We start from the raw sequence: 230,686 nt of genomic DNA, 5'->3' as shown, positions 1-230,686 counted from the left end.
GTAGGACAGCCGGTTGGCGAGGAAGGTCCGGGCCGTGCCGGTCATGGAGTAGGCGTCCACCACCGCGGACATCCGGCTCATCAGCGCGTAGTCGTCCGAGCAGGACCCGACGAAGACGCCGGTCGCCCCGCCCGCCGTGGGTGGGATGCGGGCGTCCTCCAGGGCGTGCCAGCACAGTTCGAGCAGCAGGCGCTGCTGCGGGTCCATCAGGGCGGCCTCGTGCGGGGAGATCCCGAACAGCTCCGCGTCGAAGAGTTCGACGTCGCGCAGGTATCCGCCGGGGCGGCGGCCCTCGCGCAGCCCCGTGCCCGGGCCGATGGCGTCGCCGCCCCGGCGGAGCAGCCGCCAGAAGCCCTGGAGGTCGTCGGCGCCGGGGAAGCGGCAGGCCATGCCCACCACGGCCACGGGTTCCCCGGGCGCACCGGTCGTGTCGGTCAGCTCAGTCATGTCGGTCCCGTCGGCTCTGTCAGTGGCCAAGTCGGTCATGGCGGTCTCCGGCGGCGACGAGGGTGAGCCGGCGCCGTACCTCGTCCACGGCCTCGCGGTCGTCGCGGCCGCCGCCCGGCACCAGCGCCTGGACGAAGCTGTGCCGGGCGATCACCCGGGGCTGGCGGCGGGCCAGCCGGCTGAGGCCGTCGCCCGGGCCGGCTTCCAGCAGCAGGCAGTCGTGTGCGGCGAGCAGGGCGGTGAGCGCCGGTGCGAAGTACACGGTCCGGGCCGCCTGCCAGGCCCAGAAGTCGGGGTCCAGCGCCTGCTGGTCGGCGAGCCGGCCCGGCGTGTAGGCGGAGTAGAAGGGGAAGGCCGGCCGGCGCAGCGGCACCGCGCGGAACCCGGGCAGGGTCGCGCGGACGGCGGCGTCGACCGCGGGGCTGTGGAAGGCCTGTCGGGCCTGCACCGGACGGCAGACGACTCCCCGTTCGTCCAGCTCGCGGGCGGCCCGGGCCAGCGGCTCGCGCTCCCCGGCGAGGAGGAGCTGGCGGGCGGCGTTCACGGCGGCCAGGTGCACGTCCTCGCCGAGCAGGTCGGCGACGTCGTCGGGGGAGGCCGCGACGGCGAGCATGCCGCCGGGCGGGGTGTCGGCGAAGTGCACGACCCGGTCGCGCATCAGGCGTATGCCGTCCTCGAAGCCGAGGATCCCGGCCAGGGTGGCCGCGGCGACCTCGCCCACGCTGTGCCCGATGATCGCCGCCGGGCGCACGCCCCAGTCGAGCACCATCCGCCCGAGGGCGTGGTTCACCGCGTAGAGCAGCGGCTGGGCGACCGTCACGTCGTCGTACTCCGCCGACGGCGTCTCGGCGAGCCATTCGCGGCGCAGCCGCGGGCCGTCCGGTGCCAGGAGCCGGAACGCCTCGTCCATCCAGTAGGTGAACGTCGAGTCGTGCCCGTACAGGCCCGCGGCCATCCGCGGGTACTGCGCACCCTGGCCGGGGAACACGAGGGCGACCGGTGGATTGGGCTGTCGCGCTGTGAGGGGCATCCGGTACCTTCCTTTCCTGCCTTTCCCGCTGCCGCAATATGGGCCGGTGGATTCGACGTTCGCCTGAGCCTCGATCGAGAGCCGCGGACGGAATCCGGCTCCGTCCGGCATTGAGCCGCCCCCGAGCTGTGCCGTGCAGACTCGACGGCCGAATGCCGAATGCCGTCGGGCGGAGGGAATGGTCGTGCCAGCTGAAGAGGTATTCGTTTCCGGGGTGGGACTTCATCTGCCGCCGGCCATGCCGGCCGAGGAGGCGGTCCGGCAGGGGCTGACCGACGAATGGACCGTGCGGCGCACGCGGATGCGGTCGGTGTGCGTCGGCACGGAGGCCGGGCCGCAGATGGCGGTCCGGGCCGCGCGGGAGGCGCTGCGCCACGCGGACGCGGGGCCCCAGGACATCGACCTGGTCCTGCACGCCAGCAGCTACTTCCAGGGCTACGACCTGTGGGCGCCCGCCTCGTACGTGCAGCGCGAGGCCGTCGGCAACACGTGCCTGTCGCTGGCAGTCGAGCAGCTGTCCAACGGCGGGATGGCCGCCTTCGAGCTGGCGGTGGCCTATCTGCGCGCGGACTCCCGCCGGCACAGCGCCCTCGTGACCACCGGCGACCGGTTCTGCCTGCCGGGGATCGACCGCTGGACCACCGACCCGGGGACCGTGCTCGGGGACGGCGGCACCGCGATCGTGCTGTCCACCGAGGACGGGTTCGCGCTGCTGCGCAGTCTGGTGACGGTGTCCGACCCGACCCTGGAGAAGATGGGGCGGGGCGACGATCCCTTCGCCGCGACGCCGCTGGAGACCCGGACCCCGGTCAGCGTGGAGGAGCCCCGCGCCCGCCTGGTGAAGGAGATGGGCATGTCGGAGCTGATCGACCGGCTGCACACCGGCCAGCGGGCGGCCTTCGAACAGGCCCTGCGGGAGGCGGACGTCAAGCAGGAGGAACTCGACTGGACGGTGCTGCCGCACCTCGGCCGCGCCAAGATGGACTTCCAGTTCTTCTCGGCGCTGGACCTCGACCCGGAGCGGACCACCTGGCCCTGGGGTTCGGGGGTCGGCCACCTCGGCGCGGGCGACATGTTCGCCGGTCTCGCCCACCTCACCCGGACCGGCGCCCTGCGTCCGGGCCAGACGGGCGCCCTGGTCAGCGCGGGCGGCGGCTTCGCGTGGACGGTGGCCGTCCTGGAGATCCTGTCCGCGGCCTGAACGGCGTCCGGCGGATCCCGTCGCGCGAGCACCCCGGTGCCGCGACGTGATCCGCCGGAACCCTCTGTCGTGCCTCGCCCTGCGTCCTCGCCCGGCCTCGCCTTGCCCTGCCTCGCCCTGTGTCGCCCTCAGCCGCGGGACCCGGACCGGAACGCAGTGCGCGCGGAGTGCGACGGGTTCCGCAGAACCGTCGCACTCCGCGCTCGCGATGGGCCCGCCCCCGGGCGGACGCGCCGGCGTCAGGCCCCTCGTGGTGCGCCGACGAGCCGGCGGCGGTACCCCACACCGGCGGCCTCGGCCGCGACCTCCGTCACATACCTGCCGTACGGCGACTTCATCCCCTCGCCCAGCCTCCGGCAGGTGTCGGCGTCGATGAAGCCCATCTGCAGGGCGACCTCCTCCAGGCAGGCGATGCGCACCCCCATGCGCTCCTCCATGGCCTGCACGTAGATGCCGGCCTTCAGCAGCGACTCGGCGGTGCCCGTGTCGAGCCAGGCGAAACCCCGGCCGAGTTCGATGAGCTTGGCCTTGCCGCGTTCCAGGTACCACCGGTTGACGTCGGTGATCTCCAGTTCGCCGCGCGGCGACGGGGTGAGGTTCTTGGCCACGTCCACGACGTCGTTGTCGTAGAAGTACAGGCCGGTGATCGCCCGGTCGGACTTGGGTTCGGCCGGCTTCTCCTCGAGCGAGACGAGCCGCCCCTCGGCGTCCGTCACACCGACCCCGTACCGCTCGGGGTCCGGCACCGGATAGCCGAAGAGGACGCAGCCGTCCACGTCACGGGCGTTGCGGCGGAGCAGCTCGCGGAATCCCGAGCCGTGGAAGATGTTGTCGCCCAGCACCAGGGCCACCGGGTCGGCGCCGATGAAGTCGGCCCCGATGGTGAACGCCTGCGCCAGGCCGCCGGGGCTCTCCTGCGCGGCGTAGCTGAGCGAGATGCCCAGCCGCGAGCCGTCGCCGAGGAGCCGCTGGAAGTACGGCATGTCGGTGGGTGTGGTGATGACGAGGATCTCCCGGATGTCGGCCAGCATGAGCACCGACAGCGGGTAGTAGATCATCGGCTTGTCACTGACGGGGAGGAGCTGTTTCGACACGGCCAGTGTGATCGGATGCAGCCGGGTCCCCGTGCCTCCGGCGAGGACTATCCCCTTCATCGTGGGCCCCGGCCTCAGGAGGCCGGACGGTCCTGGTCGATGACGCGCTCCCGGGTCCGGATCTCGCCGGCCTCGGTGCGCACCAGTTCGTCCACCACGGTGAAGGTCGGCTCGAAGTCCACCTTCCCGGCGGCGTCGGTCCGGGTGACCAGGCAGACGTAGTCCACCCGCCAGCCGTCCGCGGTCTTCTCCACGAGGTAGTGGTCGAACCAGTGCCGGGGCACGACCGACCGGTACCGCGGGAGGGCGGCCCGCATCGCCGCGACCATCGCCTCCCGGCCGGCGAGGCGTTCGCCGCGGTGCGCGTGGTCGATGACGCCGTCCTCGGTGAAGGTGTCGGCGAACTCCTCGATCTTCAGGGCGTCCATCAGGCGGCACTGTCGGGCGTAGAACCCGAGGATCTCCACGTGCTCCTCGGCCGTCACCTTCTGCCGCTCAGCGGTCTGCGTAGCCACGGTGTGCTCCTCCTCGGGCATGGGTTTCCTTCTCCCGAAAGCGTTCTCCGGGAGGCTCGAAACCGGCTGGACTACCGCTGCACCGGAATTCCCCCACCGGGTGTTCCAGTGAGGCTCATGCCGTTCGGGCCATCCTTTCCGGCAAATTGCCGCGGCACTTTCTTCGCACCCGCACGCGCGCCCGCACCCGAAATGGAGTCGGTATGACGTTGCAACAGGTCCGGTCGGAAATGCGCGAGGTCGCCTCGTCGGTCTACGCCTGGATCCAGCCCGACGGAGGGTGGTGCCTGAACAACGCGGGGCTGATCCTCGACGGGGAGTGCGCGGTGCTGGTCGACACGGCCGCCACCGAGCGCCGTACCCGCGTGCTGGCCGAGGCGGTGGGCGCGCTGGCGCCGGCCGGGCCGGACTTCCTCGTCAACACGCACTTCCACGGCGACCACACGTTCGGCAACTCCTACTTCAAGCCGCGGGCGACGATCACCGCCCACGAGAACTGCGCCCGCGACCAGATAGCCGCGGGCCCGGGGCTGCGCGGGCTGTGGCCGGACGTGGAGTGGGGGGAGACGCCGGTCCTCGGGCCCGACGTGACCTATCGCGGCGACGAGGCCGCCGTCCACTCCGGCGGCCGGCGCATCGCGCTGCTGCACCCCGGGACGGCCCACACCACCGGCGACACGGTGGTGTGGCTGCCCGACGAGGGCGTCCTGTTCACCGGGGACGTCGTGTGGTCCGGGAGCACCCCGTTCTGCCTGATGGGCTCGGTCACGGGGTCGCTGGAGGCGATCGGGCGGCTGCGCGCGCTCGGCGCGGAGACGGTGGTGCCCGGTCACGGGCCGGTCGGCGGCGCCGAGTTGCTGGACGAGACCGCCGCCTACCTGAGCTGGCTGCTGGAGGTCGCGGAGTCGGGGCTGCGGGCCGGACGGTCGGCGCTGGAGACGGCCCGGAGCACCGAACTGGGCGCGTGGGCGGCCTTCCTCGACGCCGAGCGCATCGTCGGCAACCTGCACCGCGCCTACGCCGAGCTCGCCGGAGCGGTGCCGGGCGCGCCGATCGACGTGGCGACGGCGTTCGGGGAGATGACGCAGTTCCACGGCGGTCTCCCGGTGTGCCGCGCCTGAGGGAGGCCGGCAGCCGGGGAGGGCCGGCAGACGCGAAGGGGGTGTGACGCGAGCGCGTCACACCCCCTTCGCACGGAACGAGGCCGGGCCCCGCCCATCGGGGCGGGACCCGGCCTTCAGCGAGAATCCGGCCTTCAGAGCAGGTCCGGAGGCCAGGGCGGGTCCGGACGTCAGGGCAGGTCCGGCCAGCCGGCCGTGCCGGGGGGCTCCGTACCGGGCGGCTCCGTACCGGGCCGGCTTCCCCAGCCGGTCTCGGGCGGCGCGTCCGCACCGGACGGGTCCCCCCAGCCGCTCACGGCCGGCCGGGCCCCCGCACCGGACCGGCGCCCCCACACGGTCGTCGCGGGCCGGTCCGGACCGGGCCAGTCCGCGAGGCCCGCCACGGCCGGCACGTCGGGGGTGAGGCGCTGTGCCCAGTCGGCCACCGCGGACGGATCCGCGGCGGACCGGTGCAGGCGGGTCAGCAGCGCGACGGTGAGGGCGGCGATCTCCTGCTCGGTCGGCCGTCCGGAACGGATCGTGAACAACGGGTCCCGGGTCATGGCTACATCGGGGGGTTGCCGTGTTTGCGCGGCGCCAGGGAGGCACGCTTGCCCTCCAGCATCTCCAGCGCCCGGACGAGGGTCTCCCGGGTGTGCGCGGGGTCGATGACGTCGTCGACCAGCCCGTGCTCGGCCGCGTAGTAGGGATGCATCAACTCCTCCTGGTAGGACCGGATGCACTGCTCCCGGGTTTCCTGCGGATCGCCCGACGCCGCGATCTCCCGGCGGAAGATGACGTTCGCCGCGCCCTCGGCGCCCATCACCGCGATCTCGTTGGTGGGCCAGGCCAGGGACAGGTCCGTCCCGATGGACCGCGAGTCCATGACGATCCAGGCGCCGCCGTACGCCTTGCGCAGGATCAGCTGGATGCGGGGGACGGTGGCGACGCAGTAGGCGTAGAGCAGCTTCGCCCCGTGCCGGATGATCCCCTGGTGTTCCTGCTCACGGCCCGGCAGGAAGCCGGGAACGTCGACCAGGGTCACCAGCGGGATGTTGAACGAGTCGCACATCTGGACGAAACGTGCGCCCTTGTCGGACGCGTCGATGTCGAGGGTGCCGGCCGAGACCATGGGCTGGTTGGCGACCACGCCGACCAGCCGGCCGCCCATCCGGGCCAGCGCGCAGACGATGTTGCCCGCCCAGTTCGGCTGCACCTCGAAGTACTCGCCGTCGTCGACGATCTCCTCGATCACCTGGAGGATGTCGTAGGCCTGGTTGGCCGACGACGGGACGAGGTCGAGCAGGGCGTCGTTCCTGCGGTCCACCGGGTCCGTGCAGGGGACGACCGGGGGCAGGGCGCGGTTGTTGGCGGGCAGCAGCGACAGCAGGTACCGGACGTCGGCGATGCAGGCGTACTCGTCGTCGTAGACGAACGAGGAGACGCCGGAGACGCCGGCGTGGACGTCCGCCCCGCCGAGGCCGTTCATGCTGATGTGCTCGCCGGTGACGGCCTGGACCACGTCCGGGCCGGTGATGAACATCTGCGCCACGTCCCGGACCATGAACACGAAGTCGGTCAGCGCGGGCGAGTAGGCGGCCCCGCCCGCGCACGGTCCGAGGATCACGCTGATCTGCGGGATGACGCCGGACGCCTGGGCGTTGCGGCGGAAGATCCCGCCGTAGCCGGCGAGCGCCGTGACGCCCTCCTGGATCCGGGCCCCCGCCCCGTCGCACAGGCTGACCAGCGGGGCGCCGGCGGCGAGGGCCATGTCCATCAGCTTGTGGATCTTCGCGGCGTGCGCCTCGCCCAGGGCGCCTCCGAACATCCGGAAGTCGTGCGCGTAGGCGAAGACCTTCTGCCCGTGGACCAGTCCCCAGCCGACGACGACCCCGTCGGTGTGGGGGCGTTTGTTCGCCAGCCCGAACGCGGTCGCCCGGTGCTTGCGGAACGCCTCGATCTCGAGGAACGTCCCCTCGTCGAAGAGCAGCTCGATGCGCTCCCTGACGGTGAGTTTGCCCTTGGCGCGCTGGGCTGCGGTCGCCTCGACGCTCGGTCCCTCGCGGATGACCGCCTTGAGCCGGGCGAGCTCCTCGGTGCGGGTCCGCAGGTCGTTGCGTTGGACGGCCTCCTCGAGGTCGTCCGGGAGTATCGCGCTCCCGGACGACTCGGCGACTGACGTCAGCATGAATGCCCTTTCGTTGCGACATGTCGATGACGATGACGGACTGCTGCGGCGCTCAGCGGAGCTGGCGCACCACCATCGCCGAGTTGAAGCCGCCGTGCCCGCGGGCGACGATCAGCGCCGACCGGACCGGGCCCTGCCGCGGCTCGCCGACCACGAGGTCCATCTCGTACTCGGGCACGGCCTCCCGGACGCCGACGGCGGGCGGGATGGCGCTCCAGAACATCGACAGCAGCGCCGTGGCGACGTCGAGGGAGGCGCCGCCGGCGAACAGCCGTCCGGTCATGGTCTTGGGCGCGGCGACCGGGACGCCGTGCGGGCCGAAGACCTCCTTGAGAGCCTCCGCCTCCACCTGGTCCAGTTCGGCCTCGCCCACCGCGTCGGCGAAGACGACGTCGATGTCGGAGGCGTCCATGCCGGCGTCGCCCAGCGCCATCTCGATGGCCCGCTGAAGACCCGGCGGCCGGCCGGGGGTGCCCGGGTCGAAGGTGGAGGCGTACCCGGCGATCTCGCCGAAGACGGTGGTGCCGAGCCGTTTCTTCGCGCTCTCCGGCGTCTCCAGCACCATGATCGCGCCGCCCTCGCCGGGGACGTAACCGCCTGCGCGCTCGTCGAAGGGCAGATAGGCCCGCGTCGGGTCCGAGCTGCGGCTGATCCGGCCGGTGGCCTGGTGGGCGACCCAGGCCCACGGGCACAGCGTGCTGTCGATGCCGCCGGTGAGCATGAGGTTGGCGCCGTCCCGCAGCTGCCGCCGGGCGTGGCCGATCGCGTCGATCCCGCCGGCCTGCTCGCTGATCACCACGGCGCCGGGCCCGTGCATCTTGTGCCTGATGGATATCTGGCCCGTGTTGACCGCGTAGAACCACGCGAACGACTGATAGGCGCTGACGTACTCCGGGCCCTGGTGGTGCAGCTTGGCCAGTTCCCGCTGGCCGAACTCGTAGCCGCCGCCGGAGGCCGCGGTGACCACGCCCATCTCGTCGGTGGGGACGTCGCCGCCTCGGACCCCGGCCTGGCGCAGCGCCCAGTCGGTGGCCACCAGCGACAGCCGGGTGATGTGGTCGGACTGGGGCAGGATGCGGTCCTGCAGATGCCGGTCGGGCACGAAGTCGGGTATCTCGCCGCCGAGTTTGCAGCGGTACTTCGAGATGTCGAACTTGGTCACCCGGCGGATGCCGGACTGGCCGGCCATCAGCGCCCGCCAGTACGACGTCGGACCCAGCCCGTTGGGCGCCGCGATGCCGATTCCGGTCACCACTGCTCGCCTGGTCATCGCTTCGCTCCTCGTACGTTTCGCAGGATCATCGCGCTCTGGAAGCCGCCGAAGCCGCTGCCGACGGTCAGCACGGTGTTGAGCCGCTTCTCGCGGGCCACGTTGGGCACGTAGTCCAGGTCGCACAGCGGGTCGGGTTCGTTGAGGTTGGCCGTGGGCGGGATCAGCCCCTCGCGCATGGCGAGGAGGCAGCCGGCGATCTCCAGCGAGCCGATCGCGCCCAGCGAGTGACCGATCATCGACTTGAAGCCGCTGATCGGCGTGGTGAAGGCGTCCTCGCCGAGGCTGCGCTTGAAGGCGCCCGTCTCGTGCAGGTCGTTCTGCTTGGTGCCCGAGCCGTGCGCGTTGATGTAGTCGATGTACGGGGGCAGGATCCGCGCCTCGTCCATCGCCACCTCGATCGCCGAGGCCATGTCCTTGCCCTCGGACTCGAGACCGGTCATGTGGTACGCGTTGCAGCGCGAGGCGTACCCGGCGATCTCGCCGTAGATCTGCGCGCCGCGGGCCCGTGCGTGCTCGAGCTCCTCGACGACGACGATCGCGCAGCCCTCGGCCAGCACCAGACCGTCGCGGGTCTTGTCGAAGGGGCGGCAGGCGTGCTCGGGGTCGTCGTTGCGGGTGGAGCTCGCGCGGAGCACGTCGAAGCAGACCACCGTGATCGGCGACAGCGGGGCCTCCGTGCCTCCGCTGACGACGACGTCGGCGCTGCCCTCCTCGATCAGCCGGGCCGCGTAGCCCACCGAGTCGATGCCGGAGGTGCAGCCGGTGGAGACCAGCGTGACCGGTCCCTCCGCGCCGGTCTGCGTGGCGAGCTCGGCCGCCATCGAGCTGGGGTTCACGTAGTCGTACAGATGGGGGACGGTGTAGCCCTGGTCGACCTCCCAGAGCCGGCCGCCGTCACTGCCGATGGTGAACTCACGCTCCAGACTGGTGGTGCAGCCGACGGCGGAGCCGAGGGCGACGCCGACCCGGGTGGGGTCCATGACGTCGAACTGCAGGCCCGCGTCCGCGACGGCTTCCCGGCCGGCGACCACGGCGAACTGCGCGGCCCGGTCGAGGCGGCGCACGTCCTGCGGGGTGAGCCCCGACTTCAGCGGGTGGAAGTCGACCTCGCCCGCGATGCGGGAGCGGAAGGCCGAGGGATCGAAGTGGGAGATCGCCCTGGTCGCCGTCCTGCCCTCGGCAAGTAGGCTCCAATATTCCTTGACACCTATGGCACCTGGCGAAATGACGCCGAGCCCGGTGATCACAGCGCGACGGGACACCGATGGCCTCCTGGATCAATGCACGTTGGTTTGTACGAGAATGCGGCGTCTGGCTCGTGACTGACTCGACAATCACCGCACCAGCACGGCGGACACCTCGCGGGCCCGCTTCTCGGCCGCCTGGTGCGCCTGCGCCAGCGACTGCTCGGCGAGCGGCACGAGCGCGGCCATCGCGGGCACCCGGGGGGCCAGCGACAGCTGGGCGGCGATGATCTCGACGTCCAGGCCGAGACCGGTGCCGAACACGGTCTGCAGGTACGGGCCGCAGTGGTTGGCCTTCTCCATGGGAGCGCCCGGGCTGTAGCCGCCGCCGTAGCTGGCGACCACGGTCGCGGGACGCCCGGCCAGCGGTCCGGGGCTGCCGTCGAAGGTGATCGTGCGGTCGTTGACCAGCACCTGGTCGAGCCACGCCTTGAGCGTGGAGGGGATCGACCAGTTGTACATCGGGGTGCTCACCAGCAGCGTGTCGGCGGCCAGCAGCTCCTCGACGAGTTCGTCGCGCAGCAGCATGGCGGCGCGCTGGTGACCGTCGTGCGCGGCCGGCGGGACGAACCCCGCGGTGACGCCCGCCTCGGTCAGCGGCGGCACGGGCACGGCGCCCAGGTCCCGGTAGGTGACGACGCCGTCCGGGTTCTCCTTCTGCCACGCCCGGCGGAAGGTCTTGGCCAGTTCCCGGGAGACCGAGCCCCGGGACACGGCGGAGGAGTCGATGTGCAGCAGGTGCGGCATGGCTGTCTCCCGAAAGTCTGCGAATGGTGGCAGGGGTCCGTTCACGCCACGTTCGGGCAGCCCGCTCGTGTCACGGCGGACCCCGCCTCAAGCGCCACCCGCGCCCCGGCATGCGTCAGGGGCGGGACGCCCACGGCGTTCCCACCCCTGTTGCTCCGCTGCGATCCGGCCGCCCCGGGGATCCAGGACGGCCCACGGGACCCCGGAGGTGCCCGACGCCCCGACGCCCCGGCGCTCCTACGGGACGAGCGCGGTCAGCAGGACCGACTGGTCGCCCTCGATGCTCCGCGCGCCCTGGTAGTCGAGGCCGGCCTGCTCGAACAGCGCCGCGAACTGGTCGACGCTGCGCCGCTTCCCGCCGCCCATGAGCACCATCAGCAGGTCGACGGCGGTGCAGATCTCCTCGAACGGGCTGTCGCCGCCCAGCAGCATGTCGACGACGACAACCCGGGCGCCGGAGGCCGCGGCCCGCGCGGTGTTGCGCAGGATCGCGACGACCGTGTCGTCGTCCCACATGTACATCATGTGCTTGTACAGATAGGTGTCCGCTCCGCCCGGCACGGACTCGCGGCAGTCCCCGGCGAGCAGTTCGGCGCGGGCGGCCAGCGCACCGCCCGCCCGCAGCCGTTCGTCGACGCCCGGCAGCACCTGCTCCAGCTCGAGCAGCACCCCGTGGATGTCGGGGTACGCCTCCATGAGCTGCAGCAGCAGCTGACCCTGGCCGCCGCCCACGTCCATGACCGTCTCGCCGGGACGCGGGGCGAGCGCCGCCACCAGCGCGGGGGCGTTGTTGAGCAGGATGGTGTTGGCGGTCATCGCCCGGTTGAAGATCGCGCCGGCCTCGGGGTCGTCGTTGACGAAGTAGCTCTGCGCCTGGGTGCCGAAGACCTTGGGGAAGGCCGCCTCGCCGGTGCGCACCGCGTCCGCGGTGTGGTGCAGCACCGAGACCGGCACGTGCAGCCACCCGAAGCGGATGACGTCGGGGGCGCCCCAGGTGGAGTCCTGACGGATCATCCGCGACAGCTCGGTGTGGCGGAACCGGCCGTCCTCGACGGCCTCGAAGAACCCGTGGCAGGACAGCGCGCGCAGCAGCCGGCCGAGCGCGTCCGGGTCCGCGCCGACGGCCTTCGCGAGCTCCTCGGCGCCGAGCGGCTCGTCGTCCAGCGCGTCGGCCACCTTCAGGTCGACGGCGGCCTGGACGAACTGCAGGGCCGCGAAGCCCATGCCGATCCGGTACAGCTTCACCCGGGCTTCGAGGGAGGGAAGTGCGGGAGTGGTCATGGCTCTCTCTGCTCCAATCGTGCCGGTCGGTGCCGGTCGAGCGGGTCGTACCGGACGGCGCCGGTCGGGCCGGACGGTGCCGGTCGGTGCCGGACGGTGCCGGTCGTGGGGGCTCGGGTCAGCTGTGCTGGGCCGCGAGCCGGGCGTAGTAGCGGCCGGGGTCGGGCACGTCGTGGCGGATGACCCGGGACCTGGCGCGCAGCCCCTCCCCGGTGCGCACCAGTTCGTCGGTGACGACACAGCTCGGCTCGAAGGTCACGTCGCCGTTCTCGTCGGTGACGCTGACCAGACAGGTGGCGGTGACCCGGGTGGCGCCGTCCGGCTGCGGCTCGGCCCGGCGGTTCTCGAACCAGTGCCGGATGGTGCTGGTCCCGTAGCGGGAGATGTTCGCGCGCACGCCCTCCAGCAGTGCGGGGCGGCTGCCCAGCTGCCAGGCGCCCTCGTAGCCGAAGGAGCAGTCCTCGGTGAAGGTCTGCACGAAGGCCTCGAAGTCACGCGCCTCCAGCAGCGGCATCTGGTGGGCGTAGAAGGCGGCGATCTCCGACGAGAGATCCGAGTGCTGGCCGGTGTGCTGCTCCGAGTGCTGCAGTGTCGGTGACACGGTGCACCCCTTTCGACGGTCCGGTGGTTCGCGGGAACCGCACCGTGCACCCCGCCGATCCAGAGCGGCTGGAGCGTGGGTGAAACGCCGCCGTCGGGGCCCCGTCCCGTCGATCATGGCCGCGGTGCGGTCCGCGGCCCCGGACGCTCCAGCCGGGCGCGACCTCCCTTCGAGACCGCTCCCGCACCCTCGGCACAGCACGACCTTTCGATCCCTCGCACAAGGAGCTGACGACATGTCCGACGGGACGCCGACGAAGAGCCAGGAGGTGCGGCTCGTCTCCTACCCGGACGGCGAGCTCTCCCTCGACCACTTCGAGGTCGCCGTGACGGAGCTGGCCGAGCCGGAGCCGGGTCAGGTGGTGGTCCGCAACGACTGGATGTCCCTCGGCACGGTCTACCGCGACCAGATGCAGTCCTCGCTGGACATCCCGATCCCCGTGTTCCAGCTGGGCCAGCCCATGTGGGGCCGCACGGTCGGCACCGTGGTGAAGTCCGCCAGCCCCGACCTGGCCGTGGGCGACCTGGTCGAGCACTTCAGCGGCTGGCGCGACCATGTCGTGGGCTACGCCGGGCAGTTCTTCAAGCGGGACCCCGAACTGCTGCCCGGCAGCGAGTACTTCCTCTCCAACGGGCCCACGGCCTGGCGCGGACTCGCCGAGATCGCCAAGGTCCGCGAGGGCGACGTGGTGTTCGTCTCCGGCGCCTCCTCCGGCGTCGGCTGCCTCGCCGCCCACATCGCCAAGGCGCTCGGCGCGGCGAAGGTCATCGGCAGCACCGGCTCCCCGCAGAAGATCGACTTCCTGGTCCGGGAGGCCGGCTACGACGCGGCGTTCGACTACCACGACGGCCCGGTCGCCGACCGGCTGCGCGAGCTGGCCCCCGACGGGATCACCGTCTTCTTCGACAACGTCGGCGGCGAGCAGTTCGAGGCCGCGGTGCAGGCGGCCGCCCCCGGGGCCCGCTTCGCGCTCTGCGGCTCACTGGCCGCGCAGCACGGCGAGGACGCCCGCCCCCGGCTGGACCTCACGAGCCTCATCCCGCGCGAGCTGTCCTTCCAGGGCTTCGCGACCCTGCACACCCCGCAGCAGATCGAGGACTGGAACGCGCAGTTCGGCGCGTGGCTCGCCGAGGGCCGGATCTCCTTCCCGCACACCGTGGTGGAGGGCGGCGTCGCCGCGCTGCCGCAGGCCATGATCGATCTGATGAAGGGCCGGCTCTCCGGCACCGCGCTGGTGAGGTTGTCCTGACCGTGAGTACCTCCGCAGGCCCGGTCCTCGGTGTACGGGCGCTCAACCGTGCGCTGATCCACCGCCAGTTGCTCGCCGAGCGGTCCACGATGCCGCCCGTGCGGGCCGTCGCCCACCTGGCCGGGTTGCAGGCCCAGGCCCCCAACCCGCCGTACATCGGGCTGTGGACCCGGCTCGCGGACTTCGCGGTCGAGGACCTGGCGGCCCTGGTCCGGGAGCGGAAGGTGGTGCGCATCGCCCTGATGCGCTCCACCATCCACCTCGTCACCGACGACGACTGCCTCGCCCTGCGTCCGCTGCTGGCCGAGATGCTGGCCCGCACGGTCAAGGGGCAGTTCGGCCGGCAGGTCGCGGGCCTGGACACCGACGAGATCGCCGAGCTGGGCGCGGAGCTGGCCGAGGAGCGCACGCTCACCTTCGCCGAGCTGGGCGCGCTGATGGCGCAGCGCCTGCCGGGCCACGACGCGGGCGCGCTGGCGCAGACCGTGCGCAACCTGGTGCCGCTGGTCCAGGTCCCGCCGCGCGGGCTCTGGGGCCACAGCGGCCAGGCCGCCCACACCACCGTCGAGCGCTGGCTGGGCCGCGGGCTCGACCCGGACGCCTCCCTCGACACCTATGTACGGCGCTACCTGGCCGCGTTCGGCCCGGCGAGCGTCAAGGACATGCAGAAGTGGTCCGGCCTGACCCGGCTGAAGGAGGCGTTCACCCGGCTCGGACCGGCCCTGCGCACCTACCGGGACGAGAGCGGGACCGTCCTCTACGACCTGGCCGGGACTCGGCTGCCGGACCCGTCCGAGGAACTGCCCGCCCGGTACCTGCCCGAGTTCGACAACATCCTGCTCTCGCACGCCGACCGGGAACGGATCATGGCGGCGGAGCACCGTCCGAGGGTCTTCACCAGCAACGGCATCATCCGCGCCACCTTCCTGATCGACGGCTTCGTGCGGGGCCTGTGGCGGATCGACCGCGCCAAGGACGCCGCCACCCTGGTCGTCGAGCCCTTCGTCCCCCTGGCACGCCGGGACGTCGCCGAACTGACCGCGGAGGGGGAGCGGCTGCTGAGCTTCGCCGCCTCCGGGACCGGGCGCCACGACATCCGGTTCGAGACGGTCGGCTGACACCCGCGCGCCCGCGCCCGCACCCACGCGTCCACACCCACGCGTGCGCACCCGCGCGCCCACACCCGAGGAGTCGTCCACCATGAGCGTCGCCACCCTCTCCACCCTCTCCACCCGCGACCTGTCGGCGGCGGCCGGCGAGCTGGCCGCCCTGTCGGCCGAGCACGCCGCGGCCGCCGACGCCACGGGGCGTCTGTCCCCGGACGTCGTCACCGCCCTGCGCGCGAGCGGCTTCGCACGGCACTTCGTCTCCGCGCGCTTCGGCGGCGCCGAGGGGACCGTCGCCGACTTCGTGCGGGGCGTGCTGCGGGTGTCGGCCTCGTGCGCCGCCACCGGCTGGTGCGTCGCGCTGCTGGCCGCGTCCTCCCGCTACGCCGCGCACCTGCCCGAGCAGGGGCACGAGAAGCTGTGGGGGTCGGGCGCCGACGCCCTCATCGCCACCGGTCTGGTGCCGGCGGGCACGGCGGAGCCGGCCGAGAACGGCTACCGGCTCTCCGGCCGCTGGCAGTACATCAGCGGCGTCGACTTCGCGGACTGGGTGCTGCTGTGCGCGAACGTGTCCGAGGAGGACGCGGGGCCGCGCTTCTTCGCGCTGCCCCGCGGGACCTTCGGCGTGGTGCAGTCCTGGGACTGCGTCGGCATGCGGGCCACCGGCAGCCACACCGTGGTGGTCGACGACGTGTTCGTGCCGGCCCATCTGTCCTTCGCCCGCGCGGAGATGGAGACCGGCGTCAACAGCTGGTCCCCGCTGCCCGCGCACAACATCCCCTTCCAGGCGATCGGGGCCACCACCTTCGCCGCCCCCGCCGTGGGCGCCGCCCAGGGCGCGCTGGCGGCCTCCCTCCGCGTGCTGAAGGGCAAGCGGCTCACCGAGGCGGTGCAGATCGAGCTGGTCCGGGCGACGGCGCGGATCGACTCGGCGCGTCATCTGGTCGAGCAGAACGCCGCCGTGATCGACGACCGCACTTTCACGCCAACCTTTTTGGCACGCAATCAGCGGAATGCCTCATTCGCCGGCGAACAGGCGGCCGAAGCGGTCACGGCGCTGGTGCGCGTGGCGGGCACGGCGGGGCTGAGCGGCTCGGGTGAGCTGCAACGCGTCTGGCGTGACGTCACGACGGCGACCAGTCATGTGGCGCTGCGCTACGACATCACCCGGGCAGCGGCGAACTACAGCACGGCACTTATCGAACAAGCCATCTGAGGAAACTTGCGTACACGGCCAGATTCCGATGCTTGAATGACCACGTGATCAGAGTCTTGCTGGCTGAGGATCTCCACATGCTGCGCAGGGCACTTGTCTCCCTGCTGAGCCTCGAAGGGGACATAGAGGTCGTCGCGGAGCTGGCGAACGGTTCGGAGGTCGTGGCGCGCGCACTGGAGTGCCGGCCCGACGTCGCCGTGCTGGACATCGACCTGCCCGGCACCGACGGGATCAGTGTGGCGTCCGCGCTGTACACCACGCTCCCGGAGTGCCGCACCCTGATCCTCACCGGTCTGGGGCAGCCGGGCCATCTGCGCCGGGCGGTGGCCGCCCATGCCCAGGGCTTCCTGCCCAAGGACGCCGAGCCGGAGCGGCTGACCGCCGCCATCCGGGCCATCGCCAGGGGCGAGCGCGCGTTCGACGCGACGCTCGCCCTCGCCGCGCTGGAGACCGAGCCGGGCGCGCTCACCTCCCGCGAGGTCGAGGTGCTGCGGCTGGCGGCCCAGGGCGAGGAGGCGGCCCAGATAGCGAGGAAGCTCCACCTCGCCACCGGCACCGTGCGCAACTACCTGACCACCGCGGTCACCAAGCTGGGTGCCCGCAACCGGGTGGACGCCATCAGGATCGCCCGCGAATCGGGCTGGCTGTGAGCCGCCCCGCACGTCCCGCCCGGTAGCTCCCGCGCGCGTCCTGCCCCGCAGCGCTCCGCCCCCCGGCGTCCCGCGCGCCCCTCCCGCAGCGCCCTGCCCCCAGCGTCCCGCGCGTCGCACTGCCACCGCGTCCCGCCGTCAGGACGGTACGGGTGTCCGGGGCGCCGGGACCTCGCCCAGGGGCATCTCCAGGCGGAGTTCGAACCAGCCGTTGTGGTCCACGCCGGCCGTGAGGCGTCCGCCGAGGCGTTCCACGCGGAACGTCAGGTTCTTGATGCCGCTGCCGCCCCCCTGCCGCGCGCCCTGGACCGAACCGGTGCGGACCACACCGTCGTTGGCCAGCCGGAACCAGACCGCGCCGGCCCGGCGGCCGGTCTCGATCTCGCACCGCCTGACCTCGCTGTGCCGCAGGATGTTGGTCAGTCCCTCGCGGAACACCGTGGCCAGCACGGTGTCCACCTCGGTCGACAGCGAGTCGGACGCCACGTCGACCTTCGCCTGCACGCCGAGCGTCGAGAGCATGGCCTGGGCGGCGCGCACCTCGGCGCACAGGGACATCTCCCGGTACCCGTGGGCGACCGCCCGGACGTCGGCGAGCGCCTGCCGGGAGATGTCGAGGACCTCGGAGATCTCCTGCCGGGTCTGGTCGGCGGTCACCGGCGTCAGCCGGTAGGCGAGCTCGCATTTGAGGGTGATCGTGGACAGGCTGTAGCCGAGCAGGTCGTGCAGGTCCCGGGCGAAGCGCAACCGCTCCTGGGTGACCGCGAACTGCGCCAGCTCGGCACGGGAGCGGTGCACCTCGGAGACCAGGTCGGTGAGCCGGGACAGGCCGAACACCACGAGCCCGGTCAGGATCGTGGACACGGTGGTGTAAGAAACGTTCCGCCAGCCGAGCCCGATGCCGAACTGCAGCAGGTCCGTGCTCAGGACGACCAGGCCGAACGCCGTCCACCCCTGACGCGCGTCGCGCAGCACCAGCAGCGCCGACCCCGCCAGCAGCCCGGGCAACGGCAGCCAGGCCAGCCCGAACTGCAGGAAGGGCACATAGGTCAGCAGCGCCTGCAGAAGCAGCAGGAACCACCGGTGCCGGCCCAGCCGTGAAGCCAGGCCGGGCGCCACCCTCGGCAGCAGCCGCGGGAAGGAGATGAAGAACTGCAGCGCCAGCACCAGACCGAGCAGCCCCAGTGCCACGGCCAGCCGGGCCGCCGAGTGCGGGGCGGCCGTCAGATAGGTGACCGCCACGAAGCCGAAGGCCAGCAGGACGACCGTGGTGATGCCCGCCGCGATCCTGGGTGCGAGGTGCGCTGCCGTCGCCTCGGCCTCATCGGCCGGCAGATCGTTGGGTTCCATAGGTTCCATGCCGTCTCGACCGCTCCCCCGCCCCGAGTCCCAGCTGGTGAAAGCGCACCATACCGGTCTTCCGACAGGCCCTCAAGTCCCTCAACTCGGCGGTATACGACTCGAGATGGCCATGTCTCCGACGCTGGACTCCACCCGCCAGTCCATACCGACGGCCCGCTGAAAGGCGTCCGCGTCTCCGACCGGCAGGACGCGGGACTGCAGTCCCATGGCACGTGCCACCAACGTCAGTGTCTGCTGGAGCGCTCCCACGTCCTTGAGGACGTTGGTGTAGGCGGTGCCGCTGAACTTGTAGGCGGCGCGGGCGAACCGGGCGGATATGGCGATGAGCACGGTCGGCTCCCCGTCCGGTCCCGCCTCCCCGCTGCGCGCCGCGCCCGCCAGGTCGGCCGCGGCGCCCGGATCGCCGCCCATCCGCTCCAGGCAGTGGTCGAGCGGCCGGTAGTGGTAGGCGCCCGGCGGCAGACAGGACGCCCCCTCGTCGGCCAGAACGTAGACCTCCAGCGCGTAACTGTCGTCGACGCTGAGGTACGGGCGCTCGCTCGTCGGGTAGCCGGCCGGATCGAAGTCGGCCGGCGGCAGCATGGCGCGGACCCGGGCCGCCCGGTACAGCAGCGCGCCGAGCCGGTCCAGCGACAGCTCGCCGTCCTCGACGGCCGGACGGGCGCCGGGCTCCAGCACCGCGGTGAGGGACGCGTCGGCGGCCGCCGGTCCGTCCAGATCGGGCCGGGCGAGGGTGATCCGGTGCGCGGGGCGGCCCGGGTCGGCCGCGGCCGGCGGCTTGACCACCGGCGGCGGGGGCATCCGGCCGACCTGGGCGAAGGCGGCTCCGCGCGGGCGGCCGAAGCGCTCCCGGCGGCTGCCGGAGTGCACCATCAGCTCGTCCGGGGACCAGCCGGTGAGCGCGGGATCGCGGTCCTCCGCGAAGACGGGCCCGTCGCCGCCCGGACCGTGCCCGGCGGGCTCGTCGGCGACCACCAGCACACCGGCGGCGACCAGATACGACCGGACCGCCTCCACCACGGGAAGGTGCGGCGCGTCGAAGTCGTCCGCCGAGCCGTCGATCCGGCCCAGCATCCCCATGACGCCCGGGTGGTGCAGCTCCACCTTGTGGTCGACGAGCGAGGACTCCACGGACAGGCCGCCCGGAGCACAGCGGATCACGGCGAACCGGGAGAGCCTGCAGACCCGGCCCAGCAGCGGCTTCAGCCGGGTGAACCGGGCCTGCCCGGAGATCGGCACCACGGAGAGCAGCGGCACCGCGCCGACGGCCAGCGTGCGCACCACCAGGTGCTGCAACGGCCGGAGTTCGTCCAGCAGTTTCTCCGCGCCGCCGGGCGAGTCCGACGCCGAGGCCAGGATGTTGGGGATGGCCGACGGGCCGAGCTGCATCCGGCGCACGGCTTCGCGCAGGGCGGCGCTGGGCTCCTTGATCCGGAGATCCTCCCAGGGCGTCTCCAGCAGGAGGGCCTCCTCGGGATCGGTGTCCGGATCGACAACGATGTCCTGCCTCAAGGACCACAGATTGACCAATTGGGGGGCGAGACTGCCAAGGTGCACGGCTGATCCAAGGTGGGGGGAAGGTCGCGATCTCGAGGGAATCACGGGGACGGTCACAGGAACAGGGGGACCGGGTTGAGGTCCTCGTAGCGGGTCGGTTCGGTCAGGTCCTTGCTGCGCACCGGCACGTCGTAGAGACGGCCGGGTGCGAACCGGGCCCAGTGGGGGCGGAGCCCGGGGACGATGACGCGGGCCACCGGCAGCCCCACGTCGGGACGGGTCTGGTCGAGCACGAGCATGTCCAGTCCGGCCTCGCGGACGATCCGCTCCGCCTCGGCGACATCCTCCCGCAGATCCCCCCGGGGCCGGTACGCGTGGGTGTCCGCGTTCATCGCGGGACGCTCCGGATCGGGCCGCAGATACGGGAGTTCGGCGGCCCGGGCGGTGCGCATCCAGCGCAGCACCTCGGCGTCGTCGGTTCCGTAGCCGCCGCCGTCGGCGCCCGCGTCCACGACGTAGGGGAGCATCTGGTTCAGTTCGGTGAGGGCGCGGTGCAGCGCGATCCGCGGGTCGAAGTGCGCGCCGAAGCCGAGCGTGATGTCCTCACCGGCCTTGTCGGTACGGCGCGACAGCGCGACGACGGTGGGAATGCCGAGGTCGGCGGTGAGGTCGAGGGCCCACACCTCACGGTGCAAGGAGGCGTGGACCGTGCGCAGTTCGGCGATCCAGGGGTCCTCGAAGGAACCGAGGTCCACCCCGGGCCGGCGCAGCCGGTTGTACCACCACAGGGCTACCGCGTCCCGTTCGACGAGCTCCAGGAACCCCTGGAGGACCGCGTCCTCGAGAGAGGCGCCCGCGGCCACCCCGTTGGAGGTGGCGAGGCAGTACGGGCGGCCCGCGAGGCGGGACGCGCCGAAGTAGAGCAGGGCCGTGGGCAGCAGCCGGCGCCGCTCCTCGGTGAGCGACCACACCGGGGTCCACTCGATCTCCCGGCCCTCGTCGAAGGGCTCGCAGACCTGCTGGAACGCGCCGTGTTCGGCGTTCCAGCGGGCGCGGCCGGTGAACTGGCAGGCGGCGAAGAGCTGGACGGAGTCGGGGTGGACCGCCTCCTCGCCGAGCGCGTCGTAGCTCGCGTGCAGCATCGGCTCGTCGCCCTGGAGGTGGCCGCTGTGCCGCTCCAGCACCTCGGCCAGCGCGCTCACCTTCGCCCGCAGCGGGGTGCTGCCCTTGCCCGCGCTGGTGGCGCGCAGTCCGGTGCGCCAGCCGCGCGGGTCGTGGTGGGTCAGGGCCAGGTTGTGCCCGGCGTGGAACACGTTGAGGAAGGCCGGCCCGCGCGGGTCACGGCGGATCTCCCGGACGAGGCCGGTGAGCGGGTCCACGTGATGGCCGTAGCGCCGGAGCATCTCCTCCGGGCCGAGGGCCCGATGCCCGCCGCCGCCGCTGTCCGCCTTGGGGCGGGACGTCAGCACCACGGGCGCCTCGACCCGGGCGGCGACCAGGGTGGGGTCGCCGCAGTCCGGGCACTGCGGGCGCCGGCTCACCGGATGGTGGCCGCCCGTCAGCATCAGCCCGTTCAGGGTCCACAGCGCGTCCTGACCGGGGTGGCGCAGGCCGGCCAGCCACTTGACCGCCTCCAGCACGGCCAGGTGAAGCCCGGCGAGCAGGCTCGCCGGGACCGCGCAGGGGCGGCGGGGCAGCGGGCCGGAGCGGCCCAGCCCCTGCTGGAGCCGGGCCTCGACCGGGCGGCTGCGCCACAGCCGCTCGGCCAGGCACGACCAGCACGGGCCGTCCGGGACACCGAGGAACGGGCCGATCCAGGTCTCGGTGCCGTGCAGCTGGATCGGCAGCCAGCAGCGTCCGGCCTCCCGGTACTCCCGGTCGAGTTCGCGCAGCCGGGGGTCGAGGTAGTCGTCGCAGGCCACCAGGACCAGGTCCGCCTCGGCGGCCGGCCCGGTGCGCAGGCCGGCCGCCACGGCGGCGGTGTGCAGTGTCTCGGGGCCGACGCCCCCCACCGCCAGGGTGTGCACGGTGGCCGCGGGGCGGACGGCGCCGCCGCTGAGACCGGCGGCTTCCCAGTAGGCGCGCTCCGCGGCATCGTCGGCCCGCGACGCGGGCAGTTCGGCCAGCAGGCCGGCTTCGGTGAGACGGTCGAGCAGCCGCAGCGTCCGCTCGGCCGGCAGTCGCCCGGACGCCTCCGCGAGGACGGCGTCGCGCGTCCTGGCGCCGTCCAGCAGCTCCGCGAGGTGGCAGATCTCCGCGCCGTGCAACGTGGTGACACGTCGCCCGGACATCAGGTAGACCGCTTCGCCGGGGACGATCTGGACCGTCAGGTGTTCCTTGAAGCCCAGGCGGGGCTTCTCCGAAGCCGGCCGGATCACCGTCAGACCCCGCTGTGGTCCGCGGTGGCGGGCACCGCCGACTCGGCCCAGCAGACGAAGGAGTCGGTCGGCGCGGCCCACGGGCCGGCCGGGTTGTACTCCTCGATGAACAGGTCCTCGGAAAGGTGCTGTGCGGACATGGTCTCCCCCTCGATCGTCGGTGACCCTCGTCGGGCGACGCGGGTCGGTGTGACCGTGCGGTGTGCCGTCGCCTCCCGGGTCGGTGTTCTCCGCGGCTTCGGCGTCTGACCAGGAGTCTCGCCGAGAGGAGGCGGACCGCAGTAGTGCCGTGCTCACCGGCCGGTGGTGAAGAATTCATGATCGCCGGATGACGGCTTCAGCAGGCCTCACGCGGGCGCGCGACCGGCGGGCCCCGGGGCGCACCACGGGGCGCACCACGGGGCGCACCGCGGCCGGGCCGTGGGGCCGGCGGGCCGCGGAAGTACGTGCAGGCCACGGCCCACGTACCGGGCAGGCCGAGGCCGCGGCCCCGCGCGACGTGCGGCCACGGCCCACGCGCACGTGCGGCCGCGGCCCGCGGGGTGTGTCGCCCCGCGGGCCGCGGCCCGGTTGTCGTCGTCGCGGTCCGTGACCGTCAGGCGTTCTCCGCCACGGCCTTGGGCTCCGCGCCGGCCTCGCCCTGCTCGCCGTGCGCCGCGTTCTTGCGGGGCAGCAGGAACGTCAGCAGCAGGGTGAGGACCATGCCGCCGATGAACCAGCGCAGCGCGTGGGAGAAGGTGTCGGCGAAGGTGAGCGCGTTGGTGTGCTTGCCCGTGTCGGCGAACACCGCGGCGACCTTCGGGTTGCCGGTGAGCTCGGACGGGGCCTTGGCGCAGCTCGGCGCCTGGACGGTCCAGTCCTTCTCCTTCGCCTGGTCGCTCGTGCACTGCACGAAGTAGTCCACGACCCGGTCCGCGTCCGCCCCGGTGACCGACACGGCGGCCAGGTCCTTGCGCAGCTGCGGGGCCGCCTCCCGGGAGTTGTCGGCCGCGTTGCCGCCGAGGGCGCCGAAGAAGATGACGCTGACCAGGGCCGTGCCGACGGCGAACCCGAGCTGCTGGTTGGTGTTGACCAGGCCGGAGGCCGAGCCGGCGTCCTGCCGCGGGGCCTCGCTGGTGGCCATGTCCGGGATCGGGGACATGACCATGCCGAAGCCGAGCCCGAAGAGGGCCAGCGGGAGCGCCATCTTCCAGCTGGTGGCCTCACTGCCGTAGTGCTCGACCACCCAGATGTAGGAGCCGAGGCCCAGCAGCACCAGCACCGCGCCGAGTTGCAGGAGCTTGCGCCCCATCTTCGCGGCGAGGAAGGCGTACGACAGCGCCGAGGTGACGAAGGTGGTGATGCAGAACGGCAGGCTGGTCAGACCGGCGCGGATCGGGCTCCAGCCCAGGCCGACCTGCATGTACAGGCTCCAGGACAGGAAGAACACGCCCACGCCGACGTTGAACGCCAGCTGCACGCTCAGCGCGGAGGAGAAGCTGCGCAGCCGGAACAGGTTGAGCGCGACCAGCGGCGAGCCGTCCTTGCGGGTACGGGCCTGCTGCTGGCGGATGAACACGAACAGCGACACCGGCGTCAGCGCCAGCAGGACGAAGCCCCAGGCCGGCCAGCCCAGCTCGCGCCCCTGGATGAGCGGGAAGACGAGCAGGAACAGGGTGACGGCGGCGAGGACCGCGCCGAGGATGTCCAGCCGCAGCGCCACCGGCGCCTTGGACTCGACGATGCTCTTCTGCCCGACGATCAGACCGAAGAGGCCGACGGGGATGTTGATGAGGAACACCAGCCGCCATTCCAGGCCGAACAGGTTCCACTCGACGAGCAGGCCGCCGAGGCTCAGTCCGGTGAGCGCGGCGAGACCGGCCACCGTGCCGAACATGCCGAACGCCTTGGCGCGCTCCTGCGGCGGGAAGCTGACGTGGATGATGGCCAGGACCTGCGGCACCATGATCGAGGCGAAGCCGCCCTGGGCCAGCCGGGACACGATCAGCATGCCCGGGTCGACCGACACGGCCGCGGCCAGCGAGGCGAGGGTGAAGCCCGCCACGCCGATCTGGAAGATCCGCTTGCGGCCGTAGATGTCGCCGAGCCGGCCGCCGAGGATCAGCAGCAGGGCGAAGGCGAGCTGGTAGCCGGCGGTGACCCACTGGATGTCCGCGTAGCCGGCGTCGAGATCGGTTCGGATGGAGGGGATCGCCACGTTCAGGATCGTGCTGTCGAGCATGTCCATGAACGCGGCCACGAGGATCACGGTCAACGCGATCCAGCGCTTGGGATTGAGCTCTCCCTCCCGCTCCCCGGACGACGTTGCTTCCAGAGCGGTCACGATCTTCTCCTTCTATGGGGGGTGTGTGTGCGGCGGGTTGGTCGGTCAGAGCAACACGTAGGGATGCGTGTCGCTCGGCGAGTAGGCGTGCGAGGCCACCTCCACCACCTGGGTGGGGCTGAGCGCCATGTAGCTGTGCACGAGGCGCGGGTGGACGGTGACCAGGTCCCCGGCGACCAGCACGGTGTCGAAGCGCTGGCCGGTGTCGAGGTCGTAGTAGGCGGCTCTCAGTTCGCCGGAGATCACGAACATCACCTCGGTCTTGTCGAGGTGGTAGTGGTTGCCGCGGCACGGTCCGCCCGGCAGGCAGTCCCAGTACGCGGCGAACCGGTAGGTGTCGCCGTTGGCGAACCTCACGAGATCCCCCGCGGGAGAGGAGAGCCTGCCCGGACCGTCGCCGGGTATGACGTCGCGGAATTTCGTGATGCGCTCACAGCGCAGCTTGTCGGTGACAGCGGAGTTCATAAGGCCCCTCTCGGGTCGTCCCAGCTCGGAACAGGGTGCTGTGCGGCGCTGGAAGCGGCCTTGTCCGCCGCTCGAACCTCGGCGACCAGCCGGGCGACCGTGAGGGCCCGCTCCTGGTGCCGTTCGCGAAGAGTGCGCTCGGCCCCCCGGCCGTCGCGGGTCTGCCGGGTCTGGCCGGCCTGCCGGGTCGGCCGGGTCTGCCGGACGGCCTGCGAGAACGCCCGAACCGCCTCGAGGTACTGGTCCGCGGGGTGCAGGACGAGTTCCTCGACGCCCTGCGGCCGCTCCACGCGGATCACCGGACAGTGGTCGGCGGGCGGCGCGTAGGCGCGCTCCACCCGGATCCGCCCCGCGCTCCCCCACAGCTCGTACCCGGCCCGGTAGGCGTGCTCCATGCCGAACACCACCTGCGCGGTGACGCCGTCCGGTGCGGCCAGCAGGACCGCTCCGCCGGTGTCCACGCCGTGCACGGGGTGCCGGCGCAGCCGCGCCCCGCACACCGTGAGCGCGGGACCGAGGAAGAAGCGGGCGGCGAGCAGCGGGTTGACGGCGATGTCCAGCAGCGCGCCGCCGCCGAGGGCCGCGTCGTAGCGGACGTCACCCGGCGGCGGCGCCGGGATGGCGAACTCCCCCGTGAAGCTGCGCAGTTCGCCGATGGCGCCGTCGGCGAGCAGCTCCCGCACCCGCCGGTGCAGCGGGTGACGGGGGAACATGAAGTTCTCGGCGAGCACCAGACCGCGCGCGGCTGCCAGCTCGAACAGCCGGCGGGTGGAGTCGACGTCACCGGTGAGCGGCTTCTCGCCGAGCACGTGCTTGCCCGCCCGTAACGCCCGTTCGATCCAGTCGGCGTGCAGGGCGACGGGCAGCGGCACATAGACGGCCTCCACCGCCGGGTCGGCGAGCAGACGGTCGTACCCCGTCACGGCGGCGCAGTCGTACCGGTCGGCCACCTCGCGGGCCCGGCCGCCGTCCCGGCTGGCCACGGCCACCACCCGGCTGCCGGGGTCCGCCGCGAAGGCGGGCAGTACCCGGCGGCGGGCGATGTCCGCGCACCCCAGCACACCGATCCGGACCGGCTCCGGGCCCGCGGCGGGCGACCCGTTCATCACGGCCGCCCGCTCGTCCCCAGCACGTCGCGCAGGAAGCGCCCGGTGTGGCCGTCCGACTGCCCGGCCACCTGCTCGGGGGTCCCCGCGGCGACCAGCGCCCCTCCTCCGTCGCCGCCCTCCGGACCGATGTCCACCACCCAGTCCGCCGTCTTGATCAGGTCGAGGTTGTGCGAGACGGCGAGCACGGTGTGTCCCTTGTCCACCAGGCTGTGCAGCACCGACAGCAGCCGCTCGATGTCGCTGGAGTGCAGGCCGGTGGTCGGCTCGTCGAGCAGGTAGAGGGTGTGCGCGCCCGCCCTGCGCTGCAGCTCGTTGGCGAGCTTGACGCGCTGCGCCTCGCCGCCGGAGAGCGTCGTCGCCGACTGCCCCAGCCGCAGATAGCCGAGCCCGACCTCGTCGAGCACGCGCAGCGGGGCCTCGATGGCGGGCTCCCCCGCGAAGAACTCCAGCGCCTCCTCGACGGGCATCGCCAGCACCTCGGCGATGTTCTTGCCGCGGTAGCGGATCTCCAGCGTCTCCGCGTTGTAGCGGGTGCCGTCACAGGTCTCGCAGTGCAGGAAGACATCGGGCAGCAGCTGCATCTCGATCTTGATGGAGCCGTCGCCGGTGCAGGTCTCGCAGCGCCCGCCCGCCGAGTTGAAGGAGAACCGGCCTGGCTTGTAGCGGCGCTTCTTCGCCTCCGCGGTCTGGCAGAACACCTTGCGGACGCTGTCGAAGACCCCGGTGTACGTCGCCGGCGTCGACCGGCCCGAACGCCCGATCGGCGCCTGGTCCACCCTGATCACCCGGTCGACGTGGTGCAGCCCCTCGATCCTGGTGTGGGCGCCCGGCGCCGGCGCGTCGCCGCCCAGCGCGCTCTCCACCGCCGGGTAGAGGATGTCGTCCACCAGCGTGGACTTGCCGGCCCCCGACACCCCGGTCACCGCGATGAACGTGCCGAGCGGGAAGGCGACGTCGAACCCGGCGAGGTTGTTCTCCTTCGCTCCGTACACGGCGATCCTGCGGTCCGGCGCCCCGGGCCGCCGGCTCGCGGGCACCGCGATGCCGCGCGTGCCGCTGGTGTAGCCGCCGGTCGGCGAGTTCACGTCGCCGAGCAGCTGCTCGGCCGGGCCGCTGAACAGCAGCTCGCCGCCGTGCTCGCCGGCCGCCGGACCGAGTTCCACCACCCAGTCCGCGGCTTTGATCATCTGGTGGTCGTGCTCCACGATGAGCACCGTGTTGCCCTGGTCGCGCAGGTCCTTCAGGGTCGCCACCAGCTTCTCGATGTCCCGGGGATGCAGACCCGTGGTCGGCTCGTCCAGGACGTAGAGCAGGCCGAACATGTCGGTGCCGAGCAGCCCGGCCAGCCGGATGCGCTGCGACTCACCGCCGGACAGGGTGCGCGCCGGACGGTCCAGACTGAGGTATTCCAGCCCCATCCGCGCCAGATGGCCGAGCCGCTGCACGATCTCCTCCAGGGCCTGGCCCACGGCGGCGCGCTCGCGCTCCGCCACGTCCAGCTCCTGGAAGAAGCGCAGCGACACGGAGACCGGCAGCGCCGTCACCTCCGCGATGCCGCGCCCGGCGACCCGGACCGCGAGCTGCGCCGGGTTGAGCCGGCCGCCCCCGCACTCGGCGCAGGGCGCCGGCCGCATGTAGTTCTCCAGCTGCCCGAAGTTCTCCCCGCCGGACTTGCGGTACCGCTCGTAGAGCCAGGGCACCACCCCGGTGAACACCACGTCCTTGACCGGGTCGCCGGGCTTGTCGAACTTGCGGGCCCGGACCTTGATGTCGGTGCCGTGCAGCAGCGTGTGCCGCAGCCCCTCGGAGAGCTCCTCCCAGGGCGTGTTCTCGTCCTCGCCCAGCAGCTGTGCCACCGCGCGGGCCTTCATCCGCTCCGGCTCGGTGAACGTGGGCCGCCAGGGCGTGATCGCGCCCTCCAGCAGGGAGCGGCCCGGATCGGCGACCAGGGTCGTGGGGTCCACCTCGAGCCGGGTGCCGACGCCCTGGCAGGCGGTGCACTGGCCGAAGGGCAGGTTGAAGGAGAACGCCCCGTTGGTCATCTCGGGCAGCGCGCTGTCGTGGCCCCGCGGGCAGGCGTCGTCGGCCAGTTCGGTCCCGCACTCGGTGCAGTGCGGGTGTCCGATCCGCGCGAACACCACCCGCAGCAGGTCGTACACCTCGGTGACCGTGCCCACCGTGGAGCGCGGGCTGCGGGAGGCCGAGGAACGCTGGTCGACCGCGACGGCCGAGCACAGGCCGCCGATGTGGTCGACGTCCGGCTTGTCCATCTGGTGCATGAACTGGCGGGCGAAGGTCGACATGCTCTGCAGCTGCCGCCGCTGGCCCTCGGCGTAGATCGTGGCGAAGGCCAGGGACGACTTGCCCGAGCCGGAGACGCCGGTGAACACCGTGAGGTTGCGGTGCGGCAGGTCCACGTCGACGCCGCGCAGGTTGTGCTCGCGTGCGCCGCGCACCTCGAGCGTCTCCGGCAGCAGGTGCGCGCGGCTGTTGGTGTCGCTCAACGGGGTTTCCTTCCCTACCGTCCCGGCCTGGCGCCGGCGAGTTCTTCGATGACGGGCACGACGGACGCGGGGGACGGCATCGCGGCCACCTCCGCGCGCAGTGCCCGGGCCTTGACGCCGTACGACTCGTCCTCGAGCAGGGCGCGGCAGTTCTCCACGACGGCTTCCGGGTCGATGGGCTGTCCCACCAGCTGGCGGGCGGAGCCGTACGCGGTGACGCGGCGCGCGCTGTCGTACTGCTCGGCGACGATCGGCTGCGGGACCAGCAGCTGCGGCAGTCCCGCGAGGATCGCCGCCATGGTGGAGCCGCCGCCGCAGTGGTGGACCACCAGGTCGCAGGAGGGCAGCACCGAGGCGAGCGGCAGGAAGCCGGCCGCCAGCACCGCGTCGGGCAGCGGCCCCAGCTCGGGGACGATGTCGTCGGCGACCGCGACGAGCAGCTCCACGCCCAGCGCGGGCAGCGAGTTGACCAGGTCCTTGAGCACCCGGGCACCGCCGGCCGCCGGTGCCACCGTGCCCAGGGTGAGCAGCAGGCGGGGGCGCTCGCGCGCCTCGAACACCCAGGACGGCACGGTGGCCGGCGGGTCGTACTGGACGTAGCGCATCGGGACGCCGTGGGCGCCGCCGGCGGGCAGCAGCGAGGCCGGGCAGGGTTCCAGCGCCAGGTCCGGCTCGGGCAGGGCGCCCAGGCCCAGCTCGGTCAGCTCCGGCGTCAGCTCGTCGGCCCCCGACTTGTCCATCTCGCGGAAGTAGCCGAGGCCGACGCCGTGTTCGACCCAGGGGATGCCCTTCAGCCGCGCCACGACGCCGGCCGCGTAGGTGTGCGGCTCGGCGACGATGACGTCGGGCTTCCACCTCTCGGCGACGTCGAGGAGGCCGGGCAGGGTGCGGGCGGCGAGCCGGCCGAAGCCGCGGCCGGCCTGCTCCAGCATCTGGGGCTCCTCCCGCGCGAACGCGATGGGGTTGCCCTGCCGGTCGTGGGCCATGACCTCGCGCATGTGCATCGGCCCGTAGGTCGGGATGAAGGGCATCCCCGAGCCGTTGGCCACGGGGGCAAGGCTCTCCGGTGCGGCGACCAGCACGTCGTGACCCGCCGCGCGCAGCGCCCAGGCCAGCGGGACGACCGGACAGTAGAGCCCGTAGCTCGGGCCGGTGCTCACGAGAATCCTCATGCTGGCCACTCAACTCCCCGCCACTCGAGCCGCACTTGAGCCGCCGCACCAGCGCCACCAGCGGTGCTCGAGCCGCGTCCCCTAGCTTCGCGGGCCATGGAGATCGAGGAGATGGCCGTGCGGGACGCCTACCGCATCAGGCCGCGAATCCACAGCGACGAGCGGGGTGCGTTCTTCGAGTCCTTCCGGGACGAGGAGTTCACCCGCGTCACCGGCCAGGTGTTCCGGCCGGTGCAGACCAACTTCTCCGTCAACCACCGCAACGTGCTGCGCGGCATGCACGGGGTGAGTCTGCCGCCGGGCCAGGCCAAGTACGTCACCTGCGTGCGGGGCGCCGTGCTGGACGTCGTGCTGGACGTGCGCGTCGGCTCGCCGACGTTCGGCGGCCACGACGTCAGTCTGCTGGAGCCCGGGAAGGGCACGGCGGTGTTCCTGCCCGACGGAATGGCGCACGGTTTCGTCTCACTGACCGACGACTCCTGCGTGAGCTACGTGTTCGACACCCCGTACATCCCGGGCACCCCGTTCGAGATCGACCCGTTCGACCCGGATCTGGCCCTGCCCTGGCCCCGGACGGAGGAACCGGTGGTGGTGGCGCCGAAGGACCTTCAGGCGCCGAGCCTGTCCCGGGCCGCCGAACTCGGCATTCTGCCCCGCTACGAGGACTGCCTGGCGCACTACACCCGGCAGCGCTCTTCTTTCCTTTCGCATTCGCCTCGGAACGCGATTCCGGGCCGACCTTCCGCATTCGCCGGAGACAAGGAGTAGTAATGTCGCTGAACGCCGCCGAATCCACGACCGAATCGACCGAACAGTCGACGTTTCCCTACAAACGCAAGTGCCCCTTCTCCCTGCCCGAGGAGTACGGGCCCATGATGGAGAAGGGGTCGGTGACGAAAGTCAGCCTCATCACCGGCCTCGAGGTCTGGACGGTCACCGACTACCACCTGATACGCCAGCTGTTGACCGATCCGCGCATCAGCTCCTCGCGCAAGCACGACAACTTCCCCTTCTACTTCGAGGCCCCGCCGGAGTTCCGCACCGAGACCTCCTTCATCGGCTACGACGCCCCCGAGCACACCACCACCCGCCGCAAGGCCGCCGTCACCTTCACCAACCGCCGGGTCCAGCAGCTGCGTGCGAAGATCGAGGAGAACGTGGACCTGCGCCTCGACGCCCTGGAGGCGGCGGGCTCGCCGGCCGACCTGCACGAGATCGTCTCGCTGCCGGTCCCGATGTCGATGATCTGCGAACTGCTCGGGGTGCCGTACGAGGACCACGCGTTCTTCGCCGAGCACGGCACCAACCTGCTCGGCGGCCACAGCACCCCCGACCAGCGGCAGGCCGCGATGGTGGAGGTGGGCAGGTACCTGGAGAAGCTGGTCGGCCTCAAGGAGCGCGAGCCCGGCGACGACCTGCTCAGCCGGGCGATCATCGCCTACCGCGACTCCGGCGAGGAGTACACCACGCGCGACCTGGTCAACCTGTGCCGGCTGCTGATGAACGGCGGGCACGAGACGACCGCCAACATGATCTCCCTGTGCACCATGGCCCTGCTGCGCAACCCGGAGCAGCTGGAGCAGCTCAAGGCCGACCCGACGCTGATCGGCCCGGCCGTCGAGGAACTCGTCCGCTACATCACCATCGGCGACCTGGCCGTGCCCCGGGTCGCGCTGGACGACATCGAGCTCGACGGCGTGACCATCAAGAAGGGCGACGGCATCCTGTGCCTGGCCCTGCCGGCCAACCGGGACGCCACCGTCTTCGAGCGGCCCGACGAGCTGATCCTGTCCCGCGGCACCCGGCGCCACCTCGGTTTCGGGCACGGCGCGCACTACTGCATCGGCGCGGACCTGGCCCGGCTCGAGCTGGAGATCGCCCTCACGAAGATCTTCGAGCGGTTCCCGGACCTCCAGCTCGCGGTGCCCTACGAGGACATCCGCACCAAGGAGGGCTCCGTCGTCTACGGTGTGTGGTCGCTGCCGGTCACGTGGTGAACACGACTTGAGGGAGGGGGTGCCTGGCACTCCCTCCCTCTGCCGTGTCGTTCAGTTGTCGTACGTGGTGCGGTGGTACGTGGTGCGGTGGCAGGCCGTGCCGGTGGTCGTACGTCGTTCGGTCGTCGTACGCGGTTCGGGCGCCGGGCGCGCGACGGCCGGAGCCGTCGCGCGCTCAGTAGTTGCCCAGCCCGCCGCAGACGTTGATCGCCTGCGCCGTGATGGACGCCGCGGTGTCGGTCACCAGGTAGGAGACCAGGCCCGCGACCTCCTCCGGGGTGGAGTAACGGCCCAGCGGAATCTTGGCGTTGAACTTCTCCAGGACGTCCTGCTCCGAGACGCCCCAGAAGTCCGCGTACCCGGACCTGACCCGCTCGGCCATCGGCGTCTCGACGTACCCGGGACACACCGCGTTGACGGTGATGCCCGACTTCGCCAGTTCGAGACCGACGGCCTTGGTGAAGCCGACCACCCCGTGCTTGGAGGCCGAGTAGGGCGACGCGTACACGACCCCCTGCTTGCCCCCGGTGGAGGCGATGCTGACGATCCGCCCGTAGCCGTTCTCGCCCATCCGGCCGGACGCCAGCACCTCCTTGGTCACCCGGAAGACACCGTTGAGGTTGGTGTCGATCACGTCGAGCCAGGTCGGCTCGTCGAGATGCGCGATCTCCCCGCCGCCGCCCCGGCCGGCGTTGTTGACCAGGATGTCGATACGCCCGAAGCGCTCCACGGCCGCCGCCACGGCGGCACGCACACCCTCGGTGGACGTCACGTCGCAGGGCCCGCCGGCGACCTCCAGTCCCTCCGCGGTGAGCTTCTCCAGCGTCTCGGCCAGCTTGTCGGCGTCCCGGGCGCACCCGTACACCGCCATGCCCTGCTCCGCGAGGGTCCGGGTCACCGCGAGGCCGATGCCGCTGCTGGCCCCGGTGACGAACGCTACCCGCCTGTCGCTCATCCGGTTCCTTCCCGTCCCGTGTCGTCGAAGCCCCTCACGCGAGGGACTTGCCGTTCACGAAGTCCGTGATCGCCTGAGGCGTGTTCAGGTGCTCCATGTCGTCGGTGATGTCGACGCCGAACTCGCGCTTGATCAGGGCCGCCGTCTCCAGCAGGGCCAGCGAGTCGTAGCCGAGCTCGCCGAACGTGGTCCCGCCGATGTCGCCGGCGAGCTGCTCCGACTCGTCCTCGCCCGCGCTGATCCGCAGAATGTCCTTGAGCCGGTCGATCGTCAGTTCCGCCATTTCCATCTCCCGTGTCGGAGGGTTGTGCGTGCTCTGAGAATTTGTGCCGGACGACTCGGATCGCGCTCGCGGACGCCTGGAAAACCCACCTTCCGAGCAATGCTCCAGCAGCGCTGCCGCGGAAATCGAGCGGTCCCCTCCAGCGTGGGCCGCCCAACGATTCCCAGCCAGCGAGGGTGTGTCGGGTGTGGAAAATCTGAAGCCACGGGAGGACCTCGTTCTTCCCAGCCGACTCGCCGCCTCCGCCCAGCGGACGGCGGGCGTTCAGATGCGCATGGACGAATTCGACGCGTGGCTGGCCGAACGGGCGAGCGCGCATGACTTCACGGTCGATCGCATTCCGTTCTCCGGACTGCGCGGCTGGAAATTCGAGAACGACATCGGGAACCTGGTGCACGAAAGCGGCAGGTTCTTCTCCGTGGAGGGCCTCTGTCTGCGCGCCCCCGGATTCCCCGAACGCTTCCAGCCGATCATCAACCAGCCCGAGGTCGGCGTCCTCGGGATTCTCGTCAAGGAGTTCGACGGGGTCCTGCATTTCCTGATGCAGGCCAAGATGGAACCGGGCAACCCGGTGCCGCTGATGCTCTCGCCGACCGTCCAGGCCACCCGGAGCAACTACACGCAGGTGCACCGGGGCGCGAAGGTCAAGTACCTGGAGTACTTCACCGGGCGGCGGCCGACGCGGGTGATCGCCGACGTGCTGCAGTCCGAGCACGGCGACTGGTTCTACCGCAAACGGAACCGGAACATGCTCGTCGAGGCAGCCGCCGACGAGGTCGTCCCGCTCGACGACGACTTCTGCTGGCTGACCCTCGGCCAGATCAACACCCTGCTGGCCAGGGACAACGTCATCAACATGGACTCGCGCACGGTGCTGGCGTGCCTGCCCCCGGTGGGGCCGGAGGCCGGGGCCGCCGACCGGTTCAGCCGCTCGCTGGCCGCCTCCCGCGACCCCGTCGCCGGCGCGGTGTCGACCACGGCCGAGCTGCTGAGCTGGTTCACCGGACTGCGCACCGACTGCTCGCTCGAGGCCGGCCGGCTGCCGCTGGGCGCCCTGCCGGGCTGGCACCGCGACGACAAGGAGATCAGCCGCGACGACGGCCGCCTCTTCCGGGTGGTCGCCGCCGACATACGGGCCGGCAGCCGGGAGGTCTCGTCCTGGTCCCAGCCGCTCGTCGAGCCCGTCGGCAGGGGCCTGTCCGCCTTCCTGGTCAGGGAGTTCGACGGCGTGCTCCATGTCCTGGTGCGCGCCGCGGCCGAGGGCGGCTTCCGCGACGGCGTCGAACTGGCCCCGACGGTCCAGTGCATGTCGGCCGGCGAACTCGAGGAGGAGACCTCGCCGTTCCTCGCCCACATCCCCGACGCGGGCTCCCCGCGGATCCGCTACGACGCCCTGCACGCCGAGGAGGGCGGCCGCTTCCTGAACGCGGTGAGCCGCTATGTCGTCGCCGAGACCGACGCGGCGGCGACCGACGCCCTGCCCCCCGGCCACGCCTGGGCGACGGTGAGCCAGCTCACCGCCCTGCTCCGGCACAGCCAGTACGTCAACGTGCAGGCACGCACCCTCGTCGCCTGCCTGAACTCCCTCGGCTAGACGGGAAGAGCCGGGGAAAGGAGCGGAAGATGGCACCCTGGCGCCCTCGTCCCGTCGTCGCGGTCATGTGGACGGTGGACAGCGGCCTCATGCGCTGCGCCGTCGCCCTGGCCGAGGAACACGGAGGCGACCTGGTCCTCGTCCTGGTCCTGCGACGGCCGTGGACCCTGCTGCTCGACTGCTCCCTGGCCGCCGCGTTCGACTCCACCGACCTCGAACTGGAGTCCCTGCTGAAGGTCGGAGCCTTCCTGGAGGGCAGGGCCGTGAAGTGGACCCTGCACACGACCTACAGCGACACCGGCAGAACCGTCGCCGGCCTGGTCCGCAGGAGGGAGCCCGGCTGGGTCGTGCTGGGCCGCCGGCGCTGGAGGCGCACCGCCAGGATGGTGGGCTCCCCCGCCCTCCCCGAGAACACCAAGCTACTGATCGTCTGATCTGTTGATCGTCCGACCCGTTGATGGTCCGACCCGTTGACCGTCCGACATGTTCGCGTCACCTCGTATGAAAAACCCATACCTGGGTCCTGTGAACCTCATGCGTATTGGTGACGGCGGCAGTTCCGAGCCTCAATTCCGGTCGTGCATTCTTCGAAGGTAACCGCAGAGGCTGAAAAGAAGCGCCACGTAGAGGGGGAAAAGTTGCTGGAAATAAACGTGCTCGGGCCGATGGAGGCCACCGGGGCCGGCCGGTGCATCGCGCCCACGGCGGCGAAACCGCGCCAGGTCCTCGCACTGCTGGCACTGCGGGCCGGTGAGGTCGTGTCGGTGTCCACCCTGGTCGAGGAGATCTGGGGTGAGAAACCACCGCGGAGCGCGCTGACGACCCTGCAGACCTACATCCTGCAACTGCGCAGACTGATCGGCCGGGTCGTGCTGTCGGGCTCGGCGAAGGACGTCCTGCTGACCCGGTACAACGGCTACCTGTTCGCCCCCGAGGCGGTGATGGTGGACGCCCAGCTCTACGACGGGCTCGTCGACGAGGCCAACCAGGCCTCGGAGAACGGCGACCACGTGGAGGCGTACCGGGTGGCCAGGCAGGCCCTCGACCTCTGGTCGGGGGACGCCCTGATCGACGTCCTGCGCGGGGTCCATCTCAGCATCGAGGCCACGCGTCTGGAGCAGAGCCGGCTGGGCCTGCTCGAGACCCGTATCGCCGCCGAACTGCACCTGGGCAGGCACCACATGCTGCTCGGCGAACTCGCGGTGCTGGTCGCCCGCAATCCGATGCACGAGAACTTCTGCGCCAAGCTCATGATCGCCCTCTACCGCTCGGGGCAGCGCTGGCGGGCCCTGGAGGTCTACCAGCGGGTGCGCAGCGAGCTGGCCGACGAGCTCGGGCTGGAACCGTCGGCGCGGCTGCAGCAGTTGCAGCACGCGATCCTGTCGGCGGATCCCGCGCTCGACTTCGTCGCCCCGAACGCCCTGTTCACCCAGCCGACATGACCCGGTGCGGGAACGGCGGCCCACCGCCGTTCCCGCACCCGGCCGTTCACCCGGCGTCGGCGGCCGTCACCCGCAGACGGGCCTCGAACAGCTCCGGGCTCGACACGGCGAGCGCCCGCAGCGCAGCGCTGTGCGGCTGGAACTCCGGCTGCGCCACCGCCGCCCGCAGACTGGCGTTGTCCGCCCAGCGCGCGATGTTCACGTACGACGCCGGATCGCCGAGCCGGCGGTGCAGCGTGTGCTCGATGAAACCCGGCTGGGCCGCGAAGAACGCCGAGGTCGCGGCGAAGACCTGCTCGAACTCCTCGGCCGTCCCCGTCAGCTGGAACCTGTTGACGAGCGTCACGGGGACCGCCTTCGCCGCCGCGGAGACCCGGGCGACGACCTGCTCGTAACGGGCCAGCGTGTCCCCGGGGCTCGGGCCGTCGAGCGCCGCGTGGATCTGCGGCGCGATCTCGCCGTGCCGGTGCAGTCCGCTGTGCGTGAGCGCCACCGTCGTCCGCCCGGGGCCGGCCGGCTCGAAGTCGACCTCGATGAAGCTCGCCTTCTCGTCGTCGAAGATCGGCTGCCAGTGCGGGCCGACCCGCCAGGTCAGCACGATCCGCTTGGACGGGTTCCACTCCACCACCGTGCCCCAGGCGATCTCGGTGCCGTCGGCGCCGACCTCGTAGTAGCGGCCGCCCTCGAAGGGTTCGATGGTGAGCGACACCCGGTCCTCGACGAAGACGTGCCTCTCGGGGAACCATTCGAGGGGACGCTCGGCGAAAATGGCGAAGGCCCGGTCCGCGGGCACGTCCACCGTCACCGTCTTGCGCACGTCGGGGACCTTCTGCGCCTCGGTCATGAGTGCTCCTTGGGCGTTGGGATCATGCCTCCACCCTCGTCGACACGTCTTGAACCTGGACGGAACACCGATGGAACGCGAGCGCCCGCCCGAGCCGGCACGATCGGGACCCAGGCTGAACAGGGCGGGACGGGCGGGCAGGCGGGCAACGCAGGCCGGGACGGGCGTCGATCGCGCGTGTAGGGGTTCTCTAGTGCCCGGGGCCAGCGTGAGCCGCATGCGTATCCTGGTCACCGGCGCGGCCGGCTTCATCGGCTCCCACTACGTGCGAGCGATGCTGAGCGGTGAGTACGCCGGATACGAACAAGCCGAGATCACCGTCCTCGACAAACTCACCTACGCCGGCAACCGGGCGAACCTCCCCGCCGAGCACCCCCGGCTGACCTTCGTCCACGGCGACATCTGCGACCGCGAGCTGCTGCGCGGCCTCGTCCCCGGGCACGACGCCGTCGTCCACTTCGCCGCCGAGTCCCACGTCGACCGCTCCCTGGTGCGCGCGGCCGACTTCGTGGGCACCAACTGCGTCGGCACGCACAACGTCATGGAGGCGAGCCTCGCCGCCGGCGTGTCCCGCGTGGTGCACGTGTCCACCGACGAGGTGTACGGCTCCATCACCCACGGCAGCTGGACGGAGGACTGGCCGCTCGCCCCCAACTCGCCCTACGCGGCGTCCAAGGCGGCCAGTGACCTCATCACCCTCGCCTACGCCCGCACCCACGGCCTGGACGTGTCCGTCACCCGCTGCTCCAACAACTACGGCCCCTACCAGCACGTCGAGAAGCTCATCCCGCTGTTCACCACCAACCTGCTCGACGGCGTCCCCGTCCCCCTCTACGGCGACGGCACCAACATCCGCGAGTGGCTGCACGTCTCCGACCACTGCCGTGCCGTGCAGCTGGTGCTCACGGACGGCCGCCCCGGCGAGGTCTACAACGTCGGCGGCGGCACCGAACGCACCAACCGGGAGATCACCGACCTGCTCCTCGACCTGTGCGGGGCCGACCCGTCCCTCGTCGACCGCGCCCCCGACCGCAAGGGCCACGACCTGCGCTACGCCCTGGACGACTCCAGGATCCGCACCGAACTCGGCTACGCCCCCCAGATCCCCTTCGCCGAGGGCCTCGCCGCCACGGTCGCCTGGTACCGCGACAACCCGGCCTGGTGGCGCCCCCTCACCTTGACCCGGTCCTGAAGGACTCCGTCGGGAACGCCGTTCTCAGCGGAGGTGATCGACGAAGGCGCCCCAGGCGCACGGGGAGAAGGCGAGTGCGGGACCGCTGGGGCGCCTGCTGTCACGGACAAGGACGAGTCCGAAGAGGTTGTCGGCGACCTCGACGCACTCGCCTTGCCCTCCGCTGTAGCTGCTGACGCGCCATCACTTCTGCGTACCACTTCGAGACCGACGACGACCCGTTGTCCCGGGAGGAGATCGAAGCGGCCCGCGCCGCTCTGCGCCATGGCCGGCGCGACTCGGGCGGTGCCCGCGGTCTGATGCCCGCAACCCCGCCCGCATCCCGTGGTGCTCTCCCGGATCGACGTGCACGACGTCACCGAGGACGTCACCGAGCGAGCGGCGGCGCTCCTGCGCGACCATCGTCTGCGCCACGAGTACGCCGGCGACGCCGTCCTCGCCGCCGTGAACGCTCCACACCCGGCCGTCAAGGTGTGACCGCCGGTAAGGCCCCGCTCCGGCGCCCCGGGCCGGTGGGCCCCCGCGAACCTTCACATGAACCGACCCGTACGTGCCGTGCGTCCTGATCTACGGTGCCATGAGGCACCTGGACCGGGGAGGAACCGTGCAGCAGTCGAGGGCGGCGCTCGCCGAGCGGATCGCGGAACGCAGAGACGGGGGCGACGACCCCCGTGCGCTGGTCGGTGAGATGCGGCGCTCGGTGCTGCTGGTGCCGGTGGCCGACGGGGGTCTGTGGTCGGTGCGTTCGGGCGGGGTGCGATGGATCTGCGGGTTCACCGACGAGGCGGCGCTCGCCCGGTTCGCCCTGCACCACGGGCCCGGCGACCGGCCCGTGGAGTACGCGGCGCTGCTCGGCGCGCGCATCGTCGACGAGATCGTGCCCGCGCTGGGCGAACCCGCCGGACTCGCCGTCGACATCGCCACCGCGGACGGGTCGATGTTCTTCCCGCCGGTCGTCGGCATCGTCCCGGAGGCGGTCGCCGTCGATGGCGGTGGAGCGGGAGCGGGGAGGCGGCTGTGAGCGGTGAGGGAACGGATCTCCAGCTCGGCGCGGAGGCCGTCGCGAAGTTCACGCAGGGCGTGGGCGCGACGATCGACCAGCTCGGCGAACTCGGCGGCGCCACCGGCTCGGTGATGGGCAAGGGCTTCTCGGAGCTGGCGATGACCCAGATGGAGGCCGGGCACCACGGCCTGTCGGCGGACTTCGAGGACTTCTGCGAGCGCTGGGAGTGGGGCGTGCGCGCCCTGGTGCGCGATGCCAGCGCCCTCGCGAACCGCCTCGGTCTCGCGGCGGGCACCCAGTGGGAGCACGACCAGTACATCGCGGGCTCGTTGAAGGTGGGCGTCAACTCCGTGATGGGCGGCAACCCGCACGCCACCGAGGAGGAGATCACCCAGCAGGACTGGGGCGACGTCTTCACGCCGGACTCCCTGGACCCGGACTGGAGCGGCGAGTCGTTCGACAAGGCCGGCCAGGACATCGAGCAGACCTGGAAGGACACCGGTCGCACCGTCCTCACCGAGGGCGACGGCGGCCGGCGGTCGGAACTGCTCAACGACGCGCTCGGCATCTCCGACGACCAGTGGAACCAGGCGCTGGACGACACCTTCGGCCCGTCGCCGGAGGAACGCGCCCAGCAGGCGCAGCAGCAACAGCAACAGGGCGATTCCGGGGGCAACTGAGCGTGGGCATCGGCGACTTCATCAGTGACATCACGCCCGACTCGGTCGAGGACGCGGTCGAGGACGGCGTCGCGTGGGTCGGCGACCGGGTCGAGGACGCGGGCAACTGGACGGCCGACAAACTGGAGGACGCCGGCTGGCAGACCGGCGCGGACTGGGTGCGCGAGCAGTCCCGTTCGGTGGCGAACCGGCTGGGCGCCGAGGTCGACGAGATGGACCTCGGGCAGACCGAGGACAAGACCAAGCTGATCTACGGCAGCGCCGACAAGATCCGCTCCACCGCCGAGAAGCTCCGCGGCTTCCAGTCGTCGTTCGACAGCGCGGGCGAGGGCCTCAAAGGCCTCGACTCGTCCCGGCTCAAGGGCGAAACGGCCGAGGCGCTGCGCACCGCGGTCGGCACCCAGCCGCCCAAGTGGTTCACCGGCGCCGACGCCTGCACCAAAGCGGCCGCCGCGCTCGAGGCGTTCGCCGGCACCGTCACCTGGGCGCAGGGGCAGGCGCAGACGGCGATCGACAAGTGGAAGGAGGGCGTCAAGGCCTCGGAGGACGCCGCCGACGCCCACCGCAAGAAGGTCGACGACTACAACAGCGCCGTCGACCGCTACAACGCCCAACCCGCCGACAAGCGCGACCCCTCCACCCTCCCCACCAAGCCGGCGGCGACCTTCGACGACCCCGGCAAGAAGCTGATGCAGGATGCCCAGGACCTGCTCGCCGAGGCCCGCAAGCAGCGCAACTCGGCTGCGGAGACGGCACGTTCGGCGGTGCGCGCGGCCCGTGACACGGCGCCCCAGAAGCCGTCCTACGCCGAGCAGCTGAACGACGGCATGCAGGAACTGCAGATCATGGGCGACCACGTCGGCGGCGGCCTCATCAAGGGCACCGCCGGCATCCTCAACTTCGTCCGCGGCATCAACCCGATGGACCCGTACAACCTCACGCACCCGGCCGAGTACGTCACCTCCCTCAACAGCCTGGCCGCCGGGCTGGTCGTCGCCGCAAACGACCCCGTCGGCACCGGCAAGCAGATGGTCACCGACTTCATGAAGGACCCCAGCGAGGGGCTGGGACGGCTGCTGCCCGACGTCGCGCTGACCCTGGCCACCGGGGGCGGCGGCGCCGCCGTGAAGGGCGTGCGGATCGCGGAGGACGCCGCCGAGGCCGCACGGCTGCGCAACCTGCTCGACGACGCCCCGGACGGCACCCACAACACCCCGGACGGCGACCGCAACCCCGGTGGCGACCCGGTGGACCTCGCCACCGGCCGGATGTACCTGCCCCAGACCGACCTCGACCTCCCCGGCGTCCTGCCGCTGGTCTTCACCCGCCGCACCGAGTCCGGCTGCGCGGCCGGCCGCTTCCTCGGCCCGGCCTGGACGTCCACCGTCGACGACCGCCTCCAGATCGACGCCGTCGGCGTCCTCCACGTCACCGCCGACGGGCTCCTGATCGCGTACCCGCACCCGGTCCCCGGCGCGCCCACCACACCGGAGTCCGGCCGGTCCCGCACCGAGCTGGCCCGCGACGCCCACGGCGACTACACGGTCACCGAGCCCGACAGCGGCCTGGTCTTCCGCTTCGCCGCCCCGTCCGGGGCCGAACCGGGCGGCGACGGCGTCGCCTGGCTGACGGGCGTCACCGACCGCAACGGTCACATGATCACCGTCGAGCGCGCCGAGGACGGGCTGCCGCTGGCCCTCGTCCACTCGGCGGGCCGGCGGGTGAACGTGTCGTCCGCCGACGGCCTCGTCACCGCCCTGTCCCTGGCCGGCGGGGGCGAGAACGGCGCCGACCTGCCGCTGATGGGCTACGGCTATCAGGACGGCGACCTGACCACCGTCACCAAGCCCTCCGGCGCGACGACCACGTTCGTCTACGACGACCGTCGCCGCGTCATCGCCTGGATCGACTCGGGCGGACACCGCTACGACTACGTCTACGACGACCGCGACCGCGTCGTGGCGGAGGGCGGCGAGGCCGGGCATGTCCAGATCAGCCTGGCCTACACCGAACCCGACCCCGGGACCGGCCACCACACCACCACGCTGACCACCGCCGACGGGCACGCGACCCGCCACCTGTTCGGCCCCGGCTGCCGGCTGCTGGCCGTCACCGACCCGCTCGGCCACACCACCCGGTTCACCTACGACGCCCGCGGCAACCTGCTGACCCGCACCGACCCGCTGGGCCTCACCACCGCCTTCTCCTACGACGAGGCCGGCCGGGTCGTCTCCGCCGCCCGCCCCGACGGCAGCGAACTGCGCACCGTGCGCGGCCCGTTCGGCCTGCCCGTCGAGGTCGTCGGACCGGACGGCGCCCGCGTGGTCCACGAGTTCGACGAACGCGGCAACCGCACGGCGGTCACCGACCAGGCCGGCGCCACCACCCGCCACACCTACGACGACGCCGGCCGGCTCACCTCGGTCACCGACGCCCTCGGCGCGACGACCCGCGTGGTGTGCGACGCGGCCGGGCTGCCCCTGGAGGTGACCGCTCCCGACGGCGCCGTGACCCGCACGGAGCGGGACGCCCTCGGCAGGCCGGTCCGCGTCACCGACCCGACGGGCGCCGTCACCCGGCTCCAGTGGCACCCAGACGGGCAGCTCGCCCGGCGCACCGGACCCGACGGCGCGGCGGAGTCGTGGACGTACGACGGCGAGGGCAACCTGCTCGCCCACACCGACGCCGCCGGCGGCGTCTCACGCTACGAGTACACCCACTTCGACCTCCCGGTCGCCCGGATCCTGCCCGACGGCGCCCGCTACGAGTTCGAGCACGACGCCGAGCTGCGCCTCACCCGCGTCACCAACCCACAGGGGCTGAGCTGGACCTACACGTACGACGCGGCCGGCGACGTCCGCTCCGAGACCGACTTCGACGGCCGCACCCTCACCTACCGGGTGGACGCCGCGGGCCGGCTCGCCGCCCGTGTCGACGCGCTCGGCGGGACCGTCTCCTTCGAGCGCGACCAGCTGGGCCGTGTGGTCCGCAAGGACGTCGACGGACGCGTGACCACCTACGTCCACGACCGGGCAGGGCGCCTGCTGGAGGCGGCCGGCCCGGACGGTGAGCTGCGCTACCAGTACGACCGGCGGGGCAAGGTCAAGACCGAGCTGGTGGACGGCCGTCCCGTCTCCTACGCCTACGACGCCCTCGGCCGCCGCACGCGGCGCACCACACCCACCGGCCACGTCACCTCGTACGCCTACGGCCGCGACGGACGACTCGAGCACCTGGCCGCCGGCGCTCACCGGATCGGCTTCACCCACGACGCCGTCGGCCGGGAACTCGCCCGCGTCTTCGGCGACGCGATCACCGTGTCGTCCACCTGGGACGAGGCCGGACGGCTCGCCGCGCAGCACGTCACCGCCGGCGCCCGGGCCGTCAACAGCCGCGTCTACGCCTACCGCGCCGACGGCCACCTGCTCTCCGTCGCGGACCGCCGGTCCGGCACGCGCACCTTCGACCTGGACCCGACGGGCCGGGTCACCGCCGTCCACGCCCAGGACTGGACGGAGCGGTACGCCTACGACGACGCCGGCAACCAGACCTCGGCGTCCTGGCCGTCCCGCCATCCCGGCAGCGAGGCCACCGGGGCGCGTTCCTACACCGGCACCCGTGTCACCCGCGCCGGAGACGTCCGCTTCGAACACGACGCCCTCGGCCGGGTCGTCCTGCGGCAGAAGAAGCGACTCTCCCGCAAGCCCGACACCTGGCGCTACGAGTGGGACACGGAGAACCGCCTCACCTCCGTCACCACCCCCGACGGGACCCGGTGGCGGTACCGCTACGACCCGCTGGGCCGCCGCACCGCGAAACAGCGCATGGCGTCCGCCGCCGAGAGCGGCGAGAGCGCCTGCGCCCCGGGCGGCGAGAGCGGCGAACGCGCTGAACGCGGCGAGCGCGTGGTCGAGGAGACCCGCTTCACCTGGGACGGCCTTACCCTGTGCGAACAGACCGGCCACCAGCCGGACGTCCCGCACACGGTCGCCCTCACCTGGGACCACCGCGCCGGCACGCCCCTCGCCCAGACCGAGCGCATCCTCACCGCCGACGCCCGCCAGGAGGAGATCGACCGCCGGTTCTTCGCCATCGCCACCGACGTCGTCGGCACCCCCACCGAACTCATCGACGAGTCCGGCGACATCGCCTGGCACAGCCGCAGCACACTCTGGGGCGCCACCGCCTGGGCCCGGGACAGCAGCGCCTACACCCCGCTGCGCTTCCCCGGCCAGTACTACGACCCCGAGACCGGCCTGCACTACAACTACTTCCGCCACTACGACCCCGAGACCGGCCGCTACACCTCCCCCGACCCCCTCGGCCTCGCTCCCGCCCCCAACCCCATGGCATACGTGGACAACCCGCTCAGCGGATCCGACCCGCTGGGCCTCATGCCCAAGTACACGAAGGAGGAGAAGGCCCAGAAGGCCAGGGACGACGCCCTCAAGGCGATGGACGACGTCATCGCCAGGGCGCAGGACGGCAAGATGAAGAAGGCCGGCAACTACCACGCGGACGACCACGGCTTCACCGAGGAAATGGTCACGGACATCCTCAAGAATCCGGACGCCGTGTACCACTCGACCGCGGGCAGCGGAAACCTGATCTTCCGCCAGGGCGACGACATCGTGGTGGTCCGGGCCGACCGCACCGGCGCCGGCAACGTCATCACGGCGTACGGGTCGTCCGGCATCAAGGGTCCCTCCGGGGCCGAGGCGCTGGGCGGCCTGCCCAGCGATCCCGGCGGGCCGATCACGCACGCGGACGTGGTGGAGGGCAGGATCCCGGCCAAGAACGGCTTCATGCCTCCCGCAGAGCAGGTCAAATAAGGTGGCGCGCACCATGAGGATCACCATCGACGACGACTGGACCGCGACGGTGACGGACGATCCGCTCGCCGTCAGCCCGCGTTTCGACTTCCGGGACTTCCGGGTGCGGGTCGCGGCGTACGCGGACGTCGAGGAGCGCGGGCGGTTCCTCCTGGCCGCCTTCGGCAGCCGGCCGTGGCTGTGGGACACGCCCGACGAGCTCCACTTCGACAAGGCGGGCTTGGAACTGGTCGGCGCCGAGTTCCAGATCGCCGGCGAGGCCGCCGCCCCCGAGGACTGCGCCCGCCTTCCCGCCGCACCCCCCGTCCGCCTGGGCGGCCTTCGCGCGGACGAGGCCCGGGACTTCCACCTGGCGGTGACCTCGGAGCTCTGCCGCGCCCCCGGCGACACCGCGCTCACCTGTCTGCGCGACCTCGACGTCCTGGACGAGCCGCTGGACGCCCGGATCGGCATCGCCCCCGACGTGGCGCTCCTCGTCCAGCACGGCGCCGTCGTCGGCTGGAGCCTGACCGACCCCGCCCGCTACCTGACCACCGGCTTCGCCGCCCCCGACCCGGCTCCCCCCGCACCGGCCACCCGGCTCCTGCTCACCGAGTGCCTGGACCTCATCACCACGGAACTCCTCGACGAGGTGCGGGACCGGGTCCCGGCCGCCCTGGACCGGCTCCGGGCCCTGGAACGGTCCCTGCGCGAGCGGCGCGAGGACCGGCACCGCGTCGACGCCCTGCTGGCCTTCGTCTCCGACCTGGTCGAGGACTACGCGACCGGATGACCCCCGCCGATCCGCACCCGCCGTCCGACCCGACCCCCGCGGCCAGGAGGCTCGGCCGGACCTTCGACGGCGCCGACGGCCGCCAGGTCGGCGAGGCGACGCGGGACTTCGTCGAGAAGCTCACCTTCGCGACGGCCGACGAGACCAAGCCATGCTCCGGGACGTCCTCGCCGAGGACTGGACGGCCCTCCCGCCCTGGGCCCGCAACCTCGCCTACCGGCCGGCCTGCCTGGCAAGGCCCCGACGACCCACGACTGCTCCGCGAGGCGGCCGCGGACCTGCTCTCCTTCGGCCCCGAGTGGGACACGTACGTCGACGCCCCCCACGGTCGGTGGGCGACTGTGCGGACCTCGACCAGTGCGACCACGCTGCGGCTTTCGTCCAGGGGTCACGCAACATCAGCAACGTTCAGCCGGACACGGACATCACCCCACAGACCGCCCACTCGCAAACCGGCTATGCCGACCCACGCCATACCGCCGATACCTCTGCCCAGTCACGAGTGGTAGAGCACCCGCACGACCATGGCGTCGGCGGGCAGGCCGTCCAGGTAGGCGTTGAACGCCTGCTCGTACTCAAGGCCGCCGCCCTCGATCCACCGCCCGTCGAGGGTGAGCAGCGCGGGGGTGGGCAACACGGCGACCACGTGGCGGGTCACGTACGTCTCGAGGTCCTCGTCGAAGTGGTAGGCGGGGTCGGAGCCGAACCGCTCCTCCAGCGCGAGGTCGGACTCGATGGCCCGGATGAGGGGCTGTTCCCGGAAGGCTGTCACGGCCGCCTCCCTGGCCTGTTCGGGGTCCAGTGTCCTGGCCCGCTCGGCGAAGTGGCGGAAGGGAAGCGCCGGCGGGTAGCGGTCGGAGAAGGCCTGGTACGCGGTCCAGGTGTCGCCGGCCCGGCGGGCCTCGGCGGCGCGGGGCGTGTCGAGGTCGAGGATGCCGCGCGGGCCGCCGTGGCAGCAGGAGGGCGGCAGATCCTCCGGGGGTTTGATCCAGTCGTCGTAGCGCACGAGCCGGGGGTCATCCTCGTGGCCGGGCAGCACGTCGAAGAGACAGCCCGCCCCTGAGACGAACCAGTAGCTCCACTCCCCCACCCAGTCCGGATGGGGACGGTCCTCACGGTCGTACCAGAAGGGGTCCATGGCCTGCCCGACCGCCTGCCTGAGCCCGTCGGGGCCGACGGGCGGCAGACAGACGGTGATGCACTGTTTGCCCATGAAGTTCCTCCTGCGGTGCAGTCCGTGCTCGGTGCGGGTGGCGCGGTGCGCGGCCCACCTTGGCAGGCCGCGCCGGTCAGGCGGTGGGGCGGGAGTCCGCTGCTTTCGAAGTCAGGGCCTCCGAATCCGAGGACGGCTTGGCCTGCGCCCCGAGCCTGAGGCCGCACGGCCGACGTCGATACCGCGGCTCTCGTCACGGCCCAGCAGTCGCCCAAGATCCCCAAAAAGGCGCATTTTACGCGCTTCATGGCAGGGCTGTAATCGGTCTCGGGGGCAGCGTCCCCCGAACGGAGAAGGACGCCTGTTCCGCCTCGCCAGGGCGACTACCACTGAAAGCAGAACGCCCTCGGCCGGTGGCTACGTCAAGGGCTCGAGGTCTGGACCCAACTTCTGCATCGAAGGAGCAAGACCATGGCGAAAACAGCAACAAGTGTTACTCCCGCGGCGTCACCAAGCACCTGGCTTCTCTGCTTCCCCAGCCCGAAGCCCTCGATCCCGACGCAGAATGCAGGCCCGTGTCGAGCAGGACGTCGCCCGCACTCATGGCTGCCATCAACGACCCCACCAACGCGTTCAAGGCGCTTACGATCGAGGAGAAGCCTCACGTGAAGGGTCCTCCCAGGACGGGTCCACGGGGACGTTCCAGCCTCTCAGCATGGCCAGGATCTCCGCCCGGGTCTTGGGCCAGGCGAACCGGAAGGCACGGTCGAGCACTTCATCACTTTCCAAGAGGAATTCAATGAAGGTGAAGTAGGCTGTATCCACCAGTCGACCTGTGGGGTCGTCCTCAAGCGCCTCGATGAATTCAAAACAACGCTTCAGAAAATCCTCCACGTTCGCGTCGATTTTCGGAGATCTCATCATAGGCTTAAAAAGAGGGTATGCAAGCACTTCAGACAAAAGCGTCCCCGGAGAAGTGTTCACCTGCTCCCAGTGGGTGACCTGCGACGCACTGAGATCGTGACGCTTGGCCGCCACTTCGAAATACGGATTAACTTCCGGGAGTAGTCGCAGAAGCTGCGTAACCAGATCGTCGGAGGATATTCCTTGCACGTCCACACTCCTTCGTATGACGTTGAATAATATGACGCCACCGGCCGGGAAGTCATCCCGGCCGGTGGCGTCTGCGGCAGGCGGTCTGGTGGAGTCAGGCCATTGGGCTCACCACATAGCAGTCACCGAAGAAGACGCACCCCGCTCCCTGACCGTCGGGGACCACGTCCAGCGGGTCCGTCAGGGATTCGCTGAGCTGTTTCGTCGCTTCCTCGTACCCGTAGTTGTACGTGTCCACCGGGAACTGCGCGATGCTGGCGCCACCACCCACCACCCCGAAAGCCTTGGCGAAACCTCGGCCCTTGATCCTCTCGCCCGTAGGCACAGCCCGCTGGACGGCCTTCGGGTGCAGGTTCTCGGGGACGGCGAACTTCTGCCCCGTGACCTCGCTCATCGATTCCGCCGCGATGACGGTCTTGACGAGTTTGGACGGCGGCCCGATCGTGGCGTGTGAGAACGGTCTGCTCCGCATCCGTGACCGCGCGCTGCTGCCGCACAGCCCCGGATTCTTCAACCTCGTATCCGTCCCCTTCACCTACGACCCCACCGCCGCCACACCGACATGGGAACGCTTCCTGGCCCAGCTCTGGCCCGACGACCCCGACGCCATCCACGCAGTCCAGGAATGGTTCGGCTACATCCTGTCCGGCCGCACGGACCAACAGAAGATCCTGCTCATGGTCGGCCCGACGCGATCCGGCAAAGGCACCATCGCCCGCGTCCTCAAAGAGCTGGTCGGCAAGGAGAACCTTGCCGGTCCCACCCTCGCCGGACTCGGCACGAACTTCGGACTGTCCACCTTGCTGGGCAAGCCGCTCGCGGTCATCTCCGACGCCCGCCTTTCCGGCAACGACAACAGCCAGGTGGTCGAGCGGCTGCTGACGATCTCCGGTGAAGACACGATCGACATCGACCGCAAGTACCGCGAGCCGTGGACCGGCAAGCTGCCCACCCGGCTCATGATTCTCTCCAACGAACTGCCGCACTTCGACGACGCATCCGGGGTCATCGCCCGCCGGTTCGTCCTGCTCAACATGACCGTGTCGTGGCTGGGCAAGGAAGACACCACCCTCACCGACAAGCTCGCCGCAGAGATGCCCGGCATCCTCAACTGGGCCCTCGACGGACTCGCCCGACTGGAACGCACCGGACGGATCACCGAGCCGAAATCCAGCCGCGAAGCAGTCACCACGATGCGCGACACCACTTCCCCCCACCAGCGCGTTCATCCGCGAACGCTGCAACACCGGCGCGACATGCACCATCCCCGTAGACACGCTGTGGAGCGTCTGACGGGACTGGGCGGAGGACAACGACGTCAAGCCCGGCACAAAGCAGGTGTTCGGCCGCAACCTCCTCTCCATCGTCCCCCAGCTCAACCGCACCCGCCCCCGGGACGCCTACGGCCGACAGGTGGCCATCTACGCCGGCATCACCCTCAAGCCCTCCGAACCACATCAGCCAGAGTCGTGACTCACCGCGACTCAGCCCGTCCCCAGCACCACGCTCTGAGTCGCGGTGAGTCACGACTCAGAGCAGTGTCACCCCAACCCTGTCCCGGCCCGGAGCCGTCCCGCCACGGAGGTACGCGCCAATGATTACCGCCATCGAGTCGCCCACCGATCAGTTGCTCTACACCCCGGAAGAAGCCGCGAAGGTTCTCCGCTTCGGCCGCTCAACCGTCTACGAATTCATGGCCGAAGGCGCCTTGATCTACGTCAAGCGCGGTCGTTCGCGCCGCATCCGCCGCAGCGACCTGGAGGCGTACGTCAACGCCCTCGAGCCGGTCGCAGCCTGATCACACCCCGCTCGGCTCCGGGCACCCTGCCCGGAGCCGCTCTGTTGCACAGAGGAGCGCATGAGCCCCCCAAGAAGTCGAACATGGAATCCACCGTCTACGAAGGCAATGACGGCTGGTGGCACGGCCGCGTCACCATGGGCGTCAAGGACGATGGCAGTTACGACCGGCGCCACCGCCGCGCCCGGACAGAAACCGAAGTAAAGCGCAAGGTCCGTGAGTTGGAGGATCTGCGGGACAAGGCCCGCGCCCCCAAGGCAGGTCGGAAGCCGACCGTAGAGCAGTGGATGACCATCTACCTGACCGACATCGCATCCCTGAAGCTGAAGCCGCGCTCTTTGGATGACTACTGGTCAAAGACCAGGAACGACATCGTTCCCGGCGTCGGAAAGCACAGGCTCGACAAGCTTCACCGGAACACCTGGAACGGATGTACCGCGTCATGCTGGACGCGGGGCACGCGCCCTCTCACGTGGTGAAAGTGCACCGCATCCTGTCCCGCGCCCTGAAAATCGCTCACCGCCGGCGGCTCATTGTGGAGAACGTGGCCACCCTGGTCGACCCGCCCACGGTCGACGAGACGGAGGCGAACCCGTTCACGACGGAAGAGGCAAGGGCGTTCCTGAAGGCCGCCGCAAAACGCCCCACGTTCATGCGGTGGTGCGTCGGTGTCGGCATGGGTTTCCGGCAGGGCGAGACCCTCGGTCTGAGGTGGCCGTACGTCGACTTCGTCAACGAGCAGTTCCGCCCGGAGTGGCAGCTTCAGCGCCTGACATGGCGGCACGGCTGCGAGGACCCGCAGGCCTGCGGTACCAAGTTCCACGGGTTCGAGCCATGCCCCGATGACTGCCGGACCCACAGGAGCTACAAGCGCGGTTGTCCGAAGCCGTGCCTGACGGGCTGCACAAGTCATGCCCGCGCATGCCCGGACCGCAAGGGCGGCGGCCTGGTCTTCACCCGGCCCAAGACCAAGAAGAGCCGGAACGCCGTGCCCATCCCACCGCCGTTCATCCCCTACCTGCGCGAGCACCAGGCACAGCAGCAGGAGGCGCGCGAAACAGCCGGCGACGCGTGGGAGGAAAACAAGCTGGTTTTCACCCGCCCGGACGGCCGTCCCCTCGATCCCCGTCAGGACTGGGAAGAGTTCAAGGAGCTGTTGGCGGAAGCCGGGATCGACGACCGCCGCCTGTACGACGGAAGCCGCCACACCGCTGGCACGATCCTCAACGAACTCGGGGTGGACATGCCCACGATCATGGAGATCCTGCGCCACACCCAGATCAGCCAGACCCGCCGGTACGTGAAGGGGCGGTCGCACCTGTCGAAGGACGCCATGCGCCGCATGGGCGACACGTTCATGCCGCGCCCGGAACCCGCCCCGGAGCGTCAGCCGGAACCCCGTCCTGAAGCGTCCATTGAGACCAGAATTGAGACCAGGGACAGCCGCACGGCTCGCACTCAGCGCCGTCGCCGTATCCGGTAAAAGCAAAAGCCCCAGGTCACGGCGAGTGAGTCCTGAGGCTTCGGCAGAGCCGCCTTCGGGATTCGAACCCGAGACCTACGCATTACGAGTGCGTTGCTCTGGCCATCTGAGCTAAGGCGGCGCGCTGTCCACACCATGGTGCGATCAGCAACGTCGGTAAGTCTACACAGTTTCCGGGGGTGCTCCGCACCGGCTCCGGGGGTCACGGGCGCGGGGCCCGTGGAGGGGCTATGAGCAGCGCTTTCCCTTCGCCGGAGGCGTCCCGTGGAGCAGGTAGGCGTTGATCGCGGAGTCGACGCAGGCACTGCCGCGGCCGTAGGCGGTGTGGCCGTCGCCCTGGTACGTGAGGAGGCGGGCGGAGGTGAGCTGGCGGGAGAGGGACACCGCCCAGGGGTACGGGGTCGCCGGGTCGCGGGTGGTGCCGACGACCACGATCGGCGCGGCGCCCCTCGCCTCGATGCGCTGCGGCTCGCCGGTGGGCGCCACCGGCCAGTACGTGCAGGTCAGGGAGGCCCAGGCGAGCCCCTCACCGAAGACGGGGGACGCCTTCTCGAAGGACGGCAGCGCCTTCTCCACCTGCTCCGGGGTGGAGAAGGCGGCGGGGAGGTCCAGGCAGTTCACCGCGGCGTTGGCGGCCATCAGGTTGGCGTAGCGGCCCTCGGCGTCGCGCTCGTAATAGGCGTCGGAGAGGATGAGCAGCCCCGCGCCGTCGCCCTCCTTCATGGCCGAGGCCAGCGCCTCACGCAACTGCTCCCAGGTGCTCTCGTCGTACATCGCGGCGATCACGCCGGTGGTGGCGAGGGCCTCTCCGAGCCTGCGGCCGTCCGGGTCGCCGGCGGGGAGGGGGTGTGCGTCGAGCCTGCGGAAGAAGGCCTTCAGGTTCTCGCCGACCTTGGCGGGAGCGGCGCCCTTCGCGGCGAGCGGGCAGTCGGGCTGTCGCACGCAGTCCTTCGCGAACGACCGGAACGCCGTCTCGAACCCCGCCGTCTGGTCCAGGTTCAGCCGGCGGGCGGGCAGCGCCGGATCCATCGCGCCGTCGAGGACGAGCCTGCCCACCCGGTTCGGGAACAGACCCGCGTACGTCGCCCCGAGGAACGTTCCGTAGGACGCCCCCACGTACGTCAGCTTCCCGTCGCCCAGGATGGCGCGCAGGATGTCCATGTCCCTGGCCGCGCCGACGGTGGAGACGTGCCGCAGCAGCCGTGCCGAGCGCGCGCCGCAGGCCTCCGCGAACTTCTTGTACGCGCCGACGAGTTCGACCCTCTCCCGCTGGTTGTCCGGGGTGGTGTCCGTCTGCGTGTACGCGTCCATCTCGGGGCCGTCGAGGCACTCCACGGGCTCGCTGCGGGCCACACCTCTGGGGTCGACGGCGACCATGTCGTAGCGGGCGCGGACGGCGGCGGGATATCCGATGCCGGCGTACTGCTGGAGGTAGCCGACCGCCGAGCCGCCCGGTCCGCCCGGGTTCACCAGCAGCGAGCCGAGACGCTTGCCCGGGCCCGTCGCCTGCTTGCGGGCGACCGCGAGCCGGACGTCGCCCGCGCCCGGCTCGGCGTAGTCGAGCGGCGCCTTCATCGTGGCGCACTCGAATCCGGGGACGCCGCAGCCGCGCCAGCTCGGCTTCTGCGCGTAGTACGGCGCGAGTGCCGACGGCGTGGCACGCGGGAGCGCGGCGAGCGCCGCCCTCGCCGTCGAACCGGCGGTGCCCGTCGGCTTCCCGGCGGAGCACCCGCAGACGAGCAGCGCGGCGAGCGACAGAAGGGTGACGCCGGTACGGGACCTGCGGAGGGAGCGCCTGATGTCCATCCGACGAGCGTAACTGTGAGCGACGACCCGCATGCCCTGCGTACACCAAGTGCTCACGGACGAGTGACGTCGTCAACCCGCGGCCGACGGCTCCCCGGGGCTCGGCGGTCCCAAGGTTCAGCCGTCCCCTGCGCTCGGCGGTCCCCGGGGTTCGGCACGTCCCCGGGGTTGAGCGGTCCGGGGTTCGGCGTCCTCGTCAGCCCGCTCTCAGCGCGAGCGTCATCGCCTCCACCGCCAGCAGCGGGGCCACGTTGCGGTCGAGGGCGTCTCGGCAGGCCGCGATGGCGTCGATGCGGCGGAGCGTCGACTCGGGTCTGCTGCCCCGGGCGAGCCGCTCCAACGCGTCCTCGGCGTCCGCGTTGGCGATCGCGACGCGGGAGCCGAGCTGGAGCGCCAGGACATCCCGGTAGAAGGCGGTGAGGTCGGTGAGCGCGAGGTCGAGGCTGTCGCGCTGGGTGCGCGTCCTGCGCCGCTTCTGCTTGTCCTCCAGGTCCTTCATGACGCCCGCCGTGCCGCGCGGCATCCGGCCGCCCTGGACCGCGCCCAGTGCCGCCTTCAGCTCCTCGGTCTCCTTGCCGTCCCGCTCCTCCGCCAACTGCTTGGCGTCCTCGGCGGCCGCGTCGACCAGTTCCTGGGCCGCTCTGAGGCAGCCGCCGACGTCGTCGACGCGCAAGGGCACCTTCAGCACGGTCGCCCGGCGCTCGCGCGCGGCGGGGTCGGTGGCGAGCCTGCGGGCCCGGTCGACATGCCCCTGGGTGGCCCGGGCGACCGCCGCGGCGACGGCCGGCTCGATGCCCTCGCGCCGTACGAGCATGTCGGCGACGGCGTCGACGGAGGGCGTGCGCAGATTCAGGTGGCGGCAGCGGGAGCGGATGGTGGGCAGCACGTCCTCCAGGGAGGGCGCGCAGAGCATCCAGACCGTGCGGGGGGCGGGCTCCTCGACCGCCTTCAGCACGGCGTTGGCCGACTTCTCGTTCAGCCGCTCGGCGTCCTCGACGAGGATGACCTGCCAGCGGCCCGTGGCGGGCGAGGTGTAGGACTTGCGGACCGTGTCGCGCATGTCCTCGGCGAGGATCTGCGACCCGACCGCGGCGACGGTCGTGACGTCGGCGTGCGTGCCGATGAGCGCCGTATGGCAGCCGTCGCAGAACCCGCAGCCCGGCATGCCGCCCAGCGCCCGGTCCGGGCTCACGCACTGCAGGGCGGCGGCGAAGGCCCGCGCCGTCCGGCTGCGGCCGGCGCCCGGCGGGCCGGTGAACAACCAGGCATGCGTCATCTTCGACGCCTCCGGCGGCGCGGTGCCGGAGGCGGCCGCGGTGACGAACGCGTCGGCGTCCCGAGCGGCGGCGATCAGCTGCTCGCTCACCTTCTCCTGCCCGACGAGGTCGTCCCACACGGTCATGCGTCACGCCGCCCTTTCGTCACGTCTCGCGCTGCGGGTTCCATTGTGCGGGCCGCCGCTGACAACCGGGCCACACGGCGCGGCGGACGGTCCGTCCGCGGGCGCCGACGTGGGCACGGGCCCCGCAGTGGGGGCCCGCCGCACCACGAGTGGCGCCACCACGAGCGGATCGCTCAGCGGCGACGGCGCCGGCCGCGGCCCTCGTCGCGGTCGTCCTCGTCGCGGTGCGGTCCCAGCAGTTCGTCCGCCAGCGTCGGCAGATCGTCGAGCGGGGTCTCCTCGGCCCAGTCCGGCCGCGGGCGCTGCCTGGGCGCGCCCTCCTCGTCGAGCTGCGGCAGTTCGCGCGTCCGGTCGTCGGCGCCGTCCGGACGCGCGCCGCCCCGCTCGGCCCGTCCGCCCCGCTCGTCGCGGAAGAAGCCCGGCGGCACACGGTCCGAGGGACTCTCGTCCCTGACCGGAGGCAGGACGGCCGTCTCGTCGGCAGGGCCGTGATCGCGCACCGGCGGCAGGACGGCAGTCTCGTCCGCGGCGCCCTCATCACGCACCGGAGGCAGGACCGCCGTCTCGTCCGCGGCGCCTGCCGGGATCGACGGCTGTGGCAGCTCGGCCGTCACCTCGGCGTCGGCCGTCGGCCCGGCGGGCCCGGCCGGCGGCCGGGAGGGCTGCTCGGGCTCCTTGTCCATCCGGACCGGCGGCAGCACCGCCGTCTCGTCCACCGGGCCGCCCGAGGCGTTGGTCGGAGTCACCACCGGGGTCGGCACGGTCACCGCCTCCGGCGGGACCGCCGAAGCGGCGGCGGCCGGGCGGGGCGCCTTCGGGCCGACCGAGGCCGCGGCGGCGGCCTGCTCGGCGGCACGCCGGGCCTGCTCGGCCCGCAACAACGCCTCCTCGGCCTTGCGCTGCTTCTCCAGCCGCCGGGTCTCGGCCTCGGCGCGCAGCCTGGCCTCTTCCTCGGCCTGCTTGCGGCGCCGCTCCTCGTCCGCCTTGCGGCGGGCTTCCTCCTCGGCGCGGGCCTTCTCCTCCGCCAGGAGCCGGACCCGCTCCTCCTCGGCACGCTTACGCGCCTCCTCGGCACGCAGCCTGGCCTCCTCGGCCTGCCGTTCGGCCTCGCGGCGCTGCGCCTCCTCCAGCTCGCGCCGCTTGCGCTCCTCCTCCTCGGCGCGCAGCTTGGCGAGCTGCTCCTGGCGCTCGCGCTCCAGGCGCTCCTCCTCGGCCTTGCGGGCGGCCTCCTCCTCGGCCTTGCGGCGGGCCTCCTCCTCGGCCTTCCTGCGCGCCTCCTCCTGGGCCTTGATCTCGGCCTCGGACAGGGGCAGCAGCTGGTCGAGCCGGTGCCGGACGACCGTCGTGACCGCCTCGGGCTCCTGGGCCGCGTCGACCACCAGGTAGCGGCCCGGGTCGGCGGCGGCCAGGGTGAGGAAACCGGAGCGCACCCGCGCGTGGAACTCCGCCGGTTCCGACTCCAGCCGGTCCGGCGCCTCCGTGAAACGTTCGCGGGCTGCCTCCGGCGACACGTCCAGCAGGACCGTCAGATGCGGGACCAGGCCGTTCGTCGCCCAGCGCGAGATCCGCGCGATCTCGGTCGGGGACAGGTCACGGCCGGCTCCCTGGTAGGCCACGGACGAGTCGACGTACCGGTCGGTGATGACCACCGCGCCACGCTCCAGGGCGGGCCGTACGACGGTGTCGACGTGCTCCGCGCGGTCCGCCGCGTACAGCAGTGCCTCCGCGCGATGGGACAGCCCGGCGCTCGAGACGTCGAGGAGGATCGAGCGGAGCCGCTTGCCCACGGGCGTGGCCCCGGGCTCCCGGGTGAGGACGACCTCGTGGCCCTTGGCCCTGATCCACTCGGCGAGCGCTTCGGCCTGGGTGGACTTGCCGGCGCCGTCGCCGCCCTCCAGGGCGATGAAGAAGCCGTTCGCGGCCGGAACGGTCTCCGGGTCGTCGCCGCCGAGAAGCGCGTCCCGCAGGTCCTTGCGGAGGGGGACGCCGGAGCGGTCGTCGACCTTGGCGAGCACCAGTGCGGCCACCGGCAGCAGCAGCGCGCCGACCAGCATGAGCACGAACGCCGCTCCGCCGTGCGCGAAGACGAACCTGCCGTTCTCCAGCCGGTGCGGGCCGATGAGCGCGGCGGCCGGCGGGGCGAGCAGCGCGCCCAGCGCCACCATGACCCGGACCACGGCGTGCAGGTGTTCGGTCGTCCGCGCGCGGCGGTGGTCCTCGGTCTCCTGGTCGAGCAGCGCGTGCCCGGTGTTGGCGGCGACGCCCGCGCCGACGCCGGCCAGGGTCACGACCAGCAGCACGCTGGTGACGTCCGGGACCAGGCCCGCGGCCAGCAGTGCCACGCCGGTGAAGGCGATGGCCAGGGCGAGCAGCCTGCGTCGCGACAGCGTCACCAGCACCTTCGGGGCGGTGCGGATGCCGATGACGACGCCGCCGGTCAGCCCGAGCACGAGCAGCCCGTACAGGACCGGACCGCCGCCCAGGTCCTTGGCGTGCAGCACGGAGACGGCGACGGCGGCGGCGATCGCCCCGGCGACCGCGGCGCAGGCGAGGACCAGCAGCGGGATCGCGCCCGTGCGGCCGCCGTCGACGCCGGTGGCGGTGCGGGGGCGGCGCAGGCCCTCGAGCGGCGACCGCGCGCGCGGGGTGCGCACTCCGGGCAGTTCGAGGAACGTCACGATGGACAGCGACCCGGCGAAGAGCCCGCCCGCGACGTACGAGGCGAGGGCCGCCTGGTGCTGGTCGAACCAGGCGACGCCGACGCCCAGAAGATTGTTGAACAACGCCGCGACGACCAGGGTGACCGCACCCAGCGGGATCGTCACGAAGCCGGTGCGCAGGGACAGGCGGCGCAGGGCGTCCATGTGGTCCGGCAACGGCCGTACCGTCGCGCCCTCCAGGGGCGGCGCGGGCAGCAGGGCCGGGGCGGCGCTCTCCCGGGCGACCGTCCAGAACCGTTCGGCGACGCCCGTCACGAACACGGTGACGAGCAGCAGGGCCGGCGCGTCTTCCGGGGTCCAGTCGATCCACAGGGGCGCGACGATCAGCAGCGCGGCGCGCAGACCGTCGGCGGCGACCATGGTCCAGCGGCGGTCGAGCGGGCCGTCGGGCGAGGTGAGCGACGTCAACGGGCCCAGGAGGACCGCCCCGAAGAGCAGGGTGGCCAGAATGCGCACCCCGAAGACGGTCGCCACCGCGAACGCGACGCCACGGTAGCCGCCGCCGAAGGAGGCCTCGGCGATGGCCGCCTGGAGGACGAGGAGGACGAGGACCAGCAGGGCGAGGGCGTCTCCCACACCCCCCACCAGCTGCGCGCTCCAGAGCCTCTTGAGCTGAGGCTCGCGCAACAGTGCGCGCACGGCGCGCTCGCGGGAGTCCGCCACCAGGGCGTCGTCCGGGACCGGGTGGTGGGCCGTTGGCTGCTCGGCTCGCGTCATGCTTTCAGCCTATCGGCCGCGACTGACAGCCCGTGGCCCCCGTCCGGACGTGCGACCGCCCCGACACCAAAGTGATGCCGGGGCAGTCGTTTCGTGAACGCGTTGTGCGGAAATCGTGTCGAATCCACCGCCCGTCACGCCCGACAGGCGCCGTATGTCCGAAAGGGGCGATCCGTCCGGCTGGGCAGCGGTCCGGGCCGGTCAGTCCTCGGACGTCGACCGTGCGGTCGTCGCCTTCGTCGCGGTGCTCTTCTTCGCCGTCGTCTTCTTGGCCGTCGTCTTCTTGGCAGCCGTCGTGGTCTTCTTGGCCGCGGCCTTCTTCGCCGGCGCCGCCTTCTTCGCGGTCGCCGTCTTCTTCGCCGGGGCCTTCTTCGCCGTCTTCTTGGCGGGCGCCTTGGCGCGCTTCTCGGCGAGCAGCTCGTAGCCGCGCTCCGGGGTGATCTCCTCGACGCTGTCGCCGGAGCGCAGGGTCGCGTTGGTCTCCCCGTCGGTGACGTACGGGCCGAAGCGGCCGTCCTTGACGACGACGGGCTTTCCGCTGACCGGGTCGGCGCCCAGCTCCTTCAGCGGCGGCTTGGCGGCGGCCCGGCCGCGCTGCTTGGGCTGGGAGTAGATCTCCAGCGCCTCTTCGAGGGTGATCGTGAAGAGCTGGTCCTCGGTCTGCAGCGACCGCGAGTCCGTGCCCTTCTTCAGGTACGGCCCGTAGCGGCCGTTCTGCGCGGTGATCTCCTGGCCCTCCGCGTCCGCGCCGACGACCCGCGGCAGGGACATCAGCTTGAGGGCCTCCTCCAGCGTCACGGTGTCCGGCGACATCGTCTTGAACAGCGAGGCCGTACGCGGCTTCACGGCGTTCTTGCCGGTCTTCGGGGTGCCCTCGGGGAGCACCTCGGTGACGTACGGGCCGTAGCGGCCCTTCCTGGCGACGATCTGGTGACCCGTCGCCGGGTCGGCGCCCAGTTCGAAGTCACCGCTCGGCGCGGCGAGGAGTTCCTCGGCCATCTCGAGGGTCAGCTCGTCGGGCGCCAGCTCTTCGGCGATGTCCGCCCGCTGGTGACCCTCCGCGCCCTTCTCCCCGCGCTCGATGTAAGGGCCGAAGCGGCCGACCCGCAGCATGATGCCGTCGCCGACGGGGAACGACGACACCTCGCGCGCGTCGATCGCGCCCAGGTCGGTGACCAGTTCCTTCAGGCCGCCGAGGTGGTCCCCGTCGCCGTTGCCGGCGTCGGCGGCACGGCCCTCGGCCGCGCCCTCGCCGAAGTAGAACCTCTTGAGCCACGGCACGGACTGCGCCTCGCCGTTGGCGATGCGGTCGAGGTCGTCCTCCATCTTGGCGGTGAAGTCGTAGTCGACGAGCCGCCCGAAGTGCTTCTCCAGGAGGTTGACCACCGCGAAGGACAGGAAGGACGGGACGAGCGCCGTGCCCTTCTTGAAGACGTAGCCGCGGTCGAGGATCGTGCCGATGATCGACGCGTACGTGGACGGCCGGCCGATCTCGCGCTCTTCGAGCTCCTTGACCAGGCTGGCCTCGGTGTAGCGGGCCGGGGGCTTGGTGGCGTGCCCGTCGACGGTGATCTGCTCGGCGGACAGCGGGTCGCCCTCGGCGACCTGGGGCAGCCGGCGCTCACGGTCGTCCAGCTCGGCGTTCGGGTCGTCGGCGCCTTCGACGTACGCCTTGAGGAAGCCGTGGAAGGTGATCGTCTTGCCGGAGGCACTGAACTCGACGTCCCGGCCGTCGGCCGCGGCGCCGCCGATCTTGACGGTCACGCTGTTGCCGGTCGCGTCCTTCATCTGGGAGGCGACGGTCCGCTTCCAGATCAGCTCGTACAGCCGGAACTGGTCGCCGGCCAGGCCCGTCTCGGCGGGGGTGCGGAAACGATCACCCGATGGGCGGATCGCCTCGTGCGCCTCCTGCGCGTTCTTGACCTTCGCCGCGTACGTCCGCGGCTGGGCCGGCAGATAGTCGGCGCCGTACAGCTGTGTGACCTGGGCGCGGGCCGCGGAGACAGCCGTGTCGCTCAGCGTCGTGGAGTCCGTACGCATGTACGTGATGTAGCCGTTCTCGTACAGCTTCTGCGCGACCTGCATGGTGGCCTTCGCGCCGAAGCCCAGCTTGCGGCTGGCCTCCTGCTGCAGGGTCGTCGTACGGAACGGGGCGTACGGCGAGCGGCGGTACGGCTTCGACTCGACGGAGCGCACGGAGAACCGCGTGTTCTCCAGGGCGGCGGCCAGGGCGCGGGCGTTCGCCTCGTCGAGCGGGAGGGTGTTCGCGCTCTTGAGTTGTCCCCGGGAGTCGAAGTCGCGGCCCTGCGCGACGCGCCTGCCGTCGACGGACTGGAGGCGGGCGACCAGCGACGACGGGTCCGACGGGTCGCCGGCGCGGCCGGTCGCGAAGGTGCCCGTCAGGTCCCAGTACTCAGCAGAACGAAACGCGATGCGCTCGCGTTCCCGCTCGACGACGAGACGCGTGGCGACGGACTGGACACGCCCGGCCGACAGGCGCGGCATGACCTTCTTCCACAGGACCGGCGAGACCTCGTAGCCGTAGAGACGGTCGAGGATGCGGCGGGTCTCCTGGGCGTCGACGAGCTTCTGGTTGAGCTGGCGCGGGTTGGCCACGGCGGCCCGGATCGCGTCCTTGGTGATCTCGTGGAAGACCATCCGCTTGACCGGGATCTTCGGCTTGAGGACCTCCTGGAGGTGCCAGGCGATCGCCTCGCCCTCACGGTCCTCATCGGTGGCGAGGAAGAGCTCGTCGGACTCCTTCAGCAGGTCCTTGAGCTTCTTGACCTGCGCCCGCTTGTCGGCGTTGACCACATAGATCGGCTGGAAGTCGTGTTCGACGTCCACACCGAGGCGGCGGACCTCGCCCGTGTACTGCTCCGGCACCTCCGCGGCGCCGTTGGGAAGGTCGCGGATGTGCCCGACGCTGGCCTCGACGATATAGCCGGGGCCGAGATAACCCTTGATCGTCTTCGCCTTGGCAGGCGACTCGACGATCACGAGTCGGCGGCCGCCCTGTGCGGTCTCGCTGGTCGGGGACAACTTCGCTCTTCTCTCCGGTCGGGGCTGGGGCCTCCCCAGGCCTTGTTCCCGGGGTCGGGTCATGGTGACGCTGCGGAGTGTGACGGTACATCCCGCCCCCGTGTCAAACGGGAAAAGCCCGCAACGGCCACTCGAACGGTAACCCGACTACCGCCATTCCTGCCGCCCGGAGTACCGACCGGCCCTTTTCCGTACGACCGGGAGGCGCCCTCCCCCTGATCGGCGTGAGCACCCTCACGCCCGCCGAACGAGCGTGCGACGGGATCGATTCACAGGCGGGCCAGGCACCACACGCCGACCGCCACTGCCGCACACGAGGCCAGCAGGGCCAGAGCCGCCGATGCGACGGGGCTCACACCCTGGGCCACGGGTTCCCGGTGCCCCACCCGGACCGCGGTCCACACCAGCAGAGCGCCCCCGAAGAGAGCCAACACCATTCCCGCGAAGATCATCGGCCCACTTTCCATGGTCGCCTCCGCCCCCTCGTCCGCCCGTGCCTGCCCCGGCCACCAGCCGGCCCCGGCCCGGACGCTGTCACGCGCGGGCGGCGATCCGGCGAACCCGAGGTGAACGGCCGGACTACGCACGGGGCGAACACCGCGTCACCGGGAGGCGGGGGGCCCGGGCGGTTCAGGCAGGGGTGACGGCGGAGGTGGGCGTGGGGGCTCTCGGCCAGGGGCAGGGGTAGGCATGTCCGGCGGAACCTTGCATCGCGCGGATCCGGGACCGACCCCTGCGCCCGGAGGAGTCGAGATCCGGCCGCTTGGCCGCGTCACTGCGCCGGTTCGAGGAACCCCTGCTCCACCAACAGGCGGATCTGGGCCGGAGTGCGGTCCCGCAGCAGCACCGGGTCCTCGCCCATCAGCTGGGCGATGGCGTCGAGAATGCGGCCTGCGCTCAGCGAGCCGTCGCACACGCCCGCGAAGCCCGCGCCGACCGTGTCGACCTTGGTCGCCCGGCGCATGCCGCGGTGCTGGCGCAGCACCACGTGCTCCGGGTCCTCCGCGCCGGGGAGCCCCACCTGTTCCTGGACGACCTCCGCGACCAGCCGGAAGTGACCGGCGAGCAGAGCCGCGTCGTCGTGGGCACGCAGGTAGTCGAGCCGCTCGAAGTGCGCCAGGACCGCGTCGCCGAGCGGCTGTTCCACCGGGTGCGGCCACTCCTCCACGGTGATCACGGGTTCCGCGGCCGCCGTCCTGCGCAGGGTGATCCAGCCGAAGCCGACGGCCTTCACCTTGCGCGCCTCGAACTCGTCCAGCCATGCGTCGTAGTGCGCCTGGTACTCGGCGGGGTCACTGCGGTGGTCCCCGGCGTCCCTCAGCCAGAGTTCGGCGTACTGCGTGACGTCCTGCACCTCGCGCTGCACGATCCACGCGTCGCACCCACGGGGCACCCACGATCTGAGCCTGTCCTGCCAGTCCTCCCCTTCCACGTGCTGCCAGTTGGCGAGGAACTGCGCGAACCCGCCCTCGTTCAGCCGTTCCCCCGCCCCCTGAACGAGCGAGCGGCACAGATCGTCCCCGCCCATCCCACCGTCCCGGTAGGTGAGCCGGGCGCCCGGCGAGATCACGAACGGCGGGTTCGACACGATCAGGTCGTAGGTCTCGTCGTCCCGGACCGGCTCGAAGAGTGAGCCCTCGCGCAGCTCGGCCGCCGGGGCGGCGGACAGCGCGAGGGTGAGGGCGGTGATGTGCAGCGCGCGCGGATTGAGGTCGGTCGCCGTCACGCGCGTGGCGTGCCGGGCGGCGTGCAGTGCCTGGATGCCCGATCCGGCGCCCAGGTCGAGAGCGGCGGAGACGGACCTGCGCACGGTGATGCCGGCGAGGGTCGTCGACGCGCCTCCGACGCCCAGGACGACGCCCTCGTCGTTGCTGCCGATGCCGCCGGCGCCGCCGACGGCGCAGCCGAGGTCGGACACGATGAACCAGTCCTCGCCGTCCGGACCGCCGTACGGCCGCACGTCGACGGTCGCGGCCATCTCGTCGCCGCCCGTGGGGACCAGCCAGCCGCTCTCCACGCACGCGTCTACGGGCAGGAACTCCGCCACACGCGCGTGCGGGACGGGTTGCTGGAGCAGGAAGAGGCGCACGAGCGTCTCCAGCGGCGTGTCCCCGCGGGTCGCGCGCAGCGCCGGCACGGTCTCGCTGCGCGCCAGAGCCGCGTAGGCGGGGGCGCCGAGCAGGTCGAGGAGGCCGTCCGCGGTGAAGGCGGCCGCGAGCAGGGCCTCCCGCAGCCGGGCGGCGACGTCGGGACGGTCGGCGGAGGGCAGGGGAGACAGGGTGGCGTTACTCACGCCCCCATTGTCCCCCGTCACCCCTGGGGCCGCTCCCGGCCCCGGCCGGTCCGGTCGCGCCGGCTCAGCTCTTCTTCGCGCGGGCGGAGGCGGAGGCGGCCACCTTCTTGCAGCTGTCCTGCTTGGCCATGGCGTCCTTGACGTCGCCCTGCTCGAGGTTCTTCAGCGCGGTGTTGCCGCTCTTGCTGAGCCGGCCGAGATCGGTGGCGATGTCCTGCAGACCGTCGGCGAACTTCCCCTGGTCCTTGGTGTCCAGGGCGTCGACCTGCTTCTTCAGGCCGGCGTAGGAGGTCGAGAGGGTCGTGAGCGCCGCGACGGCGTCCTTCTGCTTCTTCTCGCCGTTGTCGACGCCGGGCGGAGTGCCCGCCTTCTGGACGGCCTGCGCGAGCGCGCTGTAGGCGTCGGACATGTCCTGGAAGGCCTTGGAGTCGGTCTTCTGGACGTTCACGGGGGCGTTGTTGTCCGTGGCGGCCTGCTTGATCGCGGCGTTCGCCGCGTCGACCTTGGCGTCCTGCGCGGGCAGCGCGTCGCAGACCTGCTTGGCCCAGGCGTCGAGCTCCTTGTTGCCTTCGTCGCTGCTGCATCCGGACAGTGCCAGTACCAGTACCGCACCGCCGGACAGTGCGGCCGTGAGCTTCTTGTTCACCGGTTTGGTTCCTTCCATGGCTCTCGGCCCCGGAACATACACGGCAACCGGGCGACAACCCCAGAACGAATGACCGTTATGTGAGCTGCTGAACCATTTGCACCAAGAGAGAGAAGGCTCACGGCGGGCTCACACCGACGACACAGCGGGCGGGTGACGCGTCAACCCGCGCCGCCCGCCCGCTCTTTGAACTGGCCTCCGGTGAGCCGCGCTAGGAAACCACCGCCGGATCGACCGACTTGGCCGCGCTGCCGGTGTTGTTCTCTTCGTCACCCATGGCGATGCCGCGCCGTTTGGAGACGTACACCGCGACCACGATGACGAGGAGCGAGAGCAGCGCGATCACGATGCGCACACCGATGCTCTTGTCCTCGCCATAGCTGAACTTGATCACTGCGGGCGCGATGAGGAGCGCCACGAGGTTCATGACCTTCAGCAACGGGTTGATCGCGGGGCCGGCGGTGTCCTTGAACGGGTCGCCGACCGTGTCACCGATCACCGTCGCCGCGTGCGCCTCGCTGCCCTTGCCGCCGTGATGGCCGTCCTCGACCAGCTTCTTGGCGTTGTCCCACGCGCCACCGGAGTTGGCGAGGAAGACGGCCATCAGCGTGCCGGAGCCGATCGCGCCCGCCAGGAACGCGCCCAGCGCCCCGACCCCGAGGGTGAACCCGATGAAGATGGGCGCCAGCACGGCGAGCAGTCCGGGTGTGGCCAGCTCGCGCAACGCGTCCCGGGTGCAGATGTCGACGACCTTGCCGTACTCCGGCTCCTCGCTGTAGTCCATGATCCCGGGGTGCTCGCGGAACTGCCGCCGCACCTCGAACACCACGGCGCCGGCCGACCGTGACACCGCGTTGATCGCCAGCCCCGAGAAGAGGAAGACGACCGCCGCGCCGGCGATGAGACCGACGAGGTTGTTGGGCTGCGAGATGTCCATCATCAGGGTCATCGGCGCGCCCGCCCCGGACAGTTTCTCGCCCACGTCCTGCGCGCCGGTCGTGATCGCGTCCCGGTACGACCCGAAGAGCGCCGACGCCGCGAGAACTGCGGTGGCGATGGCGATGCCCTTGGTGATCGCCTTGGTGGTGTTGCCGACGGCGTCCAGGTTGGTGAGAACCTGCGCGCCCGCGCCCTCGACGTCACCGGACATCTCGGCGATGCCCTGCGCGTTGTCGGAGACCGGTCCGAAGGTGTCCATGGCGACGATCACGCCCACCGTGGTGAGCAGACCGGTGCCGGCCAGCGCCACCGCGAACAGCGCCAGCATGATCGACGTACCGCCCAGCAGGAACGCCCCGTACACGCCGAGTCCGATCAACAGGGCGGTGTAGACGGCCGATTCGAGTCCGACGGAGATTCCGGCGAGGACCACGGTGGCGGGGCCCGTCAGCGACGACTTGCCGATGTCGCGCACCGGCCGGCGGTTGGTCTCCGTGAAATAGCCCGTCAACTGCTGGATGACGGCTGCCAGAAGAATGCCGATCGCCACCGCGACGAGTGCGAGGACCCGCGGGTCGCCGCTCTTGCCCTGGATCGCCGCGTCGGTGACGCCGTCGAGGTCGGCGTACTTGCCGGGGAGATAGAGGAAGACGGCCACGGCGACCAGCACGAGCGAGATCGTCGCCGAGATGAAGAAGCCCCGGTTGATCGCCGACATGCCGCTTCGGTCGGACCGGCGTGGGGCGACCGCGAAGATCCCGGCCATGGCCGTGAGCACGCCGATCGCGGGCACGAGCAGCGGGAAGGCGAGTCCGGCGTCGCCGAAGGCCGCCTTGCCCAGGATCAGCGCGGCCACCAGGGTCACGGCGTACGACTCGAAGAGGTCGGCCGCCATGCCCGCGCAGTCGCCGACGTTGTCGCCGACGTTGTCGGCGATGGTCGCGGCATTGCGCGGATCGTCCTCCGGAATGCCCTGCTCGACCTTTCCGACCAGGTCGGCGCCGACGTCGGCGGCCTTGGTGAAGATGCCGCCGCCGACCCTCATGAACATGGCGATGAGGGCGGCGCCGAGTCCGAATCCCTCCAGCACCTTCGGCGCGTCGGCCGCGTACACCAGCACCACGCAGGCCGCGCCGAGCAGGCCGAGCCCCACCGTGAACATGCCGACGACGCCGCCCGTACGAAATGCGATCTTCATTGCTTTGTGCGAGACGGCGGTGAGATCCTTTTCCGGTTCGCCTTCCGCCGGCGTCGCTTCCCGTGCCGCCGCGGCGACACGCACGTTGCTGCGCACGGCGAGCCACATACCGATATAACCGGTGGCCGCCGAGAACGCCGCTCCGATCAAGAAGAACACCGATCGGCCGGCCCGCTGATTCCAGTCGTCCGCGGGCAGCAGCATGAGCAGGAAGAATACGACGACGGCGAATACGCCGAGCGTGCGCAACTGCCGGGCCAGATAGGCGTTGGCGCCCTCCTGGACCGCCGCCGCGATCTTCTTCATGCTGTCGGTGCCCTCGCCGGCCGCGAGCACCTGGCGCAGCAGCACGCCCGCGACCACGAGCGCGGCCAACGCCACGAGCGCGATGACCACCACCAGGAGGCGGTTGCCGTCGGTCAGCTCCGCGGCTGCGAGGGTTGTCGGGTGATCCAACGGATGAGAGGTGGGAAGCCCCGCCATTCGTCCTCCTTGACGCTTGGGCTGAGCTCAAGATGTGGACGGATTGTAGGTACCGGAACCTGATCAAAACAGTGCCCGGCAAACGAAATTCGCCTTTTCGTCAAGTAATGCCTTCAAGGCATTGATCGTGAATTGCTTCACGAATTGCAGTCGATTTCGTTCGCCGCATGATTCACTTCTCGCGACTGACTTCTCATGATTCACTCGCGAGATCACTGCAAGCATGCACGACTACCCAGGTCCGCGCATGCCAAGAGGCCCCACCGGAGTGGGGCCCCTCAGAAACCGAAACGCTGTGGACGGCTCGGGACGACTCAGGTCAGCGTGGCCGTCACCGCGGCCGACGGCCAGGTCATACGGATCTGCCCGCCGTGCTCTCCGGCGGTGACCTCGACGTCGTCCACGAGGCCGCTGATGACCGCGAGGCCCATCTCGTCCTCCTCGGCCTCCACGTCCCCGCCGGAACCGGGTGCCCGGTCGCCGGGCGCCGTACGGGGCGCCTCGTCGCCGACCTCGATGGAGAACTGTTTCTCCTCCTCGATCAGCAGCACCTTCACGGGCGCGGTGATACCGCCCGTCTGGTGCAGTCCGACGGCGCGGGAGCAGGCCTCACCGACGGCGAGCCGGACCTCGTCGAGAACCGCCTCGTCCACCCCGGCCCTGCGCGCCACCGCCGCCGCCACCAGTCGGGCGGTCCTGACGTGCTCGGGCAGCGCGCTGAAGCGGAGTTCAACGGTGGCCATGCGTCCCCCTCGGAACTACGGGCGTGCTGTCAGGGGGCCGGGCCGCCGAGGCCCGGACCCCCTACGTTGTTCGACCATCCGTGCCGGGCCGCACGGGCCCGGCACGGGTGGTCAGTCGGTGGCAGCGACCGCTTCGTCGACCGAGGTGTGAATGGGGAACACCTTGGTCAGACCAGTGATGCGGAAGATCTTCAAAATACGCTCCTGGTTGCAGACCAGACGGAGCGAGCCCTCATGGGCACGCACCCGCTTCAGTCCGCCCACCAGTACGCCGAGCCCGGTGGAGTCGAGGAAGTCCACGCCCTCCATGTCGACGACGAGGTGGAAATTCCCGTCGTTCACCAGCTCGACCAGTTGCTCGCGCAACTTGGGCGCGGTATATACGTCGATTTCGCCACCGACCTCGACGACCGTACGATCGCCGACGGTACGGGTCGACAGGGACAGGTCCACGGATCCTCCAGCACCTTGCTATCGAGCGGTCGTCCCTCGGAACACCTGAACAGGAGCCCCCGGGACGGTACGCCAGCCGCGATGGCATTCAATCACTTACCGGCAGGCGTGCACGACGCCTTGGCTCCATTGTCCGTCACGCCAGTGACACACTCGGTGCCGATGGCCAAGAATCTCCGATCCGATCGATCCTCGCCCGAGACCGCGCCCCGCCTGTCTCCGGGCGCGGTCCTCGACCGGCTCGCCCCCGGACCGAACCGGGCGTCGCGCATCACTCATACGGAGCACTTGCCCCCGCGCGCGGGTCGCCATGCCGTCTGGCCCGACCGGATTCGTTCCGAGGTCGTCGCGGCCGTGCAGGCCTGCGGCATCGAGCACCCCTGGGCGCATCAGGCCCTGGCCGCAGAGCACGCCCTGGACGGCGACTGCGTGGTCGTCGCCACGGGCACCGCGTCCGGCAAGTCGCTGGCGTACCTGGTACCGGTCCTCTCGGCCCTCCTGGACGGCTCCGAGGCCCCCAACGGCCGCGGCGCCACCACCCTCTACCTGGCTCCCACCAAGGCCCTGGCGGCTGATCAGTGCCGCTCGGTGAAGGAACTCTCACAACCTCTCGGCAACGCCGTACGGCCGGCCGTGTACGACGGCGACACGCCGTTCGAGGAACGGGAGTGGATCCGCCAGTACGCCAACTACGTCCTCACCAACCCGGACATGCTGCACCGGGGCATACTCCCGTCCCACCCCCGCTGGTCCTCCTTCCTGAAGTCCCTGAAGTACGTCGTCATCGACGAGTGCCACACCTATCGCGGCGTGTTCGGCTCCCACGTCGCCCACGTGCTGCGGCGTCTGCGCCGTCTGTGCGCCCGCTACGGCGCCTCCCCGGTCTTCCTGCTGGCCTCCGCGACGGCGGCCGACCCGGCGGTCGCCGCCGGCCGCCTCACAGGCCTCCCGGTGGTCGAGGTCGCCGACGACGCCTCACCCCGGGGTGAACTGGTGTTCGCCCTCTGGGAGCCGCCGCTCACCGAGATGGTGGGCGAGAAAGGTGCACCCGTCCGGCGTACGGCCACCGCCGAGACGGCCGACCTGCTGACCGACCTCGCCGTCCAGGGCGTGCGCACCGTCGCCTTCGTCCGCTCCCGGCGCGGCGCCGAGCTGATCTCCGTGATCGCCCAGGAACGTCTCGCCGAGGTCGACCGCTCGCTCGCCCGGCGTGTCGCCGCCTACCGCGGCGGCTACCTCCCCGAGGAGCGCCGCGCCCTGGAACAGGCCCTCCACTCGGGCGAGCTCCTCGGTCTCGCCGCGACCACCGCCCTGGAACTCGGCATCGACGTCTCCGGGCTCGACGCCGTCCTGATCGCCGGCTACCCGGGCACGCGCGCGTCACTGTGGCAGCAGGCCGGGCGGGCGGGCCGCGCCGGTCAGGGCGCGCTGGCCGTGCTCATCGCCCGCGACGACCCCCTGGACACCTTCCTCGTCCACCACCCGGAGGCGCTGTTCGACCGTCCGGTGGAGTCGACGGTCCTCGACCCCGACAACCCCTACGTTCTCGCGCCGCATCTGTGCGCGGCGGCCGCCGAGCTCCCGCTGACCGACGAGGACCTGCCCCTGTTCGGCCCCGAGACGGAAGGTCTGCTGCCGCAACTGGAGGCCGCGAAGCTGCTGCGCCGCCGGACGAAGGCCTGGCACTGGACCCGCCGTGAACGGGCCGCCGACCTCACGGACATCCGCGGCCAGGGCGGTCGCCCGGTCCAGGTCGTCGAGGCCGGCACGGGCCGACTGCTCGGCACGGTCGACGCCGGGGCCTCCCACACCACCGTCCACGAGGGCGCTGTCCACCTCCACCAGGGCCGCACGTATCTCGTGCGCTCCCTGGACCTGGACGACTCCGTCGCCCTCGTCGAGGAGGCCAGCCCGCCGTACTCGACGGTCGCCCGCGACACGACGTCGATCTCCGTCCTGGAGACGGACGTCGAGGTCCCGTGGGGCCAGGGCCGGTTGTGCTACGGGTCGGTCGAAGTCACCAACCAGGTCGTCTCCTTCCTTCGTCGGCGCGTCCTCACCGGTGAGGTCCTGGGCGAGTCCAAGCTCGACCTCCCGCCCCGTACGCTGCGCACGCGTGCCGTGTGGTGGACCGTCACCGACGACCAGCTGGACGCGGCCCGGATCAACCCCGAGATCCTCGGCGGGGCCCTGCACGCCGCCGAACACGCGTCGATCGGCATGCTCCCGCTCTTCGCGACCTGCGACCGCTGGGACATCGGCGGCGTGTCGGTGCCCCTTCATCCCGACACGCTGCTGCCGACGGTCTTCGTCTACGACGGCCATCCCGGCGGCGCGGGCTTCGCGGAGCGGGCCTTCCACACGGCCCGCGCCTGGCTGACCGCCACCCGCCAGGCCATCGCCTCCTGCGAGTGCGACGCCGGATGCCCGTCCTGCATCCAGTCCCCCAAGTGCGGCAACGGCAACGATCCGCTGCACAAGAGGGGCGCGGTCCGCCTCCTCACGGAACTCCTGCGGGAGGCTCCGCAGGAGAAACCGGAACCGGCCGTGGAAGAGACGGCGGGACCGACCGCGCAGGAGGAGACGGCAAAGCGTCCGCAGACTGCGCCGGAAGTGCGTCCGCAGGCTGAACCGGGAATGCGGCCGCAGGAGGAGCCGGAAGTGCGTCCGCGGGAGGAGCCGGGAGTGTCCGCGGCGGTTGAGGCGCCGGAAGCACCACCGCCTCCGGCGGTCCCGCCCGCGCCCTGACCTCGGCCGCGAACGGTCCGCGTCCCGAGGCCGCCGTCACGTCCGAGATCTGGCCGACCACGGAGCACCGCACCAGCCGCGCGCGTTGCGCCCGGGCCACCCGGTCCGCTCGAGCACAGGCCCGGTCGGCGCCGTCCGACCAGTGGTCCGCCGCCGCGAGCGCCGCGAGGTCGGCACCGCCCGCGGCCCGGTGCCGGGACGTCACGGCCTGCCCGAGGGCGAGTACCGCGCCGAACACTACGCACAGCACGGCGATCGCACCCACGCTCCAGACGGTGGCGGAGCCGCGATCCCCTCCCCCGCGCCGGTGGGCCGCGAGGCCACGGAGACGGCCTCTGTGCGCTCCGAGGCGGCGGAGGCTCCTCGCGTGCTCTCCGAAGCGGCCGAGGCGGCTCATGAGCCCTCCTCCGCGCCCTGGGCGGCAGCGCCCGAAGCATCGTCCGCGCTTCCGGTGCTCCCCAGCGCCCCTGAGCCCTCCGGGGCCCCCGGGGCCTCTACGCTCCCTGGGTCCCCCACGGCCTCCTCCGCGGCTGCCACTGCCTCCTCCCGTACCTCGAAGGGCAGCCCGCGCAACCCCGGCGGCTTCGCCACGACCACCACGCGCACCTGGTCGCCCTCCCTGCCGACGGTCACCCGCGCCCCGCGCGGTGCGGTGACGCGGGCCACCTCGAGCACCGCATCGGACGGATCCTGCCGGGCCGCGGCCCGAGCGCCGGCCCTGGCCGCGTCCACGCACTGGATCTGGGCTGACATGACGAGCAGCCCCCAGACCAGCGACATCGCGAAAACGACCACCACCGGCAGCACCACGGCCGACTCCGCCGTCACGAACCCGCGGTCCCCGCGGCCGCGCTGCCGCCGGCGCCCGCGCGGGGGCTCGCCCCCGTACCTACGCGCCCGCACTGAGCGCCCGCTTCACGAGCGCCTGCAATTGCTCCGCCACCACATCGCTCGTCACCACCTGGTAGAGGAGCACCGCGAAGCCGACGGCCGCCACGATCCCCATCGCGTACTCGGACGTCACCATTCCCGCGTCCCTCCGTGCCCCCTGCGCCCCGCACACCAGGGCGAGCAGCCTTGCCCGCAGCGTCCGTACCACCCGTGCCGTCATCCTGTTCATTACAACCCCCGTGATTTCCGGTTCAGTTCGGCTGAGTTCAGTTCAGTTGCGTCGATCTCTTGTCGTCCGGCGGCTCATGCGCGTCGCGTCGTCACGGCCCACCTCCTCCCAGCACTCCCCCCGCCAGTCCGAGCACGATCGGCAGCACACCGACCGCGATGAAGGCGGGAAGGAAGCACAGGCCCACAGGCGCGGTGACCATGACGGCCGCCCGCCGGGCCCGAGCCGTCGCCGCGCGTGCCCAGCCGGCCCGGGTGTCGGCGGCGAGCCGGGCGACAGGCGCGGCGGCCGGCAGACCCGACACGTCAGCTCTCTCCAACAGTCCGGCCAACGCCGCCGCGCCCGGCGTCGAGGCCAACCTCCTCCAGGCGGTGCCCGGTTCGCCGCCCAGCCGTATCTCGGCCGCGCCGCGCGCCAGCCCGTTCCCGACCGGACCGCCCAGGGCCTCGCCGACCGCCTGTGCCGCGATCACGGGTCCGGCCCCCGCCGTGATGCACGCGGCCAGCAGATCCGCGGCGAGCGGGAGCTGCCGTGCGGCGAGCCCGGCGTCGTCCTCGCTCGCCGTACCCGTGGCCCGCTCCCGACGTCGCCACCGCCCCAGGCCCACCGCGCCCGTCAACCCCAGGGCGAGGCCCGCGACTCCACCGACCGCCACCCATCCGGCGCCCACCACGAGCGCTGCCACGAGCACTTCCGGAAGCCGCTGCCGTACGACCTCCCGTGGCCCGGGACGCCGTCTGTCCGACGTCGACCCGAACGCCGGATCCGACGCCGTGTCCGAGGTCAGCAGCACGGTCAGCCTCCGACGGGCCCCGCGCTCGCGCCGCACGGCCGCCAGCCGCCGCACCGACCACCACAGGGCCGACACGATCCCCACGGCCACCCCCAGCCTGTGGACAACTTCCCCGCTCATGTCCCCTCCGTCCACATCGCTCCCGTCCGCATCGCCCGTCTCCCGCGGCCGCGGTCCGCACCCGGCCGGGCCCCGCTCACGTCGCCTCCGCCTTGCGCACGATCCGCAGTGCCCACCACGCCCCGGCGCCCTCCAGCACTCCGCCGACGAGCAGACAGCCCAACCCCGCTCCGGTGTGCAGCAGGACGTGCAGGGGGTCGGCGCCGAGCGCGGCGCCCAGCAGCAGCCCCAGGACCGGCAGGCCGGCCAGCATCACCACCGTGGCGCGAGGTCCTGCCAGCTGGGCTCGCAGATCCGCTCGTTGGTCCCGTTCCGCTCGCAACGCAGCCTCAAGTCGGTCGAGTCCGGCCGCGAGACCCGCGCCCTGGTCCACGGCAACGCGCCAACACGCGGCGAGTCCCAACAGCCCCTCGGCTCCCGGCGACCGCGCGGCCAGCGCCAGGGCCCGGGGCACGTCGCCGCCGAATCGCGCCGCCGCCAGCACCATGGGCTGCGCCTCGCCCAGCCCGCCCGAGTCCCGCGCGGCCCACTGCAACGCCTCCCCGGGCTGCCGGCCCGCGAGCACCTCCCCCGCGAGCGCCGCGCACAGCGCGATCACCGCATCGCCTCGACGTTCCCCCGCCCGTCGCGCCTCGGCGGCCCGCCGCGCCCGGCGCAGCAAGGGCACTCCGGCCGCCCCCGCGACGAGCGGCAGTGCGGAACCGCCCAGCACCGCGAGGATCAGGCCGGCGACCGGCGCCCACCATTCGGGCCGCCACCGCCCCCGGAGCCTGCGGCGCAGCTCGCCGGTCAGCTGCCGCCAGGGCGGGGGCGGCCCACCGCCGACCACTCCGCCTCCGGCGAGCAGCAACTGCGCCCTCCTGGCTCCCGCGTACGGTCCGCCCGTCAACCAGGCCGCCGCCCCGGCACAGGCCACGGCAGCAGCCATGGGCATCTCACTCATCACACCCGCCCACCCCTTCGTCGCTCGTCACAGCCCTCTCCTCTTCCTCACCCGTCACGGGTCTTTGCCTTTCCTCATCCGTCACAGGTGTCTGCCTTGCCCACCCGTCAGCGGGCCACAGCTCTCCCGCCTGTCGCCGGCATCTCCCCCCTCACTGAGCGCGGCCTCCGCTCGCCCCACCCGTCCCACCGCGCTCAACACCCCCTCTCGCAGCGCCCTTCGCCTCGTCGCCCTCCTCACTCATCACGGCTCCCTCCCCACCGCTCACTCCTCATCGCTCGACTCGTCGTCCTCCTCGCTCCGCAGCAGCTCCCGCAGCCGCTCCCACCCCCGTTCGCGAGCGAAGGCCTCGGGCGTCCAGCGCAGTGCCGGCACGGTCCGCACCAATCCGGACAGATCCCGTTCCAGCACGTGCACCTCCGCGATCCGCCGTCGGCCCGCCGGGTCGCGTGCCAGATGCAGGACCACCGACAGGGCTGCCGCCAACTGGCTGTGCAGGGCGACCCGGTCGAGCCCGGCCGCCGTACCGAGCGCCTCCAGCCGGGCGGGGACATCGCCTGCGGCGTTGGCGTGGACCGTGCCGCAGCCGCCCTGGTGGCCCGTGTTGAGCGCGGCCAGCAGATCGACGACCTCCCGCCCTCGCACCTCGCCCACGACAAGCCGGTCCGGCCGCATTCGCAGGGCCTGGCGCACCAGGTCCTCGAGCGTGACGAGCCCCGCCCCCTCCTGGTTGGCGGGCCTGCTCTCCATGCGGACTACGTGCGGGTGATCCGGTCGCAGCTCCGCCGAGTCCTCCGCCAGGACGATCCGCTCCCCTGGCCCGACCAGGCCGAGGAGCGCACTCAGCAAGGTCGTCTTGCCGCTCCCCGTCCCACCGCTCACCAGGAAGGACAATCGGGCTCGCAGCAGGGCCCGCAGCACCCGCTCGCCACCCGGCGGGACCGTGCCGGCGGCTTCCAGTTCCTCGAGCGTGAAGGCGCGGGGCCGCGCGACGCGCAGCGACAGGCAGGTGCAGCCGACGGCCACCGGGGGCAGCACCGCGTGCAGTCGCGTCCCGTCCGGCAGCCGGGCGTCGACCCATGGGCGGGCGTCGTCCAGCCGCCGTCCGGCCACCGCCGCCAGCCGCTGCGCGAGGCGTCGCACGGCCGCCGCGTCCGGGAAGGAGACACCGGTCGGTTCGAGGCCGCCGCCGCGGTCGACCCACACCCGGTCCGGGGCGGAGACCAGTACGTCCGTCACCCTGGGGTCGGCCAGCAGCGGCTCCAGAGGGCCACTGCCGATCAGTTCGCTGCGCAGATGCTCGGCCGCCCCGAGGACTTCCGCGTCCCCGAGGACCCGGCCCTGTTCGCGAAGGGCCTGCGCCACGCGCGCGGGAGTCGGGTCCGCCCCGCTCTCGGCGAGCCACCGGCGTACGCCGTCCAGCAACGCCCCGGCCTCGCTCGTCCGTTCGAGGCCGAGCGGCGCGCTCATGACCTGCCCGTCTCGGTCAGCGCCCGCTCCCAGAACTCCTTGCAGAAGCGGGCGAGGGGCCCGCGCGCGGTCGCACCCGGCGGCGCCTTACCGCCGTCCGGACGCAGCAGGCTCGTCTCGACGGGCACCTCGCCGGCCAGCGGCAGCCCGAGCAGGCGGGACACCTCACCGTCGTCGAGCCCCGGTCCGTAGGGGCCGCGCACCGCCACCCGCAGGTCGCGCAGGACCATGCCGACGGCGGAGGCCACGCGCCCGGCTGCGGCGACGGCGCGCAGTTCGGCGGGGACCACGAGGAGGCCGAGGTCGAGCTGGGCCAGAACCTCGGCACCCGAGTCGTCGATACGGCGTGGCAGGTCGACGACGACCGTGCCGCCCCTGCGTCGGGCCGCCGCGAGCACCGCGCGTACGGCCTGGGGCGCGATGGCGACGCAGTCGCCTCGGTCCCAGCTCAGGACACGCAGGGAGTGCAGTCGGGGCAGCGACTCCTCCAGGGCGCCGCCGCCGACCCGCCCCCGTGAGGCGGCGAAGGCGGGCCAGCGCAGGCCCTCGGCGCTCTCGCCGCCGAGAAGCACGTCGAGTCCACCGCCCAGTGGGTCGGCGTCCACCAGCAGGGTGCGCAGCCCCTCGCGTGCCGAGGTGACGGCGAGGGCGCAGGCGAGGGTGGACGCTCCCGCGCCGCCGCGACCGCCGATCACGCCGACGGTGAGGGCGGGCCGGCCGATGCCCTCGGCGACGTCGGCGATGCGGTCGACCAGCCACTGCTCGCCGTCGGGAAGCATCAGGACGTGGTCGGCGCCGATCTCCACGGCGCGCTGCCACACCCCCGAGTCGTCCTGGTCGCGACCGACGAGGACCACCCCACGTCGGCGGGCGGCCCCGCGCACGCGGCGTGCCGCGTCGTCGCCGACCAGGACGAGCGGCGCGGACTCCCAGATGCCCCGGCGCTCCGGCGTCGAGTGGTGCACCTCCGGTGTGGCGCCGGCCGCGGCGCACAGGCGCAGCAGGTCGTCGAGGAGGTCCGGATCCTCCGTGACGATCAGAGGTTTGCCCGGGCGCCCTCCGGTGGTGGGCGGCGGCTCGTGTGTGACGGCTCCGGTCATGCTTTCCATCCCCCTTCACTGCGGGTCGCGCAGTGTCTGCGGTCCCGTGATTCACCAATGCGCGGGGAACCGGCATGCGGTCCCCGTATGAGCGGCCACCGGAAACCGGCGGCAGGCGTCCGGCAAACGGAACCGGCCATGTGAAGCCGGCCCGAGCGGAGGCGTGGGAATCACGGTGCGACGAACCCGGAAATCATGTGGATCTTGGTGGAAAACTGTGGACGAGCGGAGAGTTGTGAATATCGCCATCACCCATACCGGTGAGCACCGCACCATCTCCCGCGCGACCTCCGCAGAGCAGTCCGACGACTACGGACCGTGACGGTGTGCGGGCATGCGAAAGAGGCGGCCGTAGCCGCCTCGAAACGGTGCACCCGCCGCGTTCAGAAGGAGAAAACCCACCCGGACATGCGACGACCCCCGCCGGGGGGGAGAGCGGGGGTCGTCTCCACGGCCGACTCGGGGGGGGAGGAGCCGGACCGGGTTAGCACGGTCGCGAACGATCCGTGACTTCCATGGTGTACCCGAGAGCCCTCTCAGGCAAACCCACGCGCCCACCTTACGCCGAATGGGCTGCCCCTATGCTCTTGGTTGTGGAAAACCACTCCTTGCCCCGCACAGCGGCCTTCTTTGACCTGGACAAGACGGTCATTGCGAAGTCGAGCACGCTCACCTTCAGCAAGTCCTTCTACCAAGGCGGGCTGATCAACCGCCGGGCGGCCTTGCGCACCGCATACGCCCAGTTCGTCTTCCTCGTCGGCGGCATGGACCACGACCAGATGGAGCGGACTCGCGAGTACCTGTCCGCCCTCGTGCGCGGCTGGAACGTCCAACAGGTCAAGGAGATCGTGGCCGAGACCCTTCACGACCTGATCGACCCCCTCATCTACGACGAGGCGGCATCACTGATCGAGGAGCACCACGTCGCCGGCCGTGACGTGGTCATCGTCTCCACCTCGGGCGCCGAGGTGGTCGAGCCGATCGGCGAGCTGCTCGGGGCTGACCGCGTGGTCGCCACCCGGATGGTCGTGGGCGAGGACGGCTGCTTCACCGGCGAGGTGGAGTACTACGCGTACGGTCCGACGAAGGCGGAGGCGGTCAAGGAGCTGGCCGTGTCCGAGGGCTACGACCTCTCCCGCTGCTACGCCTACAGCGACTCGGCGACCGACCTGCCGATGCTGCAGTCGGTCGGGCATCCGCACGCGGTGAACCCGGACCGGGCGCTGCGGCGCGAGGCCGTGGCGCGCGGCTGGCCGATTCTCGACTTCCACCGGCCGGTGCGCCTCAAGCAGCGGATCCCCGCCTTCTCCGTGCCGCCCCGCCCGGCACTCGTCGCCATGGCGGCCATAGGAGCGGCAGCGGCCACCGCGGGTCTGGTCTGGTACGCCAGCAGGCGCCGGACGGCAACGGTCTGAGGCGGACGCCGCTCTTCCTTCTCCGGCCGTCACCTGCGAAGCAGCGCTCCACAATGACCGTTTCCTTCGAATTCACTGTTGTTTGAGAGTAAAAGTAAAGAACTGGTGCCAGGGCTTCCGCTTGTCCGGGTCCTGGAGTACAAATGACTCAACGGCCCGCGAGACCAAGGACATCCGAGAGGATCACCTTAATAACGCATTTGGCCCCACGGACCGCGCATGAGAACCGGGCACCCACGCGACGTCGACCCGTCGATTACGGGCCAGCCGCACCAGGTGACGGGCAAAGTCCCGACCTGATGGGCATATATCGAGGACGCTTGGTAACCGGGTGATCATGCCAGCGGCGGTACGAGGACTCGTACCGCCGCAACCCTTTGCAGGGCCCCCACGTGGGGCCTTTTTTCATGCCGCTGCCCCCGCGCGCGTGGGGTGCCGCCACGCCCGTCCGCGCGCGGGGTGTCGTCATGCCGCTCCGCGCTGCAGCGCCTCGCACACCGCTGTCGACTCGCGGGCGCCCAGCTCCACGGCTTTGCCGCAGTGGGTGATCCACGCCGCCATGCCGTCCGGGGTGCCGGACGCGTAGCCGTCCAGGGCCGCGAGATAGGCGGCCCTGCCGAGCTCGGCGTGCCCCACCTCGGCGGGGCAGACCGACTTGGGGTCGAGGCCGCTGCCGATCAGGACGACACGCTCGGCGGCCCGCGCCACCAGACCGTTGTGGGAGGTGAAGGGGCGGAGCGCCAGAAGCTCCCCGTGCACGACCGCGGCCGTCACCAGGGCGGGCGCGGACCCTCCCGCGATGATCAGTTCGGACAGGCCCTCCAGGCGGCCGGCCAGCTCGTCCGCAACCGGCAGGGGCAGCTCGATCAACGGCTCGTCGACCGGCTCCCCGGCGTGGCGCGGGCGGCCGACCTCGTCACCGTTGCTCGCGGCGGCAACGAGGTGCAGGCGCGCCAGCACCCGCAGGGGCGACTGCCGCCAGATGGACAGCAACTGGCCCGCCTCCGCCGTGAGCCGCAGTGAGGCGCCCATGACGCGCGCCTCACCGTCCACGCCGAAGTCGCTGCGTCGGCGCACCTCCTCCAGGGCCCAGTCCGCCCCGGACAGCGCCGCGGAGCCGCGGGCTCCGCGCAGGGCGGCCTCCGAAGTGACCGCGCCGCTGCGGCGGCGCATGACGCGGTGGCCGTAGACCCGGTCCACGGCCTTGCGGACGGACTCCACGGACTCGGCCACGCCGGGCAACGAGCCCAGGGCCGCAAGCGGATCGGCGGACGCGCCTGTCGTACTCATGAGTACGACCCTACGCAACCGGCGCCCGCACCCCACGAAGGAGTGGTCTTCTTCACGCACTCCTGTCACATACAGCTAACTGGTCACTACGCTTGGTGAACATGAAAATTGCTTTCGTCGGGAAGGGCGGCAGCGGCAAGACGACCCTGTCCTCCCTGTTCATCCGTCACCTCGCCGAATCCGGCGCACCCGTCATCGCGGTCGACGCGGACATCAACCAGCACCTCGGCCCCGCGCTCGGCCTCGACGAGTCGGACGCCGCCGGACTGCCCGCGATGGGCGACCGGCTGCCGTTGATCAAGGACTATCTGCGCGGTTCCAACCCCCGCGTCGCCTCCGCCGAGACGATGATCAAGACGACTCCGCCCGGCGGGGGCTCGCGTCTGCTGCGGGTGCGCGAGGACAACCCGGTGTACGACGCGTGCGCCCGGCCGGTGGAACTCGACGGTGGCGCCGTCCGTTTGATGGTCACGGGACCTTTCACGGAAGCCGACCTGGGGGTCTCCTGCTACCACTCCAAGACGGGGGCGGTGGAGCTGTGCCTGAACCACCTGGTGGACGGTCGTGACGAGTACGTCGTGGTCGACATGACCGCCGGCTCGGACTCCTTCGCCTCCGGCATGTTCACCCGCTTCGACATCACGTTCCTCGTCGCCGAACCGACGCGCAAGGGGGTCTCCGTCTATCGCCAGTACAAGGAGTACGCCCGCGACTTCGGCGTCGAGCTGAAGGTCGTCGGCAACAAGGTGCAGGGCCGGGACGACGTCGACTTCCTCCGAACGGAAGTCGGCGACGACCTGCTCGTGACGGTCGGGCACTCGGACTGGGTGCGCGCGATGGAGAAGGGCCGGCCGCCCCGGTTCGGGCTCCTGGAGGACGCCAACCGTCACGCTCTGGACCTTCTGCGGACGACCGTCGACGCGGCGTACGACAAGCGGGACTGGGAGCGCTACACCCGTCAGATGGTGCACTTCCACCTCAAGAACGCCCGAGTCCTGGGGCAACGAACGCACCGGGGCCGACCTGGCCGCGCAGGTCGACCCCGGCTTCGTCCTCGGGGAAGGCGCCACCGCCACAGCCTCCGTGTGACGGATTCGGCCGTCCCCTTCGGCAGGCGCCCCGTCGGCGGCGCCTGCCGTGACCGCCGGCACCCGCGCCGGCCGGCGTCGATGGTCCTCGTTGGCTACTGCTTCACCGCGGGCGCCCCGGGCACGCCTTTGGGGGCAGGGGCCGGGTGGCCGGAGAGGAAGGACGCCCAGCCCTGCTTCGGGGCCTCGCCCACGCCCAGGGTGCGCATCCTGGCGAGGGCCGCCGGGTCCTGGGCGTCCAGCCAGTCGGCCAGCTGCCGGAAGGACACACAGCGCACGTCGGGTTTGTTGCAGACGTGCTCGACGACCTGCTCGACGGCGCGCATGTACGTGCCGCCGTTCCAGGACTCGAAGTGGTTGCCGATGATCAGCGGCGCGCGATTGCCGTCATAGGCCCGGTGGAAGCCCTTGAGCAGGCTGTCGCGCATCTGGTCGCCCCAGTAGGCGAACTTGGCCCGGTCGCCCTGGGTGGCGGTGCCGGACTGGTTGACCATGTAGTTGTAGTCCATGGTGAGCTGCTCGTAGCGGTGGCCGGGGAAGGGCACGAGCTGCATGGACAGGTCCCACAGGCCCTGCTTCCTGCCGGGCCAGACCTGGTTGTTGACGCCGCTGGTGTCGTAGCGGAAGCCGAGCCGGCGCGCGGCGGTCATGAAGTTCTTCTGACCCTCGAGGCAGGGCGTGCGCGCGCCGACGAGCTCCTTGTCGTAGTCGAAGGGCAGCGGGGGCGCCTTCTTCATGCCGGTGTTGCTCTTCCAGGTCTTGACGAACTGTTTGGCCTGGTCGATCTCGTCCTTCCACTCCTCGACGGACCACTCGCCGACGCCGCCGTTCTTGCCGCAGAAGTGGCCGTTGAAATGGGTGCCGATCTCGTTGCCCTCCAGCCACGCCAGGCGCAGCTGCTTCACGGTGGCGGCGATGCCCTGCTCGTCGTTGAACCCGATGTCCGAGCGCCCCGGCGAATGCTGCGGCGGCTTGTACAGGTCGGCCTTCTCCTCCGGCAGCATGTACACGCCGCTGAGGAAGTAGGTCATGGTCGCGTGGTTGTCCCTGGCGACCTTGCGGAAGTGGGAGAAGAGCTTCTGGCTGTCCTCGCCGGCGCCGTCCCAGGAGAAGACCACGAACTGCGGCGGCTTCTGGCCCGGCTTGAGGCGTTCAGCCCGGGGCAGGTGGGGTTGTGCTCCGGTGTACGCGGTGGAGCCGTCGCCGATCAGCCGGACGAGGCTCTTGGGCGCGGGCGCCGGCTTCGCCTTCTCCGCCCCCGAAACCCCTTCCTCGGAGCCATGGGAACCACCGGTTCCCGTGGCGCAACCGGCGAGCGATGCGGCTACGGCCGCGGCGACCACTGCGCCTGCGGCGATCCTCTGGGTGGCGGCCATGTCCGGCCCACCTTCTTCCTTCTCTCGGCCAACGCCGGCGACGGCGTTCTCTGACGACGCGCCGGAACGAGCCGACGGCGCCGTCAAGATCGCATGAGATCGAGAGGGAATTAGTACGACAAGCCGATAAAAAGACCACTTCACCCTTTCAGGCGATTTCTTGCCCTATTTGCCGCAAAAATCCATGCTTGACCTTTACTCTGCATTACGATTCGTTTACCGAGCGTTGAGATTCATCCCGCCGCTGCACGCCGTGACCCACGGCCGCGACCGCCCCCGCCACAGCCGGGGGACCACCTGTTCCGCGACCGCGCTGCCCCGGAGGAGACGGGAACCATGTCCGCCTGCGTCCCCACCCGCACCACCGCCCACTCGAAGCGAACGAAGCGCGTCCAGCAGCCCCACAGTCCGCCACCACCCCCTCACCGCCGCTTCCGCGTCGCGGGCGCCGATGTCTCCGCGTCGATCGCGGTGTTCCTGATCGCCCTCCCGCTGTCCCTCGGCATCGCCCTCGCCACCGGCGCGCCCCTTCAGGCCGGCCTCGTCGCCGCCGCCGTGGGCGGGATCGTCGCCGGCTGGATCGGCGGGTCGCCACTCCAGGTCAGCGGCCCCGCTGCGGGCCTGACCGTCGTCACCGCCGATCTCATCCAGCGCTACGGATGGCGGACGACCTGCGCCATCACCGTTCTCGCCGGACTCGCCCAGCTGGGCCTCGGCTGTCTGCGCGTGGCGCGCACGGCCCTCGCCGTCAGTCCCGCCATCGTGCACGGCATGCTCGCCGGCATCGGCGTCACCATCGCCGTCGCTCAGCTCCATGTCGTCCTCGGCGGCAATCCGCAGAGTTCCGTTCTCGACAACCTTCGAAGCCTGCCACCCCAGTTGGCCGACCTGCACCCCGCGGCCGTCGTCGTGAGCGCGCTGACGCTGGCCCTGCTGCTGCTCTGGCCGCGTATCCCCGGGCGGGCGGGCCGCCTGCTGAACAAGGTGCCCGCCGCGCTGGTCGCGGTCACCGGCGCGACCACCATGGCCGCGCTCGCCGGCCTCACCCTGCCGAAGGTCGACCTGCCGTCCTGGAGCAGTCACGCCCTGGCCGGGCTCCCCGAGGGGCCGGTGCTCGGGCTGGTGGCCGCCGTGCTCACCACCACGCTCGTCTGCAGTGTCCAGTCGCTGCTCGGCGCGGTCGCCGTGGACAAGATGATCGCCACCCGCCCCGGCCTGCTCGGTTCCCGCTCCGCCCGCGTCGGCCGCTCCGATCTGGACCGCGAGCTGCTCGGCCAGGGCGCGGCCAACATCGTCTCCGGCGCGCTCGGCGGACTCCCGGTCGCGGGCGTGGCCGTGCGCAGTTCGGCGAACGTCCGAGCCGGTGCCGTGAGCCGGAACTCCACGATGCTGCACGGCGTTCTCGTAGTAGTCGCCGCGCTGCTGATGGTCCCGATCCTGGATCTCATCCCGCTCGCCTCACTCGCCGCCCTGGTGATGGCCGTCGGTATCCAGATGGTGTCCCTGCACCACATTCGCACGGTGACGCGCCACCGAGAGGTGCTGGTGTACGCCGTCACCACCCTTGGAGTGGTCGTCTTCGGAGTCCTCGAAGGCGTGGCCCTCGGCATCGCCGTGGCCGTGGCGGTGGCCCTGCACCGCCTCGCCCGCACCCGCATCACGCACACCGAGAAGGAAGGAGTCCATCACGTACAGGTCAGAGGCCAGTTGACGTTCCTGGCCGTGCCGCGGCTCAGCCGCATCCTGCACCTCGTCCCCCAAGGCACCCATGTCGTCGTCGAGTTGGACGGCTCCTTCATGGATCACGCCGCTTACGAGTCCCTGCAGCACTGGCAGAAGACGCACACCGCACACGGCGGCTCCGTCGACCTGACCGGCCGGCGCTCCGCCTTCGGGGGCAGACTCCTCGAGCCTGCCGCCGCCGAAGGCGCCGCTGACGGCCAGGAAGTGGGCGCTGCCCTCGCCGACTGCCGCTGCCGTCCCTGGACGCCTTGGCGCAACCACCAGTGCGAGCAGCCGCGTTCCGCCCCGCTGTCCCTCCTCGAAGGTGCCGACGGCAGTGCCGACGGAAGTGCCGACACCGGTTCGGGCACCGGCTCGGGCACCGGTTCGGGCACCGGTTCGGGCACCGGTTCGGGTGGCGAGTCCGGCACCTCGGAGCCGACGCCGTCGGCCAGGGAACCGGTCAGGTGGTACAGCGAACCGATGCATGGCGTGACAGTGCATGACGAGCCAGTGCATGACGAGCCAGGGCACGGCTTCGCGGGCCTCGCCGAGGCAGACGGATCGGCGGCCGAAGCCGCGGCCGACGGGGCCCGGTCCGGGGGCGATGGGCCCGCCGATGCCGACGGGGCTCTCGAAGTCGGCGGCAATCCCGGCAGCGGCGCCTGCGCCCGTACCGGGAGGACCGATGACGGCCACGGAGACGCCGGGGCCCACCGGTCCGCCGGAACTGCCGAAGCCGTGGGGCCGGGAAGCGGAACCGAACCGAGGGCGTCCGAGCCGAGCGCACGCCGGCTCGTCCGTGGCATCAGCGCGTTCCAGCGCAACACCGCGCCGCTGGTGCGGGGCGAGCTGGCCCGACTGGCGCGGGAGGGGCAGCAGCCGTCCCAGCTGTTCCTCGCCTGCGCCGACTCACGGCTGGTCACGTCGATGATCACCTCCAGTGGTCCCGGCGACCTGTTCGTGGTGCGCAACGTGGGCAACCTGGTGCCCCCGCCCGGCGAAGAGAGCGGGGACGACTCGGTGGCCGCCGCGATCGAGTACGCGGTGGACGTGCTGAACGTGCGGTCCATCACCGTGTGCGGCCACTCGGGGTGCGGAGCCATGCAGGCGCTGCTCACCTGCGAGCCCGGCGCGGCGCGCACGCCGCTGAGACGGTGGCTGCGGCACGGCCTGCCGAGCCTGGAGCGGATGGCCGACCACAGCCGTCCCGTCGCTCGGCTGGCCGGACGGGCGGCGGCGGACACAGCCGAACAGCTGTGCCTGACCAATGTCGTCCAGCAGCTCGAGCACCTGCGCACACACCCGTCCGTGACCCGGGCGCTTCAGGCCGGGGCGCTGGAGCTGCACGGGCTGTACTTCCATGTCGGCGAGGCACAGACGTATCTGCTCACCGGGGCCGGGCCGGACGGCGGCGAGGTCTTCGACCACGTCGGGGTGGCGGACGTGTCCGCCTGAGCCACGGCCGACGGGGCGGGCGGTGTGAGAGGCGTTACACCTGCTGAACTCCTCCCGCCCCGTGTCCGTGGGTACGGGTGACCCCTGGCGCACCGCGACGGGGGCGAGCACCTCACGTCACCCCGGCCCGCTCCTCAGAACCGACCACCCCGGCGCCGCAACCCCCGCGCCGGGGCGCCCCACCACCCCGGGCAGGTCTAAACCAATTATTCGTCGGCCCTTGTCACCGGCCCCTCGGGTCTGATGAGCTGTGGCCTGGGACACAACGGACACGGACACCCTTCGAGAGGGAGATGTCGTGAACAACGAAAGCCTGGCCAACCTGCTGGGGAAGGAGAGTGGCGTATGACCGAGTCTCCTTCACTTTCCAACCTGCTCAAGGAAGAGCGCAGGTTCACGCCGCCCGCCGAGCTGGCGGCCCACGCCAACGTCACGGCGGAGGCGTACGAGCAGGCCAAGGCTGACAGGCTCGGCTTCTGGGCCGAGCAGGCGCGTCGGCTCACCTGGGCCAAGGAGCCGACCGAGACGCTGGACTGGTCGAACCCGCCGTTCGCCAAGTGGTTCAAGGACGGCGAACTCAACGTCGCGTACAACTGCGTCGACCGGCACGTGGAGGCCGGCAACGGAGACCGGGTCGCCATCCACTTCGAGGGTGAACCGGGCGACAGCCGCGCACTTTCCTACGCCGAGCTCAAGGACGAAGTCTCCAAGGCCGCCAACGCCCTGCTGGAGCTGGGAGTTCGCAAGGGCGACCGGGTCGCGGTGTACATGCCGATGATCCCCGAGACGGCGATCGCGATGCTCGCCTGCGCCCGGATCGGCGCGGCGCACTCCGTCGTCTTCGGCGGCTTCTCGGCGGACGCGCTGGCCACCCGGATCCAGGACGCGGACGCCAAGGTCGTCATCACGTCCGACGGCGGTTACCGGCGCGGCAAGCCGTCCGCGCTGAAGCCGGCCGTCGACGACGCCGTGGCGCGCGTGGACAACGTCGAGCACGTCCTCGTGGTGCGACGCACCGGCCAGGAGGTGGCCTGGACCGAGGGCCGCGACGTGTGGTGGCACGAGGCCGTCGACCGGCAGTCGGCCGAGCACACGCCCGAGGCGTTCGAGGCCGAGCACCCGCTCTTCATCCTCTACACCTCCGGCACCACGGGTAAGCCCAAGGGCATCCTGCACACCTCCGGCGGCTACCTCACGCAGACCGCCTACACCCACCACGCGGTCTTCGACCTCAAACCCGAGACCGACGTGTACTGGTGCACCGCCGACGTCGGCTGGGTCACCGGGCACTCCTACATCGTGTACGGGCCGCTGGCCAACGGCGCGACGCAGGTCATGTACGAGGGCACGCCCGACACCCCGCACCAAGGCCGCTTCTGGGAAATCGTGCAGAAGTACGGGGTCACGATCCTGTACACGGCGCCGACCGCCATCCGCACGTTCATGAAGTGGGGCGACGACATCCCCGCGAAGTTCGACCTCGGCAGCCTGCGCGTGCTGGGCTCGGTCGGGGAGCCGATCAACCCCGAGGCGTGGATCTGGTACCGCAAGCACATCGGGGGCGACCGCACGCCCGTCGTGGACACCTGGTGGCAGACCGAGACCGGCGCGATGATGATCTCGCCGCTGCCCGGCGTGACGGCGACCAAGCCGGGGTCGGCGCAGACGCCGCTGCCGGGCATCTCCGCGACCGTCGTCGACGACGAGGCCAACGAGGTGCCGAACGGCGGCGGCGGCTATCTGGTCCTCACCGAGCCGTGGCCGTCGATGCTGCGCACCATCTGGGGCGACGACCAGCGGTTCCTCGACACCTACTGGTCCCGCTTCGAGGGCAGGTACTTCGCGGGCGACGGGGCGAAGAAGGACGACGACGGGGACGTCTGGCTCCTCGGGCGCGTCGACGACGTGATGCTGGTGTCGGGTCACAACATCTCCACCACCGAGGTGGAGTCGGCGTTGGTGTCCCACCCGTCCGTCGCCGAGGCCGCCGTCGTGGGCGCCGCGGACGAGACGACCGGGCAGGCCATCGTCGCCTTCGTCATCCTGCGCGGCACGGCGAACGCGGAGGACGAGCATCTCGTCGCCGACCTGCGCAACCACGTGGGCGCCACGCTCGGGCCGATCGCCAAGCCGAAGCGCGTCCTGCCGGTGGCGGAGCTGCCGAAGACCCGCTCCGGCAAGATCATGCGCCGGCTGCTGCGGGACGTCGCGGAGAACCGACAGCTGGGTGACGTCACCACGCTGACCGACTCCACGGTCATGGACCTCATCCAGGCCAAGCTCCCCGCCGCACCCAGCGAGGACTGAGCCCCCGAGGGCTCTCCCTCCGGGGCCCCGCGGACACGCTCTCCACAGGGCCGTCCGGCGCGCGCTGCGCCGGGCGGCCCTCACGCGCCCCGCACCTCCGCGCCCTCACGCTGCCGCACCCCCGCACCTGGGAGGACGCCTGTGCGACGCACACGAGCCGCGCGCTCGTGATGCGTCCCGCCGTGTCGTGGGTAGGCTCAGGAAGAAACGTGACCCTCAGGTGCGCCGGGAAGTCTGGTCGGCATGTGCTCAGCCCTGCCCACCGACCGGAGGTCCCCCCGTGAACGCGCCCCGCCCCCCGGCTCCCGGCCCCGCTCCCCGCAAGGTGTTCGGACGGCTCTCCCTCCCCGAACGGAACTTCGTCGCGGAGGCCCTGCGCACCGAGACCGTCGGCGGGGTCCTGCTGCTCGTGGCCGCCGTGGCCGCGCTGATCTGGGCGAACGTACCCGCACTGCACGGCTCTTACGAGAGCGCGAGCCACTTCCACCTGGGTCCCGAGGCCCTCGGACTCCACCTCTCCGTGGAGCACTGGGCGGCGGACGGCCTCCTCGCCGTCTTCTTCTTCGTCGCCGGCATCGAACTCAAACGAGAACTCGTCGCCGGTGACCTCAAGGACCCGAGAGCCGCCGCGCTCCCGGTCGCGGCAGCCCTGAGCGGCATGGCCGTTCCGGCACTCGTCTACACGCTCACCAACCTCACGGGGGGCGGCGACGTAAGCGGTTGGGCCGTGCCCACGGCCACCGACATCGCGTTCGCGCTCGCCGTGCTCGCCGTCATCGGCACGTCGCTGCCGAGCGCGCTGCGCGCCTTTCTGCTCACTCTCGCCGTCGTCGACGACCTCTTCGCCATCCTGATCATCGCGGTCTTCTTCACGAGCAGCATCGACTTCGCCGCGCTGGGCGGCGCGGCGGCGGGGCTGGTCGTCTTCTGGCTGCTGCTGCGCTCGGGCGTGCGCGGCTGGTACGTCTATGTGCCGCTCGCGCTGACCGTGTGGGCGCTGATGTACAACAGCGGCGTCCATGCCACGGTCGCCGGCGTCGCCATGGGGCTGATGCTGCGCTGCACGACGCGTGACGGTGAGGAGCAGTCACCCGGCGAGCGGATCGAGCACGTCGTGCGGCCCTTCTCCTCCGGTGTCGCGGTCCCGCTGTTCGCCCTGTTCAGCGCCGGGGTCACCCTCTCGGGCAGCGCCCTCGCGGACGTGTTCGGCCAGCCGGAGACACTGGGCGTCGTGCTGGGCCTCGTGGTCGGCAAGACGCTCGGCATCTTCGGCGGAACCTGGCTGACCGTCCGTTTCACCCGGGCTTCACTCAGCGAGGACCTGGCCTGGGCGGACGTCTTCGCCGTCGCGTCCCTCGCCGGCATCGGTTTCACCGTCTCGCTGCTGATCGGGGAGTTGGCCTTCGAGGGCGACGCGGCCCTGACCGACGAGGTGAAGGCCGCCGTCCTGCTGGGCTCGCTGATCGCGGCATCCCTGGCGACGGTGCTGCTGAAGCTGCGCAACGCCCGGTACCGCCGGATGTGCGAGACGGAGGAACGCGACGACGACCTCGACGGCATCCCCGACATCTACGAGCAGGACGACCCGGCGTACCACCTGCGGATGGCGGAGATCCACGACCGCAAGGCCGCCGAACACCGCCGGACGGCCGAGGAGATCAGCCGGCGGCTCGCCCAGGAAGACGCCGCCGCGCGCCACGGGCTTGCCGAAGTGCCGGGCGGGGCAGGCGAGGACGGCGACCGTCCGGCATGATCTGACGGGACGGTACAAAAGAACCCGGAAACACAGAGCAGCAGCAGGAGAGGGAGAACGCGATGAGCGCACCCGACGGCAGCCCGGTCGGCGCCGAACGCAGCATCGGCCAGCTGTTCGCCTCGGCGACGACCGAATTGTCGGCGCTGGTGCACGACGAGATCGCGCTGGCGAAGGCGCAGTTGAAGCAGGACGTGAAACGCGGCGCGCTGAGCGGCGGGCTGTTCTCGGTGGCCGGCGCGGTCCTGGTGTTCTCCCTGCCGATGCTGAACTTCGCCCTGGCGTACGGCATCCGGACCTGGACCGACTGGAACCTCGCGATCTGCTTCCTGTTGTCCTTCGTCGCGAACTGCTTGGTCGCGGGCGTCCTCGGGCTGCTCGGCGTGGTCTTCGCGAAGAAGGCACAGAAGGGCAAGGGACCGCAGAAGGTGGCCGCGTCCATGAAGGAGACGGCGGGCGTCCTGCAGAACGCCAAGCCGCACCCGCGACCCGAGCTGGCCCAGGAGCGGGCGCCGGAGGCCCTCGAGGCTGTGGCACGCTCGTCGTCATGACGGACCCCGCGCTTCCCCCGCCCCCGCCCGCCTCGCTCGTCCGGCCGGACGCGGTCCTCGGCGTGCCGGTCACCCACCGCGAGGTCGCCGCGAACGGCGCGCGGTTCCACATCGCGGAGGCCGGTGACGGTCCGCTCGTCATGCTCGTCCACGGCTTTCCGCAGTTCTGGTGGACGTGGCGGCACCAGCTGGTCGCGCTGGCCGACGCCGGCTTCCGGGCCGTGGCGATGGATCTGCGGGGCGTGGGCGGCAGCGACCGCACACCCCGGGGTTACGACCCGGCCAACCTCGCCCTCGACATCACCGGCGTGATCCGCTCCCTGGGCGAGCCGGACGCCGCGCTGGTCGGCCACGACCTCGGCGGCTACCTGGCGTGGACGGCGGCCGTGATGCGCCCCAAGCTCGTGCGGCGGCTGGTCGTCGCGTCGATGCCGCATCCCCGGCGCTGGCGCTCGGCGATGCTGGCCGACGTCCGGCAGAGCGCCGCGAGCTCCCACATCTGGGGGTTCCAGCGTCCGTGGATCCCGGAGCGGCAGCTCACCGCCGACGACGGCGAGCTGGTGGGCCGGCTGATGCGGGACTGGTCCGGGCCGCGACTGCCGGAGGACGACGCGGTGGAGACGTACCGGCGCGCGATGTGCATTCCGTCCACCGCGCACTGCGCCGTCGAGCCGTACCGGTGGCTGGTGCGCTCGCTGGCACGTCCGGACGGTGTCCAGTTCTACCGGCGCATGAAGCGGCCGGTGCGGGTGCCCACGCTGCATCTGCACGGCTCCCTCGATCCGGTGATGCGCACCCGCAGTGCGGCCGGTTCCGGCGAGTACGTCGAAGCGCCGTACCGCTGGAGGCTGTTCGACGGACTCGGGCACTTCCCGCACGAGGAGGATCCGGTCGCTTTCTCCACCGAACTGATCAGTTGGCTGAAGGATGCCGAACCCGACCGGTGACCGTTCGATCGCGATCGGTACACCGTTCGGCCGCGCCCGGGCATACGGCTCGGCACACCTGTACGACGATCGGCCAAATGCCTGACGCATAGGCCAATTGGCGGCTCCGGGGGCGGTTATCGACCTTGGGGCAGGGGCAGACGTCCGGGTATGGGCTGGACGCACGACTACAGTGACGCAGGACGCAACCGCCGCTCGGCCAGTGGCCTGAGCCCTCACCGACGAGGCGCGGACCCGCAACTTCCGGATTCCGATCTCCGGGTGGGCATTCCGCGCATCCTGCGCCGCCGGGCCCGCTGGGTCTCGGTCCGCCTGCGCCACCCCCGAGGCTGACGCAGTCCGCGGACGGCCCGAGGAGAGCGCGGCCGAACGTCTCGTACCGCACGGGAGAGCACGGCCGAACGTCTCGTGCCGCACGGGAGAGCCGGTCAGAGAGCGCAGCTGTCGCTGTCCACCTGCTGGCCCGCGGTACGCCCCGTGGAGATGTCCTGCTGGATCTCGTCCGCGGTCAGGGCGTAGCCGGTGTCGGCGTCGTCCAGGGACTTCGCGAAGACCACGCCGTACACCTTGCCGTCGGTGGTGAGGAGCGGGCCTCCGGAGTTGCCCTGACGGACGGTCGTGTAGAGCGAGTACACGTCACGGCGCACGGTGCCGCGATGGTAGATGTCCGGACCGTTGGCGGTGATGCGCCCGCGCACCCGCGCGGCCCGGACGTCGTACGCCCCGTTCTCCGGGAAGCCCGCGACGATGGCGCTGTCGCCGCTCGCGGCGTCCTCGGTGGTGAACCGCAGGGCCGGCGCGTCGAGGTCCGGCACGTCCAGGACCGCGATGTCGCGCTTCCAGTCGTACAGCACCACCGTGGCGTCGTACTTGCGCCCCTCACCGCCTATCTGGACGGTGGGCTCGTCGACCCCGCCGACGACGTGCGCGTTGGTCATGACCCTGCGCTCGCCGAAGACGAAGCCGGTGCCCTCCAGGACCTTGCCGCAACTCTCCGCGGTGCCCATGACCTTGACGATGGAGCGCTGGGCGCGCTTGGCCACCGCACTGTTCGCGAGCGCCGGGTCGGGCGGCCGGACGTCGGTGATCGGCTCGTTGGAGAACGGGCTGAACACCTGCGGGAAGCCGTTCTGCGCGAGGACGGAGGAGAAGTCGGCGAACCAGGTGTCGGCCTGGGCGGGCAGCGCCCGGGACACCCCCTGCAGCACGTTGGAGCTGCGGACCTCCTTGCCGAGGGTGGGCAGGGTGGTGCCGGCCAGGGCGGAGCCGATCAGCCAGGCCACCAGCAGCATCGCCACGACGTTGACCAGCGCGCCGCCCGTCGCGTCCAGCGCGCGGGCCGGGGACCAGGTGATGTACCGGCGCAGCTTGTTGCCGAGGTGGGTGGTGAGCGCCTGGCCGATCGAGGCGCAGACGATCACCACGATGACCGCCACGACGGCGGCCGTGGTGCTCACTTCGGAGTTCTCGGTCAGCGCGTCCCAGATCACGGGCAGCAGGTACACGGCGACGAGGCCGCCTCCCAGGAAGCCGATCACCGACAGGATGCCGACGACGAAGCCCTGGCGGTAGCCCACGACCGCGAACCAGAGGGCGGCGACCAGCAACAGGATGTCCAGCACATTCACGGGGCTCACCCTGTCATGACCGCCAGTCCAGCGGGACCTGCTTCTCACGGTCCCAGGGCAGCTCCCAGCCCGCGAAGTGCAGCAATCGGTCGATCACGCCGGCGGTGAACCCCCACACAAGGGCCGATTCGACCAGGAATCCCGGGCCGTGGTGGCCGCTCGGATGCACGGTCGTGGCCCGGTTGCCCGGATTCGTGAGATCCGCCACGGGGACCGTGAAGACCCGGGCCGTCTCACCGGGGTCGACGACGCCCACCGGGCTCGGCTCACGCCACCAGCCCAGCACCGGGGTGACGACGAAGCCGCTGACCGGGATGTACAGCTTGGGCAGCACGCCGAAGAGCTGGACGCCGGACGGATCGAGCCCGGTCTCCTCCTCCGCCTCGCGCAGGGCGGCTCTGAGCGGCCCGTCGCCGTGCGGGTCGCCGTCCTCCGGGTCGAGGGCGCCGCCCGGGAAGGACGGCTGGCCCGCGTGGGAGCGCAGGGAGCTCGCACGCTCCATGAGCAGCAGCTCGGGGCCGCGGTCGCCCTCGCCGAACAGGATCAGGACGGCCGACTGGCGCCCCGCGCCGTCCGCCGGGGGGAGAAAGCGGCTGAGCTGGGGCGGCTGGACGGTCTCCGCGGCGCGCACCACCGGGTCCAGCCAGGCGGGCAGGCCCTCCTTGCTGACCGTCACCGAACCGCCCTGGGTATCGCTCGCTCGCGTCATCGCCACACCACCCCCCGTTCTGCCGAGTCCAACGCCCGAACACCGGCACATCGTTCCGCGGGTCCCGTTTCGATCACCACCGCGGCGAAGCGCCGCCCGGGCTGCCCCGCCCCGACCGCCACAGCGACGGAGCGCCGTTCGTCCCGCTCCCCGACCGCCGTAGGTACCGAGCGCCGCCCGGGGCCCGCCTCGACCGCCACAGCGGGCCCTGCGACCGTCGGCCGTCGCCTCATCCGGCCCCCAGCGGCGGGGCCGGCCTGCCGCCCGCGTCCAGGTAGGACTGGGGCGGGTTCAGACGCTGGCCGGGGAAACCGCCCTTCTCGTACTTCAGGAGCTTCTTCGCCTTCTCCGGGTCCGTCTCCCCCTCTCCGTACGCCGGGCAGAGGGGGGCGAGGGGGCAGGCGCCGCAGGCGGGCTTGCGGGCGTGACAGATGCGGCGGCCGTGGAAGATCACGTGGTGCGAGAGCATCGTCCACTCGCTCTTGGGGAACAGCGTCGCTATCTCGGCCTCGATCTTGTCGGGCTCCGTCTGCTCGGTCCACTGCCAGCGCCGTACGAGCCGCTGGAAGTGCGTGTCCACGGTGATCCCGGGCCTGCCGAACGCGTTGCCCAACACCACGAAGGCGGTCTTGCGGCCGACGCCGGGCAGTTTCACCAGGTCCTCGAGCCGGCCGGGGACCTCGCCGCCGAACTCCTCCACGAGGGCCTTGGAGAGGCCTATCACCGACTTGGTCTTGGCGCGGAAGAAACCGGTGGGGCGGAGGATCTCCTCCACCTCCTCCGGGTCGGCGGCGGCCAGGTCCTCCGGGGTGGGGTACTTGGCGAAGAGACCGGGAGTCGTCTGGTTCACCCGGAGGTCGGTGGTCTGCGCGGACAGGACCGTGGCGACGATCAGCTGGAAGGGATCGACGAAGTCCAGCTCGGGGTGCGCGTAGGGGTAGATCTCCGCGAGCTCGCGGTCGATACGGCGGGCACGGCGGACGAGGGCGGTGCGGGACTGGGGCTTCCTGACGACGGCCTTCGCGGCCGTGGCGGCCTTCCCGGCGGCAACCCGCTCGGCCGGTGCCTTCTTCGCCGGTGCCTTCTTGGCCGGTGCCTTCTTGGCCGGTGCCTTCTTGGCCGGAGCTTTCCTGGCTGAAGCCTTCTTGGCCGGGGCCTCACCGGCGGCGGTTCCCTTGGCCGGGGACCTCTTCACCGGCGGTTTCCGGGCCGCCGCCTTCTTCGCCGGAGCGGCCCCGTCCGCGGCGCTCCCGCTGCCGCTCTGCTGCTCCGGAGCCTTCTCGGCGGCTGCTCCGCCGGTCGTTTCCACGGCTTTCTCACCAGGCATCTCGTTTGCCACCTTTGCCGTTTTCCTACCACCACCAGAGTTCTGTTCGCCCACAGCGGAAACGCGACGTACAACCACCCGCCCAGCCCCCTAGGCCTGTGCTCTCACCGGCGTTTTGGACACTCGGCCAGCCTAAAGCCCGGGACCGACATCCGCCCCGGACCCTGAAGATCAGCCCCCAATTGGACCCCTGCCGCTTACCTCAGGACATGTGTGCGGCATCCTTGTGACAGATCACACTGTTTGGACCTTCCGGCAGAGTGGGGAACACGGTCCCCTGGTACACGGGGAGCAAGATCCCCCGAGCAGGTCGACAAGGAGAGAACTCGTGGACGACGTTCTGCGGCGCAACCCGCTCTTCGCGGCACTCGACGACGAGCAGGCCGCGGAACTGCGCGCCTCCATGAGCGAGGTGACCCTGGCCCGCGGCGACTCCCTGTTCCACGAGGGCGATCCGGGCGACCGGCTCTATGTCGTCACCGAGGGCAAGGTCAAGCTCCACCGCACCTCCCCGGACGGCCGGGAGAACATGCTGGCCGTGGTGGGACCCAGCGAGCTCATCGGCGAGCTGTCGCTCTTCGACCCGGGCCCGCGGACGGCGACGGCCACCGCCCTCACCGAGGTGAAGCTGCTCGGCCTCGGCCACGGCGACCTCCAGCCCTGGCTGAACGCCCGCCCGGAGGTGGCCACCGCGCTGCTGCGCGCCGTGGCCCGCCGCCTGCGCAAGACCAACGACGCCATGTCCGACCTGGTGTTCTCGGACGTTCCCGGCCGTGTGGCCCGCGCCCTGCTGGACCTCTCGCGCCGCTTCGGCGTGCAGTCCGAGGAAGGCATCCACGTCGTCCACGACCTCACGCAGGAGGAGCTGGCGCAGCTCGTCGGCGCCTCGCGCGAGACCGTGAACAAGGCCCTGGCGGACTTCGCCCAGCGTGGGTGGCTGCGCCTTGAGGCACGGGCCGTCATCCTGCTGGACGTCGAGCGACTGGCCAAGCGCTCGCGCTAGCCGCCGGCCGCGCCCGGAGCGGGACGCCGGTCACCGGTCGCCGTGCCCGTCCCTGGGGGCCCACCCGCCCCCAGGCCCGCCCCGCCCTCCCCGCCGCTGCCGACGCCCCTCGGCGTGCCGCCTCGTCCTCCGGCGGGGGCGGGCTGTTCTTCCCGAGGAGGCGGGCTGCTCCGCGCGCCCCGCCTGCGCCCCACCGCCGCGCGCCCGAGCCCGAGCCCGAAAAATGATCGGCCGAGGGGCTCCCCGCGCAGCACAGTGGCCCCATGGCAGAAACACTTCCCTCCCGAGGTCTCGACGCCCAGGGGTACATCGCACGCGAAGGCTCCCTCGCGCGCGTGCCGCCGGCCTTCCGGCCCGTCGTCGCGGCTGCCCGGGACGGCCTCACCGACCTCTTCGCGGCACGGCTGCACAGCGCGTACCTCTACGGATCGATCCCGCGCGGCACCGCGCGCGTGGGGCGAAGCGACCTCGACCTGCTCGTCGTGCTGCGCGAGGAGCCGACCGCCCGGGACCGGGCGGCGGCCGGTGCGCTCGACGGGACTCTCGACAGTGAGTTCCCGCAGATCGACGGCGGCGGGACGCTCCTGGTCGGTCGCGCGCGCGTGCTGAGCGACCTGGAGACCCACGACCTGGGGTGGTTCGTGGCCTGCCTGTGCACTCCCCTGCTCGGCGAGGACCTGGCGGAGCACCTCCCCCGCTACCGCCCCGACTCCCTCCTCGCGCGCGAGACCAACGGCGACCTCGCCCTGCTCCTGCCGCGCTGGCGCGAGCGCGTCGCCACGGCCGACTCCGAGGAGGCCCAGCGGTCTCTCGTCCGGTTCATGTCCCGGCGTCTCGTACGGACCGCCTTCACCCTCGTCATGCCCCGCTGGAACGGCTGGACGAGCGATCTCCACGAGATGGCGGAGGCCTTCGGCTCCTACTACCCGCGGCGCGTGGAGCAGCTGCGGGCGGCGGCTGTTCTCGGGTACGAGCCGCGGGGCGACCGTGCCGTCCTCTCGTCCTACGTCGACGACCTGGGCCCCTGGCTCGCGCGGGAGTACGCGCGCGTGCACGGCGTGAAGGCCCCGAGACCCGACTGATCCGGCCGGACGCGCAGGCCTGACCGGGGCGACCGGGCAGCCTGACCAGGGCGACCGAGCTGAGGGTCCGACCGGATCCGTCCCGCGGGTGCGCGACCGATGCCTTGCGCATGCCGACCAGTTCCGTGCGGATGCCGACCGGTTCCGTGCAGATGCGGGTCAGATGAGGCCGTGCTCCGTCAGGTACTCCAGCTGGGCCCGTACCGACAGCTCCGCCGCCGGCCACAGGGAGCGGTCGACGTCGGCGTACACGTGGGCGACGACCTCGGTGGGGCTGCTGCGGCCGTTCTCGACCGCGGTCTCGACCTGGGCGAGGCGGTGGGCGCGATGGGCGAGGTAGAACTCGACGGCGCCCTGGGCGTCCTCCAGGACCGGGCCGTGGCCGGGCAGGACCGTGTGGACGCCGTCGTCGACCGTGAGGGACCGCAACCGCCGCAGGGAGTCCAGATAGTCGCCCAGGCGGCCGTCGGGGTGCGCCACGACGGTCGTGCCCCGGCCCAGGATGGTGTCGCCGGTCAGGACGGCCCGGTCGGCCGGGAGATGGAAGCACAGGGAGTCGGCGGTGTGGCCGGGCGTCGGGACGACCCGCAGCTCCAGACCGCCCACGGCGATCACGTCCCCGGCGCCCAGGCCCTCCTCGCCCAGCCGCAGCGCCGGGTCCAGGGCCCGCACCTTCGTGCCGGTCAGGCCGGCGAAGCGGGCGGCGCCCTCGGCGTGGTCGGGGTGGCCGTGCGTCAACAGGGTCAGCGCGACGCGTTTGCCGGCCCGCTCGGCGGTGTCCACGACCGCGCGCAGATGGCCGTCGTCCAGCGGGCCCGGGTCGATCACGACCGCCAGGTCGGAGTCGGGCTCGGAGACGATCCAGGTGTTCGTGCCGTCCAGGGTCATGGCGGACGCGTTCGGGGCGAGGACGTTGACCGCGCGCGCGGTGGCCGGGCCCGAGAGGGCTCCACCGCGGGGCCGGCCGGGGAGGGCGGCTGCGTCGGTCATGCCGGGACCCCTTCCATGGCGCCGGGTGCAAAGCCGCCGTGGCGGTCTCCGGCCGGGACGCTCCCGTGCGGCCGGCGGATGCCCGTCCCGTGCGGCCGGCCGCACGACGCGCGCGTGCCCGTGATGCGCGTGCCCGTCGTGCGGACGGCCGCCGTGGGGGCGAACGCCGTGCGGGCGACCGTCATGCGGGCGACCGTGGCGGGGACGACCGCCGCGGCGACGTCCGTCGCACGGACGACCGGGCGCGGGACCGTGCGGAGGGCCGTCATGCGGGCCCCCTCCCCGTGGCCTCGGCGCCGATCCGCTTGGTGAACTCGTCGTGCCCGGGCCAGGAGAGCACGACCTCGCCCTCCACCAGCCGGGCCTGCGCCAGGACGGGGGTGAGGTCGAGGTCCGGGGCGGCGGCGAGCGCTTCCGCCGCCGTGGCGTAGGGCGTGAGCCGGCGCAGGGTGGCGATGGTGGGCGGCATCATCAGCAGCTCGCCCTTGTCGTAGGAGGCCGCGGCGTCCGCCGGGCGGATCCACACCGTGCGGTCGGCCTCCGTGGACGCGTTGCGGGTGCGCTGCCCCTCCGGCAGCGCGGCCACGAAGAACCAGGTGTCGTAGCGGCGGGGCTCGAACTCCGGGGTGATCCAGCGCGTCCAGGCGCCCAGCAGGTCCGACCGCAGGACGAGGCCGCGGCGGTCGAGGAACTCGGCGAAGGACAGCTCACGGGCGGCCACCGCGGCCCGGTCCGTCTCCCAGTCGGCGCCCGTGATGTCGCCGACGACCGAGTCGGACGTCGGCCCCGCGAGCAGGACGCCGGCCTCCTCATAGGTCTCGCGCACGGCCGCGCAGACGATCGCCTGCGCTCCCGTCTCGTCGACTCCCAGCCGTTCGGCCCACCACGAGCGCGTGGGGCCCGCCCAGCGCACGAGGCGGTCGTCGTCGCGGGGGTCGACACCGCCACCGGGATAGGCGTACGCGCCTCCGGCGAAGGCCATGGAGGCGCGTCGGCGCAGCATGTGCACCACGGGGCCGGCGTCGGTGTCCTTCAGGAGCATGACGGTGGCCGCGCGTTTCGGGACGACCGGAGTGAGGTCGCCGTCCGCCAGCGCGCGGATGCGTTCCGGCCAGTCCGGGGGAAACCACTGCCCATTCGCCATGGGCGCGAGGCTATCCCGTGGTGCGCGAATGTTCGAGAGCTCCCCGAGGTCAGCGTGCTCCGACGCGCTCCGACGGGACGCCTGCCCGGTGCCGCGACACGGGCGGACAGGCAGACCGGCGCGGCAGGCGGACAGGCGGAGCAGGCGGACAGGCGGACAGCCGGGGCAGGCCCTAAGGAGCGAGCTCCACCTGGATCTCGACCTCGACCGGCGCGTCCAGCGGCAGCACCGCGACGCCCACCGCGCTGCGCGCGTGCACGCCCTTGTCGCCGAAGACCTCGCCCAGCAGCTCGCTCGCGCCGTTGAGCACGGCGGGCTGGCCGGTGAAGTCCGAGGCCGAGGCCACGAAGCCGACGACCTTCACCACGCGCGCGACGCGGTCCAGGTCACCCGTGACCGACTTTACGGCGGCCAGGGCGTTCAGCGCGCAGGTGCGGGCCAGCTCCTTGGCCTCCTCGGGGGTGACCTCGGCGCCGACCTTGCCGGTGACGGGCAGCTTGCCGTCGACCATGGGCAGCTGGCCGGCGGTGTACACGTACGGGCCGGACTGCACCGCGGGCTGGTAGGCCGCGAGGGGCGGCACGACCGCCGGCAGCTTCAGGCCCAGCTCGGCGAGCCTCGCCTCGACCGCGCTCACGCCTTCGCCCGCTTCAGGTAGGCGACGAGCTGCTCCGGGTTGTTCGGGCCGGGCACGACCTGGACGAGTTCCCAGCCGTCCTCGCCCCAGGTGTCCAGAATCTGCTTCGTGGCGTGGACGAGCAGCGGCACAGTTGCGTATTCCCACTTGGTCATGGGGGCGACTGTATCCGCTGATGCCCGGAGCCCTGTTTCACAGGCCATGTGGCCGATTGCCGCCCCCGTTGTCCACAGCCTCCCGACTGCCTCGGGCGCCGACTGGTTACGCTCGAAGACGTGAGCAGGCTCCAGGTCGTCAGCGGCAAGGGCGGGACCGGTAAGACGACGGTCGCCGCGGCCCTCGCGCTGGCCCTCGCCACGGCAGGGAAGCGGACGCTTCTCGTCGAGGTGGAGGGCCGGCAGGGCATCGCACAGCTCTTCGAGACACAGGCGTTGCCCTATGAGGAACGCAAGATCGCGGTCGCCTCGGGGGGCGGTGAGGTCTACGCCCTCGCCATAGACCCCGAACTGGCCCTTCTGGACTACCTCCAGATGTTCTACAAGCTGGGAGGCGCCGGGCGGGCCCTCAAGAAGCTGGGCGCGATCGACTTCGCCACCACCATCGCGCCAGGCCTGAGGGACGTGCTCCTCACCGGCAAGGCGTGCGAGGCGGTACGGCGCAAGGACAAGAGCGGACGGTTCGTGTACGACCACGTCGTCATGGACGCCCCGCCCACCGGTCGCGTCACCCGCTTCCTGAACGTCAACGACGAAGTCGCCGGGCTGGCCAGGATCGGCCCGATACACAATCAGGCGCAGGCCGTGATGAGGGTCCTGAAGTCGGAGCAGACCGCCGTGCACCTGGTCACGCTGCTGGAGGAGATGCCCGTCCAGGAGACCGCGGACGGCATCGCCGAGCTGCGGGCGGCGAAACTGCCGGTGGGGCGGATCATCGTCAACATGGTGCGGCCGGAGGTGCTGGACGAGGACGGTCTGGAACTCGCACGGACCGTGACGCGTTCTTCGGTCGCCCGGTCGTTGTCCGCCGCCGGGCTCGGCGGGGCACGGCGCGGCGGGCACGCCGAACGGCTGGTGGAGCCGCTCCTGCGGCAGGCCGAGGAGTACGCCGAGCGGTACGCCCTGGAGCGCGAGCAGCGCGCGGTCCTCGGCGAGCTGGATCTGCCGCTGCACGAACTGCCCTTGCTCGCCGAGGGCATGGACCTCGCGGGCCTCTACCAGCTCGCCAACGAACTGCGGAAGCAGGGGATCGCATGAGCGCGGACCGGACTCACGACGAGGGGACCACCCGTCGCCGTCTCACCCCCGCGCCCGTACTCGACCTCGATCCGCTGCTCGACGACCCGGCGACGCGCATCGTGGTCTGCTGCGGCTCGGGCGGCGTCGGCAAGACGACCACCGCGGCCGCTCTGGGGCTCAGGGCGGCCGAGCGCGGCCGCAAGGTGGTCGTCCTCACCATCGACCCGGCGCGGCGGCTCGCCCAGTCCATGGGCATCGACTCGCTCGACAACACCCCCCGCCGCGTCAAGGGCGTGGAAGGCGAGGGCGAGTTGCACGCGATGATGCTCGACATGAAGCGCACCTTCGACGAGATCGTCGAAGCGCACGCGGACGGCGACCGGGCCGCAGCGATCCTGGGCAACCCGTTCTACCAGTCGCTCTCGGCGGGCTTCGCGGGCACGCAGGAGTACATGGCGATGGAGAAACTGGGCCAGCTGCGGGCCCGGGACGAGTGGGACCTGATCATCGTCGACACCCCGCCGTCCCGCTCGGCGCTGGACTTCCTGGACGCGCCGAAGCGCCTCGGCTCGTTCCTGGACGGCAAGCTGATCCGCGTCCTGCTCGCGCCGGCGAAGGTCGGCGGCCGCGCGGGGATGAAGTTCCTGAACGTCGGGATGTCGATGATGACCGGCGCGCTCGGCAAGCTGCTCGGCGGCCAGTTGCTGAAGGACGTGCAGACGTTCGTCGCGGCGATGGACTCGATGTTCGGCGGCTTCCGCACGCGCGCGGACGCCACGTACAAGCTGCTCCAGGCGCCCGGCACGGCGTTCCTGGTGGTGGCGGCTCCCGAGCGGGACGCGCTGCGGGAGGCCGCGTACTTCGTGGAGCGGCTGGCCGCCGAGAACATGCCGCTGGCCGGTCTGGTGCTCAACCGGGTCCACGGCAGCGGTGCTGCCCAGTTGTCCGCCGAGCGGGCGCTCGGCGCTGCGGAAAATCTTGAAGAGTCCGGCATTGTGGATCAGGACGGCGGGAAAGCTGGAGTTCGTAACTCTCCCGACTCCTACGGCAGTTCAGCATCCTCCGCACCCGATCCGGAGCGCGACGCCCCCACCGACGCGGCCCGGACCACGGACTCGGACGCGCGCACGGACCACCCCGGGGCCACCGGGACGGACCGGACGGCGATCCCTGACGCGCACACCGGCGCGGACACGGACGTGGACCGCGCGGACCGGACCGTGGACGACCTCACCGCGGGCCTGCTCAGACTGCATGCGGAACGCATGCACCTGCTCTCCCGCGAACAACGCACGCGGGACCGCTTCACCGCGCTCCACCCCGAGGTGGCGGTGGCCGAAGTGGCCGCACTCCCTGGCGACGTGCACGACCTCACGGGCCTGCGCGACATCGGACAGCGCCTCGCGGCCGACCGGCCGGAGCTGCCCGAGACCGCCGGATCCTGAGCTGAGGGTTCCCCTCAGCCCACCGCCGCGAAGGTCTCGTACATCTGGTCGTCGTCGAGCGGCAGGATGCCCGCCTCACGCTCGTACTCCGAACGCGCGGTCTCCAGGAGCCGGCGCCAGGAGGTCACCGTCGGCCGCCTGCGCAGCAGTGCCCGGCGCTCGCGCTCCGTCATGCCTCCCCACACGCCGAACTCGACGCGGTTGTCGAGCGCGTCAGCCAGGCATTCGGTGCGTACCGGACATCCGGTGCACACCGCCTTGGCCCTGTTCTGCGCTGCTCCCTGAACGAACAGTTCATCCGGATCGGTAGTGCGGCAGGCGGCCTGCGCACTCCAGTCGGTTACCCAGCCCATACCGGCGCCGTCCTCTCCCGAATCGAGGCTCCCCCACGGCGGCAGCGGCATATTCACCGCCGCCAGTTGAGGACGTTACGGAAGGCGGGCACAGCGCAACACCCCCTTCGGGCCCAATCTTGAATGGCCCGAACGGACTATGCGTAAGCGGCAGATCACCCGGGGGAGTGAGCCCGCGACATGTGCGACTTTCCCGACCAACGGGACAGTTCAGTTGAGTCACAACGGACGCCGGGGTGACACACAAGGCGGATTCGGGCACACCCCCGCCAAAAAAGTCGGGGAACCTCCGGAACGATTCGGGGTCGCCGGACGTATTGATACGTAGCCCTGCTGCTGTGACAGTTGCGAGCAGCTTAGGCCAAGGCATTGACGCGTGTCCGGCGAATGAGAACGTAGGCTGCCCTCATGCCAAAGAAGCGCTCGGGCGGTGGTCTGTCGCCAACGCAGCAGGCCGCCAAGTTCCTCGGTGTCAGTGTGCTCGCGGGAGCCGTGCTGGCAGGCATCGCCCTGCCCGCCTTCGGCGCGCTGGGCCTGGCCGCCAAGGGATCGGTGGAGTCGTTCGACGAACTCCCGGCCAATCTCAAGACGCCGCCACTGAGCCAGCGCACCACGATCCTCGACTCCGAGGGCGGCCAGATCGCCACCGTCTACTCACGGGACCGCACGGTGGTCGACCTGAAGAACGTCTCGCCCTACATGCAGAAGGCGATCGTCGCGATCGAGGACTCGCGCTTCTACGAGCACGGCGCGGTGGACCTCAAGGGCGTCCTGCGCGCGCTCAACAAGAACGTGCAGAGCAGCGGGGTGTCCCAGGGCGCCTCCACGCTCACGCAGCAGCTCGTGAAGAACGTCGCCGTCGAGGAGGCGGGCGACGACCCGACGAAGGTCGCGCAGGCCACACAGCAGACCATCGGGCGCAAGATCAAGGAGCTGAAGTACGCGATCCAGCTCGAGGAAGAGCTCAGCAAGAAGAAGATCCTCGAGAACTACCTGAACATCACGTTCTTCGGCCAGCAGGCATACGGCGTCGAAGCGGCCTCCCAGCGCTACTTCTCCACGCACGCCAAGAGCCTCACGCTCCCCCAGGCCGCGCTGCTGGCCGGCATCGTCCAGTCGCCCAGCCGCTACGACCCGATCAACGACGAGGCCGAGGCCACCAAGCGCCGCAACACCGTGCTGAAGCGCATGGCCGAGGTCGGCGACATCTCCGACGCCGAGGCGGCCACCGCGCAGAAGGCGCCGCTGGGCCTGAAGGTCAAGAAGCCGAAGAACGGCTGCATCACCGCCGTCCAGGGCGCCAGCTTCTTCTGCAAGTACGTGGAACGCGTGTTCCTCAGCGACCCGGTCTTCGGCAAGACCAAGGAGGAGCGGGCGAAGGTCTGGAACCAGGGCGGTCTGACGATCCGCACGACCCTCGAGCCGCAGGCCCAGAAGTCCGTCCAGAGCTCGCTCAAGGACCACGTCTACAAGTCGGACAAGGTCGCCGGGGCCGCGACCCTCGTCGAGCCCGGCACCGGCAAGATCCTCGGCATGGGCCAGTCGAAGCCGTACGGCTACGGCAAGAACGAGACCGAGTACAACTACTCGGTCAACGCCTCCATGGGCGGCTCGAACTTCGGCTTCCCGACCGGCTCGACCTTCAAGCCCTTCGTGGCCGCGGCCGCACTGGAGGAGGGGCGCCCGGCGAACCAGCAGTACTCGGCGCCGTACCAGATGCCGTATCCGGACACCGTCCAGACGTGCAGCAGCAAGCCGTGGACGAACGACGGCAGGCCGAAGTACACCCTGGAGAACGAGAGCGCGTCCGAGAAGGGGCCGTACCAGCTGCAGAAAGCCATGGAGCTGTCGGTCAACACCTACTTCGTGCAGATGCTCGCCGACATCGGCATGTGTCCTGTGGTGAAGATGACCGACAAGCTCGGCGTGATCCAGGGCAACGGCACCAAGGTCCCGGAGGTCCCCTCCTCGATGACCCTCGGTTCCACCGGCCTCTCCCCCCTGACGATGGCGAGCGCCTACGCCGCCTTCGCCTCCCGCGGCATGTACTGCACGCCGGTCGCCATCGAGTCGATCACCCAGACCGTGGGCGGCACGAAGAAGTCGCTGGAGGTCCCGAAGTCGACCTGCTCGCGCGCGATGAGCGAGAAGACCGCGGACACCGTCAACACCCTGCTCAGCGGCGTGGTCGACTCCGGTACGGGCAAGCAGGCCGGCCTGTCCGGTCGCGACAACGCCGGTAAGACGGGTACGACGGACTCCCGCAAGAACGCCTGGTTCGTCGGATACACCCCGAACCTGTCGGGCGCCGTCTGGGTCGGCAGCGCCACCCAGAAGGTGGAGATGACCAACATCCGCATCGGCGGCGTCTGGCACCCCGAGGTCTACGGCGGCGACACCCCCGGCCCGATCTGGCGCGACGCCATGACCGGCGCACTGGAGGGCAAGGAAGCCACGCCGTTCAACAAGGTCTTCATCCCGAAGCCCCCGGAGAAGAAGGACCGCGGCGACAACAACGGGAACGGGAACGGCGACAACAACGACGACAACGGGGACGACGCCGGTTTCCTCAGCGGACTGCTCACCAACGGTGGGAACACCAACGGCGGCAACGCGAACCGGGGAAACACGAACGGCGGCTTCTTCCAGGGCCAGAGCAACGGCAACGACAACAGCGGCGGACGCGGCTGACACGTCCCGCCGGGCCACTCAGCCGGCGGGACCGGCTGGGACGAGTCGGTCCCGTTGCGTCGGCTGAATCGGCTGCGCCGGAGACGTGCGAACGGTCCCTGACTCCCGTAAGGGGAGTCAGGGACCGTTCTGTTTCAGCGCGCCCGCAGGGTCAGCCCCGTCCGTCCGGTCAGCCCGCGAGAAGCTTCTTGACGACGGCGGCGACGCGGCCGCCCTCGGCCAGACCGGCCACCTTCGGGTTCACGATCTTCATCACGGCGCCCATGGCCCGCGGCCCCTCGGCGCCGGCCGCCTTCGCCTCCTCGACGGCCTGCCCGACGATGTCGTTCAGCTCGTCGTCGCTGAGCTGCTTGGGCAGGTAGCCGGCGAGCAGCTCGCCCTCCGCCTTCTCCCGCTCGGCGCTCTCGGGACGACCGCCCTGCGCGAAGGCGTCGGCCGCCTCCCGGCGCTTCTTCGCCTCCTTGGTGATCACCTTGAGGATCTCGTCGTCGGAGAGCTCGCGCTTCTCCTTACCGGCGACCTCTTCCTTGGTGATCGCGGTGAGCGTCAGCCGGAGCGTCGAGGAGCGGAGCTCGTCGCGCTCCTTGATCGCGGCGTTGAGGTCTTCCTGCAGCTTCGACTTGAGCGTGGTCATGGGTCCGATTGTCGCAGGTGTGGACGGCGCACCGCCCGGTCATTTAACGGGCGGTGCGGGAGGGGCAACAGACCGGGAAATCCCACAGCCTTCAAGAACCGACGACCGCACGCCTCGTCCTCATCCTCATCCTCGTCCTCATCCGGCGGACGTGCGGACGGAAGGGGTGGTGCGGTCTGAGACGATGGACGTATGCGCGCGCGATACGGAGTACCTCTGTCCATTGCGGCGGTCGGCGCCGCCGGCCTGGTGTACGCGGCGGGTTTCGAACCCCGCTCCTTCCGCCTCCGACGGGTCACCGTCCCCGTCCTCCCCGCCGGAATGCGCCCCTTGCGCGTGTTGCAGGTCTCCGACATCCACATGGTGGGCGGCCAGCGCAAGAAGCAGCGCTGGCTGCGCTCGCTGGCCGGACTGCGCCCCGACTTCGTGATCAACACGGGCGACAACCTGTCCGACCCGGAGGGCATCCCGGAGACGCTGGACGCGCTGGGGCCCCTGATGGAGTTTCCGGGTGCGTACGTCTTCGGCTCGAACGACTACTACGGCCCGAAGCTGCGCAACCCCGCCCGCTACCTGCTGGAGAAGGCCCAGGGCAGGCACGGCCTGAACGGCAACGCGCCCGCGGTGGACGTCGTCCACAACCCGTGGGAAGACCTGCGCGACGGCTTCGACGCCGCGGGCTGGCTCAACCTGACGAACACCCGGGGCGTACTGAAGGTCGAGGGCGCGTCGATCGAGCTGACGGGACTGGACGACCCGCACATCAAGCGCGACCGTTACGCACAGGTGGCGGGCGGTCCGTCGGAGTCGTCCGACTTCTCGATGGGCGTGGTGCACGCGCCGTACCTGCGGGTCCTGGACCCCTTCGCGGCGGACGGCTACCCCCTGATCCTGGCCGGCCACACCCACGGCGGCCAGCTCTGCATCCCCTTCTACGGCGCCCTCGTCACCAACTGCGACCTGGACACGGACCGCGTCAAGGGGCTGTCGACGCACACGGCGGAGGGCCGTACCTCCTACCTGCACGTCTCGGCGGGCTGCGGCGCGAGCCGCTACACCCCGGTCCGCTTCGCCTGCCCGCCCGAGGTGACGCTGCTGACGTTGGTGGAACGGGAGTAGCGGGCGGGTTCGGTTCCTCGCTTCCGGCGTCCGAAGGCATCCCTCGAACGGCCCACCCGTATCGCCCCATATGTCCGGTCTGCCTAGCGTGAGGGCATGACCGCGCCGATACCCAGGGACCTCCCGGATCTGCCTGCGATTCCGCGGACCCACGCACTCCTGCTCTCCTCCGTCCCAGCGTCGGCGGTGGTGACCCCCGTCCGCCGCCCGCTGGCCGCCGCGCTCCGGCTGCTCCTGGCCGGCACGGCGGCCGCGGGCGTGACCCTCGCGTTTCTGCTGGGCAACCCGCTGCGGGCGCTGAGCCACTTCGCGATCCAGAGCAACATCCTGTTGGCCCTGGTCACGCTGCTGTCCGCCCGCCGGGCATGGACGGCCCGCCGCCCACTTCCCGCCGCCCTGACTGGCGCGGCCCTCCTCTACGTCATGATCACCGGTCTCGTCTACCACCTGCTCCTGGCAGACGCGACCGTCCCCTTCTCACTGACCGGTACGACGGCCCCCACCGGCTGGCACCTGGTCGCCGTCCATCTCCTGCACACCGTGACTCCGCTGGCCGCCGTCCTCGACTGGCTCCTGCTGACCGCACCGGGCCGACTGCGCCTGCGCCGGGCCGCGACGTGGATGCTGTACCCCACCCTCTACCTGGCCTTCTGCCTGGCCCGCGCCCAGCTGATCACACCCGGCACACCGGGCCGCTATCTCTACCCGTTCCTCGACGCCGAGGCCCACGGCTACAGGCACGCCCTGGCCAACGCTCTGCTCCTCGGCCTCTCCTTCTACGCCCTCGCGGTCCTCCTCGTGGCCCTCGACCACGCCCGCCCCAACCCCATCAGCCACCGCGCCAAAACCGGATTTCGTCTCCGGCCACCGGTGGGCTAAAGTAAACGACGTCGCCGCGACAAGCAGGACAAGCAGCGACATCGGGGTGTAGCGCAGCTTGGCAGCGCGCTTCGTTCGGGACGAAGAGGTCGTGGGTTCAAATCCCGCCACCCCGACAGGTGAATTGCAGCTCAGAGGGCCCTTACCGGATCGGTAAGGGCCCTCTGGCGTTGCTGCGTGTCTAACTGCGTGACTATCGATTCCTGAGTGCTCGACTGCGTGACTACGACAGCTACGGCCGCCGCGGATCGGTGCCGAAGATACCGTCCATGGCGACGGCCCCGGTCTGGATGACGGGCCAGATCTGCTTCCGTGGACCTCCTCCGTCACAGCCGTCCCAGAGTGCCCGGCGAGCCGCTCGATCACTTGATCTCCGCCGCCGTACCGCTCCCGTTCTGCCCCGGGGGCGAGGGTGCGCCGCAGATCGGCGAGTGAGCATCAGGCACACTGCCGCCCACCGGTCATGCGGAGCAGTCGGCCGCCCGTGAGGAGCTTGGCGCGGAGAGGGCGTCTTGTCCCGGGCTGTGGTCATGGGCCAAGGACCGTGCTGACGCGGACGGCGGCTTGCGCTACGGTCCCGGGCCATGGCGAGTGGCGACGGTGTGCCGGAGAAGGTGGCGTGGGTTCTGGTTCGAGGCGACCGTGTGTTGGTGACACGTAGTCACGGCAGAGGTCGCTTCTACTTCCCGGGCGGTCACCGTGAGACCGGCGAGTCCGACAGCGAGACCCTGATGCGGGAGATCGACGAAGAACTACGGGCGGTGATCGACCCCCGCTCCATGGTTCACTTCGGCACTTTCGAGATCGGCGAAGATCATCCGGAGCACGGACCCTTCCGGATGATCTGTTACAGCGCCGATCACCGCGGTCGGCTGACCCCGGCGAGGGAGATCGCCGAGATGGCGTGGTTCCGCTACGCCGATCGGGACCGGGTCTCGGCCGTCGACGAGATGGTCTTTGACGCACTGCACATGGGCGGGCAGCTTTCGTGATCTGGTGACTGCAGCCAGCACAACGGAACGCAGCTACCGCGGATGGCGGCCGGGCAGCCGGAGGGCGGGGGCCGGGCGCACCACCCGACCCAGAACGGACCGATCCGGTCGGGTTGCCGGAAGCCCTGGTCCGGGTGCGGCGATGCCGTCGGTCACAGGTCCCAGATCTGGTCCGGGTCGTCCAGCGCAGCGCGGACCTGGGAGAGATCTCCGATGTCCGCGAGTGGAGAACTCTTGGCGATGTCGACGATCCCACGCACGACGGTGTGCAGCACTTCGCCGTCGCCATTCTCGAGTGCCGTGTCAAGGCGGGCGAACATCTCCTCGTAGAGGTGGTGTCGTTCCGCGAACGCCTGCGCGAAGTAGTCCCTGAGGATGGCTTCGGCGGCCCGGATCCGAGCGACCTCCGTGGCCTCGTAGGCCTCGATCCGGGCTCTCTTGGTGCTCTCGACCTCATGGACGTGGATGCACTCACGGGCGGCCTCGACGATCTGGTTCAGGGCGGCGAAGCCGTCCATCGCGCGTAGGGGGCCCCTGGCCGCCTCGAAGACCTTGCCGACATGCACCTTGGGCTGGTCAGGCATCGTGAGTCTCCTCGATCAAGGGTCGGTACCTGATGGTGAGGTTCGCGCTGCGCTCGTCCAGCTCGCCTTCGGTGTCGACGATCGGAGTCGCCGCAACGTCGCGGACCCCCATGACCAGTGTCATGGCCCGCTGGAAGCGCGTGGCGTGCTTCGGCGGATCGAACGGCTCGGACTCGAGGAGGTCCAGCGCCTCGAGCGCCCTGCAGGTGAGGTCCGTGAGAAGCTCGCGCAGTTCCGCAGCGCGGGCGTCGACGCCTTTCAGGCGGGCGCCGGTCTCGTCGAGTTCAGCGATCGCGACGGCGATCTTCGCCTCGAACTCCCTGGCCCGGGTGAGCGCCTTGGTTCCTTGGCCCTTGACGAGCAGTCCACCGACGAGCAGCGCGGGTCCGATGGTGACGAAGTTGAGCACCGTGGCTCCCAGGGCCATCCCGCCGCCACCCGATGCGAGCGAACCACCGCCCAGGAATGCGAGGGTCGCACTCTCGGCCGCGGCACCCGCCAAACCCGAGATCGCCGCGCCGGTGCTCGCGACTCCGAAGCTGCTCGCTGCCGCCGTGATCCCTACGCCCGCTCCCGCGCCTGCCGCCGCGGAGCCGAGAGCCCCGCCGATCCAGGCCATGGCGTGGACATCGAGACCACGGAGCCCGGGGACCTTGGTCATGGTGGCGTCGATACCCTCGACCAGCAACCGCTCGCTCTCGCGCACCTGCCGCTCGTGGCGACGCAGGAAGTCGCCCATGCGCAGGACGACATCGACCAGCGCCTGCCTCTGCTGCTCGCCCAGCGTCTCGAGGGCGGTGTTCGTCGCTGCCAGTGCGTCCTCGGCCTGGGCCAGGCGTCGCTCGTAGACCTGGCCCGTCTCCTTGCGCCGGGCATTCGAACGCTTGAGGTCGTAGGCGCCCTTGCCGCCGACAGCGACCCCGCTGCCACCGGTCGCCACACCGACGCCGATGAGCACGATCGGTATGAAGAACGGCATGAACTCCCCCTCGGTTCCCCAGGATCCCGCGTCAACCAGCGGGTTCGACCGTCCACATTGTGCCCATGGGCAACAGTCAGAAGGGAGGAACCGGGAAACATCGGGAAACTAGAGCGACATACCCGTCACGATGCCCACCAGCGTGAGTGTGAAGAACGCCGTGCCCCAGGCCAGTGCGTGACGTACACAGCGGTATTTGGTCCAGACGATCTGGGACAGGATCGCCAGCTGGCTCAGGTCACGGGACATGGGGTCGGTTCGGCGCACCGTGCGCTCCAGGTGGGCGAGCGACACGGCCAGCCGCGCGTCACCGAAGTAGTGGCCTCGGGAGTGGTGGGGGCTTCCGAGCCGTGGTGTCACGGCCAGGCCCAGCAGGACAAGGGCCGGCGCACAGGCGGCGCAGCCCCCCCAGAGGAGGAGTTGCGGGACGACCGGGTAGTGCCGTGGGGCGATGAGGCCGCTGCCGATCGCACCGAACAGGGCGGTCAGTGTCGCGCCCAGAACCGCCAGAATGAGGCCGGCCTTGTTGTCGGCCCTCGCGAGTTCCTCACGGGCCTCGGACAGCAGAACCCTGCTGAGTTCCGCGCCCCGGTCGGGCGTCGCGCCGGTGTCGTCGTGGTTGTCGGGCTCTGTGTCGGCGCCGCCTCCGGGTGTGGTCACGCCTCCCCCTCCTTTCCGTCGGTGTCAGGCGGCCGCCCCGGGATGCGGGACGGCCGTGGTGCTGTGTTCCTGGTGCGGCCGGGTACGTCAGACCGTCGAGGAGCGGCGGATCTCGTCCTCCAGCGCGTTGACCGCCTGTCGGACCCGGATGTTCATCGTTGCCGTGTGTTCCCGCAACGCCGCCTCCGACTCGACACGATGGCGTCGGACCTCCTGTTCGATGGCGTCCTGCCCTATCTCGAGGTTCGCCGTGGCCCGGCGCTCGGCGAGCCGGACCTCCTCGCTGTGGATCTTCACCGCGCTGTTGCTCTCGCCCGTGAGCATCCGGTCGTACGCGGTCTCACCGCTCAGGTACTTCACCAGCACGGGGAGCACGTCGAGCAGGACGAACAGCAGCCGGACGAGCCAGACACCGACGAACAGAACCGCGTTCCCGCTCGCCAGTTCGTCGAGTGCCCGGATCCGTTCCAGGGCGCCGATCTCCTTCTGCTTGGCGCGTTCAGCGTCCAGCCGCCGTTGGATGCCGTCGGCCCGGGTCTTGAGGAACGCGGCGCGTGACGAGGTCAGTCCAGCCTCGATCCCCAAGATCCGACTGTGCATACCGGCGAGTCGCTTCTCGTTCTCACCGGTGTGATGGGTGGTCCGGTAGTCGCGCGCCTTGCCCCGCAGGCGCTGGCACTCGGACGTCCGCTGGTACAGGCCGGTGGAGGCCATGCGGATCAGTACGCGGCACTCGTCGCGTACCTCGGAGTCGATGGCCTCCAGTCTGGTGGTGTCCACGTCCACGCGCTTTTGCAGCGTGGCGGCGTCCGAGCGCAGGGCGGCCAGTTCCTCGGCCTGCTCGCCGGGCGTCGCGCCGAAGGAGAGGATGTACGTCGTGCCGCAGCCCTTCGGAACGGCGGTCCGCGTCGTGGACGGTACGGGGTTGCAGCGGACCAGGTTCGTGCGCAGCTCGTCGACGACACGCGTACGTTCGTCCGCGACATGCTGCTCGACGGCCGTCTGGAAGATGCGCAGCACCAAAGGCTCCGCGATCACCGCGCCGAGCATCAGAGCGATCAGCAGCCGCGTGAGGAGGGGTCCGACCCGTCGCCGCGCGTTCGGCTGGGGAGTGACCAGCCAGCGGTCGAGGTTGAGCACGAACAACATCCAGATGACGGTCGGCACCAGGGCCGCGGCGGAGACCCTGCCGAGCGCCTCCGTCGCGAAGTTCCACATGGAGAACCCCGCGATGACAGAGGTCCCGAGCACGACCCCGCCGAGGGCCGTGTACTTGCTCCGCTCGTATCTGACCCTGGCCAGCAGCTCCTCGTCGACGCCGGTCAGGGTGCGCAGACGTCGTGCGGCGTCGAGGCCGAGGCGGCCGGCGGCGCGGTCACGGCCCTCTTCACCGTTGGCCCGGGCCGAGGTTGCCCTGCCCGTGGTGCGGGCAGTGGCCCGGCCGTTCGCGGTAGGGAGGACAACCGCGTCGCCGGTGCCCGGGCCATCCGCCGGGCCGGAGGCCGAGGCCGTCGTACGGTCCGTCAGGATGTCAGTCAACGAGATCGTCCTCGTCCTTGACGAAACCGCCCTCCGGGGCGCGCGAACCGTCCCGGGCCGCTGCCGCGCGGCCGGGGCGTGTCTGTCCCGACTCGACCATGCGGGCAGGGTCCGCGGCGGCCTCGATGCCAGGTGCCGAATGACCGCCCGTCTCCCTCAGGACCTGGTCCAGCATCTGGTGGTAGTCGACGTAGTCGCTGCCGGCGGCCTGCCGCAGCAGCGTCAACAGCATCTCGCGGCGTATCTGCGCCTCCGCGGTCTCCAGTGACTGCGTGTGGGTCCGTTCCCCCGCCTCGGCCTTGTGACGGCGGGACGACTCCTCCTCGGTGATCCGGTGGATGCGGGACGCCACCTCGGTGACGTCGATCTCCTTGCGGGCGATGCCGAAGGCGTCCACGTGGTCGGAACCGTGGGAGAGCAGTTCCGCGATCCGGAGCGCGTCCTGGGTCTCGAAGTCGCGCTGTCCACGCTGGAGTTCCCAGGAACGCCGCTCATCGCGGAGTTTCTGCTCCCAGTCCCGCAGCTCCTGCGAGGCGTGCACCTCGGCGCTGACGAACTCGATGCTCATACCGGCGACACGCGGCGGCACGATCGCGCTGTAGGCGGTCATGCGGTGGCCGGCCTCGGTGCGCACCGCGTTGATCTCCTCCACGCGGTGTCCGGCGCTCACCCTTGGCAGGTCGCAGTCGCCCATCAGGTAGGCGCGCAGGGGAACGGTGACGTCGATGACCCCCTGCCGGGCGACGACGGTCGGGTCGGTCACCTGGCAGGTGAAGGACGCCCGCAGGGTGAAGTTGTCCGCCTCGCTCACCGACGGCAGTGTGCGCTCCACATCGACCAGGCGCGCTCGGGTGTCGACCAGGCTCACCGAGGTGGCGTCGAGCACGTCGGGGTGGGACGGGTCGAACACCATGCCCTCGGAGAAAGTGCGGTAGTTCCCGCCGACCCGGAAGACATGGACCGCGCCGGGCGGTAGCGGAGGCACACCGTCGCGACGGCGACGCCGGGACCACCAGGTGCCGTGGACCGTGGCCAGGATGTGCTCGGCTATGACCGGGTAGTTCACTTGCTTCGGCCTCCTTGAGCGGAAGGGAAGGGGACGATGGAAGGAAGAGACGCGGTGGAGCACCGGGAGTCCGCCGACGCCCGGCCGCGCAGTGATCCGAGCAGCACCTGGACCAGGCGGCCGGCATCGGGCATCGCGTAGTCGGGGTGCCGGAGGACGAGAGACAGGTGCCGGCGCAGCGCGGTCCACTGCCTCGGGGTCATGGCATTCCGCATGGCTTCGCCGAGTTCGCGGACGGTGCCGGTGACAGACGGGTCGTCGCGCAACTGCACCAGCGTTCGGCACAGCGCGCTCACCGCCCGGCTGCGGTTGCTGCTGTGCAGGACGTCCGCCCACAGCGACGCGAGATGGCGGGCGCTGTCCGGAACGCTCCGCAGGAGTGCCGCGATCGCCGGCTCGGCGCCTTCCAGCCGGGTGGTTTCCAGGAGTTGGACGGCGATCCTCAGCGCGATCGACCGCTCCCGGGAACCCGGCGGCGCCTTCACGATCACGGTCCGTACGAACCGGAGGATCAGCAGGGCACGTTCGGGCTCCCGTTCCGCGGTCTGCAGCAGCAGCACCAGGGAGTGGCGGGCCGAGACCGCGACCCGCTCGCCCCGGCACGCCAAAAACCACAGCCATTTGAGTGCTTCCAGGCGGTAGAGCGAGCCCAGACGACCCGTCAGCGCCATGGCCGCCGTCACCGCACGCCCCGCGCCTCGGTTGTCCACCCAGCTCACGACAGTGCTCAGGGCCTGTGGGGCGAGATGCTCGACGTCGCACATGAACTGGAGCGTCAGCGCGGCGGTCACCCGCTGGTTGGTGAGACCCTCGGACCACACCGTCAGCAGGCTTTCGTCGACCTCGACGAGCGCGTACCGGGACAGCAGCGCGACGCCCCGGGCCACCTCCGTCCGGGTGTCCAGGTCGCCCAGCAGGGCCAGTTCGCCGAGCCACTGGCGCAGCGGATACCAGAGTTCGTAGCCGTACAGGTCGTGCAGCTCCGCGATGACGAGTTCGCGGATGCGGGGTGAGGTGAAGACCAGACACCGTTCACTGCGCCCGTCGCCGGGGCTCGGACCGAGCCTGTGCTCGGTCGTCACCAGCCCCACCGCCCGTTCTCGCCATCGGGCGCGGGACTGGCCGGTCACCGCACCGGCCGACGGCGCCGCGGTCGATGCGTCCGGCTCCGCGATCGGCGTCTCGCCGCTCTGCTCCCAGTTGCGCACATGCGTGGCGAGGGCCGCGCACTCCTTCTCGAACGTCCGCTCCGGGATGCCCTCCAGGAAGGCCAGGGCAGCGAGCGGAAGCAGGTCCTCAGCGCTGGGTCGCTCCCGGAACCACTCCTGGACCCGCTCCCGGTAGCGGTCCCGCAAGGTGTCCAGCGCCTTCTCCGCGCCGTCCCGGGACAGGGCCACAGCCGCTGCGACGACGTCCGCCGGCCGCCGCTGTTCGCTGACCCGCTCCCGTAGTTCCCTCTCGGTTTCCGGCTCGAGGACGGCGTCCGGCAGCTGCTCCACGCAGTGCTCGAACAGTTCCCCGGGGTCAGGAGTCTGCCAGGACACGCAGTGGTCCCGCAGCGCCAGCCGGCGGCGGGCCGTGTCACCCGCCGTGATCACAAGGAAAGACCCCTTGCGGCTGAGCTCCTCGCTCAACCGCCCGATGTCGTACGCCTGTACGGCCTCGGGACGCCGTTCGCCGACGTAGTCGAGGATGACGTACCCCTGCCCCGGCTTGAGATCCTTGGAAGCGGCCAGGTCGGCGAGGGCGTTGGCCGGCGAGAGGCTGCGCGGCCCGACGTCCTCGCCCAGGATCCTTCTGAGCAGGGCGAGGGACCCGGTGCCCCGACCGCTGTTGTCCTGGCCTGTGAGTACGACGAGAGCGTCCTGGCGCAGCTTGCCGAGGGCCTCGTCGAAGCAGGGCTGCGGCGGGACGTAGAACCGCAGGGCCCGGTCCACCTCCTCCCGCTCGATGGTGCCGGGGGCGAGTCCGGGGGACGACGCCGCACCGAAGCCGAATGCCGCTCCGGAGGCGTCGACGACGCCGTAGAAGTTGTTGTTGACGAGCTGGTGGACGCGGCGCAGTTCGTCGAAGCCCCGGTCGTCGTCCTCCCGCTCGTCCGGCTCCTTGCGCCGCCCGGCGGCCATGTCCTTGCCGGTATCCGGGCCGGGATCCTCCTCTACGGCCTCGGGCGGGCCGCCACCCGCGCCGTCCTGCTGGACGGGCGGTACGGCCGGCCCTTCCTCCGGGTCCGAAGCGTCAGCCACCGGCGCTCCCGAAGCCGAAGACGGCGCCTCGGGCGTCCACGGAGCCTGCCACGTTGGTGACGTTGATGCTCTCGGCCCGGTACTCGTTGCTGATCCCCGTTCCGCCGGCGACCGGGTCCGCGGCGGCCGGTCCGTGCCGGTCCCCTGCGGGCGGCCCCGACGCCGGAACAGCGGGGGCGGGCCACCCCTCCTCCGTTCTTCCGGGCGTACGCGGGGCGGCGGTCGGCGTGCCGAGTGCGGGCACGCTCAGCCAGGCGGGTGCCTCGTACTCCTTCACTCGGACGGTGACGTGGGTGAAGTCATCGGTGGACAGGGTCGTGTGACCGCCCGCCACCGTGGACCGGAAGACGTCGTCGGACAGCAACAGCACGAGGTCGGCATCGGGGTGCGCGGCCAGGGCGTCGTAGAGCTGATCCGCGCCCAGCAGTCGTGCCGTGGCCACCACGGCCGACCCGGCGAAGCCGTTTTCGGCAGTCTCCACCAGCCCCTGGTGGACCACCGCCCGCAGACGCATCCGGGCCTCGGGCACGCGCTGGGCGTTGTACCGGCGCAGCTCGGCGACGAGATGGCGGACGTAGTCGTCGACCAGCCGCGGCTCGGTGCCGTCCAGGGGACGCACCGCGAGCTGTTCGTCTCCTTTGCGCTGGATCTGCCACTGTGCACGGTCCAGGCCGGCGCCCCTGGCCGCTCGGTCGAGCAATCGTGGCAGGTCATGCTGGATTTCGGACTGACTTCGGTCGTTCTTGCTGCCGTAGGCCTGCGCGTCCACGGCTATACAGGCGCAGTGACAGAACCCGGACCACTCAAGCACCGGATCATTCCTCTCTGAGCTGGGCGTGGGCAGACAGGGCCCACGAAGTGCTGCCCGAGAGGCTAGGAGCGTTCGCGTGGAGTGATCCCGTATCAATACGGGTTGTCGGCCACGACTTTGGCGAATTCAAGCAGTTTCGGAACGTCACAGATGGTTATGTTTCGGTAACTGCGCTCCACCAGGCCTTTGGCGGCCAGGGCGGCCAGACTCTTTTCGGCCGTGTTGAGAGCGAGGCCGGCCAGCGACGCGAGCTCCTTCTGCGTGAGTGTCACCCCAAGATCACACCGCTTGCCGTCACCGTCCGGCACGGGCTGGGCATAGGCCTGACTCAACTCGGCCAGGACCCGGGCCAGTCGGGTCAGCGAGTCGTAGGCCTGGAAATCGATCCGACGCCGGTTGGCCCAGCGCAGCCGGGCGCACAGCATGTGGAGAATGGCCCGCACGGCGTCCGGGTGGTGGGTGAGGAAGGTCTCCAACTCCCTCACCTGGATGATGCGGGCCGTCACGTCGCTGCACGCCACGACCGTGCCGGACCTGGGGCGCTCCTCGAAGGCCGCCATTTCGCCGACCAGGTCACCCGCTATACGGACGGCGAGCAGCATGTCGTAGCCGCTCTCCGTGCTGGCGACCACCTTCACGACACCACTCGTGACCAGCAGGACGTGCCGGCTGTCGTCACCCTGTTGCAGCAGCGCCCGATGCGGCGGATAGGTGATCGGCGTGCCCTGTCTCAGAAGCTCGTCCCGTGTGGCATTGCGCAACCGGCCGAGAAAGGTGGACGGCGGCCACACGTGATTCACCAGCACCCCCGACGATCTCACTTGGCAGCACAGTGGGTCGTTCAAATGCCTGACCATGTTGCCGTCGAATCGTGTCCCGGAAAACAGCCGGGATGGCATGTGGCCTATTTCCTCGCTTCGCAGCCGGAATTGACCGAATGAATCGCCGGGCCCGTCAGCCGGTGGTGGAGTCGCCTTCGTCGCCGTCACCGGAATCCGTCGGAGCCGACCGTCCGGCCCCGCCGCGGTGCAGTGCGGCAGCGAAGGGCGTGGCCTGCAGAACGCGCCGTCGAAGACGGCCAGGTGCAGACGCAGCGCGCACACGGCAGGCCCCCCGGGTGCTTGGGGGGCCTGTGTGTGGGCTGGGTGGGGAGGGGTCAGCGGACGTCGACGTAGTCGCCGGCGGCGGCGATGGCCGGGGCGGTCGACGTGCCGGCGAACCTGTAGCGGAAGTAGCCGTCCTGGGACGCCTTGACCGTCGTCTTCAGGGTGCCCGTCGAGGACGACGTCACCGTCTTGACGTTGGTGTACGTGCTGGAGTTCTTCTTGCGGAACTGCAGGGTCACCTTCTGCTTGGCGTAGCCCGCGTACTTGTTGGTGTCCCAGTCGGCCCGGGACAGCACGCCGGTGACCGTGATGGTCCTGCCCTTCTTGACGGGCTCGGGCGCGGCGTTCGTGGTGAGCCGCGTGTCGCGCTGCACCCGGAACGTGGTGGCCGCGTCCCGGTGGATGTAGTCGTAGTCGTTCGCGGAGACCAGCGTGCCGAGCTTCCAGGTGCCCGCCGCGCTGTTGCCGACGAAGCCGGTCGCCGCCGTCGGGTCGAACGTCAGCGTGCCCGTGCACGTCGACGTGGTGGCGCTCTTCTTGACGCACGTGATGTCGTCGTCCCACACCTGCGCGAAGTTCGGCGTGGGGCCGAAGGCACTGATGTACGTGGTCTTGGCGATGCCGGAGTCGTCCGTCGCGGTCACGGAGACCTTGGCGGACACCACCCTGGTGGTGCCGACCACGACCGGCTTGCCGCCGTTGACGACGACCTTGTCGATCCTGATGTCGCCCGCGCCGCCGTCGGTCGCCTGGGCGGCGGTGGCACCGGTCGCGGTGGCGACCAGCGCGACGCCGGTGCCGAGCAGAGCGAGGCGCATGGTTGCGCGCATGAGTGTTCCCCCTGAGTCGGTGAATCAGGGGGAGCGTACGGCTTTGGCCAACGGTTCGGCACGTTGTTTTCGCCCTGGACGCACGGGAGTTGACGTATCCGGGTGCAATTCACCGCAGTCCGCCGCAGGCCTCCGCAGGCCGCGCGTCTCAAGCCGACTCGGCGCGGACCCGGCCCGTGGCGACGGCGTGGAGCAGGGCCCGGTGGTCGGATTCGTTCTGGTCGGCGTAGAGCTCGGCGAACGTGCTCAGGGCGCGGTCGAAGACGTCGCCGGAGCCCAGGTAGGCGGCGATCGCTATACGGTCTCCGGAGCGGGCGTGGGCGCGGGCCAGGGTGGCTCCGCAGAGCCGGCCGAAGAGGGACATCCGATTCGGCGACATGTTCTCCGGCACGGCGATGCCCTTCCAGTCCCGCAGCTGGCGAACGTAGAAGTCGCGGCGACGGCCGTCGAGGCCGGTGGTGCGTTCCCAGCCCAGGAAGATGTCGCTGGTCGCCTGCATCAGCCGCTGGCCGGCGACGACCCGCTCACCCTGGGTGCGGTGGTCGCCGGCGCCCGCGTAGGGGGCGAGCACGGACTCGTCGGCCTCCTTGGCCTGCAGGAAGAGCGGATCGTCGTCGTCCTTGCCGAGCAGCAGCACGATCCAGCAGCGGGTGCCCACACTGCCCACTCCGACCACCTTGCGGGCGATGTCGGCGACGCGGTAGCCCTGGAGGAGGAACCGGCGGTCGGACTGCAGGGACCCGACGTACCCACTGACGATCTTGCCGATCTCCCGCTCCATCACGTCGCTCTCGGCGCTCGGCAGCAGGTCGGCCAGCCGGACCAGGAGCGGCGGGTCGTTCGCGATCAGCCGCCGGCCGCCGACCACCTGCGTGAGTTTCTCGACGACCTGCAGGTTGTCGTGCTGCCGGGCCCGTTCCCTGGCCTGCCGCCAGCGTTCGCGGTTCTTGGCGCCGAGCTCCGGGGCGTACGTCTCCTGCAGTTCGTCCGCCTCGAAGCGGCTGTACCAGACCTCGAGGTTGCCCATCTGGGCGAAGCCGCGCATCCGTGTCCGGTAGGCCCGCACGGCCGACCGGACCACCGACGCCCGTTCCTTGGAGCTGAAGCCGTTCGCCCGGCCCGCGATGACGAGGCTGGCCGCCAGCCGCTTGACGTCCCACTCCCAGGGGCCGGGCAGCGTCTCGTCGAAGTCGTTGATGTCGAACATCAGACGGCGTTCCGGAGAGGCCAGCAGCCGGAAGTTGAGCATGTGCGCGTCGCCGCACAGCTGGACGCGGATGCCGGTGCGCGGGGTCTCCGCCAGGTCCGCGGCCATGATGGCGGCGGCGCCCCGGTAGAAGCGGAACGGCGACTCGCTCATCCGCCCGTAGCGGATCGGGACGAGTTCGGGGACCCGCTGCGCGGACTGCGCCTCGATGACGTCCACCGGGTCGGTGCGTTTCGGCGGCGGCGTGAACTCGGCGTGCGAGGACCTCGGTACGTCGGCCCGCGCGGCCCTGCCGCGCTCTGCCCGCTCCCTCGGGGTGCGGTGGCGCCGGGCGCCGGAATCGTCACCGACACGGGTCGTGCTGCTCTCGCTCATCTCGGACGCTCCACACGGGGCTCGAAGAGAGGGAAGACAGGAACGAAGGAGGTCGTCCGGCCGGCCGTGCGCTCCGGCGGTCCCGGCCGTCGGCACCCTGCCGTCGGCGGGTGGGGCTGCGGGCCGGACGGGCGACCTGCATCCGTTCTCAACGTATCGCCGCGCCGGGGCTCCGGCGACTCGGCGGCCCGGCGGGCGGCGGCTCGTCGGCCTCGGGGGCGGCGGCCCCGGCGGGCGGCGGCTCGTCGACCTCGGGGGCGGCGGCCCCGGCGGGCGGCGGCTCGTCGGCCTCGGGGGCGGCGGCCCCGGCGGGCGGCGGCACACCCGGGCGACGGCCGAGAAGTGGCGGCGTGAGGGAGGGGCTGTGGCGCCTCTCAGGGGAGCCCTCGTGCGGGCCGTAGGGCCGGCCCCGGGACCGGACCGGCGCGGGACGCCCACGCCGGCCCGCGGCTGGGACGGCCTCGGCGGGCTCGGCGGGCTCGGCGGGCTCGTACGGAAGGTGTCGACCCGACCACGCCAGGGCAGTGATCCCGCTCACACCGGCGAGGCGGCTGAGAAGGAGGCTCCCGCCGGACCAGCCGCCTTGTTAGCCTTGGCCATAGCCCGGTCGCTGGTGCATCCCCCGTCGCCAGCGGCCGGGCCTTGTGCTGCTCCCGCAGCTGCCGTCCCCGCCACACCGCACTCGGCGGCAGTCACCGATCAGCCCCGGGACCGCCGCCGCGGCTCAACGCACCTCGCCTGGCCGGCCGACGCTGATGGCCTGCGACGGGCAGCGTTCCGCCATGGCGCGCACCTCCGGGTCGTCGCCCGTGTGCTCGCGGCCGGGGATCACCGCCCCGAACCCGTCCGCCACGGTGAAGACGGAGGGCACGCGGTAGACGCACTCGCCCGAGCCGTAACACACCGCGGGGTCCACGGACACCCTCGCGCCTGCGGCCCGCGCCCGCTCTGTCTGCATGCCTCCTGCCTGCCCGGCGGGCAGGTCACTCAACCGGGCCGGCCGCCACCGCCATCCAGTGCGCGATGCGGCGCAGCGTGGCCTCGTCGACGTGGTCGACCAGGGTGCGGACGGCCGTCACGTCCTCCGCCGCGAGGTCGTAGAGGCCGGCCCTGCTCAGACCCGCCATGATCACCTGGTGCCGACGGTCCTCCATGCGTTCCACGTGCCGGGCGTGCCCCGCGCCCGGCCCCACCGCAGTGGAAGCCGCGGGATTCGTCGGGGCGGCCGGGGTCACCGATGCCGCGGGCGCCGACGTTTCAGGGCTCGCCGGGGTCGGGTCGAACCGTGCCCACTCCCCGTTCTCCCCCGGGCCCCACAGGTCGACGGCCACCTCCTCGCCCCGGGCGCGTACGGCCTGGGCCATCTCGCCGATCGCGTACAGCACCGGTGTGCGGTCGGGGGATTCGGCGGCCGGCCGCCAGGACCCCGAGGTCGCGTTGCGGAACACCGCCACCCAGCGGATCGGCCCCGGAGGCTGCGGACTGCGGGGAGGACGGGTCGAACGGGTCTCCATGGCGCTCACCCTTCCGTAACGGCGTCGCACGGCACGGCACGGCACTGACGGGCACGAGTGTGCACGGCAGGGGGACCATATCTGACGGATCGTCAGCTCACCAGACACACAGCGGGCACGGCCCCACGGCCCCACGGCCCCACAGCTCGTCCACAGCTCCACAGCCCCACGGTCCGGCGGACGCGCCGCACCTGGACGCACACCCGGGGCGCACAGCCCCGCACACGCTCACTGGACGCAGGGCCGGGGGGCGCCGCCGTCCGCGCCCTCGCGGGTGAGGGTCGCCTCCCGGTGGTCGTTGCAGCGCGGGAGCGGGGCGTCGCCGGCGGCGGGGTGCCTCTGGTGTGCCTGGAGGGCGGCGCTGACCAGCGTCATGAGCAGGTCGATGTCCGTCTCGCACTCCAGGCGGACGGTCACCCAGTGCGAACCCGGCTGCAGCCGGATCGCGGTGGAGTGTCTCAGGTCGCTCTCGAACCGGCGGATCGCGCGGGCCGTGAGATGCAGGTCGACGCTGCGGGCGGAGTGGAAGTGCACGATCTCCGCCCCGGCCGAGCGCAGTGCCCGGCCGGTACCGCAGCTGGGCCGGTCCTCCGCGAGGTCCCGCCAGTTCACCAGTCGTGCCATGGCACGCAAGGCCGCCGTCATGGCCCCATCATGCGGCGCTCACCGCCCGGCCACCAGGGGTTGCGGAAGGGTTCGCCGACCCGGGTGGTCAAGGATCCTTTCGGACGTTCCCCCGGGTACGGTGGCGGCCACGCTCAGTTGTTCCAGGACTCGTCATAGGGGTCCCGCGGCGTCGGAACCGGACGGGCGTCGGTCACCTCGAGGAAGGGGATCGGGCCGCCGTTGACCGGGTCGTGGACGACGCGGGGCGTGTAGACGCCGGTGACGGCCAGCCAGGTGTCCGGCTGGAGGACCGGCGGGATGTGGCCGGTCAGGCCGACCTTGACCGGCTGGGCGTCCGCCGCGCAGCAGTTGAGCGCCATGCGGACCAGGTAGGGAGTGCCGGCGTGGTCCAGGGCCACGAAGCCCGTCAGCCGGACCGTGCGGCCGGCGAGGGTGCGGCCGTGGTCGTAGACGGCGCGGCCCGCGTAGTCGACGACGCTCAGGGGCAGTGGGTCGGCCGTGGCCAGCGGCGGGTAGGCCAGGGGCTCCTGAAGGGCCGTGCCGGTGCGGGTCGCGCTGTACGAGCCCAGGGCGGGCGGGGCGACGAGGATCAGCGCGAGAAGGGGGAGGATCAGCAGCCAGGAGACGCGGGGCTCGGGGTGCGCGTGGCCCTCCGCGTGGCGTCGGCCGGCCCTGCGGCGCTCGTACCAGGCCGTCGCCAGCGCCGTGACGATCAGGACCGCGCCGGCCGCCAGCAGCAGCGGGCGCAGGCCCGCCTTGACGTACCGCAGGTACAGGTCGGTGGCGCCGGCGTGCAGCAGGGCCGCACCGAGCAGGAACAGCACGGCCGACTGGGACTGTCGGTTCACAGCAGCACCCATCCCGTCAGGACCGCCGACGCGATGGCCAGCGCGAAGGTCGCCGGGGCGAAGCGCAGCGCGAAGCCCCGGCCGAACGTGCCCGCCTGCATCGCGAACAGCTTGAGGTCGATCATCGGGCCGACCACCAGGAACGCGAGTCTGGCGGTCAGGGAGAACTGGGTGAGGGACGCGGCGACGAACGCGTCCGCCTCCGAGCAGATGGAGAGGACCACCGCCAGCACGGCGAGGGTCAGGACGGCGAGCGCCGGGTTGTCGGCCGCGGTGCGCAGCCAGCTCTGCGGGGCGACGGCCTTCAGGGTCGCCGCCGCCATCGCGCCCACGACCAGGAAGCCGCCCGCGTGCGTCACGTCGTGCCGGACCGAGTCCCAGAAGGCGGCCCCCCTGGTCTCCCCCTCGTGCGGCGCGTGGGCCGGCAGCCGCAGCCAGTCGGTGCGCCCGAGGCGCTGCCACAGCCAGCCCATCGTGCACGCCGCGACCAGGCTGGCCACGAAACGGGCCAGCACCATTTCCGGGTCGCGCGGGAAGGCCACGGCCGTCGCCGTCAGCACGATCGGGTTGATCGCCGGGGCGGAGAGGAGGAAGGCGAGCGCCGCGGCCGGTGTCACGCCCCGGCGGACGAGGGCGCCGGCCACCGGGACCGACGCGCACTCGCAGCCCGGCAGCACCGCGCCCGCCATCCCGGCGACCGGGACGGCGAGCGCCGGCCGGGACGGCAGGGCGCGGGCGAAGAAGGAGGGCGGCACGTAGACCGCGATCGCCGCCGACAGCAGCACCCCGAGGACCAGGAACGGCAGGGCCTGCACCACCACCGCCACGAACACCGTCGTCCAGCTCTGCATCACCGGCGCGGACAGCGCGCGGCGGATCGGGCTCTGCAGCAGCACCATGAGGAGCAGCAGCAGGGTCAGGACGAGGGGCGAGGTGAGGCGCTTGTCCTCGTGGCTCTCCGGGGTGCGCTCGCCCTCGGGGTTCTCCGGGGTGCGCTCGCCCTCGGGGTTCTCCGGGGTGCGCTCGCCCGTGGGCGGGGCCTCTTCGACGATGGCCACGGGTCGGGCACCTCCGGGTTCCGCGTGCGCGCCGGCGCCGGCTCCGGTGTCCGGCGTGTCCCTGCTGCCGGTTCCCGACCTGCGCCCGCTGCCTGTTTCTGGCATTCCCTCCCCTTTCCTACGGAAGTCCGGCGCCTGGTGTTCACCGACTCCGTGGAACCCGGCGTACCGGTGAGGCAGTCTTCTCCCTCGTGGTAAACCTTCCGAATCAGGGTCAGCCGCCGGGTGCCGCGGGCGCGCACATGGTGGTGTGCGGGGACGACGGTCTGGCGCACCGGCTCGCAGCCGAGCTGCGGGGAGTGTACGAGGAGCAGGTCACGCTCGTCGTGCCGCCCTCCGAGCGTACGGTGCGGCCGCCGGTCGTCGGGCGGGCCCGGGCGGTGTCGGCGGCGCTGCTCGACCGGGTGGTGAGCGCGGCCGTCAACCGGGCGGCGGCCGGCGGCGCACCCGTCCCGCCGGGTGAACCCGTGGGCGGGCAGAGGACGTTGGAGGCCGTCGAGGCCACCGAGGCGGTGCTCGCCGAGGCGGGCGTGGAACGGGCCGCCGCCCTGGCGCTGGTGTACGACGACGACGAGACCAACATCCGGGCCGCCCTCACCGCGCGCCGGCTCAACCCCCGGCTGCGGCTCGTCCTGCGGCTCTACAACCGGCGGTTGGGCCAGCACATCGAGGAACTCCTGGACCAGGCCGCCGCGTTGGCCGCCGCGGCCGACCCAGGCTCCGGGGACTCCGGACGCCACGGGCACTCGGCGTATGCCGGCGGCGACGCGTCGACGACGGTGCTGTCCGACGCCGACACCGCCGCTCCCGCGCTCGTCGCGACCGCCGTCGTCGGCACCAGCAAGGTCGTCCAGACGAACGGGCTGCTGCTGCGGGCCGTCGAGCGGCCGCCGTACGGTCCGGGCGAGGCCGGTGAGCCGGAACGTCCCACGCTCGCGCTGCTGTCGGCGAACGGCGGCGACCCGGCCTTCGCGTACGGTTCCGAGACCAGCGGCGACCAGGGACCCCTGCTGCTGCCCGACGACGCCGCGGTGCGGGAGGCGGCCGCGACCGGCCGGCGCGGGTCGGTCGTGCTGGAGCAGGTCGCCTACTCGGCGGGGCCGGCACAGCCGTCCGGGCGCGGGGTCGGGGTGCGGGCGCCGTTCTCCTCGCTGTTCTCCCGGCGGCTGCGGTGGTCCGTGGCCGGGCTGGTCGGCTGCGTGTTCGCGCTGGCGGTGGCGCTGTGGCTGGTGACCGGGATCCATCCGCTGGGCGCGCTGTACCTGACGCTGCTGGACCTGTTCGCCGTCAACGACCCGGCGATCGGGGCCTCCACCGAGCGGCAGATCCTGCAACTGCTGTCCGGACTGATGGGGCTACTGCTGCTGCCGGTGCTGCTGGCGGCGGTGCTGGAGGCGCTCGGCACCTTCCGAGGCGCGGGGTCGCTGCGCCGGCCGCCCCGGGGACTGGGCGGGCATGTCGTGCTGCTCGGGCTCGGGAAGATCGGCACCCGGGTGCTGGTCCGGCTGCGGCAGCTGAACATCCCGGTGGTGTGCGTGGAAGCCGGGCCCGAGGCGCGGGGGCTCGCGGTGGCGCGGCGGCTGCGGGTGCCGGTGGTGCTGGGGGACGTCACGCAGGAGGGCGTGCTGGAGGCCGCGAAGATCCACCGGGCGCACGCGCTGCTCGCGGTCACCAGTTCCGACACCACGAACCTGGAGGCCGCGCTGTACGCGCGGTCGCTGCGGCCCGATCTGCGGGTGGTGCTGCGGCTGTACGACGACGACTTCGCGACCGCCGTGTACCGCACCCTGCGGGCCGCCCATCCGCAGGCGCTGACCCGCAGCCGGAGCGTGTCACATCTCGCGGCGCCGTCGTTCGCGGGGGCCATGATGGGGCGGCAGATCCTGGGGGCGATCCCGGTGGAGCGGCGGGTGCTGCTGTTCGCCTCGCTCGACGTGGGCGGGCATGCGCAGCTGGAGGGCAGGACCGTCGGGGAGGCGTTCCGGGCGGGGTACTGGCGGGTGCTGGCGCTGGATGCCGGGCGGGGTCGGGCGGGCGCGGGCGGTGCGTCGGGGCTGGTGTGGGATCTGCCGGACACGTATGTGCTGCGGGGGACCGACCGGGTGGTGCTGGCTGCGACTCGGCGGGGGCTGGCGGAGTTGGTGCGGCGTCGGCGGCGAGGGGGGTCGGGGGCATAGGGGTTCGCCTCCGGGCCCACCCCCCTCGCCGCCCCGCCGGAATCGGGGCGCACGTGGGGCGTCCGGGCGGTTACTTCAGGTACTTCAGGTGCTTCTCCGCGAACTCCAGTTCCAGACGGACCTGTTTGATGCGCTCGTCCACCACCAGGGAGCCGTGGCCGGCGTCGTAGCGGTACACCTCGTGCACCGCTCCGCGGGCCTTCAGGCGCTCGACGTAGTTGTCGATCTGGCGGATGGGGCAGCGGGGGTCGTTCACCCCGGCCGAGATGTAGACGGGGGCCCGCACCTTGTCGACGTACGTCAGCGGGGACGAGGCCTCGAAGCGCTCCGGGACCTCCTCCGGGGTGCCGCCCAGCAGCGTGCGGTCCATCGCCTTCAGGGCCTCCATCTCGTCGTGGTAGGCCGTGACGTAGTCGGCGACGGGGACGGCCGCGATGCCCACGGTCCACGCGTCGGGCTGGACGCCGAGACCGAGCAGGGTGAGGTAGCCGCCCCAGGAACCGCCGGTGAGGATCAGCCGGGAGGGGTCGGACAGACCCGAGCCCACCGCCCACTCCCGTACCGCCTCGATGTCCTCCAGCTCGATCAGCCCCACCCGGTGCTTCAGGGCGTCCGTCCAGGCCCGGCCGTATCCCGTGGAGCCGCGGTAGTTGATGCGGACGACCGCGTAGCCGTGGTCCACCCAGGCGGCCGGCGCGGCCGCGAAGGCGTCGCTGTCGTGCCAGGTCGGGCCGCCGTGGATGTCGAAGACGGTGGGCAGCGGGCCGTCGGCTCCCGCGGGCTTCTGCACCAGCGCGTGGATGCGGCCGCCGGGGCCCTCCACCCACACGTCCCGCACCGGGACCGACCCCGGGGACTTCGTCCCGGGCGGGTCGAGGACCACGCCGCCGGCGGTCGAGCGGACGGCCGGCGGCTGGGCGGCCGACGACCACAGGTACTCCACGCTGCCGTCCGGCCGGGCGGTCGCCCCGGAGACGGTGCCCGGCGGGGTCGGGATCCGTTCCAGCCGGGCGCTCGCCAGGTCGTAGCGGAACAGCTCGCTGCGCGCCTCGAAGCTGTGCGCGACGAGCAGGCCCGAGCCGTCGGGGTACCACTCGGCGCTGACGTCGCCCGGCAGGTCCAGGGCCAGGTCCGTCTCCGACCCGGTGGCCGTGTCCCAGACCAGGGGCTCCCAGCGGCCGCGGCGCTGGTGGCCGATGAGCAGCCGGGTGTCGCCGTCGACCGGCGCGAAGCCCAGCACCTCCAGGCCCAGCTCCTCGGTCCCGCCCCGGGTGTCGTCCAGCTCGGCGACCGTGGTGCCGTCCGGACGCAGGACGCGCAGCGCCGAGTGCATCGCGTCGCCGTGCTCGGTGTGCTCGACGGCGATCAGCGAGCCGTCGTGGGAGAGGTCGCCGACGCCCGCCGACTCGCGGTGGCGGTACAGCTCGAAGGGGGGCTCGCCGACGCGTGCCACGTGGATCGTGGTGCCCTCCTCGTCCGTGGAGCGGCCGACCACAGCCGTGCGGCCGTCGCGGCCGAGGGCCAGGCCGGCCGGGTAGGAGGCGTCCAGGCCCGGCGCGGCCAGTTCGTCCTCGCCGCCCTCGAAGCGCTGCCGGCGCCAGACGCCGAACTCGTCGCCGTCCTTGTCGTCGAACCACCAGATCCAGGCGCCGTCCGGGGAGAGCACGCCGTCCGTCGTGCCGTTGGCCCGGTCGGTCACCTGACGCTGGTCGCCCGTGGCGCGGTCCCAGGCGTACAGCTCGTAGGTCCCGGTCGCGTTCGACACGAAAAGGCAGTGGTCGGGGGCGTCCTCCGCCCAGTCGGGCAGAGAGACGCGCGCGGCGCGGAACCGCTGCTCCCAGTCCGGCGTCTCCTCGTACGGCTCGGGTGCGTCGGACCCGTTGCTCTCAATCATGGCCCCATATTGCCCGCCCGCGCGGGCAATGAGACGCCACCGTCGTCACCCTTGCGGGACTTCCCACCGACTTCCCACCTGGTTCGCACTCCAGGGCCTCACCCCCCGCCCGGCGGGGGCCCGCGTCCGCCCCGTACCGTGGACGACGTGTACCGGTTCCTGCTGACGCCCCGCTGGTGGGGGATCAACGTCTTCGTGCTGCTGGCCATCCCCTTCTGCCTGTTCATGGGGTCGTGGCAGCTGAGCCGGTTCGAGTCGCGGGTGGACGGCCACCGCGAGGCGAAGGCGCAGGCCGCCTCGGCCCGCACCGGGGCGGCCCGTCCGCTGGCCGAGCTGCTCCCCGTGGACCAGGAGACCTCCGGCAGGCAGGTCACCGCCCGCGGTCGCTACGGCGACCAGCTGCTCGTGCCGGGCCGTGAGCTGGACGGCCGGGACGGCTTCTACGTGCTGACCCTGCTGCGCACCGACGCCGGCAAGGCGCTGCCCGTGGTGCGCGGCTGGCTGCCCGGCGCCGCCGACGCCGCGAAGGCCCCGGCCGCGCCCGCCGGCGAGGTCACCGTCACCGGAGCACTGCAGGCCTCGGAGCAGCCCGGCGACAACGGGGTGAGCGCCCGGGGCGGCCTGCCGGCCGGGCAGACCGCCGCGATCAGCGCCGCGTCCCTGATCAACCTGGTGCCGTACGACCTGTACGACGCCTGGGTCACGCTCGACAAGGCCGACGCGCCGATGACGACGGTGCCGGTGAGCGCGGCCCCGAACAGCGGGCTCGACCTGAAGGCGTTCCAGAACCTGGGCTACACCGGCGAGTGGTTCGTCTTCGCCGGGTTCGTGGTGTTCATGTGGTTCCGGCTGCTGCGCCGCGAGGTGGAGTCCGCCCGGGACGCTGCCCTCGGGATCGTTCCCGAGGAGGTCGCCGGGCCGGTGGTTCAGGACGAGGCGAGCACGCCCGTCCGGTAGATCGTCCCGACGCAGGCGTTCGGCACCGTCGCCTTGAGCGTGGGCGCTCCGGCGCCGGTCGTGTAGGACACGACGACGCTGCCTTCGGCGGTGCCGGTCGTGCCGTCCTCGGTGAACAGCTGGGCCGCGGTGCCGGAGGTCGTCTCGCCGGTGGTGCCGGCCGGTTCGGAGGGGGTCGGCGAGGGGGACGCCGTGCCGCCGCTGTCACCGCCGGAGCCGCCCGTGGTGGGGCAGGTCTCGGCGGGCGCCCAGGCGAACTTCACCTCGTAGGCGGAGCCGGGTGCGAGGGTGAGCTGCGGGACGTACAGGGAGGGGTCGGGCAGGCCGGCCGCCGCGTCCCCGGAGGCGTGCTCCACCACGGTGATCCTGGCGGCGTCGGCCGCGCCCTGGACGTCGAACGACAGGGCGACGGCGCCGCGGACGCTGCAGCCGGCGGCGGAGGAGTTCTGCACCCGGAAGGCGCCGTACACGATGCCCGCCGCGTCGGGGCCGGCGACGGTGGGTGCGCCGCCGTCGAGCTGGTCCGGTGTGCAGGGGGGCGCGGTCGCCGGGGCCGAGGAGGTGGGCCCGGCGCCACTGGAGGCGGCGCCGGCCGCGGACTCCTTGCCCTGGCCGGAGTCGGTGGCGCCGCCCTTGTCCTGGTCACCGGTGCCGCCGGAGGAGTCGCCGACCTTGCCCGAGGAGCCGCCGTCGGGGTTCTTGCCCTGATCGGTTCCCCCCTGCGCCTGTGAGGCCTGGCCGGCGATCGAAGGGTTGGCGTCGGAGCCGCCCGCGTTCGAGACGTGCAGCACGGCGGGGACGGCGGTGCCGAGGAAGAGGGCCGCGGCCGCCATGCCGACGACCGCCTGCCGCTTGCGGGCCCGGCGGACGGGGACGGCTCGCCGCAGGTGGTCCAGGGCGCCGTCGCGCGGCTCCATCTCCTGGACGACGTCGTGGAGCATCCGGCGCAGTGCCAGCTCGTCCGAGTCGAGCCCGTCGGGGCCCTGGTCGTCGAGGTGGTGGTTCACGGTTGAGTTCCCAGCGTGCGATGTCGTCGGCTCGGGTGTGCGCGGCGGGGTCGTCGGCTGCCGCCGCGCGGGGGGCTCGTCGCGCTCGTGCCCGTCGTGGCTCCCGTGGGAGCCACGCTCTTCGGGTTCCTCGCTCACGCCGGCTCCTCCATGGCTATGCGCAGCGCGGCGATGCCGCGTGAGCCGTAGGCCTTGACCGAGCCGAGGGAGATGCCGAGGGTCTCGGCGACCTGCGCTTCCGTCATGTCCGCGAAGTAGCGCAGCACGAGGACCTCGCGCTGCCGGCGCTGCAGGCCCTTCATCGCCTTGATGAGCGAGTCGCGCTCGAGCTGGTCGTACGCGCCCTCCTCCGCGCTGGCCATGTCCGGCATCGGCTTGGACAGCAGCTTCAGGCCGAGGATGCGGCGGCGCAGCGCGGAGCGGGAGAGGTTGACGACCGTCTGACGCAGGTAGGCGAGGGTCTTCTCGGGTTCGCGGACGCGTTTGCGTGCGGAGTGGACGCGGATGAAGGCCTCCTGGACGACGTCCTCGCAGGAGGCGGTGTCGTCGAGGAGGAGGGCGGCGAGACCGAGCAGCGAGCGGTAGTGGGCCCGGTAGGTCTCGGTGAGGTGGTCGACGGTGGTGCCGACGGCCGCCGCTCCCTCGACCTCTTCCACACCGTCACGCTGACCGGGGACGCGGGTGGGCCGCGCTGCGGGCATGGGCGCGATCACCGGCAGGCCGCCGGCCGTGCCGGACGCACGCGGGCGGCGGACGCCGAGCGGCGGCCGCAGGGCCGCGCCGCCGGGCGCCATCGGAAGTTCGAGTACCTCTGCCACGCCTGTTGGACGCACGTCCCCCCTGAGGGGTTGTACGCGTCCGGCGTCACGTTTGCGTCGGCCACGGTCACGCGTACCCGTCTCATGTGTCCCGCTCTTCCCCTGTGTCCCATAGGAACGGGCGTCCCCACGCCCGGACCACCGCGTCCCCGTACGCTGCCACCGCGACCGGGACGCTGTGATCGTTCACACCTCTGCGCACCCCTGAGGGTGACGGCAAAGACGCTCCCCGCCCTGCGCACGGTTGCGGAGAGCGGGGAGAAAATCTTCGGATGCCCAAGGTGCCCGATACAAGTGGTTCGGACCGTCGACCGGCTCACATTGCTTGAAAGATCCTACAATTACGCGCCGCCCCGCCCGGCACCCGCACCTCGGGCCGGCTCCCGCCGCCTCGGGGCCGCCGCGCCAGGACCGTCGCCCCAGGAGTACCTCCTCGGGACCACCGCCTCAGGACAGCCGCCTCAGGACAGCTCGGCCGCGAGCAGCTCCGCGATCTGGGCGGTGTTCAGCGCGGCCCCCTTGCGCAGGTTGTCCCCGCACACGAACAGCTCCAGCGCCGTCGGGTCGTCGAGGGCCCGGCGCACCCGGCCCACCCAGGTGGGGTCGGTGCCGACCACGTCGGCGGGGGTGGGGAACTCGCCCGCCGCCGGGTTGTCGAAGAGGACGACGCCGGGGGCCGTCGCGATGATCTCGCGAGCGCCCTCGACGGTGACCGTGTCCTGGAAGCGGGCATGGACGGTGACGGAGTGCCCCGTGACGACCGGGACGCGGACGCAGGTCACGGCCACCGGCAGCTTGGGCAGGCCGAGGATCTTGCGGGTCTCGTCCCGCACCTTCATCTCCTCGGACGACCAGCCGTCCGCGCGCAGCGACCCCGCCCACGGGACGACGTTCAGCGCCACCGGGTCGGGGAACGGCCCGGTGCGGTCGCCGACGGCCCGCCGCACGTCGCCCGGGTGGGTGCCCAGCTCGGTGCCGGCGACCATGGCGATCTGCTCCCGCAGCGTCTCCACGCCGGCCCGGCCGGCCCCGCTGACCGCCTGGTACGACGACACCACCAGCTCGCGCAGCCCGTACTCGGCGTGCAGCGCGCCCAGGGCGACGATCATCGAGAGGGTGGTGCAGTTGGGGTTGGCGACGATCCCGCGCGGCCGGACCCGCACCGCGTGCGCGTTGACCTCGGGCACCACCAGCGGCACCTCCGGGTCCATCCGGAAGGCGCCGGAGTTGTCCACCACGACCACGCCCCGGGCGGCGGCGACCGGCGCCCACTGGGCCGCGACCTCGTCGGGAACGTCGAACATCGCGACGTCGACCCCGTCGAAGACCTCCTCCGACAGGGCCAGCACCTCGACCTCCTCGCCGCGCACGGCCAGCTTGCGGCCGGCCGAGCGCGCCGAGGCGACGAGTCTGATCTCACCCCAGACGTCGGCCCGCTGGGACAGGATCCGCAGCATGACCGTGCCGACCGCACCGGTCGCCCCCACGACCGCGAGCGTCGGTCGGCGCGTTGCCGAGATCAACGCCCGGTGCCCCCGTAGACGACGGCCTCGTCGCTGTCGGAGTCGAGCCCGAAGGCGGTGTGCACGGCGCGCACGGCCTCGTTGACGTCGTCGGCGCGGGTCACGACCGAGATGCGGATCTCGGAGGTCGAGATGAGCTCGATGTTGACGCCCGCGTCGGCCAGGGCCTTGAAGAAGTCGGCCGTGACACCCGGGTTCGTCTTCATTCCGGCGCCGACCAGGGAGATCTTGCCGATCTGGTCGTCGTAGCGCAGCGAGTCGAAGCCGATGCCGGACTTGTTCTTCTCCAGCGCGTCGATGGCCTTGCGGCCCTCGGCCTTGGGCAGCGTGAAGGAGATGTCCGTCAGACCGGTGGAGGCCGCGGACACGTTCTGCACGATCATGTCGATGTTGATCTCGGCGTCGGCGATCGTCCGGAAGATCACGGCGGCCTCGCCCGGCTTGTCCGGCACGCCGACGACCGTGACCTTGGCCTCGGAGGTGTCGTGCGCGACACCGGAGATGATGGCCTGCTCCACCGGCTTGTCCCCTTGCTCGATCGGTGCACTGCTGACCCACGTGCCCTCGTGCCCGCTGAAGGAGGAGCGGACGTGGATCGGGATGTCGTAGCGGCGGGCGTACTCCACACAGCGGTGGAGCAGCACCTTGGAGCCGGAGGCCGCGAGCTCCAGCATGTCCTCGAAGGCGATCCAGTCGATCTTGCGGGCCTTCTTCACCACCCGCGGGTCGGCGGTGAACACGCCGTCCACGTCGGTGTAGATCTCGCAGACCTCGGCGTCGAGTGCGGCGGCGAGGGCCACGGCCGTCGTGTCGGACCCGCCGCGCCCGAGCGTGGTGATGTCCTTCTTGTCCTGGCTGACGCCCTGGAACCCGGCGACGATGGCGATGTTGCCCTCGTCCAGCGCGGTCCGGATGCGGCCCGGCGTGACGTCGATGATCCGGGCTTTGTTGTGGACCGAGTCGGTGATGACACCTGCCTGGCTGCCGGTGAACGACTGGGCGCTGTGGCCCAGGTTCTTGATCGCCATGGCCAGCAGGGCCATGGAGATCCGCTCTCCGGCGGTCAGCAGCATGTCGAACTCCCGGCCGCTGGGCATCGGTGACACCTGCTCGGCGAGATCGATCAGCTCGTCCGTCGTGTCGCCCATCGCGGAAACGACAACGACCACCTGGTGGCCGTTCTTCTTCGCTTCCACGATCCGCTTGGCGACGCGCTTGATGCCCTCGGCATCGGCTACGGAGGAGCCTCCGTACTTCTGCACGACAAGGCCCACGTGCGCTCCTCGCTCAGTTTGTCTCTTTCCGCACATACGCCCTTGTACTGCGGTCGGCTCAGTCTAACGAGCGCCCGAAATCCACCTCCGGGGTACCGCATGGTGAGATGCCGGGCGCTCGCTCTGGTGGTCCCTGCCCACTTCCGCGCCGGTGATAGCTGTGAATTAAGTTTCAAGGACGTGGAGGACTAGTGTGCGAACGTGCACGTACTTCTGGTGGAAGACGACGAGCCGGTCGCCGAATCGCTCCGACGCGGGCTGAAGCGGTACGGCTTCGCGGTCGACTGGGTGAGCACCGGCGCCGCCGCCCTCGCCCACCCGGGCCCCTACGACGTGGTCCTGCTGGACCTGGGGCTGCCCGACACCGACGGCCTCGACGTCTGCAAGGCGCTACGTGAGCGCGGCAGCGTGCCGATCATCGTGATCAGCGCCCGCAGCGACGAGACGGACCGGGTGGTCGGCCTGGAGCTGGGCGCCGACGACTACGTGTCCAAGCCGTTCGGGGTGCGCGAGGTCATCGCCCGGATACGCGCGGTGATGCGGCGCGTGCAGCCGCGCACGGCCGCCGGCGCCCCGGCCGACCGGTACGGGGCACGCCTCTCGATCGACCGCAAGGCGGCCCGCGTCCACGTGGACGGCGCGGAGATCGCGCTCGCGCCGAAGGAGTACGACCTGCTCGCCTTCCTCACCGAGGAGCCGGGCGCGCTGATGTCGCGGGAACAGATCATGGAAGCGGTCTGGGACGCGAACTGGTTCGGCCCGACGAAGACGCTGGACGTGCACGTGGCGGCCCTGCGGCGGAAGCTCGCCGGGGTCGTCGCCATCGCGGCGGTGCGCGGGGTCGGCTTCCGCTTGGAGATCGTCGAGGACGCCGAGTCCGCATGAACCGCCAGCTCATCCGCAGCTACATCCTGCTGGTCGCGGTCGCCATCCTGCTGTTCACGGTGCCGGTCGCCTTCACGCTCACCAAGCAACTGCGCGACGACACCGAGCTGTCCGTCCTGCGCGAGGCCCACACCATGGCGCTGCTGCTGGGCAACGGCGACCGCATCTCGTGCGAGGCGCTGACCGAGGTGGCCGAGGCGTACGGCGAAGGGACCCCCGGCAACGTCCAGGTGACCCCCACCCGCAACTGCGCCCCGGACCTGCCGGAACCCGCCGCGGGCCCCGCGCTGACCCGGGCCGTGCGGCAGAACGAGCCGACGACCGACTGGGGCTCGGACTTCATCTGGGGCGAGCACCTGACGGTCACCGTGCCCGCCCAGGGTGAGGCGGCCGTGCGGATCGTCTACTCCACCTCGGACATGACCCGGCGGCTGTGGAGCATCTGGGGCTTCCGCGCCGGGCTCGCCGTCCTCGTCCTGGCGGCGGCCGCGGCGATCGGCGCGTACGCCGCCCGCCGGATCACCGCGCCGCTGCGCGCCCTCAACTCCATGGCGAGCAGGTTCAGCGACGGGGACCTGACCGCGCGCTCCCCGGTGACGGGCCCGCCGGAGACCCAGACGCTGGCGCGCACCCTCAACCAGGGCGCCGAACGCCTGGACACGCTGGTGGCCTCGCAGCGCATCTTCGTCGCGGACGCCTCGCACCAGCTCCGCACGCCGCTCACGGCGCTGCGGCTGTCGCTGGACAACATCGCGGACGGCGTGGACGACGAGTTCGTCCGCGAGGACGTGGAGCAGGCCACGGCAGAGGTGGTCCGCATGAGCCGGCTGGTGAACGGTCTGCTGGTGCTGGCCCGCGCCGAGGCCAAGGTGACGGCGGCGGAGCCGCTGCCGTTGAAGGACATCGTGGCCGAACGGCTGACGGTGTGGAGACCGGCCGCCGACGAGCGCGGAGTCACCATCGCGCTCAGGGGGAGTGGTGTCGACGGCCGGCCGTCTGTGCTGGCCAGCCCCGGTCATCTGGAACAGGTGCTGGACAACGTGCTCTCGAACGCCCTGGAGGTGTCGCCGGACGGCGGGATGATCACCGTCCGGCTGGAGTCCGGGGCGGGCGAAGTGGTCCTGTCGGTGGCGGACGAGGGTCCGGGCATGTCGGACGCGGAGAAGTCCCGCGCCTTCGACCGCTTCTGGCGCGGTCAGGGCCTCACCGGGCGCTCCGGCTCCGGGCTCGGCCTCGCCGTCGTCAGACAGCTGGTGACGGACGACGGCGGGACGGTGAGCCTCGAGGATGCTCCCGGGGGCGGTCTGCGCGTGTGCTTCACGCTCCGGGCGGCCCCGCGCGCGGGGTGATCCGCGGCGGTCAGCTCTCGGGCATCGCCGACGAGTGGTGGTTGACGATCAGCCACTTGCCGCCGCGCTTCTCGTACTCGTAGGTGTAACGGGCCTCGACGACGCGCTTCTTGCCGGTGGCGGGGTCGGTGAGGGTGAACTGGTACACGCCGCTGTCCAGGGCGGAGTTGCCGTCGAGGACGTTGATGTGCGTCTCGATCTTCTTGCCGACCGGCTTGTTCTGGAGGAAGTGCTCCATGTAGTCCACGATGCCGGCGTGGTCGGCGCGGACCTTGTTGGAGAGGGTGGGCAGCAGGACCGCGTTCTTGGCGTAGCGGTCGGCCACGACCTCCGGGTCACGGGTCTGCAGCGCGGCGTTCCAGCCGTCGAACAGCGCGGCGATCTGCTTCTTGCTGGGCTTCGAGGGCTTCTCGGGGCCGGCCGCACTGACGCCGACCGACACCGTGGCCGCGGTGACGACGGCGGTGGCGGTGACGAGGGCGGCGCGTATGCGGGTCTTGCGGGTCATCGCAACTCCTGTGCGGCTTGGTGCGGTTGGATGACTCAAGACTCGCGTCCGGCCGGTTAGCGCCCGTGCAGCCGCCGTACAGGGGACGTTTAAGCCCCGCCCAATTCTTCGGCGGCGCCGGTGGGTGGGGACGGCCCGCCGCGGGCTGCGCTACGGTCGCCGCATGGAGGTTCTGCGCTATGTGGCCTTCGGCACCGACCCGGCCGGGGGCAACCCCGCCGGCGTGGTGCTCGACGCCACCGGCATCGACGAGAAGACCATGCTGGCGACGGCGGCCGAAGTCGGCTACTCCGAGACGGCGTTCGCCGTGCCGTCCGACGACGGCGGCCTGGCCGTCCGGTACTTCAGCCCGCTCGCCGAAGTGCCGTTCTGCGGCCACGCGACGATCGCCACGGCGGTCGCCCACGCCGAGCGGCACGGAACGGGCTCGCTGGTCCTGCACACGGGCGTCGGGACGGTCCCCGTCACCACCGCCGTGGCCGACGACGGCACCACGGTGGCGACCCTCGTGAGCGTCGCCCCACGCACGAAGCCCCTGGCCGATGACGATCTGACGGAACTGCTGGCGGCGCTGCGCTGGTCCGCCGACGAGCTCGACCCGGCCCTGCCGCCCCGCGTGGCCTACGCCGGGGCCTGGCATCCGGTCGTCGCCGCGGCCGACCGCGGCCGGCTGGCCGACCTCGACTACGACATGCCCGCCCTGTCCGCCCTCATGGCCCGCCGGGACTGGACCACCGTCGACCTGGTGTGGCGGGAGTCCCCCACCGTCTTCCACGCCCGCAACCCGTTCCCGCCCGGCGGGGTCGTCGAGGACCCGGCCACCGGCGCGGCGGCCGCCGCCCTCGGCGGGTATCTGCGGGAGCTCGGACTCGTCTCACCGCCAAAGACCCTGACGATCCACCAGGGCGCCGACATGGGCCGCCCGAGCACCCTCACGGTCTCCGTGCCCGGCGGACGGGACAGCGGGATCGGCGTCACGGGGACGGCCGTGCCCCTCTGACCCGCCCACCCCGAAGCCCCCTGTCGGCGGCTAGGCGTGTTTCAGAGGTCCCGCCTGCCCGGCGGGCGGACGACGCTACTCTCGAAACGCCCTAGGTGCGGGGTCGTGCGCCCAGTTGGCCGCCGATCTCCTCGGCCATCACGCGGCCCGCCTCGAACTCCAGGGTCTCGTCGCCCAGCGGGGACTGGTCGGTGTCGAGACCGTCCAGCTCTTCCAGGGGCTGGTCCAGGCGGATGTGGGCGAGGACCGAGTGCAGGGCGCGCAGCGTCGCCGACGCCGTGGAGCCCCAGTTGGAGAAGTAGGAGAACTGCCACCACCACAGGGCCTCGGTGATGCGGCCCGCGCGGTAGTGGACCATGCCGTGGCGCAGGTCGGCGATCACGTCGGCGAGGTCGTCGGAGATCCGGGCCGGCACGGGCGCCTTGCGGGGCTCGTAGGGGTCGAAGACCTCGGAGTAGACGTCGACCGGGTCCAGCAGCCGGGCCAGGTTCTCGCGGAGTTCGTCGGCGTCCGGTTCGAAGCCCGGGTCGGGCTCGTAGCGCTCGTCGGGGACGATGTCCTCGTGGGCGCCGAGACGGCCGCCGGCCAGCAGGAGCTGGGAGACCTCCAGGAGGAGGAAGGGGACCGCCGAGCCCGGTTCGTCGCCCTTGGCCACCTCGGTGACGGCTACCAGGAAACTCTCCACCTGGTCCGCGATCTGGACCGCGAAGTCGTCCGGGTTCGGGCCGGTCGCGTGCAGCGTGGCGTCAGACATCTAGGAGTCGTCTCCCCTCGAAGGCGCGGCCGAGGGTGACCTCGTCCGCGTATTCCAGGTCGCCACCCACCGGGAGGCCGCTGGCCAGGCGGGTGACCTTCAGGCCCATGGGCTTGATCATGCGGGCGAGGTACGTGGCGGTGGCCTCGCCCTCCAGGTTCGGGTCGGTGGCCAGGATCAGCTCCGTGACCGTGCCGTCCGCCAGCCGGGCGAGGAGTTCCCTTATCCGCAGGTCGTCGGGGCCGACCCCCTCGATCGGGCTGATCGCGCCGCCCAGGACGTGGTACTTGCCGCGGAACTCGCGCGTGCGCTCGATCGCGACGACGTCCTTCGGCTCCTCCACGACGCAGATGCAGCTCGGGTCGCGGCGCGGGTCGCGGCAGATGCCGCACAGCTCCTCCTGCGCCACGTTGCCGCAGGTCGCGCAGAAGCGGACCTTCGCCTTGACCTCCAGGAGGGCGTGGGCGAGCCGCCGTACGTCCGTCGGCTCCGCCTGCAGGATGTGGAAGGCGATCCGCTGCGCGCTCTTGGGACCGACGCCGGGCAGCCGCCCCAGCTCGTCGATGAGGTCCTGGACCACGCCTTCGTACAACGGACTGCCGTCCTTCCTGGGGTTCCTTGCGGTACGTACCGTAGTCGGCCGAGGCCCCGCCGCGTAAGGCGGACCGGCCCTAGAAAGGCAGACCCGGAATGCCGCTGCCGCCGCCCAGGCCCTGGGCCAGCGGGCCGAGCTTCTGCTGCTGCAGGGTCTGCGCGTTCTCGTTGGCCGCCTGGACGGCCGCGACGATCAGGTCGGCGAGGGTCTCGGTGTCCTCCGGGTCGACCGCCTTCGGGTCGATCTTCAGCCCGCGCAGCTCGCCGGAGCCGGTCACCGTGGCCTTCACCAGTCCACCGCCCGCCTGCCCGTCGACCTCCGTGTTCGCCAGCTCCTCCTGGGCGCGGGCGAGGTCCTGCTGCATCTTCTGGGCCTGCTGGAGCAGCTGCTGCATGTTGGGCTGGCCACCACCGGGAATCACGGTCAACTCCTGTGTTCTACGACTGTCGGGCGCGTCTTCGAACGGTTTCTTGCCGCTCGGCACGAGCCTACGTGGTCTGTGCGGGTGTCGCCCCAGCACTCTTTCGAGTGAGTTGTGCGGGAGTCGTATACCTGATCAAGGCCTACTTCCAGGCGTAAAAGAGACGAAACCTTCCTCTTCGCCACCCATTGGGAGGTAGGAAAGGTCCGGCGCATCAGCACCGGGCATCACACACGTCGCGGGCGTCACGCAACGTGAGCGGCCGGATCGGTCGGATCAGTCGGGATCGGGAGGGAGTGCGGGTGGCTCAGCAGCCGGAGATGCAGCCCGAAGGACCGCCTCAGGACGGGCGGGGCGAGGGCGGCGCGGCCGGGCTGCGGCCGGGCGACCTGACCGGACGGGCGTTCCCCCTGGGGGACTGGGGCGAGCCCGCCGAACGGCTGGAGGAACTGTACCGGTGGGTGGAGCGGGGAGCGCTGGAGACGGCCGCCTGGTACCTCGCCGACCGGGTGTGGAAGCGGCGGGGCGCACGGGCCCTGCGCACCGGCGCGGCCGCCGGGGCGGTGTGCGGGGCCGCGCTGCCGCTGCTGGACCTGACCCGGGTGATGGGCGGCGTGGCCCCGTGGGGGTATCTGGCGCTGCTGCTGGCGGTGGCGTGCCTGGCGGTGGACCGGTTCTTCGGGGTGACCTCGGGCTGGATGCGGGACGTGGCCACCGCGCAGGCCGTGCAGCGCAGGCTGCAGGTGCTGCAGTTCGACTGGGCCTCGGAGAGCGTCCGGGAGGTGCTGGGGCCGGCCGAGGGCACGGCGAGCGAGGCCGCCGAGCGGTGCCTGGCGGTGCTGCGCCGGTTCTCCGAGGACGTCGCCGACCTGGTGCGCACGGAGACGGCCGACTGGATGGTCGATTTCCGCACCGGTCCCGCGCCCCTGGGCATCCAGACGGCGGTCGCCGTCGGCGGACGGGTGGACGCCGGTGGCGGCCCGGGCAGGTTCCCCTCGCCGCCGGGAGCGAACGCCCGGCCGAACATGCCCCGCCAACGCCCGCCGGAGCCCCGCTGACCCGGCGGCGGTTTTCAGTCGCGGGTGTACGTCAGCTTCTCCCCGGTGCCGGTGTTGACGCGTTGGAGGCTGCCGTCGGGGAGGAGGGTGACCTCCGAGGCCGCGCCGGGGGTGCAGGAGGAGAGGGGTTCGCCCGCGGTGACCTTGGACGGGCCGATCCGCAGCGGGCCGTCGCCGCCGGGCCGTCCGGCGAGGGTGGCGCTGAACTCGCAGTGGTAGGAGTCGCCGTCCGCGGCGAGGGCGAGCACCGTGTCCCCCACCTCGCCCTGCGTGATGGTCAGCCGGCGCTTGTTGGTGCCGGTGTCGTTCTTGATCGTGGCGGTCCAGTCGCCGAGGTAGGCCGCCGGGACCTCCCCCTTCTGCGACGGGGACGCGGAAGCGGACGCGGAGGGGGACGACGACGGGTCGGGCTCCGGCGAGGAGGAACCCGCCGTTCGGGAGGCCGAGGGGCTGGGCGACGGGCCCGCGACGCCGTCGTCGTCGCCGTTCATGAACGCGTACACCGAGCCGCCGGCGGCGATCGCGACCACCAGGGCGACCAGGACGAGCAGGACCGTCGTACGGCGGCTGCGGCCCGGCGGGTCCTGCGGGCCCGCGGGTTCGTCCGTCCCGTAGGGGCCGTAGGGGGTGTACGGGACGGACGGGCCGCCGGGCCCGCCGGCGTCCGCCGCGTACGGGTTGTAGGGGGCGGGCACGCCCGGCGTCGGGTGGTGGCCGTATCCGGGGGCGGAGGGCGCCTGCTGCGGTTGCCGGGGTGGGTAGCCGTACGCCGGGTGGGCCGGGGCGGGGCCCGCACCGGCCGGATGCGACTGCTGCTGCGGCACTCCGCCGGGACCCGCGACCAGCGTGGGCCGGTGGTCCGGCGCGTGCGCCTCGCCGCGCGGCCCGGAATGCTGCGGAACGGCCTGGAACGGAGCGGTGGGGCTCCACCGGGCGGTGCCCGCCGAGGCGTCCGTGCCCTCCGGGTCCTCCACCTCCAGCAGCCGCACGGCGTGCCGGCCGAGCTGGGCGACCAGGGCGCCGGGCAGCCAGGGGTCGCGGGAGCGGCCGTCGGAGACGGTGTCGTCGACGCCGGTGAGTTCCAGGACGCGGTCGAGGGAGGGGCGGGCCCCCGGGTCCTTGCGCAGACAGCCGCGGACCAGGTCGGCGATGCCCTCGGGGACGCCCGCGAGGTCGGGTTCGTTCTCCGCGATGCGGAACATCAGGGCGGGCACGCCGCTGTCGGCGGAGCCGAACGGCAGGGCGCCGGTGGCGGCGTAGGTGATGACCGAGCCGAGGCAGAAGACGTCGCTGGCGGGCGTGACCGGGGCGCCCCGCAGTTGTTCGGGGGCCATGAAGCCGGGCGAGCCGATCACCGCGCCGGTCTGGGTCAGCCGGCTGTCGCCGCTCACGCTCTCCAGCGCCCGCGCGACGCCGAAGTCGATGACGCGCGGCCCCTCGATGGTGACCATCACGTTGGACGGCTTGAGGTCGCGGTGGACGATGCCGGCGGCGTGGATGTTGGTGAGGGCGTGCGCGAGGCCGGCGGCGAGGATGCGCACCGACCGTTCGGGCAGCGGACCGTGGTCGTGGCCCACGACCTGCTGGAGGCTCGGCCCGGCGACATAGCCGGTGGCGACCCAGGGAACGGCGGCCTCGGTGTCGGCGTCGAGGACGGGCGCGGTCCAGAACCCGCCGACCCGCTGCGCGTTGCGCACCTCCTGCCGGAACCGCGCCCGGAACTCCTCGCGCGCCGCCAGCTCCGGCCGCACCAGCTTCACGGCGACCGTCCGCCCGCGGTCGGAGCGGGCGAGGTACACCTGGCCCATGCCGCCCGCGCCCAGCCGCGCGAGCAGCCGGTATCCGCCGATGCGCTGCGGGTCCCCCTGGCCCAGCTTCTCCATCGCAGCGCCGCCTTTCCCGCACATGTGTGATCGGGACATGTGCAATCCAGCCGAGAATAATCCGGCCGTTCGGGGAGTTGTGCGGCCCGATGTCTACGGTTGCGTAACGGGCTGCTCCAGTGCGTCCAGCACCTTGGACAGGCGTTCCAGGACGTGTACGGCCTCGGCGAGCTCCGCCTCTCCGTACGCCCGCGCCAGGCGGTCGGCGAAGGCCGCGTGCCCGGGGTCGATGCGGGCGACCGCGGCCCGTCCCGACTCGGTGGGGGCGAGCAGCTTGGCGCGCCGGTGGGCGGGGTTGGGCAGGTATTCGGCGAGCCCGTGCTCGACCAGCAGGTCGGCGATCCGCTGCACGCTCTGCCGGGTGATGCCCATGGCGCGGGCGATGCCGGACACCGGCAGCGGTTCGCCGAGGACCGCGCCGAGCACCTGCCACCGGGCGGCGGAGAGGCCGGACGGGCCGGCCAGTTCCTCCGCGACGGCGAGGAACTGGCCGTTGAGCCGGAAGACCCCTAGGGCGCTGCGGCTCAGCAGTTCCTGGCGCCGCGCGCTCACCGGCCGGCCGTCGCGTTCTCCAGGACGGCGTAGGCCTGCGGGTCGGAGTCGTGGAACAGCCGGTACCAGGCGTCCAGCACCTCGCCCTCGTACACGCCGAGGAGGCGCAGGATCTCGCGGGCGAAGGCGACCGGCTCGGTCGGGCCGGCGGTGACCAGCGCGCCGTCCGTCACCGCGTCCGCCTCGGTGTACCGGTGGCCGCCGCGGTAGCCGGTGGCGGCCAGATAGAAGGAGACCGCGCTCGTGTGGTCGCGCTCGTCGAGCAGGCCCTCGCGGGCGAGCCCGGCGGTGGCCCCGCAGATCGCGGCGACGGGGGTGCCGGCGGCGAGGAACTCCCGCGCCTTGCGGGCGAAGGGCGCGAGGTCGTCGGTGGTGTCCCAGAGGTCGGCGCCCGGGAGGATCAGCAGGGAGCTGTCCTCGGGCCGCACGTCGTCCAGCGCCAGGTCGGGCTGGACCCGCAGGCCGCCGATGCTGGCCACCGGCGCCGCCGTGGACGCGCCGACCGTCCGGATCCGGTGGCCGCCCCGCGCGAGGTACGCCGTCGCGAACCCCGTCTCCCAGTCGGCGAACGTGTCGTACACGGCGAGATGCACGGGCTTGCCGCTCATGGCTCCTCCTGAGGCCTCGGACCTCGACCGTCCTCGAGGTTCATGACAGCAGCCTGTCATTTCGACAGCAAGCTGTCAACCTCTGTCGGCCTGTCTCCTCACCCGCCCTTCGCCCCTCCCTCTGCCGTCCACCCTCCGTCACTCCCTCCGCCGCCCGCCCTCCGCCGCCCGCCCTCCGTCACCTCCCTCCGCCGCCCGCCCTCCGCCGTCACCCCTCCCCCACGCCCGACAACCTGTCGCGGAATCGCCCCGCCCACGGAACAGGACGCCGATACCGCTTCCGCATCGCGGACATTTACGCTCACTGCATGACCCCTCAGACCGACCCCCGGGCCGGCGCCGCCGTCAAGGCCGCCGACCGCGCGCACGTCTTCCACTCCTGGTCCGCCCAGGAGCTCATCGACCCGCTCGCCGTGGCCGGCGCCGAGGGGTCGTACTTCTGGGACTACGACGGCAACCGGTACCTCGACCTCACCAGCGGACTCGTCTACACGAACATCGGCTACCAGCACCCGAAGGTCGTCGCCGCGATACAGGAGCAGGCCGCACGCCTGACCACCTTCGCGCCCGCCTTCGCGGTCGAGGCCCGCTCCGAGGCGGCCCGGCTGATCGCCGAGCGGACCCCCGGCGACCTGGACAAGATCTTCTTCACCAACGGCGGGGCGGACGCCGTCGAGCACGCCGTGCGCATGGCCCGGCTGCACACCGGACGCGCCAAGGTGCTCTCCGCCTACCGCTCCTACCACGGCGGCACCCAGCAGGCAGTGAACCTCACCGGCGACCCGCGCCGCTGGGCCTCCGACACCGCGACGGCCGGCGTCGTGCACTTCTGGGCGCCCTTCCTCTACCGCTCCCGCTTCTACGCCGAGACCGAGGAGCAGGAGACCGCACGCGCCCTCGAGCACCTCGAGACGACGATCGCCTTCGAGGGGCCGGCGACCATCGCCGCGATCATCCTCGAGACGATCCCCGGCACCGCCGGCATCATGGTCCCGCCGCCCGGCTACCTCGCGGGCGTCCGCGAGATCTGCGACCGGCACGGGATCGTCTTCATCCTCGACGAGGTCATGGCCGGGTTCGGGCGCACCGGCGAGTGGTTCGCCGCCGACCTGTCCGGCGTCGTGCCCGACCTGATGACCTTCGCCAAGGGCGTGAACTCCGGATACGTGCCGCTCGGCGGCGTGGCCATCTCCGGCGCCGTGGCGGAGACCTTCGGCAAGCGGCCCTACCCGGGCGGTCTGACGTACTCGGGGCACCCGCTGGCCTGCGCGGCCGCCGTCGCGACGATCGAGGTCATGGCGGAGGAGGGCGTCGTCGAGAACGCGAAGCGCCTCGGCGCCTCCCTCGTCGAGCCGGGGCTGCGGGCACTGGCCGAGCGCCACCCGAGCGTCGGCGAGGTGCGCGGGGTCGGCATGTTCTGGGCGGTCGAACTGGTGAAGAACCGCGAGACCCGCGAACCGCTGGTGCCGTACAACGCGGCCGGCGAGGCCAACGCGGCCATGGCCGCGTTCGGCGCGGCGGCCAGGAAGGCCGGCGTGTGGCCGTTCGTGAACATGAACCGCACGCATTTCGTGCCGCCGCTCAACGTCTCCGAGTCGGAGGTCAAGGAAGGCCTCGCGGCCCTCGACACAGCGCTCTCGGCGGCCGACGAGTTCACCGAGTAGGAGCCCGGCCGGCGACCCGCCCCGGGGCCGCTTCCCCGCAATCCCGCGGATTCCCCCCGACGCATTCCGGCGGGACACCGGCGGGATTCCGGGCGACACCGGCGGGATTCCGGGCGACACCGGCGGGATTCCGGCGGGATTCCCTCGAAGGGGGCTTGATTTCGTCGAACGCGTAAGCTGGCGTGCTCGTACATAACGACGAGCACGCCACTTTTCCGCACCCGACGAGGAGACGCCTCGACCATGCCCGGCAGCACCGGCAACGGCGCCGTGACGCGCAGCACCCTGCGCCAGCAGATCGCCGACGCGCTTCGCGACGAGGTGCTGGCGGGACGGTTGCAGCCCGGGCAGGAGTTCACGGTGAAGGAGATCGCCGAGCAGTACGGCGTCTCCGCGACCCCGGTCCGCGAGGCCCTCGTCGACCTCTCGGCCCAGGGCCTCCTCGACGCCGACCAGCACCGGGGCTTCCGGGTCCACGAGTACTCCGTCGAGGACTACCGCGGCATGATCGAGGCGCGCAACCTGATCATCGAGGGCATGTTCATCGCCCTCGAGGGAGGCCGCCAGGACCAGCGGGACTTCGAGGACCCGCGGACCGCGGCCGCCATCGCCGGGGTGCGCCGGCGCGGCGAGGAGGCGGGACGGGCCGCGGCCGCCGGCGACCTCACCGTCCTCATCGGCTACGACCTGCGCTTCTGGCGCGAGCTGAGCGCCTTCTTCGGCAACCCCTATCTCGCCGACTTCCTGCACCGGCTGCGCGTGCAGTCCTGGGTGTGCACGGTGCAGCACCTGCGCCGACTGAGCGATCTGCGCGGCTTCCTGTGGTCCGGCCACACCGAACTCGTCGACGCCCTGTACCGCCGCGACACCGCCACCGCCCGCAGGATGCTCGCCGCGTACAACGACGAGTCCATCACCCTGATCGAGCGGCTGGCCGCGGGATGAGCCGGGCGGACGCCCCTGCCGTGCACGCCCCCACCGCGCCGTCGGCCGCCCCCGCCGTCGAGCTGTCCGTCGTCGTCCCCGCCTACAACGAGGAACGACGACTCGGCCCCACCCTGGACGCGGTCAGCCGCCACCTGGACGCCCCCGGGAGCCACCGGGGCAGCTGGGAGATCGTGGTCGCCGACGACGGTTCCACCGACGCCACCCGCGAACTCGTCACCGTCCGCCGCGACCCGCGCGTCCGGCTCGTCACCGGCTCCGGCACCGGCCGCCGGGGCAAGGGCCACGCCCTGCGCCTCGGCGTCGCCGCCAGCCGGGGCCGCCGGGTGCTGGTCACGGACGCCGACCTCGCCACCCCCGTCGAGGAGCTGGCGCGCCTGGAGCGGGCGCTCGCCGACGGGCACGCGGCGGCGATCGGCTCACGGGCCGTCCCCGGCGCCACCCTCGGCAGCCGTCAGCACCGGCTGCGCGAACTCCTCGGCGCCGCCGGCAACCTGCTCATACGCCGGACGACGCTGCCCGGGACGCACGACACCCAGTGCGGGTTCAAGCTCTTCGACGGCGACAAGGCCCGTACCGCCTTCGCCGCCTCCCGCCTCGACGGCTGGGCCATCGACGTGGAGGTGCTGCGCCACTTCCGGCAGGCGCACTGGCCGGTCGCCGAGGTGCCCGTGCACTGGTCCCACCAGCCCGGCTCGAAGGTCCGCCCGGCGGACTACCTCCGCTTCCTGCGCGACCTCGTCCGGCTGCGCCTGCCCGTGCCGAGACCCGCGGACGTCCTGGCCGCCGTCCTCTTCCTCGCGCTTTCGGTCACCCTCTTCTCCGGCCGCTTCCTCGACCCGGCGCAGCGCTATCTCACCGACTCCCTCCAGGACCAGAACCAGTGGGAGTGGTTCTTCGCGGTGACCGCCGACAACGTCGCCCACCTGCGCAACCCCCTGTTCACCGACCTCCAGGGCTTCCCCGGCGGCGTGAACCTGATGGCCAACACGGCGATGCCGGGCCTGTCGGTGCCGCTCACACCCGTGACCCTGCTGTTCGGACCCGCCGTCGCGCTCAGCCTGGTGATGACGCTCGGTCTGGCCGCCACCGCCGTCGCCTGGTACCGGCTGATCGTGCGACGGCTCGTGACACAGCGGGCGGCCGCCTTCACCGGAGCCGCGCTGGCCGCGTTCGCCCCGCCGATGGTCGGCCACGCCAACGCCCACCCGAACTTCGTCGTGCTCTTCATGATCCCGCCGATCATCGAGCGCGCCCTGCGGCTGACGACCGGGCAGCGGACCACCCGCGACGCGGTCGTCCTCGGCCTGATGGCGGCCTACCAGTTCTTCCTCGGCCAGGAGTCCCTGCTGCTCGCCGCCCTGGGCATGCTCCTGTTCGCCGTGGCCTACGGCGCCGCGCGCCCCGGTGTGGCGCGCGCGGCGGCCCGCCCGCTGCTGAACGGTCTCGCGATCGCCGCGGCCGTCTGCCTGCCGCTCGTCCTCTATCCGCTGGCCTGGCAGTTCTCCGGGCCGCAGAGCTACACGAGCATCGACCACGGCTCCGCGCCCGGGGTCGCCAACTCGCTGCGCGCGCTGGTCTCGTTCGCCGGGCGTTCGCTGATCGCGGGCGACACCGCACGCGCCGGCGCGCTCTCCCTCAACCCCACCGAGCAGAACGCCTTCTACGGCTGGCCGCTGGTCCTGCTCGCGTTCGCGATCACCGCGCTGCTGTGGCGACGGCCCGCGGTCAAGGCGCTGGCCGGCACGGCGCTGGCCGCGGCGGTGCTGTCCCTCGGCCCGCACGTCGCCGTGCCCCTCACCGGCGTCACCGTGCCCGGCCCCTGGGCCCTGCTGTCCGGCCTCCCGCTCTTCGAGTCGGTCATCGAGAGCCGGGTCGCGCTGGTCTGCGCCCCGCCGCTCGGCATGCTGCTCGCCCTGGCCGTCGACCGGCTGGCCCACGCCCGCCGGCTCGGCACCCAGTACGCCGGGCTGCTCGCCGTCTGCGTCGCCCTGCTCCCCCTCGTGCCGGCGCCGCTGAGGTCCGAGCCGCGCGCCGAGACGCCCGTCTTCTTCGCGGACGGCGCCTGGAAGGCGTACGTCCGGCCCGGCGAGACGCTGGTCCCGGTGCCGCTCGCCGAACCGGAGGACGCCGAGGCCCTGCACTGGCAGACGGCGTCCGGACTCGGCTTCCGGATGCCCGGCGGCTACTTCAACGGCCCCTACGGGGACGGCGACCGCACCGGCGTCTACGGCGTCCCGCTGCGCTTCACGGCGAGTCTGCTGCGCGACGTGCGCCAGACCGGCGTGATCCCGGTGATCGACGCCCGGGCCCGCGCCGAGGCCCGCGAGGACTTCGCGTACTGGCGGGCGGGCGCGCTGGTGCTGGTCCCTCGGCGGCACGCGGACCGGCTGCGTGAGACGGTGGACGAACTGGTCGGCCGGCCGGGGAGGCGGGTGGCCGGAGTGTGGGTATGGGATCTGCACGAGGGGAGCTGACGCGTGCCGCACCGACTAGTCTTCCCTGACCGGTCAACGCACTGAGTGAGGAGCTCTCTTTGGCCTGTGACCTGTGGCTGGTGCCGCTCGTCGACGTGTTGTGCCACACCCCCGACAACCCCTTCGCGGACGAACTCGCCCAGTACAACAAGGTGCTGGCGGAGGCGGGACTCCCGCCGGTGCCGGTGTACCAGTACATGCCGGGCCTGTCCGGGGAGGTCGCCCCGGTCGCGGGCTTCGACTACGACGCCCTGCACTTCCTGCGCCGTGCCTACCTGCTCCAGGTGTGCCAGCTGCCGGTGACGCCGGTGGACGAGCTGGGCGGCGACTACGAGCAGCTGCTGGAGATGTTCCAGGCGACGGCCCAGCAGTCCCACCTGGTCTGGCACTACGACCACGCGGGCGCGTACGTCCCCGTGGACTTCCCGCAGCCTCTGTCGAACGACGAACTCCTCGCGGGCGGCGGCCCGCTGGGCTCCGCGCAGTCGCTGCTGCGGGAACTCGAGTTCGTGGCGCCGTCCATCGGCATCGATCCGGCCAATCCCCCGGCGGCCCCCCAACCGCCCGCCGGACCAACCGAGTTGGAGGAGCCGGCTGTGCCGGCCCCGTACGACCCCAGCCCCTTCGCCCGCGAACGGCACGTCTGGCTCGGGCTGCACGCGGCGGCGACGCGGAGTCTGGCGCAGGGGTCGATGATCGTCTTCAGTTGAGCCGGCCACCTCCGCCACTGACCGCGGGTCAGCGTCCGAGCTGGGACAGGCCCTTCTGCACGTCCTCCATGTTCATCACCGGGGTGTAGGTGATCTCGGCCCCGAGGTGCAGGAAGAACGGCTCGCTGAGCACGGGCATCTGCGAGCTGTCCTGCATGTCGAAGACCAAAAAGGCCGTGCGCTTGCCGTGGTCGGAGGTGAAGTAGGCCGCTTCGGGCTTGATCTGCTCCACCGACTCCTGGATCAGCTTCGTGAGGGTCCCGTTCCGGATGGCCTCGTTCGCCTTCTCGGTGTCCATGGACGCCCTGAGCATCATGCGCATCGCCGTCACCTTCCTCTGGTCGGCACACACGGATGTCACCCTCAGAGTAGTCCCGTATGCGGCATTTCTCCCTTGCTGGCCCTGAGCGAGAGCACCGGGAAAAGGCCACCAGGGCGATTCGACTGCGGGCCGGTCCAGGAAGTCCAGGACCGGCCCGAGCCGACGCGTATCGCCGCCGCGACTACAGGAACGAGTTGATCTCGATCGTCTCGTCCCGGCCCGGGCCCACGCCGATCGCGGAGATCGGGGCGCCGGACATCTCCTCCAGCGCCTTCACGTACGCCTGGGCGTTCTTCGGCAGGTCGGAGAACGACTTCGCCGACGTGATGTCCTCGGACCAGCCGGGCAGGTTCTCGTAGATCGGCTTCGCGTGGTGGAAGTCGCTCTGCGAGTACGGCAGTTCCTCGACGCGCTTGCCGTCGATCTCGTACGCCACGCAGACCGGGATCTGCTCCCAGCCGGTCAGGACGTCGAGCTTGGTCAGGAAGAAGTCCGTCAGGCCGTTCACGCGGGTCGCGTAGCGGGCGATGACCGCGTCGAACCAGCCGCAGCGGCGGTCGCGGCCGGTGGTCACGCCCCGCTCGCCGCCGATCCGGCGCAGCGCCTCGCCGTCCTCGTCGAGGAGCTCGGTCGGGAAGGGGCCCGCGCCGACACGGGTCGTGTAGGCCTTCAGGATGCCGATGACCCGGCTGATCTTCGTCGGGCCCACGCCGGAGCCGGTGCAGGCGCCGCCCGCGGTCGGGTTGGACGAGGTGACGAAGGGGTACGTGCCGTGATCGATGTCGAGGAGGGTGCCCTGACCGCCCTCGAAGAGGACGACCTTGTCGTTCTCCAGCGCCTGGTTGAGGACGAGGACCGTGTCGGTGACGTACGGAGCGAGCTTCTCCGCGTAGCCGAGCAGTTCCTCGACGACCTGGTCGACGGCGATCGCACGACGGTTGTACAGCTTGGTCAGCAGCTGGTTCTTGGCGTCGAGCGCCGCCTCCACCTTCTGCATCAGGATGGACTCGTCGTACAGGTCCTGGACCCGGATGCCGACCCGGTTGATCTTGTCGGCATAAGTCGGACCGATCCCGCGCCCGGTGGTGCCGATCTTGCGCTTTCCGAGGAAGCGTTCGGTCACCTTGTCGACAGTCACGTTGTACGGAGTGATGATGTGCGCGTTGCCGCTGATCAGCAGCTTCGACGTGTCGACGCCGCGCTCGTTCAGACCGCTCAGCTCGGAGAGCAGGACCGACGGGTCGACGACGACACCGTTACCGATGACCGGCGTACAGCCGGGAGACAGGATTCCGGAAGGGAGCAGGTGGAGTGCGTACTTCTGGTCGCCCACGACGACCGTGTGGCCGGCGTTGTTGCCACCCTGGTAACGCACCACGTAATCCACCGAGCCACCGAGCAGGTCGGTGGCCTTTCCCTTGCCTTCGTCACCCCACTGAGCACCGAGCAGCACAAGTGCGGGCACGCGCGTACACCCCTTCCGGGTGGGGCATGTCCAAGGTCGGAGGCGTACGCGATGGATCGTTCCACCGCGTTCACCGCGAGCGCCGCGACCGTCGTTGGTCGCCCGTTGTCGGACCCGGATGCCCCGGAATAGACGAAGCCCCTGGCGCAATAGCGCAAGGGGCTCTTGCACAAAGATGCTACCCGAGGAAGCGAGGCATGACCGAGGTGGCGACTTTCGCGACGTCCGATCAGCTGCTGGTGATCATCGATCCGGTCGCCCGGCGCGCGGACGGGGAGTCCGTGCGGATCGCGAAAGACGTGCTCAGCGCGGGTGCGGCCAGCACGAAGGTGTGTCTGCCGGAGGACCCGGAGGAATTCGCCCGGGCGCTGGCCCGGCGGGGCTCGCGGCGGCCGGTGGTCATCGGCGACGACCGCGCGCTGACCCGGGCGGTGGCCCTGCTGCACCGGCAGCGGGCCCTGGCCGAATGCGTGCTGTCGGTGGTGCCGGTGGGCGGCTCCCTGGCCGTCGCGCACGCCCTGGGCGTGCCCACGGGCCCGGTCGCGGCGGCGCGGGCCGTCCTGGACGGGGCCGAGCGGCGGCTGGACCTGCTGGTCGACGACAGCGACGGGGTGGTGCTGGGGATGCTGCGGATCCCCGCGCCGCCCGCCGGCGGCGGCGTCCCGTCGGCGGACCCCGCGGGGCGGCCCTGGCTGCAGTCGCTGGTCCGCACGCTCGTCCCCGTCCGGCCCTCCCGGCTCTCCCGGCCGGTCGCCGCCCCGCTCCCGCCCGGCCCGGCCCGGCTGCGGGTCGAGGTGGACGGGACGACCCTGGTCGACCTGGACCAGCCGGTGGAGGCGGTGTCGGTGACGCCCGGGGCCTCGGGGTCGGCCGAGGTGGTGGTGCGGCCGTCGTCGGTGGGCGCGGAGGCGGCGCCGCTGCAGGCGTACGGCCGGACGGTGACCGTCTCGGGGGCCGACTTCCGCTACCGGGCGGACGCCGCGGTCGCCGGCCCGGTACGGCGGCGGACGTGGACCGTGCGGGAGGGAGCGCTGGGGCTGATGCTGCCGGTGCGGTGAGCGGCGGGGCATCCCGGGGCGGGCGCGTGTCCCGGGACACCGGACCAGGGCGTCCCGGCGCCGTGATCGCAAGGCTTCACCGGCTCGCCGGCCCTTGCCGACCCTTGCCGGTCACGGCACTAGCCGTCCCCGAAGACCTGGTCGCGGTGCTGTCGCCAGCGTTCCATCATGGCGGCGATCTCGGTGTCGACGAACTCGAAGAAGGCGAGGGTCTCGGACATCCGGCGTCCCGCGGCGGTGTCGCCGCCGAGGCTCTCGACGCCCTCGCGCAGCGCCCCCTCCCACCGCTTCAGCACGGCCTCGCGGTTGGTCAGCGCCTCGTACCACTGGTTGCTGTGCACGCGGTAGCGCTCGCGCCGGGAACCGGGCTCGCGCTCACGGGAGACCATGTGCTGCTGGGCCAGGTAGCGCACCGCGCCGGAGACGGCGGCGGGACTGATCCGGAGCTGTCCGGCGAGTTCCGCGGAGGTCATCGCGCCCTCGTCGGAGGAGAGGAGCGCGGCGAAGACCCGGGCGGGCATGCGCTGCATCCCGGCCTCGACGAGTTGCGCGGCGAAGGACTCGACGAACCGGGAAACGGCCCCCTCGTCCCGCCCGTCCGCATCTGTTTCGGTCATGCCCCCACCCTATCGACGGTTCACGCATTTCCTTAACTTCACAAATTTCTGAACTTCGCGTACTTTCGGCGCCATGACGAAGGCCATCACGGTGTCCGGACTGCACAAGTCCTTCGGCCGCACCCACGCGCTCGACGGGCTCGACCTGGAGGTCGAGACCGGGGAGGTGCACGGCTTCCTCGGACCCAACGGCGCCGGCAAGTCCACCGCCATCCGCGTCCTGCTGGGCCTGCTGCGCGCCGACTCGGGCGCCGCGCGGATCCTCGGCCGCGACCCGTGGAAGGACGCGGTCGAGGCGCACCGGCGCATCGCCTACGTGCCCGGCGACGTGACCCTGTGGCGCAACCTCTCCGGTGGCGAGGTCATCGACCTGTACGGACGGCTGCGCGGCGGCGGCCTCGACGCGGCCCGCCGCGCCGAGCTGATCGACCGCTTCGAACTGGACCCCACCAAGAAGGGCCGCACCTACTCGAAGGGCAACCGCCAGAAGGTCGCCCTGGTCGCCGCGTTCGCCTCGGACGTCGACCTCCTCATCCTCGACGAACCGACGTCCGGCCTGGACCCCCTGATGGAGGAGGTCTTCCAGCGCTGCGTGACGGAGGAACGCGACCGGGGCCGGACGATCCTGCTGTCCTCCCACATCCTCAGCGAGGTCGAGGAACTGTGCGACCGCGTCAGCATCATCCGCAAGGGCCGCACGGTGGAGACCGGCTCGCTGGCCGACCTGCGCCATCTGACCCGCACCAGCGTGACCGCCGAACTCGCCGGCGCCCCCGACGGGCTGGCGCACCTGCCGGGCGTGCACGGCCTGGAGGTGCGGGGCGGACGGGTCCGCCTCCAGGTCGACACCGACCGACTCGACGCCGTGCTGCGGTCGTTGACCGCGTCCGGCGTGCGGTCGCTGACGTCGACGCCGCCGACGCTGGAGGAACTGTTCCTGCGGCACTACCAGGAGACGGCACGGTGACGGTCCTCGCCGCACCCCGGCTCACCCCACTCACCGGCACCGTCCCGCTGCTGCGTTTCGCGCTCCGCCGCGACCGGTTGCTGATCCCGGTCTGGGTCGCCGTGAACACCCTGATGGTGCTGTCCATGCCCACCAGCCTCGAGGGCCTGTACGACACCCCGGCCGCCCGGGCCGGCCTGCTGCGGCAGATGGACGCCAACTCCTCTTTCCGTGCCCTGATCGGCCCCGTCTTCGACGACTCGCTCGGCGCGCTGACGGCCTGGCGGGTCGGTGTGTTCGCGGCCGCCCTGGCCGCGGTGACGAGCCTGCTGGTCGTGGTCCGGCACACCCGCGACGAGGAGGAGAGCGGCCGTCAGGAGCTGATCGCCTCCGGCATGGTCGGACGGCGCGCCTCCCTCACGGCGGCCCTGCTCGCGGCGGCCGTCGCCAACGCCGCCCTCGGTCTGCTGGTCACCGCGGGGCTCGCGGGCCAAGGGGCGGCGGGCGCCGCCGCGTTCGGCCTCGGACTGGCCGGGGCGGGCATGCTGTTCGCGACGACGGCGGCGGTCGTCGCCCAGCTCACGCAGAGCGCACGGCTGGCGCGCGGGCTGACGGCGGCGGCCCTCGGCGCGGCCTTCGTCCTGCGGGCGGCGGGCGACTCGGCCAGGACCGACGGTTCGTCACCGCTGACCTGGCTCTCACCGCTCGGCTGGCTGGAGAACCTGCGGGCGTTCGCGGACGAACGATGGTGGGTGCTGGGGCTCTTCGCGGCGGCGATCCTCGCCCAGGGCGCGCTGGCCTACGGCCTGGCCGGGCGCCGGGACGTCGGCATGGGTTTCCTGCCGACGCTCCCCGGGCCCCCCACCGGACGGCTCGGCAGCGCCTTCGCCCTGGCCTGGCGGCTGCAGTGGGGCGGGGTGCTGGGCTGGAGCGCCGGCTTCCTCCTCGCCGGCGTCGTCTACGGCGGCCTGACCGAGGGCGCGGCCGGCCTGGTCGGCGACAACGACAAGGCCCGCGAGATCATCGAGCGGATGGGCGGGCGGTCCGGGCTGACGGACGCGTTCCTCGCCTCGATGATCGGCATGCTCGGGCTGATCGCGTCCCTCTTCGTCGTCGCGTCCGTGCTCCGGCTGCACGGCGAGGAGACGTCGGGCCGCGCGGAACCCGTGCTGGCGAACGCGGTGGGACGGCTGCGCTGGGCGGCCGGGCACCTGGCGATCGCCTTCGGCGGCGCGGCCCTCATCATGCTGCTGGCCGGCCTCGGCTTCGCCGCGGGCTACGGCAGGCAGACCCTCCCGGTCCTGGGCGCCTGCCTGGTGCAGCTGCCCGCGGTGTGGGCGGTCGGCGCCCTGACACTCGTCCTGTACGGATGGGCTCCGCGGCTGGCCCCGGCCGGCTGGGGCGTGGCCGCCGCGATCCTCCTCCTCGGCTGGATCGGCCCCGCTCTGGACGCACCGTCGGCGGTCCTGGACGTCTCGCCCTTCACCCACCTGCCGAAGCTGCCCGGCGGCGAGATGGCGTGGGGGCCGGTGCTGGTCCTGCTGCTGTCGGCCCTCGTCCTGTCCGCCGTCGGCCTGGCGGGACTGCGGCGGCGGGACATGACGACGTGACCGTCCGCCCAGGTCGCGGGGACCGGCGCGGGGGCGGGGGTGCGGCGCCGGTGACCCGGCCGGGGCAGTGACCGGGGCGGTTGCGGGTCCGTGGCTTTGGCCGTGGCCGCGGCGCGGTGGCGGTGACCGGGGCGGTGGCGGTGGCCGGCGGCGAACCGGACGGGGGCCCGGGGCGTCTCCCTGGGCATGGGGCGACGGGCGGTGGGGTGCGGTGGATGCGTGATCTCGGTGGCGAGCGCGCTGACGGCCGTCTTCCTGTGGCTCTCCTCCGACCGCACGCGCATCCACCTGGGCAACGGCTTCGAGCAGCAGGGCATGGATCTCGGCGTGCTGTTCACCGAGCTCCCGCTGGTGTTCCTCGCGGGAGCCGCCCTGCCGGTCCTCGCTCACACGGCGGTCGCCGGCCTGCTGCACGACCGGCAGGACCGGCGCGAGCGGCGTCGCGGGCGTACGCCGCGCGGCAGGTCAGAGGGTGACCGGTAGGCCCTCCAGACCCCGGATGACGAAGTTCGGCTTGCGACGCGGCTCCGCCGCCGGCGCCAGCGTCGGGGCCCGTTCCAGCAGGGCCGTCATCGACGCGGCGAGCTCGATGCGGGCCAGCGGCGCGCCGATGCAGTAGTGGATGCCCGCGCTGAAGGAGATGTGCGGGTTGTCGACCCGGGTGAGGTCCAGCCGTTCGGGCTCGGCGAACACCGTGGGATCGTGGTTCGCCGACCCGAAGAGCATCGCGATCTCGGCCCCCCGCGGCACGGTGACCCCGGCGATCTCGATGTCGTCCAGCACCCACCGCTCGAACAGCTGCAGCGGCGTGTCGTACCGCATCAGCTCCTCGACGGCGGACGGCACCAGCGAGTGGTCGGCGCGCAGCGCGGCCAGCTGCTCCGGGTTGCGGAACAGCGCCCACCACCCGTTGACGGTGGCGTTGACGGTCGCCTCGTGACCGGCGTTCAGCAGCAGCACCGCCGTCGAGATCATCTCCTGCTCGGTGAGCCGGTCTCCCTCGTCGTGCGCCGCGATCAGCCCGGAGATGAGATCGTCCCCCGGCTCCTTGCGCCGCTCGGCGATCAGCTCGCGCAGATAGGCGGTGAACTCGACGGAGGCCCGCACGGCCCTCGCCGCGGTCTCCTGCGACGGGTTCAGCTCGTACATCCCGCAGATGTCCGCCGACCAGGGCCGCAGCGGCCCGCGGTCCGCCTCCGGGATACCCAGCATCTCCGCGATCACGGCCACCGGCAGCGGCTCGGCGACGTCGCTCAGCAGATCGCCGCCGCCCGCCCGCACCAGCCCGTCCACCAGCTCGCCGGCCAGCCTGTGCACGTACGGCTTCAGCCGCTCCACCGTGCGCGGGGTGAACGCCTTCGACACCAGCCGCCGGATCCGGGTGTGGTCCGGCGGTTCCAGGTCGAGCATCCCGTGGTCGTTCAGCGTGTGGAACGGCTCCTGCTCGGCGGGCGGCGCGGTCCGCCCGAACTCCTCGTGCGTGAACCGGTGCTGGTAGGTGCGCCCCAGCCGCCGCTCCCGCAACAGGGCCGACACGTCCGCGTGCCCCGGCACGAGCCACTGACCGGTCGGCTCGTAGTAGATCACCCGCCCGCGCTCCCGCAGCTCGGCGTAGGCCGGGTACGGGTCCGCCACGAAAGCGGGGTCCCAGGGGTCGAACGAGAGGTCGTCAGCTGCTGCCATGGACGGACGCTAGCCCGTGGACCGGCGTCCTGACCAGGGGGTCCTGGCCGTACGCCCACCGGCCGGGAGAAGACCGACGATGAGGGAGGTCGCGACGGGCGGGGGCCGGAGGGGCGGCTAGCCCGGTGTCACCAGTCTCGCCTCGTACGCGAACACCGCCGCCTGGGTGCGGTCCCGCAGGCCCAGCTTCACCAGGATTCTGCTCACGTGCGTCTTGATGGTCGACTCCGCCACCACCAGCCGCTCGGCGATCTCCGAGTTCGACAGGCCCTGGGCGATGAGCACCAGAACCTCCGTCTCCCGTTCGGTCAGGTCGCCGTAGGACGTCTGGACGGCCGCGCGGACCGACCCTGGGGTGTCCGAGAGCTTGGAGAACTCCGTGATCAGACGCTTGGTGACGGACGGGGCGAGAAGCGCCTCGCCGGCCGCCACCACCCGCACGCCGTCCGCCAGCTGGCGGGCCGAGGCGTCCTTCAGGAGGAAGCCGGAGGCTCCCGCGCGCAGCGCCTGGTAGACGTACTCGTCCAGGTCGAAGGTGGTCAGGACGAGGACCTTCGCCGTGCCGTCCGCCGCGACGATCTCCCGCGTCGCCTCGATGCCGTTCAGCTCCGGCATGCGAATGTCCATCAGGACCACGTCGGGCGCCAGCTCGCGGACCCGGTGCACCGCCTCCCGGCCGTTCACCGCCTCGCCCACCACCTCGATGTCCGGCATCGCGTTCAGCAGGACCGAGAAGCCCTCGCGGACCATCATCTGGTCGTCGGCGATCAGAACCCGGATCGTCATGCCCCATCCTCGCCCGAAGAAGGCGCGGCGGACTCCGTGGACGCCGGCACCGGCAGGAACACCGTCACCTCGTAGCCTCCCTCGGGCGTCGCCTCGGCCGTCATCTCGCCGTTCAGCATCGTGACCCGCTCCCGCATGCCCGTGATGCCGTGGCCGGCGCCGGGTGACGGCTTGATCAGGGTCGGGTTGGGCGGAGCGCCGTTGACGATCCGCAGGCCCAGCCCGCCCAGAACGTACCCGACCTCCACCCGGGCTCTCGCGCCGGGCGCGTGGCGGAGCGTGTTGCTCAGCGCCTCCTGGACGATCCGGTAGGCCGACAGCTCCACCCCCTGCGGCAGCTCGCGCACCGCCCCCGTGACCGCCTTCTCCACCTCCAGGCCGGCCTCTCGCACGTTGGCGAGGAGCGCGTCCAGCTCGGCGAGCGTGGGCTGCGGGGCGTCCGGGACGTCGTAGTCCTCGGCGCGGACCACGCCCAGCACCCGGCGCAGCTCGGTGAGCGCGGCCACCGCGTTCTCCCGGATGGTGACGAAGGCCTTCTCCAGCTCCGGCGGCGGGTTCTCCACCCGGTAGGGTGCGGCCTCCGCCTGGATGGCGACCACCGACATGTGGTGGGCGACCACGTCGTGCAGCTCACGGGCGATCGTGGTCCGCTCCTCCAGGAGGGTGCGCCGGGAGCGCTCGTGCGCGGTCACCGTCTGCTGGGCCGTGACCTCCTGCTCGGCCTGCCGGCGGATGTGCCACACGGTGACGGCGAGCAGCAGGATCGCGGAGAAGACCAGCATGGACGCGGTGTTCGTGACGTAGTGGCCCCAGCCGAAGAGGGTCTCGGCGACGAAGCCGTAGACCGCCGTGAGCAGCCACATCCAAGCCGCCGTGCGCGGCCGGGTGCGTATCGCCACGACCGTGAGGACCAGCAGGTGGGAGACGTAGCTGCCGGGCAGCCACGGCCAGTTCCCGTACGTCGTGCCGAGCAGGGCGACCGCCGAGGTCGAGGCCAGCGACAGCCAGAACGCGCCGACCGGCCGTACCAGCGTCATCAGCACCGGCGCCAGGACGACCAGGCCGGTCAGGAATCCCAGCAGTCCGCCGCCGCCGTCCGTGAAGGCGATCAGGGCGGACAGCGCGCCGCCCGCCGCGACCACCGTGTGCCGCGACCAGGCCGCGTACTCGTGCTTGCGGCCCTTCCAGTTGCGGGCGAGCCGGCCGGCCTTCTCCTTGCGGTGCAGCGGGCGGTAGGCGAAGGCGTCGTGGAACAGGTCCCGCCGCAGGCCGCGCAGGGCGTCCATCGCCGCCCGGAACTCCGGGCTGCGCGGCCGGTAGGCCTCGAAGGAGTCGTCCGGGTCGCCGGGGGGCGGGGTGTGCGTCTGCGTCGTCTCGGTCACGAGGAAAACGGTAGGCGCACCGAGGGGGCCCGGTCGTCACCAGTGAGAGGGGTTCCGGCGGATCCCTCTCAAGTACTACGGATCCGGGAGTCCGCTGCCAGGGGCCCGGGACGGCCGGGGTGACCTCAGTACCCGGACGGCCTGACCAGCCCCGACTCGTACGCGAACACGGCCGCCTGGGTGCGGTCGCGCAGCCCCAGTTTCACCAGGATGCGGCCCACGTGCGTCTTCACGGTCTGCTCGGCGACGACGAGATGCTGTGCGATCTCGGCGTTCGACAGGCCCTGCGCGATGAGGGCGAGCACCTCCGTCTCGCGCTCCGTGAGATCACCGATCCGCTCCTTCAGGGGAGCCCGCGGTCTGTCGTCGAGGCGGGAGAACTCGGCGATCAGCTTGCGGGTGATGACCGGGGCGAGGAGGGCGTCGCCGGCCGCCACCACCCGGACCGCCTCGGCCAGTTGGTCGGCGGAGGCGTCCTTCAGCAGGAACCCGGACGCGCCGGCCCGCAGCGCGTCGTACACGTACTCGTCGAGGTCGAAGGTGGTGAGCACCAGCACCTTGATGTGCGGGTGCTCCAGGGTGATGCGGTGCGTCGCGTCGATGCCGCCGAGATCGGGCATCCGGATGTCCATCAGGACGACGTCCGGCCCGAGTTCGGCGACCTTGGCCACGGCGTCGAAGCCGTTCACCGCCTGCCCGACCACCTCGATCCCCGGGTGCGCGTCGAGCAGCACGGTGAAGCCCTGCCGGACCATCTGCTGGTCGTCGGCGATCAGTACGCGGATGGTGCCGCCGGTCGTCATCGGTTTCCTTCTCGTGTCGGGGGCGGAGCGCCCCGGCCGTCCGGCCCGCCGAAGCCGCCGGGGGCGTCCGCCGCGTCCGGGAAGTCCGGGGCGCCCCGGGCAGCCGGGGTGTCCGGGGCAGCCCGCGATTCTGGGGCGGCCGGGAAGTCCCGACGGCCGCTTTCGTGCCCCTCGTGCCCGTGGGGCTCCTCGTGCCCGTGGGGCTCCTCGTGCCCGTGGGGCTCGTCGCCGGGAAAGGTGAGTTCGAGGCCCTCCGGAGTGCCGAGCTCGGCGAGGTCGCCGAGGCGTGTCGCCGCGGCCTCCGTCGGCAGGTACGCCAGCACCGCGAAACCGCCGTGCAGGGTGGGATGCGCGGTGACATGACCGCCGAGCATCGCCGCCCGTTCCCGCATCCCGAGCAGGCCGTGGCCCGCGCCGGGTGAGGGCCTTACGGGAGCCCGGGGCCGGGAGTTGACCACTTCCAGGTACAGGCCCCGGACGTCGTGGGTGACCGACACCCGCACGTGGGAGCCCGGCGCGTGCCGCAGCGCGTTGCTGAGCGCCTCCTGCACGATCCGGTACGCCGACAGTTGCACGCCCGGCGGGTAGGCGGGCGCCTCCCCCGTGACGGCGGCGGTCACGTCCAGCCCGGCCGCGCGCGTGTTCTCCAGGAGCGCGTCGAGACGGTCGAGGGTGGGCTGCGGGGTGTCCGGGGCGGCGCCGGCGCCGGACGCGCCGAGGCCGTAGGGGTCCTCGGGGTTCTCCGAGCGCAGCACGCCGAGCACCCTGCGCAGTTCGGTGAGCGCCTCCAGGGCGTTCTGCCGGATGCCGGCGAGGTTCTCCCTGAGCTCCTCGGACGGGTTCTCCACCAGGAGCGGGGCGACCTGGGCCTGAATGGAGATCACCGACATGTGGTGGGCGACCACGTCGTGCAGCTCGCGGGCGATCCGGCTGCGCTCCTCGAGGAGGGTGCGGCGGGCGCGTTCCTCGGCGGTGATCGTCTCCTGTTCGACGAGCTGGGTGCGGGCCTCGCCGAGACCGCGGAAGGCGATGCCGACGAGGACGGCGGCCGCGAAGATCGCGACGGCCGTGAAACCGGTGGAGGTATAGGTGCCCCCGCCGACCAGCCCCTGGATCACCCAGGTGGTCAGCGCGGTGGCGGCCAGGGCCGCGACGGACACCCGGGTCCGTACGCGCAGCGCCAGGAAGAAGAACACCGCGGCGTGCGCGAGGACTTGGGCGGTGCTCCACGGCCAGGCCGGACCGGGCAGCGGGTGACCCACCAGGGCGGGCCGGTCGGCCACCGCGGCGACGATCAAGCCTGCCAGGGACAGCGCCCACGCGGGCCCCGGCCGCCACAGGGCGAGGACGACGGCCGCGCCCTGCGCGAACCCGAGCAGCACGCTCAGCTCCGAGCCCAGGCCGTAGCGGCCCATCTGGTCTCCCGTGGCGGCCAGGGCGATGCCGAGTGCGCACCAGCACACCACCACGATCCCCGGCAGTCGCAGCCGCCGAAAGCGGTGCCCACGCGCCGACGGCGAGGCGGCACGACGGTCGGCGCCGGCCGGTGCCCTGTTGCTCCCCTTGCCGTTCACGGGCCCAACCCTAGGCACTGCGGGCCGCCTTCGGCTCCGGCCGGTGGGAGCGGTGGGAGCGGTGGTGGACGCGTACCACCGTGGAACGGCGGCCACGGGAACGGCGGCCCCGGGAACGGCGGGTCCCTTGCTCCAGCCCGTGGAAGGCCGCCCGGCACACCACCAGCGCCAGACCGAAGACCGGCAGCCACAACAGGCGGGCCGCGACCCAGTCCAGCCCGTCGGGAACCGTGTGCAGGCCGGGCAGCCGGCCCGCCGTCAGGGCGGTCGCGGTCGTCGCCATCATGGCCGTCTGGTGCCAGAGGAACACCGTCATCGCCGAGAGGTTGACCAGCGCCACCGCCGCCCAGGCCAGGGGCCGCCGCATGGCCCGGCGCAGCCGGTCGCGCAGCAGCAGGGCGAGCCCGCACTGGGCGAGGCCGAAGGCGACGGCGGCCAGGGTCGGCGGGTTGAGGTTGGAGACCGCCGCGCCGGGCACGCCCACCATCGACGCCGGATAGCCGGCCCAGCGCACGAGCACCGCCGCGGCCACCGCCCCGCCGACGAGCAGCGTCCAGCCCGCACGGGGGCGCTCCAGCTCACCCCGGGTCCACGCCGCGCCCAGGGAGTACGGCACCAGCCAGCCCGCGGCCAGGTTCACCCAGCCGAGCCACGCCGGGCCGCCCAGGCCGAAGCGCACCACATCCACGTGGAGGACGACCGCCAGTGGCCACAGCGGGTTCAGCCGCGTCACCAGCGGGGTCGCCGCCGTCAGCATGGCGAACACCAGCAGGAACCACAGCGGCGACAGCGCCAGCTTGACCACGGTGTGCACGGTGACGAAGGACGCACCGCCCAGCAGGAGGCCGGCCGCCGCCACCGTCCACACCGCGAGCATCGCGGTGACCGGGACGAACAGGCGGCCCAGACGGGCCCTCAGCCACGCGCCGTAGCTCACCCCCCGGGCCCGTGCCGAGGCGAGGCTCCTCGTCGCCACATGGCCGCCCACCATGAAGAACACGGCGAGCGTCTGGAACGTCCACGACACCGGGGCCAGCCACGGCATGGCGGCCAGCGGGCTGGCGGCGCGCAGGGAGCCGCCGTCGGCGACGAGCGCCGTGACCAGCCAGTGGCCGAGGACGACACCGAGGATGGCGAGGGCCCGCAGCGCGTCCACGGCCCGGTCGCGCCGCGCGGGCGTCGCGTCGTCGATGCGGGCGGCGGCCCGCCGCAGTGCCGACCGGGGTCGCCGCCCATCCTGGGTGTCAGGCACGGGTCACCTCCGAGGTCGCGCCGAGGACGATCCGGGCGATGTTGGCCAGCGAGACCGAGCCCGGTCTGAAGTAGTCGCTGTGGCCGCCCGGCCCGGCCGCGAAGACACGGGCTCCGAACGACGGGGACAGCGGGTCGGTGCCGAAGCCGACGGTCGTGCCGAAGAGGTCGGCGCTGACGTGTGGGACGTCCGCCACCCAGTCGTCGCCGCCGCGGGCCGCCCAGATCCGCGCCCGGGTGTGCAGGTCCGCTGCCGAGGCCGCGCCCGTGCCGGGGCTGCCGAGCAGCACGAGGTCGCTCACGTCCAGGCGGGAGGCGGCGCGGCCGCACACGACCGTGCCGTACGAGTGACACAGAAGGGTGACGCGGGCGTCCGGGCCGGTGACGGCGGCCAGCCCGGTCAGGAACGCGAGGAGGCCGGGGGCCGCCTCCTCGGCGCGGGCCGGAGTGAGCACGGTGGTGCTGATCGTGCCGGGGGTCGTGTACCCGAGCCAGGCCACCACCGCCGTCCGCTCGCCCGACCCGGACCCGGGCCGACCTGCCTGCCCGGCCTGCCCGGCCTGCCGGCTGAGCCGGTCGTGCAGGGCGGCCGCCTGGGCGTGGAAGCGCTCGTAGGTGTCCAGGGAGGTGTCGGAACCCGGCACCAGGACGGCGACGCGGTCGGCGTGCGCGAGGTCCCCGAACACCTCGACCGCCCGGCCGAGTCCGCGGCCGTCGAAGGAGAGCAGTCTGCGGGACGGGGCGGCCAGCGCCCGCTCGGCGGCCGCACGGTGACGGTCGCCGTGGGCGGCCGCCATCCGGGACGCCAGCGCGGCGTTGGCCCGGTGGGCGGCGTAGGTCCGCTCCAGCGTCGCCGCCGTCACCGCGGGGAGGGCGGCGGGGGCGGGGGCCGGGATCCGCGGCCGGGCCGCGGCCGCGGTGAGGGGGACGACCACGGCTGCGGTGACGAGAACCGCCAGCAGGACACGGACCCAGCGCCGCCCCCGGGCCGCTCCACCGAGCGCCGCCGCTCCACCCGTCGCCGCCGCTCCGCCCGAGGCCGCCACCCCGCCCGAGGCCGACGCTCGGCCCGGTGCCGTCACACCGCGCCGGGCCGTCGACCCCTCCCGGTCCTCTCGGCGCCGTCCGCCCGCACGTAGCTCGGCCATCCCGTCCCTCCCCCGCCATGTGCCCGGTCATCGGGCCTTGCTGGCTTGGAAGTTACGGATCGAGCCGTGTCGTTCGCGTCCCACCCGGGAGCTGTCTTGCGACGTAGCTCTCAGGTACTACGGGTACGACACCTACGGGGTACGCACCGCCGCATACCGCACGGAACTCAGGTGCTCACCACGCCAGTTGGGCGATCTCCTCCGCCACCACCGCGCACGCGTCCGCCGCCGGGTCGATCAGCGGGAAGTGGCCCACGTCCTCGAGCAGGGTCAGGCCCACCACCTCGCCCGCCTTCGCCGCCGCGTCCGCGTAGGCCTCGGCGACCGCCTGCGGGACGACCTCGTCGGCACGACCCTGCACCAGCGTGGTCGCGACGCCCGTGGGCAGCAGCAGGGCGGGATCGGCGTACGGCCGCCGCACCTCGAAGTGCTCGTCACCGCCCAGGAGTTGGCGGGTCGCCCCGCCGCACACGTCCAGCTTCCCGGCGACCGCGAAGTCGGCGATCGGGGCCAGCGCGACGACGCCCCGCAGCGAGGTCGGGTCACCGGTGCGCCAGGGCGCGTCGGCCGGCAGGAGATGCCGGGCGGCCGCCCACAGCGCGAGATGGCCGCCGGCCGAGTGGCCGGTCAGCACCGTCCGGCGCGCGTCGGCCTGCGGCACGGCCGTCCGGGCGAGGCCGGGAAGCGCGTCCAGGGCGGCCGCGACGTCGTCGAAGGTGTCGGGCCAGCGTCCGGCGACCGGAGTCGACCCCGGGTCCGAACTCCCGTCCCCGCGCCGGTACTCGACGTTGGCCACCGCGAAGCCGCGCCGGGCCAGATAGCCCGCGAAGGGTGTGATGTGCCGCCGGTCGTAGGGTGCCCGCCAGGCTCCGCCGTGCAGCACGACGACGAGCGGGACCGAGCCGCCCGGGCCGGCCTGCGCACGCGGGACATAGAAGTCGATCACCTGGTCGGGGTGGTCGCCGTACGCCGCGGTGACGTCGGGCTCGACGGGCGGATGCGCGAAGGCCGACGCCTCCTCGGCGGCGGCCCGGGCTGCGACAACGTCGTCCGGCATGCTCCAACCTCTCAGCGGCGAAGAAGATTTGGCGGACCAGGAGAGAATTCGGCCGTTGGCCGGGACGGTACCAGGCCCGTGACGTGCGCGGACACGCGGATGTCACGCACGGTGAGAGGTAAACGGTTCTGCTGATCCGTCACCCCGGCAGGCCCGCCCGCCGGGAAACCCCCAGGGCGTACCCCTAGGTACGCCCTGGGGACCCTGCCGGTTCAGCCGACCGGGTCACTTCGCCAGGTCAGCAGATCCTCCGTCAGGTCAGCGCAGATCCTCCGTCGGATCAGTGCTGTTCCTCCGTCAGGTCAGCGCTGTTCCTCCGTCGGGACGGCGCTGTTCCTCCGTCGGATCAGTGCCGCCCCTCCGCCAGGTCAGCCCAGTTCCGCCGCCAGCGTCCGCGCCGCCCGCTCCACGTCCGCGAACCCGACGTACAGCGGCGTGAAGCCGAACCGGAGCACGTCCGGGCTGCGGAAGTCGCCGACGACCCCGCGCTCGACCAGCCGCTTCATGACGTCGCCGGCGTCCTCGCAGCGCAGCGCCACCTGGCTGCCGCGCTCCTCGTGACGCACCGGAGTCAGCGACTCGACCCGCCCCTCGGGGACACAGGCGGCGACGCACTCCAGAAAGAAGTCCGTCAGCGCCAGCGACTTGGCGCGCACCGCCGCGATCGACACGCCGTCCCACACTTCGAGGGCCGCCTCGAGGGCGAGCATCGACAGGATGTCGGGGGTGCCGACGCGCCCGCGCGCGGCGCCCGCCGCCGGCTCGTACGCCTCCCGCATCCCGAACGGCTCGGCGTGCGAGTTCCAGCCGGGCAGCGGGGAGTCGAAGCGGTCCTGGAGACCGTGGCGGACGTACAGGTAGGCCGGCGAACCGGGGCCGCCGTTCAGGTACTTGTAGGTGCAGCCGACCGCGAGGTCCACACCGTGCTCGTCGAGGCCGACCGGCAGGGCGCCCGCGCTGTGGCACAGGTCCCACACCGAGACCGCGCCCGCCGCGCGCACGGCGGCGGTGAGCGAGGGCAGGTCGTGCAGCCGGCCCGTGCGGTAGTCGACGTGGTTGAGCAGCACGGCGGCCGTCCGCCCGGAGAGCGCCCCAGGGACCTCTGCCGGATGCACCGGCCGCAGCGTGCGGCCGGTCAGACGGGCCGCCGACGCGGCGATGTAGCCGTCGGTGGGGAAGGTGGCGGCGTCGACGAGGATCTCGTCGCGGGCGTCGTCCACCAGACGCACCGCGCCCACCAGCGCCTTGAGGACGTTGACGCTCGTGGAGTCGCCGACCACGATCTGCCCGGCCGCCGCCCCCACCAGCGGGGCGATCCGGTCGCCGATCCGCTCGGGCGCCGTCCACCAGCCGCTCTCGTCCCAGGAACGTATCTTCAGCGCGCCCCACTGGCGTCGCACGACGTCCTCCACGCGGCCGGGGACGGACCGCGGGAGCGCGCCCAGCGAGTTGCCGTCCAGGTAGACCCCGTCGTCGAGCACGAACTGGGCGCGCTTGACGGCCAGTTCGTCGCCCGCGTCCAACTGCTGTGCGGTGCGGGCGAGGTCAGACATGGGACCTCGCCGTCCACAGCTCGGGGAAGACGTTCTTCTGCGCGCGCTTCTCCAGCCAGGCCACCCCGGCCGAGCCGCCGGTGCCCGCCTTGGCGCCCATCGCGCGACGGGTGGCGACGAGGTGGTCGTTGCGCCAGCGCCACACCAGCTCGGCGACGTCCGTCAGTGCCTCGCCCAGACGGGCGACCTCGTCGGACTCGTCGCCCGCGTACACGGCCGTCCACACCGCCTCGACCTCCGCCGAGGGCTCGTAGCGCCCGGAGACGTCCCGCTCCAGGACGGCGGACGGGATCGCGTGGCCGCGCCGGGCCAGCAGCCGCAGCACCTCGTCGTACAGGCTCGGCTCGTGCAGCGCCTTCTCCAGCTCGGCGTGCACGCGCGGCGCGGCGCGGTGCGGGACCAGCATGGACGCGGACTTGTCGCCGAGCAGGAACTCCATGCGGCGGTACATCGCGGACTGGAAGCCGGAACCCTCGCCGAGCGCCGAGCGGTACGAGTTGAACTGGGCGGGGGTCAGCTGGGCGAGCGGCCGCCAGGAGGCGTTCAGCGCCTCCAGCTCGCGGACCGAACGCTTCAGCGCGTCGACCGCCACCGGCACCCGGTCCTCGCGGAGCGCCTGCGCCGCGGTCTCCCACTCGTGGACGATGACCGTGAACCACAGCTCCATCACCTGGGTCGTGACCAGGAAGACCATCTCTCCGGGATCGTCGGAGAGGGTGTGCTGGAGGTGGGTGAGCACGTCCGCCTTGACGTAGTCCTCGTACGGCGTCGTGCCGGCGAAGTCGAGATGCGGGGTCTCGGGCTCCGAAGCCTCGTGGGGCTGAGCCTGGTGGGACATCGCTGTCTCCTGTTGTACTCCGGGTAGCGGTCCGCCCCTGCCGTTACCGACACGGGGGCCCCGGTCCCCACGGCCACATAGTGCGCAATGGCATCCCGAAAACGCAAGGCCCGTCCGGTCACACCGGACGGGCCGCGCCCTAGCACACGGACGAACGCGCAGGTGAACGACTGTCCCAGGGCCTGGCCCCGGGGCTGGCCCAGGGACTGGCTCAGAGCCTGGCCCAGGGACTGGCTCCGGGTCTAGCCCAGGGTCTGGGCGGCCGTCGGGGAGGAGTCCTTGAGGAACTGCGAGCAGCGCTCGTACTCCTCCTGCTCGCCGATCGCCTGCGCGGCGCGGGCGAGGGCGTGCAGGGCGCGCAGGAAGCCGCGGTTCGGCTCGTGCTCCCAGGGCACCGGTCCGTGCCCCTTCCATCCGCTGCGGCGCAGGCTGTCGAGGCCGCGGTGGTACCCCGTACGGGCGTACGCGTACGACTCCACCACACTGCCCCGCTCGAACGCGTCGTCGGCGAGCCGGGCCCAGGCCAGCGAGGACGTCGGGTACTTCGCGGCGACGTCGGCGGGCGCCGTCCCGTTCGCGAGGAGCGCGCGCGGCTCGGGGTCGTCGGGCAGGTGGGTCGGGGGCGGGCCCCCGAGGAGGTTCTCGTGAATCGACATGGCTCCAGTCTCCTCCACTCCCCGCCCCGCGCCAGACGCCCGTCCGCCGGACCGGCGCCCCCTACACCGCCGGACCGGTGCCCCCCTACCCGAGTCGCTCGCACGCCCGATGCCCCACTCCGCCGGACCGGTGCCCCCTACCCGAGTCGCTTGCGCGCCTGTTGCCCCTCGATCGGCGGGGCCAGGACGCTGCCGTGCGTCCTGCACTCCGGCCTGCGGCATTCCGGCGGCGGCCGCCGCACGGTGAGGAACGCCGTCAGCGAGCCCGCCGCCAGCGCCGCCGCGCAGATCACCATGGCCTGCCCGAACGCCTCGTCGAAGGCGTCCGCCGAGCGGTACGTCTCAGGGCCCATGCCCGTCAGCAGGGGCAGCGCGGCGACCGCGACCAGGCCCGCCGCCCGCGCCGCCGCGTTGTTGACTCCGCTGGCCAGACCGGCCCTGCCGACGTCCACCGAGGCCAGGACGGTCGCGGTCAGCGGAGCGACCAGCGTCACCATGCCCAGGCCCAGGACGAGCACCGCGGGCAGCACGTCCGCGACGTACGAGGCGTCCGGCCCGACCCGCAGCATCAGCAGCATCCCGGCCGCGCACAGCAGCGGCCCGACGGTGAGCGGCAGCCGCGGCCCGATCCGCTCGGCCAGCTCGCCGGAGCGCGCGGACAGCAGCAGCATCAGCACGGTCGTCGGCAGCAGCGCCGTGCCGGCGCCGAGGGCCGACCAGCCCACCACCGTCTGCAACTGGACCGCGGAGAGGAAGAAGAAGCCGCCGAAGGCCGCGTACACGCACAGCGTGACCAGGTTGACGGCGGTGAACTGGCGGGACGCGAAGACGTCCGTCGGCATCATCGGGTCCGGCCGCCGCCGCTCCACGACGACGAACGCCGCCCCGGCCGCCACTCCGGCGACGCCCGCCGCCACGACGGCAGCCGAACCGCCCGGCGCCTCGATCAGCGCGTACGTCACCAGCGCGAGCGCGAGCGCCCCGAGCACCGCGCCGAGGACGTCGAACCGGCCGTGCGCGAGCCGGTCCCGCGACTCGGGAACGTGCCGCAGCGCCACCGGCACGCACACCGCGGCCAGCGGCAGGTTCAGCAGAAACACCCACCGCCAGCCCGGACCGTCCACCAGCCAGCCGCCCAGGAACGGCCCGACGGCCGCGCCGACGCCCCCGAACCCCGACCACAGCCCCACCGCCCGCCCCCGGTCGTCGGGGTGGAAGGAGGCCTGGATGAGCGCGAGGGAACCCGGGGTGAGGAGGGCGCCGCCGACGCCCTGCAGCGCCCGCGCGGCCACCAGCACGCCCGCGTTCGGGGCCAGCCCGCACAGCAGCGAGGCGGCGGCGAACCACACCACCCCCACCACGAACACCTTGCGCCGCCCGTAGCGGTCGCCGAGGGAGCCGCCGAGCAGGATCAGCCCGGCCAGCGTCACCATGTACGCGTTGACGGTCCACTGCAGGGCGGCGAGGTCGGCGTCCAGGTCACGGCCGATGCGCGGCAGCGCCACGTTGATGACGGTCGAGTCCAGCAAGGCCATGCTGGAGCCGAGCACGGTGGTGAGCAGGATCCATCTGCCGCGGGGTGAGGCCAGCCGGACGTCGGGCATGCCCCCAGGTATACAGCGAGCCCGGCGTGTCAGACAGGATGCTGACGAACGCCGGGCCCGGTGCGATGCGAGTCCGTGCGGTCCCCTGGGGGACCGCACCGGAGGGTTACTTGATCTTCTGGCCCGCGGAACGCAGGTGCTGCGTGGCCTCGACGACGCGCGCGGCCATGCCCGCCTCGGCCAGCTTGCCCCAGGTGCGCGGGTCGTAGGTCTTCTTGGAGCCGACCTCGCCGTCGACCTTCAGGACGCCGTCGTAGTTCTTGAACATGTGGTCGGCGACCGGACGCGTGAAGGCGTACTGCGTGTCCGTGTCGAGGTTCATCTTGACGACGCCGTTGTCCAGCGCGGTCGCGATCTCCTCCGCGGTGGAGCCGGAGCCGCCGTGGAAGACGAAGTCGAACGGCTGGGAGCCGGCCGGCTTGCCGTACTTCGCGGCGACGCCCTCGTTCAGCTCCTTGAGCAGGTCGGGACGGAGCACCACGTTGCCCGGCTTGTACACGCCGTGGACGTTGCCGAAGGACGCGGCCAGCAGGTAGCGGCCCTTCTCGCCCAGGCCGAGCGCCTCGACGGTGCGCACGGCGTCGTCGACGGTCGTGTACAGGGAGTCGTTGATCTCGTGCGAGACGCCGTCCTCCTCGCCGCCGGTCGGGGTGATCTCCACCTCGAGGATGATCTTCGCGGCGGCGGCGCGGGCGAGCAGTTCCTGCGCGATGGCCAGGTTGTCGGCGAGGGTCTCGGCGGAACCGTCCCACATGTGGGACTGGAACAGCGGGTTGCGGCCCGCCTTCACGCGCTCCTCGGAGACCGCGAGCAGCGGACGTACGTACCCGTCGAGCTTGTCCTTCGGGCAGTGGTCCGTGTGCAGCGCCACGGTGACCGGGTACTTCTCGGCGACGATGTGCGCGAACTCGGCGAGGGCCACGGAACCCGTGACCATCTCCTTGCTGTACTGGCCGCCCAGGAACTCGGCGCCACCCGTGGAGATCTGGATGATGCCGTCGCTCTCCGCCTCGGCGAAGCCGCGCAGCGCCGCGTGCAGGGTCTGCGTCGAGGTGACGTTGATGGCCGGGTAGGCGAACTTGCCTGCCTTCGCCCGGTCGAGCATCTCGTTGTAGACCTCGGGGGTTGCGATGGGCATCTGTCCGCTCCTTGATTGTGCGGTCGGCGATGTGCGTACTGCGGCCCTGACCTAGACCTTGGGGTTCGACGTCGTCGTCGGCCCCATCTTCCCAGACCTGCACGAATGGTCCAGGCCCTGTCCACAGGGCGGGTCGGGCACAGCCCCGGGGCTGGTCGGGCACGGCCCCAGGGCGGGTCGGGCACGGCCCCAGGGCGGGTCAAGGCGAGAGCCCTGGGCGGGCCGGCCACGGCCCCGGAAGGGTCGGGCACGGCCCCAGGGGGGTTCGGCGTGAGCCCGTGCGCCGGTCGGGCGAGAGCCCTGGGCGGGGCCGGGTCAGTCCAGGCCGAGCTCGTCCTTCGAGAAGGCGAACAGGTAGGGCACGCCCGCGCCCGCGCGGATCTTCTCGTCCGCTCCGGTCGCCCGGTCCACGATGGTCGCCACCGCCACCACCTCCGCGCCCGCCTCGCGCACGGCCTCCACCGCGGTCAGCGGCGAGCCGCCGGTGGTGGAGGTGTCCTCGACGACCAGGACCCGGCGGCCCCTGATCTCCGGGCCCTCGACGCGCCGCTGGAGCCCGTGCGCCTTCGCCGCCTTGCGCACGACGAAGGCGTCCAGCCTGCGGCCGCGGGCGGCGGCCGCGTGCAGCATCGCGCCGGCCACCGGGTCGGCGCCCATGGTCAGACCGCCCACCGCGTCGAAGTCGAGGTCCGCGGTGAGGTCGAGCAGCACCTGCCCGACCAGCGGGGCGGCCTCCCCGTCGAGGGTGACGCGGCGGAGGTCGACGTAGTAGTCCGCCTCCAGCCCCGACGACAGGGTGACCTTGCCGTGCACCACGGCCTTGTCCTTGATCAGCTGCAGCAGCGCGCCGCGTGCGCCGGGCGGCGTTGTTCCGTTGACGTCCGTCATGCCCCTCAGCTTAGAGCCGCGACCAGGACCAGGTCGTCGCGGCCTCGAGCGGCTCCAACGGCGTGACCAGGCGCGGGAGGGTGTTCAGTCCGTTCGGCGGGCCGGTCTGCGGCTCCACGCACACCGCCGCCTCCTGCTCGTCGTAGACGACGACCCACTTCTCGGGACTGGTCACCTTCAGCTCCAGCTGCCCGGGCCAGGTGAGGGTGACGTCGACGCCGCCGGGCATGCCGAAGCAGTCGTCCCACGGGCCCGGCTTCGGCTCGACGCGCTCACCGGTCGGCAGATGGTCGTCGCCGCGCTGCTCCTGCCAGGCGGGGTCGAAGGCGACCCGCACGTCCTGGGCGTCCGGGCCGCCCAGGTTGCGGTTGAACCAGGGGTGCCAGCCGATCTGCGCCGGGAAGGAGGAGTCGTACGTCTCCACGGACATCCGGATCGTCAGCGCGTCCTCGGTCAGCGCGAACACCTGGGTGACCAGGCCGGGGTAGGGCCAGGGCGCCACCAGTTCGTACGTCAGCACGACCTCGTCGGCCGTGCGCCGGGCGACTTTCCAGGCGCCGTCGCGGGCGGTGCCGTGGATGGCGTTCGGCGCGGCGTTGAGCGGCATCCGGTGGACGGTCGCGCCGTTGTGGAAGTACCCGTCGCGGATCCTCCCGCACCAGGGGACCATCGGGAAGCAGCCGAACCGCTCGCCCTGGCGCAGCAGTTCGAGGCCGCCGACGCGCAGCCCCCCGACCCGGCCGCCGTTGCCCGGCTGCACGGTCGCCTCCGCGTCGCCCGCGGTCAGCGTGATCTCTTCGTCACTCACGGGACGACCCTACTGGGGCGGTCGGGGCCACCTGAGGAGCAGGGCCCGCGGACGGGCCGGGCCGCCCCCGGACCGGCCCCGATCCGTCCTAACCGCGCCGGCGCAGCGCCCTGCCGACCACGATCGCGGACGCCACGACCAGTGCGGCCGCCGGGGCCGCCCACCGCAGCGCGCTGTTCGGCATGACGGTCTGCGGGGCGGGGACCGGCGCGTAGCGCCCGCGCGGCGGAGCGTGGTCGACCTCCTCGGCGCTGCGGCCGATCATCGTGCGGCGCGCGTGCGCGGCCTCGGCGGGCGGCTGCGCGGGGCCCGTGAGGTCCTCGAGCTCGGAGGGGAGCGCCGCCGTCTCGAAGACGGTCGCGGGGACCACGGGTTCGTCGACGTCGTCCGCGGCGTCCGGATCGGCGACGTCGTCGGACGCACCGGCGTCTCGCGCGTCGGCGTCTCGCGCGTCGGCGTCCCGATCGGCGTCGTCCCTGGCGTCGGGGGTGCCGGCCACCGGGGCGGCGGCGTTCTGACCGTCCTGGTGATCGCCTCGGACGTCGTCCTCGGGGCCGGTGCCGTCGCTCGTGCCGGATTCGGTCTGCTCGTCCGCGGCGGCCGACACTCCCAGATTCGCCGCGAAACGGTTGAGCAGCCGGGCAACCGCCGAGTCGACCGCCTCGGAGGGCAGTTCCGCGACCCGGCCGTCCGCCGACGCCGTCCCCTCGAAGCGCAGCGTGGTGCCCGCGTCGGCCTCCCGCAGCCGGAGGGCGAGGCTCAGCTTGACCGTCCCGCCGCCGCGGACCTCCGTCCCGTCGCCCTCCACGGCGTAGCCGCCGTTCTCGCGCGCCGAGACGCGTGCCGTCCCCCGGTAGGTGATGGTGTGGCCGCCGATCCGCACCTTCAGCCGGCCCGCGACGGGCTCGGTGCCCGCGTCCTGCTGGAGCCCGGGAACCGCACGGGCCACCTGCGCGGGATCGGCGAGGGCCGCCCTCAGTCGCTCGGCCGGAACCGGAACGAACACCTCTTGCTCCATAAGTCCCGAGCCTACCCACGCGGGACCGGAAAGCACCCGGCGAAACCGGATTCGGCCTCCCCCGGGACCGGGCGGGTGGTACGCCCCGCACGACCGCGTCGACGCCCCGCTCCCCGTCCGGCGACCGGCCGGTTCGCCTTCCGCCGCCGGGCGCGTCCCCTTTACGGCACGCGGCGTCACGTCAGTACCTCGCCCGCCCCGCGTCACGCCAGTACCTCGGATGCACCGGCGTCATGCCAGTACCCCCACCGCACCGGCGTCAGGTCAGTACCGCGGGTGCACCAGCGTCGAGGACGGCACTCCGGACACCCGGTCCGCCTCGGCCGCCCGGGCGTCCGCGATCAGGGCCGCCTGGGTCAGCGTGCGCGGAGGGCGCTCGCGCGCGTCGAGGCGCATCGGCGGGCGGGCGTCGGCGGCGGCCAGGACGAAGCCCCAGTCGCGGGGGGCCCGGAAGGCGTCGCCGGCGAGGCGGTCGGGGCCGCCGGTGCGGCCGGTGCCGCGGCCGTCCACCCGGTAGGGGGTGGTGTGCAGGCCGGCCGCGCGCAGCGTCGCCTCGACGGTCCAGAACACCCGGGGCCGGCTCGCGACCGGTCCGGCGTGCACCACGAGGCGGCCGCCGGGAGCCAGGACGCGGCGGGCCAGACCGTAGAACTCCTGGGAGTAGAGCTTGGTGCTCGCCGTGATGCCGGGATCGGGCAGATCCGCGACGACCACGTCGTACGTCGCCGGAGGGGCCCCGCGCAGCCACTGGAAGGCGTCCCCGGCGGCCACCAGGACGCGCGGGTCGCCGAAGGCGTGGCCGTTGAGGCTCGACAGGGCCGGGTCGGTGCGGGCCAGCCGGACCAGTCCGGGGTCGGGCGCGACGACGTCGACGCGGCGCACGCCGGGCCGGCCGAGGGCTTCGCGGGCGGCGAGACCGTCGCCGCCGCCGAGGATCAGCACGCGCGCGTGCGGGCCGCTCATCGCCGGCTGGACGAGCGCCTCGTGGTACCTGCGCTCGTCACGGCCCGCGAAGCGGAGGCGGCCGTCCAGATAGAGGTCGAGGGGGCGGCCGTCGGCGCCGCCGGTCAGCACGATCTCCTGGACGCCCGTCTGCACCGCCACCCGCACGTCGCCGCCGTACACCGCCTGCCTCGCCGCCCGTTCGAAGTCGTCGACGAGGACGGCGGCGGAGGCGAGGACGCCGAGGACGGCGATGTTGGCGAGGAGCAGGAGGCAGCGGGCCCGGCAGGTCAGGTCGCGCCGGAACAGGCCCAGCACCAGGGCGGCCCCGGCGACCACGTTGACCGCGCCCACCAGCAGGGAGCTCGTCAGCTGGCCGAGGAACGGCAGCAGCAGGAACGGAAAGGCGAGGCCGCCGACCAGCGCGCCCACGTAGTCCGCGGCGAACAGGTCCGCCACCGCGCCGCCCGCGTCCTGCCGCCGGATGCGCTGGATCAGCTCCATGAGGAGCGGCGCCTCGGCCCCGATGAGCAGGCCGATGGCGAGGGAGAACGCCACGAGGAGGATGCGGGAGCCGTCGGCCCACAGGCCGCCCCAGCCGCCCGTCCAGGCGAACACGGCGTACAGCGCCATGGCGCTGCACCCGCCGACCAGGGCGAGGGCCGCCTCCAGGACTCCGAAGCCGGCCGCGGCGAACCGGCGCAGCCGTTTCGCGACGAGGGAGCCGAGGCCCATCGCGAAGACCATGACCGACAGCACGACGGAGGCCTGGGTGACGGAGTCGCCCATCAAGTAGGACGCCAGCGCGACCAGTTCGAGTTCGTAGACGAGACCGCAGGCCGCGCAGACGAAGACGCACGCGAGGACCATCAGCCGCCCGGTGTCCGGCCGGACGGGGAGCCGCGCGGGACCCCGCCAGGGCGGCGGAGCGCCGGGCGGGGCCGGTGCGTACGGTTCGATCACGACTGCGACGTTACGTCACGGCACGGGTGCCCTTCGTCACCCACACGTGTGGAACTCGGGGCGTCCGGGCGGTCACACGTTTGAGTCACCGCAAGGCGGGCCGCCGCCGGGTCCCCCACCCGTCAGGCCCGCCGGCGACAGGCGGGCCGATGCCGTGCCCGGCCGAGGACAGGCCAGTCCGGCGACAGGCCCAGCCGGCGACAGGCGGGCCGCCCCCGGCCCCGCAGCGCGTCGCCCACACGGCGTCGCCCCACCGGTCCACGCCCCGCCCTCGCCGTTCCTGGCCGGTCCTGGCCCACCGGTCCTGGCCGCCGGTCCACGCCTCACCCGCCGGACGGGATCTCGGCGCACACCGGCACGCGCACGCCCACCCGCGTTCTCGTCGCCACCAGCTGCCCGTCCTGCGGGTACGCGTGCCAGGTACGCCAGTGCACATGCCCCTCGTGGCGCTGGGCGAGCAGTGCGGTGAAGGCGTGCGGGCTGCCGGGGAAGACGCCGGCCAGACCGTACGGGTGCTCGGAGACGAGGGCCAGGAGCTCCTGGGCGCGGCTCGCGAACTGGTCCGGCGAGAGCTCCTCGACGCGCGCCGCGAACTCGTACTCCCAGCCGCCGACCCGCTTGGCGACGCCCAGCGGGAGCGGGGTGCTGCTGCCCGGGATGCAGGCCACCGTCTCCGAACAACTGGCCTGCTCCTCCTCCAGCAGCACCTGGTGCGACGCACCGAGCAGTCTCAACTGAAGCTTGGAGTTGTTCAGTTCGAGGTCGAGGGTGGCGAGGGCAGGCAGCGGTTCACGCCCCAGTGCCCAGGCGAGATCGGCCGCGCGCGTGTCGGTGTAGGAGGTGTTCAGGGTCGTGAGCATGGGTCGGCTCCGCGGAGACGCAAAGAAGAGGAGGAAGGTCCGGCGCACCCCGGTCGACACCGGGAACCGCCCCGGTCAGCCCGGTCCCGGGAGGTCGTCCGCTCGGGACGCCCGAAGGGTGTGAGGGGCTGCGTCGGTGTTTTAGAGGGAATCATGAAGTGTGGGGCCGCAACAGCGTTTTTACCCAACTTCATGGGGTTTCCATCCCTCGGGGGGCTCCACAGCTCAACTGTTCAACCTGGGCGTACGCCCAGGCGGGCGGGGCACATGCCGTTCGCGCCCGCCCCGGGCACATGGTGTGACCGCGGGGCCCGTGGCCGGCCGGGCCCCGCGGTCCGGATGCGGCTCCCCGCGGGGAGCTCAGCTGCCCCGTGTCAGCTGCCTCCGCCGCATCCGCCGCCCCCGCCGCAGGACGATCCGCCGCCGCACGACGAGCTTCCGCCGCAGGACGAGGACGAGCCGCCGCACGAGTGCCCGCCGTGGTGGCCGCCATGGTGCCCGCCGGAACTGCCGGAACTGCCGGAACTGCAGGAGGCGCCGCTCCCGCCGGCCGCGCCGCCCGCCCACCAACTGCCGGAGCTGCTGGAGGAGTCACCCCCGCGCGACCGGCCGCCGCGGCGGGACCGCACGGAGCTGCGATTGCGCGCGTTGGCCGCCACGGCCACCACGAACCCGATGACGATCACCGCCAGGATGAGGCCCAAGAACATGGCGTCACCCTCCTTCCCTGTCCCCCGAAGCGGCCCCCCGTGGGCGCCTCGCGCGGCGTCCGAGCGCCGCGTGAACGGGGGATGCCCGCCCCGCCCTGCGGCCAAAGCAGAGTTGAGGAACTCCAGAGGGTTCTCTCGGGCAACGGCCACCGCCCTGCGCGGAAGGGCAGTTCATGGGCCGTCAGAGTCTCACCGGGCCGTCTGTGGGCCGTGTTCTTTCCCTGCGACGAGCCGCCACGTGCCGCCGAGTGCTCCGCTTGCGGATCCGCACGCCCGCACGAACGCTGGAGTGGAGGGGAGGGACGCGAACGCCTGTCCGGGCGTTCAGAAAAGGAGACGGATCACATGTCTGTTCGAAGCATGACGTCAGCACGGCTCACGGACGGCCGCCCGCAGATGTTCGCGGGAAGCAACCATGGGCTGTTCACCAGGTGGAAGGTGAGCGAGCTCCCGAGTGCCGCTTGGACCTCCTGGCAGTCGTTCACCTTCGACCACGGCGGTGTGGTGTCGCTCGCTGCGGCCCCGCTCACGGACGAACGGCCGCAGATATTCGCGGTGACCGACGGCGGCGAACTCTGGACGACCTGGAAGGTGGCCACCGACGCGAGCGCCGCCTGGGCCGACTGGACAAAGTTCAACGGCCTGCCCGGATCAGCCCGCAGCGTAGGTGTGGCCACCCTGACGGACGGCCGTCCACAGATCGTGGTCGGCACCGACACCGGTTCGGTGTCCTCGTGGAAGGTGAGCACCGATCCGGACGCCGCCTGGTCCGACTGGTCCCCCTTCGACGGTCCGCCCGCCTGATCCCGAGACATACGACGCTCGGCCGGGGTCTCCCCAGCCGAGCGTCTTGCGCGGGGCCGTTCTCCCCCGCGTGCTCCGCGGTGAGTTGAGGACTCCGGAGCTTCGGCGCAGGATGACGGCCATGACCTCTCCCGCGCGCCCCTTCCTGAACCGCCGTCTCGCCGAGTTCGGGACGACGATCTTCGCCGAGATGTCCGCCCTCGCGACGACGACCGGCTCGATCAACCTGGGCCAGGGCTTCCCCGACGCGGACGGCCCCGAGGAGGTCCGGGAAGCGGCCGTGCGGGCGCTGCGGGACGGACGCGGCAACCAGTACCCGCCGGGCCCGGGAGTGCCCGAGCTGCGCACGGCGATCGCCGACCACCAGCTCCGCCGTTACGGCCTCTCGTTCGACCCGGACACGGAGGTCCTGGTCACCGCGGGCGCCACGGAGGCCATCGCCGCGACGCTGCTCGCCCTGCTCGAGCCCGGCGACGAGGTGATCGCCCTGGAGCCGTACTACGACTCCTACGCGGCCTGCATCGCGATGGCCGGCGCCACGCGCGTGCCGGTGACGCTGCGCCCCGACGCCGAGCAGGAGCGCTTCCGCCTCGACCTGGACGAGCTGCGCGACGCGGTCACCGACCGCACCCGGCTGCTGCTGATCAACACCCCGCACAACCCGACCGGCACGGTCCTCACCCGCGAGGAACTGACCGCGATCGCCGAGCTGGCGGTGGAACGGGACCTGCTCGTCGTGACGGACGAGGTGTACGAGCACCTGGTCTTCGACGAGGCCGCACACGTGCCGCCGGCGACGCTGCCCGGGATGCGGGAGCGCACGGTCACGATCGGCTCGGCCGGCAAGACGTTCTCCTTCACCGGCTGGAAGGTCGGCTGGGTCACCGGTACAGCAGAACTCGTGACCGCCGTCCGGACGGCCAAGCAGTACCTGACCTACGTCAGCGCGGGCCCGTTTCAGTACGCGGTCGCCGAAGCGCTGCGCCTGCCCGACGCCTACTTCTCGGCCTTCCGTGACGACCTGCGGACCAAGCGGGACCTGCTGAGCGCGGGACTCGCCGACGCGGGCTTCCGGGTCTTCCGGCCGACCGGGACGTATTTCATCACGACCGATATTCGTCCGCTCGGCGAGTCCGACGGCTTCGCCTTCTGCCGCGCCATGCCGGAGCGCGCGGGCGTCGTCGCCATCCCGAACGCGGTCTTCTACGACCACCGCGAGGCGGGCGCCACCTTCGTCCGGTTCGCCTTCTGCAAACGCACTGAGGTGTTGACGGAAGCGGCGGAACGGCTCCGCAAGGCGTTCGCACACTGACCGCCGCCCTGTGGGACGGCCGTCGCATCCCTCTTTGCCTGCCGTCCCGCCACGGAACTCTCGTGCCCGGAACCGCCCGGTGACGGCCGTCATTCTGCCGCTTGCCACACCACAGGCGTCGACGTACAGTTTCTTGTACGTCAAGGAGGGTTGATCGTGAAGACCATGACCTATTCCGAGTCGCGCGCGCGGTACGCCGAGGTGCTCAACTCCGTCACCGACGACCGCGAAGAGGTCGTCATCACCCGGGCCGGACACGAGCCGGTCGTCATAGTCTCCCTTGAGGACTACGAGTCCCTGAAGGAGACGGCCTACCTGCTCCGAAGCCCCGCGAACGCCCGGCGCCTGCTCGCGTCCATCGACGAGTTGGAAAGCGGCGGCGGCACCGTACGCGAGCTGGCGACCGACGAATAAGGGCCGCGAGTTGAAGATCACCTTCTCCTCCCGCGCCTGGGAGGACTACCTGTGGTGGCAGCTTCAGGACCGGAAGATCCTGAAGCGCATCAACACGCTCATCGCGGACATCGCCCGGAACGGCAACGAGGGGATCGGCAAACCGGAACCGCTCAAGCACGGATTCCAGGGCTACTGGTCACGTCGCATCAACGACGAGCACCGGCTGATCTACAAGGCCACCGAGGACGGCGTCCTCATCGCACAGTGCCGCTACCACTACGAGAGCTGACCTGCCGTGCGCTGCCGGAGCGCTGCGGGGTGGTCGCGCTCCCGAATGCGGTCTTCTACGACCGCCGAGAGCAGGGCTCACCCTTTGTCCCCTTCGCGTTCTGCAAGCGGACAGGGTGTTGGAGGAGGCGGCCTCCCGGCTCAAGACGCTGGCCGCCTGACAGCCACAGACGTACCGGTATATGCACTGGGCACACGGCCTCGTTGCTCCGAGCCTCCGCGCACCCGCACTCGACTGCCGCCTGGTCGACCGGGACACCGGTGATCGACGGTCATCACGCAGCCCGCCTGTCGGCGGACACGCTTCACTCAGCGATCAACCTGCGCCGCCAGGCCCGGTGACAGCGCCCCGGATCGTGCAGGCCAGGGGCAGCAAAGAGTCATACCAGCCCTGAGGGATTCGAACCCGAGCTGGGCTCTACGAAGAACGTGACGCGCGGGCAGTAGCCCTCCTCTGCCAGCCAGGCGCGAGTCCGGCCGCGCTGTCGCTCATCGCGGAACCGGTGGTACCGGCTCCAGGAGCGCTCGTCACCGGCGAGGACGTCCTTGAAGCGCCGGAAGGCGCCCCGCCCACCGATGGCGATCCGCAGACTGTCGGCAAGGGCGGCGTCCTCGACCTCTTCGGTGAACAGCTCCATGTCCCGGTAACCGGCCCGGGACCCCAGAGCCGGCACGTACAGCCATCGCTCGGGATCGTCGTCCTCCTCGGCCTCGGGCTCCGTCCGGCTCCGTGCCAGTGCCGGCGCACCCGGCGCCTGGGGGCAGGCGGTGTTGTCCGGTCAGCGGTGCCGCTTGCGGCCGCTCCTGCCTGAGGAGGAGCGCCGAGCCTTCCGGGCGCGGCCGACGCGGGCGCCGTGGGTACCCAGTGCCCGGGCCGCCAGCTGCCTGAGCTCGTCGAGTCCGGCCCGGTCCGGGTGCGCGGAGTCCAACACGGCGGCAATCGCGTCCCTGGCCTGGGAGCCCTGGGCGCGCAGCGTCTCCTCGGCGCCGTCCGTGCCGCCCGCGAGCTCCACGAGCTGAAGCAGGCTCTCGGCGAGCACCAGCAGAGACTCTGCATCGGTCATGTCCGCTGGGGACAGCGACTCACGGTGCGCCAGCGCGTTCAGCGCCAGCGGCGCCAGCTGTGTGTCTCGCCGCAGCGTGCGCAGCAGCCGCTCGCCCTCACCATCCGGCAACGCCGCCAGCAGCACGTCGAGCATCGCCTGCGCACGCGTGCGGAAGGTCATGGTCCTCACGGCATCGGTCAGCTGCTGAAGGGCGCCTTCCCGCTCGCCGCGGGCCGTGATCCAGTCGGCCAGCTCCGTGCGGGCGGTGTCCGGGTCGTAGTCCTCGGCCAGCACCCCCAGCAGGCCGGCCGCCGGTGCCTGGGCCAGTTCACCGACCAACGGTGCGTCCCTGCCGGCCGCCAGCAACCGCTGTCGTACGGCCCGGGTACCGAGCTCGGTGAGACGGATGAGTTCGACCGGCCCGGCGGCCAGCTCCTCTCTCCGGGCATCGGCACGCTCCCGCGCCACCGGGTCCGTTGCCGCGCCCGCGACGCCCAGCAGCTCCGCGAGCTCCGGCGGCATGTCCGCGAGCAGTTCGGGACCGGCATCGGAGAGGTCGATGTCGAGAAACACCGGATCGGCCATCCCACGGTCACGCTCGATCGCGCCCAGGTCGTCCAGCAGGTCGAGCACCGTGTGCAGGGCCCGGTCGGCGTGCTCGAACCACATCCGGTGCTGAAGGACCGACCCGGCGTCGAGCTGGAAGGAACTCCGATAGGCCAGGTGTACGGTGTCGCGCAGCCGCGGCCAGGGCATCGGGTACGGCAGGCTGTAGAGCGTGTTCAGCACGTCGTCCAGGACGTCCTCGTAGACGTCGAAGAGCATCGACTCGATGTGCCAGCCGCCGCGTGCCCCGATCAGGGCCTGCCGCAGCTCGAAGCACGCGTCGAAGGCGCGCAGCCACAGCTGGAGCGGGTCGGCCAGCACCGGCCGGGCCTTGGCCACCGCGTACAACCGCCCCTTGACCACCCGGACCAGCCGTGCCTTCTTCGCCCACTCGACCAGCAGCCCCAGCCGCGGCAGGTCGGCCGAAGAACGCACCCCCTCGATCCTGTCGCCGGTGCCGAGTACGTCCACCAGCTCGCGGGCCTCCGCCATGCGCAGCCGTCCCGTCGCCGTCACCGGGCGGCCGCCCTGCCCCGCCCATTCGGCGAATCCGCGCAACTGCGCCACGGTCGCCGACGCCTCAGCCCGTCGGCGCAGTTCGTCGTCCGAGGGAAGCATCACGGGCAGTTGCGGCTCGGCCCGGGCCCCGTCGGACAGAAGGCGGCCGGACAGCCGCCGTTCCATGATCGCGGCGAGATCCTGTCGATCGTAGGCGACCTCCCCGCGCTGCGCTCGGTCCGCGAAGCACTGAAACGCCGCCCCGTCCTGGATGTCCACGCCCTGCTCCGCCGCCGTCATCGCCCAGAACTTCGCCAGTCCCCAGCGAGTGCGGTCCGTCATCGCCGCCAGATGCCGTTCCGCGACCCTGTCGACCGCGGCAAGGGAATCCTGGAGTGAGGGGCCGCGCGGGTCCGCCAACTGCGCGGCGTGCAGATAGCGCAGCAGCGTGCGCAGGGTGCCCGGGGCGTCGGCGCGTTCCTCCCCCGGAGCCTCGGTGACCTGCTGGGGAAGCCAGGAGAGCAGTAGCTCCTCTACATGGCGCGACTCCCACAGCCCCAGTCGGCCGTCGGCAGTCGCCAGGTGCCGGTAGTCCAGCGCCGCCTCGGCCAGGAACCCGTCCACCGGCAGCCCCTGCTCCCCGGCCCACCGAACCAGGCGGTCGACCAGCAGCCCACGCGCCGCCTCGAACTCCTCCTCGGCCTCGGGTTCACACCGCATCCGCATGAAATCTCGTCCACCTGTCTGCAGCAGTCATTGCCGTGCCACGCTATCGCCGAACGGGGGCCGGCGACTCGGCCGAGGAGGAGCGGGCCCGCTGCTTCAGGGCAGTACGTGGTGGTTGTCGCCCGCAGCAGACGCGGCTTCGAAGCTCCGTGCGGCGAACCGGACTTCGTCGCACGGACTCACGGCACAGAACGGCACGCCCCCTGGCCGATCCCGATCGACGAAAAGCCGGACCATCCCAGCCGACTGCTGCCCCGACCAGGAACGACCACGTCCGGCGACGACGGTGCCGACGGCACGGGCCTGGCCGGCGGGGAGTCCCTCGTCAGCGAGCGTCCGCCTCGGGCTCCGGGCGCTGGAGTTCGTCGAGGTCGAGGGTGAAGGTTCGGCCGTCGGCCAGGGGGATGGGGAGCTTGCCGGTGCCGTACTTGTGGGTGTGTGCGGCGATGTAACCGGTGACGGTCGGCTGGGTGTGAACGACGACTTCCTGAGCGTATGGGTCCACGACCAGGTAGATCGGGATTCCGTAGCGGCCGTACTTCGCGGTGCAGTCGTCGTAGTCCTTGCGCGCGGAGGAGGTCGAGACGACCTCGGAGATCAGCAGGACGTCCTCGAAGCTGTAGCGCTTGCCTTCCCTACGTGCGTCCTCGCCCAGGATCACCAGATCCGGGGCGCTGTTCTCGTCGGCGGCGAAGTCGATGTAGACATCGGAGGCGGTCTTCGCATGGCGCCCGAGGGACACGATCGTGTCGTACTGCATCGACTTGATCGTGCTGGAGTGCTCTTCGCTCCGCGGGGTCATGATCACCATTCCGTCGGCCCCGAACAAGACCGTGTACCCCTTGGGGAACTCGGTGTGCACGATCGCGTCGACGCTCACGGACGGCCCCTCACCGTGTGTGGTCAGGATACGACGGACAGTTCCGCGTCACCGAGCCCGTCGGTACGGCAGGCAGACCGGTCCGGACAGGTTGTGCGGCCCGCTCACCGCCGATGCCGGAGATCCGCAGCGGGGCCTGTCGCACGATAGAGGAATAGGTAGGCCAACGAGGTGTCGGCTGGGTCACCGGTACAGCAGAACTCGTGACCGCCGTCCGGACGGCCAAGCAGTACCTGACCTACGTCAGCGCGGGCCCGTTTCAGTACGCGGTCGCCGAGGCGCTGCGCTTGCCGGACTCGTACTTCGAGGAGTTCCGCGCCGACATGCGGGCCAAGCGGGAACTGCTGGCGGGCGGCCTGGAGCAGGCGGGCTTCAGGGTCTTCCGCCCGGCGGGCACGTACTTCATCACCACCGACATCCGCCCCCTCGGCGAGAGCGACGGCTTCGCCTTCTGCCGTGCGCTGCCGGAGCGCTGCGGGGTGGTCGCCATCCCCAACGCGGTCTTCTACGACCACCGCGAGCAGGGCGCGCCCTTTGTTCGCTTCGCGTTCTGCAAGCGAACAGGCGTACTGGAGGAGGCCGGGCACCGCCTCAAGACACTGGGCGCATAGGGCCCTGGGCCGTCGGGCTATTCAGTGTCCTTCGGGTGTCGCGGGGAGGCGTACACCAGGATCACAGTGGTGGTGTCCGGGCTGACCAGATAGCGGACACGGCCGCCGCTGGTGATCTCGTACTCCCACTGCTCCAGCTCGAAGCCCTTCCATTCTCTGGTGGCGTGCCTGCCGCGGAGCTGGTGCTGGCGATTCCAGTTGGCCCGCGCCAGCGGGTCCGCACGAAGGGCCTCCAGGCAGCGATGCGCGCTCGGCAGCGCCACCCGACACAGCTCCTCCCAACCGGTCGCGGCCTCCGTCGTCCCGTGGATGACGTTCCATCCGCTCAGCGGAGGCACACTGACCCGATCGCCTTTCTTCGGGTTCACTCGTGCACCTCGACCGGGCCGAGGTCGACGCCACCGAGCGGACGGAGTGCTTCCCTGAGCTGGTCAGGGTCGGCGTTGATGCGGGCGGTTGCCCGCCACGAGACGATCGCTCGGTGCACAGCCTCCCTGGCGCCCAGCTCAGCGGCGTCGGACAGCGCGTCCAGGAGCTCGACGGTGAATTCCCGGACTTCTTCGTCGTCCAGGTGACGGACCCACGGGAACACCTCAGGCAGCGCGAGCAGAAGCGACCTGGCGCCACCGTCCTGCTTCATCAGGGCAAGGAACAGCCGGGACGCCGTGGTCAGGTTTTCTTCGCTGCGCTCTGCGTGTATGGCCGTGGTCAGCACCATGTCAGGCGCGTCTCGGTGCGTGACACGCAGACATCCCAGGGCGGCAGCCCTCGCGGCGACCGCCTTCGGATTCCGGGACAGATCGGTGAACGAGACGGATTCCGATTCGGATACCGAGTGCACGATACTCATACTCAGACTGTACTCTGACTACACTCTGATTTCTATGCGAGACGGCAACCAGCCAGGAAGAAGTGGGTGCGTGAACACGGAGTGGCATGGGTCACCGGCGCCCCCGGTCTCGTCGCCGCCGTCCGCTCGGCCAAGCAGTTCCTGACGTACGTGGCCTCCGGCCCCTTCCAGTACGCGGTCGCCGAGGCCCTGCGCCTGCCGGACGCGTACTTCGAGGAGTTCCGCGCGGGCATGCGGGCCAAGCGGGACCTGCTGGCGGCGGGGCTGGCGGACGCGGGCTTCGGGGTGTTCGTGCCGACCGGCACCTACTTCGTCACCACCGACATCCGCCCCCTCGGCGAGACCGACGGTCTCGCCTTCTGCCGCTCCCTGCCCGAGCGGGCGGGTGTCGTCGCCATCCCGAACGCGGTCTTCTACGACCACCGCGACGCGGGCGCCCCGTTCGTCCGCTTCGCGTTCTGCAAGCGGACGGGGGTGCTGGAGGAGGCGGTGGGACGTCTGAAGGCGCTGGCGGGCTGACGACAGGCCCCGGGTGCCGTCCACGAAAGGAGGGCGGGCGTTTCCCGGCGGTTCCGACCTCCGGACGTCGTCTTCCGTCAGCTCGGCAGAGGCGTCGTACTCGACCGGTACGGATGTGCCCGGCGGGCAGGCGCTCGCGGCGGCGCTCCAGGTATCCCGCGGCTTCGAGCTCCCTGAGTGCTCGGGAGACCGGGGCCACGCCTGTCGCGCCGCCGACGCCCCGCGTCTGTCGGGGAGGCGGGCCAACGCCGAGGGGCGTCCGTCCACAGGGTGTGGACGGACGCCCCTCGGCGTACTGCAGGCAGGTCGCCGGTGCTACTCGGCGCCCTCGGCACCTTCGGCGCCGTCTTCGGGCTTCTCGTCGGCCTCGTTGACGGCCGACTCCAGGCCCATCTGCTCCACGAGCCACTTGTCGAACTCGATGGCCGCGCGCACCCAGCTCACCGTCGAGGAGACGAACAGCTCGATGTTGACCCCGGCGCCGATCAGCAGCTGCGCCTCGCCGATGAGGCGGACGGTGCCGTCGTCGTGGGTGTGGGTGTAGACCTTCGGCCACAGGGTGCGGCGGTTCCAGTCGTCGATCGACTCGAGCAGCTGTGCCTTGTCGTCGATCTTGTGGGCCCGGTCGAAGAACGTCCGCACCGAGTAGACCGCCTGGTCCCCCTCGCCGCGGAACATGAAGTACGTACGGAACTCCTCCCACGGCGCCGCGAGGTCACCCTCGTCGTCGACGACGTACTTCAGCTCCATCTGGTCGAGGAGCTGCTTCACGAGGTCCTGATCCGGGACGACGGGGCCCGCCGGTCCACCCTGGGGCTCCGGCTCTGGCTGGCCCCCGAAGTTCGGAATCGAGGACGGGTCGATGCTCACCGTGATTTTCCCTTCGTACGGATCCTGCCATCCTCCCCCATGCGGGGAGGGGGGTGGCAAGCCCCGCCGGGGCTGTCAGCCCTGAGCTGACATGATCCCGCCTGTCGTACCAAGGGGCGGTGGCGGATGGAGGGGGATCGCGTGGCGAAGAACCGGCGAAGCGACACGGGCGAGCGGCCCGGGGCGGACGTGCGGCCGGGGCCGGCGGGCCGGACCAGGTGGGCTCTGGTGGCGGCGATCCTGGCACTTCCGGTGCTGGTGGTGGTCGGCCTGCTGGTGCTGGCGAGCGTCTGGGTGCTCACCGACGACGAGGAACTGGACGGGACCCGTCTCAAGGACGTGCCCTGCGCCCAGGCGCTGGCGTTCGGCGGGGCCGAGCTGCCGACGGACGTCCGGGACGCGAAGTGCACGGTGCAGTCCTGGCTGGACACCGACTACCAGGCCGACTTCCGCATGCCGCGCGCGGGCGTGAGCGCCTGGCTGACGGACGCCTACCCCGAGGCGCCCCGGCCGGGAGGCCCGGGAGCCAAGGCCTGCGGGTCCGGCGTCGACTACTGCTTCCAGCTCGACGTCACCGAGCGTCCGGGGGTGGACGCGTACTACGTCAACGTGAACGTGACGTACGAGAACGCCGAGACCGCGCGGGTGCGGTACTCGGCGTTCACGACGTGACCTGAGCCGGAGCGGGAGTGGGAGCGGGATCCGGAGCAGCCGCGGGGACGCTACAGCGTCTTGCCCGTCGTCGGGCCGACGATCAGGCCCTCGGCCTCGCCGAAGGTGTCGACGCGGACCGTGTCGCCGTCCTTGACCTCGCCCGCCAGGATCTCCTTGGCCAGGCGGTCGCCGATGGCCGTCTGGACCAGGCGGCGCAGCGGGCGAGCGCCGTACGCCGGGTCGTTGCCCTCGTCGGCGAGCCAGGCCAGGGCCGCGTCGGTGACCTCCAGGGTGAGGCGGCGCTCGGCGAGCCGTTTGGCGAGGCGGTCGATCTGCAGGCGGGCGATCCGGCCGAGCTCGGTCTTGTTCAGGGCCGAGAAGACGACCAGGTCGTCGAGCCGGTTGAGGAACTCCGGCTTGAAGGAGGCCCTCACCACCTCCAGGACCTGTTCCTTCTTCTCCTCCTCGGTGGACACCGGGTCGACGAGGTACTGGCTGCCCAGGTTGGACGTCAGCACCAGGATGGTGTTGCGGAAGTCGACGGTGCGGCCCTGGCCGTCGGTCAGCCGGCCGTCGTCGAGGACCTGGAGCAGGACGTCGAAGACCTCCGGGTGCGCCTTCTCCACCTCGTCCAGCAGGACCACGCTGTACGGGCGCCTGCGCACCGCTTCGGTGAGCTGGCCGCCCTCCTCGTAGCCGACGTAGCCGGGCGGCGCGCCGACGAGGCGGGCGACGCTGTGCTTCTCGCCGTACTCCGACATGTCGATGCGGATCATGGCCCGCTCGTCGTCGAAGAGGAAGTCGGCGAGGGCCTTGGCCAGTTCGGTCTTGCCGACGCCGGTCGGGCCGAGGAACAGGAAGGACCCGGTGGGCCGGTCGGGGTCGGCGATGCCGGCGCGGGAGCGTCGTACGGCGTCGGAGACCGCCTGGACCGCCTCCGCCTGGCCGATGAGCCGCTTGCCGAGCTCGTCCTCCATGCGGAGCAGTTTCTGCGTCTCGCCCTCGAGGAGGCGGCCGGCCGGGATGCCGGTCCAGGAGGCGACGACGTCGGCGATGTCGTCCGAGCCGACCTCCTCCTTGACCATGGTGTCCTTGGCGGCCTCCTCCTCGGCCTCGGACGCGGCCTCCAGGTCGCGCTCCAGGGTCGGGATCTCGCCGTACAGCAGCTTGCTGGCGGTGTCGAAGTCGCCGTCGCGCTGGGCGCGCTCTGCCTGGCCGCGCAGGTCGTCGAGCTTCTCCTTCAGCTCGCCCACCCGGTTGAGGGACTGCTTCTCCTTCTCCCAGCGGGCGGTCAGGCCGCGCAGCTCCTCCTCGCGGTCGGCGAGGTCGCGGCGCAGCTTCTCCAGGCGCTCGCGCGAGGCGGCGTCGGTCTCCTTGCTGAGGGCCAGCTCCTCCATCTTCAGACGGTCGACGGAGCGCTGGAGCTCGTCGATCTCGACCGGGGAGGAGTCGATCTCCATACGGAGGCGGGAGGCGGCCTCGTCGACGAGGTCGATGGCCTTGTCGGGGAGGAAGCGGGAGGTGATGTACCGGTCGGAGAGAGTGGCGGCGGCGACCAGGGCCGCGTCCGCGATCTGCACCTTGTGGTGGGCCTCGTAGCGGCCCTTGAGACCGCGCAGGATGGCGATGGTGTCCTCGACGGTCGGCTCCGCCACCAGCACCTGCTGGAAGCGGCGCTCCAGCGCCGGGTCCTTCTCGATCCGCTCGCGGTACTCGTCGAGCGTCGTCGCGCCGACCATGCGCAGCTCGCCGCGGGCCAGCATCGGCTTGAGCATGTTGCCGGCGTCCATCGCGGAGTCGCCGCCGGCGCCCGCGCCGACGACGGTGTGCAGTTCGTCGATGAAGGTGATGATCTGGCCGTCGGAGTTCTTGATCTCGGCGAGGACGGTCTTGAGCCGTTCCTCGAACTCGCCCCGGTACTTCGCGCCGGCGACCATCGCGCCGAGGTCGAGCGCGACGAGCCGCTTGTTCTTGAGGGACTCGGGCACGTCTCCCTTGACGATCCGCTGGGCGAGGCCCTCGACGACGGCGGTCTTGCCGACGCCGGGCTCGCCGATGAGGACGGGGTTGTTCTTGGTACGGCGGGACAGCACCTGCACGACACGCCGGATCTCGGTGTCCCGGCCGATGACGGGGTCGAGCTTGCCCTCGCGGGCGGCGGCGGTGAAGTCCGTGCCGAACTTCTCCAGGGCCTTGTACTGGCCCTCGGGGTCGGCGCTGGTCACCCGGCGGCCGCCGCGGGCCTTCTGGAAGGCCTCCTGGAGCTTTTTGGCGGTCGCGCCCTGCCGGGTGAGCACCTCGGCGGCCGGGCCGCCCTTGGCGGCGATGCCGAGGAGCAGGTGCTCGGTGGACAGGTAGTCGTCCCCCAGGTCGCGGGCGCGGTTCTGCGCGTCGGCGACGACGGCCAGCATGTCGCGGTTGGGCTGCGGGGGCGCGACGGTGGACCCGGCGACGCTGGGCAGCGAGCCGAGCGCCTTCTCGGCCCCGCCCCGTACGGCCGCCTGGTCGGCGTCCACCGCGGCGAGCAGGTCGATGATGTTCTCGTTGTCCTGGCCCTGCAGCAGCGCGAGCAGCAGGTGGGCGGGGGTGAGGTCGGCGTGTCCCTCGGACACGGCCCTGCTGCTGGCCGCGTTGATCGCGTCCCGGCTCCGGTTGGTCAGCTCGGCGTCCACGTTCGCTGTCTCCTCCTTGCGTCAGCGCTCTCCCGGTACTGACTCAGTCAGCGTACACAAAGTTGAGTCTATTCCGCTCAAGGCGTTCTCACGTTCTCCCGTGTTCCCCTGGTGTGCGCCGCGGAACCGGGAGGCAGTAGGTTCCGGAGCATGGCCGCACCTCCCCAGGACCCCGGCGCGCCCGACGCGGCGTATCTCGCCTTCTGGCGCGAACGACACCTGTGCACACTGACCACGTCACGTCCGGACGGCAGTCCGCACGTGGTGCCGGTGGGCGTCACCTACGACCCCGAGCACCGCCTCGCCCGCGTCATCGCCGACGGAGCGAGCAGGAAGGTGCGCAACGTCCTGGCGGCGGAGCCCGCCGGGGCGCGGGTCGCGGTGTGCCAGATGGAGGGCCGCCGCTGGGCCACGCTGGAGGGTCTGGCCTTCGTCCGCACGGACCGGGAACGGGTCGCGGAGGCGGAGCGCCGGTACGCGCAGCGCTACGGGCGCGAGCCCAGGCCGAACCCCTCGCGCGTGGTCATCGAGATAGAGCTGACCCGGGCCATGGGACGCGGCTGACCCGGGCGATGGGACGCGGCTGACCCGGGCCACGGGACGCGGCCGACCCGGACGGGGCTGACTGCCCTCACCCGGACGACGGGGCCGGCGACGCCGCGGTGGCCGGAGCAGCCGTGGCGGCCGGAGTAGCCGGGTGACCGAAACTCGCCCCGTCGATTTCCGGCCAAGGCTCAAGCGGACGCATACCGGAAATGTCCCCGGAAACTGCAGCGGCGTCACCGTGTTCAGGTCACGGTGACGCCGCTGCGGGGGGGAAGCACCTGAGCGATCTGTTACGACGGGGGAATCGCGTCAGGCACTGCGGGGGGTGGCTGAGATGGTCTTCAGGGGCAGAGCCTCGGGCTCCACCAGCCTGTGGTCACGCTGGTCCAGGTTGACAAAGATCATTCCGTACCGGATGGCACACCGCACGGGCTGCGGCGCCCCCCGGGGCTTGCGCAGGCACCGGTAGGCCCGTACGTCCTCGTCCTCGTCGCGGGTCACCACCACCGGCTCGCCGAACACCGTCACCATCAACGAGTCACCACTGTGGGGGATGGCGGTGACCAGGTCGATGAAGTGCCAGCCGGAGCGGTAGGCGGTGGCCATTTCGCGGCGGAAGGAGCGATCGTCGGGTGGCGTGGTCATGACTCGGCGACCCACGTGCTGTCGCGAGGCGTGATCCACGTGCTGTCACCCAGCGCCGACGCCGTGACGACCCAGGTGCTGTCGGCAGGAGCAGTCCAGGTGCTGTCCGCGGGAACGACCCAGGTGCTGTCGGCAGGAGCAGTCCAGGTGCTGTCCGCGGGAACGGCCCACGTGCTGTCCGCCGGAGCGACCCAGGTGCTGTCACCGGCCGTCACGACGGTGCCGGCACCGGGACTCCAGGTACTGTCGCCCGCCGTGTCGCCCGTCGTCCCCGCAAGGCCGCTCAGAGCTCCGAAGGCCAAGGCGGCGGAGAAGGCGGCGGCGAGCGCCGAGCGAAGCATTCTCTTATGCATAGTCGGCTTCGTCCTCATTTGAAGGTCACCTCTCCCCCGTCGACTACGACGATGGCCCATTCGGGCACGTCATGGCCACACAATCGATGCATCATGTTCCTGCACGTTCAGGACCCTGGGGGGTGGAGATTTGACGAAAAATGAGGCAAAGCCGACACATCCTCATGCGACCACTGAGCTGTGCGAGGAAGGTCGCCGTCTCTATGGGAACGCTCTTCGGACGGGCCGGGTGGCCCGTGCGGACGTGGAGCCCGCTCCGTGTTTGATGGAGTTCGCCCTGCTTCACGCGGACCCGGACGACGCGAACTGGCTCCGTCCGGTGCCGCCGTCGATCGCCCTGTCCCAGCTGCTCAACCCGATCGAACGCGAGATCACCCAGCGCAGACGGCTGTCGGTGGAACTCGCCGACGCTTTCGAGCCGTTCATGACCCTCAGCGCCCAGCCGACGCCGACCACGCATTCCATCACGGTGCTGGAGGGCGTCGACCGGATCAACGCGGCGCTCGACCTGGCCACGTCCCAGTGCCAGACCGAGATGCTCACCGTTCAGCCGAGCAGGCGCCGCCTCGAGCACACCCTCGTACAGGGGCTCGAACGCGACCGCCCGCTGATCGAACGCGGTTGCCGCATCCGGACGCTCTACCAGCACACGGCCCGCTACAGCCCCGAAACGCTGGCGTACGTCTCGCAGTTCACCGACGGCAAGGTGGAGTACCGCACCATCGACGAACTCGTGGAGCGGCTGATCATCTGCGACGAGACGGTGGCCTTCATCCCGACCCGGGACGACGGCCAGGTCGCCCTCGAGCTCCGGCACCCCGGGCTCGTCCGCTACCTGATCAAGGTGTTCGAGTTCATGTGGGGCCGCGCGGTCCCGCTGGCCACCGGCGCCCCCTACGAGACCGCGCCCGACGGCATCACGGACATCCAGCACTCCATCGCCAAGCTCCTCGTGGAGGGGCACGTCGACGAGGCGATCGCCCGCCGGCTGGGCATGAACGTACGCACCTGCCGTGCGCACATCGCCAAGCTCGCCACCGCTCTGGGCAGCGGCAGCCGCGCCCAACTCGGCTTCCTCATCGCCCAGTCGGGAATCCTCAAGCAGCAGCCCTGACGTCCGTCCGCAGAACAAAGGTCATGCATGACGACACCGGAGCACCGGTACGGCCCGCAGGGAGCACCGCAGTGAGCGCGCCGCCGCACCCCGACCACGGCGTGGAGGACCTGTGCGCCGCCGGCACGCGGCTCTACGAGCAGGCCCTGCGCTGCGGACGCGTCAAGGCCGAGGAGGCCGAGGCGGCGGCCCCGTGCCTGCTCTCCCACGGCCTGCTCCACCCCACCGTGGACGACCTGGCCCAACTCGAGCCCGTGGCCCCGGCCGTCGCCCTGCACCGGCTGCTGCGCGCCTCGGGGGCCCGGATCGCCGAGGAACGACGCCGTGAGGAACGGCTGTCGACGCTCTTCGCCCCGCTGATGCGCAGAGAGGGACAGAACACCGCGCCCTCCGACCCCGCCTCGCTGCGCATCCTCAGCGGCACGGAGCGGATCAACGAGGCCATCACCGAGGCGATGGCGGAGGCGACGAGCGAGGTGCTCTGCATCCAGCCGCACGTCCACTACAGCGGCCCGCGCGGCGAGCGGGCCCAGCCCGTCGCGATGGACCGCGACCAGGCCCTGCTGGACCGGGGCTGCCGCATCCGCACCCTCTACCAGCACACCCAGCGCCACCAGCCGCTGGTGCTGGCCCGCTACGAGCAGCTCCGGGGGGACGCGGAGGCCCGCACCCTCGACGAGGTCACCGACCGCCTCATCGTCATCGACGGCACCGTCGCCTTCATCCCCGCCGGCGAGGACGGCCGACTGGCCCTCGAAGTCCGCCACCCAGCCCTCCTCACCTACTTCACCACCACCTTCGACCGGCTCTGGCGGCTGGCTCTCCCGATGTATCCGCAGGCGGTCCACCGGCTGTCCCGGGGCGGTGTCACGCCCCGGCAGCAGGCCATAGCGGCCCTTCTCGTCGAGGGTCACACCGACGCCGTCATCGCCGACCGCCTCGGCATGAACATCCGCACCGCGCGCGTCCACATCGCCAAGCTCGCCGCCACCCTCGGCAGCGAGAGCCGCGCCCAACTCGGCTATCTCATCGGGCAGTCGGGGATCCTCGACCGGGACCAGCGCCGGAGCCGGGCGCAGGGGCCCGAGCCGGAGGAGGAACCGGAGCGGTAGCCGGAGCGCCGGCCGTGGAGGGAGCCGGGGAGCCGGCAGGAGCAGTGGCCGACGACGGGGCCGGGGAGCCTGCGGGAGCAGCCGCCGGAGAGGAGGCCTGAGCCGGGGCCGACGACGGGGCGGGGGCCGGGGAAGGGCCGGATCCCGGCCCGGGAACGCCGACGGACGCATCCCGCCCCGACGCCCCATCCGGCACACCCACGTCCGCCGCCCCATCCGGCACGCCCGTGTCCGTGGCCCCCTGCGGCACGCTCGCGCTCTCCGTCGCCCCGCCCGAGCCGCTCCGCCCCGGTGCCCCTTCGCCCACTCCCGACGGGCGGTCGAGGCCCACCTGGGCGATGCGCACGCCCAGTTGGGTCCGGCTCGCCGCGCCCAGCGTCTCCGAGAGGCGGGCGATGTGGGCCCGGCAGGTGCGGACGCTGATGCCCAGCCGCTCGGCGATCACCGCGTCCTGGTGGCCCTCCGCCAGCAGCGCGGCGATGGACTGCTCGCGGTGCGAGATGCCCTCGATGCGGGTGTCGGGGAGCGGAGCCGTCAGCGGGACGGCCAGCCGCCAGAGCCGCTCGAAGACCGTCACCAGGTAGGAGATCAGGGCCGGGTGGCGCAGCTCCAGCGCCATGGTGCGGTCGGTGTTGGCGGGGATGAAGGCGACCGTCCGGTCGAAGAGGATCAGCCGGTCGATGACCTCGTCCAGGGTGCGGGCCTCGACCGTGTCGCCCATCAGTTCCAGGTAGTTGAGCAGGCCCTGGCCGTGCCGGGCGACGTGGTTGTAGAGGTCCCGCATGCGCACGCCGCGGCCGCGCAGCTCCAGCGCGCGGTGCAGGCCCTCCGACAGCTCGTGCTCACGCCGGATGCCGCCGGGCTGCACGGTGAGGACCTCGGTCGTGCACGCCTCGGTCGCCGCGTCGAGGGCGGCCTGGATGCGCGAGTCACCGTCCAGGACGCGGATCGCCGCACCCTCGCCGGCGCTCGTGCCGCGTGCGGGACCGCCCAGACCGGCGTACCACTCGAAGGCGGCGACCGCCGAGCCCATCCGCCGTTGACTGGCGCTCACCTCGTCGTAGACTCCGCGCAGCAGACGGGTCATGACCTCCTGCGGGGAGGTCGGCACCAGCCAGTCCATGTCGTCGGGGTCGGGATGCAGCAGGGCCAGCTCCAGGAGGCAGGGAACCGCCTCGGAGTCGGTGCGCGCCACCCGGCCGCGCCGTACGGCCCGGGAATACACGCGGTCCCCGGCCTCGCACAGCCGGTCGGCACCGTGTGGATGCTCCTGCGCCCCGTGCCTGGCCATCGCGCATCCCACCCCCGCCGTACGCCGCTTCCGGAGCGCAACTATGCGCGGCCCGGACCCGGTCCGCAACACGGCTCCTCCGGCCCGAGGCTGGAAAAACCACCCGTCTGTGCGATTTTCTCCCCGCCTCCTCCCCTCGCGTTGCAACAAGCTGACGGTGGTGCAGGACGGCCGTCCCGGTGCATCGTTGATTCCGCTTCCCCCCGGGTGCTCCGCACACGGGGGAGACGCAACCGACCCGGCCGGGCCACGGGGGAGTCCGGCCGGGCAGCCCGAGGGGGGCGACGACGGGGGTATGACGGGGGAACACGGACACCGGCCCGGCGCGGTAGGCGCCGGGCCGGTGGTCTTCGCTCCGGGGTCTTCTCTTCGGGGTCTTGCTCTCCGGGGTGTTCGCGAGGGCCCGCCTCGATCGGCTGGGGGACGGGCGTCGCACCGGCTGGGGGACGGACGTCGGCCGGCTGGAGACGGGCGTCGGCCGATGCCTCAGATCAGGTTGAGGGCCTCGCAGGCGGACTTGTACTTGGCGGTGCAGATGTCGGAGGCCTTGTAGATGCCGTCGGCGATGACGGTCTGCTGGATGTTCTTCTTCGTCAGCGCGACCACCGTGACCAGCTTGGCCGGAATGGCCTTGTCGGTTGGGCTGTCGACCGTGTCGCGGGTGAGCGCCTCGAACTGGAGGTCACGTCCCTGGACCTTGGCGACGGCGGCCTCCGCGGCGGCCTCGGCCATCGCCGGGTAGGGCTTGTAGACGCTCATGAACTGCTCACCGGTGATGATGCGCTGCACGGCGGGCAGTTCGGCGTCCTGGCCGGTGATCGGGGGCAGGTCGGTGTCCTTGACGCCCGCAGCCTCCAGGGCCTTGATGATGCCGCCGGCCATGGCGTCGTTGGCGGAGTAGACGCCGGCGATGTCGGACTTGCCGATGGCCGCGATCGCCTTGGTCATGTTGGACTGGGCGACCTCGGGGCTCCACTTGTCGGTGTCGTACGACTTCGCGATCGTGACCCGTCCGTTGATCTCGCTGAGCGCGCCCGCCTTGAACTGACCGGCGTTCGGGTCCGCGGGCGAACCGTTCACCATGACGATCTTGTCGGAGACGTTGGCGTTCGGGATGGCCTCCACGAGGCTGCGCCCCTGCACCTCGCCGACGAGCTCGTTGTCGAAGGAGACGTACGCGTCGATCGGGCCCTCGGCGAGGCGGTCGTAGGCGATGACCGGGATGTTCGCCTCCTTGGCCTTCTTCACCATGGGCGCGATCGCCTTCGCGTCGACGGCGTCCAGCAGGATGATGTCGACCTTGTCGTCGATCATCTTCTGCATCTGCCGGTCCTGGGTCTTCTCGTCCGAGGCGGCGTTGGCGTAGTCGGTCCGGCCCTGGTTCTCCGTGAGCGCCGCGACCTTCTTCTTGATGATCGGGTAGTCGAACTCCGCGTAACGGGTGTTCGTCTCCTCCGGCATCAGCACGCCCACCGTGATCGCGTTGCTCCGGGTCGGTGTCGCGCCGCCGGTCTTCTCCGAGGCCCCCAGCATCCCGCACCCGGCGAGGGAGAGGGACATCGCGGAGGCGACGACGGCTATGGCGATACGACGCATTTCGGGTGCTCACTTCATGTGCGTTCGGGGCGTTGCGGACCGGGGTGCGGCATTGGTGACCCGGGTATCTGAGAAGCCAACGCGGCGGCGACCGCCGTCGTCAAGCAGAACCACTTAACGAAGGAGCAACGTCACACTCCGCTCAGCGTGTGAAGACACATGGAGACGACGCGGAGGCCCTGAAAAGGTCTGACCGGACAAATCAGGCGAAGGGCGGTTCAAGGAACCATCGGCCGACGCGGGCCCGCAACGGGCCGATGTGTGCCGAGGACGAGCCGACGCGAGGAGACAACGAGCCGACGCGGGCCGAGAGAGCGGTCGCCGCACGAGGCCGGGGCCCGGAGGAAACACCTCCGGGCCCCGATCCGTGCCTCGTGCATCGCGCCTTGTCGCCCGCGCCCCGCGCATCGCGCCTCGTCGCCCGCGTTCCGCGCCCCGTTGCCCGCGCCCGGGCGGTGCTGCGGTGCGGTGCGTTCAGTCAGGCGTCGGATGCTGCCGCTTCGGCCGCCAGACCACCAGCGCGCTGGTCTGCTGCACCTCCTGGTACGGCACCAGGTCCCGCCGGTAGGAGGCGTGCACCGCTGCCTCCCGCTGCTGCATCGCCGCCGCCGCGCCGTCCAGCGCGGCCTCCAGCTCCGCGGCCCTGGCCTGGAGCGCGGCCACCTGGTTCTCCAGCTCGATGATCCGCTTGATGCCGGCCAGGTTGATGCCCTCGTCCTGCGACAACTGCTGGACGGTGCGCAGCAGTTCGATGTCGCGGGCCGAGTAGCGGCGGCCCCGGCCGGCGGTGCGGTCGGGGGAGACCAGGCCCAGACGGTCGTACTGACGCAGTGTCTGCGGGTGCAGGCCGGAGAGCTGGGCCGCCACCGAGATGACGTAGACCGGGGTCTCCTGAGTCAGTTCATACGGGTTACGACGACGGCCGTCCATCACTCTCAAGCTCCCTTCGCGGCCTCGAACAGCTCCGCCCGCGGATCCTCGCCCGCGGTCGCCTCGCGATACGCCTCCAGTGCGTCACGAGCCTTCCCCGACAGGTCCTTCGGGACACTCACCTCGACGGTGACCAGCAGGTCGCCGCGGGTGCCGTCCTTGCGGACCGCGCCCTTGCCGCGCGCCCGCATGGTACGGCCGTTGGGCGTGCCGGGCGGGAGTTTCAGGGTCAGCGACGGGCCGCCGAGCGTGGGCACCTTGACCTCGCCGCCGAGGGCCGCCTCGGTGAACGTCACCGGCACGGTCACCGTCAGGTTGTCGTCCTTGCGGCCGAACACCGGATGGGCGCCGACGTGGACGACGACGTAGAGGTCGCCCGACGGGCCGCCGCGCTCGCCCGGGGCGCCCTTGCCGCGCAGCCGGATGCGCTGGTTGTCCGTCACCCCCGCGGGGATGCGGACCTGCATGGTCCGCGACGACTTCGCGCGGCCGCTGCCCTTGCAGTCCAGGCAGGGGTGCTCGGCGATCAGGCCGCGGCCCTTGCAGTCGGGGCAGGGGTCGGTCAGCGAGAAGCCGCCGCCCGAGCCCCGGGCCACCTGGCCGGTGCCGACGCAGGTCGGGCACACGCGCGGTGTGCCGTTCTTGTCGCCGGTTCCCGAGCACGCCTTGCACGGGGACTGCGAGGACATCCGCAGCGGGACGGTCGCGCCCTCGATCGCCTCCGTGAAGGTGAGCGTGACCTCGGTGTCGATGTCCTGGCCGCGCCGGGGCTGGGTACGGGTCGTGCCCGCGCCGCCGCGGTTGAACAGGCCGCCGAACACGTCCCCGATGCCGCCGCCGAAGCCGCCCTGGGCGCCGCCGCCCTGGGCGCCGCCTCCGAAGAGGTCGCCCAGGTCGAAGTTGAAGGAGCCGCCCGCGCCCGGGCCCGGACGGAAGCCGCCGTTGCCGAAGAGGGCGCGTGCCTCGTCGTACTCCTTGCGCTTCTTGGGGTCGCCGAGGACGTCGTTCGCCTCGGAGATCTCCTTGAAGCGCTCCTCCGCCTTGACGTTGCCCTTGTTGGCGTCCGGGTGGTACTCGCGGGCGAGCTTCCGGTACGCCTTCTTGATCTCGGCCTCGGTGGCGTCCTTGGGGACGCCGAGGACCTTGTAGAAGTCCTTCTCGATGAAGTCCTTGGTGCTCATCCTCGACGTCCCTCCTTCCGCACGCTCATCCGCTCAAGCTCAGCCCTCGTCCGGGCCACCGCTCTCCTTGTCGTCGCCCGCCTCCGCCTCGTCGCCCTTCGCCGCCTGCGCGCCGGGCTGCGGTTCGGCGACGGCCACCCGCGCGGGGCGGATGGTGCGCTCGCCGATCCGATACCCCGGCTGCAGAATCGCCACGCACGTCGTCTCGGTGACGTCGGGCGCGTAACTGTGCATCAGGGCTTCGTGGATCGTCGGGTCGAAGGGCTCGCCCTCCTTGCCGAACTGCTGCAGGCCCATCTTCGCCGCGACGGTCTCCAGCGATTCGCCCACCGACTTGAAGCCGCCGACGAACTCGCCGTGCTCCCGCGCGCGGCCGATGTCGTCGAGCACGGGCAGGAGCTCGGTCAGGAGGTTCGCGACGGCGATCTCCTTGACCGCGATCCGGTCGCGCTCGACCCGGCGGCGGTAGTTCTGGTACTCGGCCTGGAGGCGCTGGAGGTCGGCGGTGCGCTCGCCGAGGGCGGTGCGCACCTGGTCCAGCTGGGCCACCAGACCGGCTGTCTGGTTCGCGTCCCCGGCCGGGGCGTCCGCCCCGTCCGCCGGAGCGGACGAGGAGGCGGCCTTCGGCTCGGCGTCTTCAGGGGTGGCGCCGGAGGGGACGTCGGGCTTCTCCTCGAAGCCCGGGGTCTCCTCCGTCACGCGGCACCGTCCTTGCGCTCGTCGTCCACGATCTCGGCGTCCACGACGTCGTCGTCCGCCTTCGGGGCGTCACCCTGCGGGGCGTCGGCGCCGGGCGCGGCCTGGGCGTCGGCGTACATCGCCTGGCCGACCTTCTGCGAGACCGCGGCGACCTTCTCGGTGGCCGTGCGGATCTCGGCGGTGTCCTCGCCCTTGAGCGCGGCCTTCAGCTCCTCGACGGCGGCCTCGACCTCGGTCTTGACCTCGCCGGGGACCTTGTCCTCGTTGTCCTTGAGGAACTTCTCCGTCTGGTAGACGAGCTGCTCGCCCTGGTTGCGGGCCTCTGCGGCCTCGCGGCGGCGGTGGTCCTCGTCCGCGTACTGCTCGGCCTCCTGGCGCATGCGGTCGACCTCGTCCTTCGGCAGCGAGGAGCCGCCGGTGACGGTCATCTTCTGCTCCTTGCCCGTGCCGAGGTCCTTCGCGGTCACGTGCATGATGCCGTTGGCGTCGATGTCGAAGGCGACCTCGATCTGCGGGACGCCGCGAGGCGCCGGCGGCAGACCGGTCAGCTCGAACATTCCGAGCTTCTTGTTGTAAGCCGCGATCTCGCGCTCACCCTGGTAGACCTGGATCTGCACCGACGGCTGGTTGTCCTCGGCCGTGGTGAAGATCTCCGAACGCTTCGTCGGGATCGTGGTGTTGCGCTCGATCAGCTTGGTCATGATGCCGCCCTTGGTCTCGATGCCCAGGGACAGCGGGGTGACGTCGAGGAGCAGGACGTCCTTGACCTCGCCCTTGAGGACACCGGCCTGGAGCGCGGCGCCGATGGCGACGACCTCGTCCGGGTTCACGCCCTTGTTGGCGTCCTGACCGCCGGTCAGCTCCTTGACGAGCTCGGCGACGGCGGGCATCCGGGTCGAACCGCCGACGAGAACGACGTGGTCGATCTCGGAGAGGTTGATGCCGGCGTCCTTGATGACGTTGTGGAACGGCGTCTTGCAGCGCTCCAGCAGGTCGGCCGTCAGCTGCTGGAACTGGGCGCGGGTGAGCTTCTCGTCCAGGTGCAGCGGGCCCTCGGCGGACGCCGTGATGTAGGGCAGGTTGATCGAGGTCTCGGTGGACGAGGACAGCTCGATCTTCGCCTTCTCGGCGGCCTCGCGCAGACGCTGCAGCGCCATCTTGTCCTTGGCGAGGTCCACGCCGTGGCCGGCCTTGAACTGCTGCACCAGGTAGTCGACGACACGCTGGTCCCAGTCGTCGCCGCCGAGGTGGTTGTCGCCGTTGGTGGCCTTCACCTCGACGACGCCGTCACCGATCTCCAGGAGGGACACGTCGAAGGTGCCGCCGCCGAGGTCGAAGACGAGGATCGTCTGGTCGTCCTTGTCGAGGCCGTACGCGAGGGCGGCCGCGGTGGGCTCGTTGACGATGCGCAGGACGTTGAGACCGGCGATCTCGCCGGCTTCCTTCGTCGCCTGGCGCTCGGAGTCGTTGAAGTACGCCGGGACGGTGATGACCGCGTCGGCCACCTTCTCGCCCAGGTACGCCTCCGCGTCGCGCTTGAGCTTCTGCAGGATGAAGGCGCTCATCTGCTGCGGGTTGAAGTTCTTCCCGTCCAGCTCGATGGTCCAGTCCGTGCCCATGTGGCGCTTCACGGAACGGATGGTCCGGTCCACGTTCGTGACCGCCTGCCGCTTCGCGACCTCGCCCACGAGGACTTCACCGTTCTTCGCGAAGGCGACGACGGACGGCGTGGTCCTGGCACCCTCGGCGTTGGTGATGACGGTGGGCTCGCCGCCCTCCAGAACGCTGACGACGGAGTTGGTTGTGCCCAGGTCGATGCCGACCGCACGTGCCATGGTGATCTTCCTCCAGCTGACTTGAGTGGAACGGACTCAAGTGTGCACGAAGCTCACCGTGTGGTCAACAGACCTGAGTCGGACGCACTCAACTCTTATCCGTTCCTTACACGCAAGGAGCCGTTGACCTGCGTCGACACGGGGCGCCCGGCCCGTCGTTCACCGGATTCAGGGTGATGTGGACGGGCCTCGGATTGACGCCGGGGCGCGTACACGGGCGCGCGCCGCGCCTCCCGGGAGGCGCGGGCCTCCTGCGTCCGCCGGGGGCGACGGGCGCCGCGGAGGCGGCCGCCACGCGCGCGTGGCGGCCCGTACACCGGAACCCGCAACAGCCCGAGCACGACGACGAGTGCCCCGCCCGCGACCCACGACACCGCCTGCACGTCGACCACCCCGGCGTGCACCAGCACGCCCGTGAGGACCGCGCCGAAGGCAGCGAGGCCGAGCAGGACGGCCGCCCCCTGGGCGGTGAGCCCGAGCCGCCGCAGCCGGTGGGCGAGATGGTCGGGCGCGCCGCGCAGCAGGGGCCGTCCGGCCAGCCGCCGTGACACGGCCACCAGAAGGACGTCCGCCCCGCCGACCGCGGTGAGCGCGAACAGGACCCCGGTGCCGACGACCGGATCGTGTCCCGCGCGGGCGAAGACCGCGGCCGAGGCGAGCAGGAAGCCGGCGAAGAGCGAGCCGCAGGCCCCCAGCGCGACACGCGCGGGGGGCCAGTTGTGCATCAGGAAGCCGGTCAGCGCGGCGGCGAGCACGCTCAGCAGCACGACCAGTCCGTCCATGACCTCTACGGCGACACACGCGGCCACCCCGAAGGCGGTGAGCACGCCGACCGTCCCGGCGACGCCGTCGGCGTGGTCGAGCGCCCGGAAGGCGAGGGCGACGAAGGTGATCCAGCCGACGCCCACCGCCGCGGAGACCACCCCGGCGACCGTCCCGGCGTCCCCGTACATCTCTCCGTACGGCACCGCGAAGGCCGCCGCGACGGCCGTGCCGATTGCCAGGAAGCGGGTCTTGAGCCGGCACACGTCCGCGACCAGTCCGAGCGCGGCGACGGCGCCGCCCGCGGCGAGCAGCACCTCGACGCCGTCCCCGAGCGGCGCGACGCCCGTCCGGTCGCCGGCGACCGCGACGGCACAGGTGGCGAGGACGACGGCGGCGCCCCCGGCCAGGGGCACGCGCCGCTGCCGCTGCCGTCGGTCGGTCAGACCGAGTCGCAGGGCGGGCACGCGCAGCAGCGCGGCGAGGACGGCGGCGAGGAACAGGGCGGCGGTGGCGGCAGCGATCCCGTAGAGCACGGATATAAATTAGTCATAAATGTACCAATTTGGTACGAATAACACGGCCGGATTGAGCCTTGATTCTGAGGCAACCCTCAGCGACCCAGATCACTCCGCCCCCCGCTACAGTGCGACGCAGAATAAGGGGTACTCTCAGACGGACTGCATAAGTTACCGCTTAGTAATCTCTGATCGAAGTCCCCTCGCAGGCCCGAGGAGCCCCCGAATGCAACTCGCCGCGATCATCGTGTCGCTGGTCCTGACCGTGGTCGGCGTCGCGCTGCTCGCACGCGCCATCGGTCAGTTCGTCCGGTACTTCAAGCTGGGCCAGCCGCTCCCGGCCGGCGCCCGGACCGACAACCCCTACGCGCGCAGCGTGACCCTGGTACGGGAATTCCTCGGCCACACGCGGATGAACCGCTGGGGCATCGTCGGCTTCGCCCACTGGTTCGTCGCCGTCGGCTTCCTGACCCTGCCGCCGACCCTGGCGCAGGCCTTCGGCCAGCTGTTCCAGGCCGACTGGACGCTGCCGGTCGTCGGCGACTGGCTGCCGCTGGAGATGTACACCGAGTTCATCGGCGTCATGACGATCCTCGGCATCGCCGTGCTCATCGTGATCCGCCTGCTGAACCTGCCGTCGCGCCCGGGCCGCAAGTCCCGCTTCGCGGGCTCCAAGGCGGGCCAGGCGTACTTCGTCGAGTACGTCATCCTCACCATCGGCCTCGCGATCTACACGCTGCGCGGCCTCGAGGGCGCCCTCCACCACGTGGACGGCTACGAGGCCGGGTACTTCGCCTCGTACCCCCTGGTGCTGGCCTTCAAGGGGCTGAGCGTCCCCACTCTCCAGACGCTGGTCTACTTCACCGCGATGGTGAAGATCAGCACCTCGTTCATCTGGATGATCGTCGTCTCGCTCAACACCAACATGGGCGTGGCCTGGCACCGCTTCCTGGCGTTCCCGAACATCTGGTTCAAGCGCGAGGCGACCGGCGGGACGGCGCTGGGGGCGTTGCAGCCGATGACGTCCGGCGGCAAGCCGATCGACTTCACCGACCCCGGCGACGACGACGTCTTCGGCGTCTCCCAGGTCGAGCAGTTCTCCTGGAAGGGCCTGCTGGACTTCTCCACCTGCACCGAGTGCGGCCGCTGCCAGTCGCAGTGCCCCGCCTGGAACACCGGCAAGCCGCTCTCCCCCAAGCTCCTCATCATGTCGCTGCGCGACCACGCGCACGCCAAGGCCCCGTACCTGCTGGCGGGCGGCGGCAAGACCATGGAAGGCGACGAGAAGGCCTCCGCGGAGCAGCTCAAGGACGTCCCCGCGGCCGCTCTCGCCGAGGCCGAGCGGCCCCTCGTCGGCACCGCCGAGGAGAACGGCGTCATCGACCCCGACGTCCTGTGGTCCTGCACCACCTGCGGCGCCTGCGTCGAGCAGTGCCCCGTCGACATCGAGCACGTCGACCACATCGTCGACATGCGCCGCTACCAGGTGATGATCGAGTCCGCGTTCCCGTCCGAGGCGGGCACGATGCTCAAGAACCTGGAGAAGAAGGGCAACCCCTGGGGCCTGGCGAAGAAGCAGCGCCTGGAGTGGCTCAAGGAGGTCGACTTCGAGGTGCCGGTCGTCGGCCAGGACATCGAGGACCTCACCGAGGTCGAGTACCTGTACTGGGTCGGCTGCGCGGGCGCCCTCGAGGACCGCGCCAAGAAGACGACGAAGGCCTTCGCCGAGCTGCTGCACATCGCGGGCGTCAAGTTCGCGATCATGGGCGGCGACGAGAAGTGCACCGGTGACTCCGCCCGCCGTCTCGGCAACGAGCCCCTGTTCCAGGAGCTCGGCATGGAGAACGTCATGGCGCTGAACATGGCGTTCGGCGAGGAACTGGACGACGACGGCAAGGTCGTCCCGGAGTCCGCCAAGCCGAAGTCGGCGAAGAAGATCGTCGCCACCTGCCCGCACTGCCTCAACACCATCGGCAACGAGTACCCGCAGCTCGGCGGCGACTACGAGGTCATCCACCACACCCAGCTGCTCCAGCACCTCGTCGACGAGGGCAAGCTGATCCCGGTGACCCCGGTCGAGGGCATCATCACCTACCACGACCCCTGCTACCTGGGCCGGCACAACAAGATCTACACGCCGCCGCGCGAGATCATCGCGAGCGTCCCGGGTCTGCGGAACGAGGAGATGCACCGCCACAAGGAGCGCGGCTTCTGCTGCGGCGCCGGCGGCGCGCGGATGTGGATGGAGGAGCGGATCGGCAAGCGCATCAACAACGAGCGCGTCGACGAAGCCCTCTCCCTCAACCCCGACATCGTCTCCACCGCCTGCCCGTTCTGCCTCGTCATGTTGACCGACTCGGTCAACGGCAAGAAGAACGAGGGCAAGGCCAAGGAGTCCATCCAGGTCGTGGACGTCTCCCAGCTCCTCCTGGAGTCGGTCAAGACCCCGGTCGACGACGAGCCCCCGGCGGGCGAGTCGGAGAGCGAGAGCGAGCCGGAGCCCCAGCCGGTGAAGTGACCCGCTCACCGGCCCGCGCACCGGCCGGTGAGCAGCCCGGACGGCCGTGCCGACGCCCCCGTGTCCCACCCGGACACGGGGGCGTCGCCGTTCCCTCCGCCCTGCACTCCACACCCCTACGGCACCCCGAGACACTCCCTGAAGAACCACCCGATCCAGCCCCGTTACTCCCCTTAGGGGATGTCACAGGTCGGCAGCAAAGCCGTGCGCGAACGGCGGCGTTGGCGCGTCACCCTGCGGGAGCAGGTACGTTCGAAGGCGTGGCTGGATTCAGGATCGGACGCGGCGGCCGGGAGAACCGCGCCCCGCAAACGCGACCGCAACACCCTCCGTACGGGCAGCAGGCGCCCCAGGGACCGTCGCGGCCCTCAGGACCGTCGGGTCCCGCGGGACCGTCGGGTTCCTCCGGGCCGTCCTACGGCTACCCGTCGGCCCAGCAGCCGTACCCGCAGCGCCCGCAGTACGGCGGCGCGGGCGGCGGCCAGTGGCCGCAGGCGAACGGCGGCGGCCACGGCGGCCGGGGCGGCGAGGAGCCGGAGTACTTCGGCGGCGACGCGCCGTACGGCGCCCCGGGCGGCCCCGGCGGACACGGCGGCGTCCCGCACGACCCGTACGCCGCGAACAACCCGGGCCACACCCAGGCCTTCTCGATCGACGACCACCAGCAGTACGACCAGTACAGCCAGGGCGGCACCTACCACGCCGGGTCGGCGCCGGCCGGCCCGGTCGGCCCGCGCCTGCACTGGAAGGCACTGCTGAAGGGCATCGTCCTCGCCCCCCAGCAGACGTTCCTCCAGATGCGGGACTACACGATGTGGGGCCCCGCCCTCGTCGTCACGTTCCTCTACGGCCTGCTCGCGGTCTTCGGCTTCGACGGCGCCCGCTCGGACGCCATAAACGCGACGCTCTCCAACGCCGTCCCGATCGTCCTGACGACGGCCGTCGCGATGGTCCTGAGCTCGTTCGTGCTGGGCGTGGTCACCCACACGCTGGCCCGTCAGCTCGGCGGCGACGGCGCGTGGCAGCCCACCGTCGGCCTCTCCATGCTGATCATGTCCCTGACGGACGCACCGCGGCTGGTCGTCGCGATGTTCTTCGGCGGCGACGCGTCGTTCGTGCAGCTGCTCGGGTGGGCGACGTGGGTGGCCGCCGGCGCCCTGCTGACCATGATGGTCAGCCGCTCCCACGACCTGCCGTGGCCGAAGGCACTGGGCGCGTCGTCGATCCAGCTGATCGCGCTGCTGTCGATCGTGAAGCTGGGCACGTTCTAGGACCGACCCCGGGCGCCGGCTGCCGGTACCGGCACGCACGGCAGTCACGTGAAAGGGCCCTGCCGCGAAGGCGAGGGCCCTTTCATCTACCCCGAAGTGATGACCGAGAGCGACGAACCGCGCGCCACGGACGGGCGCAAATGTCACATCAGCTGCATGTCGCACCGTGTTGACTACAGAGCGTCAGTTAACGTGACTGCCCCCTACCACCTCGTACTGGGAGTGCGCGTGAAAGCTCGCTTTGTCTTGAGGCGGGGACCGGTGCTCGTGGCCGCCCTGCTGGTCGCCGTCATCGCCATGATCCTTCCGGGAACCGCGGTCGCCGGTACGGACGACGGCCGCGCCCGCGCCGATCACTGGGGCGTGATCACCCGCAACACGATCGGCTCCCCCGTCGCCGCGCTGCGCAACGGGCCGTTCGGCTCGTTCGGCGTGACCGGCACGTCCGCACGGCCGCCGTACGGCCGTGGCAGCCTCGGCATCGAGGTGGTGGGCGCGGCTCCGGGGGTGAATCCGTCGGTCACCGAGAAGGTCGACTTCGGCAACGAGGTGGACTTCTACGGCAAGTCGCTGCTGAGCCTGCGCCGAGCGGGATTCCACGTCTTCCAGACGGGCGAGAACATCTCGTACGGCGGCGTGACGAACATGCCGAACATCAGGATCGAGATCGACCCGAACCTGAACAGCACCTCCGACTACTCCTCTCTGGTGTGGCTGCCGGCGGCGTCCCCGACCGTGAACAGCTGGAGCCCGTTCCTCGACGCCACGACGACCGGGGGCTGGTTCCTCACGGGCAACGCGGGCACCGTGACGGGTTGCGCGCTCGCCACCCCCTGCACCTTCAGCGCGCTCAAAGCCGCGTTCACGTCGCGCGACGCCAAGCCGACCGTCCTGACGGTCTCGGTGGGCAAGGGCCGTGACTTCATGTGGACCGGCGCGGTCGACGGCCTCCGACTCAACGACTACGTCTACGACTTCGAGCCCGACGGCGTGAAGGCGCTGCACAAGAGGTGACCAGGAGACGTCAGGGGGTTTTGGAGGATCTTCCCCCAAAGCCCCCCGGAACCGCCTGAGTCCGGAAGCGCTTCGGAGAATCACGAGCAACTCGTACAACCCCTCTCCCTCCCCGCAGGTCCGATCGAGCGGCACGCGCGCACGCGCCACCACTCGACTCGTCACAGAGGACCTCCTTGGCTTCCGTACACACCACCCGACGTCGCCTCGGCGCCTGCGCCGCCACCGTTCTCGCCGTGACGGTCGGCGCCGGCGTGCTGGTCTCGCCCGGCGCCATGGCCGCTCCCGTCGTGACGACCGGGGCCGCCACCGCCACCGCCGGCGAGGCGAACCTGCCCCTCGGCGCCGACGTCGTCAGCACCGGCGACACCGGATACCTCACGACCCGGGTGGACGACTCCGGCGGCAGGGCTCTGGAGTGGCACAGGTACGCGGACGGCTCGGTGCTGCCGATCGGCACGGGCACCGTGGGGTACGACAGCGCCTCCGACGTCGTCGTGACCGGCGACGGGGGCGGCACGGTCCATCTGCGGGACATGCGGGAGGGCGCCACCTGGTCCGCGTCCTACGACCTCGCGTCCGAGTTCGCGCCCGGCGCGAAGCTCGTCGGCGTGGTCGGCGACGACCTCTTCGTGAAGGTCCCGACCGGCAGCGGCGGCTACCAGGAACTGTGGCAGCTCTCCCATGTCGACGGGGTCTCCCGGAAGACGAAGCGCTCGTCCAACCCCTACAGCATCGACTTCAAGGTCGTCGCCGCCACGAGCGACGTGATGATCGTCCTGAGCAGCAACCGGGTCTTCCCCAACTCCTCGACCTTCCGGACCGAGTACTGGAAGACGCGCACGACCGTCGGCGGCGACGCGGTGATCGAGTCGGGCAGCAGGGCGAACACCGCCCCGTGGACCCAGGCCTCGACCGGCGCCCGCACCGCCGACTACGAGACCTGGGTCGAGTACCGGGCCGGTGCCACCGAACTCGTCGTGGACGGGACGCTCGTCCACCGGAGGATCGCCCTGGACAGCTCCCTGAGCGGCGCCGTCATCGCCGGCGTCACCCGGGACACGCTGCTCTACGGCGCCCCCGGCAAGGCCGCCGACGGGACGCCGAGCCCGTTGTACGCCCTGAGCCTCACCGACTCCACCGCCGCGCCGTACACCCTGCTGAAGCACTTCTCCAGCGTGGCCCACGCGCCGGACGGCACCCTGCTCGTGCGCGGCGCCACGGCCGACGCCGACGGGCTGTTCCGTGTCCGCGAGGGCGACGGCGGCCTCCCGACCACCACACTCGTGGCGGACACGGGCCGGCTCAAGGCCGTCGAGGTGACCGCGTCGAAGGCGCCCACCGCGGTGAGCCTGGAGAAGCCGGGCGCCACGGTCCCGATGGAGTGGACCCTGTCCCGCGCGAACGCCACCGTGGACCTCACGCTCACCCACACCGCCACCGGCGGGAAGCTCACCGCGCGCCTGCCCCAGCCGGTCTCCGACAGCCGCTTCGGCTTCGTCTGGAACGGCGTCCTGGAGGGCGTCAGCGCCCCGAACGGCGCCTACACCTGGCAGATCACCGCCACCCCGGCCGACGGCGTCGGCGCCCCGGCGACCGCCCGGGGAAGCCTCCAGGTCTCGCGCCAGGCCAACCCGCACGACTTCACCGACAACGGTTCCACGGACGTCCTCGCGCGGGACGCCTCCGGCGTGCTGTGGCGGGACGACCTCTTCGACTGGTCGTCGGACGGCCGGGTGACCGTGGCCAAGCGGGCGCGGGTCGGCAGCGGTTGGCAGGCCTACAACCAGATCGCGGCCGTGGGGAACCTCGCCGGCACCCCGACGGGCGACCTCGTCGCGCGCGACGCCGCGGGCGTCCTGTGGATGTACCAGGGCAACGGCAGGGGCAGCTTCGCCTCCCGCGTCAAGGTCAGCGCCGGCTGGCAGTCCTACAAGATGATCACCGGTGGCAGTGACCTCACCGGGGACGGGCGGTCCGACCTAGCCGCCGCCGACGCCTCCGGCGTCCTGTGGCTCCACAAGGGCACCGGCAGCTCGTCCGCCCCCCTCGCCCCCCGCGTCCGGCTCGGCGGCGGCTGGCAGATCTACGACCGGATCACCGCCGTCGGCGACATCGCGGGCGGCACGGCCGGCGACCTCGTGGCCCGCGACACCGCGGGCGTCCTGTGGATGTACCAGGGCAACGGCAAGGGCGGCTTCACCTCCCGCGTCCGGATCGGTTCCGGCTGGAAGGCCTTCCCCCACCTCGTCGGCGCCGGCGACGTCACCGGCGACGGCCGCCCCGACCTGGTCGCCCACGGCCCGAACGGCACGTACGTCTACCGCTCGACCGGCTCGGCCACAGCCCCGTTCAGCCGGCTGACGACCGACCTCTACGCGGGCGAGGGCTCAAGGTTCAACACCGTCCTCTGACCGGCTCAGGGCCCCGCCCGGGCGACCGCACCGCCGAGCTGAGGGGCAGCACCCGTGTGCCGCACGTCGTCGAATCCCGTCCGACGGCCGTCTACGGCACCGGGGGTGCTGTCCCCCGGCCCCCGTGGACGTCGATTTGCCGGAACGGCAACAGAGGTCGCGCGACCGGGCCACGATGAGCGACCGTGGGCCCGTGATCGACAACACCGCAGAGACACCCGCCCCCGAACTCCCCCGAGCTGCCGCAGACGGCCACACCGGATACGACGAAGACAACGCACGCGACGGTTACGACGGTTACGTCGGAGACCCCGCGGTGCGGGCGGAGTGGGACGACCGATACGCCGACCGGCACCGGTTGTGGAGCGGCCGGCCCAACGGCGCCCTCGTGGCCGAGGTCGCCGGGCTGACACCCGGGCGAGTGCTCGACGTCGGCTGCGGCGAGGGCGCGGACGCCGTCTGGCTCGCGCGCGGCGGCTGGGACGTGACCGCGCTCGAGGTCTCGGGCGTGGCACTGGAGCGGGCGGCGGGGCACGCGCGGGACGCCGGCGTCGCCGTTCGCTGGGTACACGCCGAACTCACCGAAGCGGCGCTCCCGCCGGCCTCCTTCGACCTGGTCTCCGCGCAGTACCCGGCCCTGCTGCGCACTCCCGGCGCCGCGGCCGAGCGGGCACTGCTCGCGGCCGTCGCGCCCGGCGGCGTGCTGCTGCTCGTCCACCACGCGGGGATGGACACCCGGCAGACGCACGACGGCGGCTTCGACCCGGCCGACTACGTCTGGCCCTCGATGGTCGCCGCCCTGCTCGACGACGACTGGAGGGTCGAGGTGGACGAGCAGCGGCCACGGGTGGCGCCCGAGGGCGGCGCCGGCACGCACCACACCGACGACCTGGTACTGCGAGCCCGCCGCCTGCGTTGACGACTCCGAGGGCGTGACCGACTCAGCCGGCTCCCCGTAGAGTCGCTGCATGGTGTCTGCGACTGTCCGTGAGTGGTACGACGAGGAAGGGTGGGGGGTACTCGACTCTCCCCAGACACCCGGCGGCTGTTGGGGCCACTACTCCGACATCCAGACGAAGGGCTTCCATACGCTGTCGCCGGGGCAACGTGTAGATCTCCAATGGGAAGCCCCTGGCTTCAAGCAGGACGGCTACGACTACCGGGCAGTGAAGATCGTGCCCCGGCCGGCCTGACGTCCACATCACGGGATGGCAGACGCGCGGCTACCGGCAGGGTGGACTCCGGAGGAGATTCGCGAGTCTCAGCCCGAGTTCAATGGGTGAGCAGCCACCAGATCCGGTCGTACGAGGCGACGTGGAAGAGGACCAGAATCATCAGGCCCCCTATCGCGGTGCGCCGCATGTGAGCCGCGTGCAACGCAGCGACAGCGCCGAAGAAGACCACGAGTTCGAGCACCAACCGCACCGGGCCAGGAGTCTCGACTTCGGTGTCCCCGGAACGCGCCTCGTCGCCCGAGACCGCGAAGGTTCCCCATGCCCAGCCGATGACGACGGGTAGGGCAATGACCAGGATCCAGCGCCACGGGGACGCCGTTGTCCGCCAGGCCCAGAACGCGAAGGAGCCCAGGGCAGCCGGTTCGAGCATGAACCGGAGACCGAGCATGACCGGGTTGTAGGCCAGGGCAACGGTTATCACTGCTGTGCCTCCACACGAGCGACTGTCACTTCTCGCAGGCGACGGCGCCGCGCACCTCTGCGACGGCGTCCAGGCAGAAGTCGCGCACGGGCTTCAGCGTCTTTCCCGTGTCGGCGAGCGTGTCCCGCGCGCCGGTACCGCGTCGTCCGTGCCGTCGCTCACACCTGGGTCCGGTGGAAGTTCAGGAACGACCGGGACGCCGTCGGTCCGCGCTGGCCCTGGTATCTGGACCCGTAGCGGTCGCTGCCGTAGGGGAACTCGGCCGGCGAACTGAGCCGGAACATGCACAGCTGCCCGATCTTCATACCGGGCCACAGCTTGATCGGCAGGGTCGCGAGGTTGGACAGCTCGAGCGTCACATGCCCGGAGAAGCCGGGGTCGATGAACCCGGCGGTGGAGTGGGTGACCAGCCCGAGCCGCCCGAGGGAACTCTTGCCCTCGAGCCGCGAGGCGAGGTCGTCGGGGAGGCTGACGACCTCGTACGTGGAGGCGAGCACGAACTCCCCGGGGTGGAGGATGAACGGCTCGTCGCCCTCGGGCTCCACGAGCCGGGTCAGGTCGGCCTGCTCCACGGAGGGGTCGATGTGCGGGTAGCGGTGGTTCTCGAACACCCGGAAGTAACGGTCGAGTCGCACGTCGATGCTCGACGGCTGCACCATGGATTCGTCGTAGGGATCGATCCGTACCCGCCCGGCGTCGATCTCGGCCCGGATGTCCTTGTCTGAGAGAAGCACGTCCCGAGGATACGCAAGGCGCGCGGAGCGACCACCATCGGACGACTCCGCGCGCCAGGGCTTTCCGTTCTCCGCCCGCCGCTACCGCTTCTCGAGCATCACCGGCACGGCACTGCGCAACCGGGCGCACCGAGGACACCGGACGAGCCGTCCGGGACCGAGCCGCTCGGCCTGCTGCATCGGGAACGAAGCGGTGCTGAACACGTGCCCGTCGGCACAACGGACGACGGTGCGCTCCATCAAGTCCATGAGTCCCTTCCCCAAGAGCCGCGTCCGGCTGCTGCTCGCCGGACACCGAAAGCCACATTACGGGACGAACGGGACGACCCTCCAGGCGGCACTCCGACCCCGCCCGACCCCACTTCCACGCGACCACCGTACGCCCCAACTCCGGCCGCCCACACACCGATCCCTCCCTCGCGACGCAGGCGGGCCCCGAGGCTTCGACGCCCGGGGCCCGGCATGAGGTAGAGTGACGGAGCGTTCCGACACCGGTTCAGACCGGCGTCTTACGCGGGTGTAGTTTAATGGTAGAACATCAGCTTCCCAAGCTGAGAGCGCGAGTTCGATTCTCGTCACCCGCTCCACGAAGAAGGCCCAGCTCAGAGAGCCGGGCCTTTTTGCTGTCTTCTGTGATCACTCGCCGCGTGCCAGATTCGTGCCAGAAGGCCCGTCCGGAGCCCTCCCGGCCGCGGCGGCCCGCGCCTTCCGCACGGTGGCGTCGAGGCAGGCGGCGACTTCCTGCTGTCGTTCGTCGTCGGAGTGCTGATAGATCAGCGCGGCCTTCTCGGACGACTGACCGGCGCGGACCATCGTGTCCTTGAGGGTGGCACCGGATCGCGTGGACAGAGTGTGCCCCGTATGACGGAGGTCGTAGAACCGGAAGCCCTCGGGCATGCCGACGGTCTCCCGAGCCTTACGCCATCTTCGCCCGAAAGTGCTGCGCCGGAAGGGAGCACCCTTCTCTCCCACGAACAGCAGCCCGTCCGGGCCCGGCTCGGCGAACGACTCCAGATGCCGGCGGAGCTCCCGATGGAGGAATGCGGGAAGGATCCGAGCGCCGTGCCGCCGATTGGCACCTGGCTGGGCCGTCCCTGGGCCGTCCGAGGTCGCTTGACAGTGGCCAATGATGACCAACGACGACCACTAGGCGCATGGGCCCACAGCCCCTGACCAGCAAAAACCCAGCTCACCAAGATCCCTGGGAAGATCCAGGGCAAGAAGACACCTAGGTTGCATCCCGCCGCGGATCCGACAGGTTGTGCCACTCGTGACCGCACCCATCGGCGCAATGCTGCGTCCGCCTGCGAGTGTCCGCGATGCTGAAGAGGGCGACGAGCAGGCGGAAGGACTTGGTGAGTTCATAGGCCGGAAGCCCTGCCATCCCGAAGCGCCACTTCGTGAGCATCACCGCCGGCGTGTGAGTGGGACGAATGCCAGAACGCGCAATGCTCTCCGGCACATCGTCCTCGCAGGCCCGGGCCTGCCCGCAGAACTCCACCAGCGCTTGCAAGACCTTGCGTTGGTCATCCTCCGAGCGGCCTTCGAACCACTCGACCCCCTCGGCCGTCGGCCTGAGTCCCTGCGCGAGCTCGTTCAGGACCACCTCGTGTGCGTACAACACCGTTTACTCCCGACTCAGTCCAGACTGACAGTGCACTCCGATTCCTCTCCTTCAGTGCGAAGGCGTGAAGCCGGAGGACTGGTCAAGGTGGAACACGGAGCCCGGAGCCGTCGGAGTCCAACCCTCACGCAGGGCAAGCCGAACAGCCGCGGCAACAACGGACGGACGTACAGGCTCAGCCTCTCGGCCGAACCAGTTGCTCGGATGCGGCTGGTCGGTGGAGATCACAAGCGTCATGCCAGGGGTCTCCGCATGCTCAACCGCGAACGTGCACGGCGACCAGGCCAAGCCCTGGAAGTACGTCGGCCGGCCTCGCAGCCGCCAGCGGTAGGCCGTACCGTCGACAACGATCCGTCGTGATCCCTTGCGGACCAGTGCCATGACTCCCCCTTCAACAGCGACGATGCTGGCGAGCCCGGCCCCGCCATCCGTCTCGGTTGCCGTCTCATTCAGCGCCGTTCACGGTCGTTCAGACGAGACCGCAGCCGGAAGCCGACCTCACGACCGGCCGTCCATGAACCCAGGTGAACGGCCCCGTCCGAGGCACCCCCGGACCACCACCACAGTTGGAAAGCGTGCACTGTGATGTCACTGTCAGAGCCCGGGCCTACGGTCCAGGGATGGCAGCCAGGCCATCAGCACGTTGGCCTGCCGAGGGGACGAAGAGGCCGCAGAACTCACTGCTAGGACACGGGTCCCGAGCGATGCTCCTGTCGAAGCTCTTAGCCTCGTCCGCGATCACGTAGAACAAACAGGGCGAACCGGTAGCCCGGTCAGGCAGTGAGCTCTTTCAGAGTGGCCACTGATCGGGTGACGACGCGGCGTCCGCAACGGGCAAGGCTCCTGTGCCGTTGAGGGAGGTGTTCGACGTCTCAACCCATCGGCGCAGGAGCTTTGTTGGTTGCCTATCCTGCCGCACTCCCACGCCTACACGACTGCCGTCATCGCCCTGCTCGCCGACCCCGGACTCCTGCGAACCCTGCGCGAAGCAGACCCCGACTACGTCCTGCTCGACGGCCCCCTCGCGGAATGCGACCGGGCCGGCGACAGCCGGGCCGACTTCTCCCAAAAACACCGACGCCACGGCGTGAACGTGCAGGTCGTGACTGATCCAGCCGGACGGCTGCTGTGGATCTCACCCGCCCTGCCCGGCCGCGCGCACGACCTGACCGCGGCCCGCACTCACCGAATCATCCGAATCTGTGAACGCCAGGGCATCCCGATCCTCGCCGACCGCGCCTACATCGGAGCCGGCCCATGGGTGACAACACCACGCCGACGCCCACCAGGCCGCCACCTCACACCCACCCGGCAAACCGTCAACCGCACGCTCTCGGCGGCACCCGCACCGGTCGAGCGAGGCGTCGCACGACTGAAGTCCTGGCGGATCTTCCGCAAAGCCCGATGCAGTCCGAACCGAATGTCGTCAATCGCAGCCGCCATCCTCGCCCTGGAGCGGCACCGCTGAAAACGCTCAGTCACCACCTCTGACGAATCGAGGTTGCTGTGACGGGTGCCGGTTGAAACCTGACACGACGAACCGCCTGCTCCAGCGAGTTTCACCCTTCGCGCCTCATTCTCGGGGACTTGAGGTCTTCTTGAGATTCCCAGGATCTCTTGTGCCGAGGAGTATGCGGCGTATATAAATTACGAATGACGCGCACACGACATCCGGGGAGGCGTCACATGGACGCTGAGGTGGCGTGTGCTCAGTTCTCCGGCTCTTGAGCCATTCGACCAGTTCCATCGAAACGGGGCAAAATGAAAAGCGTTCTAATGCGCATTGCCATACCTGCCATGACGGCGACGGCCGTGTTGCTGGCAGCGGCCAATGCCGGTGCCGCCACGGCTGATGATGAACCGGTACTGGCCGAGGGTGCAATGGTCGTTCTAAATGACGGAACCGTCATTGGCGCCGATGATGAGATCGAGTTCTCCTTCACGGGCGACAAGCCGGAGGTTAAGGCTCCTCGGGCCAGTGCAGCTTGCCCTGAAATAAATGACCCCCCGACGTACAAGGTGAAGGGCACGCCTTACTTCCTGCCTGACAAGGACGAGCCTCAGTCGACGTGGCTCCTTCCTCGTCAAAGTGTGAACTGGGCGATAACGGGATCTCACACCTTCACCTTCGACGTCACCGGTGGGTACGAGTCGGAAGCCAGCGTTATCATCTCAAAGGCCAAGGTGAGCGTCGACGTCAAGGTCGGCAACTCGTGGACTTGGACGGGCACCCAGACGGTTACCGACACGAACACGACCAGCAAGGGGTACCGGGCCGTCCTCGGGCAGGTGGGCTGGAAGCTCACGGCTGTGAAGACGTGGATTGCGGCACCCTGCAACGTCAAGACAAAAACGGTTGTCGTGAAGGCCCCACGCAAGGGCGACATGTCGATTGGGCGGCTGAATTCGTGAAGCGAAATGGGCAGTGTAGAGCGGTGATGCTGGGCGTCATGGCCTCGGTGGCGCTCACCAGTGCGTGTGATTCCGGCGGGTCGGCCGACCCGTCGCCGTCCAAACCCCCTTCGGGTATGTCATCACCCAGTGCGATATCGGATGGCGCGTCTGGAAAGGCTGTGCTGGATCACGCCTTCGTGGGAATGGAGCCCCTTGGGAGTGGGTCCGGTCGTCTACAGCCGCACCTCGGAAACACACTGCCCGCCACGCCCGAGAACGTGCTGAGTGTGACATTTGCCTTTACTTGCACCGGTAAAGGAAAGGTTGTCTTTGCTTTCACTGTCAACGGTAGAAATGTACCCACGGGGGCACGTACCACCACCTGCGACGGGTCGATCTTCCAGCGGAGCATAGAAGTCTCGAGAACCGGCCTCATCAGCTATGAGGCTCAAGTAACGGGATCGGAGAGCGGCAGTTTCGCCTACTCCTACTACACGGAGAAAGCGCAATTGCCGTAGTCGGTTCATCGGGGTTGCTGCAAAGTCCGCCACCATCGCGAGTCTTGGGCGGATGAGGAACAGTGAGTGGAGCGGGAACCGCACCAAGTCAACTGCTGCTGTACAGCAACGAAGTACAGCAACCCCAGCAACCGCCAGCGCCCGCCAGTGGGCCCTACGACCCTCCCCGCAGCCTGTATGACCTCGAATGACCGATCCCTACAGAGCTACGGATCAGATGTTCCCCGTGCCACAACCGTGCCAGAACGAGCGGGGCGCCACGGGGAACAGCGGAGAACAGGGTGGCGGAGATCCACGTTCCGAGATGGCGTCGCGACAGGTCAGCCCCGCAACCTCTCTTGAACGCACCTAGTGGCTCGGCTCGGATGGTTGGTCGTGTAATGGCTCCGCATGATGGCTCGGCCTGCGGCGCCGGGCGATGCGCGGCATGGCGACGGGGAGGGCGATTTCCGCGCAGGTGAAAGTGGTTTGCGACCTGGATGCCGCGTGGGTAGGTCGCCCTCTGTGACCCCAACTCTGCGCACTGAGCGGCTGCTGCTGGAGCCGTACACCCCTGAGGACGAAGAGGACTTCGTCGCTCTGTTCCAGGACATCAGGGTGTCGCAGTGGATGGGAGACGGCCCTGCTTCCGAAGCAGCAGACCGGGCCCTGTTCGGGCGGATCTTCACGAAGGTCTACGCCCAGGAACTGTTCGATGTTTGGGCCGTCCGTCGGGACGGACTCGTAGTCGGGCATGCCGAGATCAAGCCGACCGACGTCGTCGGAGGCCACGAGATCATCTACGCTCTGGCCCCGGCGGCATGGGGGTTTGGCCTGGGGACCGAGGTGGCAGAGGCGATCGTCGCTTATGGCTTCGACACCCTCGGGCTGACCAGGGTTTACGCCACCGTAGCTGCACCGAACGAGGCCTCACTGACCCTGCTGGACGGAATCGGTTTCGAGCATGTCCGGGACATCACAGAGGACGACGGCAGCACCAGCCGCGTGTTGGCCCGTCATCTGCCTGCGAGCGACAAGTCGCCCCTCGCCCGGTAAAGACGAGCAAGCCGCTGCCCGTGAAACCACCCGGGTAGCCGATCAGGCAGCGCGGGTTGGGTACTGGGTCCAGGCTCGGATGGTTGAGTCGGGGGCGAAGGCGGTCTTTGGTTCTGCGCGGGTGTTGCGCCAGCGGATGTAGGCGGCGATGGCGGAGTTCTGCTCGCCGTGGGTGTGGTGGTCGGTGCCGTTGAGGGCGAAGTAGCGCAGTGCCGCGAACTCCGACTCGATCCAGTTCAGCCACGAACCGTAGGTCGGCAGGAAGACCAGTTCGACGCCGTTGTCGGCGGCCCAGGTGCGGACCTCGGCGTGCTTGTGCGGGGAGAAGTTGTCCAGCACCACATACAGCTTCTCCCCGGGCCAGCGGTCCCGCAGGGTCTTGAGCAGGCCGAGGAACTCGCGCCACCGCTTGCGCCGGCGGATCCGGTAGTAGACCTTCCCGGTGGCCAGGTCGAGCGCGGCGAGCATGTGCATCACACCGCCGTACCGGTTGTAGGTGGCCCGCAGCCTGCGTGGCCTACCGGCCGGACGCCACGCTCTGCCCTTACGGGGCATCAGGTTCAGCGGGCCGAACTCGTCGACGCAGATCACCCGTCCGTCGGCCGGCGGTGTGTCGTACAGCGCCAGGACCCGGTGCATCTTGGCTATGAAGCCTGGGTCGTTGGACGCCTTCCAGGTAGTCGTGGCCTGCCAGGAGACCTTGCCCTCCCGCAGAATGCGCCGCAGGGTTTCCCTGCTGATACTGGGCGCCACCTGCCGTTCGACCAGGTGAGCGGCGAGCTTGGCCAGGCTCCAGATGGAGAAGGCGGCGATGTTCCAGTCCTCGGGGGACGTCCGGGCAATCAGACGGATGTGCTCACGCACTCGGCTCCGCCCGTTGGCGAAGTGGGTGGATGCTTCCTCCGCCGGAGCCCCGCGCAACGGCGCCGTCGCGCCCAGAGGTAGAGCTGGGTCGGAAGCGCTGGCCGGCTTCGAGCAGCATCCCTTCGGACGGGGACTACCTCCTGCCCCTGGACGAGGGTGATCACCCTCGTCCAGGGGCACGGCACGGTCGGGCAACTGAGGCTCAGTGCTCGGCGCGGCGGGCCAGCGCTCCGCGAGAGCGGGTCACCAGCGCGGCCAGCAGCGCGGCGCCGAGGGGCACGGCCACCAGGAGGGTGGCGAGCGTCTCCCAGGGGACGATGATCGGCACGTGCGGCGGGGCGTCACCGGCGCCGCCCCAGCCGTTGTCGAGAGCCTCCTGGTAGAAGCGCATCTGCTCGCGCTCCTCGGTGAGCCGCAGCCCGACCGCGGGCAGGACACCGGCCGCCGAGCCGAGGACCACACCCATCGCGGCGACCACACCACACTGGAAGCCGCTGAGCATGCGGCGCACCCGGGGCGGGGCTCCGACCGCGGCGAGCGTCTTGAGATCGGCCTCCGCGTCGGCCTGGGCGAGACCGGTGGCGATGCCGGCCGCACCGATGGTGACCAGGCCGGCGAAGACGGTCAGCGCGAGCAGGACGAGCCCGCTCTCGTCGACCCAGCCCTGCTCCACGGTCAGCTCGACGTTGCTTCCGAGCTTGGCGATCTCGGCGTCGAGCTTCTGCCGCTGCTCGGTGCTGGGCATCCGGTCGGTGCTGAAGAAGGCGCCGAGGGGGACGGTGGTCAGTCCAGCGGCCTTGGCGGCGGCGGGGCTGAGCACGCTCTGCACTCCGTAGGAGTCGGGCGAGCCGGGCACTTGGTAGGCGGGGAAGGACTTCAGCTCGCCCGGGACCGGCTTGTTCTGCTCGACGGCGCGGTCGGCGGCCTTCGGGTCGATGATCAGCTTGATGCGGACGGCGCCGTTCCTGTCGACCTGGGGCTTGTGGAAGCTGAGGAGCTTTCCGTCGGCGAGGGCCTTGGCCGCGCCCGGGTCGTCGATGCCGAGGACCTTCAGGAGCGGGGCGTCGGCGATGAGGAGACCGCCCTCGACGTAGATGCCGTTGCCGTCGCGCGAGAGGCAGCGCCAGTCCTTGGCGAGCGCGCGCCGCTGCTCCTTGGTGTACTTCTCCGCCGGGTCGGAGCCGTCGGGGGTGCTGACCCACAGCGGGCACTCGTTGGCCGGCGGGGTGACGACCTCGAAGCGGCCACAGCCCTCGCCCGCGCCGTCCGGGGCGCAGCCGGGCTTGCCGACGGCGATCCGGAACACGTCGGCGCGGACGTCGACGGGCAGCGTCCGCTGCACGGCGTCGCGGACCGCGGGGACGTCCCGGCCGCCCTCCTCGGTGACGAGCGCGGCGCCGGCCCCGTACGGCAGGCTGGCCCGGTACTCGGCCAGACTCTGGGCGTCGCGGCTCGCGGCGTACGTCGAGACGGCGACGGTGCCCGCGACGGCGGCCAGGACGGCGGCGACAGCGGGTGCCGTACGGCCCCGGTTGCGGACCGCGTCCCGCAGGGCGAGGCGCGGCGAGAGCGGCAGCCAGCGGCTGGCCCGGCCGAACAGGCCGACCAGGGCGGGCGTCATGGCGACCACACCCAGCTCGGCGATGGCCGAGCCACCCGCGACCAGGACGAACTGGTCGGAGACGACCGAGCCGTACAGGGCGATGGCCGCGCCGAGCAGGACGGCGCCGAAGCCGATCAGCGGCAGCACGCGGTTGCTGCGGCGCACGCCGCGACGGCCGGTGAGGGAGGCCAGGACCGTCTGCCGGGAGGCGGTGACGGCCGGGATGATCGCGGAGAGCAGGCCGGTGAGGACGGCGAGCGCGGCGATGGCGAGCAGTTCCAGCGGCCTGACGGTGAAGCCGCCGAACCGCTGCCCCATGTAGTCCTCGAGGAGCGGCCGGAGGGCGAAGGTCAGGATCAGGGCAAGGACAATGCCGACCAGGGCCGCCGCGACGCCGATGACCAGGCCGCCGCTCAGTACGATGGCCCGGATGTGGCTGCGGGCACCGCCGTTGGCGCCGACCAGGCCCAGCTGGCGGCGGGAACGACGGGCACCGACGGCGAAGGCGGGACCGGCGAGCAGGCAGATCTCCAGCATCGCCAGGCCGACGACCGTGCCCACGGCGGCGAGCGCGGCGGCGTCGGCGCCCCCGCTGCTCTCGTAGGTGGCCCAGCCTTCCTTCTGGTAGAGCGGCACCTTGGAGTCGGTGGGAGGGTCGAGGGCCACGACGCGCGAGGTGACCAGGACACCCTTCGCGTTGATCGCCTGGACCGTGTTCCACGTGAAACCACCGGCCTTCTTCACCAGGTAGGTGGTGGAGATGTCGGGCTTCGGCAGTCCGGCCTTCTCGACCGCCTTGGCGTACGGCGCGAGGAAGGCCCCCGGCAGGGCGTTGGCCTGCTGTGCCGTGAGGTCGCTGGGCAACTCGTACGAGCCGCTGATCACATAGGTGCGGTCGAAGCCGCGGGCGGTGAGGGTGGAGCCGACGGACAGCCCGCTGCTCTCCAGGAACCGGGTGGTCGCGGCGATCTCGTCGTTCGTCTCGGGGAAGCGGCCCTCCTGCAGCCGCATGATGCCCCGGGCGACGGGATCGACGGCGGCCAGCTCACGGACCTCGGTCTGGAGCAGACCGTGCCTGGTGGTCAGCTTGGCGCTGCCCCTGCTGTCGGTCAGCACCGTCGAACCGGCCGGGATGGTCTTGGTGACATCGGTGGGGCCGTCGGGCCAGGACTTGCCCGGCGAGTCGTAGTCCCCGGCCGGGGTGTGCTTTTCGCCCTCGGGGTCCTGCAGGATGGCCACGCCGGCCGTTCGGGCGTCGGAGAAGCGAGCGTCGGCGGCACCCAGGGTGCGCTCCATCCGCTGCGCGGGAGTGAGTTCGGCGCTGCGCAGGGTCAGGTCCAGGGCGCTCACGCCCAGGATCGGCAGCGCGATCATGGCGAGGACGAGGAAGCTGCGGCCCTTGGAGCGCCAGGCGTCACGGCGAGCGATGCGGACCGCGGCCCGCCAGGAGTGGAACCAGGTCGTCACCGCTGGGCCGCCCGGCCGCTCAGGAGCGAGTCGGCGTCGCTGCGTATGGTCTGGTCGACGACGGCGCCGTCCCGCAGGAAGACGACCCGGTCGGCCCAGGCGGCGAACCGCGGCTCGTGGGTGACCATGATGCCTGCGGCTCCGGCGTCGCAGCGGGAGCGCAGCAGGGCCAGCACGGACTCGCCGGTCTCGGAGTCGAGGGCGCCGGTGGGCTCGTCGGCGAGGACGAGCCGGCGGTCGCCGACGAGGGCGCGGGCGATGGCCACGCGCTGCTGCTGGCCGCCGGACATCTCGTCGGGGAACCGGTCGGCGAGTTGGCCGAGGTCCATCTCGGCGAGGGCGGCGAGGGCCTCGGTGCGGGCCTTGCGGGCCGATATGCCGTCCAGTTCGCGGGGTAGGGCCACGTTCTCGGCGGCGGTGAGGGCCGGGATGAGGTTGTAGTCCTGAAAGACGTAGCCGATGCTGCGGCGGCGCAGGGCGGCGAGCCCCTTGATGCCGAGGGAGGTGATGTCGGTGCCCTCGACGAAGACCTGCCCGGAGGTGGGGTTGTCGAGGCCGCCGGCGATGGTGAGCAGGGTGGACTTGCCGGAGCCCGACGGGCCCATGACGGCGACGAGTTCACCGGGGTGGACGTCGAGGTCGATGCCGCGCAGGGCGTGCACCTCGGTGGCGCCGGAGCCGTGGACGCGGGTCAGGTTCCGCAGACTCAGCACGGGCTGCTGCTGTTGTGTGGACATGGTTCCCCCTCGGGCGTACGCCGGCGAACGGCGGACGTCGGTGCGACGGACGGTCGTTGGCAGCGCCGTGCGTACGGTATGGGTCTGGTCGGGTGGTTCGGAGTCTTCATGTGGGTCGGGTGGGTCGGGTGGACCCGGTGGGTCGGGTGGACCCGGTCGGCCCGGTGGGTCGGGTGGACCCGGTGGACTCGGTCGGCCCTGTGGGTCCGGTCGTTCGGGTGCTCAGGGCCGGTCGTGAAGGGCGGACGTCACGGGCGGTGGCGTGGCCTCCTCTGCCCCGGCCCCCGCCCGCGCCCCCATCCCCGCCGCTCCCGCTACCGCCCCCGGCGAGGCCGGCTCCGGCCCCGCCGCCGGGGCAGTCGACGAGAGACGGATCAGCCGGGACTCGCAGTGGTCGAGCCAGCGCGCCTCGGCCTCGGTCTGGAAGATCAGCTGCTCCAGGACGAGGAGCCAGGCGATGTCGTCCCGCTCCCGGGCCCCGTTCTTCTCCACGGCGGGGAGGGCCTGCGCCTTCAGCCGGGTGTAGTCCTGCATGGCTTTCACGGTGTGCCGGCGCTGGGACTGGATGACGTCACGGATGTCGACCCCGGGCGCCCCGACGGCCATGGCCAGCTTGATGGCCAGCTCGTCACGGGCCGGGCTGGTGCGGTCGACAGGGTTCTCGAACCAGCTGCGCAGTTCGACGCGACCGCTGTCGGTGATCGCGTAGAGCGGGTGGCCGGCTTCGTCCTCGCCGTCCTGCACGACCATGCCGTCGCGTTCGAGCCGGCTGAGCGTCGTGTAGACCTGACCCACGTTGAGCGGCCAGGTCGAGCCGGTGCGGGACTCGAACTCCGTACGGAGCTGTGAGCCGTAGCGCGGACCGCGTTCCAGGAGGGCGAGAAGCCCGTGACGGATGGACATACTGAGTATGTATACCGAGTAAGTCCGCGGGGACAAGCGTCCTGAGGCGGACGCCGGGGGTCCGACTCAAGGGGGACCCGGTCCGTCGCGAGCCGCTCAGCGGCGGCGCGTCCGCACCACGAGGAAGCCGATGCCGAGGCCCGCCAGAGCCGCCCCACGCCCAGTGTGAGCATGGGAATCCGCCGGTCGGAGAGGTCGAGGGGGGCCTCGGTGCCGGTCCGGTGAGCGGCCGTCGGCAGCCCCGCGGCCGAGCTCTCGGCGGCCGGGGCGTCCGTCTCGGGTACCACCTCGACCCCCTCGTCCGACTCATCGGCGGGCTCCTCCTCTGTTGCCGTTCTGGTACGAGCGGGCTCGTGGAGGACGGCGAGCCGGAGGGGGCGGCCGGTCGGCCGGGCCGCTCCCGGCCCTCCCCCGCCGGCCGCCCCGCGAGGGAGGCGGAGTCGCTGGGCGCGGGAGCGTCGGGCGGCCCCGACAGCTCGGGATCCGCCGGACGGGCGGGTAGGGCGGATCCGGAGGAGGGCGACGCCGAGGGGGCGGACGCGCGATCGGGCGAGGCGGATGCGGCGGTCGTGGCCGCGGAACCATTGGGAGCGGGGCGCGAGCGGGTGGTTCGGGGGAGAACGAATTTCCCCAGGTCAGAGGCCCTACCTCTACGCATGTGCCCGTCGCTTTCCAAGCTGAGAGCGCGAGTTCGATTCTCGTCACCCGCTCCATGCGAAACCCCCAGGTCGATGACCCGGGGGTTCTTTGATGTCGAGACCGGTTAGCGGGCGCGCACCACATCCACACCCCTATGGCCGGGCGCACCACTCGGCTAGCTGATGGGAGGCAGTGGGGGCGAGCCCAAGCTCCGCGCAGCGCGCTCTTGTCGCCGAGGCCGTCTTCAACACTTGCACCGAGGAAACCGATCTGTTTTCCTAGGTGGAAACAGATCGGTTTCCGGCCGACGGTCGGCCCGTGCCCAGCGACTGAGGAGAAATGTGAGTACCACCTTCGACCGCGGAGCGCCCGCTTCCGGGAAAACAGACTCGGGCCGCCGCGGCTCCCATGCCGTGCGCTGGTGGGTACTCGTCGTGCTGGGCGTGGCACAGCTCATGGTCACGCTCGATGCGACCGTCGTGAACATCGCGCTGCCCCAAGCGCAGCATGACCTCGGTTTCAGTGACGGCAGCCGGCAGTGGGTCATCACGGGGTACGCCTTGGCGTTCGGCAGCCTGCTGCTGCTCGGGGGCCGACTCGGTGACCTGTTCGGTCGACGTACGACCTTCGTGACCGGCCTGATCGGTTTCGCGGCCGCATCCGTCGTCGGCGGCGCGGCCGGCAGCTTCGAAATACTTGTGGCGGCACGTGTGGCCCAGGGGTTGTTCGCCGCACTGCTCGCGCCCGCGGCGCTCTCGCTGCTCAGTGTGACCTTCACCGACCCGGCCGAAAGGCCGAAAGCCTTCGGCGTCTTCAGTGCGTTGTCCGGTGCGGGTGCGGCGGTCGGACTCCTGCTCGGCGGCATGCTCACCGAATGGGCGTCGTGGCGCTGGGTGATGTACGTGAACGTCATCTTCGCGGGCGTCGCACTGGTCGGCGCGCTGATGCTGCTGGCCAAGCCGGCGCTCACCGAGCGGCCCAAGATCGACATTCCTGGCACCGTCGTGGTGAGCGCCGCACTGTTCGGCATCGTCTACGGGTTCGCGCACGTCGAATCCACCAGCTGGACCGACCCGGTCGCCCTCGGCTCCATGATCAGCGGCGTGCTGCTGCTCGCGGTGTTCGCCTGGCTGGAGCTCAGGGTCGCGCATCCGCTGCTGCCGCTGCGCGTCGTGCTGGACCGGACCCGCGGCGGTTCGTTCCTGGCCGTGTTCGTCCTGGGCATGGGGATGTTCTCGATCTTCCTGTTCCTGACCTACTACCTGGAGGCCAGCATCGGCTACTCGCCGATCGAGGCCGGTCTGTCCTTCCTGCCGATGGTCGGGGGCATCGTCGCCTCGTCGACCACGGTGCCTTCGCTGCTGCTGCCCAAGGTCGGTCCGAAGGTCGTGGTCAGCGCCGGCTTCCTGGTCTCCGGGTCGGGCATGGCCCTGCTGACCCGGCTCACGCTGGACAGCGCCTACGTCGCCGACATCATGCCGGGCATGATCCTGCTGGGCCTCGGTATCGGTGCGGTGATGACCACCTCGTTCCAGGGTGCGACCGCAGGAGTGCACCACGAGGACGCGGGCGTCGCCTCGGCACTGATCAACACCAGCCAGCAGGTGGGCGGCTCGATCAGCACGGCGCTGCTGACCACCGTCGCCTCATCGGCCGCGACCGACTACCTCTCCTCGCACAAGCCGGGCGCACTGACCATGGCCCGGGCCGGGGTCGAGAGCTACACGGCCACGCTGGCCTGGGGCGCCGGCATCTTCGTGGTCGGCGCGGTGCTCACGGCGTTCCTGATGCCGAATACGGCTCTGGCGCCGTCGGAGGGCGAGCCCGTGATCGCCCACTGAGTCTGAATCCACGGGGTGAGAAATGTCCTGCGCTGATCGGCGCCCTCCAGGCGCACATCAGCGCAGGACAGGGGCCTCTCCGAGACGGTTCCCTCGTAAACCGATCAGTTTCCCATGGGCCGGAATCGAGTTAACCTCGCGATATGACCACCGAAGCAATGCCGAGTTCCCGAGAGCGACTGCTGGAGGCAGCGGCCACGCTCACCTACCGAGACGGCGTCAACATCGGCGTCGACACGCTGTGCAAGGCGGCGGGGGTGTCCAAGCGCTCCATGTACAAGCTGTTCGAGAGCAAAGACGAACTGCTGGCGGCGAGCCTGGAGGAACGCGCCTCCGCCTATGTGGCGGCACTCCTTCCCGCGACGGACGACAACCGTCCAGCCCGCGCGCGAATCCTGCATGTCTTCGAACAGGCGGAGGCGCAGGCGGGTGCACCCGGCTTCCGGGGCTGCCGGTACCTCGTCGCACAGATCGAGCTCAATGACCCGAGCCACCCCGCGAGCCGGGTGGCCGATCGGGTCAAGGAGAACCTGACAGGCTTCTTCCGCACTGCAGCCGAACAGGGCGGGGCGAGGGACCCGGACCTGCTGGCCCGTCAGCTGATCCTGGTCTTCGACGGCGCCAGCGCCCGTGCGGGAATCAGAGCCGACGCGCCGGCCGGTCTCATCGCTCCCACCGTGGCCGTACTGCTCGATGCGGCGGACATGCGCTGACGCATCGCGTGACGAGCAGCTACGGCGAGCGAGGCACTGCCCTGATTGCCTGACGTTCGGCAGCTTCGTGCTGCTGGTCACCGTCCTGGTGGACGCGGAGGTGAGCGAGTACGGGCAGGCGCTGGACTACAACCCCTGCATCGACTGCAAGTTGTGCGTCGCCGCCTGTCCGGTCGGCGCCATCAGCAAGGACGGGGACTTCGACGCGCTGGCCTGCACCACGCACAACTACCGAGAGTTCATGAGCGGGTTCACCGACTGGGCGCAGACGGTGGCCGACAGCGAGGACGCGGCCGACTACCGCTCCCGGGTCAGCGATTCCGAGAGCGCCTCCATGTGGCAGAGCCTGAGCTCTCCGCCCGGCTACAAGTCCGGCTACTGCCTCGCCGTCTGCCCCGCCGGCGAGGACGTCCTGGGCCCGTACCTGGACGACCGCAAGGACTTCATGGACACCGTCCTGCGACCGCTCCAGGACAAGAAGGAAACCCTGTACGTCCTGCCGGGCTCCCACGCACAGGAGTACGCCCGGCGCCGCTTCCCCCACAAGCCCGTCAAGGAAGTCACCGGTGGCTGGCACCCCCCGGCGAGGCGTTCCGCGTCCACCGACCGAGAGACCCGTACGCCATGAGCGGCAGTCACCCCTTTCACGACCGCCAGGGCCTGCACCGTGTCCCGGCGGAGACGATGCCGGAGAAGACCGCCGTAGCTGGCATGACGGCAGGTCACCCAAGACGGGCCACTACGCGGAGTGGCCCCCCGGTGTGCTCGCCCTGACGGGGACGGCAGGCGCACACCATCACGGCTCGCCGGAGACCTCCGGAAACCGATCGGTTTTCATCTCGTCCACTCCGGGTTGACCTTCACCAAGGAATTATGGCGAGGGCCTCCACCTCCAGCATGAGCTCCGGCCGGTACAGGGCGGCCACCTGTACCGCGGTACTGGCAGGCGGACGCGCGGTGTCGATGTGCGCGTCGCGGACGGCCCGTACCTCCGGCAGGATGGCGACGTCGGTGACGTAGAACGTGAACTTGGCGACCTCGGCGAACGTGGCGCCGCCTGCCGCCAGGCAGCGCCGCAGGTTCTCGAAGACCTGACCGGCCTGGGCGGCCGCGTCGCCGTTCCCGACCACATTTCCGTGTTCGTCCAGTGCGACCTGCCCTGAGATGACGACCAGTCGACCTTCGCCCACAACCACATGGCTGTAGCCCTTCCCTGGGGCGACCCCGTCCGGCGGAATGTGGATGAGCATGGTCTCTTCTGACTTGTCCGACACAGGTGACCTCCCCGAACGACAGGTGACGAGGCAACGGTATAGGGCGCCAACTATGTTCATGCCGAAGCGCGTTGGGGCGTGGGACCACCGCGCGCCGCATTTCGGCCACGTGCATCGGTGGAAGGCGCCGGTAAGGGGTGACCTTCGAGCAGGTCGCCTCCCGCCATGCGGTGATCGCCTCCTCGTCGCGTTCGGCGGCGGGCCGGGCGGACATCCGCCCGCTGTGGCCCATCCGGTGCAGCAGCCGGGTCACCCCCGGAGACGCTGGAGGAGACGTGCAACTTCCGGCCCGCCCAGCGTGCGCACCCGTACGGCGGTCCACACCTGGCCGTCCGCCCGGCGACCGTTACCGTGTGGGGTCGCGCTTCCGGGGCCGACCGGAACAGGACCTGGATCAGGGGGACTTCGGGTGAGGACGCCGTGAGGGAATCAGGAGGGTACGCGCGGGAACGGTGGAACCGGTGCCGGGCGCTGGGGACGGCCAATCCCCTCGTGGTCGACATCGGGGTCGCCCTCCTGGTCCAGGCGGCGATGACGATGCCGTTCGTGGTGCCGCGCCCTGCGGACCTCCCACCGGCGACCTGGCCCGCGTACGGGCTGACCACGCTCACCGTGATCCCCCTGGTCTGGCGCCGGCGCGCTCCGGTCGCCGTCCTGCTCGCCGTCCTCGCGGCCAGCGCGCTGTACAAGCTGGCCCTGGAGGGGCCCGGTCAGCCGCTGCCGTACACCGGGCTCGTCATCGTCTACACGATCGCCGCGCTGTCGCCGCCGGCCAAACGGCTGGCCACCACGATCCTGCTGCTGGCCGCCATCCCCGCGTCGGTAGGGCTCAACACCCGGTCGGCGCGCGAACTGACCTTCTCCTTCTTCGTGTTCGCGGCGGCCTACGTCTTCGGGCGGCTGACCGACGCCCGCCGCCGGGCGAACCGGATCGAGGCGGAGCAGGCCGCCGCACGCGAACGGGCCCGGATCGCGCGGGAGATGCACGACATCCTCTCCCACGCGGTGAGCCTGATGATCGTGCAGGCGGAGGCCGGGCCCGTGGCGGTGCGTACGGCTCCGGAGAGGGCGGAGGCGGCCTTCGACGCGATCTCCGAGGCGGGCCGGGACGCGATGGTCCAGTTGCGCCGGATGCTGGGGGTGCTGCGTGAGGGCGACGAGCCCGGGGGCGCCCCGCGCGAACCGCAGCCGGGCCTCGCGGGCCTGCCCGATCTCCTCGACCGGATACGGGCCAGTGGTCTCGATGTCGTGTACGGGACGACGGGGGCCGCGCGGCCGCTGCCGGACACGATCGGGGCCACCGTCTTCCGGATCGTCCAGGAGGCGCTGACGAACACGGTCAAGCACGCGGCCGCCCGCACCGTGTCCGTACGACTCACCTACGGGGAGGGCGACGTGTGCGTCGAGGTGGTGGACGACGGGCGCGGTCCGCGGTCCGGTTCCGGCGGCGGCCACGGACTCGTCGGGATCCGTGAGCGCGCGGCCGCGCACGGCGGTACGGCGGTCACCGGACAGGGCCCGGACGGCCGCGGCTTCGAGGTCCGGGTCCGTGTCCCGGTACCGTCCGTGGCGGGGGTGACGCGTTGACGATCCGTGTGGTGGTGGCCGACGACCAGGAGCTGGTGCGCAGCGGCTTCGCGATGATCCTGGACGCCCAGCCCGACATCGAGGTGGTCGCGGAGGTGGGCGACGGAGCGGAGGCGGTCGAGGCGGTGCGGCGGCACGGGCCCGATGTGGCCCTGCTCGACATCCGGATGCCCCGATCGGACGGTATCGAGGCCTGCCGGGCGATCAGTGCGGCCGGCGGCTGCCGGACGGTGATGCTGACGACCTTCGACTCCGACGAGTACGTGTACGAGGCGCTGCACGCCGGCGCGAGCGGCTTCCTGCTGAAGGACGTGCGTCGCGACGACCTCGTTCACGCGGTACGGGTGGTGGCGCGGGGTGACTCGCTGCTCGCGCCGTCCGTGGCCCGGCGCCTGGTCGAGCAGTACACCCGGCCGGCCGTCCGGCCACGGCGGCCCGATCCCCGCCTGGACGCGCTGACCGGGCGGGAGCGCCAGACGCTGCTGCTGCTCGCGCGGGGCATGTCGAACGCCGAGATCGCCGCGGAGCTGGTCGTCAGCGACCACACGGTCAAGACGCACGTCGGCAACGTGCTCGCCAAGCTGGGCCTGCGGGACCGGATCCAGGCGGTGATCTGCGCGTACGAGACGGGCCTGGTCGCGGCCGGGGACACCCTCCCGGGGGACCGTGCGGGCCCGGTTCCTCCCCCGCGCCGGTGAGGAAGTGACCGCGGAAGACCGCCCGCGCGGGTGATCCGCGAGAAGTCGCCGGTCAGGAGGATGAGGCCATCGAGAACCACGGCCGACACCTACGGAGCCGACCATGAAGAACACGACCCGCGCGCTGCTGGCAGCCGCACTCGTCCTGGGCGTGACGGCGGGGCCGGCGGTCCTGCCGGCCACCGCGTCCGCCGCGTCCCCGGCATCCCTCGCGTGCCCCGCCGTCTCCGCGCGGTCCGCGCACCCCGACCCGGCCTTGGAGGCCGCCGTCGCGTGTCTGCCGTCGGCGGACGCGACGGCCGCGCTGGTGCGGGTCGGGGGCGCCGAGGGCGTGTGGCGGGGCAGCTCGGGCGTGCACGACCTGGAGAGCGGCCGGCCGGCCGATCCGACCGCCCGCTTCCGCGCCGGTTCCGTGACCAAGGTCTTCACGGCGGCGGTCGCCCTGCAGCTGGCCGCCGAGGGCACAGTGGACCTGGACCGCACCGCCCGCTCGTACCTGCCGGAGCTGATCCCGGCGTCGTACGGGGAGGTCACGGTCCGCCAGCTGCTCAACCACACCCACGGCATTCCGGCGCCCGACTTCCCCGGGACCACGGTCGAGGAGGCGTACGCGAACCGCTTCCGGGTCCATGACCCCGAGGACATGGTCCGCTCGGCGGTGTCGAAGGAGCGCGAGTTCGCGCCGGGCGAGCGGCAGCACTACCTCAACATCGGCTACACCGTCGCCGGTCTGCTGATCGAGCGCGTCACGGGCGACTCGTACGAGCACCAGGTCACCCGCCGGATACTGAAGCCGCTCGGGCTGTGCGACACCTACCTTCCCGGGACGGACCCGCGCATCGTCGGCCCCCACAACCACGGCTACCAGACGATGAGGCTGGACGACGGGACGACCGGTCTGCGGGACGTGTCCGTGTGGGGCACGACGGACGGCTGGGCGGCCGGTGACATCGTGTCGACCACGGCCGACCTGGAGCGGTTCACGCAGGCCCTGTTCGGGGGGCGGGTCGTGCGCGGTCCCCTGTGGGAGGAGATGCTCACGCTGCCGAAGGTGGCGGACTTCAAGAGCGGCGGCCCGGCCGCGTACTCCGTGGGCCTGTCGATGAAGAAGCTGGGCGGCCGCGAGGTGTGGGGCAAGACCGGCGGCCGCTGGGGCTACAACACGGCCATCGCCTCCACCCGCGACGGCTCCCGCACCCTCGTCTACAGCGTCAACTCCACCAACGCCAAGGGCCAGGACATGAACGAGGTGGCGCAGAACATCATGGTGGCGGCGTACGGCAGGCCCTAGCAGGGCGCCGGTTCGCCGTGCGGAGGATCTGCCGGGTGCCGCCGCGGTACGCCGGCGCCCGGTCCCGGAGCACACCGCCGCCCCGGCCCCGACCGGTAGGGGCGACACCTCGGGCGCGGACTCGGGCAGGCCGACAGGGGACCACCGGTGGGCCGGCGGGCCGGGCCCAGCAGGCTGCCCGGGCCGGCGCCCGCACGACTCCGCGGCGTCGGGTCGGCCCACGGGCGTCGGGTCGGCGACACTCCAGGCCGACGGGGTACGCGCTGCGGCTCTCCGCCGTCACCGAAATCCCTTACGCGGGAGACCAGCTCACCGAGCCGTGCGTCTCGTCTTCCACGGATCCGGGACCTCTGCCGCGATCGCCGGGTTCCCCCTACCGGCACGTGGGGTGCAAGCTGGAAGAGAGGCCGCCTCGCGATCCTGGGAGCGGCTCGGGACATGCGGTCTCGCCACTCCGAGTGGGCCCCGTCGGGCCCGGCAGGAGGGATGCGAGATGACAGAGCAGGTCACCACCGGTACGCGTTGGCGCCTGGCCGGTGATTGGTTCGATGTGTGCAAGTGCGCCATACCGTGCCCCTGCACGTTCGCGCAGGACCCGACCTACGGCGACTGCGAAGGCGTGATGGTCTGGCACATCCGGGAAGGCAGCTTCGGCGACGTGCGGCTCGACGGTCTCAACGTCCTGATGCTCGGCTCCTTCGTGGGGAACCCCTGGGCCGGCACGCACACCGACCCGTACGCCGCGGTCTTCCTCGACGAGCGTGCCGACGAGCGGCAGCGCGGTGCGCTGGGAGCGATCTTCGGCGGTGAGGCGGGCGGTTGGCCGGCGCAGTTCGGGGCGATGTTCCACCCCGAGATGCGCGGCATGGACGTCGCCCCCGTCCACGTGGACATCGACGACGATCTTGGCGCCTGGCGAGCCGAGATTCCCGGCCGGGTCACGGCTGCCGCCGAGGCGCTCACCGGCCCGACGACTCCGGACGG

At 71.5% G+C, this 230,686-nt stretch carries 197 protein-coding genes, 4 tRNA genes and 15 pseudogenes (2 of these 216 cut by a window edge); 82 read left to right on the top strand and 134 right to left on the bottom strand.

Annotated elements, in window-relative coordinates:
- Nucleotides 1-447 carry the 5' end (the start) of a beta-ketoacyl synthase N-terminal-like domain-containing protein gene (locus tag QF032_RS22155; protein ID WP_307057199.1) on the bottom strand. 1,635 nt of this gene lie to the left of the window's left edge, so 447 of the gene's 2,082 nt are visible here — the first part of the coding sequence; it begins with the start codon at nt 445-447; the stop codon falls past the left edge of the window.
- Between the two features lie 19 nt (nt 448-466).
- Nucleotides 467-1,477: an acyltransferase domain-containing protein gene (locus QF032_RS22150; RefSeq protein ID WP_307045044.1), complete on the bottom strand. Its 1,011-nt coding sequence runs from the start codon at nt 1,475-1,477 to the stop codon at nt 467-469.
- Between the two features lie 214 nt (nt 1,478-1,691).
- Between QF032_RS22150 and QF032_RS22145 the strand changes: the two genes are divergently transcribed.
- Nucleotides 1,692-2,678, top strand: a complete 987-nt coding sequence (locus QF032_RS22145) for a ketoacyl-ACP synthase III family protein (RefSeq protein ID WP_306950061.1) — start codon at nt 1,692-1,694, stop codon at nt 2,676-2,678.
- A 239-nt stretch (nt 2,679-2,917) separates the two neighbouring features.
- Here the strand turns inward: QF032_RS22145 and rfbA are convergent, their stop codons facing one another.
- Nucleotides 2,918-3,832 carry a glucose-1-phosphate thymidylyltransferase RfbA gene (rfbA, locus tag QF032_RS22140; RefSeq protein ID WP_107442665.1) on the bottom strand — a complete coding sequence of 305 codons (915 nt, stop codon included), beginning with the start codon at nt 3,830-3,832 and terminating at the stop codon, nt 2,918-2,920.
- A gap of 14 nt (nt 3,833-3,846) precedes the next feature.
- Nucleotides 3,847-4,287: a nuclear transport factor 2 family protein gene (locus tag QF032_RS22135; protein WP_306950064.1), complete on the bottom strand. Its 441-nt coding sequence runs from the start codon at nt 4,285-4,287 to the stop codon at nt 3,847-3,849.
- A 203-nt stretch (nt 4,288-4,490) separates the two neighbouring features.
- Between QF032_RS22135 and QF032_RS22130 the strand changes: the two genes are divergently transcribed.
- Nucleotides 4,491-5,408, top strand: a complete 918-nt coding sequence (locus QF032_RS22130) for an MBL fold metallo-hydrolase (RefSeq protein WP_307057197.1) — start codon at nt 4,491-4,493, stop codon at nt 5,406-5,408.
- Nucleotides 5,409-5,578: 170 nt separating this feature from the next.
- Here QF032_RS22130 and QF032_RS22125 read toward each other — a convergent pair whose 3' ends face one another.
- The 7 genes from QF032_RS22125 to QF032_RS22095 form a co-directional block, all read right to left on the bottom strand.
- Entirely contained in the window at nt 5,579-5,950 is a 372-nt protein-coding gene (locus QF032_RS22125) for an acyl-CoA carboxylase epsilon subunit (protein WP_307057195.1), read from the bottom strand.
- A gap of 2 nt (nt 5,951-5,952) precedes the next feature.
- Complete coding sequence (locus QF032_RS22120) at nt 5,953-7,575, bottom strand: acyl-CoA carboxylase subunit beta (protein ID WP_307045038.1); 1,623 nt, start codon at nt 7,573-7,575, stop codon at nt 5,953-5,955.
- Nucleotides 7,576-7,627: 52 nt separating this feature from the next.
- A complete protein-coding gene (locus tag QF032_RS22115) occupies nt 7,628-8,845 on the bottom strand; it encodes a ketosynthase chain-length factor (RefSeq protein WP_307045036.1) in 1,218 nt (405 codons plus the stop codon).
- Nucleotides 8,842-10,110 (bottom strand): beta-ketoacyl-[acyl-carrier-protein] synthase family protein, encoded by a 1,269-nt coding sequence (locus QF032_RS22110; RefSeq protein ID WP_107442671.1) that lies wholly within the window; start codon nt 10,108-10,110, stop codon nt 8,842-8,844. The genes QF032_RS22115 and QF032_RS22110 overlap by 4 nt, the downstream gene beginning before the upstream one ends.
- A 72-nt stretch (nt 10,111-10,182) precedes the next feature.
- On the bottom strand, nt 10,183-10,839 hold the full coding sequence (locus QF032_RS22105; protein ID WP_306950076.1) for an FMN-dependent NADH-azoreductase: 657 nt from the start codon (nt 10,837-10,839) through the stop codon (nt 10,183-10,185).
- Between the two features lie 237 nt (nt 10,840-11,076).
- Nucleotides 11,077-12,120, bottom strand: coding sequence for a methyltransferase (locus QF032_RS22100; RefSeq protein ID WP_306950078.1), 1,044 nt, complete (start codon nt 12,118-12,120; stop codon nt 11,077-11,079).
- A gap of 118 nt (nt 12,121-12,238) precedes the next feature.
- Nucleotides 12,239-12,721: a nuclear transport factor 2 family protein gene (locus QF032_RS22095; RefSeq protein WP_307045032.1), complete on the bottom strand. Its 483-nt coding sequence runs from the start codon at nt 12,719-12,721 to the stop codon at nt 12,239-12,241.
- Nucleotides 12,722-12,956: 235 nt separating this feature from the next.
- On the opposite strand from QF032_RS22095, the gene QF032_RS22090 reads away from it, so the two are divergent.
- The 4 genes from QF032_RS22090 (at nt 12,957) to QF032_RS22075 (ending at nt 16,942) form a co-directional block, all read left to right on the top strand.
- Nucleotides 12,957-13,970, top strand: coding sequence for an MDR family NADP-dependent oxidoreductase (locus tag QF032_RS22090; protein ID WP_307045030.1), 1,014 nt, complete (start codon nt 12,957-12,959; stop codon nt 13,968-13,970).
- A 2-nt stretch (nt 13,971-13,972) separates the two neighbouring features.
- Complete coding sequence (locus QF032_RS22085; protein ID WP_307045028.1) at nt 13,973-15,088, top strand: winged helix DNA-binding domain-containing protein; 1,116 nt, start codon at nt 13,973-13,975, stop codon at nt 15,086-15,088.
- Nucleotides 15,089-15,170: 82 nt separating this feature from the next.
- A complete protein-coding gene (locus QF032_RS22080; protein WP_307045026.1) occupies nt 15,171-16,292 on the top strand; it encodes an acyl-CoA dehydrogenase family protein in 1,122 nt (373 codons plus the stop codon).
- A gap of 44 nt (nt 16,293-16,336) precedes the next feature.
- Nucleotides 16,337-16,942, top strand: a complete 606-nt coding sequence (locus QF032_RS22075) for a response regulator transcription factor (protein WP_306950087.1) — start codon at nt 16,337-16,339, stop codon at nt 16,940-16,942.
- Between the two features lie 138 nt (nt 16,943-17,080).
- On the opposite strand, the gene QF032_RS22070 is transcribed toward QF032_RS22075, so the two are convergent.
- From QF032_RS22070 to QF032_RS22030, 9 genes are all read right to left on the bottom strand, one after another.
- On the bottom strand, nt 17,081-18,292 hold the full coding sequence (locus QF032_RS22070; protein WP_307045024.1) for a sensor histidine kinase: 1,212 nt from the start codon (nt 18,290-18,292) through the stop codon (nt 17,081-17,083).
- Between the two features lie 90 nt (nt 18,293-18,382).
- Complete coding sequence (locus QF032_RS22065) at nt 18,383-19,816, bottom strand: SagB family peptide dehydrogenase (RefSeq protein WP_307045021.1); 1,434 nt, start codon at nt 19,814-19,816, stop codon at nt 18,383-18,385.
- A 98-nt stretch (nt 19,817-19,914) separates the two neighbouring features.
- Complete coding sequence (locus QF032_RS22060; RefSeq protein WP_307057193.1) at nt 19,915-22,179, bottom strand: TOMM precursor leader peptide-binding protein; 2,265 nt, start codon at nt 22,177-22,179, stop codon at nt 19,915-19,917.
- Between the two features lie 2 nt (nt 22,180-22,181).
- On the bottom strand, nt 22,182-22,319 hold the full coding sequence (locus tag QF032_RS22055) for a hypothetical protein (RefSeq protein ID WP_157876324.1): 138 nt from the start codon (nt 22,317-22,319) through the stop codon (nt 22,182-22,184).
- A 455-nt stretch (nt 22,320-22,774) separates the two neighbouring features.
- Nucleotides 22,775-24,502, bottom strand: a complete 1,728-nt coding sequence (locus QF032_RS22050; RefSeq protein WP_306950096.1) for an MFS transporter — start codon at nt 24,500-24,502, stop codon at nt 22,775-22,777.
- Between the two features lie 45 nt (nt 24,503-24,547).
- Complete coding sequence (locus QF032_RS22045) at nt 24,548-24,967, bottom strand: cupin domain-containing protein (RefSeq protein WP_107442680.1); 420 nt, start codon at nt 24,965-24,967, stop codon at nt 24,548-24,550.
- Nucleotides 24,964-26,073: a Gfo/Idh/MocA family protein gene (locus QF032_RS22040; protein WP_306950098.1), complete on the bottom strand. Its 1,110-nt coding sequence runs from the start codon at nt 26,071-26,073 to the stop codon at nt 24,964-24,966. The genes QF032_RS22045 and QF032_RS22040 overlap by 4 nt, the downstream gene beginning before the upstream one ends.
- Nucleotides 26,073-28,550, bottom strand: coding sequence for an excinuclease ABC subunit UvrA (gene uvrA, locus QF032_RS22035; protein ID WP_444875781.1), 2,478 nt, complete (start codon nt 28,548-28,550; stop codon nt 26,073-26,075). The genes QF032_RS22040 and uvrA overlap by 1 nt, the downstream gene beginning before the upstream one ends.
- Nucleotides 28,551-28,594: 44 nt before the next feature.
- On the bottom strand, nt 28,595-29,752 hold the full coding sequence (locus QF032_RS22030) for a nucleotide disphospho-sugar-binding domain-containing protein (protein WP_307045016.1): 1,158 nt from the start codon (nt 29,750-29,752) through the stop codon (nt 28,595-28,597).
- Between the two features lie 96 nt (nt 29,753-29,848).
- Here QF032_RS22030 and QF032_RS22025 point away from each other — a divergent pair, with 96 nt between their 5' ends.
- Nucleotides 29,849-30,520, top strand: a complete 672-nt coding sequence (locus QF032_RS22025) for a dTDP-4-dehydrorhamnose 3,5-epimerase family protein (protein WP_307045014.1) — start codon at nt 29,849-29,851, stop codon at nt 30,518-30,520.
- Nucleotides 30,521-30,522: 2 nt separating this feature from the next.
- Complete coding sequence (locus QF032_RS22020; protein ID WP_307057191.1) at nt 30,523-31,749, top strand: cytochrome P450; 1,227 nt, start codon at nt 30,523-30,525, stop codon at nt 31,747-31,749.
- Nucleotides 31,750-31,924: 175 nt separating this feature from the next.
- Here the strand turns inward: QF032_RS22020 and QF032_RS22015 are convergent, their stop codons facing one another.
- Both QF032_RS22015 and QF032_RS22010 read right to left on the bottom strand, forming a co-directional pair.
- Nucleotides 31,925-32,704 carry an SDR family NAD(P)-dependent oxidoreductase gene (locus QF032_RS22015; protein ID WP_306950109.1) on the bottom strand — a complete coding sequence of 260 codons (780 nt, stop codon included), beginning with the start codon at nt 32,702-32,704 and terminating at the stop codon, nt 31,925-31,927.
- A 34-nt stretch (nt 32,705-32,738) separates the two neighbouring features.
- Nucleotides 32,739-32,987, bottom strand: a complete 249-nt coding sequence (locus QF032_RS22010) for an acyl carrier protein (RefSeq protein ID WP_057577785.1) — start codon at nt 32,985-32,987, stop codon at nt 32,739-32,741.
- A 187-nt stretch (nt 32,988-33,174) separates the two neighbouring features.
- Between QF032_RS22010 and QF032_RS22005 the strand changes: the two genes are divergently transcribed.
- The 3 genes from QF032_RS22005 (at nt 33,175) to QF032_RS21995 (ending at nt 36,023) form a co-directional block, all read left to right on the top strand.
- Nucleotides 33,175-34,581 carry an NDP-hexose 2,3-dehydratase family protein gene (locus QF032_RS22005; RefSeq protein ID WP_307057189.1) on the top strand — a complete coding sequence of 469 codons (1,407 nt, stop codon included), beginning with the start codon at nt 33,175-33,177 and terminating at the stop codon, nt 34,579-34,581.
- Nucleotides 34,582-34,610: 29 nt separating this feature from the next.
- Entirely contained in the window at nt 34,611-35,015 is a 405-nt protein-coding gene (locus QF032_RS22000) for a hypothetical protein (RefSeq protein ID WP_306950114.1), read from the top strand.
- A 204-nt stretch (nt 35,016-35,219) separates the two neighbouring features.
- Nucleotides 35,220-36,023 carry an AfsR/SARP family transcriptional regulator gene (locus tag QF032_RS21995; protein ID WP_307045008.1) on the top strand — a complete coding sequence of 268 codons (804 nt, stop codon included), beginning with the start codon at nt 35,220-35,222 and terminating at the stop codon, nt 36,021-36,023.
- A 46-nt stretch (nt 36,024-36,069) separates the two neighbouring features.
- On the opposite strand, the gene QF032_RS21990 is transcribed toward QF032_RS21995, so the two are convergent.
- Complete coding sequence (locus QF032_RS21990) at nt 36,070-36,867, bottom strand: antibiotic biosynthesis monooxygenase (RefSeq protein WP_307045006.1); 798 nt, start codon at nt 36,865-36,867, stop codon at nt 36,070-36,072.
- Nucleotides 36,868-37,084: 217 nt separating this feature from the next.
- Between QF032_RS21990 and rfbB the strand changes: the two genes are divergently transcribed.
- Complete coding sequence (gene rfbB, locus QF032_RS21985; protein ID WP_307057187.1) at nt 37,085-38,059, top strand: dTDP-glucose 4,6-dehydratase; 975 nt, start codon at nt 37,085-37,087, stop codon at nt 38,057-38,059.
- 24 nt (nt 38,060-38,083) lie between these two features.
- On the opposite strand, the pseudogene QF032_RS21980 reads toward rfbB, so the two are convergent.
- Nucleotides 38,084-38,230: pseudogene (locus tag QF032_RS21980) on the bottom strand (DUF397 domain-containing protein); the annotation flags it as partial.
- Nucleotides 38,231-38,386: 156 nt separating this feature from the next.
- Between QF032_RS21980 and QF032_RS21975 the strand changes: the two are divergent.
- The 5 genes from QF032_RS21975 (at nt 38,387) to QF032_RS21955 (ending at nt 45,346) form a co-directional block, all read left to right on the top strand.
- Nucleotides 38,387-38,536, top strand: a complete 150-nt coding sequence (locus tag QF032_RS21975) for a hypothetical protein (RefSeq protein ID WP_307057185.1) — start codon at nt 38,387-38,389, stop codon at nt 38,534-38,536.
- 127 nt (nt 38,537-38,663) lie between these two features.
- Nucleotides 38,664-39,080, top strand: coding sequence for a hypothetical protein (locus QF032_RS21970; protein WP_307045002.1), 417 nt, complete (start codon nt 38,664-38,666; stop codon nt 39,078-39,080).
- Nucleotides 39,077-39,742, top strand: coding sequence for a hypothetical protein (locus QF032_RS21965; RefSeq protein ID WP_307057183.1), 666 nt, complete (start codon nt 39,077-39,079; stop codon nt 39,740-39,742). The genes QF032_RS21970 and QF032_RS21965 overlap by 4 nt, the downstream gene beginning before the upstream one ends.
- A gap of 2 nt (nt 39,743-39,744) precedes the next feature.
- Nucleotides 39,745-44,574, top strand: coding sequence for a putative T7SS-secreted protein (locus QF032_RS21960; protein ID WP_307057181.1), 4,830 nt, complete (start codon nt 39,745-39,747; stop codon nt 44,572-44,574).
- Between the two features lie 13 nt (nt 44,575-44,587).
- Complete coding sequence (locus QF032_RS21955) at nt 44,588-45,346, top strand: hypothetical protein (RefSeq protein ID WP_307057179.1); 759 nt, start codon at nt 44,588-44,590, stop codon at nt 45,344-45,346.
- A gap of 496 nt (nt 45,347-45,842) precedes the next feature.
- On the opposite strand, the gene QF032_RS21950 is transcribed toward QF032_RS21955, so the two are convergent.
- From QF032_RS21950 to QF032_RS21940, 3 genes are all read right to left on the bottom strand, one after another.
- Nucleotides 45,843-46,559 (bottom strand): hypothetical protein, encoded by a 717-nt coding sequence (locus tag QF032_RS21950; protein WP_307057177.1) that lies wholly within the window; start codon nt 46,557-46,559, stop codon nt 45,843-45,845.
- Between the two features lie 582 nt (nt 46,560-47,141).
- Entirely contained in the window at nt 47,142-47,612 is a 471-nt protein-coding gene (locus QF032_RS21945; RefSeq protein WP_307057175.1) for a hypothetical protein, read from the bottom strand.
- A 94-nt stretch (nt 47,613-47,706) separates the two neighbouring features.
- Nucleotides 47,707-48,006: a hypothetical protein gene (locus QF032_RS21940; protein ID WP_307057173.1), complete on the bottom strand. Its 300-nt coding sequence runs from the start codon at nt 48,004-48,006 to the stop codon at nt 47,707-47,709.
- On the opposite strand from QF032_RS21940, the gene QF032_RS21935 reads away from it, so the two are divergent.
- The 3 genes and pseudogenes from QF032_RS21935 (at nt 47,993) to QF032_RS21925 (ending at nt 50,893) form a co-directional block, all read left to right on the top strand.
- Nucleotides 47,993-49,210: a DNA primase family protein gene (locus tag QF032_RS21935; protein WP_307057171.1), complete on the top strand. Its 1,218-nt coding sequence runs from the start codon at nt 47,993-47,995 to the stop codon at nt 49,208-49,210. The genes QF032_RS21940 and QF032_RS21935 overlap by 14 nt on opposite strands.
- On the top strand, nt 49,207-49,410 hold the full coding sequence (locus QF032_RS21930) for a helix-turn-helix domain-containing protein (protein WP_307057169.1): 204 nt from the start codon (nt 49,207-49,209) through the stop codon (nt 49,408-49,410). Before QF032_RS21935 ends, QF032_RS21930 begins: the two co-directional genes overlap by 4 nt.
- An 83-nt stretch (nt 49,411-49,493) precedes the next feature.
- Nucleotides 49,494-50,893: pseudogene (locus QF032_RS21925) on the top strand (tyrosine-type recombinase/integrase).
- 47 nt (nt 50,894-50,940) lie between these two features.
- Here QF032_RS21925 and QF032_RS21920 read toward each other — a convergent pair.
- The 11 genes from QF032_RS21920 to bldG all read right to left on the bottom strand — a co-directional run bounded on the left by QF032_RS21920 (nt 50,941) and on the right by bldG (nt 67,335).
- Nucleotides 50,941-51,014, bottom strand: a tRNA-Thr gene (locus QF032_RS21920).
- 107 nt (nt 51,015-51,121) lie between these two features.
- Nucleotides 51,122-52,699: an alpha/beta hydrolase gene (locus QF032_RS21915; protein ID WP_307057166.1), complete on the bottom strand. Its 1,578-nt coding sequence runs from the start codon at nt 52,697-52,699 to the stop codon at nt 51,122-51,124.
- A 196-nt stretch (nt 52,700-52,895) separates the two neighbouring features.
- The gene (locus tag QF032_RS21910; RefSeq protein WP_307044973.1) at nt 52,896-54,101 is read right to left on the bottom strand and encodes a DNA polymerase III subunit delta'; all 1,206 of its coding nucleotides are present in this window, start codon (nt 54,099-54,101) and stop codon (nt 52,896-52,898) included.
- Nucleotides 54,102-54,274: 173 nt separating this feature from the next.
- The gene (gene tmk / locus QF032_RS21905) at nt 54,275-57,538 is read right to left on the bottom strand and encodes a dTMP kinase (RefSeq protein WP_307057164.1); all 3,264 of its coding nucleotides are present in this window, start codon (nt 57,536-57,538) and stop codon (nt 54,275-54,277) included.
- Between the two features lie 201 nt (nt 57,539-57,739).
- A complete protein-coding gene (topA, locus tag QF032_RS21900) occupies nt 57,740-60,580 on the bottom strand; it encodes a type I DNA topoisomerase (RefSeq protein WP_307044969.1) in 2,841 nt (946 codons plus the stop codon).
- Between the two features lie 269 nt (nt 60,581-60,849).
- Nucleotides 60,850-61,047 carry a hypothetical protein gene (locus QF032_RS21895; RefSeq protein WP_307044966.1) on the bottom strand — a complete coding sequence of 66 codons (198 nt, stop codon included), beginning with the start codon at nt 61,045-61,047 and terminating at the stop codon, nt 60,850-60,852.
- A gap of 305 nt (nt 61,048-61,352) precedes the next feature.
- On the bottom strand, nt 61,353-62,873 hold the full coding sequence (locus QF032_RS21890) for a DUF7059 domain-containing protein (protein WP_307044964.1): 1,521 nt from the start codon (nt 62,871-62,873) through the stop codon (nt 61,353-61,355).
- A 64-nt stretch (nt 62,874-62,937) separates the two neighbouring features.
- Nucleotides 62,938-63,537 carry a small secreted protein gene (locus QF032_RS21885; RefSeq protein WP_306950154.1) on the bottom strand — a complete coding sequence of 200 codons (600 nt, stop codon included), beginning with the start codon at nt 63,535-63,537 and terminating at the stop codon, nt 62,938-62,940.
- Between the two features lie 193 nt (nt 63,538-63,730).
- Nucleotides 63,731-66,139: a sodium-translocating pyrophosphatase gene (locus tag QF032_RS21880; RefSeq protein WP_307057162.1), complete on the bottom strand. Its 2,409-nt coding sequence runs from the start codon at nt 66,137-66,139 to the stop codon at nt 63,731-63,733.
- Nucleotides 66,140-66,453: 314 nt separating this feature from the next.
- On the bottom strand, nt 66,454-66,882 hold the full coding sequence (locus QF032_RS21875; protein WP_057577819.1) for an ATP-binding protein: 429 nt from the start codon (nt 66,880-66,882) through the stop codon (nt 66,454-66,456).
- Nucleotides 66,883-66,993: 111 nt separating this feature from the next.
- Nucleotides 66,994-67,335 carry an anti-sigma factor antagonist BldG gene (bldG, locus tag QF032_RS21870; RefSeq protein ID WP_009189842.1) on the bottom strand — a complete coding sequence of 114 codons (342 nt, stop codon included), beginning with the start codon at nt 67,333-67,335 and terminating at the stop codon, nt 66,994-66,996.
- An 81-nt stretch (nt 67,336-67,416) separates the two neighbouring features.
- On the opposite strand from bldG, the gene QF032_RS21865 reads away from it, so the two are divergent.
- Complete coding sequence (locus tag QF032_RS21865; RefSeq protein WP_307057160.1) at nt 67,417-70,083, top strand: DEAD/DEAH box helicase; 2,667 nt, start codon at nt 67,417-67,419, stop codon at nt 70,081-70,083.
- On the opposite strand, the pseudogene QF032_RS21860 reads toward QF032_RS21865, so the two are convergent.
- The 7 genes and pseudogenes from QF032_RS21860 to ssd all read right to left on the bottom strand — a co-directional run.
- A pseudogene (locus QF032_RS21860) lies at nt 70,031-70,480 on the bottom strand (Rv3654c family TadE-like protein); the annotation flags it as partial. The gene QF032_RS21865 and the pseudogene QF032_RS21860 overlap by 53 nt on opposite strands.
- On the bottom strand, nt 70,477-70,911 hold the full coding sequence (locus QF032_RS21855; RefSeq protein ID WP_307057158.1) for a TadE family type IV pilus minor pilin: 435 nt from the start codon (nt 70,909-70,911) through the stop codon (nt 70,477-70,479). The pseudogene QF032_RS21860 and the gene QF032_RS21855, both read right to left, overlap by 4 nt.
- A 61-nt stretch (nt 70,912-70,972) precedes the next feature.
- The gene (locus tag QF032_RS21850) at nt 70,973-71,194 is read right to left on the bottom strand and encodes a DUF4244 domain-containing protein (RefSeq protein WP_373430367.1); all 222 of its coding nucleotides are present in this window, start codon (nt 71,192-71,194) and stop codon (nt 70,973-70,975) included.
- A gap of 100 nt (nt 71,195-71,294) precedes the next feature.
- The gene (locus tag QF032_RS21845) at nt 71,295-72,116 is read right to left on the bottom strand and encodes a type II secretion system F family protein (RefSeq protein ID WP_307057155.1); all 822 of its coding nucleotides are present in this window, start codon (nt 72,114-72,116) and stop codon (nt 71,295-71,297) included.
- Nucleotides 72,117-72,192: 76 nt separating this feature from the next.
- Nucleotides 72,193-73,059 (bottom strand): type II secretion system F family protein, encoded by an 867-nt coding sequence (locus QF032_RS21840; RefSeq protein WP_373430366.1) that lies wholly within the window; start codon nt 73,057-73,059, stop codon nt 72,193-72,195.
- Between the two features lie 264 nt (nt 73,060-73,323).
- On the bottom strand, nt 73,324-74,529 hold the full coding sequence (locus QF032_RS21835; protein ID WP_307044956.1) for a TadA family conjugal transfer-associated ATPase: 1,206 nt from the start codon (nt 74,527-74,529) through the stop codon (nt 73,324-73,326).
- Nucleotides 74,526-75,629, bottom strand: a complete 1,104-nt coding sequence (gene ssd / locus QF032_RS21830; RefSeq protein WP_307057154.1) for a septum site-determining protein Ssd — start codon at nt 75,627-75,629, stop codon at nt 74,526-74,528. The genes QF032_RS21835 and ssd overlap by 4 nt, the downstream gene beginning before the upstream one ends.
- 581 nt (nt 75,630-76,210) lie before the next feature.
- Here ssd and QF032_RS21825 point away from each other — a divergent pair.
- A complete protein-coding gene (locus QF032_RS21825; RefSeq protein WP_306950178.1) occupies nt 76,211-77,044 on the top strand; it encodes an HAD family hydrolase in 834 nt (277 codons plus the stop codon).
- Nucleotides 77,045-77,509: 465 nt separating this feature from the next.
- Here QF032_RS21825 and QF032_RS21820 read toward each other — a convergent pair whose 3' ends face one another.
- Entirely contained in the window at nt 77,510-78,334 is an 825-nt protein-coding gene (locus QF032_RS21820) for an oxidoreductase (protein WP_307044952.1), read from the bottom strand.
- A gap of 101 nt (nt 78,335-78,435) precedes the next feature.
- On the opposite strand from QF032_RS21820, the pseudogene QF032_RS21815 reads away from it, so the two are divergent.
- A pseudogene (locus tag QF032_RS21815) lies at nt 78,436-79,423 on the top strand (ATP-binding protein).
- Between the two features lie 94 nt (nt 79,424-79,517).
- On the opposite strand, the gene QF032_RS21810 reads toward QF032_RS21815, so the two are convergent.
- Nucleotides 79,518-80,798: a hypothetical protein gene (locus tag QF032_RS21810; protein WP_307044948.1), complete on the bottom strand. Its 1,281-nt coding sequence runs from the start codon at nt 80,796-80,798 to the stop codon at nt 79,518-79,520.
- 336 nt (nt 80,799-81,134) lie between these two features.
- Here QF032_RS21810 and QF032_RS21805 point away from each other — a divergent pair, with 336 nt between their 5' ends.
- From QF032_RS21805 to QF032_RS21780, 6 genes are all read left to right on the top strand, one after another.
- Entirely contained in the window at nt 81,135-83,978 is a 2,844-nt protein-coding gene (locus QF032_RS21805) for a bifunctional SulP family inorganic anion transporter/carbonic anhydrase (RefSeq protein ID WP_307057152.1), read from the top strand.
- Between the two features lie 345 nt (nt 83,979-84,323).
- On the top strand, nt 84,324-86,285 hold the full coding sequence (acs, locus tag QF032_RS21800) for an acetate--CoA ligase (RefSeq protein ID WP_307057151.1): 1,962 nt from the start codon (nt 84,324-84,326) through the stop codon (nt 86,283-86,285).
- Between the two features lie 280 nt (nt 86,286-86,565).
- A complete protein-coding gene (nhaA, locus tag QF032_RS21795) occupies nt 86,566-88,038 on the top strand; it encodes a Na+/H+ antiporter NhaA (protein ID WP_307044944.1) in 1,473 nt (490 codons plus the stop codon).
- Between the two features lie 62 nt (nt 88,039-88,100).
- Nucleotides 88,101-88,589: a phage holin family protein gene (locus tag QF032_RS21790; protein ID WP_306950192.1), complete on the top strand. Its 489-nt coding sequence runs from the start codon at nt 88,101-88,103 to the stop codon at nt 88,587-88,589.
- Entirely contained in the window at nt 88,586-89,536 is a 951-nt protein-coding gene (locus QF032_RS21785) for an alpha/beta fold hydrolase (RefSeq protein ID WP_306950193.1), read from the top strand. The genes QF032_RS21790 and QF032_RS21785 overlap by 4 nt, the downstream gene beginning before the upstream one ends.
- Before the next feature lie 150 nt (nt 89,537-89,686).
- Nucleotides 89,687-89,869, top strand: coding sequence for a hypothetical protein (locus QF032_RS21780; protein ID WP_079041174.1), 183 nt, complete (start codon nt 89,687-89,689; stop codon nt 89,867-89,869).
- 95 nt (nt 89,870-89,964) lie between these two features.
- On the opposite strand, the gene QF032_RS21775 is transcribed toward QF032_RS21780, so the two are convergent.
- From QF032_RS21775 to nth, 3 genes are all read right to left on the bottom strand, one after another.
- A complete protein-coding gene (locus QF032_RS21775; protein WP_307044942.1) occupies nt 89,965-91,164 on the bottom strand; it encodes a MarP family serine protease in 1,200 nt (399 codons plus the stop codon).
- Between the two features lie 13 nt (nt 91,165-91,177).
- Nucleotides 91,178-91,873: an NUDIX hydrolase gene (locus tag QF032_RS21770; RefSeq protein WP_307044941.1), complete on the bottom strand. Its 696-nt coding sequence runs from the start codon at nt 91,871-91,873 to the stop codon at nt 91,178-91,180.
- Nucleotides 91,874-92,102: 229 nt separating this feature from the next.
- Complete coding sequence (nth, locus tag QF032_RS21765) at nt 92,103-93,200, bottom strand: endonuclease III (RefSeq protein ID WP_307057149.1); 1,098 nt, start codon at nt 93,198-93,200, stop codon at nt 92,103-92,105.
- Between the two features lie 328 nt (nt 93,201-93,528).
- On the opposite strand from nth, the gene QF032_RS21760 reads away from it, so the two are divergent.
- On the top strand, nt 93,529-94,203 hold the full coding sequence (locus QF032_RS21760; RefSeq protein ID WP_020129286.1) for a Crp/Fnr family transcriptional regulator: 675 nt from the start codon (nt 93,529-93,531) through the stop codon (nt 94,201-94,203).
- Between the two features lie 263 nt (nt 94,204-94,466).
- Entirely contained in the window at nt 94,467-95,285 is an 819-nt protein-coding gene (locus QF032_RS21755) for a nucleotidyltransferase domain-containing protein (RefSeq protein WP_307044938.1), read from the top strand.
- A gap of 159 nt (nt 95,286-95,444) precedes the next feature.
- Here the strand turns inward: QF032_RS21755 and QF032_RS21750 are convergent, their stop codons facing one another.
- From QF032_RS21750 to QF032_RS21730, 5 genes are all read right to left on the bottom strand, one after another.
- Complete coding sequence (locus tag QF032_RS21750; protein WP_307057146.1) at nt 95,445-96,275, bottom strand: MBL fold metallo-hydrolase; 831 nt, start codon at nt 96,273-96,275, stop codon at nt 95,445-95,447.
- On the bottom strand, nt 96,272-96,544 hold the full coding sequence (locus QF032_RS21745; RefSeq protein ID WP_307057144.1) for a hypothetical protein: 273 nt from the start codon (nt 96,542-96,544) through the stop codon (nt 96,272-96,274). The genes QF032_RS21750 and QF032_RS21745 overlap by 4 nt, the downstream gene beginning before the upstream one ends.
- Nucleotides 96,541-97,419, bottom strand: coding sequence for an NUDIX hydrolase (locus tag QF032_RS21740; RefSeq protein ID WP_307057142.1), 879 nt, complete (start codon nt 97,417-97,419; stop codon nt 96,541-96,543). The genes QF032_RS21745 and QF032_RS21740 overlap by 4 nt, the downstream gene beginning before the upstream one ends.
- A 172-nt stretch (nt 97,420-97,591) precedes the next feature.
- Nucleotides 97,592-98,056 carry a RidA family protein gene (locus QF032_RS21735; protein ID WP_306950201.1) on the bottom strand — a complete coding sequence of 155 codons (465 nt, stop codon included), beginning with the start codon at nt 98,054-98,056 and terminating at the stop codon, nt 97,592-97,594.
- A complete protein-coding gene (locus QF032_RS21730) occupies nt 98,053-98,211 on the bottom strand; it encodes a DUF4177 domain-containing protein (protein WP_020129281.1) in 159 nt (52 codons plus the stop codon). The genes QF032_RS21735 and QF032_RS21730 overlap by 4 nt, the downstream gene beginning before the upstream one ends.
- A gap of 120 nt (nt 98,212-98,331) precedes the next feature.
- On the opposite strand from QF032_RS21730, the gene QF032_RS21725 reads away from it, so the two are divergent.
- Nucleotides 98,332-99,309, top strand: a complete 978-nt coding sequence (locus QF032_RS21725; protein WP_307057140.1) for an ArsA-related P-loop ATPase — start codon at nt 98,332-98,334, stop codon at nt 99,307-99,309.
- Nucleotides 99,306-100,736, top strand: coding sequence for an ArsA family ATPase (locus QF032_RS21720; protein WP_307057138.1), 1,431 nt, complete (start codon nt 99,306-99,308; stop codon nt 100,734-100,736). Before QF032_RS21725 ends, QF032_RS21720 begins: the two co-directional genes overlap by 4 nt.
- 14 nt (nt 100,737-100,750) lie before the next feature.
- Here the strand turns inward: QF032_RS21720 and QF032_RS21715 are convergent, their stop codons facing one another.
- Nucleotides 100,751-101,089, bottom strand: coding sequence for a WhiB family transcriptional regulator (locus QF032_RS21715; RefSeq protein ID WP_307050234.1), 339 nt, complete (start codon nt 101,087-101,089; stop codon nt 100,751-100,753).
- Between the two features lie 408 nt (nt 101,090-101,497).
- Here QF032_RS21715 and QF032_RS21710 point away from each other — a divergent pair, with 408 nt between their 5' ends.
- Nucleotides 101,498-103,780 (top strand): transglycosylase domain-containing protein, encoded by a 2,283-nt coding sequence (locus QF032_RS21710; protein WP_307057136.1) that lies wholly within the window; start codon nt 101,498-101,500, stop codon nt 103,778-103,780.
- A 169-nt stretch (nt 103,781-103,949) separates the two neighbouring features.
- On the opposite strand, the gene QF032_RS21705 is transcribed toward QF032_RS21710, so the two are convergent.
- Complete coding sequence (locus tag QF032_RS21705) at nt 103,950-104,414, bottom strand: GatB/YqeY domain-containing protein (protein ID WP_307057135.1); 465 nt, start codon at nt 104,412-104,414, stop codon at nt 103,950-103,952.
- 192 nt (nt 104,415-104,606) lie between these two features.
- Between QF032_RS21705 and QF032_RS21700 the strand changes: the two genes are divergently transcribed.
- The 3 genes from QF032_RS21700 (at nt 104,607) to QF032_RS21690 (ending at nt 106,528) form a co-directional block, all read left to right on the top strand.
- Nucleotides 104,607-105,533 carry a metallophosphoesterase gene (locus QF032_RS21700; protein WP_306950206.1) on the top strand — a complete coding sequence of 309 codons (927 nt, stop codon included), beginning with the start codon at nt 104,607-104,609 and terminating at the stop codon, nt 105,531-105,533.
- Between the two features lie 96 nt (nt 105,534-105,629).
- Nucleotides 105,630-106,412 (top strand): Pr6Pr family membrane protein, encoded by a 783-nt coding sequence (locus QF032_RS21695; RefSeq protein WP_307057133.1) that lies wholly within the window; start codon nt 105,630-105,632, stop codon nt 106,410-106,412.
- A 42-nt stretch (nt 106,413-106,454) separates the two neighbouring features.
- Nucleotides 106,455-106,528: transfer RNA gene (locus tag QF032_RS21690), tRNA-Pro, on the top strand.
- A 116-nt stretch (nt 106,529-106,644) separates the two neighbouring features.
- On the opposite strand, the pseudogene QF032_RS21685 reads toward QF032_RS21690, so the two are convergent.
- Nucleotides 106,645-106,775: pseudogene (locus QF032_RS21685) on the bottom strand (site-specific integrase); the annotation flags it as partial.
- A 221-nt stretch (nt 106,776-106,996) separates the two neighbouring features.
- On the opposite strand from QF032_RS21685, the gene QF032_RS21680 reads away from it, so the two are divergent.
- Nucleotides 106,997-107,404, top strand: coding sequence for an NUDIX hydrolase (locus QF032_RS21680; RefSeq protein ID WP_307057131.1), 408 nt, complete (start codon nt 106,997-106,999; stop codon nt 107,402-107,404).
- A gap of 152 nt (nt 107,405-107,556) precedes the next feature.
- Here QF032_RS21680 and QF032_RS21675 read toward each other — a convergent pair whose 3' ends face one another.
- The 16 genes from QF032_RS21675 to QF032_RS21600 all read right to left on the bottom strand — a co-directional run bounded on the left by QF032_RS21675 (nt 107,557) and on the right by QF032_RS21600 (nt 122,854).
- Complete coding sequence (locus QF032_RS21675) at nt 107,557-107,988, bottom strand: hypothetical protein (RefSeq protein ID WP_307044886.1); 432 nt, start codon at nt 107,986-107,988, stop codon at nt 107,557-107,559.
- Nucleotides 107,981-108,967, bottom strand: coding sequence for a hypothetical protein (locus tag QF032_RS21670; protein WP_307057130.1), 987 nt, complete (start codon nt 108,965-108,967; stop codon nt 107,981-107,983). The genes QF032_RS21675 and QF032_RS21670 overlap by 8 nt, the downstream gene beginning before the upstream one ends.
- Nucleotides 108,968-109,075: 108 nt before the next feature.
- Complete coding sequence (locus tag QF032_RS21665; protein ID WP_307057128.1) at nt 109,076-109,627, bottom strand: Pycsar system effector family protein; 552 nt, start codon at nt 109,625-109,627, stop codon at nt 109,076-109,078.
- A gap of 87 nt (nt 109,628-109,714) precedes the next feature.
- On the bottom strand, nt 109,715-111,166 hold the full coding sequence (locus QF032_RS21660) for a DUF4407 domain-containing protein (RefSeq protein ID WP_307044882.1): 1,452 nt from the start codon (nt 111,164-111,166) through the stop codon (nt 109,715-109,717).
- The gene (locus QF032_RS21655) at nt 111,159-112,232 is read right to left on the bottom strand and encodes a hypothetical protein (RefSeq protein WP_307044881.1); all 1,074 of its coding nucleotides are present in this window, start codon (nt 112,230-112,232) and stop codon (nt 111,159-111,161) included. The genes QF032_RS21660 and QF032_RS21655 overlap by 8 nt, the downstream gene beginning before the upstream one ends.
- Nucleotides 112,229-114,478, bottom strand: coding sequence for a hypothetical protein (locus QF032_RS21650; protein WP_307044879.1), 2,250 nt, complete (start codon nt 114,476-114,478; stop codon nt 112,229-112,231). Before QF032_RS21650 ends, QF032_RS21655 begins: the two co-directional genes overlap by 4 nt.
- Complete coding sequence (locus tag QF032_RS21645) at nt 114,471-115,289, bottom strand: hypothetical protein (RefSeq protein WP_307057126.1); 819 nt, start codon at nt 115,287-115,289, stop codon at nt 114,471-114,473. The genes QF032_RS21650 and QF032_RS21645 overlap by 8 nt, the downstream gene beginning before the upstream one ends.
- Nucleotides 115,290-115,381: 92 nt before the next feature.
- Nucleotides 115,382-116,188, bottom strand: a complete 807-nt coding sequence (locus tag QF032_RS21640; RefSeq protein ID WP_307044875.1) for a Crp/Fnr family transcriptional regulator — start codon at nt 116,186-116,188, stop codon at nt 115,382-115,384.
- Between the two features lie 257 nt (nt 116,189-116,445).
- Nucleotides 116,446-117,225, bottom strand: coding sequence for a calcium-binding protein (locus tag QF032_RS21635; protein WP_307057124.1), 780 nt, complete (start codon nt 117,223-117,225; stop codon nt 116,446-116,448).
- Between the two features lie 148 nt (nt 117,226-117,373).
- Nucleotides 117,374-118,807 carry a DUF2252 domain-containing protein gene (locus tag QF032_RS21630; RefSeq protein WP_307057121.1) on the bottom strand — a complete coding sequence of 478 codons (1,434 nt, stop codon included), beginning with the start codon at nt 118,805-118,807 and terminating at the stop codon, nt 117,374-117,376.
- Nucleotides 118,808-118,955: 148 nt separating this feature from the next.
- Nucleotides 118,956-119,345 (bottom strand): hypothetical protein, encoded by a 390-nt coding sequence (locus tag QF032_RS21625; RefSeq protein WP_307057119.1) that lies wholly within the window; start codon nt 119,343-119,345, stop codon nt 118,956-118,958.
- Between the two features lie 186 nt (nt 119,346-119,531).
- Complete coding sequence (locus QF032_RS21620; RefSeq protein WP_307057117.1) at nt 119,532-119,765, bottom strand: ferredoxin; 234 nt, start codon at nt 119,763-119,765, stop codon at nt 119,532-119,534.
- 25 nt (nt 119,766-119,790) lie between these two features.
- A complete protein-coding gene (locus QF032_RS21615) occupies nt 119,791-120,321 on the bottom strand; it encodes a hypothetical protein (protein ID WP_307044867.1) in 531 nt (176 codons plus the stop codon).
- Nucleotides 120,322-120,549: 228 nt separating this feature from the next.
- The gene (locus QF032_RS21610; RefSeq protein WP_307057115.1) at nt 120,550-120,966 is read right to left on the bottom strand and encodes a luciferase domain-containing protein; all 417 of its coding nucleotides are present in this window, start codon (nt 120,964-120,966) and stop codon (nt 120,550-120,552) included.
- Between the two features lie 113 nt (nt 120,967-121,079).
- On the bottom strand, nt 121,080-121,796 hold the full coding sequence (locus QF032_RS21605) for a TIGR03943 family putative permease subunit (protein ID WP_307044863.1): 717 nt from the start codon (nt 121,794-121,796) through the stop codon (nt 121,080-121,082).
- A complete protein-coding gene (locus QF032_RS21600) occupies nt 121,793-122,854 on the bottom strand; it encodes a permease (RefSeq protein ID WP_307057113.1) in 1,062 nt (353 codons plus the stop codon). Before QF032_RS21600 ends, QF032_RS21605 begins: the two co-directional genes overlap by 4 nt.
- A gap of 242 nt (nt 122,855-123,096) precedes the next feature.
- Between QF032_RS21600 and QF032_RS21595 the strand changes: the two genes are divergently transcribed.
- Nucleotides 123,097-125,031, top strand: coding sequence for an NAD-binding protein (locus tag QF032_RS21595; protein ID WP_307050228.1), 1,935 nt, complete (start codon nt 123,097-123,099; stop codon nt 125,029-125,031).
- Between the two features lie 70 nt (nt 125,032-125,101).
- Here QF032_RS21595 and QF032_RS21590 read toward each other — a convergent pair whose 3' ends face one another.
- Nucleotides 125,102-126,925, bottom strand: a complete 1,824-nt coding sequence (locus tag QF032_RS21590) for a S9 family peptidase (RefSeq protein ID WP_307044861.1) — start codon at nt 126,923-126,925, stop codon at nt 125,102-125,104.
- 147 nt (nt 126,926-127,072) lie between these two features.
- On the opposite strand from QF032_RS21590, the gene QF032_RS21585 reads away from it, so the two are divergent.
- Nucleotides 127,073-127,882: an SURF1 family protein gene (locus QF032_RS21585; RefSeq protein ID WP_306955998.1), complete on the top strand. Its 810-nt coding sequence runs from the start codon at nt 127,073-127,075 to the stop codon at nt 127,880-127,882.
- Here QF032_RS21585 and QF032_RS21580 read toward each other — a convergent pair.
- From QF032_RS21580 to QF032_RS21565, 4 genes are all read right to left on the bottom strand, one after another.
- Entirely contained in the window at nt 127,852-128,889 is a 1,038-nt protein-coding gene (locus tag QF032_RS21580; protein WP_307044859.1) for a hypothetical protein, read from the bottom strand. The genes QF032_RS21585 and QF032_RS21580 overlap by 31 nt on opposite strands.
- A 134-nt stretch (nt 128,890-129,023) precedes the next feature.
- Nucleotides 129,024-129,683 (bottom strand): SigE family RNA polymerase sigma factor, encoded by a 660-nt coding sequence (locus QF032_RS21575; RefSeq protein ID WP_307050226.1) that lies wholly within the window; start codon nt 129,681-129,683, stop codon nt 129,024-129,026.
- A 485-nt stretch (nt 129,684-130,168) separates the two neighbouring features.
- Nucleotides 130,169-131,227: an aspartate-semialdehyde dehydrogenase gene (locus tag QF032_RS21570; protein ID WP_306955999.1), complete on the bottom strand. Its 1,059-nt coding sequence runs from the start codon at nt 131,225-131,227 to the stop codon at nt 130,169-130,171.
- Nucleotides 131,227-132,504: an aspartate kinase gene (locus QF032_RS21565; protein ID WP_306950235.1), complete on the bottom strand. Its 1,278-nt coding sequence runs from the start codon at nt 132,502-132,504 to the stop codon at nt 131,227-131,229. Before QF032_RS21565 ends, QF032_RS21570 begins: the two co-directional genes overlap by 1 nt.
- A 201-nt stretch (nt 132,505-132,705) precedes the next feature.
- Here QF032_RS21565 and QF032_RS21560 point away from each other — a divergent pair, with 201 nt between their 5' ends.
- Both QF032_RS21560 and QF032_RS21555 read left to right on the top strand, forming a co-directional pair.
- Entirely contained in the window at nt 132,706-133,389 is a 684-nt protein-coding gene (locus QF032_RS21560; RefSeq protein ID WP_307057111.1) for a response regulator transcription factor, read from the top strand.
- The gene (locus QF032_RS21555) at nt 133,386-134,738 is read left to right on the top strand and encodes a sensor histidine kinase (RefSeq protein WP_307044855.1); all 1,353 of its coding nucleotides are present in this window, start codon (nt 133,386-133,388) and stop codon (nt 134,736-134,738) included. Before QF032_RS21560 ends, QF032_RS21555 begins: the two co-directional genes overlap by 4 nt.
- A gap of 10 nt (nt 134,739-134,748) precedes the next feature.
- Here the strand turns inward: QF032_RS21555 and QF032_RS21550 are convergent, their stop codons facing one another.
- Nucleotides 134,749-135,246 carry an SgcJ/EcaC family oxidoreductase gene (locus QF032_RS21550; protein WP_307044853.1) on the bottom strand — a complete coding sequence of 166 codons (498 nt, stop codon included), beginning with the start codon at nt 135,244-135,246 and terminating at the stop codon, nt 134,749-134,751.
- A gap of 163 nt (nt 135,247-135,409) precedes the next feature.
- Here QF032_RS21550 and QF032_RS21545 point away from each other — a divergent pair, with 163 nt between their 5' ends.
- Nucleotides 135,410-136,246 carry a PhzF family phenazine biosynthesis protein gene (locus QF032_RS21545; protein ID WP_307044851.1) on the top strand — a complete coding sequence of 279 codons (837 nt, stop codon included), beginning with the start codon at nt 135,410-135,412 and terminating at the stop codon, nt 136,244-136,246.
- Between the two features lie 91 nt (nt 136,247-136,337).
- On the opposite strand, the gene QF032_RS21540 is transcribed toward QF032_RS21545, so the two are convergent.
- From QF032_RS21540 to QF032_RS21530, 3 genes are all read right to left on the bottom strand, one after another.
- Nucleotides 136,338-137,000 carry a DUF5063 domain-containing protein gene (locus tag QF032_RS21540; RefSeq protein ID WP_306950240.1) on the bottom strand — a complete coding sequence of 221 codons (663 nt, stop codon included), beginning with the start codon at nt 136,998-137,000 and terminating at the stop codon, nt 136,338-136,340.
- Complete coding sequence (gene recR / locus QF032_RS21535; protein WP_057577883.1) at nt 136,993-137,592, bottom strand: recombination mediator RecR; 600 nt, start codon at nt 137,590-137,592, stop codon at nt 136,993-136,995. Before recR ends, QF032_RS21540 begins: the two co-directional genes overlap by 8 nt.
- Before the next feature lie 79 nt (nt 137,593-137,671).
- Entirely contained in the window at nt 137,672-138,016 is a 345-nt protein-coding gene (locus tag QF032_RS21530; RefSeq protein WP_306950241.1) for a YbaB/EbfC family nucleoid-associated protein, read from the bottom strand.
- 320 nt (nt 138,017-138,336) lie between these two features.
- On the opposite strand from QF032_RS21530, the gene QF032_RS21525 reads away from it, so the two are divergent.
- Complete coding sequence (locus QF032_RS21525) at nt 138,337-139,074, top strand: SLATT domain-containing protein (protein ID WP_306956000.1); 738 nt, start codon at nt 138,337-138,339, stop codon at nt 139,072-139,074.
- Between the two features lie 14 nt (nt 139,075-139,088).
- Here QF032_RS21525 and QF032_RS21520 read toward each other — a convergent pair whose 3' ends face one another.
- The 3 genes from QF032_RS21520 to QF032_RS21510 all read right to left on the bottom strand — a co-directional run bounded on the left by QF032_RS21520 (nt 139,089) and on the right by QF032_RS21510 (nt 142,117).
- A complete protein-coding gene (locus tag QF032_RS21520) occupies nt 139,089-140,957 on the bottom strand; it encodes a serine/threonine-protein kinase (RefSeq protein WP_307057109.1) in 1,869 nt (622 codons plus the stop codon).
- Nucleotides 140,958-141,050: 93 nt separating this feature from the next.
- The gene (locus tag QF032_RS21515) at nt 141,051-141,509 is read right to left on the bottom strand and encodes a MarR family winged helix-turn-helix transcriptional regulator (RefSeq protein ID WP_307057107.1); all 459 of its coding nucleotides are present in this window, start codon (nt 141,507-141,509) and stop codon (nt 141,051-141,053) included.
- A complete protein-coding gene (locus QF032_RS21510) occupies nt 141,506-142,117 on the bottom strand; it encodes a DJ-1/PfpI family protein (RefSeq protein WP_306950244.1) in 612 nt (203 codons plus the stop codon). The genes QF032_RS21515 and QF032_RS21510 overlap by 4 nt, the downstream gene beginning before the upstream one ends.
- Before the next feature lie 308 nt (nt 142,118-142,425).
- On the opposite strand from QF032_RS21510, the gene QF032_RS21505 reads away from it, so the two are divergent.
- From QF032_RS21505 to QF032_RS21490, 4 genes are all read left to right on the top strand, one after another.
- A complete protein-coding gene (locus tag QF032_RS21505; protein ID WP_306950245.1) occupies nt 142,426-143,781 on the top strand; it encodes an aspartate aminotransferase family protein in 1,356 nt (451 codons plus the stop codon).
- Between the two features lie 243 nt (nt 143,782-144,024).
- Nucleotides 144,025-144,726 carry a GntR family transcriptional regulator gene (locus QF032_RS21500; protein WP_307057105.1) on the top strand — a complete coding sequence of 234 codons (702 nt, stop codon included), beginning with the start codon at nt 144,025-144,027 and terminating at the stop codon, nt 144,724-144,726.
- Nucleotides 144,723-147,203 carry a glycosyltransferase gene (locus QF032_RS21495; RefSeq protein ID WP_373430365.1) on the top strand — a complete coding sequence of 827 codons (2,481 nt, stop codon included), beginning with the start codon at nt 144,723-144,725 and terminating at the stop codon, nt 147,201-147,203. Before QF032_RS21500 ends, QF032_RS21495 begins: the two co-directional genes overlap by 4 nt.
- A gap of 59 nt (nt 147,204-147,262) precedes the next feature.
- Nucleotides 147,263-147,913: a hypothetical protein gene (locus tag QF032_RS21490; RefSeq protein ID WP_307057101.1), complete on the top strand. Its 651-nt coding sequence runs from the start codon at nt 147,263-147,265 to the stop codon at nt 147,911-147,913.
- 28 nt (nt 147,914-147,941) lie between these two features.
- On the opposite strand, the gene QF032_RS21485 is transcribed toward QF032_RS21490, so the two are convergent.
- A complete protein-coding gene (locus QF032_RS21485; protein WP_306950247.1) occupies nt 147,942-148,235 on the bottom strand; it encodes a DUF3303 family protein in 294 nt (97 codons plus the stop codon).
- 181 nt (nt 148,236-148,416) lie between these two features.
- Nucleotides 148,417-149,700, bottom strand: a complete 1,284-nt coding sequence (locus tag QF032_RS21480; protein ID WP_306950248.1) for an adenylosuccinate synthase — start codon at nt 149,698-149,700, stop codon at nt 148,417-148,419.
- Between the two features lie 197 nt (nt 149,701-149,897).
- On the opposite strand from QF032_RS21480, the gene QF032_RS21475 reads away from it, so the two are divergent.
- Entirely contained in the window at nt 149,898-150,758 is an 861-nt protein-coding gene (locus QF032_RS21475) for a diacylglycerol kinase family protein (protein WP_307044844.1), read from the top strand.
- A gap of 119 nt (nt 150,759-150,877) precedes the next feature.
- Here the strand turns inward: QF032_RS21475 and QF032_RS21470 are convergent, their stop codons facing one another.
- Nucleotides 150,878-151,375 (bottom strand): GbsR/MarR family transcriptional regulator, encoded by a 498-nt coding sequence (locus QF032_RS21470; RefSeq protein WP_306950250.1) that lies wholly within the window; start codon nt 151,373-151,375, stop codon nt 150,878-150,880.
- A gap of 73 nt (nt 151,376-151,448) precedes the next feature.
- Between QF032_RS21470 and QF032_RS21465 the strand changes: the two genes are divergently transcribed.
- From QF032_RS21465 to QF032_RS21455, 3 genes are all read left to right on the top strand, one after another.
- Complete coding sequence (locus QF032_RS21465; RefSeq protein ID WP_307044842.1) at nt 151,449-152,342, top strand: ABC transporter ATP-binding protein; 894 nt, start codon at nt 151,449-151,451, stop codon at nt 152,340-152,342.
- A complete protein-coding gene (locus QF032_RS21460; RefSeq protein WP_307044840.1) occupies nt 152,339-153,931 on the top strand; it encodes an ABC transporter permease in 1,593 nt (530 codons plus the stop codon). The genes QF032_RS21465 and QF032_RS21460 overlap by 4 nt, the downstream gene beginning before the upstream one ends.
- Before the next feature lie 219 nt (nt 153,932-154,150).
- Nucleotides 154,151-154,414, top strand: coding sequence for a hypothetical protein (locus QF032_RS21455; protein ID WP_307044838.1), 264 nt, complete (start codon nt 154,151-154,153; stop codon nt 154,412-154,414).
- Here the strand turns inward: QF032_RS21455 and QF032_RS21450 are convergent.
- The 19 genes from QF032_RS21450 to QF032_RS21360 all read right to left on the bottom strand — a co-directional run bounded on the left by QF032_RS21450 (nt 154,397) and on the right by QF032_RS21360 (nt 175,593).
- Nucleotides 154,397-155,614: a cytochrome P450 gene (locus QF032_RS21450; RefSeq protein WP_307044836.1), complete on the bottom strand. Its 1,218-nt coding sequence runs from the start codon at nt 155,612-155,614 to the stop codon at nt 154,397-154,399. The two genes, QF032_RS21455 and QF032_RS21450, sit on opposite strands and share 18 nt — an antisense overlap.
- Before the next feature lie 117 nt (nt 155,615-155,731).
- On the bottom strand, nt 155,732-156,400 hold the full coding sequence (locus QF032_RS21445; protein WP_307044834.1) for a response regulator: 669 nt from the start codon (nt 156,398-156,400) through the stop codon (nt 155,732-155,734).
- Entirely contained in the window at nt 156,397-157,782 is a 1,386-nt protein-coding gene (locus QF032_RS21440; RefSeq protein ID WP_307044832.1) for a sensor histidine kinase, read from the bottom strand. The genes QF032_RS21445 and QF032_RS21440 overlap by 4 nt, the downstream gene beginning before the upstream one ends.
- Before the next feature lie 125 nt (nt 157,783-157,907).
- Nucleotides 157,908-158,585 (bottom strand): response regulator, encoded by a 678-nt coding sequence (locus QF032_RS21435; RefSeq protein ID WP_307044830.1) that lies wholly within the window; start codon nt 158,583-158,585, stop codon nt 157,908-157,910.
- On the bottom strand, nt 158,582-160,159 hold the full coding sequence (locus tag QF032_RS21430; protein ID WP_307044827.1) for a sensor histidine kinase: 1,578 nt from the start codon (nt 160,157-160,159) through the stop codon (nt 158,582-158,584). The genes QF032_RS21435 and QF032_RS21430 overlap by 4 nt, the downstream gene beginning before the upstream one ends.
- 10 nt (nt 160,160-160,169) lie before the next feature.
- On the bottom strand, nt 160,170-161,411 hold the full coding sequence (locus QF032_RS21425) for an acyltransferase family protein (protein WP_307044825.1): 1,242 nt from the start codon (nt 161,409-161,411) through the stop codon (nt 160,170-160,172).
- Entirely contained in the window at nt 161,404-162,558 is a 1,155-nt protein-coding gene (locus QF032_RS21420; protein WP_307044824.1) for an alpha/beta hydrolase, read from the bottom strand. The genes QF032_RS21425 and QF032_RS21420 overlap by 8 nt, the downstream gene beginning before the upstream one ends.
- A gap of 175 nt (nt 162,559-162,733) precedes the next feature.
- Entirely contained in the window at nt 162,734-163,615 is an 882-nt protein-coding gene (locus QF032_RS21415; protein WP_307044822.1) for an alpha/beta hydrolase, read from the bottom strand.
- Nucleotides 163,616-163,983: 368 nt separating this feature from the next.
- Nucleotides 163,984-165,168, bottom strand: coding sequence for a kynureninase (kynU, locus tag QF032_RS21410; protein ID WP_307044820.1), 1,185 nt, complete (start codon nt 165,166-165,168; stop codon nt 163,984-163,986).
- Nucleotides 165,161-166,006 carry a tryptophan 2,3-dioxygenase family protein gene (locus QF032_RS21405; protein WP_306950263.1) on the bottom strand — a complete coding sequence of 282 codons (846 nt, stop codon included), beginning with the start codon at nt 166,004-166,006 and terminating at the stop codon, nt 165,161-165,163. Before QF032_RS21405 ends, kynU begins: the two co-directional genes overlap by 8 nt.
- Nucleotides 166,007-166,248: 242 nt before the next feature.
- Nucleotides 166,249-166,662, bottom strand: coding sequence for a DUF3151 domain-containing protein (locus QF032_RS21400; RefSeq protein WP_307057099.1), 414 nt, complete (start codon nt 166,660-166,662; stop codon nt 166,249-166,251).
- A gap of 137 nt (nt 166,663-166,799) precedes the next feature.
- A complete protein-coding gene (locus QF032_RS21395) occupies nt 166,800-168,266 on the bottom strand; it encodes an MFS transporter (protein ID WP_306950264.1) in 1,467 nt (488 codons plus the stop codon).
- A gap of 106 nt (nt 168,267-168,372) precedes the next feature.
- Nucleotides 168,373-169,404, bottom strand: a complete 1,032-nt coding sequence (gene fbaA / locus QF032_RS21390) for a class II fructose-bisphosphate aldolase (protein WP_306950265.1) — start codon at nt 169,402-169,404, stop codon at nt 168,373-168,375.
- Between the two features lie 315 nt (nt 169,405-169,719).
- Nucleotides 169,720-170,292 (bottom strand): orotate phosphoribosyltransferase, encoded by a 573-nt coding sequence (gene pyrE, locus QF032_RS21385; RefSeq protein WP_057577908.1) that lies wholly within the window; start codon nt 170,290-170,292, stop codon nt 169,720-169,722.
- A 10-nt stretch (nt 170,293-170,302) separates the two neighbouring features.
- Nucleotides 170,303-171,100, bottom strand: coding sequence for an aldose epimerase family protein (locus QF032_RS21380; RefSeq protein WP_307044818.1), 798 nt, complete (start codon nt 171,098-171,100; stop codon nt 170,303-170,305).
- A gap of 88 nt (nt 171,101-171,188) precedes the next feature.
- On the bottom strand, nt 171,189-172,118 hold the full coding sequence (locus tag QF032_RS21375) for an SRPBCC domain-containing protein (RefSeq protein ID WP_307057096.1): 930 nt from the start codon (nt 172,116-172,118) through the stop codon (nt 171,189-171,191).
- A gap of 264 nt (nt 172,119-172,382) precedes the next feature.
- Nucleotides 172,383-174,023: a polyamine aminopropyltransferase gene (locus QF032_RS21370; protein WP_307057093.1), complete on the bottom strand. Its 1,641-nt coding sequence runs from the start codon at nt 174,021-174,023 to the stop codon at nt 172,383-172,385.
- A 323-nt stretch (nt 174,024-174,346) separates the two neighbouring features.
- The gene (locus QF032_RS21365) at nt 174,347-174,883 is read right to left on the bottom strand and encodes a DUF2617 family protein (protein ID WP_307057091.1); all 537 of its coding nucleotides are present in this window, start codon (nt 174,881-174,883) and stop codon (nt 174,347-174,349) included.
- A 374-nt stretch (nt 174,884-175,257) separates the two neighbouring features.
- Complete coding sequence (locus QF032_RS21360) at nt 175,258-175,593, bottom strand: hypothetical protein (protein WP_307057089.1); 336 nt, start codon at nt 175,591-175,593, stop codon at nt 175,258-175,260.
- A gap of 345 nt (nt 175,594-175,938) precedes the next feature.
- Between QF032_RS21360 and QF032_RS21355 the strand changes: the two genes are divergently transcribed.
- The 5 genes and pseudogenes from QF032_RS21355 to QF032_RS21335 form a co-directional block, all read left to right on the top strand.
- A complete protein-coding gene (locus tag QF032_RS21355; RefSeq protein ID WP_307044811.1) occupies nt 175,939-176,397 on the top strand; it encodes a hypothetical protein in 459 nt (152 codons plus the stop codon).
- Nucleotides 176,398-176,509: 112 nt separating this feature from the next.
- Entirely contained in the window at nt 176,510-177,709 is a 1,200-nt protein-coding gene (locus QF032_RS21350; RefSeq protein WP_307057087.1) for a pyridoxal phosphate-dependent aminotransferase, read from the top strand.
- A gap of 156 nt (nt 177,710-177,865) precedes the next feature.
- Complete coding sequence (locus QF032_RS21345) at nt 177,866-178,123, top strand: type II toxin-antitoxin system Phd/YefM family antitoxin (RefSeq protein ID WP_103544659.1); 258 nt, start codon at nt 177,866-177,868, stop codon at nt 178,121-178,123.
- A gap of 10 nt (nt 178,124-178,133) precedes the next feature.
- Entirely contained in the window at nt 178,134-178,394 is a 261-nt protein-coding gene (locus QF032_RS21340) for a Txe/YoeB family addiction module toxin (RefSeq protein ID WP_067029017.1), read from the top strand.
- A gap of 2 nt (nt 178,395-178,396) precedes the next feature.
- Nucleotides 178,397-178,554: pseudogene (locus QF032_RS21335) on the top strand (aminotransferase); the annotation flags it as partial.
- Between the two features lie 219 nt (nt 178,555-178,773).
- Here QF032_RS21335 and QF032_RS21330 read toward each other — a convergent pair.
- The 3 genes from QF032_RS21330 to QF032_RS21320 form a co-directional block, all read right to left on the bottom strand.
- Nucleotides 178,774-179,130, bottom strand: a complete 357-nt coding sequence (locus QF032_RS21330; protein ID WP_307060331.1) for a UPF0158 family protein — start codon at nt 179,128-179,130, stop codon at nt 178,774-178,776.
- A 42-nt stretch (nt 179,131-179,172) separates the two neighbouring features.
- On the bottom strand, nt 179,173-181,269 hold the full coding sequence (locus QF032_RS21325; RefSeq protein WP_307057084.1) for a hypothetical protein: 2,097 nt from the start codon (nt 181,267-181,269) through the stop codon (nt 179,173-179,175).
- A gap of 325 nt (nt 181,270-181,594) precedes the next feature.
- Entirely contained in the window at nt 181,595-182,149 is a 555-nt protein-coding gene (locus QF032_RS21320; RefSeq protein WP_307057082.1) for a Uma2 family endonuclease, read from the bottom strand.
- A gap of 173 nt (nt 182,150-182,322) precedes the next feature.
- Between QF032_RS21320 and QF032_RS21315 the strand changes: the two are divergent.
- A pseudogene (locus QF032_RS21315) lies at nt 182,323-182,760 on the top strand (aminotransferase class I/II-fold pyridoxal phosphate-dependent enzyme); the annotation flags it as partial.
- 17 nt (nt 182,761-182,777) lie between these two features.
- Here QF032_RS21315 and QF032_RS21310 read toward each other — a convergent pair.
- Together QF032_RS21310 and QF032_RS21305 are read right to left on the bottom strand one after the other, a co-directional pair.
- Nucleotides 182,778-183,128 (bottom strand): hypothetical protein, encoded by a 351-nt coding sequence (locus QF032_RS21310; RefSeq protein ID WP_307057081.1) that lies wholly within the window; start codon nt 183,126-183,128, stop codon nt 182,778-182,780.
- Nucleotides 183,125-183,610 carry a prevent-host-death family protein gene (locus QF032_RS21305; protein WP_307044799.1) on the bottom strand — a complete coding sequence of 162 codons (486 nt, stop codon included), beginning with the start codon at nt 183,608-183,610 and terminating at the stop codon, nt 183,125-183,127. Before QF032_RS21305 ends, QF032_RS21310 begins: the two co-directional genes overlap by 4 nt.
- Before the next feature lie 81 nt (nt 183,611-183,691).
- On the opposite strand from QF032_RS21305, the pseudogene QF032_RS21300 reads away from it, so the two are divergent.
- Nucleotides 183,692-184,129, top strand: a pseudogene (locus QF032_RS21300) (aminotransferase class I/II-fold pyridoxal phosphate-dependent enzyme); the annotation flags it as partial.
- A 315-nt stretch (nt 184,130-184,444) separates the two neighbouring features.
- On the opposite strand, the gene QF032_RS21295 reads toward QF032_RS21300, so the two are convergent.
- The gene (locus tag QF032_RS21295; RefSeq protein WP_307057079.1) at nt 184,445-184,999 is read right to left on the bottom strand and encodes a YbjN domain-containing protein; all 555 of its coding nucleotides are present in this window, start codon (nt 184,997-184,999) and stop codon (nt 184,445-184,447) included.
- Nucleotides 185,000-185,140: 141 nt separating this feature from the next.
- On the opposite strand from QF032_RS21295, the gene QF032_RS21290 reads away from it, so the two are divergent.
- Nucleotides 185,141-185,671 carry a hypothetical protein gene (locus QF032_RS21290; protein ID WP_307057077.1) on the top strand — a complete coding sequence of 177 codons (531 nt, stop codon included), beginning with the start codon at nt 185,141-185,143 and terminating at the stop codon, nt 185,669-185,671.
- Nucleotides 185,672-185,721: 50 nt separating this feature from the next.
- On the opposite strand, the gene clpB is transcribed toward QF032_RS21290, so the two are convergent.
- The gene (gene clpB / locus QF032_RS21285; RefSeq protein WP_307044795.1) at nt 185,722-188,325 is read right to left on the bottom strand and encodes an ATP-dependent chaperone ClpB; all 2,604 of its coding nucleotides are present in this window, start codon (nt 188,323-188,325) and stop codon (nt 185,722-185,724) included.
- A gap of 150 nt (nt 188,326-188,475) precedes the next feature.
- On the opposite strand from clpB, the gene QF032_RS21280 reads away from it, so the two are divergent.
- On the top strand, nt 188,476-188,889 hold the full coding sequence (locus tag QF032_RS21280; protein ID WP_307057075.1) for a pyridoxamine 5'-phosphate oxidase family protein: 414 nt from the start codon (nt 188,476-188,478) through the stop codon (nt 188,887-188,889).
- 291 nt (nt 188,890-189,180) lie between these two features.
- On the opposite strand, the gene QF032_RS21275 is transcribed toward QF032_RS21280, so the two are convergent.
- Nucleotides 189,181-189,516 (bottom strand): hypothetical protein, encoded by a 336-nt coding sequence (locus tag QF032_RS21275; protein WP_057577939.1) that lies wholly within the window; start codon nt 189,514-189,516, stop codon nt 189,181-189,183.
- 39 nt (nt 189,517-189,555) lie between these two features.
- Between QF032_RS21275 and QF032_RS21270 the strand changes: the two genes are divergently transcribed.
- The 3 genes from QF032_RS21270 to QF032_RS21260 all read left to right on the top strand — a co-directional run bounded on the left by QF032_RS21270 (nt 189,556) and on the right by QF032_RS21260 (nt 192,095).
- Complete coding sequence (locus QF032_RS21270) at nt 189,556-189,891, top strand: hypothetical protein (RefSeq protein ID WP_307057073.1); 336 nt, start codon at nt 189,556-189,558, stop codon at nt 189,889-189,891.
- 243 nt (nt 189,892-190,134) lie between these two features.
- Complete coding sequence (locus QF032_RS21265; protein WP_057577941.1) at nt 190,135-190,983, top strand: hypothetical protein; 849 nt, start codon at nt 190,135-190,137, stop codon at nt 190,981-190,983.
- A 71-nt stretch (nt 190,984-191,054) separates the two neighbouring features.
- Nucleotides 191,055-192,095, top strand: coding sequence for a helix-turn-helix transcriptional regulator (locus tag QF032_RS21260; protein ID WP_306950297.1), 1,041 nt, complete (start codon nt 191,055-191,057; stop codon nt 192,093-192,095).
- A gap of 283 nt (nt 192,096-192,378) precedes the next feature.
- Here QF032_RS21260 and QF032_RS21255 read toward each other — a convergent pair.
- From QF032_RS21255 to QF032_RS21225, 7 genes and pseudogenes are all read right to left on the bottom strand, one after another.
- A pseudogene (locus tag QF032_RS21255) lies at nt 192,379-193,386 on the bottom strand (helix-turn-helix transcriptional regulator); the annotation flags it as partial.
- A 486-nt stretch (nt 193,387-193,872) separates the two neighbouring features.
- Nucleotides 193,873-194,982, bottom strand: a complete 1,110-nt coding sequence (locus QF032_RS21250) for a sugar ABC transporter substrate-binding protein (protein WP_307057071.1) — start codon at nt 194,980-194,982, stop codon at nt 193,873-193,875.
- Between the two features lie 474 nt (nt 194,983-195,456).
- Nucleotides 195,457-195,912, bottom strand: coding sequence for a heat shock protein transcriptional repressor HspR (locus tag QF032_RS21245; protein ID WP_266723163.1), 456 nt, complete (start codon nt 195,910-195,912; stop codon nt 195,457-195,459).
- Between the two features lie 5 nt (nt 195,913-195,917).
- Entirely contained in the window at nt 195,918-197,093 is a 1,176-nt protein-coding gene (dnaJ, locus tag QF032_RS21240; RefSeq protein ID WP_107442856.1) for a molecular chaperone DnaJ, read from the bottom strand.
- A 39-nt stretch (nt 197,094-197,132) separates the two neighbouring features.
- On the bottom strand, nt 197,133-197,792 hold the full coding sequence (grpE, locus tag QF032_RS21235; protein ID WP_306950300.1) for a nucleotide exchange factor GrpE: 660 nt from the start codon (nt 197,790-197,792) through the stop codon (nt 197,133-197,135).
- Nucleotides 197,789-199,627 carry a molecular chaperone DnaK gene (gene dnaK / locus QF032_RS21230; RefSeq protein ID WP_057577951.1) on the bottom strand — a complete coding sequence of 613 codons (1,839 nt, stop codon included), beginning with the start codon at nt 199,625-199,627 and terminating at the stop codon, nt 197,789-197,791. The genes grpE and dnaK overlap by 4 nt, the downstream gene beginning before the upstream one ends.
- Before the next feature lie 95 nt (nt 199,628-199,722).
- Nucleotides 199,723-200,925: an MraY family glycosyltransferase gene (locus tag QF032_RS21225; protein ID WP_307057068.1), complete on the bottom strand. Its 1,203-nt coding sequence runs from the start codon at nt 200,923-200,925 to the stop codon at nt 199,723-199,725.
- 208 nt (nt 200,926-201,133) lie between these two features.
- Between QF032_RS21225 and QF032_RS21220 the strand changes: the two genes are divergently transcribed.
- The 6 genes from QF032_RS21220 to QF032_RS21195 all read left to right on the top strand — a co-directional run bounded on the left by QF032_RS21220 (nt 201,134) and on the right by QF032_RS21195 (nt 209,317).
- Complete coding sequence (locus tag QF032_RS21220; protein ID WP_307057066.1) at nt 201,134-203,425, top strand: (Fe-S)-binding protein; 2,292 nt, start codon at nt 201,134-201,136, stop codon at nt 203,423-203,425.
- Nucleotides 203,426-203,685: 260 nt separating this feature from the next.
- The gene (locus QF032_RS21215) at nt 203,686-204,696 is read left to right on the top strand and encodes a Yip1 family protein (protein WP_307057064.1); all 1,011 of its coding nucleotides are present in this window, start codon (nt 203,686-203,688) and stop codon (nt 204,694-204,696) included.
- Nucleotides 204,697-204,957: 261 nt separating this feature from the next.
- Nucleotides 204,958-205,710, top strand: coding sequence for a hypothetical protein (locus QF032_RS21210; protein ID WP_307044783.1), 753 nt, complete (start codon nt 204,958-204,960; stop codon nt 205,708-205,710).
- Between the two features lie 176 nt (nt 205,711-205,886).
- A complete protein-coding gene (locus QF032_RS21205; protein WP_307057062.1) occupies nt 205,887-208,124 on the top strand; it encodes an FG-GAP repeat domain-containing protein in 2,238 nt (745 codons plus the stop codon).
- 316 nt (nt 208,125-208,440) lie between these two features.
- Nucleotides 208,441-209,043 carry a class I SAM-dependent methyltransferase gene (locus QF032_RS21200; RefSeq protein WP_307060330.1) on the top strand — a complete coding sequence of 201 codons (603 nt, stop codon included), beginning with the start codon at nt 208,441-208,443 and terminating at the stop codon, nt 209,041-209,043.
- A gap of 49 nt (nt 209,044-209,092) precedes the next feature.
- Nucleotides 209,093-209,317, top strand: a complete 225-nt coding sequence (locus QF032_RS21195; RefSeq protein WP_307044779.1) for a cold shock domain-containing protein — start codon at nt 209,093-209,095, stop codon at nt 209,315-209,317.
- Between the two features lie 79 nt (nt 209,318-209,396).
- Here QF032_RS21195 and QF032_RS21190 read toward each other — a convergent pair whose 3' ends face one another.
- The 3 genes and pseudogenes from QF032_RS21190 to dcd form a co-directional block, all read right to left on the bottom strand.
- Nucleotides 209,397-209,780, bottom strand: coding sequence for a YrdB family protein (locus QF032_RS21190; protein ID WP_307057060.1), 384 nt, complete (start codon nt 209,778-209,780; stop codon nt 209,397-209,399).
- A gap of 28 nt (nt 209,781-209,808) precedes the next feature.
- Nucleotides 209,809-209,904, bottom strand: a pseudogene (locus QF032_RS21185) (phosphoribosyltransferase); the annotation flags it as partial.
- Nucleotides 209,905-209,938: 34 nt separating this feature from the next.
- The gene (gene dcd, locus QF032_RS21180) at nt 209,939-210,514 is read right to left on the bottom strand and encodes a dCTP deaminase (RefSeq protein WP_057577958.1); all 576 of its coding nucleotides are present in this window, start codon (nt 210,512-210,514) and stop codon (nt 209,939-209,941) included.
- A 513-nt stretch (nt 210,515-211,027) separates the two neighbouring features.
- On the opposite strand from dcd, the gene QF032_RS21175 reads away from it, so the two are divergent.
- Nucleotides 211,028-211,101: transfer RNA gene (locus QF032_RS21175), tRNA-Gly, on the top strand.
- Between the two features lie 49 nt (nt 211,102-211,150).
- Here QF032_RS21175 and QF032_RS21170 read toward each other — a convergent pair.
- Nucleotides 211,151-211,567 (bottom strand): annotated as a pseudogene (locus tag QF032_RS21170) (tyrosine-type recombinase/integrase); the annotation flags it as partial.
- 175 nt (nt 211,568-211,742) lie between these two features.
- Nucleotides 211,743-212,120 (bottom strand): DUF5958 family protein, encoded by a 378-nt coding sequence (locus QF032_RS21165; RefSeq protein ID WP_307044775.1) that lies wholly within the window; start codon nt 212,118-212,120, stop codon nt 211,743-211,745.
- 937 nt (nt 212,121-213,057) lie between these two features.
- Between QF032_RS21165 and QF032_RS21155 the strand changes: the two are divergent.
- The 3 genes and pseudogenes from QF032_RS21155 to QF032_RS21145 form a co-directional block, all read left to right on the top strand.
- A pseudogene (locus tag QF032_RS21155) lies at nt 213,058-213,606 on the top strand (transposase family protein); the annotation flags it as partial.
- Between the two features lie 329 nt (nt 213,607-213,935).
- Nucleotides 213,936-214,550: a hypothetical protein gene (locus tag QF032_RS21150; RefSeq protein ID WP_307044772.1), complete on the top strand. Its 615-nt coding sequence runs from the start codon at nt 213,936-213,938 to the stop codon at nt 214,548-214,550.
- Nucleotides 214,551-215,554: 1,004 nt separating this feature from the next.
- The gene (locus QF032_RS21145) at nt 215,555-216,085 is read left to right on the top strand and encodes a GNAT family N-acetyltransferase (protein ID WP_307044770.1); all 531 of its coding nucleotides are present in this window, start codon (nt 215,555-215,557) and stop codon (nt 216,083-216,085) included.
- Nucleotides 216,086-216,127: 42 nt separating this feature from the next.
- Here QF032_RS21145 and QF032_RS21140 read toward each other — a convergent pair whose 3' ends face one another.
- From QF032_RS21140 to QF032_RS21125, 4 genes are all read right to left on the bottom strand, one after another.
- Nucleotides 216,128-217,129: an IS630 family transposase gene (locus QF032_RS21140; protein ID WP_444875780.1), complete on the bottom strand. Its 1,002-nt coding sequence runs from the start codon at nt 217,127-217,129 to the stop codon at nt 216,128-216,130.
- A 22-nt stretch (nt 217,130-217,151) separates the two neighbouring features.
- A complete protein-coding gene (locus tag QF032_RS21135) occupies nt 217,152-220,019 on the bottom strand; it encodes an FtsX-like permease family protein (RefSeq protein WP_307057058.1) in 2,868 nt (955 codons plus the stop codon).
- A complete protein-coding gene (locus QF032_RS21130) occupies nt 220,016-220,756 on the bottom strand; it encodes an ABC transporter ATP-binding protein (RefSeq protein ID WP_307044764.1) in 741 nt (246 codons plus the stop codon). The genes QF032_RS21135 and QF032_RS21130 overlap by 4 nt, the downstream gene beginning before the upstream one ends.
- A gap of 222 nt (nt 220,757-220,978) precedes the next feature.
- Nucleotides 220,979-221,659, bottom strand: coding sequence for a PadR family transcriptional regulator (locus QF032_RS21125; RefSeq protein WP_307044762.1), 681 nt, complete (start codon nt 221,657-221,659; stop codon nt 220,979-220,981).
- 601 nt (nt 221,660-222,260) lie between these two features.
- Between QF032_RS21125 and QF032_RS21120 the strand changes: the two genes are divergently transcribed.
- From QF032_RS21120 to QF032_RS21105, 4 genes and pseudogenes are all read left to right on the top strand, one after another.
- Nucleotides 222,261-222,372: transfer RNA gene (locus QF032_RS21120), tRNA-OTHER, on the top strand.
- 267 nt (nt 222,373-222,639) lie between these two features.
- Nucleotides 222,640-224,139 carry an MFS transporter gene (locus QF032_RS21115; RefSeq protein ID WP_307044760.1) on the top strand — a complete coding sequence of 500 codons (1,500 nt, stop codon included), beginning with the start codon at nt 222,640-222,642 and terminating at the stop codon, nt 224,137-224,139.
- Between the two features lie 143 nt (nt 224,140-224,282).
- A complete protein-coding gene (locus QF032_RS21110) occupies nt 224,283-224,852 on the top strand; it encodes a TetR/AcrR family transcriptional regulator (protein WP_307044758.1) in 570 nt (189 codons plus the stop codon).
- 55 nt (nt 224,853-224,907) lie between these two features.
- Nucleotides 224,908-225,480, top strand: a pseudogene (locus tag QF032_RS21105) (4Fe-4S binding protein); the annotation flags it as partial.
- Between the two features lie 232 nt (nt 225,481-225,712).
- On the opposite strand, the gene QF032_RS21100 reads toward QF032_RS21105, so the two are convergent.
- On the bottom strand, nt 225,713-226,102 hold the full coding sequence (locus QF032_RS21100; protein WP_307050219.1) for a RidA family protein: 390 nt from the start codon (nt 226,100-226,102) through the stop codon (nt 225,713-225,715).
- Nucleotides 226,103-226,265: 163 nt separating this feature from the next.
- Nucleotides 226,266-226,462 (bottom strand): annotated as a pseudogene (locus QF032_RS40905) (helix-turn-helix domain-containing protein); the annotation flags it as partial.
- Between the two features lie 156 nt (nt 226,463-226,618).
- Between QF032_RS40905 and QF032_RS21095 the strand changes: the two are divergent.
- From QF032_RS21095 to QF032_RS21080, 4 genes and pseudogenes are all read left to right on the top strand, one after another.
- On the top strand, nt 226,619-227,713 hold the full coding sequence (locus QF032_RS21095; RefSeq protein ID WP_444875853.1) for a sensor histidine kinase: 1,095 nt from the start codon (nt 226,619-226,621) through the stop codon (nt 227,711-227,713).
- Nucleotides 227,710-228,419 (top strand): annotated as a pseudogene (locus QF032_RS21090) (response regulator). Before QF032_RS21095 ends, QF032_RS21090 begins: the two are co-directional and overlap by 4 nt.
- Nucleotides 228,420-228,514: 95 nt before the next feature.
- Nucleotides 228,515-229,702, top strand: a complete 1,188-nt coding sequence (locus tag QF032_RS21085; RefSeq protein WP_307044753.1) for a serine hydrolase domain-containing protein — start codon at nt 228,515-228,517, stop codon at nt 229,700-229,702.
- A gap of 493 nt (nt 229,703-230,195) precedes the next feature.
- On the top strand, nt 230,196-230,686 hold the 5' portion of the coding sequence (locus QF032_RS21080) for a DUF1326 domain-containing protein (RefSeq protein WP_307044751.1). The gene runs 166 nt beyond the window's last position; the window shows 491 of its 657 coding nt (coding positions 1-491); it begins with the start codon at nt 230,196-230,198; the stop codon falls past the right edge of the window.

The organism is Streptomyces achromogenes (assembly GCF_030816715.1).
GTDB lineage: Bacteria > Actinomycetota > Actinomycetes > Streptomycetales > Streptomycetaceae > Streptomyces > Streptomyces achromogenes_A.
This window is presented reverse-complemented; position numbering and strand designations above follow the sequence as displayed.

What these genes read in the sequence shown, in the direction of transcription:
- QF032_RS22150 (WP_307045044.1), bottom strand. Translation starts at nt 1,477, where the DNA reads ATGCCCCTCACAGCGCGACAGCCCAATCCACCGGTCGCCCTCGTGTTC.
- rfbA (WP_107442665.1), bottom strand. Translation starts at nt 3,832, where the DNA reads ATGAAGGGGATAGTCCTCGCCGGAGGCACGGGGACCCGGCTGCATCCG.
- QF032_RS22130 (WP_307057197.1), top strand. Translation starts at nt 4,491, where the DNA reads ATGACGTTGCAACAGGTCCGGTCGGAAATGCGCGAGGTCGCCTCGTCG.
- QF032_RS22125 (WP_307057195.1), bottom strand. Translation starts at nt 5,950, where the DNA reads ATGACCCGGGACCCGTTGTTCACGATCCGTTCCGGACGGCCGACCGAG.
- QF032_RS22120 (WP_307045038.1), bottom strand. Translation starts at nt 7,575, where the DNA reads ATGCTGACGTCAGTCGCCGAGTCGTCCGGGAGCGCGATACTCCCGGAC.
- QF032_RS22115 (WP_307045036.1), bottom strand. Translation starts at nt 8,845, where the DNA reads ATGACCAGGCGAGCAGTGGTGACCGGAATCGGCATCGCGGCGCCCAAC.
- QF032_RS22105 (WP_306950076.1), bottom strand. Translation starts at nt 10,839, where the DNA reads ATGCCGCACCTGCTGCACATCGACTCCTCCGCCGTGTCCCGGGGCTCG.
- QF032_RS22100 (WP_306950078.1), bottom strand. Translation starts at nt 12,120, where the DNA reads ATGACCACTCCCGCACTTCCCTCCCTCGAAGCCCGGGTGAAGCTGTAC.
- QF032_RS22090 (WP_307045030.1), top strand. Translation starts at nt 12,957, where the DNA reads ATGTCCGACGGGACGCCGACGAAGAGCCAGGAGGTGCGGCTCGTCTCC.
- QF032_RS22080 (WP_307045026.1), top strand. Translation starts at nt 15,171, where the DNA reads ATGAGCGTCGCCACCCTCTCCACCCTCTCCACCCGCGACCTGTCGGCG.
- QF032_RS22070 (WP_307045024.1), bottom strand. Translation starts at nt 18,292, where the DNA reads ATGGAACCCAACGATCTGCCGGCCGATGAGGCCGAGGCGACGGCAGCG.
- QF032_RS22055 (WP_157876324.1), bottom strand. Translation starts at nt 22,319, where the DNA reads ATGTCCGCACAGCACCTTTCCGAGGACCTGTTCATCGAGGAGTACAAC.
- QF032_RS22045 (WP_107442680.1), bottom strand. Translation starts at nt 24,967, where the DNA reads ATGAACTCCGCTGTCACCGACAAGCTGCGCTGTGAGCGCATCACGAAA.
- QF032_RS22040 (WP_306950098.1), bottom strand. Translation starts at nt 26,073, where the DNA reads ATGAACGGGTCGCCCGCCGCGGGCCCGGAGCCGGTCCGGATCGGTGTG.
- QF032_RS22030 (WP_307045016.1), bottom strand. Translation starts at nt 29,752, where the DNA reads ATGAGGATTCTCGTGAGCACCGGCCCGAGCTACGGGCTCTACTGTCCG.
- QF032_RS22025 (WP_307045014.1), top strand. Translation starts at nt 29,849, where the DNA reads ATGGAGATCGAGGAGATGGCCGTGCGGGACGCCTACCGCATCAGGCCG.
- QF032_RS22020 (WP_307057191.1), top strand. Translation starts at nt 30,523, where the DNA reads ATGTCGCTGAACGCCGCCGAATCCACGACCGAATCGACCGAACAGTCG.
- QF032_RS22015 (WP_306950109.1), bottom strand. Translation starts at nt 32,704, where the DNA reads ATGAGCGACAGGCGGGTAGCGTTCGTCACCGGGGCCAGCAGCGGCATC.
- QF032_RS22010 (WP_057577785.1), bottom strand. Translation starts at nt 32,987, where the DNA reads ATGGCGGAACTGACGATCGACCGGCTCAAGGACATTCTGCGGATCAGC.
- QF032_RS22000 (WP_306950114.1), top strand. Translation starts at nt 34,611, where the DNA reads ATGGCACCCTGGCGCCCTCGTCCCGTCGTCGCGGTCATGTGGACGGTG.
- QF032_RS21990 (WP_307045006.1), bottom strand. Translation starts at nt 36,867, where the DNA reads ATGACCGAGGCGCAGAAGGTCCCCGACGTGCGCAAGACGGTGACGGTG.
- rfbB (WP_307057187.1), top strand. Translation starts at nt 37,085, where the DNA reads ATGCGTATCCTGGTCACCGGCGCGGCCGGCTTCATCGGCTCCCACTAC.
- QF032_RS21955 (WP_307057179.1), top strand. Translation starts at nt 44,588, where the DNA reads ATGAGGATCACCATCGACGACGACTGGACCGCGACGGTGACGGACGAT.
- QF032_RS21950 (WP_307057177.1), bottom strand. Translation starts at nt 46,559, where the DNA reads ATGGGCAAACAGTGCATCACCGTCTGTCTGCCGCCCGTCGGCCCCGAC.
- QF032_RS21940 (WP_307057173.1), bottom strand. Translation starts at nt 48,006, where the DNA reads ATGAGCGAGGTCACGGGGCAGAAGTTCGCCGTCCCCGAGAACCTGCAC.
- QF032_RS21930 (WP_307057169.1), top strand. Translation starts at nt 49,207, where the DNA reads ATGATTACCGCCATCGAGTCGCCCACCGATCAGTTGCTCTACACCCCG.
- QF032_RS21915 (WP_307057166.1), bottom strand. Translation starts at nt 52,699, where the DNA reads ATGGACATCAGGCGCTCCCTCCGCAGGTCCCGTACCGGCGTCACCCTT.
- QF032_RS21910 (WP_307044973.1), bottom strand. Translation starts at nt 54,101, where the DNA reads ATGACCGTGTGGGACGACCTCGTCGGGCAGGAGAAGGTGAGCGAGCAG.
- tmk (WP_307057164.1), bottom strand. Translation starts at nt 57,538, where the DNA reads ATGACGCGAGCCGAGCAGCCAACGGCCCACCACCCGGTCCCGGACGAC.
- QF032_RS21895 (WP_307044966.1), bottom strand. Translation starts at nt 61,047, where the DNA reads ATGGAAAGTGGGCCGATGATCTTCGCGGGAATGGTGTTGGCTCTCTTC.
- QF032_RS21885 (WP_306950154.1), bottom strand. Translation starts at nt 63,537, where the DNA reads ATGGAAGGAACCAAACCGGTGAACAAGAAGCTCACGGCCGCACTGTCC.
- QF032_RS21880 (WP_307057162.1), bottom strand. Translation starts at nt 66,139, where the DNA reads ATGGCGGGGCTTCCCACCTCTCATCCGTTGGATCACCCGACAACCCTC.
- QF032_RS21875 (WP_057577819.1), bottom strand. Translation starts at nt 66,882, where the DNA reads ATGGCCACCGTTGAACTCCGCTTCAGCGCGCTGCCCGAGCACGTCAGG.
- QF032_RS21865 (WP_307057160.1), top strand. Translation starts at nt 67,417, where the DNA reads ATGGCATTCAATCACTTACCGGCAGGCGTGCACGACGCCTTGGCTCCA.
- QF032_RS21850 (WP_373430367.1), bottom strand. Translation starts at nt 71,194, where the DNA reads ATGACGGCACGGGTGGTACGGACGCTGCGGGCAAGGCTGCTCGCCCTG.
- QF032_RS21845 (WP_307057155.1), bottom strand. Translation starts at nt 72,116, where the DNA reads ATGAGCGGGGAAGTTGTCCACAGGCTGGGGGTGGCCGTGGGGATCGTG.
- QF032_RS21840 (WP_373430366.1), bottom strand. Translation starts at nt 73,059, where the DNA reads ATGAGTGAGATGCCCATGGCTGCTGCCGTGGCCTGTGCCGGGGCGGCG.
- QF032_RS21835 (WP_307044956.1), bottom strand. Translation starts at nt 74,529, where the DNA reads ATGAGCGCGCCGCTCGGCCTCGAACGGACGAGCGAGGCCGGGGCGTTG.
- ssd (WP_307057154.1), bottom strand. Translation starts at nt 75,629, where the DNA reads ATGACCGGAGCCGTCACACACGAGCCGCCGCCCACCACCGGAGGGCGC.
- QF032_RS21825 (WP_306950178.1), top strand. Translation starts at nt 76,211, where the DNA reads ATGCTCTTGGTTGTGGAAAACCACTCCTTGCCCCGCACAGCGGCCTTC.
- QF032_RS21820 (WP_307044952.1), bottom strand. Translation starts at nt 78,334, where the DNA reads ATGAGTACGACAGGCGCGTCCGCCGATCCGCTTGCGGCCCTGGGCTCG.
- QF032_RS21810 (WP_307044948.1), bottom strand. Translation starts at nt 80,798, where the DNA reads ATGGCCGCCACCCAGAGGATCGCCGCAGGCGCAGTGGTCGCCGCGGCC.
- QF032_RS21805 (WP_307057152.1), top strand. Translation starts at nt 81,135, where the DNA reads ATGTCCGCCTGCGTCCCCACCCGCACCACCGCCCACTCGAAGCGAACG.
- acs (WP_307057151.1), top strand. Translation starts at nt 84,324, where the DNA reads ATGACCGAGTCTCCTTCACTTTCCAACCTGCTCAAGGAAGAGCGCAGG.
- QF032_RS21790 (WP_306950192.1), top strand. Translation starts at nt 88,101, where the DNA reads ATGAGCGCACCCGACGGCAGCCCGGTCGGCGCCGAACGCAGCATCGGC.
- QF032_RS21785 (WP_306950193.1), top strand. Translation starts at nt 88,586, where the DNA reads ATGACGGACCCCGCGCTTCCCCCGCCCCCGCCCGCCTCGCTCGTCCGG.
- QF032_RS21780 (WP_079041174.1), top strand. Translation starts at nt 89,687, where the DNA reads ATGGGCTGGACGCACGACTACAGTGACGCAGGACGCAACCGCCGCTCG.
- QF032_RS21770 (WP_307044941.1), bottom strand. Translation starts at nt 91,873, where the DNA reads ATGACGCGAGCGAGCGATACCCAGGGCGGTTCGGTGACGGTCAGCAAG.
- nth (WP_307057149.1), bottom strand. Translation starts at nt 93,200, where the DNA reads ATGCCTGGTGAGAAAGCCGTGGAAACGACCGGCGGAGCAGCCGCCGAG.
- QF032_RS21755 (WP_307044938.1), top strand. Translation starts at nt 94,467, where the DNA reads ATGGCAGAAACACTTCCCTCCCGAGGTCTCGACGCCCAGGGGTACATC.
- QF032_RS21750 (WP_307057146.1), bottom strand. Translation starts at nt 96,275, where the DNA reads ATGACCGACGCAGCCGCCCTCCCCGGCCGGCCCCGCGGTGGAGCCCTC.
- QF032_RS21745 (WP_307057144.1), bottom strand. Translation starts at nt 96,544, where the DNA reads ATGACGGCCCTCCGCACGGTCCCGCGCCCGGTCGTCCGTGCGACGGAC.
- QF032_RS21740 (WP_307057142.1), bottom strand. Translation starts at nt 97,419, where the DNA reads ATGGCGAATGGGCAGTGGTTTCCCCCGGACTGGCCGGAACGCATCCGC.
- QF032_RS21730 (WP_020129281.1), bottom strand. Translation starts at nt 98,211, where the DNA reads ATGACCAAGTGGGAATACGCAACTGTGCCGCTGCTCGTCCACGCCACG.
- QF032_RS21720 (WP_307057138.1), top strand. Translation starts at nt 99,306, where the DNA reads ATGAGCGCGGACCGGACTCACGACGAGGGGACCACCCGTCGCCGTCTC.
- QF032_RS21715 (WP_307050234.1), bottom strand. Translation starts at nt 101,089, where the DNA reads ATGGGCTGGGTAACCGACTGGAGTGCGCAGGCCGCCTGCCGCACTACC.
- QF032_RS21710 (WP_307057136.1), top strand. Translation starts at nt 101,498, where the DNA reads ATGCCAAAGAAGCGCTCGGGCGGTGGTCTGTCGCCAACGCAGCAGGCC.
- QF032_RS21705 (WP_307057135.1), bottom strand. Translation starts at nt 104,414, where the DNA reads ATGACCACGCTCAAGTCGAAGCTGCAGGAAGACCTCAACGCCGCGATC.
- QF032_RS21700 (WP_306950206.1), top strand. Translation starts at nt 104,607, where the DNA reads ATGCGCGCGCGATACGGAGTACCTCTGTCCATTGCGGCGGTCGGCGCC.
- QF032_RS21695 (WP_307057133.1), top strand. Translation starts at nt 105,630, where the DNA reads ATGACCGCGCCGATACCCAGGGACCTCCCGGATCTGCCTGCGATTCCG.
- QF032_RS21680 (WP_307057131.1), top strand. Translation starts at nt 106,997, where the DNA reads ATGGCGAGTGGCGACGGTGTGCCGGAGAAGGTGGCGTGGGTTCTGGTT.
- QF032_RS21675 (WP_307044886.1), bottom strand. Translation starts at nt 107,988, where the DNA reads ATGCCTGACCAGCCCAAGGTGCATGTCGGCAAGGTCTTCGAGGCGGCC.
- QF032_RS21670 (WP_307057130.1), bottom strand. Translation starts at nt 108,967, where the DNA reads ATGCCGTTCTTCATACCGATCGTGCTCATCGGCGTCGGTGTGGCGACC.
- QF032_RS21640 (WP_307044875.1), bottom strand. Translation starts at nt 116,188, where the DNA reads ATGCCATCCCGGCTGTTTTCCGGGACACGATTCGACGGCAACATGGTC.
- QF032_RS21635 (WP_307057124.1), bottom strand. Translation starts at nt 117,225, where the DNA reads ATGCGCGCAACCATGCGCCTCGCTCTGCTCGGCACCGGCGTCGCGCTG.
- QF032_RS21630 (WP_307057121.1), bottom strand. Translation starts at nt 118,807, where the DNA reads ATGAGCGAGAGCAGCACGACCCGTGTCGGTGACGATTCCGGCGCCCGG.
- QF032_RS21620 (WP_307057117.1), bottom strand. Translation starts at nt 119,765, where the DNA reads ATGCAGACAGAGCGGGCGCGGGCCGCAGGCGCGAGGGTGTCCGTGGAC.
- QF032_RS21615 (WP_307044867.1), bottom strand. Translation starts at nt 120,321, where the DNA reads ATGGAGACCCGTTCGACCCGTCCTCCCCGCAGTCCGCAGCCTCCGGGG.
- QF032_RS21610 (WP_307057115.1), bottom strand. Translation starts at nt 120,966, where the DNA reads ATGACGGCGGCCTTGCGTGCCATGGCACGACTGGTGAACTGGCGGGAC.
- QF032_RS21595 (WP_307050228.1), top strand. Translation starts at nt 123,097, where the DNA reads ATGGTGGTGTGCGGGGACGACGGTCTGGCGCACCGGCTCGCAGCCGAG.
- QF032_RS21590 (WP_307044861.1), bottom strand. Translation starts at nt 126,925, where the DNA reads ATGATTGAGAGCAACGGGTCCGACGCACCCGAGCCGTACGAGGAGACG.
- QF032_RS21575 (WP_307050226.1), bottom strand. Translation starts at nt 129,683, where the DNA reads ATGGCGCCCGGCGGCGCGGCCCTGCGGCCGCCGCTCGGCGTCCGCCGC.
- QF032_RS21555 (WP_307044855.1), top strand. Translation starts at nt 133,386, where the DNA reads ATGAACCGCCAGCTCATCCGCAGCTACATCCTGCTGGTCGCGGTCGCC.
- QF032_RS21550 (WP_307044853.1), bottom strand. Translation starts at nt 135,246, where the DNA reads ATGACCCGCAAGACCCGCATACGCGCCGCCCTCGTCACCGCCACCGCC.
- QF032_RS21545 (WP_307044851.1), top strand. Translation starts at nt 135,410, where the DNA reads ATGGAGGTTCTGCGCTATGTGGCCTTCGGCACCGACCCGGCCGGGGGC.
- QF032_RS21540 (WP_306950240.1), bottom strand. Translation starts at nt 137,000, where the DNA reads ATGTCTGACGCCACGCTGCACGCGACCGGCCCGAACCCGGACGACTTC.
- QF032_RS21525 (WP_306956000.1), top strand. Translation starts at nt 138,337, where the DNA reads ATGCAGCCCGAAGGACCGCCTCAGGACGGGCGGGGCGAGGGCGGCGCG.
- QF032_RS21520 (WP_307057109.1), bottom strand. Translation starts at nt 140,957, where the DNA reads ATGGAGAAGCTGGGCCAGGGGGACCCGCAGCGCATCGGCGGATACCGG.
- QF032_RS21510 (WP_306950244.1), bottom strand. Translation starts at nt 142,117, where the DNA reads ATGAGCGGCAAGCCCGTGCATCTCGCCGTGTACGACACGTTCGCCGAC.
- QF032_RS21505 (WP_306950245.1), top strand. Translation starts at nt 142,426, where the DNA reads ATGACCCCTCAGACCGACCCCCGGGCCGGCGCCGCCGTCAAGGCCGCC.
- QF032_RS21500 (WP_307057105.1), top strand. Translation starts at nt 144,025, where the DNA reads ATGCCCGGCAGCACCGGCAACGGCGCCGTGACGCGCAGCACCCTGCGC.
- QF032_RS21495 (WP_373430365.1), top strand. Translation starts at nt 144,723, where the DNA reads ATGAGCCGGGCGGACGCCCCTGCCGTGCACGCCCCCACCGCGCCGTCG.
- QF032_RS21485 (WP_306950247.1), bottom strand. Translation starts at nt 148,235, where the DNA reads ATGCGCATGATGCTCAGGGCGTCCATGGACACCGAGAAGGCGAACGAG.
- QF032_RS21475 (WP_307044844.1), top strand. Translation starts at nt 149,898, where the DNA reads ATGACCGAGGTGGCGACTTTCGCGACGTCCGATCAGCTGCTGGTGATC.
- QF032_RS21470 (WP_306950250.1), bottom strand. Translation starts at nt 151,375, where the DNA reads ATGACCGAAACAGATGCGGACGGGCGGGACGAGGGGGCCGTTTCCCGG.
- QF032_RS21465 (WP_307044842.1), top strand. Translation starts at nt 151,449, where the DNA reads ATGACGAAGGCCATCACGGTGTCCGGACTGCACAAGTCCTTCGGCCGC.
- QF032_RS21450 (WP_307044836.1), bottom strand. Translation starts at nt 155,614, where the DNA reads ATGGCAGCAGCTGACGACCTCTCGTTCGACCCCTGGGACCCCGCTTTC.
- QF032_RS21445 (WP_307044834.1), bottom strand. Translation starts at nt 156,400, where the DNA reads ATGACGATCCGGGTTCTGATCGCCGACGACCAGATGATGGTCCGCGAG.
- QF032_RS21435 (WP_307044830.1), bottom strand. Translation starts at nt 158,585, where the DNA reads ATGACGACCGGCGGCACCATCCGCGTACTGATCGCCGACGACCAGCAG.
- QF032_RS21420 (WP_307044824.1), bottom strand. Translation starts at nt 162,558, where the DNA reads ATGGCCGAGCTACGTGCGGGCGGACGGCGCCGAGAGGACCGGGAGGGG.
- QF032_RS21415 (WP_307044822.1), bottom strand. Translation starts at nt 163,615, where the DNA reads ATGCCGGACGACGTTGTCGCAGCCCGGGCCGCCGCCGAGGAGGCGTCG.
- kynU (WP_307044820.1), bottom strand. Translation starts at nt 165,168, where the DNA reads ATGTCTGACCTCGCCCGCACCGCACAGCAGTTGGACGCGGGCGACGAA.
- QF032_RS21405 (WP_306950263.1), bottom strand. Translation starts at nt 166,006, where the DNA reads ATGTCCCACCAGGCTCAGCCCCACGAGGCTTCGGAGCCCGAGACCCCG.
- QF032_RS21400 (WP_307057099.1), bottom strand. Translation starts at nt 166,662, where the DNA reads ATGTCGATTCACGAGAACCTCCTCGGGGGCCCGCCCCCGACCCACCTG.
- QF032_RS21395 (WP_306950264.1), bottom strand. Translation starts at nt 168,266, where the DNA reads ATGCCCGACGTCCGGCTGGCCTCACCCCGCGGCAGATGGATCCTGCTC.
- fbaA (WP_306950265.1), bottom strand. Translation starts at nt 169,404, where the DNA reads ATGCCCATCGCAACCCCCGAGGTCTACAACGAGATGCTCGACCGGGCG.
- pyrE (WP_057577908.1), bottom strand. Translation starts at nt 170,292, where the DNA reads ATGACGGACGTCAACGGAACAACGCCGCCCGGCGCACGCGGCGCGCTG.
- QF032_RS21375 (WP_307057096.1), bottom strand. Translation starts at nt 172,118, where the DNA reads ATGGAGCAAGAGGTGTTCGTTCCGGTTCCGGCCGAGCGACTGAGGGCG.
- QF032_RS21365 (WP_307057091.1), bottom strand. Translation starts at nt 174,883, where the DNA reads ATGCTCACGACCCTGAACACCTCCTACACCGACACGCGCGCGGCCGAT.
- QF032_RS21360 (WP_307057089.1), bottom strand. Translation starts at nt 175,593, where the DNA reads ATGTTCTTGGGCCTCATCCTGGCGGTGATCGTCATCGGGTTCGTGGTG.
- QF032_RS21355 (WP_307044811.1), top strand. Translation starts at nt 175,939, where the DNA reads ATGTCTGTTCGAAGCATGACGTCAGCACGGCTCACGGACGGCCGCCCG.
- QF032_RS21350 (WP_307057087.1), top strand. Translation starts at nt 176,510, where the DNA reads ATGACGGCCATGACCTCTCCCGCGCGCCCCTTCCTGAACCGCCGTCTC.
- QF032_RS21325 (WP_307057084.1), bottom strand. Translation starts at nt 181,269, where the DNA reads ATGCGGATGCGGTGTGAACCCGAGGCCGAGGAGGAGTTCGAGGCGGCG.
- QF032_RS21305 (WP_307044799.1), bottom strand. Translation starts at nt 183,610, where the DNA reads ATGAGTATCGTGCACTCGGTATCCGAATCGGAATCCGTCTCGTTCACC.
- QF032_RS21280 (WP_307057075.1), top strand. Translation starts at nt 188,476, where the DNA reads ATGGCCGCACCTCCCCAGGACCCCGGCGCGCCCGACGCGGCGTATCTC.
- QF032_RS21275 (WP_057577939.1), bottom strand. Translation starts at nt 189,516, where the DNA reads ATGACCACGCCACCCGACGATCGCTCCTTCCGCCGCGAAATGGCCACC.
- QF032_RS21265 (WP_057577941.1), top strand. Translation starts at nt 190,135, where the DNA reads ATGGAGTTCGCCCTGCTTCACGCGGACCCGGACGACGCGAACTGGCTC.
- QF032_RS21250 (WP_307057071.1), bottom strand. Translation starts at nt 194,982, where the DNA reads ATGCGTCGTATCGCCATAGCCGTCGTCGCCTCCGCGATGTCCCTCTCC.
- QF032_RS21245 (WP_266723163.1), bottom strand. Translation starts at nt 195,912, where the DNA reads ATGGACGGCCGTCGTCGTAACCCGTATGAACTGACTCAGGAGACCCCG.
- dnaJ (WP_107442856.1), bottom strand. Translation starts at nt 197,093, where the DNA reads ATGAGCACCAAGGACTTCATCGAGAAGGACTTCTACAAGGTCCTCGGC.
- dnaK (WP_057577951.1), bottom strand. Translation starts at nt 199,627, where the DNA reads ATGGCACGTGCGGTCGGCATCGACCTGGGCACAACCAACTCCGTCGTC.
- QF032_RS21220 (WP_307057066.1), top strand. Translation starts at nt 201,134, where the DNA reads ATGCAACTCGCCGCGATCATCGTGTCGCTGGTCCTGACCGTGGTCGGC.
- QF032_RS21195 (WP_307044779.1), top strand. Translation starts at nt 209,093, where the DNA reads ATGGTGTCTGCGACTGTCCGTGAGTGGTACGACGAGGAAGGGTGGGGG.
- QF032_RS21150 (WP_307044772.1), top strand. Translation starts at nt 213,936, where the DNA reads ATGACGGCGACGGCCGTGTTGCTGGCAGCGGCCAATGCCGGTGCCGCC.
- QF032_RS21130 (WP_307044764.1), bottom strand. Translation starts at nt 220,756, where the DNA reads ATGTCCACACAACAGCAGCAGCCCGTGCTGAGTCTGCGGAACCTGACC.
- QF032_RS21125 (WP_307044762.1), bottom strand. Translation starts at nt 221,659, where the DNA reads ATGTCCATCCGTCACGGGCTTCTCGCCCTCCTGGAACGCGGTCCGCGC.
- QF032_RS21110 (WP_307044758.1), top strand. Translation starts at nt 224,283, where the DNA reads ATGACCACCGAAGCAATGCCGAGTTCCCGAGAGCGACTGCTGGAGGCA.
- QF032_RS21100 (WP_307050219.1), bottom strand. Translation starts at nt 226,102, where the DNA reads ATGCTCATCCACATTCCGCCGGACGGGGTCGCCCCAGGGAAGGGCTAC.
- QF032_RS21085 (WP_307044753.1), top strand. Translation starts at nt 228,515, where the DNA reads ATGAAGAACACGACCCGCGCGCTGCTGGCAGCCGCACTCGTCCTGGGC.